The following is a 226648-nucleotide window of genomic DNA, read 5'->3' as shown; positions in this document are numbered from 1 at the left end:
CCAGTCGGCCGCCGTGCGCGGGCCCGACGGCAAGCCCGCCGGGCTGTACTGCGCCTTCAGCGAAGTGCACGCCCAGATTGATCTGGAGCGGTCGATCGCGCTGAGCGAGGCCCTGTTCGAGGACGCCAGCTGGGGTGTCGTGCTCGTCGACGCCGATCTTCGCCCCGCCGTCGTCAACGCGCACGCCGCCCGCTCGCTGGGCACCGGCCGTACCGCCGTGCTCGGGCGGCCCCTCGGGGAGCTGCTCGCGCAGGGTGTCGAGGAGCTGGAGAGCGCGCTGACGCACGTGCTCGCCGAGGGCGCGCCGCCCGCGCCCGCCGAGATGTGGGTGAGCGTGCGGACGCCCGAGGGCGAGAAGCGGCGCTGCTGGCGGAGCGGGTTCCTGAGGCTGGCCTCGCCGCTCACCGAGGAGCCGGTTCCCCTCGGTGTGGGGTGGCTGTTCCAGGACATCACCGAGAGCAAACAGGTCGAGCAGGAGGCGGCCCAGCTGCGGTTCCGCGCCCACCAGCTGCACCGCGCCGCACGGGCCTCCGCCGAGTGCGAGGATCCCGCCGAGGCGGCGACCGTGCACCTGGACTTCGCCCTGGCGGGCTTCGCCGACCACGCGCTGATCGACCGGATCGCCGTCATCGGCGGCGAGGCGGCCGACGGTACGGCGGACGACGGGGACGGGCCGGTACGGCTGGTCCGTGCCGCCGCCACGCCCTCCGGGGCGCCGGGGCCCAGCGTTCTCGCCGGCCAGGCCGGACTGCCGGTGGGCTACGGCGACGGGCACCCGGCCGTGCAGTGCGTCGAGCGGGTCGGCTCCGTGCGGGCGAGCGCCGGGTCGTACGCCGCCGAGCAGGCCCACGAGTGGGCCGTCCAGCGCCGGTGGCCGCCCGACTCGGTCCACGCGCTGTGCGCGGTGCTGCGCAGCCGGGGGCGCACCCTGGGCGTCGTGACGTTCCTGCGGGGCGCCGGACGCAGCCAGTTCGAGCGCACGGACGCGATGTACGCGGAGGACGTGGCCGCCCGCATCGCGACGGCCCTGGACCTGGCCGGGTTCGGCAGGTAGCCGCCAACGCGCTGAGCCGACCGCCGACCGGTCGGCTCAGCGCTGGTAGAAGATCCGGTCGCCGTACTGCTTCAGGATGCGGGCGTTCCAGTCGTGGCCGCCGTCCACGTTGCCGGAGCGCAGCAGCGGGGGCTCGACGCCCCGTTCCGCCAGGATGCCCGCCGCCGTCGCTATGACCGACTGGAGCAGGGCCGACGTGACGACCGTGGAGGCGGGGGCGAAGGGCGCCGGGATGGTGTCGAGGGTGAGTTCGGCGTCGCCGGGAGCGATCTTCGAGTCCAGTACGACGTCGCAGTGGTCCTTGAGGAACGTGCCGGAGGCGTTCCGGGGCGTCGTCTCCGTCGCGTACGCCACCGAGGTCACGCCGATGACCCGTACACCGAGGGCACGCGCGTGCAGTGCCATCTCCACCGGGAGGGCGTTGCGGCCGGAGAGGGAGATGATCACGAGTACGTCCCCGGCGCGCAGCGGTGACGTGTCCAGGACGGCCGTGGCCAACCCCTCGACGCGCTCTAGGGCGGAGCCCAGCGTGGCCGGCATGACGTCGACGCCGACGACGCCGGGGACGGCCAGCAGGTTCATCAGGGCGAGGCCGCCCGCGCGGTAGACGAGATCCTGCGCGGCGAGCGAGGAGTGCCCGGCGCCGAAGGCGAACAGGCGCCCCTCGGCCGCCACGGTGTCGGCGATGAGTGTGCCCGCGGCCGTCACGGCGTCCGCCTCCTCGTCGCGCACCCGCTCCAACAGCCCGATCGCGGCGTCGAGGAACCGCCCGGCCAACTCGCTGTCGCTCATCGGTATGCCCTTCGTCCTTCGGGGGATCGGCGTACCGGACCGGCGTTCCGGTCCGCGTCGCGATCACCGTGAGGTCTGGACCACTGCCCTGTCAACAGCGCGACCGCCCGTTCCCGCGTCCGCCGCCGTACCCTCGGTGAAACGTGCTGTCTACCCGGCCGCGAGGATCTGTAACCGTGTGGTTCCCCCGCAAGGGCACGGTTGTCAGTGGTATGCGTCAGAATTGAAGCCAGGGCCAGCGCACGCGCCGGAGCCGTCGAGCCTCCGGCACATCTCATCAAGGGGCACGAATGTCCGGACTGATCGATACGACGGAGATGTATCTCCGCACCATCCTCGAGCTGGAGGAGGAAGGTGTGGTCCCCATGCGCGCCCGGATCGCCGAGCGGCTGGACCAGAGCGGCCCGACGGTCAGCCAGACCGTGGCCCGGATGGAGCGCGACGGTCTGGTGGCGGTCGCCAGCGACCGGCACCTGGAACTCACGGACGAGGGCCGCCGCCTCGCCACCCGCGTCATGCGCAAGCACCGCCTCGCGGAGTGTCTGCTCGTCGATGTGATCGGCCTGGAGTGGGAGCAGGTCCACGCGGAGGCGTGTCGCTGGGAGCACGTGATGAGCGAGGCCGTGGAGCGCCGCGTTCTCGAACTGCTGCGCCACCCCACCGAGTCGCCCTACGGCAACCCGATCCCGGGCCTGGAGGAGCTGGGCGAGAAGGACGGCGCGGACCCCTTCCTCGACGAGGGCATGGTCTCGCTGGCCGACCTCGACCCGGGTGTGGACGGCAAGACGGTCGTCGTACGCCGGATCGGCGAGCCCATCCAGACGGACGCGCAGCTGATGTACACGCTGCGCCGCGCGGGTGTGCAGCCCGGTTCGGTGGTGAGCGTGACGGAGGCGGCCGGCGGGGTGCTGGTCGGCAGCGGCGGCGAGGCGGCCGAGCTGGAGGCGGACGTGGCCTCGCACGTGTTCGTGGCGAAGCGCTGACCGGGCCCCCAGCGCGGCGCCGGTCGCCGCACCGTCAACTCCTGTGACCGTGGAGGAACTTGCCGGGTCCCGGGATCCGTGCCGTTCCGGGGCGCCAATCCAGATTCAGTGTGCGGAATCGCAGCGCTCGGCCGTTTCGCGTGCCACGCTGTCGCGAGGGCATATGACTTGAGGGCTCTTGGCCGGGTTCGGCAGCGGTGTCGCCCGGCGGGGAGGGGGAGCGTGCGGATGTGCCGCGGACAGGAAGAGGGCCCCGGCGCCAAGTGGCGCCGGGGCCTGTCCTCCCCTGTGCTGACCCGGAGCCCCGAGCTCCCAGGGTCATCCCCTACGGACCGTTTTCCCCGAGCGGTCCGCCTCCCGCAGAAGATCTCCCCCCGGCCACGCGGATCATTCCCTGAGCGGTGTCACTCGTACGAGGGGTGTTGCGGCCGGAGACCGCATTTTCGAATAGTCATTCGATAATCTGTGATCCTGCGGTCCAGCGATCGGCAGACGATCGGCAGAGGAAACTTCGATAGCTAGGGGGGTGCCAGGACCTATGGCGCGGCGTATCGACGTGACCGGAGCGGGCGGCGTACGCCTTGCCGCCTGGGAGTTCGCCGACCCTCCCAAGACGGGTGAGGAAGAGGCCCGGGCCGGAGCACCCGACCGGGCACCGGGCGTGCTGTTACTGCACGGGCTCATGGGCCGTGCCTCGCACTGGGCGTCCGCCGCCCGCTGGCTGGGCGAGCGGCACCGGGCCGTCGCACTCGACCAGCGGGGCCACGGCCAGAGCGACCGTCCGCCCGGCGACAACTACACCCGCGAGGCGTACGTCGAGGACGCCGAGGCGGCGATCGAGCAGCTCGGCCTCGGCCCGGTCGTCCTCATAGGCCACGCCATGGGCGCCCTGACCGCCTGGCAGCTCGCCGCGAAACGCCCCGACCTGGTGCACGGCCTGATCATCTGTGACATGCGGGCGTCGGCGCTGGGCGCGGCCTCCCAGCGCGAGTGGGAGGACTGGTTCAAGGCCTGGCCCGCCCCCTTCGCCACTCTCGCCGACGTACGCAAGTGGTTCGGCGAGGACGACCCCTGGGTGGAGCGGCCCAGCCCCTCGCGTGGCGAGTTCTACGCCGAGGTGATGCAGGAGGCCCCCGACGGCTGGCGCCCCGTCTTCGAACCGGAGCAGATGCTCAAGACCCGCGAGACCTGGGTGTTCGACGCGCACTGGGAGGAGCTGACGCAGGTCCAGTGCCCCACGCTGGTCGTGCGCGGCCTGGACGGCGAGCTGGGCCGGGCGGAGGCGCAGGAGATGGTCCGCGTCCTGCCGAGGGGCGAGTACGCGGAGGTGGCCGACGCCGGCCATCTCGTGCACTACGACCAGCCGGAGGCCTGGCGCGCGGCCATCGAACCGTTCCTGGAGGGCGTACTGACGGGTTAGCGCTCCGCAGGGTGGGCTGTTCCGGGACAGTTGGTTCCGTGCCCGCGGGCCGGTGGGGGCTGGTCGCGGCCCGGCGGAGCCGCAGATCGGGCACAGCCCCGTGCCCCTGTCGGTGCGCGGTGCGCTCCCCGGCCTGGTGTGCCCGCAGGCCGGTGGGGGCTGGTCGTGCCCCGCGACGGAGCCGCGGATACAGCCCCGCGCCGCTGTCGGCGCGCGGTGCGCACCCGGCTTCGCCGAGTCCGGATCGGCGGCCAGGGGCGCGGGCCTCAGCCCTTGCCGCCCCCACCCGTCACCGTCAGGAAGCCGACCGCCCCGGCCGCTACGAGGGCCACCGTGAGCAGGCACCAGCGGCGGGCCTCGTGGAAGGCCGCCCGGATCTGCCGGACGTGCGCCATGGCGAGCAGCCGGCGTACGAAGGGATCCGTGCGGGCGATGTCGGCCTTCGCCCGGTCCGGATGCCCGCGCAACTGCGCGCGGCGGTGCGGGTCGGTCTCGGCCGCGAGCGCGCGGTGGATGCTCACGGCGACGGCACGGTGACGCAGCAGGTCGTCGACGCCGGTGGCGGCGGAGCCGAAGAAGTCCCGGGCGAGGCGTCGACCCGTTCGCGCAGGCCGCATGCTGCCGATGTGCCGAGGGTCGCCGTCGTGGTGATCGGCGGCACGAGCACCCGGCTGACCTGCCAGACGGCGAGGCAGACCCCGGCGAGCGCGACGGCCGGCGCACCGCCGGCGACCAGCGCCTCGCCGAGCCCGTGCACCTTCCCGACGGCGACCAGCGGCCCACCGCCGACGAGCGCGACCCGACGGCACCGAACGAGGCGATCATCCACCGTGCGGCGGCCCGCGGTTCGGGCACGGCGTCGAGCGGGGAGGGAAGGGCGTCGAAGGGCGTGCCGACACCCGGCCCGGACGAGCCGGGCGGCGGTTCCGTGGTCACTGCGGCCAGTCCTCGGACGTGGGGGAGTCCTTGGTCAGCGCCTGGGGAGGCCCGTCGTCATCGGGCACGTCCGGGTACAGGACCCACGCCGTGCCGTCGTAGAACTCCAGCACGCCGTTGTCACCGAGCCGTACTTCGTTGATCTTCGGGGCGTCCGCCATGCGCGCAGTATCCCAGCCGGAAGTCGCCACCGACCGGTCAACAGGCCGCCGACTCGACGTCGTTGAGATAGTGCGGCACGGCGGCGACCGCCGCCCGCTGGGTCGGCTCCCGAAGCCCGGCGGCGAGCCCGGGGCCGCGGTCGCCGGCGAGGATCCGCTCCAGGACCGACTGATCGGGATCATCGGCCCGACCGGCCGGATCGGACTGGTCCGGCATCGCGGTCAGACCCCGAACTGTCTGCGCAGGCCCCGGATGACGCCGAGCTCCTGTTCCACGCGGGCGCGCAGAGGGTGGCCGACGGGGAGTTCCCCCAGTCCGCGCGCGTACATGTCCTCCGCAGCGCTGAGGTGTTCGTGATGGCCGGTCTGCACGAGCCCGAAGAGCGTGCCGCCGAGGTTGACGAGGCGCGTCGCGTGCATCGGATGGTCGTCCGGGGTGTCGCGCAGCGCGGCGCGGGCGTGTTTGGCGGCCTCGTTCAGGATGTCGCCGTCGCCGCTGCCGCGCCCTTTGCGGAGCAGGGAGTTGGCGAGGTTCGACTCCTGGTCGACGCGCTGCTCGCCCAGCCTGGTGCTGCCCCTCGGCAGGAGGTCCAGGCAGCCGCGGTACAGGGCGATGGCCTCGTCGATCGCCTCCTCGTCCTCGGTGCTGTCGTGGACCTCCTGGAGGGCGCTGGCCAACGAGGCCATGTGCCGGGGGAGTTCCGTGTCGCCGGGCGGGGACTTGTCGACGGCCTGCCGCCCGTAGTCGACGGCCTTGACCAGGTCGGCGGCGGACCGGTCGCGTTCCCAGCTCAGCCGGTGCAGCACGCACAGTGAGGAGAGGGCGGCGGCGTGGCGGATGTCGTTGACCGGGTAGACCTCCACGGCCAGCTCGGCGGCCTGGAGCGAGCCGCGCAGCAGCTTCGGGTCGCCGGTGCGGCCGTACGCCTGCCGCAGGTCGTCGGAGACACCGAGAGGTTCGAGGTGTTCGGACTCCGCCGCGGCCCCGGGCTTGTCGTAGCTCCTGGACTTGGATCTGCCGAACCATCTGGCCATGCGCAGGCTCCCCCCTGAAAGCTATCGTCACCCCGTCAATCCCCCTGATTCGCGGCTCAAACCCCTTATGCCATAGGCAAGTTCGGCCCGTGCGCGAGTGGAGGCCCCGGCGGGTTCAGCCCCTGCTGACCGCCGCCAGGATCTCCGGCAGCCGCCGAGCCGTGCGCGGGGCGGAGAGCCGCAGTCCGAGGAGTACGAGCAGGGCGCCGTAGCCGGCGCCGACGGGCAGCAGCAGCCAGGTCCACCGGTCGCCGCCCGAATCGACGCTCAGCCAGATCGTGAGGGCGATGACGGGGGCGCACAGCAGGGCCGCCCCGACCATGCCGCCCAGAATGGCGACCGTGGCGAGCCCGGACTGACCGGGGGCGACGTTCTTGTAGCCCTCCTGCGGGATGGAGTACGGGTACCGGGCCGACGACCAGGCCCCGGCCGCCAGCATCGCCCCCAGCAGCGCGAGGGACAGCCCGAGCGCCTGCGGCAGGGTGGCCCAGTCGTCGAGCAGCGCGGTGGTGAGAACGACCACCAGGGCGGCGTACGGCAGGCTGATCAGCAGCAACGCCAGGGCCCGGCCGAGTAGTTCGGCGTACGCGTCCCGGGTGGACGAGATCGTCGTCGCGACCATCCAGAAGGCGGAGGTGTCCTGGCCGAACTGGTTGTACATCTGGATGCCGAGCATCCCGGCCGCGAAGCAGGCGAAGTAGACCGACCCGGTGCCCTGCAACGCGTTGAACACCGGCACGATCAGCCCGATCGCGAGCGAGGTCACCCACGCGGCCTTGGTCTTGGGGTCCCGCCACGCATAGCGCAGGCTCCGTTCCATGACGGTCCCGGTACGCCCGCCCGGCAGCAGCCGCGCGAGCCCGCCGGACGCCCGCTCCCGCTTGGCGGCCGGCTCGGCGGCCTGGAGCGTGGAGCCGTCCGGAGAGGTCATCAGCCGGGTGAGGGTCCGCGACCAGACCGCCAGCAGCAGCACCAACGCCAGTGCACTGAGAGCCAGTTGGGCGAGTGCGACCCCGTACGAGCCCTCGCTCACCGAGTCCACCGCCCCGAGGGCGGAAGCGGGCGGCACCCACGCCAGCACATCGGCGGCCGGGTCGAGTTGGCCGAGCCCCGCCGAACCGAGCTGCTGCATACCGAAGTTGACGAGCTGAGCCCCGACCGCGACGACCAGCCCGCTGAGTACGGCGAGATCGCGCCCCTTGCGGCTGCTGAGCAGCCGGACGTTGGCGACGGCCACGGCCCGCGCGAGCGCCACGCACACCAGCAGCGCGAGGGGGACGGCGACGAGCGACACGGCGAACGCCGCCCCGCCGCGCGCCAGCGCGATCACCGACCCGACGAGCAGGGACAGCGTGAACAGCGGCCCGATACCGACGAGCGAGGCCACGAGCAGTGCCCGGACCAGCGGCCGGGGGCGCAGCGGGAGCATCACCAGCCGGGTCGGGTCGAGGGTCTCGTCCCCGCTGGGAAAGAACAGCGGCATGAAGGCCCAGCCCACCGCCATGACCGCGAGCAGCAGGACGGTGACGGACGCGGCGTGCGCGTTGCCGCGCAGGGCGAGCAGCCCGAGGAACTGGAGCGCGGCGATCAACAGCACGACGACGACGGAGGAGAGGTACGCGGCCCGCCGCCCCGCGGACTGCCGCAGCCCGTTGCGCAGCAGCGACACCTTCAGCCGTACGACGACGGCCGTGACCGACCCTTCGCCCGTCACCGGGCGCCGCCGCCCAGCCAGTCGAGGTGGGACCCGTGGTCGCGTCCGCCCGCGCCGACGAGTTCGAGGAACGCCTGCTGGAGCGAGGGCGCGTCGCCCCGCACCTCGGCCAGCGTGCCGTGCGCCCGGATCCGCCCCGCCGCCATCACGGCGACCCAGTCGCACAGCGACTCGACCAGCTCCATGACGTGGGAGGAGAAGATGACGGTGGCGCCGGAGGCCGTGTACCGCTCCAGCACACCCCGGATGATCTGCGCCGACACCGGGTCCACGCCCTCGAACGGCTCGTCGAGGAACAGGACTTCGGGATTGTGGAGGAGAGCGGCGGCCAGACCGATCTTCTTGCGCATGCCGGTCGAGTAGTCGACGACGAGCTTGTGCTGGGCGCCGGCCAGGTCGAGGACGTCGAGCAGCTGGGCGGCCCGCTTGTCGACCTCGACGCCGGGCAGCCCGCGCAACCGCCCTGAATAGGCGAGGAGTTCACGCCCGGACAGCCGTTCGAATAGCCGAAGTCCTTCGGGCAGCACCCCGATCCGCGCCTTGACCTCGACCGGGTCGCGCCACACGTCGTGTCCCACGACCTCCACGGTGCCCTGGTCGGGCCGCAGCAGCCCGGTCACCATCGAGAGCGTGGTGGTCTTCCCGGCCCCGTTCGGCCCGACCAGCCCGACGAACTTCCCCGCAGGCAACTCCAGATCGATCCCGGCGACAGCGACCTGCTGCCCGAACCGCTTCCAGAGCCCCTGCACCCGCACGGCAGCACCATTGACCATGCGAGAGACCCTAGGTGAGAGTCCCTCGTTTTTGGCAGGTCGGGGGAGCGGACTTCCGCCGACGGTGACAGCGGGCCTTCAGGGGCGCGGGGCTGTATCCGATCTGCGACCGCGCCACAACGGACCCGCGGTCGCCGCGCAACCGAACCGGGCGCCCCGAACCGCGAAGTCACCGATCCCGCCCGCACGCGTAAGCGAGTGGCGAGATCAACTCCTCCGCATCGGGCAGCCACCGATTCGCGGGCGTAGGCCGACAGGCCCACTGCACAGCCCCCCGGGACGCGTACCGGGTGGGCGGCGCGGCCACATACGCACCCTCGCCCAGCGCGACCAGATCCAGCGAAGCCGGCGACCAGCCCAACTTGCGTACAAGATCGGGCACCTTCGCCGAGGCCCCCGGCAGCACGAAGAACCGCATCCGTCGATCCGGCGTCAACATCACCGGCCCGAGGGTCAGTTCCATCCGCTCCATGCGCGCCAGCGCGAGGAACCCGGCCGTCTCGGGCACATCGATCGCATCGAACGTATGGCCGGTCGGCAGCAGGATCGACGCCGTCGGCCGGTCGGTCCACAGCCGGCGCGCGACGGTCGCACTGCCCGTGGCCTGCGTCAGCCAGTCGGGCCGTGTCGGGTGTGCGCCGGGCAGGGCGCACGCGGTGTCGCCGCAGGAGCAGCGCTCCACCCCGTCGACTGCTTCCAGCCACGTACCGGGAAACACGTCCCAGTGGCGTTCTTCGGCGTAACGGACGGCGGATTCCAAGAGGGATTCGCCGCGTTGCTTGGGGATTTGGGCAGCATCAGGGCCCGCGATGGTCTCTTCCACGATGAGGACAACTCTAGTGGGAATCACGAGTTACGCATGTCACATGCGCGGGGGAGGAGCATCGATTCCGCGTCTGGGGCGCATGGATGCATGTGCGGGGGCGCGCGGGAGGATCCGGGGCGGGGCTGGGTAGGCAGGGGAGGGGCTGGGCATCCGCCTTTACCCCGGCAATCCTCACATGCTTCGCATTGTCGGCATGTCTGCGGGGCATTGATCTTCAAGGCCGGATCTTTTCGCCGTACTCGTCCGCTGTCAGGACGCGTACGGAAGGGGTTCCGGGCACGGAAGACACATCAACTCGGTGCGTGGGCACGGCACCGCAGCCACAGGGGGTACGCCATGGCCGCAAGGCCTCTCGTCGCGCGGCAGCCGAACGAACGGTTGCAGGCGCTCATCCAGGAAGCGGGCTGCTCGAACGCCGGGCTCGCCCGCCGGGTCAACATGTGCGGCGCGGAGCACGGCCACGATCTGCGGTACGACAAGACGTCCGTGGCCCGTTGGCTGCGCGGACAGCAGCCCCGGGGCCGGGCGCCCGCGATCATCGCCGAGGCCCTCGGCCGCAAACTCGGCCGTACGGTCACGATCGACGAGATCGGCATGGCCAACGGCAAGAACCTCGCCTCGGGCGTCGGGCTCCAGTTCTCCCCGACCGTCCTCGGCGCCATCGAGCAGGTGTGTGAGCTGTGGCGCAGTGACGTGGGCCGCCGTGACTTCCTCTCCGGCTCGTCCGTCGCCGCGTCGGCGCTCGTGGAGCCCAGCCGCGACTGGCTGATCTCGTCCCCCGACTCCCAGGTGGCGCGCCAGGCGGGTCCCCGCGTGGGGCCGTCGGACGTGGCGGCGGTGCGCGCGATGACGCAGGCGCTCACGGACCTGGACCACCAGTACGGCAGCGGGCATGTGCGTCCGGTCGTCGTGCACTACCTCAACAGCGTCGTCTCCGGGCTGCTGGCGGGCTCGTACCGGGAGGCGGTCGGGCGCGACCTCTTCGCCGCCGTCGCGCGGCTGACCGAACTCGCCGGGTACATGGCCGTCGACACCGGCCAGCCCGGTCTTGCCCAGCGCTACTACATCCAGGCACTCCGGCTCGCCCAGGCGGCCGGGGACCGGGGGTACGGGGGATACGTACTCGCCGCCTCCATGAGCCATCTCGCCGCGCAGCTCGGAAACCCGCGGGAGATCGCGCAGTTGGCGCGGGCGGCGCAGGAGGGGGCGCGCGGCCGGGTCACCCCGCGCGCGGAGGCGATGTTCTACGCGGCCGAGGCCCGGGGGCACGCCCTGATGGGCGACGCGCGGGCGGCGCAGCTGGCGTCCGGGCGCGCGGTCAACGCCCTGGAGGCGGCCGATCCGGAGTCCGGGGACGACCCGGCGTGGATCGCGCACTTCGACGGGGCCTACCTGGCCGACGAGCTGGCGCACTGCCACCGGGACCTCGGCCAGGCCGAGGCGGCGGCGCGGTGCGCGCAGGAGTCCCTGGACGGCCACCCGGAGACGCGGGCGCGGCGCCGGGCCATCGGGCTGGTCCTGCTGGCCACGGCGCAGGTCCAGCAGCGCGAGGTGGAGGAGGCCTGCCACACGGGCCTGCGCGCGGTGGAACTCCTCGGCACCCTGCGCTCCAACCGGGGTGCCGAGTATCTGGAGGACCTGCAGCTGCGCATGGAGCCGTACCGCGACGAACCGGTGGTCCGGGAGTTCGGGGCGCGGGTGGACCTGCGGGCGGCGGCGTGACGGGAGACACAGCGGGGCGCTGAGATGCTGGTGGGGGAGTGGTCCGGTCCTGTGCTTCGTCAATCGGATTCCGGGAACCCGGTAGCTTTAACTGACGATTCCGAAGGTCCCCCCATCAGCAGGAGTGCCGGTGACGCAGAGTGGACAGGGCGAGGAGCCCTCGCAGCGCGTGGCGCGCGAAGGCATCGTGCTGCCCTCCGACGGCGGCGAACCGCTGCTGCCGGGTATGACGGGGGGCAGTGGCGGCCGACCGGCTCCGGCGGCGCCCCCGGCCCCTGCCCCGAACCCGGCCGGCGGTCAGGCCTGGGGACTGCCGTGGGGCCCGGACACGAACCAGGACCAGGAGCAGGACCCGGGCCAGTACCAATACCAGCCCCAGCCCCAGCCCCAGCCCCAGCCCCAGGCCCATCCCCAGCCTCAGGCGGCCGAGGGCTGGCCGACGCCGCCCGACGCCCAGCAGCAACAGTGGGGTGACCAGGGCCAGTTCCAGCCCCAGCCGCAGCAACAGCCCGAGCAGCAGGCCCCGTCGGCACCGGCGTGGGGCAACGACCCCGGTTTGTCCGGCGGTTGGGCCCAGCAACCCGGATACGGCGCACAGGCGACCCCGGACGCCCCCCACTCCGTACCGCAAGCCGCCCCTGGCCCCGAGTCCGCGCCGTATCCGCCCGCGGCCCCGCAGTACGAGCAGCAGGCCCACCAGCAGTACGGGCAGTACGGTGGCGCCCCGCTGCCGCCGGCCGAGGACGCGACGCAGTACATCCCGCCCGTCCCGGGCACCCCCGGGCCCGTCGCCGAGCCGGCCACCCAGTACCTCCCGCCGGTGACGGCGCACACCCCCGCGCCCCCGCACGTCAACGAGGCGGCGACGCAGTTCCTGCCGCCGGTGGGTCCCGGCGCGCTGCCGCCCGAGATGTCCGCCGAGGCGACCACGTACCTGGGCCGCGTACCGCAGGCGGCCCCCGGCGGTTCCGAAGCCGACGCCACCCAGTACATCCCGCCCGTGCCCGGAGGGCCGTACGGCACACCCCCGGGCGGCACGGACGACCGCCAGCCGCCCTCCGACTTCGACAACCTCTTCCGCAGCGGACCGGGCGCCGAGGCGCCGGCCGGCGCCACCCAGCAGATGCCCCGCATCCCCGCCCAGCAGCACCAGCAGCCCGCCCCCGGGCCCTACGGCCGGCAGGCTCCGTACGCCGCCCAGCAGGCCCCGTACGGCTTCCAGGCTGCCGACGACATGGACGAGGAGCGGGACGGCGGGGGCCGGCGATCGCGGGTGGCCGTCATCGCGGCCCTCGGGGTCGGCATCGTGGTGCTCGGGATCGGGGCCGGTGCCATGCTGAGCGGCGGGGGCGGGGACACCGACAAGGACGCGGGCAACAAGACGGTCGCGGCGACCTCGGCCACGCCGGAGGAGTCCGGGGCACCGGCCGCCGACCCCGCCAAGGCGCAGGCCGTCGAACTGGACAAGCTGCTCGCCGACAGCAACAACAGCCGCGACGCGGTGATCAAGGCCGTGTCGGACGTCAAGTCGTGCGACAACCTCGGCCAGGCCGCCGCGGACCTGCGCGGCGCGGCCCAGCAGCGCGGCGAGCTGGTCACCCGGCTCTCCACGCTGGCCGTCGACAAGCTCCCCGAGTACGCCGCGCTGAGCGACGCCCTCACCAAGGCCTGGCAGGCGTCCCAGGCGGCCGACAACCACTACGCGGCCTGGGCCGACCAGACGGCGGGCAAGAAGGGCTGCAAGGGGGGCCAGGCCCGTTCGACGGGCCAGACGCAGAAGGGCAACCAGCAGAGCGGCATCGCCACCGAGCAGAAGTCCAGGGCGGCCGAGCTGTGGAACACGATCGCGAAGACGTACGGCCTGACGGAGCGCCAGTCCACCCAGCTCTGACCCGGTTCTGATCCGCGTCCGGCCCGGTTCTGGTCCGGCTCCGATCCGGCGCGGTCCCTCCGAGAGGGGGGACCGCACGTCAGTGCTTCGCGCTCTCCAGCAGCTTCGTCGTGTTGATGAAGCCCTTGCGGGCGGCGACGAGCCGGCCCTCGCGGACGACCTGGAGGGTCACCTGCGCGTTGACCAGACGCGGGAACCCGATCACCGAGAGCAGGTCCTCGAAGCGCCAGCGCAGCGTCGGCGTGAGACCGCCGGTGGTGACGCGCAGGCCGTCGTCGAGGGCCCGCCGCACGCTGGTCGAGGACACCTCGCGCCCGTCCAGCGACTCGACGACCGCCTTCAGGACGGTGTACGCGATCCAGGTGGTCTGCACACCCGCGTCCTGCGGGTCGATGCGGTTGTCGCCGAAGGCCTCTTCGTTGATGACCTTCCTCATCTCGTCCCAGCGGGCGTCACCGGCCACCGGGTACCAGCCGGTGATGTACGAGTCCTCGTACGGGCCCGTCCTGCCGCCGGTCGCGTTGATCACCGTCTGGTCGACGCTGCCGAGGACGGTCGCGGTGCGCACGTCCGGATAGTCCTCGCGGTCGCGCCGGAAGGAGTCCATGAAGGTGTTGGTGCGGTCGCCGAGCGCCGGCACCACACAGCCCTTCTTCTCGCTCTCCGTGTCCGTCGTCCGTTCCAGGGCGAGCTTCGTGTGCGCCCCGTACTCGGTGGCGTCCTCGGCGGCCAGCTGGTCCAGCGCCGGGGCGTGGCCGCCCGCCTGCAGACCGGAGTCGAGGAGCTGCGGCAGCTGGTCGCCCGCGATGGTGTCGGGGCGGATCAGGGCGACGGGACCGCAGACGGCGGCGAGTTCCTTGCCGAGGCCGGCCAGGAGGGCGGGCGAGCCGCCGTTGACGGGGTAGGACATCGGGTTGGTGAACTCGTCGTTGGTGACGCCGTAGCCGCCGATGTAGGGAATTCCGGCGGAGGCCAGCGGGCCCAGGAAGTCGTCGCCGAACTGGCTGTAGGAGCCGACGACCGCGACCACGTCCTCGTCGGCGGCGCGCCGGGCGCACTTCACGGCGGTCACCCGGTCGTTGTGGTCGTTGCAGGTCAGGATCTTGAGCTTGTGCCCGTTCAGGCCACCCGTGGAGTTGATCCAGCGCGCGTACGCCTGTGCCATGGCCGGCATGCCGGGCTTGTTGGTGGCGTCGGTTCCCTCCGGCGCCCAGGTCATGACGGTGATCTCGCCGTTCTCGGTGTCGGCCGAGCTGCCGGGTACGACCCCACAGCCGGCGGCGAGCGCCGCGCACACGGCCAGCGCGCTCAGGGATCTCACGCTCATGGACCTGGGGAGGTTGGTGCGGAAGGTGCTGCGGGTGCGTCGCCTGCCGGTCATGGACATGCACGATTCCGTCACACAGCCAACCCGGATGTGACCCTTGGTCAACAGGTGGTGACGGGGAGGTGAATTGCGGGGGGCGTTGATCTCATTTTCACAGGGACCGTACGATCGATGACCGTGCAAGGTTCGGAAGACTCTTCCCGTCGCGGCCGTCGCTCCCCCACCATGGGCGGCATGCCACTCAACGACATGCCCTGGTGGCGCTGGCGCAGCAATGTGCGCTCCGCGCTGCACATGCTCTCCGATCCGGCGTTCCAGCGGGACGTCTGGCTGGCCGGCGTCGACGGGTACGGGGACGTCACCGACGCCGTGTACCGCCTCGTCGAGGACACCTGGCTGGACAGCTGGTCCGCCGAGAAATACGTCGGCACGATCTTCCGGGACTCCCAGGAAGCCGCCCTCGTCGACACCGCCGTACTCCGCGTCCTGCGGATCATGCACCAGGTCGGCCCGGACGCACCCGTCTCGGCCTACCTCGACCACGCCGGCTGGCCGGAGGCGGTCCGGGCGGCCCGGGACGCCCACGTACGCCTCGCGGTGAGCGACGGCGAGGAGCCGGACGTCCCGCCGCGCACGCTGGAGGTACTGCGGATACTGACGCGTTCGGCGTAGCGGCCGAACGTTTCGGCCGATGCGTTCCGGGTGGCGGACGGGAGTCGGCGGTTCCGGGTGGATATGGGACCCTGTCCGGCATGAACGAGCAGTCCAGCCCAGCCGCGGCCCCCGCCGAGCAGTACGTCCTCACCCTCTCCTGCCCCGACAAACAGGGCATCGTGCACGCCGTGTCGAGCTACCTCTTCATGACCGGCTGCAACATCGAGGACAGCCAGCAGTTCGGCGACCGGGACACGGGACTGTTCTTCATGCGCGTCCACTTCTCGGGTGAGGCGCCGGTGACGGTGGAGAAGCTCCGGGCGAGCTTCGCGGCGATCGGTGACGCGTTCCACATGGAGTGGCAGATCCACCGGGCCGAGGACCGGATGCGGGTCGTCCTGATGGTCAGCAAGTTCGGCCACTGCCTCAACGACCTCCTCTTCCGCACCCGCATCGGCGCGCTGCCGGTCGACATCGCGGCGGTCGTGTCCAACCACACGGACTTCGCCGAGCTGGTCGCCTCGTACGACGTCCCCTTCGTCCACATCCCGGTGACACGGGACACGAAGGCGCAGGCCGAGGCGCAACTCCTGGAACTGGTGCGCACGGAGAACGTGGAACTGGTCGTCCTGGCCCGCTACATGCAGGTGCTGTCGGACGACCTGTGCAAGGCGCTCAGCGGCCGGATCATCAACATCCACCACTCCTTCCTCCCGAGCTTCAAGGGCGCGAAGCCCTACCACCAGGCCCACGCCCGGGGCGTGAAGCTGATCGGCGCGACGGCTCACTACGTCACGGCGGACCTGGACGAGGGCCCGATCATCGAGCAGGAGGTCGAGCGGGTCGCCCACGACGTGACCCCGGACCAGCTGGTGGCCATCGGCCGCGACGTGGAGTGCCAGGCGCTGGCACGGGCGGTGAAGTGGCATGCGGAGCGGCGGATCCTGCTGAACGGGCGGCGGACTGTGGTGTTCGCGTAACCGGTGAACCGGGCCTCGATTCCCTCAGAAGCCGGTGCCAGAGCCCTGTGACCTGCTTTTCAGCTGTCGGATGTGGCGCCGACCCGGCCGGGCATGGGGCTCGTTCAGCACCCCATGCGGCCGACGGAACATCGCTTCTAGGACCGGTCGCCAATTCCTGACGTGCTCTGCGCCCACATGGCATCACAGCGGCGACGAGCGAACTGCGAAGTTCTCTCCACCGTAGAGAGACTCGTACCGAATTTCGATGAGCATTCTCCGGGCGATAAGTTCCCAGAACCAGCGGTGTTCCTCCTCGTCGAAATCATCGATATGCAACAAGTAGCACTTCTGTCCCATGAGAAGAGTCCCGCCTTCGGTCAAGGTTGTTACCTTCGGCTTAAACGGCAAGGACTGACTCATTCTGCGGTAGGTCTGCAGGTCCCACGGCCCGATGGCATCCCCGTCGAGCGTCACCAAGGTCTTGGTTACAATCGCGGGGCCAAGGCCGGCATTGATGACTTCAAGGCGTGCTATTTCATCCTTGAGGCCCTTGACCCTCCGAATTTGTAGCAAGGGCCGCACAGACTGCCGGTTGTGTTCCCGGGCGGCCTTTGTCTGAACCAAGCTGACCCAGAGCGAACCAAGCGCTATCACGGTCGCGCAGACAGCGATGCCCGTATCAGTGTCCACCGTCGTCCCCCACCTCAGCAGCTTTGAGGAAGAAGACTCATTCACTAGATGCACGGTTCCACTGTCCGGACTACTCCCACTCGCCCGGTGCGTGTCCGACGTAGCCAGGTGCTGGCCTGTGACCCGGGCAAGCTGTGCACCCTGCACGGTTCGCATGTCGACGGACCCGACGCCCGAGTCCTTGCAGGGTGGAGTGCCAAGTCACGCTACTGCGGCTACTCTCCGTTCTGGTCGTTCCCCTCGGTCTCGCCGCTCTTCGAGCCGGCAGGCAGAACGTACGACCCCTTGCCCGGGACTGTGTAGATCAGTCCGCGCTCCCGGAGTTCGCGCATCGTGCGGCGTGCGGTCATCTGAGCGATGCCGTACTCCTCGGCCAGCCGCGCAGGCGTGGGGATCATGCGGTCGGGTGCGTACTCCCCGCTCGTGATTCTCGCTTGGAGTAGGTCTGCGAGCTGTGCGTAGAGAGGGCGCCCGGATTCCGGATCAAGACTCATGAGTTGACATTAGGCAGTCGTACATGTGTCCACATTATTAGCTCTAGCTACATCGTGATGCATCTAGGTACGTCACGCACTACTGTGAAGGCTCGACGAAACAGACACCCCGGCGGTGCGCGAACACCCCGGGGCATGGCCACCAACCCTATGGAGGTTGACGACGTGCGCAACCGTATCGCGGTCGCACTACACCGGGCCTTGTGCCCAGTAGCGCTGCTGCTTCTGTGTTTGGCCCTGCCTGCCACCGGTAGGCGGCGCAAGGCGGCGCCGAAACCAGGCCGATCCTTCACGATCAGCGTGAATGTGAAGGACCAAAGCCGTCTCGCGGCGCATCTGATTGTCCCGCGTTCCCCCTACAGCACCGACCGCGCGCCCCTCGACGGAGCATCGTCGGCCCTGTCACGGCCGTACTTGCCCGACCCCCTCGCCGTCCGGCCCTCCGAAGTGGCCGCAGTGGCCTGTGCGGCGAGCGTGCGGCCTCACTGGACGGCACGCGAACGAGCCGTGCGGTTGCGGCGTCGCGCCGTCGCGGTGTTGGCCGCCGACTTCCGCATCAGCTTCGACACCCGCGACATTCACTCCGTGCTGGACGGGGTGAGGTCCCGATGACCGGCGTCACGACCGCCGTCAGGTGCGGGAAGGTCCGCGCCTCGATGTTCTGTCGGGCGTCGATCTTGGGCGACGCCGGGGCCTGCGTACGGGACGAGGGGCACAGGGGACATCACCGGGACGCGCGGGGCGGCATGTGGGATGTCCGCCCACTTCGGTTCGAGTCCGACGCCGAGAACGGAGCGCCCGAATGAGCGCCACCCAGGAGTCGGCCCGGACGCCGGAGTCTCCGTACGTGTCCGGGCGCTGCACCATCGGCACTCACGAGCAGTGCCGCGACGCCGAGCCTCGGGAGAGCGGTGTTCCCGGGCTGCGGTACCTGGTGTGCACCTGCCTGTGCCACCGCCTGATGCCGGTCCTGGCGACGGGAGTGCGCGCATGAACGCCACCCCTGCGGGGCATGGAGTTGGTGGCAGATGCGGCTGAAGACCTATGGGCGGGCGCTCGCCCTCATGGCCATGTCCGGCTCTGCGGTTCTGCTCGTCCTCGATGTCCTGGAGATCATCCGATAGCGCTGGACCAAGCCCGCCTCCAAGACTGAAGTCCGCTTCGGCCCCTTCCGCGTTCCGCACGCCACAGAGGGGGCCGTTCGCGTGCCTGCAGTCTGGGCGCCCGGTGAAGTCAGTACGGGTTCAGTGCCCGGCGGGCGCTGTTGATGACGTTGTGGGCGTCGGTGCCGTACACCGCTGACTCCCGCAGGGTCCGCCAGACCTTGGTGTAGAGGGCGACGTTGTCGGCGTCGTCGAGCCATATCTCGGCGTGCCAGTCCTCGGCGACGACGAGACGGTCGTCGAGAATCCAGAAGCCGTTGGCTGGGACGATCTTCACCGAGGCGGTGAACGGGATGATTCCCAAGTCGACTGTGTCCATCCCGATCAGGCCGGTCAGCCGGTCGAGTTGGGCGGCGAGCACCGACGGTGGGCAGATCAGCGAGCGCAGTGAGGCCTCCCACATGAGCACGTGAATCTTGCGATCGGGCCGGTATAGCCACTCCTGGCGCTTCATCCGCGCCCGGACCGATTCCTCGACGTCACCGGTCGCAGCGAGGAGCTGCGAATACCTCGTGATCACGTGGCGCGCGTACTCGGGTGTCTGCACCATCCCGGCGACGACCGACTCCTCCCACACCCACAGGTCCTTGGTGCGTTCGATCTCCCTGCTCAGGTTCTCGTGCATGGGCTTGAAGCCGCTTGCGAGGGCCCGGCGCCACGATCTGATCGTGGACTCGAAGCCCGAGAGCCGGCCGGTGAGTTCGGGATACACCTCGGGTTGGCCCGTGGCGTGAGCCCAGGCGCGGAGGTCTTCCGGGGTGGCGGTCTGTTTGCCGTTCTCCAACTTGCTGACCTTGGAGTTCGGCCAGCCCAGCCGCTGGGCCAGTTGTTGGCCGGTGAGCCGACCCTCAGGGCACGAGAAGCGCAGTTCGCGCAGCCGCCCTCCCAGGGCTTCCCGCGCTTGCTGATAGTCAGTACTCACCGGCCACGCACGCTAGTTGCTCCCGTTCACCTGTCCTGCGAAGTGCTGATAGGGGACGGCGTGATGCATCGCCGCATCGCGAGTCATTGAGTACCGCACGACCTCGGCGGGCTCCGTGATCAGCTCGACGTTCAGAAAGTTGTCCGCGGCGTCGAAGATCAGCCGAGCAACGATCCGGGAGTCGAAGAGCCAGAAGTCCTCTGCGGGCAGGCCGGATCGCTCGGCCTCTTCGCGCCAGAGGTAGCGGATGTCTTCCCCGACTGCCGAGTTGTGCCTTGAGTAGTCGAGCAGGAACAGCTGCTCTTCTGTGGGCGGGTTGTCAGCGACGCGGACTCGGCCGACCCTCTTGCCCGCGTCCGTCTGCTCGCGGATGTTCCTGAACCACGGTTCGCTGAAGTCGCAGGGCGCGCTACCCGTCTCCACAAAGGCCCGGTAGTCGGGGTCTTCGCGGTCGGACGCATACCCGCGCCGTGTCTCCAGGCGCCACGCGGTGTGCTCGAACGTCTCGAAGAGGCGACGGAACTGGTCCCGGCTGACGATCTCCGGCACGTGCGTCATCTCCTTCGGAGCCCAGTTCACGAGCAGTTCGCGTGGCACGACGACCGCGGCTTCGGCCTCGCTGAAGTGGTGTAGTTGCGCGATGTCCTCAGGGGCGGTCAGGGGTGTGCCCTGAACGATGACCTCTCCCGGTCCCCGTCCTCGTGCAGAGCAGGGCAGCCGTCGATCTTGCTGTCGGTGCCGGTGAAGCGTAGCTGTCGAGCCATGGGTGCGGTCCCTTCGAACGCCGTTGGTCCAGCCAGCATGGCTGGACCTGAAGGTCCTCTCCACAGAGTGACGTGTTGCATGGAAGAAAAGAGAAGCAAATCAAGAGTGCCCACGAGAAAACTCAAGAAAACTGCATGGAGCCAGCCAACTTCCTGCCCTTACCGTCCCGTTCATGGCGAAAGCATCCAACTCGCAAGACATCGATCCCTTCACAGCCGTGGAGTCCCTGAGAGCGGCACTCGACCAGGTCGGCATCGTGCTCCCGTCACTCGCCGTCGACGCGGCCTCGCCCGCCCTCGGCCTGGTGGAGCTCGGGCGCGTACGCGCGGACGTGGCCCTGCGGCTGGCGCACACGCTCCGACGAGGGGGCTCGGCGGCATGACACTGAAGCGGCGGGTCGAGATCCTGGACGCCGACCAGGCAACGGCGATGCGCGACTTGGCGGTCCGGTTCCTCAACGAATCGTCATTGCCGCGCTACGAGACCGTGCAGCACTTCGGACACGCCTTCCACCGCGATCTGTGGCGCCTGATCCCACGCATCGAACAGCTCGCCGGACGCCTTCCTGATGAGGACGTGTCGGCGAACGTGGCGCCGGCCGGTGTCAGCGAGGCCCGCCGTCGGCTCGACGAGATCGAACGCGCGGGCCTGTCCGGTGAGTTCGAGCGCGTCAAGCGGCTCGCCCGTTCCGTCGTGGCCCTGTGCGATCACCACGAGAACCTCACCGGGGCGATGTCCTGCTGAGGGAGTCCCTACATCCGGCTCAGCGAAGCCGCCGCGAACAGCACATCCCTGATCGCCTCCCTGTCGCCGTCCTGCCCGGCCGCCGCTTCCTCCGGGGATACGTGGCCCGCCGCCAGTTGGCAGAACTCCACGCCGTCCAGGGCCACATGGGCGACCTCGTGGGCGGACGAGGCGCGGGCGGCCGGGGAGTCCAGGGGGATCAGCCATTCGCCGCCGCCGGAGCCCTCGATCTCCAGGCGGAGGCTGCGGCCCGGTTCGCCGGCCGGGACCAGGTGGCGGGTCGTCCGGCTCGGTGCGGCCAGGCCTGCCTGGCGGCGGGCGGCCAGTGCTTCCGGGAGCATGCGGGCCGCGAGGTCGATCATGCTGTGGAGGTGGCGCGGGGCCGGCGGTTCGTAGGGGTAGTCGACCGCGTCCGCGATGTCGCCCGCGTGCACCCAGCACTCGAAGGCGCGGTCCAGCATCGCCTCGTGCAGCGGCAGTTCGAAGTCGCCGTACGACACCGGCAGCTTCCCCGAGCCTCCACCCGCGAACGACACCGTCCGGACGATGTTGTGGCTCTGCTCCCGCCACGGCACCCGTACGGAACGGGTGGGCGGGAAGTACGAGGCCCGCCAGTACGCCTCCGTACGGGACGCCGGAGTCGGTGTGCCCGGGGTCTTCTGCTCGCCGGTCAGCGGGTCGTCGAGGCCCAGCGCGACCGCGATCAGGCCGTCCACGCTCAGCAGGTGGGCGATGACACCGGCGACCGTCGTACGACGGCTCGTCTGTTCGTCGCCCTCGAACCAGCGCAGCCGGACGGGCGCGTGCCACTCGGAGTCGCCGAAGTCCTGGAGCAGGGCGTCGAGGCGAGCGGTCTCCGCGTCGTACGGGGCCGCCCACTCCGGTACCGGGATGCGGGGCGGGCGCCGGTCGAGGCAGCCCTCCAGGACACGGGTGCGCAGGGTCGGGTCCAGGTCGAGTGGCTCCGGGCGTTGCAACAACTCGACCGCTTCTCGCAGCCGCCGGGCCTCGTCCGCGCAGGCGCCGCACTCGCCGAGGTGCTCCTCGACCGCCAACGTCTCCTCCAGCGCGCAGGCGGCCAGCGCCCACGCCCCGAGCAGCGACCTCAGTACGTCGTGTTCCAGGATGAGGGGCGCGGGGGGCAGATCCGGCGCGTCGGGCAGGGGGTGGCCCGTGTCCTCCACCGAGGAACGCGGCATCGGTATGCGGGGCGAGCCGTCGCCGGCGCCCTTGTCGGAGCCTTGGGGGCCGTACCCCTCGTACTTCTCCCGGTCCCCGTCCTCGTGGTCCGCGCCGCTCACACCGCACCCCCGTATTCGGGGGGTGCCCCTGGTGTGCCGGTGTCGTGGGCCGTGGACAGGAGTTGGAGGCCGAGGCGCAGGCGGCGCCGGGCCTCGGCCTCCGTGACGCCCAGGTCGGCGGCGGTCTGGCGGTAGTCGCGCCGCTGGAAGTACGCAAGGTCCAGGGCGGCGCGCAGCGGGGCCGGCATCGACGTCACGATGTAGTCGGCGCGGGCGGCGACGGAGGCGCGGCGGACCCTGCGCTCCAGTTCCTCCATGGAGCCCGTCGAACCGGTGGTCCCCGTGGTCTCCGTAGCGTCTGTGGCGTCTGTGGCGTCAGCCTCTGTGGCGTCGCCGTGGGTCAGTGCCGCCGTCTCCGTCTGGCGCAGGCGCTGTACCGCGAGGCGGTGGGTCAGGGTGGCGACCCAGGAACGCAGGGGGCCCTGCTTGGGGTCGTAGGCGTCGGGGTGCTGCCAGACGTGGGCGAAGACCTCGCGGGTGATGTGGTCGGCGGCCTGTTCGTCGGCGAGGACACGGTGGGCCAGGCCGTGCACGAGGGAGGCGAACCGGTCGTACAGCTCACCCAGCGCGGCTGCCTCCCCGCGCGCGAGCCGCTGCTGCATCCTGCGGTCCCAGCGGGGCGGTGTGTCCCTCTTCTGCATGCTGCCCCCTCACCTCCCCTACGGCTGTCCGGGTCCGGCGGTTGCCCACCGTCTCCTCGAATGTAGTCGGCCGCTCTGACAGCCCACTCCGCTTTGCGGCATTGTGCGCTCTCCGGAGGGCCTCGGATGGTAGAGAACCGACGGGGATCGACCGATCATGACCCAATCCGTGCCGCTTTCGATCAAATAAGTTCACGGGTGACCGAAACAAGTCCCCTGCAAACCGCTTGCAAGTCTCTTGCGGTCCGGCCCGAGCCGATGTGCGGTGTTTGATGACATGGCTGTTGGGCAGCCGCGTCGACAGGAAGCGTAGGTCGAGCTTCCGTTTCTGCCGGACTAGTCGGACGAGGGGCCTCATGGTGGCGTTCAAGGTGACCGGCGGGGAGCGAGGCGGCTGGACCGTGCTCCAGGTGTCCGGAGAGATGGACCTCGTCACCTCGCCGGAGTTGCGACAACGGGTGCACGACGCCGTGGCCGAGGGCCGCCACCGAGTCGTCCTCGACCTCTCCGAGGTCGTCTTCTGCGACTCCAGCGGCGTCGGCGTCCTCATCGCCACCCGGCGGCTGATGCGCTCCTGCCAGGGCCACCTGCGCCTGATCCTGCCCGCCCAGGGCGACGCGGAGAGCGCCCACGCACACCATGTCAACCGGGTCCTCGGCGCCCTGGGAGTCCGCCGCCTCTTCGACGTCTACGCGGACCTCGGCACGGCGGCCGACGAGACGGCGGTACCGCTCCAGGCGGCCTTCCCGCCCGTGGGAGCGGCCCCCACGCGCGCGTGACGCCGTTGTCGCGGAATTCCCCCAGTCTTGGCACAGGCGTCGTTTTCCTGCCCCGGTCGCCACCCGCGCGTCGTACGCTCCGTGCGAGAAGGACCTCGTCGCAGAGGTAGGACGCAGACGTAAGGCAGGCCCGACAGACATGGTCAGCTCCGAGTACGGACGGAAGATCGCCGCCCGGTTCACCACCTTCGACCAGGACGGCAACGGCTACATCGACCGGGTGGACTTCAACGTGGCGGCCAAGGCGCTGCTCGCCGAGTTCGACACCCCCGCCCGGTCCGACAAGGGCCAGGCCCTCTACAGCGGTGCCGAGGCCTTCTGGCAGGGCATGGCGGGGATAGCGGACCGGGACGGCGACCAGCGGATCACCCGCGACGAGTTCGTGAACGGCGCCGTGAAGCGGCTGCACGACAAGCCCGGCCGGTTCGCCGAGATCGCCCGCCCCTTCCTGCACGCGGCCCTGGCCGTCGCGGACGTGGACGGCGTCGGCACGGCGACCGTCGCGGACACCGAGCGCGTCCTCAAGGCCCTCGGCGTACCCGAGGACATCGCCGCCACGGCCGCCGCGACACTCGACACCGACGCCGACGGCCGCGTCGGCGAGACGGAGATCGTCGACGCGCTCGCCCGCTACTTCGACGTCTCCGACTCGGACGAGGGCGCCGGCCCCGGAGAAGCCTCCGCGTAGCGCTCGCGCAGCTTGTACTTGAGCACCTTCCGCAGGGTCTCGCCCCGCGGAAGGGCGTCCACCACCTCCAGCCGCTCTGGCAGCTTGTGCGCGGACAGCCCTTCCGCGCGCAGGTACGAGGTCAGTGCGGCGAGGGTCAACCCACCGGCACCCTCAGCCCCCGCCGCCTGTTCCACCACCGCGCAGACCAACTCCCCGCGCTCCACGTCCGGCAGCCCCACCACCGCCACATCGGCGACCCCCGGATGCGTGTGCAGCAGGTCCTCGATCTCCTTCGCCGAGATGTTCTCGCCCTTGCGGATGATGACGTCCTTGAGCCGCCCGGTGAGCACCAGGTGCCCGCTCGCGGTGACGAATCCCAGGTCGCCGGTGCGCAGAAAGCCGTCCGCGTCGAAGGCCTCGGCGGTCTGCGCGGGGTCCAGATACCCCTGGCACACGGCCTCGCCCCGCAGCCGCACCTCGCCCTCCACCACCCGTATCTCCATCCCCTCCGGCGGACGCCCCTCCGTCGTCGCGAGGTTCTCGACCGTGTCGTCCGGCGCCCCCATGGTGATCATCGGCACCTCGGTCATCCCATAGCCGTGCGTGAGCTCCACCCCCATCTCGCGTACGACGCAGTGGTAGACCTCAGGCGGCTTCGGCGCCCCGCCGCCCGCGAGCAGCCGCAGGGACGGGATCAACGGAACGCCCGGCTGTTTGCGCTGCTCGGCGAGGAACATGGAGTAGAAGGCCGTCGACCCGCCTGCCACGGTCACCCCGTGCTTGCGGTAGCCCTCCAGCGCGTCCGGCAGCGCGAACTGCTCGAACATCACCGCCGGGAAGCCGTACAGCAGGAGCATCACCGTGTAGTCGGGGCCGGCGATATGGGCGTAGGGAAAGGCCATCGAGCCCACGTCGGACTCGGTGAGCCGCAGCGCGTGCGCGAGACACGAACCGCCCGCGATGAGTGAACGGTCCGTGTGGAGAACGCCCTTGGGGTCGGAGGTGGTGCCCGAGGTCCAGTAGATCCAGCGGACGGAGGTGCCGTCGGCGGGCGGCGGCGGCAGCAACGACGGGTTCCCGTCTGGGAGTTCGTCGCCGTCGTAGGCCGGGAAGAGGCCCTTCGCGCCGAGCCGCCGCGCCATCTCCGTGTGGTCGAAGCCTCGCCACACGCCCGGCACCGCGAAGAACTCCGCCTTCGACTCCCTCAGGGCGAAGCCGACTTCACGGTCCCGGTAGAAGGGGATGACCGGAGACTGTACGGCGCCCAGGCGGGCCAGCGCGAAGGAGAGCAGGGCGGTCTCGATACGGGTGGGCAGCTGCCAGGCGACGACCGTGCCGGGGCGAACGCCCATGTCGTAGAGGCCCGCCGCAACCCGTTCCGAGCGGGTGCGGAGTTCGCCGAAGGTGAGAGAGCGGTCGTCCTGGAGGAGGACGGGCCGGTCGGGGGTGAGTTCGGCGCGCCGGGCCACCAGTTCCCAGAGGGTACGGGCCGAACCCAGGGCGTGCGCGGTGTCGACGACGTTCACATGGCCCCCAGTTGCCAGCTGACCGGAAGACTGTCTGACGAACAGTCAGATTGTGCCGGGAGCGTAGGGCTTGGCGCCTTGTCGGTCCATAGGCGCGGGACTAACCTTCTAGGGGGCTGGACCTGACGGTCCGTCAGATAATCACCGAACGGCCAGGCGGAGGGGACCCATGACCGAACTGCCCCGCATCATCAGCGTCGATGACCACGTGATCGAACCCGCGCACCTCTTCGAGACCTGGCTGCCGGCCAAGTACCGGGACAGGGGGCCGAAGCCCTTCACCGCCGGAATCGGCGAACTCGCCTACGTGGGCGGCAAATACCGGATCACAACCGACCCCGACGGCCCGGTCACCGACTGGTGGCAGTACGAGGACCTGCAGTTCCCGTACAAGCGGATCATCGCGGCCGTCGGGTTCTCCCGGGACGAGATGACCCTCGACGGCATCACGCGCGAGCAGATGCGGCGCGGCTGCTGGGACCCGAAGGCCCGGCTCGCGGACATGGACCTCAACCACGTCGAGGGCTCGCTCTGCTTCCCCACCTTCCCGCGGTTCTGCGGGCAGACCTTCGCCGAGGCCGCGGACAAGGAGGTCGCGCTGGCGTGCGTGCGCGCCTACAACGACTGGATGGTGGAGGAGTGGTGCGGCGACAGCGGCGGCCGGCTGATCCCGCTGTGCCTGATCCCGCTGTGGGACATCGGGTTGGCGGTCGCGGAGATCCGGCGCAACGCGGCCCGCGGGGTGCGGGCGGTGACGTTCTCGGAGATCCCGACGCACCTCGGGCTGCCGTCGATCCACTCCGGCTACTGGGACCCGTTCTTCGCGGTGTGCGAGGAGACCGGGACGGTCGTCAACATGCACATCGGCAGCAGCAGCCAGATGCCCGCCGCCTCCCCGGACGCGCCGCCCGCCGTACAGGCCTCGCTGAGCTTCAACAACGCGATGGCGTCGATGATGGACTTCCTCTTCTCCGGGGTCCTGGTGAAGTTCCCGGCACTCAAACTCGCTTACAGCGAAGGGCAGATGGGCTGGATCCCGTACGCCCTGGAGCGTGCCGACGACGTGTGGGAGGAGCACCGCGCGTGGGGTGGGGTCAGGGATCTGATCCCCGAACCCCCGTCGACGTACTACTACCGGCAGATCTTCTGCTGCTTCTTCCGGGACAAGCACGGCGTCGCCTCGATCGACGTCGTCGGCCGGGACAACGCCACCTTCGAGACCGACTACCCGCACGTCGACTCGACCTTCCCGCACACCAAGGAGGTCGCCCTCGACCATATGAAGGGCCTCGACGACGAGACCGTCTACAAGCTGATGCGCGGCAACGCCATCCGCATGCTCGGCCTCGACCTGGACAAGTAGTGGACCTCTCCGACACCCCCCAAGAGGCGGAGTTCCGGGCGCGGTTGAGGGAGTGGCTGGCGAAATCGCTCCCCTCGCTGCCGGTAAAGCCCTCGCCCGACGACTGGCCCGGGCGGCGCGCGTACGACCTCGGCTGGCAGCGGACGCTGTACGACGCCGGGTACGGCGAGGTCCACTGGGGTGCCGACCCCGCCGTACGGATGATCTTCCTGGAGGAGACGGAGAAGGCCGGCGCGCCCTATGTGGGCGCGAACTTCGTCGGACTGCTGCACGCCGGGCCGACCATCGCAGCCGAGGGCACGGACGAACAGCGGGCGCGCTGGCTGGCGCCGGTGCTGCGCGGCGAGGAGGTCTGGTGCCAGGGGTTCAGCGAGCCGGACGCCGGTTCGGACCTCGCGGCGCTGCGTACACGCGCGCGGCGCGACGGCGACCACTACGTCGTGAGCGGCTCCAAGATCTGGACCTCGCACGCCGAAGTCGCCGACTGGTGCGAGCTGTTGGTGCGGACCGACCCGGACGCGCCCAAGCACCGCGGGATCACCTGGCTCGCCATGCCGATGGACGCGCCGGGCATCACCGTACGGCCGCTGCGCACGCTCGCCGGGTCGAACGAGTTCGCCGAGGTCTTCCTCGACGAGGTCCGGGTGCCCGTCGCCAACCGGGTCGGCGAGGAGAACGACGGCTGGCGCGTGACCATGGTGACGCTGTCCTTCGAGCGCGGTACGGCCTTCGTCGGGGAGGTGGTGGCCTGCCGCCGGGTGCTGGGCGAACTCGCCCTGGCCGCACGGGAGAACGGGCGCTGGGACGACCCCGTACTGCGGCGCCGGCTCGGGCGGCTGAACGCCGAGTTCCGGGCGCTGTGGCGGCTGACGCAGTGGAACGTGAGCGGGGCGAGCGAGGGGGTGCCCGGGGTCGGCGGGTCGGTCTTCAAGCTGCGGTACTCGCACGCCCGGCAGGAGTTGTACGAGGCGGCTGCCGAGGTGCTGGGGGAGGGCGGTGCGGCCCTGGATCTCGAACAGCCGTGGGTGCTCGACCGGTTGTCCTCGTTGTCGTACACCATCGCCGCAGGCACCTCGCAGATCCAGCACAGCATCGTGGCCGAACGCGTTCTGGGACTGCCGAAAGGACGGTGACATTCGCACATGCGCTTCCAACTCACCGAGGACCAGAGGGCGTTGCGGGAGGGCGTACGAGGGCTGCTGGCGGCGCGGTTCGGGCGTGAGCGGCTGCGGGCGGCCATGGACGTCGCCGAGGTGCCCGAGCTGGACCGGGGACTGTGGCGGGAGCTGGGGACCGCCGGGTTCTTCTCGCTGCGGCTGCCGGAGACGGCGGGCGGGGTCGGACTCGGGCTGCCCGAGGCGGTGTTGGCGTTCGAGGAGGCGGGGCGGGTGCTGCTGCCCGGGCCGCTGATCGCCACGCATCTCGCGGCCGGGGAGGTCCCGGGGGCGGCGACGGGGGAGACGGTGGTGACCGGCGTCGACGGGGGCGGGGTGGTGGAGTGGCTGGGAGCGGCCGACGTCGTACGAGGGAATGCGGCCGGAGCGGTGCCGATGCGGTCGGTGGATCCGCTCACGCCCCTGCACCAGGTGGCCGGTCCGGACTCCGGCGACCGTACGGACGTAACCCTGGCCTCTCTCCTCACGGCCGCCGAACAGCTCGGCAGCGCCGCCCGGGTGTGTGAGCTGGCCGTGCAACATGCCCGGACCCGTGAGCAGTTCGGGCGGCCGATCGGGGCCTTCCAGGCGGTGCAGCAGCTGTGTGCCGGGATCCTGGTGCGGGTCGAGGTGGCGCGGGCCGCGGTGTACGCGGCTGCCGTCACCGTCGATCCGGCGGACATCGCGGCGGCCCGGCTGCTCGCCGACGAGGCCGCCGTGCGCGGCGCCCGCGACTGCCTCCAGGTACACGGCGGGATGGGCTTCACCTGGGAGTCGGACGTCCATCTGTATCTGAAGCGGGCGTGGGTACGGGCCCGGCGACCCGGCTCGGTGACGGAATGTGAGGAGGTGCTCGCCGCCGCGCTACTGGCCGAGGTGCGGTGACCGGCGGCTGGAGCGGGACTGGCCGGATTGGTGTCGCTGATCGTGGCGCGATCGAAATGTGACCCAGACGTTGTGCGGTCACTGAGCGTCGATACCGGGTTGTGTCCTACGGGTGACTCGTCACGGCCCGGAGTCGTGTGTTCGCTCCGGTACCTTCTGTGGCATGCGAGTGGTTCCGAGGTCGAGCCATCCCGGTGTTGCCCCTGAGGCGGCCCCGGATTCGGCGGTGCGCGCCGCTCGTGGGGCGGGCCGGAGTTCCCTGCCCGCCTGTTCGACTCCCCGCGGCGAGCGTCGCACAGTATGCCGCAGGCGTACTCCTTCGCGTTGGAATATGCCCGAAGCGCTTGTTGGCGTGACTGTACGTCAACCATGCTTTCTCGTAAGGGAATCACGTTCTGTGATCCCCGATCTGGCCGTGGGCCCAACCGTTGTTCTGGGCATGCAGAAAATGGCTACGATCGTGGCCCTCGTGCGGCGCGAGGCGATGTGTCCGCCGGTTCGGATGGTGTGAGCGGTGCAGGTGCTTCAAGTGCAGCTGGAGATCCGGCCCGACCCCGCGGAGGTGGGGCGGGCCCGGAGATGGGCGCGGTCGCGGCTTGCCGGGTCCGGGGTCGCGGACGACGAGCCGTTGGCCGAGACGCTGATCCTCCTCGTCTCGGAACTCGTCACCAACGCGGTGGTGCACACCGGATGTCCGGCGGTGCTGCGGCTGTCGTTCGCGGGCGAGTGCGGATCGCGGTCGGGTGCCCCGGGTGTGGCCGGCGGGATCGTGCGGCTGGAGGTCGTCGATCTGAGCGACTGTCCTCCCGTGCCCCGGCATGCCGAAGGCGACGAGACCAACGGGCGTGGGCTGGAGCTGGTCGACGGGCTCGCCGACCGGTGGGGGTGGAGCGCCGAAGGCGTCGGTAAGCGCATCTGGTGCGAACTGGACCGCTGCCCGGCCCCGGCTCCCGCATCGCGTGGAGGCGGAAGTTCGGTCGCCGCTCCGGCCGCCGCTTCGGTGGCCACGCCGGTGGTCGCCACGGCCGCTTCCGCGCGTACCGCTTCCGCTTACGGGGGCATGGCGGCGTACGAAGCCGTCTGACCCCCAAGGGTCCTGGCGGTGCGGCGCTCGGCGGGGCACGGCCGCAGAGGTGTCCCGGTTTCTGGGCCGGGTGTGGTGCGGTGCGCCGGGGTGTGCCCCTGTGCGCGGTTGTCGCAAAACGGGCTTAAGCGATAAATCTCCGAACGGGTGTTGACGTGACGTGACCGCGTGAACACGCTTGTGTTCAGCGCGATCCGCCGCGAGGGGACGGCGAGGGTCCGGTGACGGGGGCCCTCGGCGAGTGCGGTTCGTGTGTTCGGCGTCGGCTCCTTCAGGGCCCGGGGGGGTGGAGCGGGAACGCCGAAGGCGGGTGGCGGCGCGCGATGCCGTACTTGGGGTGGGCAATGGCGCGCCGCCGGCCGGCCGGCAGGGGTCAGAGGATCGCCACGGGCGCCACGGGGCTGCCCGTGGCGCCCGTGAACGGTTCCGGTGTCGCCGACAGCAGGAACTCGTACCGGTTTTCTTGTCCACAGGCTGTGGACAACTTTTCGAGATTCCAGTTCTGGCCCTGCGGCATCCCCATCTCCACCAGGTCGAGCGCGTGTACGGGCAGCCACAGATCATTCGATTCCGGCGGAAATATCTCAAAGGTGATCGTGTCGTTCGCGACCGCCGCGACATCCCGCGCGTGGAACCACTCCGGCGTACGGATCGACAGCCCCGGCGAGGGATACATGTACCCGTGCTTGTCCCCGGCCAGGTACACCTGGATCTGCCCGGTCCGTACGAGCACGATGTCACCGGCACGCACGCGCGTGCCCGCCAACTCCTCCGCCGCGTCCAGGTCCTCCGGGGTGACCGCGTGCCCCCCGCCGAGCCGGTCGACCCCCCGCGCACGTGCCACGTCCAGCAGCACCCCGCGCGAGACGACGTGCCGGGCCTTGTCGATGCCGACGAACTCGGCGCCGGCGTGGGCCGTGATCGTCGCCGCCGGACGCCCGTTGTAGAGCTTCCCGGAGTGGGAGGCGTGGGCGAGGGCGTCCCAGTGGGTCGCGCACTGGAGCCCCAGGGTCACGACGTCGTCGCTGGTCGCGACGGTTCCGCCGCCCGGCGGCCCGAACAGCTCCTGGTTGATCTGGACCATGGCGTGCACGGGGTTCACCCGGCCCGGAATCGCCCCGGTCTGGACGCCGTCCTGCTGGAGCGGGAGGGCGAGGGGGACGCGGTGACCGCTGCGGACGGTCGCGGCGGCCTCGCGCACGACGGCGTCGGTGATGAGGTTGAGGGTGCCGATCTCGTCGTCCGCCCCCCAACGCCCCCAGTTGTTCACGCGTTTGGCGATGGCGTGGAACTCGGCCGGCAATGACATGAGTCCGGTCCTTCCTGGAGTCCGGTCGCTCCCGGGGCTTGCCTCCGGATATCCGACGGGTCATAAAATCTAACGGTCCGTCAGAAACCGCGGGAAGGGGCCGGACATGGGGAACTTCTTGGCAGGCAAGGTCGTCGCCGTGACGGGCGCGGGCCGGGGAATCGGCCGGGCGGTGGCACTGGGTGCGGCGGCCGAGGGAGCGCGCGTCGTCGTCAACGACTACGGGGTCTCCATCGACGGCGCCTCACCGACGAGCGAGATCGCCGAGGGCATCGTCAAGGAGATCGAGGCGGCGGGCGGCGACGCGGTCGCGGTGGCCGACGACGTGTCCACCATGGCCGGCGGCCAGCGGGTCGTGGACGTGGCGTTGTCGTCGTACGGGCGCCTGGACGGTGTCGTGTGCGTCGCCGGGATCCTGCGCGAGCGGATGCTGTTCAACATGTCCGAGGAGGAGTGGGATCCGGTCGTCGCCACCCATCTGAAGGGCACGTTCACGGTGTTCCGGGCGGCTTCGGCGGTGATGCGGAAGCAGCGGGCCGGGACGCTGATCGGCTTCACCAGCGGCAACCACCAGGGGTCGGTGTCACAGGCCAACTACAGCGCTGCGAAGGGCGGGATCATCTCGCTCGTACGCAGTGCCGCGCTGGGGCTTCACAAGTACGGGGTGACCGCCAACGCGGTGGCCCCGGTCGCGCGTACGCGGATGTCGGCGAACGTGCCCATGGAGCTGGCGGAGATCGGGGAGCCGGAGGATGTGGCGGCCCTGGTCGTGTATCTGCTGTCCGACCGGGCGAAGGAGCAGCGGATCACCGGGCAGGTCTACACGGTCGCGGGGCCGAAGATCGCGGTGTGGGCGCAGCCGAGGGAGTTGCGGGCGGCGTACGCGTCTGCCTCCGGCGGGTGGACGCCGGAGACGATCGCGGAGTTCCTGCCGGGGTCTGTGGGGGTGGATCCGATGCCGATGCTTGTGCGGTTGGAGGAGATGGAGCGTGCCGCGCGGGATGGGGATCGGCCCAACGCCCAGTAGCTCGGGGGTGCGTGTGGGTTCGGCGGGTGCGGGTGCGTTGTGGCTGGTCGCGCCCACGCGGCGGAGCCGCAAATCGGTACAGCCCCGCGCCCCTGGGTGGGTGTGTGTGCGGGTGCCGGTGTTGAGAGGAGAGGTCTGTGGACTTTGGGGTCAGCGTCGGTGATGAGGAGTTCCGGGCGGAGGCTCGGGCTTGGCTTTGCGCGCATGTTGACGGGGCTCTTGATCGGCGTAGTTGGGAGCGGATTCTTGGGAAGGCCGGGTGGATCGGGCTTTCCTGGGGGGAGTCCGGGTTCGGGAACCGGGCCGCCAGTCTCACCCAACAGGTCGTGTGGGCCGAGGAGTACGCCCGGTCGGGGGCGCCGACGCGGTCGGGGCACATCGGGGAGAACCTGCTCGCTCCCACGCTTCTCGCGCACGGCACCGACGAGCAGCGGGCCCGGTTTCTGCCGCCGGTCGCCGCGGGCGAGGAACTCTGGTGTCAGGGCTACAGCGAGCCCGGCGCGGGGTCCGACCTGGCCGGGGTGAGCACGAAGGCCGAACGGGCCACTGACGGGACGTATCGGATCACCGGGCAGAAGATCTGGACGTCCCTCGCCCATGAGGCGGACTGGTGCTTCGTGCTCGCCCGGACGGAAGCGGGGTCGGTGCGTCATCACGGGCTCAGTTTTCTGCTCGTTCCGATGGACCAGCCGGGGCGGATCGAGGTCCGGCCGATCCGGCAGCTGACCGGGACCAGCGAATTCAACGAGGTCTTCTTCGACGGGGCACACGCACGCGTGGAGCACCTCGTCGGGGGTGAGGGCGCCGGCTGGAGCGTCGCGATGAGTCTCCTCGGGTTCGAGCGTGGCGTGTCCACGCTGGCCCAACAGATCGGGTTCGCTGGGGAGTTGGCGCGGGTGGTCCGGGCGGCCGTCGACAGCGGCGCGGTGGCCGATCCCGTCGTACGGGAGCGACTCGTGCGCCAGTGGGCCGAGTTGCGGGTGATGCGCTGGAACGCCCTGCGCACGCTGGGCGGTTCGGGGGACGCCGGCGCGCCGAGCGTGGCCAAGCTGCTGTGGGGCGGGTGGCATCAGCGGCTGGGAGAGCTGGCGATGCTCGTGCGGGGCGCGGGGGCCGGGGTCGGGCCGGTGGACTGGTCGGCCACGGCGCCGTACGAACTCGACGACGCGCAGCACCTGTTCATGTTCTCCCGGGCCGACACGATCTACGGCGGCTCCGACCAGATCCAGCGCACGATCATCGCCGAGCGCGTGCTCGGTCTGCCCAGGGAGCCCAAGGGAGTCGTCTGATGCGCGGTGTGCTGTTCGACGGGAAGCAGATCCAGGTCGTCGACGATCTGGAGGTGAGGGATCCGGGAGCCGGGGAGGTGCTGGTCGCGATCTCGGCGGCGGGGTTGTGCCACAGCGACCTGTCCGTGGTGGACGGGACCATCCCCTTCCCCGTCCCTGTCGTGCTCGGCCACGAGGGCGCGGGCGTGGTGGAGGCCGTCGGGGCCGGCGTGACGCATGTGGTGCCCGGGGACCATGTGGCGCTGTCGACGCTCGCGAACTGCGGTGCGTGCGCGGAGTGCGACCGGGGGCGTCCGACCATGTGCCGGCAGTCCATCGGGCGGCCGGGACGGCCGTTCACGCGGGGCGGGCGGCCGGTGTTCCAGTTCGCGTCCAACTCGGCGTTCGCGGAACGCACGGTGGTGAAGGCCGTGCAGGCGGTACGCATCCCGAAGGACATCCCGATGCCGTCCGCCGCGCTCATCGGGTGCGGGGTGCTGACCGGGGTGGGCGCCGTGCTCAACCGGGCCCGGGTGGACCGCGGGGACAGCGTCGTGGTGATCGGCACGGGCGGGGTCGGGCTGAACGTCCTCCAGGGCGCGCGGATCGCGGGTGCCTCACGGATCGTCGCCGTGGACGCCAACCCGGCGAAGGAGGCGATGGCGCGGCGGTTCGGCGCGACCCACTTCCTGACCTCGGCGGAGGGCGTGCGGGACGTGCTGCCGACGGGCGCGGACCATGTCTTCGAGTGCGTCGGCCGGGTCGAACTCATCCGTCAGGCGGTCGACCTGCTCGACCGGCACGGCCAGGCGGTCCTGCTCGGTGTCCCCTCGGCCACGGCGGAGGCGTCCTTCGTCGTCTCGTCGATGTTCCTGGACAAGTCGATCCTCGGCTGCCGCTACGGCTCCTCCCGCCCCCAGCGGGACATCCCGCTCTACGCCGACCTGTACCGCGAAGGGCGGCTGCTGCTGGACGAGTTGGTGACGGAGACGTATCCGGTCGAGGACTTCGAGAAGGCGGTCGGGGACGCGGAGGCGGGGCGGGTGGCGCGGGGGGTGCTGACCTTCTGAGCGCCGGTGGGGGAGGGTGAGGGGCGGGTTCGCTCGCGGGCGCCCTGCTCCAGGTGGCGGCCCCGTCCACGGCCGTCCTGGCCGGGGTGGCCCTGACGCTGGTGCTGACGGCCGTCGGGTGGTGGGGCGAGACGCGCTCCGGTGACCGTTCGGCGGCGCGGGGCGCCGACACGGCCGTAACCACCGGGCGTGCCGACTCGCTGGGTCCTGCCGGCTCGCTGGGGCCTCTCGGCTCGGTGGATCGTGCCGACTCTGTGAGGCCTCTCGGCTCAACTCGCGATCCGGTCGCCGCCCCCTGCCGCTCCGACGCTCCCGGCCCGGAAGGTGCGGCGATACGCGGTGGGGGTGACGCCGAGGGTCACCTGTAGGTGCTGGCGCATCGACTGGGCCGTGCCGAAGCCCGCGTCGCGGGCCACCTGGTCGACGGAGAGGTCGGTGGACTCCAGGAGGTGCCGGGCCCGTTCCACCCGCTGCCGGGTGAGCCACTGGCCGGGGCTGACGCCGACCTCCTCACGGAACCGGCGCGTGAACGTACGTACCGACATGGACTCCTGCTCGGCCATGTCGCGCAGCTGGAGCGGTTCGTGGAGACGGCCGAGCGCCCAGGCACGGGCGGTGGTCGTGGTCGCCAACTGGGGCTCCGGCACCGGGCGTTGGATGTACTGCGCCTGCCCGCCGTCACGGTGGGGCGGTACGACTGTACGGCGGGCCACCTCGTTGGCGACGGCGGTGCCGTGGTCGCGGCGCACCATGTGCAGGCACAGGTCGATGCCGGCCGCGACACCGGCCGAGGTCAGCACGTCGCCGTCGTCGATGTACAGGACGTCCGCGTCGACCCTGATCTTCGGGAAGAGCCGCTGGAAGTGCTCGGCGTCGGCCCAGTGCGTGGTGGCCGGACGCCCGTCGAGGTGGCCGGCGGCGGCGAGCACGTACACGCCGGTGCAGATGGAGGCGAGCCGGGTGCCGGGGCGGATGTGGGCGAGGGCCGCCGCCAGCTCGTCGGTCAGCACGCCCTCCTCGAAGACCGGGCCGAGTTCGTACGACGCCGGGACGATCACCGTGTCGGCGGTGGCCAGGGCCTCCGGGCCGCAGGCGACCTGGATGGCGAAGTCGGCGTCGGTCTCGACCGGGCCCGGCGGCCGGATCGAGCAGGTCACGACCTCGTACAGATGCCGGCGCCGGGCGTCCCTGGGGCGGCCGAAGATGCGGTGCGGGATGCCCAGCTCGAAGGGCAGCACGCCGTCCAGGGCGAGGACGACGACCCGGTGGGGGCGGAAGTCCGGGTCCGCCCGGGTGTCATTCGGGGACAGAGCCATGGCCCGATCCTAGCGAATACTGTCCTCCCGGCCACTCGCTCGGGGAGTGCGCAGCTCGGAAGCTGGACGGCGTGACGACGACCTCCAGACAGACACCCGATGCCGCCGACGCCGCCGACGCCCCCGGCCGCCTCCGGAAGCCCGGCCGGGCCCCGCGCCTCCCCATCCACCGGGCCTGGTTCGTCGCCGCCGTCGCCTTCGTGACGATCATCGGCGCCGCCGCCTTCCGCTCCCTGCCCGGACTGCTCATCGACCCGCTCCACCAGGACTTCGGCTGGTCGCGCGGCACGATCGGGGCCGCCGTCTCCATCAACCTCGCGCTGTACGGGCTGACGGCTCCCTTCGCCGCCGCGCTGATGGACCGCTTCGGCATCCGGCGGGTCGTCGCGGTCGCCCTCGCGGTCATCGCGCTGGGCTCCGGCCTGACCGTGTGGATGACGGCGGCCTGGCAACTGATGCTGTGCTGGGGCCTGTTGGTCGGCCTGGGCACCGGTTCGATGGCGCTCGCCTTCGCGGCGACGGTCACCAACCGCTGGTTCACCGAGCGCCGGGGCCTGGTGACGGGCATCCTGACCGCCGCCTCGGCCTCCGGTCAGCTGATCTTCCTGCCCCTGCTGTCGTGGATCATCGAGACGTACGACTGGCGCCCGGCGGCGGTGACGGTGTCCCTCGCGGCCCTGACGGTCATCCCCTTCGTCTGGCTGCTGCTGCGCGACCACCCGGCGGACGTGGGCCTGAAGCCGTACGGGGCACAGGAGTTCGTACCGAAGCCGCCCCCTGTCCAGGGCGCGGCACGACGCACGATCCAGGTACTGCTCTCGGCGGTCCGCACCGGCCCGTTCTGGCTCCTCGCCGGCACCTTCGCGATCTGCGGGGCCTCCACCAACGGCCTGATCCAGACCCACTTCGTGCCCGCCGCCCACGACCACGGCATGCCCATCACGGCCGCCGCCTCACTGCTCGCCGTCATCGGGGTCTTCGACGTGGTCGGCACGATCGCCTCCGGCTGGTTCACCGACCGCTACGACCCGCGCCGCCTCCTGGCGGTGTACTACGCGCTGCGCGGAGTCTCGCTCCTCTTCTTCCCGATGCTCCTGGCGCCCTCCGTCCACCCGCCGATGATCTTCTTCATCGTCTTCTACGGCCTCGACTGGGTCGCCACGGTCCCGCCCACCGTCGCCCTGTGTCGCGAGCACTACGGCGACGACAGCGCGATCGTCTTCGGCTGGGTCCTCGCCTCCCACCAGGTCGGCGCGGCCCTCGTCGCGTTCCTCGGCGGCCTGGCCCGGGACGTCTTCGGCTCGTACGACGTGGTCTGGTACGCGTCGGGCGCGCTGTGCGCGGCGGCGGCGTTGATGGCGCTGGTGATACGGCGGCGCGGGTCGGCTCGGGTGGTGGGAGCACTGGCCTGAGGGGTTCGGGGGTGGTTCGGCAGGCGTCCGCCGCGGAGTGAAAGGGAGTAGCACGCTGAGACACGTGGGGCCACACTCGGTACGGTGAAGACGATCACTCAGCGCGAGTTCCGCGACAACTCCGCCGCCGTCCTGGACGCGGTCGAGGCCGGTGAGACGTACCACATCACTCGCAACGGCACAGAGGTCGCCGAACTGCGCCCACTGACGCGTCGGCGCAGGCCTGGCGCCGAGCAGTTGGTGGCCCGGCATCGCATGCTTCCGCGTGTGGACTACGCGCAGATGCGTGCGGAGGCGGACGAGCTGTTCGAGGGCGAGGAGCGAGTCGAGGACGACCCGTGGGAGCGTAGGCGTGACTGACCGTCTCCCCGAGGGTGTCCTTGACACCGGCACCTACATCGACCTGGGGGTTCTCAGTCTGGAGGCCCTTCCCATCGCGCCAGAAATCACCGCCGTGACACTCGCTGAGCTACAGCAGGGCGTGGCCATGGCGAAGGATCCCGCCGCGAGAGCAGCCCGGATGGAGAAGCTGGGAGCCGCGGTCGCGGACTTCGATCCCCTGCCGTTCGACGGGGACGCCGCTGCCAGGTACGGCACCCTGGTCGCGCTGACCATCGCGGCCGACAGGGACCCACGTCCGCGTCGCATGGACCTGATGATCGCCGCGATCGCATCGGTGAGAGGCCTGCCGCTGTACACCCGGAACGCGGACGACTTCAAGGGACTGGAGGGGGCGGTGGTCGTGGTCGCCGTCTGATGGGGGTCCCGCCCGTTTCGCGAACACGGCAGCTCAGCGGCAGCGGCTCGTCAGGGGCCTCGGTCCCTACGGGCGAAGGGCTCGGGCCGGGCCTGTGCCGAGTAGGAGGTGGCTTACCCGTGCAGGGCTTGCCCCGCTCAGGCCAGCAGGACGTCCGCGCCCGCCGTCACGGGGACGACCTTCTTGGCCGACGGCGCCTCGGCCTTCACCGGCGTTCCGAAGTCCGACAGTGTCATCGTCGTCGTGGCCTTCATGCCGCCGAAGTAGGACAGCCGGGCCTGGACGGCGCGCCCCTTCCCGTCGACCCACACATCCGCGTAGACGGGCACGTCGGCACCCAGCTTCTCGCGCAGGGCGTCCAGCCCCTGTCTCGTCTCCGTCGTCATCCGGAGTGTCGCGGTGGCGTGGTCGATCGTGCCCCGGTAGTGCACCGCGGGGGCGTTGTTCACCTGCTCCGTACCCTCGTTCGACACCTGCCGCATCGCCTTCATCTGGCGGAGCAGGTGCTCGGGGTCGTTCAGTGGTGCCCGCAGGAAATAGCGGGTCAGGGCCTCGCTCCGGTCGGCCGAGGCCCACTCGCTCTCGTCCAACGCCCGCGAGCCCCGCACATAGACGGTGTCGTCGACGAAGACCTCCTCGACGGGATCCATGCCACTGTCCTCAAGCTCCACCGTGAGCCGGCCCCTGTCACCCGCCAGGTCGAAGGCGCCGGAGATCGCGAACACGTACGTGGTGGGGCTGTCGGCGGACCTCAGCTCGATCTTCTCGTCCACGCGGGCGCTGTCCGCGTTTGTCCTCTCGATCGCGGCGCGTACGGCCGCCCCGTGATCCACGGCCTTCTTCGCACTCTCCTCCGAGTCACTGTCCGGACCGCCGGAACAGGCGGTGCAGAGCAGGAGGGCAGTGGCGGAGAGAAGGTGGGCACGGCGCATGGGCTCTCCGGTGAATCGTTACTGCGGCAGGGTGAAGCCCGACAGGGCCCGTAGATCTTCGCACGGAAGCGGCGACGGGGCCCGAGGGGTTCGTCCCCAGGCGCGGTGTGGGCTGAGGCGATCCCGGGGAGCAGGGAGTCCGCCCCGTCAACGCCCGGCAGCAGCCGCAGCCGATTCAATGACGCCATGCCAGGTCCGGCGATAGCCCTCGCGGAGAGGCCCGCCGACCAGGTCGAGGATCGCCGATGCCGCGCCGGTCAGGAGCGCCGGGTCTCCCGACCCGCACAAGGACAGGTGCCCTTCCAGCAGGGCGGCCCCAAACTCCGCGTCTGCCTCCAGAAGACGTCGCGGCAACCACTTCCCGCCGCCGATCCAGGCGTGGCGGTGGTCGCAGAGCAGGTCGGCCGCTGTGTTGAGCACGAACCCGCCCACTGCCAGACGCTCGATGCGGTCGCCCGCGTCAGCGAGATCGTCCAGCGCGTCCGTCAGCCCGTACCTCTTCGTCTCGACCGTCTCCGGTGCCAGCGCCGGCGGCCCCTTTCGGAGGTCCGCTTCAGCCAGGGCCTGTGCCCGCCGGGCCTCACCGTCGGTATCGACGAGCACGAGACCGGCGGCATACATGCTCTGCATGACCGCACGACGTGAGGCAAGGTCCGCTGCGAAGAGCTCGACGAGACCGGCACGGGTGTGGACGAAGAGCTCCACGACCCGTCCCTCGAACCGAATCGTCTCCCGGTGGGTCTCGCCACCGTCCCCGATGAGGACCGCCATGTCCAAGTCGCTGTGCGCGGTGGCCCGTCCGGCAGCCGTCGACCCGGCAAGGATCACGGTGAGCGCGTCGGGGAAGCGTTCGTGGGCGAGACGTCGCGCTTGGTCGACGGGATCCGTGTGCATGGCGGAATGCTTCCAGGAGCCCTGACCAACAGCGACCGGGTTTCCACGCGGACCGGATCGGCACCCGACCGTGTCGTCCCGGTGCCGAAACCGTGCCGCCCCCGCATGCGCCCCGCGCCGCCGAGGACACGTCGTTGTAGAGGCCGACGATCGTCAGGGACTGTCCTGGTCGCCCCGGGGCTGAGTGAACAGTCCCCGATGGAACAGCAGCGGCGCGCCTTCGTTCTCGCCCGTCCCCAGCCCCTCCACCCGCCCTACGACGATCAAGTGGTCGCCTCCCGTGTGCACCGCGTGGATCGTGCAGTCGATCCAGGCAGCGGCACCCGTGAGGCGCGGGGAGCCGGAGACCGGGGCCGCGTCGTAGCCGACCCCCGCGAACTTGTCCGCGCCGCTCCTCGCGAAGCCGCGGCACAACTCGCCCTGCCCGGCGCCCAGTACGTTGACGCAGAAGACACCGGCGCGCGCGATGAGCGGCCACGTCCTCGACGTACGGCCGACCATGAAGACGACGAGGGGCGGGTCGAGGGAGAGGGCGGCGAAGGACTGGCAGGCGAAGCCGGCGGGGGCGTTCTCGCCTGCGGCGGCCGGTGCGGTGACGACGGTGACGCCGGTCGCGAAGTTCCCCAGTACGCGCCGGAACTCGGCCGGGGCGACCGGCGCCCGCTCGTCCTCGCCGACCGCCCGTAAGTCCGGCCGGGGCAGCGCCTCGACGGGGTCCGCGACGGTGGGCGCCACTGTCGGCGCCCCGGCAGACCTGAGATACCGGACGGCAGCTGCCGCCATTCCCGCTTGTCCCAACATACGTCCATTGGAACTGACGGATCGTCAGAAGTGAAGCCCCGCAGAGCAGTCAGCTCCCGCTGTAACGCGGACTCCGCCGCTCCACGAAGCTCGCGACCCCTTCCCGCGCGTCCGCCGTCGTCATGTTGATCTCCTGGGCGGCGGCCTCGGCGGCGAAGGCGGTCGCGCGGTCGGAGTCGAGGGAGGCGTTGACCAACTGCTTGGTGAGGGCCAGGGCGCGGGTCGGACCGGCGGCCAGGCGCTCCGCCCAGTCGCGGGCCGTCTTGTGCAGGTCCTCGGCCGGAACGACCCGGTTCACCAGGCCCAGGCGCTCGGCGTCCGGGGCGGTCAGCGCGTCGCCGAAGAACATCAGTTCCTTCGCGCGCTGCGGGCCGACCATGCGCGGGAGCAGATAGGCGCCGCCCCCGTCCGGGACCAGACCCCGGCGCACGAACACCTCGATGAACCGGGCCTGTTCGGCGGCCAGGACCAGGTCGCAGGCGAGGGCCAGGTGGGCGCCGAGGCCGGCCGCCGTGCCGTTCACCGCCGCGATGACCGGCTTCTCGCAGTCGAGGACGGCGGAGATCAGGCGCTGGGCGCCGAGCCGGATGACGCGGGCCACGTCACCGGCGATCCGCTCCCCGGCGGCCTGCCCACCCCGCAGGTCCGCGCCCGTGCAGAAGCCGCGGCCCGTGCCGGTGAGGACGACGGCTCGTACGGCGGGGTCGGCGGAGGCGTCCGAAAAAAGTTGGATGAGGCGTTCTCGCTGGTCAGGCGTGATGGCGTTGAGGGATTCGGGGCGGTTGAGGGTGATCCACGAGACCTGATTGTCAGTGGCGTGCAGTACCAATGAATCAGCCGACAAGGCGGATTTTTCCGGCTCTGTCGGAATTTCCGGCGTGCTGGATTCTTCGGGGGAGGAGGTCGTCATGTGGGTGCTGCTCCGTTTCCTGTGGTGGTGGCTAGAGCGGCGGCTGGTTCACGTCCGTGCCGTGCCGGCCGTCCGGACCAGGTCCGCACACCGCCAGCGCGTCCAGCGCCACCGCGCCCTGCCCCCTGGGCAGCACCATCAGCGGATTGATGTCGAGCTCCGCCAGCTCGTCCCCGAGTTCCAGCGCCATGCGCTGCACCCGCATGACGACCTCGACGAGCGCGTCCAGGTCGGCCGGGGGGCGCCCCCTGACCCCGTCGAGCAGGGCACGCCCGCGCAGCTCGGTCAGCATGTCCCGCGCCTGGACCTCGCCGAAGGGCGGCACGCGTACGGCGGTGTCCTGGAGCACCTCCACGAGCACCCCGCCGAGCCCCACCGTCACCGTCGGGCCGAACAGGTCGTCGTGCGTGACGCCGACGACCATCTCGACGCCCCGCTCGACCATCTGGCACACGAGTACGCCGTCCAGGTCCACGCCCTCGTAGCGGGCGATGTCGGTCAGCTCGCGGTAGGCGTCGCGGACCTGGCTGGCCGAGGTCAGCCCGATCTTCACCAGCCCGAGTTCCGTCTTGTGCGCGATCTGGCCGCCCGACGCCTTCATCACCACCGGGTAGCCCACCAGCCCCGCCGCCCGGACGGCCGCCGCCGCGCTGGTCACCAACTGCTCGCGCGGCACCCGGATTCCGTACGCGCGCAGCAGCAGCTTGGCGGCGTGCTCGCTCAGCGCCTCGCCCGGCCGCATCAGCGCCCGCGCCTTGCGGAAACTGGGCGACGGGGTGCGCGGTGCCTCGTCGAAGGGGGAGCGGTAGGAGGCGGTGAACCGGGCGTGGTCGAGGTGGGCGCGCACGGCGGTCACGCAGTTCGCGAAGGTGCGGAAGGTCGCCACGCGGGAGGAGCCGAGGAGCGTCTCGCGGTACGCCGGCTCCGTGCCGACCGGCGAGCCCCAGATCACGCACACCAGCTTGTCCGTCTGCTCGGCCGCGTCCACGAGATCCTGCGCGAGCTTGTCGCTCATCGGGGGGAAGGGCCCGGTGATGGGACAGACCAGGACGCCTACCGCCGGGTCGGCGAGGATCGCGTCGATGATCTTCCGGCCACGCCAGTCGCCGACCGGATGCCCGCCGCTGTCAATGGGGTTGGCCACGTTCAGGTAGCCGGGTATCCACTCGTGCAGCTCGGCCTGCTTGGCGCCGGACAGCTGCGGCAGGTTCAGCCCGGCCTCGGTCGCCAGGTCCGCGAAGTGCGCCCCCGTGCCGCCCGAGATCGAATAGACGGCGACCCCGTCGGCGAGCGGGCGGCGGGCGCGGGCCAACAGGGCTGAGGTGTCCTGGAGTTGGTCGAGTCCGTCGACGCGGATCACTCCGTACTGCCGCATCGCCGCGTCCACCACCGTGTCGGCGCCGGTCAGTTTGCCGGTGTGGGAGGCGGCCGTGCGGGCGCCGGTCTCCGTGCGGCCCACCTTGACCGCGACGACAGGCACTCCGCGCCGGGCGGCCCGGTCGGCGGCGAGGAGAAAGGAGCGGCCGTCCTTCAGGCCCTCGACGTAGCAGGCGATGGCGCCCACCTCGGGCCGTTCGGAGAAGTACGAGATGAAGTCGGCGGTCTCCAGATCGGCCTCGTTGCCGGTGGGGGCCCAGTGGGAGAGGCGGATGCCGAGTTCCTGGAGGGCGAAGACGGGGCGGCCCTGGTGGCCGGACTGGGTGATCAGGGCGATCGCCGGGCCGTCGAGGTCCTCGCGGAAGTTCTCGAAGGCGTTGAGGTTGGTGTTCGGGCCGAGCAGACGGATGCCGGAGCGGCGGACGGCTGCGGACAGGCGGGCCTGTGCCTCCGCGCCCGCCTCACCGGTCTCCGCGAACCCGGAGGCGAAGGCGACGGCGAACTTCACCTTGGCCTCGGCGAGTTGCTCGACCACGGGAAGGGGGTCGGCGACGAGGAGCACGGCGAGATCGATCTGCTCGGGCAGGTCGGCGACGGAGGGGAAGCAGGGTATCCCGAAGACGGCCTCGCGGGTCGGGTGCACCGGGTGCAGCCGGGCACCGACCCGCTCGGCCCACGCCAGCAACTGCCGGGTGATACCGGTGTTCGGCCGCCCCTCGGCGTCCGAGGCACCGACCACCGCCAGGGACTCGGGCCGGAAGAAGCGGTCGAGATCGGGCACGCCGGCGTACAGCGGCCGGCCGCTGACGTCGAGGTCGTCGACATCGGCGGGCCTGCCGTGCACGACCGGCGAGGGCTGCTCGCCGCAGGCGATGACCCGGGCCCGGCGGGAGTCGGTGGTGAGGGTGCCGTGGGTTGATCCAAGCATCGGTCCACCCGATCCTGTGTGACAGCCAATTAACTGACGCAGTGTCAGGTTACTGAACTGACACTCCGTCAGGAACCGGCGTGCGAGGAACTTTTGCCACGTTCGCCCACGGCTCGGCCGAGCCGGTGGCCGATCCGTGGGCGGCGGGGGTGCGGACCGTACGAGGTCTGTCTACTTCGCGGCGACGGACTGCTGCCGGGCGACCGCCTTCGCGATGCGCACCGCGTCGATCGCGAGTTCGCGGAGCATGCCGCTAATGGGGTTGGCGTAGCCGTGAAAGAAGAGCCCTGGCGCGTTTTTCGGGGAACGGGCCCCGTGGACGAGCGGCTTGCCGCGTGCGTCGAGTACGTCGAGGTGGCCGACGAGGCCTTCCAGGCCCCGGAGGTAGCCGGTGGCGGCGATGACGGCGTCCGGTTCGAGGCGCTCGCCGTCGGCGAGGACGACCTTGCCGTCCTCGAACCCCTCGACGGCGGCCACGATCTCGACCCGCCCCTTGCGCACGGCGTCGATGAGGCCGACGTCCTGGACGGGGATCGAGCCGGCGGTCACCCGGGAGTACAGCCCGGTGTCGGGGCGGGGCAGTCCGTGGGCGGACAGGTCGGGCACGCTCACCTTGGCCATCGGCCCGGCGAGCCGGTCGACGAGGCGCACCGGCAGCCGTCGTACGGCGATGCCCGTGAACTGGGCCGCCCAGCCGGCCGTGGACCGGCGCACGATGTGCGGAGCGGTGCGCACCGACAGCCGTACCCGCGAGGCCCCGCCCTCCACCAGGTCGACGGCGATCTCGGCACCGGTGTTGCCGATCCCGACGACGAGGACGTCACGGCCGGCGTAGGGCTCGGGGTTGCGGTACTGGCCGGCGTGCAGCAGTTCACCGCGGTAGGTGTCGCGCCCGGGCCACTCGGGGATCCGGGGGGTGTGGTTGGTCCCGGTGGCGACGACGACCGCGCTGCCGGTCAGCTCGCGCCCACCGGTGGCGTGCAGCAGCCAGCCGGTGCCGTCGGTGGTCCGCTCGACCCGGGACACCTCGACGCCGGTGACGACCTCCAGCTCGTGGTACTCGGCGTACTTCTCGAGGTATCGGACCACGTCGTCCCGCGCCACCCACCGCCCGAAGGAGCGCGGCATCGCCAGCCCCGGCAGCGAGGACAGGCGCCGGGTGGTGTGCAGACGCAGCCGGTCGTAGTGCCGCCGCCAGGACGACCCGACCTGGTCGCCCCGCTCCAGCACGACGGCCCGTACGCCCTGGGCCCGCAGCGCGTACGCGACGGCGAGACCACCGGGTCCGCCGCCGATGACGTACACGGGGGCCGGAGAAGTCGTGGTCAAAGGCGCTGTCGAGGAGTCGGTCATGCGCCTGAGCGTATGCGCGTCGTTACTTGATAGGTATCGGTCAAGCTCGGAATTGGTTGCGGATTGATCACGGCTGTGGGGGAGACGGGCGGGGCCGGTGGCGCGGGAGGCCTGGTTGTGGGGGCCTGGTGAGGCCATACTGAACTGACGTACCGTCAGATACGGAAAGTCGTCAGGGGGCCGTGGGCATGAGCATGGGCACGGACAGGGGCGCGGGCAGGAGTACGGACAGCGGTACGGACAGCGGCCGGTTCGACATCCCCGAGATCGACGCCTTCACGCGGCCCTACTGGGACGCGGCGGCCGAGGGGCGGCTGCTCCTGCGGCGCTGTGGGGGGTGTGGGCGCGCTCATCACTATCCCCGTGAGTTCTGCCCGTACTGCTGGAGCGAGGACGTGGTGTGGGAGACCGCGAGCGGACTGGCCACGCTCTACACCTGGTCCGTCGTGCACCGCAACGACCTGCCGCCCTTCGGGGAGCGCACGCCGTACGTGGCCGCTGTCGTCGACCTCGACGAGGGGCCGCGGATGATGACGGAGGTCGTGGACGGAACGGAAGGCGAACTGCGGGTCGGGATGGGGCTGGAGGTGGCATTTCGGGAGGGTGTGCCCGTATTCCGTCCGCGGAGTGGGAGTCGTACAGCCGTACGGGCTTCAATGGACTGATGGCCCACATTCACGAGCGGTCCCACGCCCACGACGTCCCCGAGTTTCCCGAGCTGCTCGGTCACGGACTCCGGTTACGGCAGTGGCGCGCGGAGTCCGAAACCGACGTCGACGCATGGCTGCGCGGGCTGACCGACCCGGACTTCCAGCGCTGGAACACCCCGATGAAGCCGGTCACCGACCTCGCCAGCGCCCGCGACTCCCTCGGCACCCGCTCCGGGACCGCGGTGGACGGCACCCGGGTGTCCTTCTGCGTCACGGACGTCGTCACCGGCGCGATACTCGGCCACCTGGGCGTCAACGACATCGACCCCTTCATGCGTGACGCCCACATCGGCTACTGGGTCCTCCCCGAGGCCCGCGGCAGACGCGTCGCCACCCGCGCCCTCGCCCTCGGCACGCGCTGGGCCTTCGACGTCCTCGGCCTGAACCGCCTGCAACTCGGCCACGCCATCGGCCACGACGCCTCCTGCCGCGTCGCCGAACGCTGCGGCTTCCGGTACGAGGGGACCCTGCGAGGCGCGATGTTCGAGGAGCACCGCCAGGACGTCTTCCGGGACGTGCACCTGCACGGACGGATCGCCCAGGACCCGGAGCCTGAGCCGGAGCCGGTCCCTGATCCGGCCCCTTGGCCGGACCCGGATCAGGAAGCTGCCACGCCTACGGCCACAGCAACTCCCTGAGCCAACCCGTTTCTGTACGGCGGTACTTGAGCCGTACGTGGCGGCGCTGGGCGTCGCCCTGGAAGAACTCGGCCTCGTCCGGGCGCAGGCGGTACAGGGTCCAGGTCGGTGCGGGGGTGCTCGGTTCGCGCTGCGCCTGTTCCCAGGCCTCCTGCGAGACGCGCGCCAACTCGGCCACCGAGCCCAGTACCTCACTCTGGCGGCCGGTCAGCGCGGCGGCCAGTGCTCCCGTCGAGCGGGCGTGCAGGTCGGCCTGTGCCTCGGGGGAGGGGGCGGACTCCACGGGGCCCCGCAGCCGGATCTGGCGGCCCAGTGCCGGCCAGTAGAAGTGGAGCGCCGCGTAGGGGCGCGCCGCCAGTTGCCGGCCCTTGCTGCTCCCGGAGTGCGAGGCGAAGGACCAGCCGTCGGGGTCCGCGCCGTGCAGCATCACGGTGCGTACGTCGGGCAGGCCGTCGGTGTCCGACGTGGCCAGGGACATGGTGTGCGGCTCGGGCTGTCCGGCGGCCACCGCCTCCGCGAACCAGGTGGTGAAGAGGGGGAGCGGATCGGCGGGGGCCGTATCCGGGTCGAAGGCCGGGAGGCTGGTGACCTCGGGGGACCACACCCGCAGGGTCCTGAGCAGGGCGTGGAGATCGGGTTCCGGTCGCGCGGAAGAAGAAGCAGCAGAAGCAGAAGGTGGCATGGGGACGAGTATCGGTGGAGGCGTACAGACGAAAAACGTCCAGGCCGACCCGTACCGTACGGGCCGACCTGGACGTCATGACTCAACCGGTCTCTGGGATCAGACGAGGTCGAAGCGGTCCGCGTTCGAGACCTTGACCCACGCCTTGACGAAGTCCTTGACGAACTTCTCCTTGGCGTCGTCGCTCGCGTAGACCTCCGCGACCGCGCGCAGCTCGGAGTTGGAGCCGAAGACCAGGTCGGCACGGGTGCCGGTCCACTTGACCTGGCCCGAGGCGTCGCGGCCCTCGAAGGTGTTCTGGTCCTCGGACGTCGCCGTCCACTCCGTACCCAGTTCGAGCAGGTTGACGAAGAAGTCGTTCGTCAGCTTGCCGGGGGTGTCGGTGAAGACGCCGTGCGAGGAGCCCTGGTAGTTGGCGCCGAGGACGCGCAGGCCGCCGACGAGGACGGTCAGCTCGGGGGCGCTCAGGTTGAGCAGGTTTGCCTTGTCGAGCAGCAGGTACTCGGCCGGCAGACGGTTGCCCTTGCCGAGGTAGTTGCGGAACCCGTCGGCGGTCGGCTCCAGGGCGGCGAAGGACTCGACGTCCGTCTGCTCCTGCGTCGCGTCCACGCGGCCCGGCGTGAAAGGAACCTCGATGTCGAAGCCGGCGTCCTTGGCCGCCTTCTCGATGCCCGCGGCACCCGCGAGGACGATCACGTCGGCGATCGAGACCTGCTTGCCGCCGGACTGCGCGGCGTTGAAGGACTCCTGTACGCCTTCCAGGGTGCGCAGCACCGTGGCGAGCTCGTCCGGGCTGTTGACCTCCCAGGCGGCCTGCGGCTGGAGGCGGATGCGGGCACCGTTGGCGCCGCCGCGCTTGTCGCTGCCGCGGAAGGAGGAGGTGGCCGCCCAGGTGGTGGAGACCAGCTGGGACACCGTGAGGCCGGTGGCGAGGATCTGCGCCTTGAGGGCGGAGACGTCCGCCGCGTCGACGAGCTCGTGAGTGACCGCGGGCAGCGGGTCCTGCCACAGCAGCGTCTCGGACGGGACCTCGGGGCCGAGGTAGCGGACGACCGGGCCCAGGTCACGGTGGGTCAGCTTGTACCAGGCGCGGGCGAAGGCGTCCGCGAACTGGTCCGGGTTCTCGTAGAAGCGACGGGAGATCTCCGCGTACGCCGGGTCGAACCGGAGTGCGAGGTCGGTCGTCAGCATCATCGGGGGCTTGGACTTCGACGCGTCGTGGGCGTCCGGGATGGTGCCCGCACCGGCGCCGTCCTTGGCGACCCACTGCTTGGCGCCGGCCGGGCTGGTGGTCAGCTCGTAGTCGTACTCGAAGAGGTTCTTGAAGAACCCGTGGCTCCACTGGGCCGGCGTGCTCGTCCAGGTGACCTCGAGGCCACTGGTGATCGCGTCGCCGCCCTTGCCGGTGCCGTACGTGCTCTTCCAGCCGAAGCCCTGCTGCTCGATCGGGGCGGCCTCGGGGTCGTCGCCCACGGCGTCGGCCGGGCCAGCGCCGTGGGTCTTGCCGAAGGTGTGGCCACCGGCGATGAGGGCGACGGTCTCCTCGTCGTTCATCGCCATGCGGCGGAACGTCTCACGGATGTCGCGGGCCGAGGCGAGCGGGTCCGGGTTGCCGTTGGGGCCTTCGGGGTTGACGTAGATGAGGCCCATCTGGACGGCGCCGAGGGGCTCCTCCAGCTCACGGTCGCCGGTGTAGCGCTCGTCGTCGAGCCAGACCTTCTCGGGACCCCAGTACACGTCCTCGTCGGGCTCCCACACGTCCGCGCGTCCGCCGCCGAAGCCGAAGGTCTCGAAGCCCATCGACTCCAGGGCCACGTTGCCCGCGAGGATCATGAGGTCGGCCCAGGAGAGGTTCTGGCCGTACTTCTTCTTGACCGGCCACAGCAGACGGCGGGCCTTGTCGAGGTTGCCGTTGTCCGGCCAGCTGTTCAGGGGGGCGAAGCGCTGCTGACCGGCGCCGCCGCCACCGCGGCCGTCGCTGATGCGGTAGGTGCCCGCGCTGTGCCAGGCCATCCGGATCATGAACGGGCCGTAGTGCCCGAAGTCGGCCGGCCACCAGTCCTTGGAGTCGGTCAGCACCGCGGTGATGTCCTGCTTGACGGCAGGAAGGTCGAGGGTCTGGAACGCGGCGGCGTAGTCGAACTCCTCGCCCAGCGGGTTCGAGACCGCGGGGTTCTTCGCGAGGATCTTCAGGTTCAGACGCTCGGGCCACCACTGGCGGTTACCGCCGCCCTGGGTCGGGTGCGGGGCGCGCGTGTGCGCGACCGGGCAGCCACCCGTGCCCTCGGTTTTCGCGTCGGTGACGATCGCATCATGGTTCTCAGACATGGGAATCCTTCCGGACGGGGCAGATCTCGGTGCTGCTCACTGCTCACGAACTGCGTTCTCAGAAACTGGGGGGTGGGGGGACGGTCGGCACGTGGAGGAGGTCACACACGCCGTCGCGTCTCTTCTGTCTCCTGCCGCGCTGGTGCCGCACTGGAGTCTCTTCCTGTCCCTTGGCTCCCTTGGCCATCGCCGTGAGCCATCCTACAATGGACAATGTCCAAGTCAAGAAGTGTGACAAATCCATATCCTATCGGAACCCGGACGTCCACTGGTAAAATCCGTGTATTCCACCGAACCTGAATAGGTGAACGATATGAGCGACCTGCTGGAGCGACTGCGTGGGCGCGGCTGGCGGATGACTTCCCAGCGGCGTGTCGTTGCGGAGGTCCTCGACGGCGAACACGTCCATTACACGGCCGACGAAGTGCACGCCCGCGCGGCCCAGCGGCTGCCGGAGATCTCCCGGGCGACCGTCTACAACACCCTGGGCGAGCTGGTCTCCCTCGGGGAGGTCATAGAGGTCGCGACGGACGGCCGGGCCAAGCGCTACGACCCGAACGCGCACCACCCCCACCACCACCTGATCTGCTCGAACTGCGGCATGATCCGGGACGTGCACCCCGCCGGCGACCCCCTGGCGGACCTCCCCGCGGAGGAGCGCTTCGGCTTCACGGTGTCCCAGGTGGAGGTCACCTATCGGGGGCTGTGCGGGTCCTGCGTGTAGCGGTACGGCGGTACGGGTGTTGCGGGTGTTGCGAGCGGTACGGCGTCAGTGCCCCGCTCGCAGCCCGTCGCACAGCACCGTCAGGGCCAGTCGGGGATCCGCCCCCGCGTTCGCCCGGTGGCGCAGGGACAGCAGGATGCCCGACAGGATCGCCATCAGGTCCGCGATGCCGATGTCGGCGCGGATCGTGCCGGCGGACTGGGCGCGGGTCAGCAGGTGGCCGATCACGCGGTGGAGGTCGGCGGAGGTGGCGTCGACCGTCGCCCGGACCTCGGGGCCCGCGTGGGCGATCGCGTCGATCAGGTCCGCCTTCGTCACCGCGTCCGTCACCAGCCGGTCGAGCACCGTGAACAGTGCCGCGCCCGGGTCGTCCGCGTCGCGCAGGGCGCGGGCCTCGGTGAGGAGCGGGTCGAGGCGCTCGTGGACCACCGCCTCGAACAGGCCCTCCTTCGTGGGGAAGTGCCGGTACAGCGTGCCCGGCCCCACGCCCGCCCGGCGCGCGATCTCGTCCAGCGACACCGAGAGCCCCTCGGTGGCGAACGCCTCCCGCGCCACAGCCAGCAGCCGGTCCCGGTTGCGGCGGGCGTCGGCGCGCAGGGGCCGGTTCTCTGTGGCCATCTCCGGGTCTCCATCGTCGTGAAACAGGTCGTGAAACAGGTAAACGGGGCGCTGTCTCCGGTACGGTGTGGACAACCGGGGCGCACTCTCCGATTCTAGCCGCGCGCCCTGCCCCCTAAGGAGAACCCCGTGGCCACCCCTGACGCCCCCGCCACCCGCACCGCGTTCCTCTCCCTCGACTACGCCACCTACATCGTCGACAACTTCAGCCACGACCCCTCCGTCGCCGAGCGCGCCGCACACGCTCTCGCCGCCGCCCGTACGGCCGGGCTGCCCGTCTTCCATGTCGTCCCGCAGGGCATGAGCGAGCAGATACACCCCCTGCTGGCCCCCGCCGAGGGCGAGACCGTGCTGACGAAGACCAGCTTCAGCGCCTTCGCCACCACCGACCTCCGTGAGCTGCTGGAGGCCGCCGGTGTCGGCCGGCTCGTCGTCGCGGGCGTCGCCACCTCCGGGACCGTGCTGTCCACCACCCGGTGGGCGGTCGACACCGGATTCAAGGTCACCGTCTGCGCCGACGCCTGCGACGACCCCGACCCCGAGGTCAACGCCGTACTGCTCGACGAGTCGGTCGCCCCGAAGAGCTGGATCGGGCTGTGGCGCATCGCCGACGTCCTGCCGGCGGACGAGATCCCCGAGCTGCGTGTGTGACGTGAACCGCTGGGCCCACCGCCTCACCCCCGGCCCAGCACCACCGTCCCGGACGAGCAGAACCAGCCCCCGGTGCCGGAGGCCACCCCGAGCTCCGGGAGCCCTCCCGCGGCCGTACGGACCTGCCGCGCGCCCCCGTCCCCGCGCAGCTGCCGCACCGCCTCCACGAGCAGGAACAAGCCCCGCATTCCCGGGTGTTGGGCCGACAGTCCGCCCCCGTCCGTGTTGACCGGCAGCTCGCCGCCCGCCACCCGCAGGCGGCCCTTCCCGGCGTCCACGAACTCCCCGCCCTCGCCCTTCCCGCAGAAGCCGAGGTCCTCCAGCGTCACCAGCGTCATATAGGTGAACGCGTCGTAGATCTCCGCGAAGTCCATGTCCTGGGGCCGAACTCCCGCCCGCTCGAAGGCGATCCGTCCGCTCACCGCCGCCGGGGACACCGTGAAGTCGGCCCACTCCGACATGCTCACGTGCGAGACGTGCTCACCGGTCCCGAGGATCCACACCGGCCGCGTACGGCAGTCCCGTACGTACTCCTCGGCCACCAGCAGCACCGCCGCGCCCCCGTCCGAGCGCAGACAGCAGTGGAGTTTGGTGAAGGGGTCCGCGATCATCGGGCCGTCGAGCACCTCGTCGACGGTGATCGGCGTCCGGAACATCGCCTCCGGGTTCAGTGCCGCGTTCGCCCGCGCCTGGACGGCCACCGACGCCAACTGCTCGATCGTCGTGCCGTATTGATGCATGTGGCGGCGGGCCGCCATCGCGTACTTGGCGATCAGTGTGTGGCCGTACGGGACCTCGAACTGCAGGGGTCCGCGCGCGCCGAAGGAGAGGTTCCCCGTCCGCCGGCCCGCCTTGACGTCCGCGCGGGCCGTGGAGCCGTAGACGAGGAGTACGGCGTTGGCGTGGCCGGCGGCTATCGCGTCCGCCGCGTGCGCGGCCATCACCTCCCAGGTCGAGCCGCCGACCGAGGTGGAGTCGACCCAGGTGGGGCGCAGGCCCAGGTATTCGGCGACCTCGGCGGGGGCCAGTGTGCCGAGACCCGCGGACGCGAAACCGTCCACCACCTCCCGGCCGAGCCCCGAGTCCGCCAGCGCCCGCCGGGCGGCCTGTGCGTGCAGTGCGTACGGGGTCACGTCGTCCACCCGGCCGCAGTCCGACAGGGCGACCCCGACGATCGCGACCCTCCGGCTCACCGTCCGCTCCTTCGCGGTCCGCCCGTTCGTCGTCGACTCAGCATGAATCTGACGGTATATCAGTTCGGGCTCTGTGCGGCAGGGTGCGTCCGCCCTAATATGACGAACCGTCAGATCCCGCTGAACGGGCGCCGCGGACGCCCAGGAGGGGCAGGTCATGGACGCCCGTTTCACCCCAGAGCAGGACCACATCCGCCGTACCCTCCGCGAACTGCTCCACAAGCGGTGCTCGCCCGGCGACGTCAGGGCCGCCGTCGACACCCCGGCCGGGTACGACCCCGCCCTGTGGACCGCCCTCGCCCGCGACCTCGGTCTGCCAGGGCTCGCCCTCCCCGAGGAGCATGGCGGCGTGGGCGGCACCACAACCGAACTCGCCCTCGCGGCGGAGGAGTTGGGGCGGTCCCTGGCACCCTCCCCGTTGCTCGCGACCGCCGTACTGGCCGCCCCCCTCGTCACCGCCCTCGGCAGCGACGCCCAGCGCGCCGACCTCCTCCCGCGCATCGCCTCCGGTGCCCTGACCGCCGCCCTCGCCGTCCCCGGTGCCTGTCTGGCCACCGTGCTCTCCCTCACCGGCGAGCCCCGCCGCGACTGGGCCGGGGGCGGGCGGGCCGGCGGTGTGCAGGCGGCTCAACGGGAAGGTGACTGGCGGCTGTACGGGCAGGTCGGGCAGGTCCTCGACGGTCACAGCGCCGATCTCCTCCTTGTGGCGGCCCACGTCGGCGGATACGCCCGCTCACGCACCCTTCTCTTCCTCGTCCCCGGCGACGCCCCCGGCCTCGTCCGCACCCGGCAGACCTCCCTCGACGCCACCCGGCCGCAGGCCCGCCTCGAACTGCGGGACGTGCCGGCCGAGTTGCTGGGCGACGAGGAGGCCGACGTCGGTGCCCGTCTCGCCCGCGCCGGGGACGTCGCCGCCACCGTGCTGGCCGCCGAGGCCGTCGGAGCCGCCGACCGGATCCTGGAGCTGACCGTCGAACACGCCCGGCGGCGCGAGCAGTTCGGGCGGGCCATCGGCTCCTTCCAGGCCGTGAAGCACCGGCTCGCCGATGTGTACGTCCAGGTCCAGGCGGCGCGTTCGGCCGCCTACTACGCGGCCTGGGAAACCGCGTCGACCGAACCAGGTGCCCCAACTGCCCACGAAGGGGAGCGGGTCGGCGGGCTCGCCCTCGCCCAGGCCCTCGACTCCCTCCGTACGGCCGCCGCCGAGGGCATCCAGCTGCACGGCGGTATCGGCTTCACCTGGGAGCACGAGGCCCAGCTGTACTTCAAGCGCGCCGCCGGTGACGAGCTGCTGTTCGGGCCGGTGCACCGGCTCCGGGCCCACGCGGCCGACGCCGCGCGGCTCTTCGACACGGGAGAGGTGGCCGTCTGATGCCGGTAACAGCGGCGAGGGTAGTGAAAGCGGTCCAGAAAGTGTCCTCGGCGCCGGCCTTCGCGCGGATCGCCCCGCACGTCGTCCCGGCGCTCGACCGTGCCGTCCACCGGCTGACCAGGGGCAGGGTGCTGCTCAGCGCCCAGCTGCTGCCCGGGGTCGTTCTCACCGTGCGCGGGGCGAAGAGCGGGCAGCCACGGCATACGCCGCTCGCCTGTATGCCGGAGGAGCCGGGGGAGGGGGCGGCAAAGGAGAGCGGCGGCAGCTGGCTGCTCATCGGGTCCAACTTCGGGCGTACCGGTCATCCCGCCTGGACCGCCAACCTCCTCGCCCATCCGGACGCCGAGGTCAGCTGGAAAGGGGAGGACATCCCGGTCACGGCCCGGCTGCTGGCCGGTGAGGAACGGGCCGCCGCCTGGAAGGCGCTGCTCGCGTTCTGGCCGCCGTACGCGACGTACCAGGCGCGGGTCGAGCGGGAGATACGGATCTTCCGGATCGTCCGGCGCTGACGGCGCTGACGGCGCTGAACCCGTGCGGCCGAGGCCGCTGACGCGCGACAGGCGGTGGTCCACCGGAGTGGACCACCGCCTGCGTGACAGGACTTGGGCCTGAAAGGGCCGCGGAACCTGGATAAGTGGGCTGGGGCTATTTCGTCGGCTTCTTGCCGGTCACGCCCAGATGGACCAACTGGGCCAGGTTCGGCTTCAGTTCGGCCTGTTTCACACCCCAGGTCTGGAAGCCCCTCTGGTGCGAGGCCACCGCCGCGAGCATCGCGACGAGAGAGCCGGCCATGGCGGCGGGGCTGACGTCCTTGTCGACCCTGCCCTTGGCCTGGAGCTCGGTGACCGTGTCCGTAAGGGAGTTGGTCACGGAGTTGAGGATCTTCATGCGGATCTTGTAGAACCGCTTGTCGCCCTCGGCGGCGCCCAGATCGACGACCCTGAGGATCGCGTCGTTGCGCCGCCAGAACTCCAGGAACCCGTCGACGAGTTCCTGGGCGGTCTGCCAGCCGGCCTTGCCGACCCACGACCGCCCCGCGAGCAGCTGGGTCAACCCGGCGCCCTCGGTGGCCATTTGCTCGGCGATCTCCAGGACGGCGCCTTCGACGTCCGGGAAGTACTGGTAGAAGGTGGCGGGCGAAGTCCCCGCCTTCCGGGCGACATCGATGACTTTGACGTCCCGGTAAGGGGAGGAGCTGAGCATCTCGCTGAGGCAGTCGAGCAGCTTCTGCCGGGTCGCCTGCCCACGCCGACCGGCCACACGGCCGTCGACGGTACGCACTTGTCCTGTCATGCCGTCAGCTTACCGAGGGGTGATCGGAGCGCGATTCGGCCGACTGCAAATGGGGTGCGTGCGAGGTGAGAGGGCGTCGGGAGGGCGGCGAGAGGCGGCTGCGCCCGGTCTCGCGCCCGGATCCCGCGCCTGCTCTGCGGGATGCGTGAAGGACCGTTAACTTGACGGTATGGCCGAAAACAGGGCATCCGCCCGTACAGAGGGCGTCCCCTGCTGGGTGGACGCCCAGCTGCCCGACGTGGAGGCGGGCAAGCGCTTCTACGGTGAGCTCTTCGGTTGGACCTTCCGGGAGAAGGGCGGCCGGACGCACGCCCTGTGCGACGGCGAACCCGTCGCCTCCCTCGCCCACAAGGCCGACGGCCGGATGCCCACCGTCTGGACGGTGTACTTCGCCACCCCCTATGTCCACGCCCTCGTCGCCCGGATCCACGCGGCCGGCGGACAGGTGATCACCGCGCCCGTCCCGGTGGGCGAACTGGGCACGACGGCACTGGCCGCCGACCCCGAGGGGGCGGTGTTCGGCCTCTGGCAGGCCGGTACGCACCCGGGATTCGGCCGCCGTCACGAGCCCGGCAGCTTCGCCTGGGCGGAGCTGTACGCCCGGGACACCGCCGTCGCCAACGCCTTCTACGGCAACCTCTTCCACGAGGCCCTCTTCGGACCCGAAGCGGCTCCCGACTTCGGCCGGGCCGCCGTCTCGGAGGTGTTCCCGGCCGAGATGCCCCCGCATTTCCTGGTCCACTTCGCCGTCGAGGACATGGAAGCGACGCTCGGGACGGTGAACCGGCTCGGCGGTCGCGTCCAGGTACCGCCCTTCGACACTTCGTACGGGAATGTGGCCGTCGTCACGGACAATCAGGGAGCGTCGTTCGCACTCCTCCGAAAATGAGCCGCCGACGGCCGTCATCAGGCGTCATGAGCTGCCCTGGAACGGGTGCGAGCCGGAGCGGGAGCGTCCACGGGAGGGGGTTTTGTGATGGTTAAGGTGGAGACATCCCGTTTCGTATCCGAGTTCGCAACCTGTGGCCCGGCCAGGAAGAATCGGGGTGCGTGCCGCCAACGCGGTGGCGGTGGTGAGACGCTGCACGAGGTCGCGTACATATGTAGGTGACGCGGCTCGTACGGGGAGGTGGCAGGCAAGTGGTGGATCCGCTGACACAGCACGATCCGCGGCGCATCGGGCCGTTCGAGGTGCTGGGGCGGCTGGGTGCCGGCGGCATGGGGCTGGTCTATCTCGCGCGCTCGGCCTCCGGGCGGCGCGTGGCGATCAAGACGGTCCGGACCGAGCTCGCCGAGGACCAGCTGTTCCGGGTCCGCTTCACCCGTGAGGTGGAGGCGGCGAGGGCCGTCTCCGGCTTCTACACGGCCGCCGTCGTCGACGCCGATCCGCGTGCCGCCGTACCGTGGCTGGCCACCGCCTACGTACCCGCGCCCTCCCTCGAAGAGATAGTGAACGAGTGCGGGCCGATGCCGGCCCAGGCGGTGCGCTGGCTCGCGGCGGGTGTCGCGGAGGCGCTGCAGTCCATCCACGGCGCGGGGCTCGTCCACCGTGACCTGAAACCTTCCAACGTGCTGGTGGTCGAGGACGGTCCCCGGGTCATCGACTTCGGTATCGCCTCGGGCGTCTCGAACACGCGTTTGACGATGACGAACGTCGCCGTCGGTACACCCGCCTACATGTCCCCCGAGCAGGCGAAGGACTCGCGGAGCGTGACCGGCGCCAGCGACGTGTTCTCGCTCGGCTCGATGCTGGTCTTCGCGGCCACCGGCCATGCCCCCTTCCACGGCGCGAACCCCGTGGAGACGGTCTTCATGCTGCTGCGCGAGGGCCCGGACCTCGAAGGCCTGCCGGACGAACTCCGCCCGCTCATCGAGTCCTTGATGCAGATGGAGGCGACCGGCCGCCCCAACCCCGCCGACCTCCAGGCACAGCTGGCCCCCCACCTCTACGGCTCCGGCTCCGACGACAGCGGTACGGCGTCCGCCTGGCTGCCCGAGCACGCGGTGTCCCTCATCGAGGCGCGGCGCGGCGGTCGCCCGGCGCCGAAGCCGCAGCCGTCCGGTGGCAGAAGCGGCGGCAGGCTCGCGATCCCGCCCCCGCCGTCCCACGACCCGGTGCCGGCCTTCGGACGCGGCCCGGGACCGGGCCTCGTACCCGCCCCCATGCCGTCCGCCCTGCCGGCCGGAGCACCCGACACCGGCCCCGTACGGCTGGCCGGCGCGCCCGTGCCGATCGGCCCCGGTCCGCGTGTCGCCGACGCCCGTGCCGCCGCCGTAAAGGCACCGCCTCCGGAGGCCGGTCTCGTCGCCTCCTGGTCGCGTCCGCGCCCCGGTGTCAACGGCGCCGACCCCAACCCCGTGCCCGTCGCGCCGCAGCCGCCCCCGGAGTCCCCGGCGGGCTGGCGCCCCTGGCGTTTCCGGATGTCGAACGACGTCTGGGGCAAACCGGCCGTCGCCGGAGACCTGGTCTACGTCACCTCCTTCGAGGTGCACGCCCTGGACGTGATGACGGGCCGCCGCCGCTTCAAGACGAGGGACGTCGCCTGGTCGATGGCGGTCGCGGACGGCCGTATCCACGCCTCCGACGGCCCGACGCTCTTCGCTCTCGACGCCCGCGAGGGCATGGACCTGTGGCGGCTGTCCACGGACGCCTGGGTGTACTCCCTGAAGGCCGACCGGGGCACGGTCGTCACCGGCACGCGCGGCGGCGGCGTCCAGGGCTGGGACGCGGCGACCGGCCAGAAGCTGTGGGAGATCGCCGGCGCCCAGACGGACTTCGAGTCCCCGGAGGCCGGCCCGCACGTCCACGAGGGCACGGTGTTCGTGTGGCAGGACGCGCGGCTGCGCGCCCTGGAGGCCCGTACGGGTGACGAGCGCTGGTCCTACCCCATCGGCGACGCCGCCTCCTGCGGCGGAGTCCCGGTACGGCTGACCCCGGGCCCCGACGGGCAGGTGTACGTCTGCGCGGGAACCCGTGTCCTGGCGATCGACGTCGCGGGCGGCCACGTCCGCTGGCACTTCGAGGCTCCGGCGGTCTTCCTCTCGCCGCCCACCTTCGCGCCCGGCCCGGCGGTCACCGGCGGCGGCGTCTACCTCGCCGACTACCTCGGCACGGTCTACGCCCTCGACGCGGCCGACGGGCGGGACAGGTGGCGGATCGCGACGGAGTCCCGCGCGTCGATCGAACCGGTGCTGGTGGCGGCCGGCCATGTGCACGTCGGCAGCGGCAAGGGTCTCTACACCCTGGACGCGGTCACCGGCACCCCCAAGTGGCGCTTCCAGGCGGGCGGCGACATCGTCGGCGCCCCGGCGGTCGCCGAGGGCCGCATCCACTTCGGCTCGACGGACCATCTCCTCTACACCCTGAAGGCCGACGACGGCCGCCTCAGATGGAAGCTGGCGACCGGCGGCGAGATCACCGGCGCCCCCGTGGTCAAGGACGGCGTGGTGTACGCGTGCAGCAAGGACCGGTGCGTGTACGCGCTGGACGCGGAGAAGGGCACGGGGACCGCACGGACGGGGTGAATATCCAGCCCGTCCGGGGGTCCCCCCGCTGGGGGAGTTTGAGGACGAGCGCGTTCAGCGCGATACGGGGGTCTGGGGGCGCAGCCCCCAGTGGGGGTCCCCCTCTGGGGGGAGGGACGGGTAGGGGCGGCAGGGGCGAGATACTCCCCGGCTTCGGCGGCGGGTGGCGGCAAGGCATCGTGTGCCACCTGGCCCGCAGCCCGGTTCCAGGGTGCTGAAACCGTGGTGAAACCGCGCTGAATGCGGCCTGCCGCAACCTCCTCGGCATGACCACAACGACATCGCACTCACTCGCCATCGCGGCCAAGGGGCTGCGGAAGGCCTACGGGGACAAGACGGTCCTCGACGGCATCGACCTGGCGGTGCCGGCCGGCACGGTCTTCGCGCTGCTCGGCCCGAACGGCGCCGGGAAGACCACCGCCGTCAAGATCCTCTCCACCCTCGTCAGCGCGGACGCCGCCGACCTGCGCGTCGGCGGCCACGACCTGGCCACCGACCCGCGGGCCGTGCGCGCCGCGATCGGCGTCACCGGGCAGTTCTCCGCCGTCGACGGCCTGATCACCGGCGAGGAGAACATGCTCCTCATGGCGGACCTGCACCACCTGCCCAGGCAGGACGGGCGGCGCACCACCGCCGAGCTGCTCGAGCGCTTCGATCTCACCGAGGCCGCGAAGAAGCCCGCCTCCACCTACTCCGGCGGTATGAAGCGCCGCCTCGACCTCGCCATGACGCTGGTCGGCGACCCGCGGATCATCTTCCTCGACGAGCCGACCACCGGCCTCGACCCGCGCAGCCGCCACAACATGTGGGACATCATCCGCGGGCTCGTCGCCGACGGGGTGACCGTCTTCCTCACCACCCAGTACCTGGAGGAGGCCGACGAACTCGCCGACCGTATCGCCGTGTTGCACGACGGCACGATCGCGGCCGAGGGAAGCGCCGAGGAACTCAAGCGCCTTGTCCCCGGCGGGCACGTCCGGCTCCGCTTCACCGACCCGGTCGCCTACCAGTCGGCCGCCGCCGCCCTGCGCGAGGTCACCCGGGACGACGAGGCGCTGGCGCTCCAGATCCCCAGCGACGGCAGCCAGCGCGAGCTGCGCTCCATCCTCGACTGGCTGGACTCGGCCGGCGTCGAGGCGGACGAGCTGACCGTGCACACCCCCGACCTCGACGACGTGTTCTTCGCCCTGACCGGCCCTGCCGCCGCCCTCACCACGGGCACCTCCACCGTCCCCAGCCAGTCCTAGGAGTCCGTCCGATGAGCAGTGCCCTCTCCCTCGCCGTGCGCGACTCGTCGACGATGCTGCGCCGCAACCTGCTGCACGCGCGCCGCTATCCGTCGATGACGCTGAACCTGCTGCTCACGCCGATCATGCTGCTGCTGCTCTTCGTCTACGTCTTCGGCGACGTGATGAGCGCGGGCATCGGTGGCGGCGGCGCCGACCGCTCCGACTACATCGCCTACATCGTCCCGGGCCTGCTGATGATGACCATCGGCAGCACCGTGATCGGGGCCGCGATCGCCGTTTCCATGGACATGACCGAGGGCCTCATCGCCCGCTTCCGCACGATGGCGATCTACCGGGGCTCGCTGCTCATCGGGCACGTTGTGGGCAGCGTGCTGCAGGTGCTCGCCAGCCTGGTCCTCGTCGGTGTCGTCGCCGTGGCCATCGGCTTCCGGTCCACGGACGCGACGGCTCTGGAGTGGCTGGCGGCGTTCGGGCTGCTCACGCTGTTCTCCCTGGCGCTCACCTGGATCGCGGTCGGGATGGGCATGGCCAGCCCGAACCCCGAGGCGGCCAGCAACATGGCGATGCCGCTGATCCTTCTCCCGCTCATCTCCAGCGCCTTCATCCCGACCGACACGATGCCCGGCTGGTTCCAGCCGATCGCCGAGTACCAGCCCTTCACCCCGGCCATCGAAACCCTGCGCGGACTCCTCCTCGGTACCGGGATCGGCAACAACGGGTGGATCGCCCTCGCCTGGTGCGTCGGCCTGACCGTGCTCGGCTACCGCTGGTCGACGGCCCAGTTCAACCGCGACCCGAGGTAACCGCCGTGACGGCGTGGGCCGCGTCCCGCAACTCGTCCCGCCCCAGGGCGGCGTACTCCGACACCGCGTCGGCGTACGCCGCCCCGTCGGCTTCCCCGGCCGCCCGCCGGGCGCGGTCCGCCGACATCGTCGGCTGGTAGTCGCGCAGCACCCGCAGCCGTTCGGCCAGTGCCAGCATCCGTACGGCGGTCGAGGTGTCGTCGCCGGAGGCGAGCCCGGCCAGGCCGAGGGCGTGCAGGACCGTCCCGAGCACGGGGAGGTCCTTGGGCGAGCCGGCCGGACCGGAGAGCATTGTCCGCAGCCCCTGCCGAAGCCGGCCGACCGGCTCCGCGACCAGTTCGAGACGGCCGGCATACGCGTGCGCCGTCACCGCCGCCGACTGGATCTGCAGCGCCCACCGGTCCAGGAAAGGGTCGCCGCCGGGCATCTGGCCCGCCCCGACCACCCCCTCCACGGCGCCGCGCCACAGGCCGAGCCCGACCTCCGTCAGTCCGCGGGCGAGCGCGATCTCGGCCCGGCCGCCGAGATCGGCGCTGTCGGAGTCGTCCATCTGCGGGTTGTACGCGTCCTCCGCCTGGCGCAGCCAGTACTCGGCCTCGTCGGGGTCGCCGCGCTGGAGGCAGGCGAGGACGAGGCCCCAGCGGACGCCGAAGGTGTCGTGCTCGTCGCCGAGCCGAGACAGCGCCGTGAGCGCCGCCCTGAGATGCTCGTACGCGGCCTCACCCCGCTCCATGTGCAGGTACAGCTCGCTCAGCCGGGCGTGGCCCAGGACCTGCAGGAACGGGTTGTCGACCGGCGCCAGCGCGGTGATGATCCGGCTGGCCGAGGCGAGCGCGCGGTCGATGTCGTGCTCCGCCTCCCAGACGTACGTGGCGACGCACTCGGCCATGCCGGCGAGCAGCGGCTGCTCGCTCTCGCAGAGCTGCCGCAGTACGTCGTAGTCGGGAGGCAGCATCTCGGGGACCGCGCTCAGCACGGTCGCGAAGGCCCGCAGCAGGGTGTCCGGCGGGGCCGGGGGCAGCCGCCGGAGGGTGACCAACTGGCGTACGACGTGCGGGCCGTAGCCCATGAACAGGCTCGCCGTGCACAACACCGCGGCGGCGCGGGCGGCTTCGACGTACTCGGGCTCGGGGTGGTAGTGCGACAGGGCCGGTCCGGTGTCGGCGGCGAGGGCGGTGAGGCGGGGGTAGTTGGAGCCGGTGGACCACAGGGCGCCGAGAACCGCGGTGAGGGCGGCGACGGTGGGACCGTCCGTACGGGCCAGGGCGTGCCGCAGGGCCAGTACGAGGTTGTCCTGCTCGGCCCTGATCAGCCTCCGGACGGCCAGCGGTTCCGAGCCGAAGAACCAGTCGTGATAGGCGACCCCGAAGTCCCGTGCCCAGGCTAGGAGTTGGGAGATGGCCGCCTCGTCCTCGCCCGCCTCCGCCCGCCGGGCCGCGCTGAACTCCCGTACGGTCTCCAGCATCCGGAACCGGACACCGGCCGGGGTCTCGGCGACGGTGAGCAGCGACTGGTCGGCCAGCTGCTCCAGCAGGAACAGGGCGTCCTCACCGAGGACATGCTCCGCTGCTTCCCCCGCGAAGCCGCCGGGGAAGACGGACAGCAGGCGCAGCGCGGTCCTGGCCTCCTCGGCGAGCAGGTTCCAGCTCCAGTCGACGACCGCGTGCAGGGTGCGGTGGCGCTCCGGTGCGTCCCGGGCTCCGCCGCGCAGCAGCGCGAACCGGTTGCCGAGGCGGCGGGCGATCTCCGGCACCGACAGCACCCGTACCCGGGCCGCCGCCAGTTCCACGGCGAGCGGCAGCCCGTCGAGGTGGCGGCACAGCTCGGCCACCGCGTCCGGCGGCAGCTCCACACCGGGCCGGGCTGCTCTGGCCCGCTGGATGAACAGCTCGACGGAGGTGGTGAGTTGGAGCTCCGGCAGCGCGTACACCGCCTCCGAGGTCAGGCCGAGCGGGGCCCGGCTGGTGGCGAGCACCCGCAGGTCCTTCGAGGACGAGACCAGGGCCCGTACGAGGCCGGCGGCACCGGCGACGACCTGCTCGCAGTTGTCGAGGACGAGGAGCGCGGGCCCGGCGCCGAGTACGCCGAGGATGCCGGGCACCGGGTCGTGGCCGCTCACGGCGCCGGGCCGCTTCTCGCCCGCGCCGAGCACGGAGGCCACCTCGGCGGCCACGTCCGCGTCGGCGGTGACACCGGCGAGCGGCACGAAATACACCACGCGCTGCTCGGCCCGCCGACTCGCGGCGTGCGCGAGCCGGGTCTTGCCGAGACCCCCGGGGCCGACGACGGTGACGGCGCGGGAGGCGCGCAACAGCCGTTCCACCGCAGCGAGGTCCTCGTCCCGGCCCAGCAGCGGATTCGGCTCGTGCGGCACACCGTGCCTGACCACGGGTGCCTCGCCGGACAGCAACTCCTGTTGCACGGACTTGAGTGGGGCCCCGGGGTCGGTGCCGAGCCCGTCGCGCAGCTCCCTCCGGTACGCCTCGTACCGGGTCAGCGCGGCGGACGGGCCCGCCGACGCCGCCTCGGCGCGCAGCAGTTCGGCGAGCACCTCCTCGTCGCGCGGATGCTCGGCGGCTGCCACGGCCAGCGGCCCGGCGGCCTCCGCGTGCCGCCCGAGGCGGGCGAGGGCGAGCGCCCGCGCACGGACGAGGGTGCGGTGGACGGGGGCCCGCTCGGCGCAGAGCGCGGCAACGGGGTCGTGGAGGTCGCCGTCACCGTCCCCGTCCGCGGTCCCCTCCCACAGGGCGAGCCCGGCGTCGGCGGCGGCCAGGGAGCCCGCGTGGTCCCCGGCCCTGGCCCGGTCCGCGCTCGCGGCGGCGTGCAGCAACAGGGCGGAGCTGTCGACCTGGTCCTCGGTGAGGGCGAGCCGGTATCCGGTCGGTGTGCTCGCGAGGACGTCGGCGCCCAACTGCGCCCGCGCCCGGGACACCAGGACCTGCAACGCCTTTCCCGGCCGCTCCGGCAACTCGTCCGGCCACAGCCCCGCCACCAGGCGCTCGGTGCCGCAGCCGGTGCGCAGGTCGCTCGCGAGGAGTGCGAGGAGGGCGCGCAGGCGGGGCGCGGTGACTTCCTGCCCGCGCCAGGAGACACGCGGGAGGAGGGTCAGGTCGGTGGTCATCCGTGCAGCGTAGCCAAGGGGTGGGCCGCCGGAACTCCTGCTGGGGGCCGAACTTCCGCCGCACGGGCGGCTGTCGGGATCGGGGCTACGCATGTCCGTTGAACATGGCGACCAGGCTGTGGGGTGCGTTGTCGCCGTAGAGGACCTCGTGGATCCGGGCGCCTTCGGCGGCGGCTGCGGCGCTACGGGGGAACAGGGCCTGCTCGTACTCGGTGAGCGCGGTCTCGATGTCGCCGGGGTGGGCGGCGATGGCCCGGGCGAGTTCGGCGCCGTCGTACATGGCCAGGTTGGCGCCCTCGCCGTTCGGGATGGTGACGTGGGCGGCGTCGCCGAGCAGGGTCACCCCCGGCACCCGGTCCCAGCGGTGCCCGCTGGGCAGGGCGTTGATGGCGCGCACGACCGGTGTGGTCTCGCTGTCGGTGATCAGCGCGGTGAGTTCCGGCGCCCAGCCGTCGAACTCCTGCGCGATCCGTGCCGTGGCGGCGGCGGAGTCGGTGAGATCGATGCCCGCGAACCAGTCCTGGGGCTCGGTGAGCATCACGTAGGTGTGCAGGGTGCCGCCACGCTCCCGGTGGGCCCCGAGTCCCTTTCCCGGCGCGAGCGCGAACAGGGCCCCGCCGCCGACCGTTTTCGCGTGGGTCGGATGCCGGGTGTCGCTGTCGAAGAGGTAGGTCTCGACGAACGACATGCCGGTGTACGCGGGTGTCGCGTCGGAGAGCAGGGGCCGGACGCGGGACCAGGCGCCGTCCGCGCCGACGAGCAGGCCCGTGGTGAGGGCGGTGCCGTCGGCGAAGGTCACCTCGTGGCGGCCGTCGGCGAGGGTACGGGTGGAGCTGACCTTGTGACCCCATCGGACGGTGCCGGGCGGGAGCGAGTCGAGCAGCAGCTGCCGCAGCTCGCCGCGCGGTACCTCGGGGCGGCCACCCGTACCGTCGTCGGCCTCCTCGAACAGGACGGTGCCGTCCCGGTCGAGGACCCGTGTCGCCTCGCCGCCCTCCAGGACGAGGCCGCGGAACTCGTCGAACAGGCCGGCCGCCTTGAGGGCGAGCTGGCCGTCGTGCTCGTGGATGTCGAGCAGCCCACCCTGGGCGCGGGCGGTCGCCGAGGGCTCGGCCTCGTAGACCGTCGCCGGGATGCCGTTGACGTGGAGGACGCGGGCGAGGGTCAGCCCGCCGAGGCCGGCGCCGATGATCGTGACGTTTTCGTGAGTGGTGGTGGTCATGGTCGTGACTCCTTGGGTGCGTGTCGCAGCTCGTGGCCGGGCGGACACCCGGCAGCTCACTTCTGGAACACCGTTCCAGCGCTGTCGGTGTCAGCTTGGAACGCCGTTCCATGGATGTCAAGCTGGAACGGTGTTCCAGGCGTATGTCAGGATGGGTGCATGGCTACAACCAGGACGCGTCGTCCGGAGCGACGAGAGGAGCCGCTCTCCCGGGAGCGCATCGTCGAGGCGGCGATCGGGCTTCTCGACGAGTCGGGCGAGGCCGGGCTCACGTTCCGCGCGCTGGCCAGGCATCTCTCCACCGGGCCCGGTGCGATCTACTGGCACGTCACGGGCAAGGACGAGCTGCTCGGTGCCGCCACGGAATCCGTGGTCGCCGGTGCCATGCCGGCCGCCGCCACCGCCGGTGCGACACCGCGGGAAGCGGTCCGTGCCCTCGCGGTCGGCGTGTTCGACGCGATCGACGCCCACCCGTGGATCGGCACGCAACTCGCCCGCGCCCCGGCGCAGTCGCCGCTGCTGCGGATCTTCGAGCACCTCGGGCGCCAGGTCCAGGCGCTGGGGGTGCCCCAGGCCGCCCAGTTCACCGCCGCGTCCGCGCTGCTGAACTACATCCTCGGCGTGGGCGGCCAGAACGCGGCCAACGCCCGCGACCACCGTCCGGGCACGACCCGGGCGGAGTTCCTGGGCGCGGTCTCGGACTCGTGGGCGAACCTCGATCCCGACGAGTACGCGTTCACCCGGAGCGTCGCGGAGCAGCTACGCGATCACGACGACCGGGAGGAGTTCCTGGCGGGGATCGACCTCATCGTCGCCGGGATCACTGCGCGGTGGTGAACTTCCGCCAGGCGGTGCGGGAGAGGTGGAGTATGGGGGCGTCGGGGGTTTCGGGGGGTGTCTTGGAGTCGCGGACGGCGACCACTTCTGGGAGGTTGCGGGCGACTTCGACACATTCGCCGCTGCCGGTGCTGTAGCTGGACTTCGCGAATTTGAAGGCGCCTATCAACGCATGTCCTCGCAGATGTTCTCGATCAGCCTGAGCGAGTCTTTTGGGGCCAGGCTCAGTCTTGCCGTGCGGTCGAAGAACGAGCTGTACGTCGTACTGTCGGCCTCGTTCTCGACCCACACGGTAGCCGCGATGCTGTCGACGTGGACCACGTCAACCGCCTCGGCTTCCGCGAACGAGACGATGTTGAAGGAACCGCCGATGCATGCGTGTCCGCCTGCTCGGAACGGCAGTACCTGCACACGTACGTTGGGGAGTTCGGCGACCTCGATGAGGTGCTGCAACTGGGCGCGCATGACCTCGGGGCCGCCGACCTGCTGGTGCAGGACGCCTTCTCCGATGACCGCGTAGAACTGGAGCGGGTTGCTTTCCGACAGGCGTGCTTGGCGTTTCTGTCGAACATCGACAACACCCTCGATCTCGTCGGGGTCTTGCCACAGCCCCTCGCTTACGACAACCCCCCTGGTGTACTCGGGGGTTTGCAGCAGTCCGGGAATCAGGGACTGTTGCCACGCGCGGATCTCGGAGGCGGCGTCCTCCATGGCGATGTATTCGGCGATCCCCCTGGCCTGCGGGGCGTGTTGCCACCAGCCTTTTGTCTTGCGGCGCTCGCGGTCGAGCTTGGCGAGGGCGAGGAGCCGACTGAGCGTCTTCGGATCCTCCAGGCCGTAGCACTCGCACAGCGCCCGGATGTCGACGTCACGCATCGGCACCAAGCCCTGCTCCATCTTCACGATCTTCGAGTTGGTCGCGTCGAGAACGCTGGCGGCTTGCTGCTGGGTCTTTCCGGCGGCGTCCCGGAGGCGTAGCAACTCGCCACCGAGACGGCGGCCCAAAACAGTTGACGCTCGGTTACCTGCTGGCGCGGATCGGTTCACGGGATCAGTCTCGCGCTTCGGAAGGCCCTCCGTCACACGATGGAGCCAATTGTCTCCAAGCTGCTTGCGCTCAAGCTTAATGGCTCGCTACGTTCGGTGCTCGGCCGATCGCCTGTCGGTGACCGCATGCACTCGGAGGTGCACCCCCATGCCCGACCCCCTCCTCCATGAAGACCGCCTCGACTACACCCCCGTCCCCCGCAGCGTCCCCCTCGCCCGCACCCGCACCGCCCGTCTGGTCGTCGAGTGGGGGCATCCGGGGCTGGCCGGTGATGTCGCCCTCGTCGTCAGCGAGTTGCTGACCAACGCCGTGCTGCACGGCAGCATCCGAGGACGCCTCATCCGCGTACGTCTCACCGTCACGGCCACCTCCCTCCGCGTCGAGGTCAGTGACCCGTGTGCCGAGCGGATGCCCTGTCCGCGTGAGGTGACCGACGATGACCAGTTCGGGCGGGGGCTGCTGCTGGTCGGGGCGCTGGCCGAGCGGTGGGGGGTGGGGCCACGGGAAGGTGTGGGGAAGACGGTCTGGGCGGAGTGGGGGCTCGCTGTCGTCCCGTGTGGTGCCGGTCCGCTCATCGGCGTCCAGAAGTGACGGGCCGGGTAGGCGATCGGCAGTGTCGACCCCGCCGTACGGGAGCGGGCGATCCGCGGGGCCGACTGGATCGCCCCGCCCTCGGGTCGGCATCCAGAACAGGATAAGAGTAGCTATAATAACTGCACCTATACATGTAACCCCGGGATGCGCCGTGGACAAGCCCGCCGAGATGTTCGACCGAGAGTTCGAGTGGGCCGAGCTGACCCGGTTTGCCGCCCTGCCCGGCCCGAGGGCGACGCTCGGGGTGGTCTCCGGCCGGCGTCGGCAGGGCAAGACCTTCCTGCTCGACGCGGTCTCCCGTGCCAGTGGCGGCTTCATGTTCACCGCGACCGAGACCACCGAGGCCGATGCCCTGCGTCAGTTCGGCGAGGCACTCGCCCGGTACCGGCGCCAGCCCACCCCGTTCCGCTTCGCGCACTGGGACGAGGCGGTCAGCGAACTCATGCGCATCGCCGACGCGGGCGGCCCTAGGGTGGCGGTCATCGACGAGTTCCCCTTCCTCGCCAAAGCCTCCCCCTCGCTGCCGTCGATCATCCAGCGCGCCCTGGACCCCGCCGCCCAGCACACCAACACTCCCGTACGCCTGCTGCTGTGCGGCTCCGCGCTGTCCTTCATGGGCAGACTGCTGTCCGGCAACGCTCCGCTGCGTGGCCGAGCCGGCCTCGAACTCGTGGTGCCCACCCTGGACTTCCGCCTCGCGGCCGAGTTCTGGCAGATCGACGACCCGCGCACCGCGCTGCTGACCAACGCCGTCGTCGGCGGCACACCTGCCTATCGCCGTGAGTTCACCCAGGGCGACACTCCCGCCGGGCCGGACGACTTCGACGCCTGGGTCAGCCGTGCCGTGCTCAACCCGGCGCGCCCGCTCTTCCGTGAGGCCCGCTACCTGCTCGCCGAAGAGCCCGAACTTCACGACACCGCGCTGTATCACTCCGTACTGGCCGCCATCGCCGCGGGCAACGCCGCTCGCGGTGGCATCGCCGACTACCTGGGACGTAAGTCCACCGACCTCGCCCACCCGCTGACCGTCCTCCAGGACGTCGGCATGATCACCCACGAGGCGGATGCCTTCCGCCGCAACCGCTCCGCCTACCGCATCGCCGAGCCGCTCGTGACCTTTTACCACGCGGTCATGCGCCCGGCCTGGGGCGACCTGGAACGCCCCGGGCGGGCGCCCGACGTATGGCGCCGCGCCCAGTCCACGTTCCGCAGCAAAGTCGTGGGCCCGCACTTCGAGCAGGTCTGCCGGGAGTGGGCCCGCTGGCACGCGGCGTCCGGCACCCATGGCGGACACGCCACGCGGGTGGCCGGCGGCACCGTCAACGACCCCGCTGCCAGGACCAGCCATGAGGTCGACGTCGCCGTCCACGGCGAAACCCATGAGGGCCGTCACGCACTGCTCGCCATTGGCGAAGCGAAGTGGAGCGACGTCATGGGGGTCGGCCACCTGGAGCGTCTCCGGCGCGTCCGCTCTCTCCTGATCAAGAGCGGCGCGGCCACCGAGGCGACACGGCTGTACTGCTTCAGCGGCACCGGCTTCACCGACGAACTGCGTCACCTCGCGAAGGGCGACCACGCGATCCAACTGATCGACCTGTTCCGCCTCTACCACGGAGAGTGACTTCCGATCTGTAGGGCGGGGGCCTGATCTGCCGCCCCCGTCGGCGAAGGGTGTCGCCGGGCCCGGTCCGTACGGCGATCGTGGCATGCTGCGGTGTCAACGCTCGTACGGGCGTTCGGTGTTCGGGGCGCGCAGGCCCCGGGCGGGGTGGGGAAGGCGGTCGGATGGAGCGCTCTGCCGAGGGTGGCCTTCCGCGTGTGCTGCCCAGCCTCAGCGCGCCGCGTTTCGTCGGACGGGCGGCCGAACTGCACCGGCTGACAGACGCGTTGGCCCGGCCACCGGCCGCGGTTCTTGTCGAGGGTGAGGCCGGAATCGGCAAGAGCCGGCTCGTTCAGGAGGCGCTGGACCTGCCCGGTGTCGCCGCCCGACGGCCGCTCGCCGCCATGTGCCCCCCGTTCCGGGAGGCCCTCACTTTGGGCCCCGTCGTGGATGCCGCCCGCGATGCCCAACCCGATGTGGCCGAGTTGGTTCTCACGCCCCTCGCCGGGGTGCTGCGGCCCCTGTTCCCCGAGTGGGGGCAGGACCTGCCGCCGGCCCCCGAGGCACTGTCGGACGCGGGCGCCGCCCGGCACCGGCTCTTCCGCGCACTGGCCGAACTGCTGGACGCCATGGGCGTCGGCGTGCTGGTCCTGGAGGACGTCCACTGGGCCGACGAAGCCACCCTGGACTTCCTGCTGTTCCTCTCCTCCCGTCGTTCCCGCCGGCCGAGCCTGGTGCTGACCTACCGCCCCGAGGACGTGGCGCCGGACTCCGCGCTGATGCGGCTGACCTCCCGGCCCCCGGCCGGCACCGGGTACGTACGGATCTGCCTCGGCGCGCTGGACGTGCCGCAGACCGCCGAGCTGATGTCGTCGATGCTGGACGGGGAACACGTCTCCGAGACGTTCGCGTCGTTCCTCCAGGAGCGGACCGACGGCGTGCCACTGGCCATCGAGGAGTCCGTGCGGCTGCTGCGCGACCGGGCCGATCTGGTCCGGCGCGACGGCGAGTGGGTACGCAGGACGCTGGCCGACATCGCGGTGCCGCCCACCATCCGGGACGCCGTCGCCGAGCGCGCCGCGCGCCTCACCCCGGACGCGCAACGCGTGCTGCGGGCCGCCTCCGTACTGGCCGAGCCGGTCGGCCCGGCCGTCCTCGCGACGGTGAGCGGGCTCCCGGACAACGTTGCCGGGAGCGCAGTTGACGCCGCCGTACGCAGTGGACTGCTCGGCGAGGACCGGGCCGGCCGGGTCAGTTTCCGGCACGCGCTGGCGGCCCGTGCGGTCTACGACATGACGCCCGCGCCCGACCGCCGGGCCCTGCACCGGGAAGCGGGCCGCTCACTGCGGGCCATGACACCGCAGCCGGTGGCCCGGCTCGCCCACCACTACCGGGAGGCGGGGGACACCGGGCAGTGGCGCGAGTACGCGGAACGGACCGCCGACCTCGCCCTGGCCTCCGGGGACCATCGCACCGCCGTAGGACTGCTGCACGAGTTGCTCACCGGGAGCGATCCGCCCGCCGCCTCGGTGGTGGCCCGGTGGGCGCAGAAGATGCCGGTCCTGGCCTACGCCGGGCTCGTCGCCCGCGGCGACCTGATCCGCGCGCTGCGCGGGGTGCTGGACGGGGAGGCGCTCGCCCCGCACGACCGCGCGGCCGTCCGGATCCAACTGGGGAGGATGCTGCTGCAGGTGGCCGAGTACGCCGCCGCAGCAGCGGAGTTGGAGAGGGCGCTGCCGGATCTGGTCGGCGATCCGTTCCAGGCCGCCTGGGCGATGAACACGCTCGGCAGCCCGCCGAGCACCATGATGTCCGCCGAGGAGCACCGTCGTTGGCTGGACCGGGCGGCCGACGCGGCCCGGCTGCCGATGACGGCGGACCAGCGGCTGGCTCTGGTGGGGGACCGGGCAACTTCCTTGCTGGAAATGGGAGATGAGGCCGGCTGGGCCGTGGCCGCGGAGCTGCCCGACACCGCGACGACCCCGGAAGGAATGATGCAGCTGGCTCGCGGCGGACTCAACATCGGCAACTCGGCGCTGCGTTGGGGCCGCTACGACGAGGCCAGAGCGCTGCTGACGACCGGGCTGGCCAGGGCCGAAGAACACCGGTACCAGCGGCTCCAGGACATGATCCGGGTGACACTGGTGCACCTGGACTGGTTCACCGGCGCCTGGGACGGACTGGCCGAGCGAGCCGCCGCCCTGGCAGGGGTGGAAGAGGAACCCGTGGTCCAGCTGGACGCCCTGCTGATCACGGCGCTGCTGGACCGGGCGACCGGCGGCGGGGGAGCGGATCCCGGCCCCGTGGCGGTGGCCGACGGCGGGCTCGGGACCGTCGAGGAGCGGTTGCGGCAGGTGCTCGACGCCGGGCTGCGGCGAGGCATCGTGGATCTGCCGCTGGAACCCGCAGCGGCCCTGGCGCGGATCCGGCTCGCCGAGGGGTCGGCCGCCGAGGCGCTGGAGCTGACGGACGGACCGGCCGACGTCGTGGCCCGCAAGGACATCTGGTTGTGGGCCACCGAGTTCGCACCCGTGCGCACCGGAGCCCTTCTCGCGCTCGAACGGCCGGACCAGGCAAGGCAGTTCGTCGCAGACCTGACCGAAGGGCTCAGGGGCAGGAACCTCCCGGCAGCGGACGCGGCCCTGGAGACGTGTCGCGGAATCCTGGCGGAAGGAGAGGGCCGCAGCGTCGAGGCAGCCGCCGCGTTCGGCCGGGCCGTCACCGCCTGGAGGCGCCTGCCCCGGCCGTATGACGCACTGCTCGCGGCCGAACGCCGGGCCGGCTGCCTGCTGGCGGCGGGGGACAGGGACACCGCACTGGCCGAACTCGCCCGCGCGCAGGCCGGGTTCACGGCTCTGGGGGCCCGGACGGACGCCGCCCGGGTGCACGGCGCGCGCCATGCGGCCGGGGCACCGGTACGAGAGGTGTGGCGCGGCGGGCGGCGCGGCTACGGCGACCAACTGTCCCCGCGCGAGCTGGAAGTGGTCCGGCTGATGCTCACCGGTCTGACCAACCCGGCCATCGCACGGGCCCTTTCCCGTTCCCCGAAGACCATCGCCGCGCAACTGAACTCCGCGATGCGCAAATACGGGGTTACCTCGCGTACCGCACTCGCGGTCAGCCTCACCCAGGCCGGAATCACCCCGGCGGAAGGCCACGCCACCGGCGCGGAGTCCCCTCGGTCCGATCTTTAGGTCATCCGCCCCATCGCGAGGACCCGCGGCAGGCATCGATACTCAGTGCGCGCAGGGTCCGGGAGCCCGCCTTCACCCGGACATGACCGGAGAGGCATCCATCCGTCGGATGAGCAGCACACCTCCTGAACCGAAGTCCGACGTGCCGCCCGCCGAAGTGCGACACCCCGAACCAACGGCCGCCGCACCGGGCGTACTTGCCGACGACACGACGGCAGACCCCGCCTGCGGGGACGACCCGTACACCGATTACGAACCCCTCTGATCCCGGCCCGATCGGGTCCGAACGCGACGAAAAGGGTGCTCCTTGCTGTCCCCCTTGCTGTCCTCCTTGCTGTCCTCAAGACGTGCGCGCGTACGCGCACCCCTCTCTCTTCTCATAGCCGGCTGTCTCGGCGTCGGAGCTCTCGCCGCGATACCACCGGCCACCGCCGCCGCGGCCACCCCCACTTCCTCGGCCTCCTCAGACGCCGGCTCCTCCAAGGCCTCCGACCTGCTCAACGCCGTGCCGCAGGACAACGTCCCGCAGAACTACGTCCCGGCCGGCTGCAACAACCCGAGCGTCAAGGACGGCGTGGCCCAGTGCTTCGCCGACGTACGCACCGCCTCCGACCACATCGTCCGGCCGCAGGCGACCGCGCCCCCGTCCACGGCGCTGGCCCCGGCCGACATCCAGGCGGCTTACAGCCTTCCCGCCGGTGGCGAGGGCAGGACGGTCGCGATCGTCGATGCGTACGGCAACTCCCACGCCGAGGCCGACCTGGCCGAGTACCGCGAGCACTACGGGCTGCCCGAGTGCACCACCGCCAACGGCTGCTTCCGCAAGGTCGACCAGAACGGCGGCACGGACTACCCCGCCGACGACGCGGGCTGGGCACTGGAGACCGCGCTCGACCTCGACGCCGTCTCCGCCGCCTGCCCGGCGTGCGACATCCTTCTGGTGCAGGGGGATTCGGCGACTCTGGACGACCTGGGCACCGCGGTCGACACCGCCGTACGCCTGGGCGCCAAGTACGTCTCCAACTCCTACGGACTGCCCGGCGAGGGTGCCTTCCAGACCGCGTACGACCACCACTACGACCATCCCGGTGTGGCCGTGGTCGCGTCCACCGGCGACACCGGCCATGTCCAGAACTGGCCCGCCACCAACCCCAACGTGGTGGCCGCCGGCGGTACCCGGCTGACCCGCGCCGAGGACACCGAGCGCGGCTGGACGGAGTCCGCCTGGGCCTCCGGCGGATCGGGCTGCTCGCTGTACGAGGCCCAGCCCGCCTATCAGAGGGGGCTCGGCACCGGCTGCGACACCCGGGCGACGGCTGACGTCTCCGCGGTCGCCGACCCGGCGACCGGCCTGGCCGTGTACAGCACGGTGGGCCGGGACGGCTGGCTCCAGGTCGGCGGCACCAGCCTCTCCGCGCCGCTCATCGCGGCGATGTACGCGCTGGCGGGCACCCCCGTCGAGGACACCTACCCGGTGACCTACCCGTACATCAACGCCTCCGCGCTGACCGATGTCACGACAGGTTCCAACGACGACTGCTCAACGGTGACCTGCACCGCCGGCGAAGGCTGGGACGGCCCGACCGGTCTCGGCACCCCGGTCGGCGTGTCCGCGCTGGCCTTCGGCGTCCATGGAACGCTGTCCGGACGAGTCACCGACAGCGAGTCCGGCGCCCCGCTCGCCGGTGCGGGGCTGGCCATCTCCGAAGAGGGGACGGACGGCCGGGAGTACCGGGTCACCACCGACGCCGACGGCGCGTACAGCCTCCCCGTCGCGGTGGGCGACTACCGGATCACCGCCACCGACTTCGGCTACCGGGAGATCACCCGCTCCGGGGTGAGTGTCGCCGAGAGCCAGAGCACCACCGCCGACCTGGCCCTGGTGAAGCTGCCCACCCGCACGGTGTCCGGCACGGTGAAGGACGGCAGCGGGCACGGCTGGCCCCTGTACTCGAAGATCACCATCGACGGCTATCCGAACGGCGCCCTCTACACCGACCCCTACACCGGCAAGTACAGCGTGGAGCTTCCGGAGAATTCCACCTACGACGTCCACGTGGCCCCGGTCTACCCCGGCTACCGCAGCACGGACCTGAGTGTCCCCGTGGGCACGACCGACGTACGTACCGACGTCGCGCCTGACGTGGACCTGGCGGCCTGTGTCGCGCCCGGCCACGCCTATCCGGCCGAGACCGGTTTCGAGGGCTGGACCGGCACCACGCCGGAGCACGGCTGGACCGTCGTCAATCACGGGACGGACGGCGCCGCCTGGGACTTCGCCGACAAGTCGGTGTGGAACTTCACGGGCGGAACCGGGAACTGGGCCTCCGCGAACCCCTACGGCCGGGGCGGTGTCCCGGAAGACACCGAACTCGTCTCACCTGTCTTCAGCCTGGTGGGCCAGAACTCACCCGTCCTGGGCTTCGACGCCGCCTACGCCGCCGGCAAGGACTCGGTGGCCGACGTCGACCTCAGCCTCGACTCGGGCGCGACGTGGACCACGGTGTGGCACCGGGACACGGCCGAGTACCTGGGCCACGCCGAGGTTCCCCTGCCCCAGGCGGCAGGCGCGAAGCACGTGAAGGTGCGCTTCCACTACTCCGGCAGCGGCCTGTCGCTCTGGCAGCTCGACACCGTCACCGTCGGCTCCTGCGCCGCCGTGAGCGGAGGCATCGTCGCCGGACAGGTCGTCGACGGCAACACGGGCGACGCCATCACGCCTGCCACCGTCACCGACACCGCCGACCGCTACGCGACGGCGACCACCGTCGCGACCCCCGACGACCTGGCGCTGGCCGACGGCTACTACTGGCTGTTCAGCGAGCCCACCGGACGTCACACGTACCGGACGGCCGCCGCCCGCTACTCCACCTCGACCGGCACCCTCACCACGCGGCCGGACAAGGTCAACCGGTTCGACCGCACGCTCAAGGCGGGCCGCCTGGCGGTGAGTTCGGACGCCCTCTCCGTCAGCGAGACGCTCGGCGGATCAGGCAGCAGGAAGGTCACCTTCACCAACAAGGGCCAGGCGCCGCTGCACGTCAACCTCGGTGAGCAGAGCACCGGTTACACCTCACCGGACGGCACCCCCACCACCACGTCGGACTCCTCGGAGGGCACCCCGACACTGCGTGTCAAGGGCAACTACGCACCCGGACCGATGAGTTCCACCTCCTCGGCCTCGAAGAGCACGCCGAGCGACCTGCCGGCCACAGCAGCGGCAGCAGGAGCGGCGTCGACCGGGCCCTGGACCGGTATCGCCGACTACCCCGAGCCCGTCATGGACAACGCGGTGGGCACCTACCAGGGCAAGGTCTACTCCGTCGCCGGAATCTCCGCTCTCTTCGGCGGGGAGTTCCTCAGCCGCGGCTATGTGCACGACCCGTCCACCGACGCCTGGACGCCCATCGCGGACCTCCCCGAGGCTCTGGAGTCACCCGGCGGGGCGTTCATCAACGGGACCATGTACGTCGCCGGCGGCTGGGCCGCGGACGGTGCCCGCGCCTCGCTCTACGCGTACCACCCCACCACCGACACCTGGACCCGCCTCACCGATCTGCCCCAGGCGGTCGGCATGCCCAATGTGACCGTCCTCGACGGCAGCCTGTATGTCATCGGAGGCTGCACCGGATCCGGCTGCAACGACATGGTCAGCACCGTCTACCGGTACACCCCGGCCACCGACACCTGGACCCGCCTCGTGGACTACCCGTTCCCCATGGAACGCGCGGCCTGCGCCGGCATCACCGGTGAACTGGTCTGCGCCGGGGGCCTCTCGGGCAGCGACGCAAAGGAGGAGACCTACCGCTACAGCCCCTCCGCCGACACCTGGACCCGTGCGGCCGACATGCCCGACCCGCGCTGGGGCGCCATCGCCAGTGGGAACGACGGCAGGCTCCAGTCCGTCGGCGGCATCGCCGCACGGGACGCGGTCAACACCGTCGTCGAATACGACCCGGTGTCCAACACCTGGTCCGACCTGCCCAACACCACCTCCACCGTCTTCAGGGCCGGCGGCGGCTGCGGGATCTACCGCGTCGGCGGCATGATCTCGCTCTCCGAGGCCGCCTCCTCGGCCGAGGTCCTGCCCGGGCACGACCAGTGCGACGGCGACGACGTCACCTGGCTGTCGACGGACCGGACCTCGTTCGACCTCGCCCCCGGCCGCTCCACCACGGTCACCGTCCGCACGGACGCCTCCGCCGTCGCCACGGCCGGCACCTACACCGCGCGGCTCACCTACAGCACCGACGGCCCCTACGCCGGAGCATCGGTCAAGGTCAGCCTCACGGTCACGATCCCGCGGACCTGGGGCCATCTCTCCGGAACGATCACCGACAAGCGCACGGGAGCGCCGCTCGCCGGGGCCACCGTCCAGATCTGCCCGGCGGCACACGCCGGAGCGACCGGCTGCGACCGCCGCGCCCACACCGTACGCACGGTACGCACGGACTCCGACGGTCGCTACGACCTCTGGCTGGACGCCCGCACGGGCCCGCTGCGGATCACGGCCTCGGCCGCCGGCCACCGCCCGGCATCCAAGGAGGTGACCCTGCGGCCGGGCCGCGCCACGACGGCCGACCTGTCACTGACCGCGAACTGACCCCACCGCCACCGACTCACTTCGCCACTTCGCGCCCACCCAGATGCTGTGTCCGGGTGGGCGCATTTAACCAACCTTGCAAAAGCCCTGAGCCGACCGCCAGCTGGAAGTAATAAATTGGGAAATTTCGCGAACACTGCGCGGCTCAAGGTGGCTCAACGGAAGATCGAGCATGGATGCACGTATGGGCAATCCGGGTTCCGCCCGATACCAGGCGCCATGGCCGGGATATGCTTCCGGAATGGCTGGCTACCAGTAACTAGCGCAACCTCTTCTTCGTGTGTTAGTAGTAGATTTCATGAACGGAATGGACAAATGGGTCTTGGGGCTGGTGTTGTCGACGTTACGTCTCCAGAATTTGAGTCTGACCCTTACCGCTACTTCGCGGCGCTGCGAGATGAGCATCCACTGTATTATCACGAGGGGCTCGGCGCCTACTTTTTGAGCCGTCATGAGGACGTGGTCCGGGCACTGCGCGATCCGTTGTTCTCCACTGCTGCATATGAAAGTCGTCTGGGCCCGATAATGGGGGCGCCAGTGCTCGATCAGTACGAGGGCGCGGACCTTTCCCTCCGGCGGAAGCTTGCCATCAGGCCCTTCACCGGCAACGCACTGGACGAACATCGAAAGACCGTTCGGCGGCGAGTCGAGGGTCTCATCGATGAATGGCGCGCGCGTGGCCACGTCGACCTGGTGCGTGACTTCGCTGGCCAGTTCGCCATCCAGAGCATCTTGGATATTCTGGGGCTACCAGAGAAGGATGCCGAGCAGCTCACCGATTGGTATCGGGGCATCCTTGCCTACGCCGTCGCTGTTGAACTCGACGATGAGACAGCCACAGAAGGCGTCTCGTGCGGTAAGCAACTGGCGGAGTACCTCGACCCCATTATCGATTCCCGGCGCCGGTCCTCAGGCAGCGACGTCATCTCTGTCCTCGCGTCCGGGGATTTCGCCGAACTGGATTTGACGACCCCCGAGATCCGTGCTCTTTGCCTCAACATACTCATTGCGGCCGCCGAGCCGGCGGAAAAGGGTGTGGTCCTGCTCATCCATAATCTCATCGACCATCCCGAACAGGCCGATCAAATCCGAAGAGATCGCAGTCTGATTCCGCTTGCGATAGCGGAAACTCTCCGCTTCACTCCGCCGGTACATCTCGTTCCCAGGCGCACTACCACCGACATTCCGGTAAGTGGCGGAATTCTGCCGGGTGAGTCGACCGTCTTCTCCATGATTGCCGCGGCCAATCGCGACCCCAAGGTCTTTCGTCAACCGGATGAGTTCCGTATCGACAGGACTGAGCTTGGCGCCGACCGGGCTTTCACCGCTGCCGCCCGGCACGTCACCTTCGGGGCGGGACGCCACTTCTGCATCGGGGCCGGTTATGCGAGGATGACAATTGAAACAGCCGCCAATGCGCTCCTCGACGCTATGAGCAGTATTCGTTATCTTCCTGGCTTCGAATATACCGAGCATGGCCTTTACGCCCGTGGCCCTGCCTCGCTACGTCTGCTGTTCGAGCCGCGATAGAACGCCCGGGTATCAAGTGAACGCATTCACGGCAGCAGCGGGCGGAAACATTTCGAGTCCTGTTGAGGATGTCGATCGAGCAGACGGCACATACTCCTGAGCGCGCGCAAGCGGCTGCACATAACCAACATGTTTTGTGCCATGAGGAGCTAGGAGGCAGTATTTGATGTCCCACTCTTCCGATGTGAGCTTTGCCCACGTACCTGGCCTTGCCGATGTCGAGGCCGAAGTCGTAGGCGCGACGGCCCCGCAGGTGAAGTGGCTGTTACCGGAGTGGGAGGACAACCTGGTGCTCGATCACGGCATCATCGGAGTCAGCCCCTTCAACAGCTACTTCAGCCAGGAGCGAATACACCACTTAGCTCACTGGGCTTTGAAGACTTTTTCCCACGTAAATTTCGTGCTCCCCGGAGCCGAGGAGGCCTCCTACAATCTGATCGCGCGAGGTTGGCCGGAGGGAAAGGCCAGGAGGAAGTGTCGTAACATCGTCGGAAGCCTCCACAGGAAGGTGATCACTGCTCTTTCCGCAGCAGGCGTCTCCGATCCATCGGCGATGATTCAGGAATTCTCCGAGCTGGCTGACAATTCGGTGTACCGAAGAATTCGCGATGAGGCGGACATACTGTTCGCCGAAGACGACTGGTTCCGGAGCTACTGCCTCGAGATCGCCACGGAGACCCTACTTCGCCGCGATCCGGAAACCGCTCGAATTACAACCGAGCAGGCCGCGATCGCCGCACAATATTTCCTGGCCGAAATCCCGGTGCTGGTTGCCGGTAATGAGATCTACGGCAAAGGGACATCCACCGTCTGCTATCACAGAGAGGTCCCCTTCGTAGCGCTCTATCTCGCCAACCGCCTTCCCTGGCCCGCCACACTGTCCCAACGCTTTGCCGTCGTAGAACACTCTCTGGGATGTGATTGATATGAGCGATAAAACTCGCGATAGTGTGAACGCCCCTCAACAAGATTCAAACGAGCAGCAGGCCCAATTAGCGGCGCTTCGGGTCCTTGAATTGGCCACCAGTTTCTTGGCCTTCCAGGCCACGCATGTCGCAGCCCGACTCGCACTCGCCGACCACATCTGGAACGGCCACACGACCAAATCCCAGCTGGCGCAGATCACCCAGTGCGATTCTGACACCCTGGAGCGGCTGCTGCTGACTCTCATCGAGCTGGGGCTGCTCAGGTGCGACGAATCAACCGGGGATTTCGAGCTTACCGACGCTGGACACATCCTCAGGGAGGACTCGCCGTTCTCGTTGAAGAACTACGTGCTCTGTCAGGGTGTTGCGTCCTACCCGGCGGCGGCTCACCTGGAGGAGAGCATCCGTACCGGAGAACCGGCCGCACCCGGAATTGACATATTCTCGCAGCTGAGGGAAAACCCCTCCCTACTCGCGATCTTCACCCGAGCCATGGCGGACTTCGTCCACGCATTCAAAATGCCGACGGTGGGAGCGTTCGACTTCTCCAACGCCAACACCGTCGTCGACCTCGGAGGGGGTTCGGGCGTCCTGCTCCAGGCGATACTCGAAAAGAACAGTCATCTGCGAGGAGTACTGTTCGAGCTGCCGGAGGTCGCGAAACTGGCAACCGCCAAACTGGCGGATGCCGAGATACTCAAGAGGTGCGACATCGTCGGCGGCGATATCTTTACCGACCCGCTCCCTGTCGGTGACGTGTACGTTCTGTCGGCGGTCCTGCATTGCTTCGGTGACGAGGAGGCGGCCAAGCTGCTCACCCAGGTTCGGGAAAGTCTTCCCGCCACCGGCCACCTGCTCATCCTGGAGGCCGTACGGCCGAGTGATTCCAGCCTGCGGGTAGCAAGGCTGCTGGACCTTCACATGCTCAGCATCGCCGGTGGTCGCGAGCGGACCGAGGCACAATTCGCGGCTTTGCTCTCCCAGGCCGGCCTTTCGATATCGGCTATCTACCCGGGAGACTCGTCACCTATTTCACTGCTGGTCGCAGAACCGGCGGCGTCGGTGTAAACGTACTCTTCGGAATAGCCGCCAGGCAGGCCGGGGCCGATACGCCACCGACAGTCAACGGCTACACCTACTCCTGGACGGTCAACGCCGCCGACATCACCGGCTCGTCGGACTTCGTCAGCTTCCAGGGCGAGGGCTACGGGCCCCTGACCAACATCTGCACAAACAAGTGAGCTGACCTACCGGCGTCGAAGCGGGCGGGTACGCCATGGTCACCCCGGCCCGGGCATCCGCCGGGGCCATGCTCGCCGACGGCTCGAGCGCTGCCGTGGTCGGATCTGACGTGGCTGCGGGCGTGGGCACCGGCGACTCGTCGGTCGGGACGGCGGCCGTTTCGTCCGCGAGGGCGGCGTCTCCTCCATCCATCGGCTGACCCGGCGGATGGAGGAGACGCCGCGCCGCCTACGACCGCACCGCGACCGAACCCTTCACGGTCGCGGACTTTCCCGCGTGGTCGGCGGCCCGTGCGGTCAGGGTCCAGCGGTACGTCCCCGTGGGGACCTTCCTGCCGCCCGGGCCGATGCCGTCCCACGTCGCGGAGATCTTGCCTGCGGCCCGACCGCCGGTGAGGGTACGGACGGTCTTTCCACTGGCGGCGGAGACGATCGTCAGCTTCCAGCTCGCCGCCGGCTTCGACAGGTGCCACACCCCCGTGTACGTGCTGCCGGCCGCGCGCAGATCCACGCGTGCGGGGCTGTCGGTCGCGATGACGGCCAGGGGAGAGGTGGTCACCCGCGGCCATTTGACCGTCACGTCCCCCGCTTCGGTGAGGTAGGCCAGGGGGCCGCCGAACCGGTCCACGGCCCAGAACCGCCCACGCCGGTCGGCGGGTTCGCCCACCTGGTTCGTCAACGGAGCCAGGTCGCTGGTGCCCACGCGCGCGGCCGGAACCGCGCCCGGGAAGTAGGTGATGCTCAGCCTGGCCGTCGCATCGTTCTGGCTGACGAGGTAACCGTCGGCCAGTTGCGCGTAGCCGGACGGCACCTTGATCACGCGCTTCGTGATGCGGTCGTAGACACCGGCCTTCTTGGCGGGACCGCAGGACCAGTAGATCCACCGGCCCACCACCTGGATCTCCTCGGGTACGCAGGGTGCGCCCACGGACACGGCGGAGCCGAGCGCCTTCATCGACGGCAGGGACACCGCGGTGACGGTGCCGCTCCTGGTGCCCGCGCTCCACAGTTGGCTGCCCCAAAGGGAAGCCGCGTGCCAACGGTCGGTGTGGCTCAGCGCCTTGGTCCCGTCGAGGACGTACTGGAACCGTGAGTCGGGGCGCTGAACGCTGTACCTGCCGGATGCCGACAGCGTGGGTGCGTAGTTGCTCTGGGGAGTCCGCACTACGTCGCCTTCCCCGGTGCCGACCAGCCGCAGGCACTGCCCGGTGCACTGCGCGTCGTACGCGGGGTCTTCGTCCGCCGGGTGCCTTCCGAGGTCGCCGACGTTCCGCGGGGGCGTGGCGTTCAGCGTGCCACTCGCCGTCAGCGACAGGGAGGAACCGGAAAGATACGTGGTCGCGCGGGAGGCGTCGCTCGGTAGGTGCAGCGTGCCGGCCCGGAGTTGTCCCTGGTCGACCGCGACACCGCCCACGTCGTACGTGGTCTGCCGGGGCAGCGGTACGTGTACGCCGACGACCGGGGCCCCGTCGGTGCCGAGGGCGATGCGCCGAACCGCCCAGTCGTCCGGACCCGTGCCGCCCACGGTATAGACGGCGCCGTCCGCACCTGTGACAGGGCTGTGGCCGCTGGCCTGCGGCAGCAGGGTGCGGGCCGCGCCGCCCGCGGCAGGCTGGGCCACGAGCTCGTCTTCGCCATTGGGGTATATCGCCCAGTTGCCCAGCAACGTCAAATTGACGTTGGAATCCACCTTGAGCAGGGGTCGGGGCCCGTCCGGATGGTCGCGGTCGACGAGGTAGGACTTGAAATCGGCGTCGTAGGTGGTCTCGTACAGAACCGTCGTGGCGCTGAGCGACAGCAGGTTCAACTTGGAGGTGCCCTCGTCGGGCACCACGGCCAGGCGGCGGGTCGCGAAGTCCAGCAGCGTCTGGATACCGGACGGGCCTCCGAAGGTGATCGCCGCTCCGCGGGCGTCCATCCGGACCTTGGTGATGGTTCCCGGCAGGTTGTCCGGGACACCGGCCACCGTCCGATCGACCGGCCGGCCACCGGCCGCGGGGATCTCCAGCAGATGCAGCGTCCACTTACCGGCTGTCTTCCGCTGCGTCAGCAGGCGGTTCTCGGCGATCACCGTGGTGGCGGTGTCGCCGGCCGGCAGGTCGAACTGCACCACCTTGCCGGTGTCGTAGTTCCGGATCCGGTAGGTGCGGGTGGTGCCGACCCGCTCCAGGGCGAAGCGACCATTGACGGCCCACAGGGTGTCGTCGTGGGCGGGCTCGAAAATGACGGGCCTGGGCAGGCCGTTCACGTATGTACCGTCCGGCCGCTCCCATGTGTACGCCGCCGATGGGCTGTTCCCGGTGCCGTAGGACAGGACGCCGGCAGCATCGGCGCTGACCGGTGCCGCCGGCTTCGTCAGCGGTCCCGGTTTCCCCTTGAGGGTGACCGACGGCATCGCCGCGCGGTCCGCGACCGCGGCCCCCGACCCTCCTGCGGTTCCAGCCTCCGCCGACGGCAGCAGCCCCGCCCCGACCGCCAGTACCGCCAACGCCAAAACAGCCCCTGAACCGGCCTTTCGCCGTCCTCGCTGACGTCTTTCCCGCATCGTGGCCCCCCGTTCCTGATCGGTTGATCACTTGAATCCGACGTGTGATCGCTGAACATCACGGACGGTGGCCGGCCACCGTGCCGATCAATCTGACGACCGATCCCGTCGAAAAGTTGTACGGGGGATGGGGATGGGGACGGGGACGACAGGCGGGCCGGTCCGGCTACGGAGCCGTCGTGCCCCCGGGCGTGGCGGCGTCCCCGGTTCCGATCGTCGGTGAGGTGATCGCCGCTGTGGTCGGATCTGACGTGGCCGCGGGCGACGGCACCGGCGACTCGTCGGTCGTGACGTCGGACGTTTCACGGGGCGCCTGGCTGGGGGAGTTGAACTCCTCGGTGGGTTCTTCGGCCGGGGTGCCGGGGTCGGTGGTGCCGGGAACGGACGGCTGCGGTGTGGCGGGCGTGGGCGCGGCCGTGGGCGAGCCGTCGGCGGGGGGTGCCGACGGGCTGGTCGCGGCGGGCGGGGCCTGGGGGACCGTGGGGGAGCGGGGGCTCTCGGCCGTGGTCAGGTTGAGGGGGAGGGCGATGAGGGCGGCGACGGCGCAGACCATGCCCACTCCGGCCGCGGTACGGGTGCGCCGGCGGCGGGTCGCGGTACGGCGGATCTCCTCGAAGCGGCCCAGGGGTGCGCCCAGGTAGGCGGGGGCGGGGCCGAGGAGGACCAGGAGGGGGTCGTCGGGGTCGTGGTCGGAGGCGGTGGGGTCGATCGGTCCGAAATCCGGGTCTTCGTCGTCGTCAAAGCGTGTGGTCAAGACTTTTCCTCAGGTGGGCGCGGAGTTGTTCACGGGCCGCGTGGAGGTCGGCCTTGATGGTTCCTTCCTTACGTCCGGTCAGTGCGGACACTTCCCGGATGGGCATGTCAGCGTAGTAGTGGAGGAGGATCGGGACGCGCAGTCGTTCCGGCAGCGACTGCACCAGCAGACGGACGGACGGGTCCGACGGCTCGGTGTGGGTGCGCAGCGCCGCTTCCGTGGTCACGTGCCGCATGGCCCTGCGCTCACGTTCCATTTTGCGCCAGTGGTCCCGGACGATGTTGGCCGCCGTCACATAGAGGAAGCCGCGCGGCTCCTCGACCGACGTCCAGCGGGCCCACAGGCGGGTGAACGCCTCCGAGGCGATCTCGTGGGCCGTCTCGTCGTCGTCGACAAGACGGCGGCACCAGCCGGCCAGGCGCGGATAGAGGGCGGCGAACAGCTCGGACGCTGCCTTGTCGCGGGACCGTTTCAACGCTCTCCATGGTGCTGTTGCCACGGGTGTGGCACTCGTGGGGGAGGACGGCGGGCCGGCGGCGTACGTTCCGCCGGCCCGCCGTCCTTTGTGCTCCAGTGTGCTCACGGGGCGTTCACGGGGCCGTGGACGACGTCAGCGCGGCGAAGACGATCACGTTGTCGAGGTAGCCGTCCTCGTCCTTGGGGCCGCCGCAGGTGATGAGACGAAGCTCCGGACGGTCCACGTTCCCGTAGACGTCGGCCGTCGGGAAGTTGGCCTTGGCCACCGTCCGCAGGGAGGTGACCGTGAACTCCGCCCCGGTGCCGTTCTCCAGGCGCGCGACGATCTTCTCGCCCCGGCGCAGCCGCGAGAGGTCGTGGAAGACACCGTCCCCGTACGCGCCGACCGTGACATGCCCGAGGATCACCGACGGGCCGGTCTGACCCGGCGTCGGCGAGTGCTCGTACCAGCCGGCCTGGTCGTGATCGCTGATCGGAGGGACCTGCACCGTGCCGTCGGACGCCAGTCCCAGCCGCATGACCGGGGTGTCGACCCCGAGGGCCGGGATGCTGAGTCGGACCGGGGCCGAACGGCCCACCGCCCGCGCGGACTTGGCGGAGGTGTGCCGGCCGTCGGTCGACTGCGGTGGCGGGGAGGAGGCGTCGGGGCTCGGGGTCCCTGTCGTCCGTACGCCCTCGCCGCCGGAGGAACAGCCCACGAGCAGCGAGGCGGCGGCAGCCGTGGCTCCCGTACCGAACGCGCGCCTGGAGAGCACGGTCACGCCCCGGTCGCCCGCCGACGGCGTACGACGAACAGCGAGGCGCCGGCCACGGCGAACGCGGCGGCGGCGCCCCCGCCGATCAGTGTCCCCGGCGTGCCGGAGTCCGTCGACGTCTGCGTCACCCCGGTGTTGGGCGCGCCGGCCGGAACCTCGGCGACCTGGGACGGGCTGGACCAGGTGGTGGGGGCCTCGCCGGCCACGGGGTCGGCCCCCTCGGACGGTGCCTGGGTCGGTTCGGCGCTCGGCTCCGGGGTGGCCTCGGTCGGCGCGACGCTGGGGGCCGGGGTGGTCGAGCTCGTCCCGTCGGCGAACGCGGGGGCGGTGCCCGCGAGTACGGCGGTGGCCGCGAGTGCCACGGCGCTGAGGACGGTACGGCGCACGGTACGGCGCATGGAATGGCTCTCTTTCGTCGTCCGCCCCGAACCGCGCCCGGAAGAGGGCGGGTTGGGCTGGGCGGGCTGAGTGACGGATCGTGTGGAGAGACGACCCGGCGCCCGGACGGGTTGTAAAGAGATGGCAAAGTCGTGAGAGGGGGTGTGGTGCGGGTCGGGTCCTTCGCACCGGCTCTGCGCGTACGCCGCAGGTTTACCCATGGGTACGCCGCAGGTTTACCCGCACTCGTACGAGCGCGGGATGGCATCGAATGCGTCGAATGCCAGGCTCTCCCCATGAAATCGCAACGCAGAAATCGACGTCTCCTGGCCGCGTCCATCACCGCCGGCGTGATGACCCTCGCCACCCTGGCGACGGCGAGTCCCGCCTCCGCCAGTGCGAGAGTCTGCGGAAACGGTGGGTCCGCCTCCCTGGGGTACTGGGAGGTCTGCTACGAGATCATCGGTGACGGCCTGTACGTCGAGCAGGTCACAGGAAGCGCCAGGCGAACCGACAGCAACAACGCGAAGTCGATCCACCTTGAATACCTCAAGGCCGGCCAGGTGCACTGGAAGAACGGCTCCCAGGTCACCACCAACAACTTCGCGGAAGTCAGTGTCCTCAACGGCTCCGTCTCGAGGGCGGGCGAATACTGCGCCGTGCTCTGGATCTACAGCGGCGGCGGCCATTACTACGGCGGTGAGGCCTGCATCTACGTCCACTGACCCGGGACATGGGCCGCCGACGCGCCCGGTCGCTATCCGCCCGGGGTCACGAGCCCTGATTCGTACGCGATCACCACGGCCTGTGCCCTGCTGTCCAGGTCCAGTTTGGTCATCGTGCGGTTGAGGTGGGTCTTGACGGTGGCCTCGCTGATGTAGAGGCGGTCGGCGATCTCCTGGTTGGACAGGCCGCGGGCGATCAGTTTCAGGACCTCCCGTTCGCGGGCGGTCAACGTGTCCAGGTCGGGGGGCAGTTCACAGGCGGTCTGGCGGGCGTACGCCTCCACCAGGCGGCGGGTGACGCTGGGGGCGAAGAGCGCGTCACCGCCGGCGACGGCACCCACGGCGGCGAGCAGCCGTTCGGGGCCGGAGTCCTTGAGGAGGAATCCGCAGGCTCCGGCGCGCAGTGCCCCGTAGACGTACTCGTCGAGGTCGAAGGTGGTCAGCATCAGGATCCGGGGCGGGGGGTCGCCGGCCTGGGCGAGGATGCGTTCGGTGGCCTCGATGCCGTTCATGCCGGGCATCCGGACGTCCATGAGGATCACCTCGGGGGCGGTCTCGGCGGCCAGCGTCACGGCTTCCGCGCCGTCGCTCGCCTCGCCGACGACCTCGATGCCGGGGGCGGCGCGCAGCAGGCCCGCCAGGCCGGCCCGGATGAGGAACTGGTCGTCCACGACGAGCACGGTGGTCATGTGGTGGTGTCGTCCCCCTGCTGTGCGGCCCGCGCGGAGGTCGGCAGGACCAGCCGCACGGCGAAGCCCCCTTGGTCCCGCGGGCCGATGTCGATCTGCCCGCCGTAGAGCTTGGCCCGCTCCCGCATGCCAGGCAAGCCGTGGCCGCCGCCGGTTCGTACTCTGGCTGGAATCACCCCCTCTCCGTTGTCCGTGACCGACACCGTCACCTGGTGCGGTTCGTACCTCAGCCGTACCCAGGCACTCGCGCCGGGCGCGTGTTTGAGGACGTTGGTGAGCGCCTCCTGCACCACCCGGTAGGCGCACAGTTCCACGCCGGGGGCCAGAGGGCGCTCGGTGCCCTCGACCGTCAGAGTGACCTCGGTGCCGCCGGTGCGGAGGCGCTCGGTCATCTCGCCGAGGCGGGCCAGGCCCGGCATCGGGCCGGCGGGGGCGCCGTCGCCGTCGGCGCGCAGCAGCATGAGCATGCGGCGCAGTTCGTCGAGGGCTTCCCTGCCGGTGGCTTCGATGCTGTCGAGCGCGGTGCGTGTGGTGTGGCGGTCGGTGTCGAAGACGAACCGGGCGAGACCGGCCTGTACGGAGATCACGGAGATGTGGTGGGCGACCACGTCGTGCAGTTCACGGGCGATCCGGCCGCGTTCCTCGGCCACCTCGCGCCGGGCCCGCGCGGCCTGTTCCCGGCGCAGCTGCCGGGCCAGCTCGGCCGAGCTGCGGGCGAGGACGCCGAAGCGCCACAGCACCGCCGGGTAGACCACGGCCTGTGCGGCGACGGACTCCCAGGCGTCGGTGTGGTTCACCGCGCCCGCGTAGATCCAGACCGCGCCCATCAGCGCGGCGCAGGGGACGGACACGCGCGGCGAGCGCTGGGAGGCGACGGTGTAGACGGCGAGCATGGGGCCGAAGCTGCACACCACGGGCCAGTAACCGGCGGTGATGTACACCAGCCACATCGCGTGCACGAGGCACCAGACCACCACCGGGGCCCGGCCGCGCAGCACGAGCGGCACATGGACCAGGACGACCAGCGCGTAGGCGGTCGCGTCGAGCGGATTCTGCCCCTGGCGCGCGGCCTCCGGCCCCAGCAGGAGGGCCACACCGGTCAGCGCCGCCACGATCAGCGCGTCGACGGCAGGAGGGCGGATCCGCATCGCAGCAGCCTAGGGCCGCACCCGGCGCACGGGCGTCAACCTTTCGCGGTACCGCGGAAGTCGCAGGAACCGGACGGCTACCACTCCGGGTCGACCCGGAGTGCCAACGAGCGCGGGACGACGCCACACGCGTCCCGCTCGTAGCGTCTGGGACCAGCACACGGATCCGACGAAGGGCAGGGCCGCACGACCGACGTCTTCACACCAACAGGGGGTTGCTATGTCCACGAACACGAGATCTGTCCGGCCCAGCACGGGGATGTGGCGCCGGGTGCTGGCCACGGCGGCGGTGCTGGCCACCACCGGCAGCGCGCTCACCGTCGCTTCGCAGCCGGCACAGGCGGCGCTGCCGCGACAACAGATCGCCGATCCCGTCCACTTCTGGAACGACGTCCTGCTCCAGGTCATCCGGCGTGAGGGTGGCGGACCGGGGCCGATGGCCCGTTCCGCGGCGATGCTGAACGCGGCGATCTACGACGCGGAGAGCTCGTACCAGCTGAAGTGGAAGGGCAAGATCACCTCGGAGCCGTACCTCTACGCCCACAAGTACGACGGCTGGGTCGAGGGTCCCGACGAAGAGGAACGGGTGATCGGCCGTACGGCGTACAACATCCTGCTGGGGCTGTACGGCAGGAACCAGACGCAGTTCCTCGACTCGAAGTTCCGTGAGCGCTTCGGCACCGAGCCCACCGCGTTCGATCTGCTCGACGTCACGGTTGTCAACCGCATGGTCACGCAGATGAGGGACGCGCGAAACGGCGACGGCTCCGACAACGACCAGGTGTACGTCGGCGACAACAAGCCGGGCGCGTGGCGGGCCACCAGCTACCCGGACATGCCCGATCCCTCGTGCGAACGCGACAGCCAGGCGGTCACACCGTTCTGGGGCCAGCTGAAGCCCTTCTCCCTCACCTCCGGCTCGCAGTTCCGCCCGGCGACCCCGGGCCTCTACGGGACGTACGAGAAGCTGCTGGCCAGCGACGCCTACAAGGCTCAGGTCGAGGCGGTGCGGTCGGCCGGCGCCGACAAACCGACCGCGCGTACGCCCGTCGTCAACCGGACCCCGGATCAGGAGGCGGCGGCCTGGTTCTGGGCCAACGATCTGGACGGCACCTACAAGCCGCCGGGCCAGCTGCTTCAGGCGACCCGGGAGGTCTCCTACGCCCGCAACCTGACCACCTACGAGAACGCCCGGCTGTTCGCGCTCGTCTCCCTCGCCATGGCGGACGCCGGGATCGCGGTACGGGACGTGAAGTTCCTGACACCGATCGACCTGTGGCGGCCGGTGTCCGCGATCCGGGAAGGCGGGCTCGACCCGGAGTGGAAGCCGCTGCTGAAAACCCGGGCGGGTGTGAACGTCAGCCCGTGCTTCCCGGCCTGGGCCTCGGGGCACGCGACGTTCGGCGCGGCCTGGGCAGGGGTGATGAAGCGCTACTTCGGCAGCGACAACATCGCCTTCGACATGACCACCGACGAGCCTCAGTCACCGGTGAAGACACGCCACTTCAACAGCTTCAGCGCGGCGGCCACCGAGGACGCCTACAGCAGGGTCTGGCTCGGCGTCCACTTCCCGTGGGACGCGGAGGACGGCCTCGTCCTGGGTGACAAGGTCGCAGCCCAGGTCTTCACCACGAAGTTGCGCGTGTTCTAGGCGGAAATCCTGGGTCCTGGACGGAACTCCCGCTCAGCGAGCAGGAGTTCCGTCTGCCGCGACGTGCTCAGCTCGTGGCGTCCCTCAGCTCCGTGAGGAACGGGATCAGCGCCGCGTTGACCTCGTCCGGCCGCTCCTGCTGCGTCCAGTGGCCGCAGCCCGCCAGCACCACCGGATCGCGCCGCAGATTGGGCATCAACTTCGGAAGCCGCGCGATGAGTTGGGGCGTACCCGGAAACGCGGGTACGAGGTCCCTGTCGCCGTACACGTACAGGGCGGGCGGGCTGACCACGGCCCCGTGCCAGGCCGACGTCAGTTCCCAGTTGCGGTCGATGTTGCGGTACCAGTTGAGGGCACCGGTGAAGCTGCCCGCGAAGCTCTCGGTGAGGGAGTCGAGGTCCGCCTCCGTGAGCCAGGCCGGGAGTTCCTCCGGGTCGGGCATCGTGTCCAGCCAGCCCTGGCCGGGCTCGACCAGGGGCTGCCTGCCGGTGCCGGAGTCGGGGTTGTCGCCGGAGAAGGCGTACAGGGTCCTGCGGAGTGTGGTGCGCGGGTCGCGGGCCAGTTCGGCGTCGGCGACCCGGGGGCGGTTGATGTAGTTCCAGTAGAAACGGCCGCCGAACATCGCCTCCATCACGCCCAGGGGACGGTGGTCGCCCCGGAACGGCGGCGGCACGCTCAGGCCCGCCACCCCGCGCACGACGTCCGGACGCAGCAGCGCGGTGTGCCAGGCCACCGGCGCGCCCCAGTCGTGGCCGACGACGTACGCCGTCTCCTCGCCGAGCGCGTGGATCAGCCCGACCACGTCGCCGACCAGGTGCATGATGCTGTACGCGGACACGTCCTCGGGGCGTTCGCTCTCGCCGTATCCGCGCTGGTCGGGGGCGACGACCCGGAAACCGGCGGCGGCCAGCGGCCCGAACTGGTGGCGCCAGGAGTGCCAGGACTCGGGGAAACCGTGCAGCAGCACGACGAGCGGACCCTCGCCCGCCTCCGCGATGTGCAGCCGGACGCCGTTCACGTCCACCCTGCGGTGCTCGACCCTGTGGTGCTCGACCACGGTGCGGTTCTCAGCCATGACGCAAAGGGTATGCGTTGCTATCGCAACCGGAAATCCGGGGTGCGGGCGGCGAACAGCTCCGACTGTCTGTCCCCCGGCAGGTTGCCGAGGCGGACCAGGTGCGGGGCGTAGGCGAGGGCATGCGCGCGGGCCGCCTCCTTCGCCGCCCACACCGCCCGCACCGTGCCCTGCACACCCTCCGGCGGATACGACGCGAGGACCCGGGCGCGGTCGACGGAGGCTGCCAACGACCCACCGGGTGCGGTGACTTCACTCACCAGCCCGATCTCGTACGCCCGCGCGGCCGACACCCGCTCCGCCGTCCCCATCAGCGCCATCCGCGCGATCTCCCCGTACGGCATCCGCTGTGCCATGCCCATCGACTCGTAGGCGCTGACCATGCCGTACGTGGTGTGCGGGTCGAAGAAGGTGGCGCTCGGGTCGGCGACGAGGAACTCCGACTCCGCGAGGAGGTAGAAGGCGCCGCCGCACGCCATACCGTTCACCGCGGCGATCACCGGCTTCCAGAGGTCGTTCGCCTTCGGGCCGATCATGTCGAGCGGATCGTCCACCATGTAGGGCGAGCTGGGCTGGGGGACGACCGCGCCGCGGTCGAGGCCCGTACAGAAGGCGCGCGTCCCGGCCCCCGTGAGGACGATGGCCCGCACGGTGTCGTCGAAGCGCAACTCCCGCCAGGTGGAAGCCAGTTCGTTGGCGGTGGCGAGGTCGATGGCGTTGAGTTTCCGCGGCCGGTCGAGGGTGACGACGGCGACCCCGGTCTCCTTGTCGGTCGACAGGCTCAGGCTCACGGGCGCTCCAGGATCCACTGCGGAAGCCCGGCGGAGGAGAAGACGACCTGCACGCGTGCGCCGATGCGAATCCGGTCGGGGGGAAGGGAGTTGAGGGGGGCGTCGGGGCCGGTGACCAGGTTGCCGACCAGCCGGATGCGCGGTGCGTCCGCCAGCTCGACGACGATCACGTTGTACGGGGCCAGCTCGGCGTAGTCCGGCAGGAGCGGCGGATGCGGGACGACGTACGACCAGACGCGTCCGCGTCCGCTGACCGCGCGCCACTCGCTCGCGAAGGACTGGCAGTGGGGGCAGCAGGGGCGGGGCGGAAAGCGGGGTTCGGCGCAGTCCGCGCAGGTCTGGACGCGGAGTTCGCCCTGGGCCGCGTACCCCCAGAAGGGGGCGCCGTCCTCGTCCACGACAGGGGTCAGCATCTCTCAACTCCTCAGCAGAAGGGCGGAGGTGGGGACGCCCTCGCCCGCGGTGACCAGACAGGTGGCGGCGCCGGGGACCTGGGCGGTGCTGGTGCCGCGCAGTTGCCGTACGCCCTCGGTGATGAGGTTGAAGCCGTGGACGTACGCCTCGCTGAGACCGCCCCCGCCGGTGTTGATCGGCAGACGGCCGCCGCTCTCCAGGGCGCCCCCCTCGGTGAAGGCGCCGCCCTCGCCGCGTCCGCAGAAGCCGTAGCCCTCCAGGGAGAGGGGGATGAGGGCGGTGAACGCGTCGTAGAGCTGGGCCACTTGGATGTCGTCCGGGGTGAAGTCGGCGTGTTTCCAGAGGTGTCGGGCGGCCGTCCAGGCCGGGCCGGTCAGCGGGTCGTCGTTCCAGTAGTTGACCATGCCGTGGTGCTGGGCGGGCAGGCCCTGGGCGGCGGAGTGGATGTAGACGGGGGCGCGGCGGCAGTCGCGGGCCCGCTCGGCGGAGACGACCACACAGGCCAGGGCCCCGTCCGTCTCCAGGCAGTTGTCGAAGAGGCAGAGGGGTTCGCTGATCCAGCGGGAGGTCATGTACATCTCGCGGGTGAGCGGACGGTCGTACATGATCGCGTCCGGGTTCTGGTTCGCCCGGTTGCGGCAGGCGAGGGCGACGTTGAAGAGGTGGTCGCGGGTCGTGCCGTACTCGTGCATGTGCCGGCGCGTGAGCATCGCGATCTCGTCGGAGGGGCGCAGCAGCCCGAAAGGGCGCGTCCACTGGGCGGGGGTGGGGAGTTGGGCGCTGGTGTTCCGCCACGGCCGGGGCCCGGAACCCCTCTTCCGTGACCGCCAGGCGACACCGACCGTGGCCTGTCCGGTGGCTATCGCGGCGGCGAGATGGGCGACGGTGGCACAGGAACCGCCGCCGCCATAGCCGACCTTGGAGAAGAAGGTGAGGTCACCGAGACCGAGTGCCTTGGCGACCTCGACCTCGTCGGTCTCCTCCATGGTGTAGGAGGCGAGGGCGTCGACCTCGGCGGGCGCGATACCCGCGTCGTCGAGCGCGGCGAGGATCGCACGGCACGCCAACGTCCGTTCGTTCTGGGGGAGTTGCCGGGCGAAGGGGGTCTGCCCGATCCCGGCGATGGCGGTGGCGTCCTTGATGCCGGTGGCGCCCCTGATCCCGGCCGTAACTGGTGCGACTGTCATGACTGCACACACCTCCGCACGCGTGTCCGGCTGCTGACAGGGCGTCAGGTTACAGCTAATCTGACGGTCAGTCAGCTCTTGTGCGGTGAGGTGTTGTGGGGAGGCTCGCGGTGCGCGGTGACGTGGAGTGGGGCAGCATTCCGGGGCTGGTCCGGGCGGCGGTGGAGCGGTACGGCGACACCGAGGCGGTCGTGGACGGACGTACCCGCGTCTCGTACGCGGAGCTGGGCGCGCGGGTGGAGCGGGCGGCGGCGGCCTGCGTCGCGAGCGGGGTGGCGGCCGGTGACCGGGTGGCGATCTGGGCGCCCAACTCCCTCGACTGGATGGTGTCCGCACTGGGCGCGGTGTCGGCGGGCGCGGTGCTCGTACCGCTGAACACGCGCTTCAAGGGCGCGGAGGCGGCGTACGTACTGGCGCGCAGCCGGGCGAGGCTGCTGTTCGTGACGGGCACGTTCCTGGGCACGTCGTACGTGGCCTCGCTGCGGAGGGCGGCGGGGAGCGGCGACGGTCACGGACCCTTGGCGGGGCTTCCGGAGCTGACGGACGTGGTGGTGCTGGGGGAGGACGCGCCGGCCGAGTTCCGTACCTGGAAGGACTTCCTGGCGGGCGGCGACGGCGTGGACGCGCGGATCGTCCGGGCGAGGGCGGAGGCGGTAAGGGGTTCCGACCCCTCGGACATCGTCTTCACCTCGGGCACGACGGGCCGGCCGAAGGGCGCCGTGATCACGCACGCGCAGTCGCTCCGCGCGTACGAGATCTGGAGCGAGTTGGCGGGACTGCGGGAAGGGGACCGCTATCTCGTCGTGAACCCCTTCTTCCACACCTTCGGCTACAAAGCAGGGGTGTTGGCGTGTCTGATGCGGGGCGCGACGGTGATCCCGCAGCCGGTGTTCAACGTGAACACGGTCCTGGCGAACGTGGCGGCGGAGCGGGTGTCGGTCCTCCCCGGCCCGCCCACGCTGCTTCAGTCGCTCCTGGACCACCCGTCCCGGGGCGCGTACGACCTGTCGAGTCTGCGGCTGGTGGTGACGGGGGCGGCGGTGGTGCCGTTGCGGCTGGTGGAACGGCTGCGTACGGAGCTGGGCGTGGGGACGGTCCTGACGGCGTACGGCCTGTCCGAGGCGAGCGGCATCGTCACGATGTGCCGCCGGGGCGACGCGCCACCGGTGATCGCGTCGACGTCCGGACGGGCCGTTCCCGGGGTCGAGGTGAGGGTCGAGGCACCTGTGGGCGAGCCCGGTGAGGTGCTGGTGCGGGGCTTCAACGTCATGCGCGGGTACTTCGAGGACGCGCAGAGCACGGCCGAAGTCGTCACGGGGGAGGGCTGGTTGAGGACGGGAGACGTCGGCGTACTGGACGCCGACGGCAACCTCCGGATCACCGACCGCCTCAAGGACATGTTCATCGTCGGAGGCTTCAACGCGTACCCGGCGGAGATCGAGCAACTCCTTGGACTGCACCCGGACGTGGCGGACGTGGCGGTGATCGGCGTACCGGACGCCCGGCTGGGCGAGGTCGGGAAGGCGTACGTGGTGCGCCGGCCGGGGGTGTCGCTCACGGCGGACGATCTGATCGCCTGGGCGCGGCGGGAGATGGCCAACTACAAGGTGCCGAGGGTGGTGGAGTTCGTGGGCGGGCTGCCTCGGAACGCGAGCGGGAAGGTGGTCAAGGGGGAGTTGCGGGCGGGGGGTTGAGGGCGGGGGTTGAGAGGTGCGACGGGGATGAGGGGCGCGACGGGGATGAGCGGGATGCGGGGGGAATGGCAGATCACTGGCACCCCTCGGTGGAGCGCTCCGGGCACACATCGTCAAGAGTCTGGCACGCACCGTCAATGAGGTGACGGCCCGTTCTCTCTAGCCTTGCCTGTACATGCCAGCAAGGGAGAGGAAACCTCACGTGTTGCGCACCACATCACAGCACCGCCCGGTCCGGGTGGCCGCGAACCTCCTGCTCGCGGTCCTCATGACGTTCGGCGTCAGTGCCGCGATCGCGCCGTCCGCGCAGGCCACCGCGCAGGCGGAGTGCTGGACTCCCACGGCCAACGGGGAAGGGCGCGGGTACACCTACTGGGACGACGGCTGGGGCTACAACCTCAAGAGCGGGCCCTACCAGGACGGCTGCTGGGACGTCGGGTGGGTCCCCCAGGAGGCCCTGATCTACTTCCAGTGCTGGAAGAAGAACTCCTTCGGCCACACGTGGTGGTACATCCGGGTCGCGGGCACCAGCACCTACGGCTGGACGTCGGAAGACAACTTCTGGGGCGACTCGGTGGATGAGAACGGCGACGGGAAGATCGTCTACTACGAGTGCTGAGACCCGCCCCGTACGGAGGCCGCCCCCTGGGACACCGGGGAGCTCAGGGGCGGCCTGCGTACGGGGCGGCCGTAGTCCTTGCGATCTCGATGCCGATCGAGAACATCTGCTCTCGGCAGGTCAGCCCGCCACCTCGGCGAGGAAGGCCGCCCGGGCACCGGGCCGGCTTCCGGGACCCCGGCCGGCTTTACCAGCCGTCAGCGCCGGACAGGATGGGACCGCCTTCGGTGTTGTCCGCCTGGGCCGGGGCGAGGCCCGCGAGCAGGGAGGTGGACAGCGTGGCCGCCGCCAACAAGGTGCTGCGTCTCATGACGGTCCCTTGGTAAATCGGCCGGTTTGTGTCTGGGTGCGGCTAGTTGGGCGAGCGTGTCGTGCCTGCGCAGGTACACCAGGCCGACCAGCGCGCGTTGGCGCGGTGGGAGTTCGCAGCGGCGGTCACACTCGCGGGTGACGATGAGTAGCGTGACCCGCTCGACCAGGGTGTGCGGTAGGCCGAGTGCGGCAGGTCAGGGAACCAACGTGGCTCCTGTGTCTGTGGGTTGAGACGTCGAACACCTCCCCCAACGGCACGGGAGCCTCGTGCGTTGCGCACCCTGTTGGCATCACCCGATCGGGGGCCGAGCTGAAAACGCTCAGTGAGTTCGGTCCAGCTACGGGACACGGTCGCCCGGCGGCTATGGACGCGGGCGGTGCACCAATTACCGGGACGGAGTGCCTTGGGCTGCGGCGGGATCCGGCGATTTACGCAGGACTTGAGCCCAATTTGAGCTCACCGGCAAAGCGAGTTGATCGCTATGGCAAAACGATAGCCAAGCTCGTTGACCATTCAGGTTTTACCGCGTTAGCTTCCAGTCAAGCCGCAGCTCAGCAGACCAGCGCGGCGCAAGGCGGGGGAACGCATCAAAGGCGATCGACCATACCCCCGCCGAATTTCGCAGCCGCACTTCGTGAGGCTTCACTTGCCTCATCGGGGACCCGGAAAATCCGGGGAGCCCCGGGGGAATCGGGGAATTCATTCATGGCCGAAATATCTGGCAGACGGCTGACTTTGGCCACTACCAGGACATCGACCACCAGTACGCCTGCCCTGAGGGCAAGACCACACATTCGTACTCCATCGTTCCGGTGGGCTACGACATCCCGTCCGGGGGCGCCGTGGCGAGGTGCGGCGTCGATGTCAGTTCCATGACATCTGGGGCGCCAAGGGCAAGATTTCGGGGCACCCCGGTGTCATCTACTCGTACTGGTCGGCGCGGTCGCACACGGGCGCTCACCGTGACGGCCCTGCTGGCTCTCACGGCAGGCTGCGCAGGGACGACTGCTGGCGGCGGGGTCACCGCAGGGACGGCGCTGCAAGCGGAGGGGCCGGGAACCACCGGTGCCCTCGGTTTCTCGGACGTCAAGGTCGGTGAGGTCTACCGCATGGCCTTCCCTCTCACGAGGAACACGTCCAAGCAGCCCGTCTCCATGACCGGGATCAAGCTCCTCAACATCCCGGCAGGGGCCAAGGTCCTCGGCTATTCCGTCTACTCCGTGAAGGACACGCCCGGCTACCGCTTGGGCTACCAGGAGACCGCGCATCCCACCAAGGGCGATGTGGACCTCGACAAGTACACGAACTATGCCGGGCACCCCTACACCATCAAGCCATCGGTGCTCAGCGACAAGTACGCGGTCGTACGGATCAAGGTCATCGGGAAGATCACCAAGCCCCTCTCGGGCTGCCAGGCTGACTACACCCAGGCAGGCCACACCTACCACCAGACCTTGACCTGCAAGTTCGGCCTCGACATGGCCTGAGCGAGCTTGGAGGCACGGTTACTTCCACCTCATGCCCCTACCCCTGACGCCCTGCCCCGCCCGCCGGGGCGGGGCGAGTTGGATATCGACCGGTGTTCCGCCGCCCGCCGGTTTCTCGCCCAGCATGCGATATACGGGCGGCGCGTGATGCGGGGAGGGCAGGAAATTCGGGCTGTAACTCGCCATCGCGTAACGGGCGCGCCCATTTCTTCGCCCACCGTCCCGGCGGCGATGACGAGGTATCCGCCGGCCACGATGACCTCACGGCCCCGGGCGGCCTCCCGGACCGCCGCGAACTGGGCGGGGACCGAAGCCTCCACCAACTGGCGCCGCTGCTCAGGGGTGGGCGGGGCGGCAGCGGGGTTGCTCCTGCCGGTCGCGCGCAGCTCGGGGCCCACCGGGGTGAAGGGGATGCTCAGGCTTTCGGCCTGCTCGCGGAAGTCGGGGGGCGCGCAGTGTGCGTCACCGAGCTGGTCGACAACGTGATCCGGCATGTGGGGGAGGGGACTCCCGTATCCGTGCGGGTGGGCTGTGTGGACGGTGGTGCCCGTATCCGGGTCGGGGTCGGAGATCCCGACCCGCGCGCTCTTCCGGTGCTGCTCAGCGCCACGGGGGCAGATCAGGGCGTGGGCAAGACGGTGTGGTGCGAGGTGGCGGGTAACCGGCCAGGCGCGGGAAAGGTCGGTATGGTGATTGGTATGGCAACGAAGAAGTACACCGTGACACTGCCGGAGGAGCTCGCCGAGGAGATCCGGAGCGAGGTTGGGCCCGGAGGGTTCAGTGCCTATGTCACGCAGGCCATAGAGCGTCAGCGGGAGCAGGACCGGCTGGGGGAGCTGGTGGCTTGGCTGGAGGAGGAGCACGGGCCGGTCACCGAGGCCGAACTGGCGGCGGCCGAGGCCGAGCGCCGGGAGATCGATCGTATTTTCGCTGAGCGTGAGGCGGCGGCCGAGACGCAGTACCCGAAGGCGAGTTGAGGAAGTCCAGTTGTTATGTGCTGGACTGCGAGGCGTTGTCGCGGGCGGTGCTCGGTGAGCGGGTGATGATGTCCAGGCTCAAGGACGCCCGGCGTACGGGTATTCGCCTGGTCACGAGTTCTATGACGCTCATCGAGGCGTACCACGGCCAGGTGAGACGGGGAGCCTGGGCGTGGGCCATGTCCCGGGTTGTGGTGGAGCCCGTGACCAAGGAGGTCGCCAATGCTGCGATCGGGTTGTTGGAGGGAACCGGCCTGCACGGCCACAAGTACGCGATCGACGCGGCGCTGGCGGTGATCGCGGATCAGCAGGCGGGAGGCGTGGTGCTGTACACGTCCGCCGAGGACGACATGGGGAAACTGTGCGGCCCAAAGGTGGTCGTCAGAGGTCTGTGAGCCTGCCCCCGGACACACCACGACCGCGGCGGCTCCCCCTCCGCGCCGCCGCGGTCGTTCCCCCGTGTGCAGGTGTACGTCTGTTGATGCCGGAGCCGGTGGCTCAGACCGGCTCGTCCGTCGCGTGGATGTCGTTCGGCTTGGTGGTGACCGGTTCCGTCGTGGCGTGGATGTCGCCCAGGACCGTCGCCGTGGCCTTGGTCTGCTTGGCCGGTTCGGTCGTCGCGTGGATGTCGCCCAGGGTGGTGGCGGTGACCGGCTCGCTCGTCGCGTGGATGTCGTTCGTCTTGGTCTCGTCGCTCATCTTGCTGTCTCCCCTGTGATGGTGACCGGTGTACGGAGGGCCCGCTCCGCGACTCCCCCGCGGACTGCGGGGCGGGCCCTGGGCCGGTTCACCTTAAGAGGTCCGGCCCCCTGTCGTTCCGCCTGCCCCCCGACGCGACGGCTCGACAGGGACGAGCCTGCCGGAGCGCGATAAACGAATGATGAACGCCGCTCATGCCGCTCGTCCTCGGCCGCGTCCGGCAACCTCAGCAGTTCGTACGCGTCGCCCGCCCCAGCAGCCCCCGCACCGCGTCCGCCTCCGGTGCCTCCAGTGACTCGAAGATACCGAGTGCGTCCTGCCAGCACACCTGGGCGCGGTCCAGCTGGCCGATGCCGTGCAGGGCGCGGCCGAGGACCGTGAGGACGTTGCCCCGCCGCCACTCGCCGCCGATGCCGCGCAGCACCGTCAGCGCCTGCTCGGCGTTGGCCGCCGCCCGTGCCGAACGGGCCGCCGCGAGATCGACCTCGGCGAGACGGAACAGGGTCATGCCCTCCCACAGGCGCTGCCTGCTGTCCCGGAACACCCGCAGGGCCTCGTCGAGATGACCGGCGGCCTCCGTCAGCCGGCCGCTCTGGGTGAGCGCCAGACCGAGTGCGTACCGGCCGTTCGCTCCGCGCAGGGCGTGGCCCATCGCGTCGTACATCGCCGTGCCCTGCTCGGCCAGGGCGACCGCGCTGTCGGTGCGGCCCGTGGCGAGGTGGATGCGGGAGAGGTTGCACAGCGCGCTCGCCTCGCCGGGGCGGTCCGCGCAGTCGCGGAAGCTCTCGATCGCCCGGGTGAGGTGGGCCTCGCCCGACTCGTGCCGGTTCTGGTAGAGGGCCACGACACCACTGATGTTGGACGACCAGCAGGCGGTGAGGCGGTCGTCGGCCGCGAGCGCCAACTCCATCGCCCGTTCCGACTCCTGGATGGCGACGTCGAAACGGCTGCTCGAGAAGCAGTGCACGAAGGCCAGCGCGGTCAGGACGCGGGCTTCCGTACGGGGGTCACCGGCGGCTCGCGCCGCGTCCCGCACGATCGCCGCGACCGCCTCGTACTCCTTGGAGTTGGTGCCGGACTCGGCCAGTTCGACCGCCGCCCACAGCACGTCTGCGGCGCGGCGCAGCGTGTCCGGCCGGGTCGCCGACTGCCGGACGCAGGCCAGTACGCACACCGCCTCCGCGTGCACCCAGTCCTGCGCGGCATGACTGTCGGCGAACGTCAGCCCGGGGTACTCCGTGTGCTCCAGGTGGTCGACGAGCTTGTCCTCGGGGCGCTGGATGCGGTAGGTCGCGGCGACCGTCGCGAGGTAGAAGTCGAGCAGGCGTGACATGGCCGACGCCCGTTCGCCGGGCGGGTGTTCGTCCCGTTCCGCGCACGCACGCGCGTAGAGCCGTACGAGGTCGTGGTAGCGGTAGCGGCCCGGCGCCGCCGATTCCAGCAGCGAGGTGTCGACCAGGGACTCCAGGACCTCCTCCGCGTCGTCGACCGGTAGTCCCAGTACGGCCGCTGCCGCCGCCAGGGATATGTCCGGGCCGTCCGCCAGGCCCAACAGGCGGAAAGCGCGGGCCTGTTGGGGGTCCAGGGCGCCGTAGCCGAGTTCGAAGGTCGCCTTCACGGCGAGGTCGCCGGCCTGGAGTTCGTCCAGTCGCCGGCGTTCGTCGCCCAGCTTCTCCGCCAGGACGGACACCGTCCACGTCCTGCGCGCCGACAGCCGGGACGCCGCGATCCTGATCGCCAGCGGCAGGAAGCCGCAGGCCGCCACCACGTCCAGGGCGGCCTTGCGCTCCGCGGCGACCCGCTCCTCGCCCACGATCTTCGTGAACAGCTGGAGGGCCTCCTCGGGGGACATGACGTCCAGGTCGACGAGGTGGGCGCCGGCCAGGTCCACCATCCGTACCCGGGAGGTGACCAGGGCCGCGCAGCCCTCCGTACCCGGCAGCAGTGGCCGTACCTGGGCGGCGTCGTGGGCGTTGTCCAGCAGGACCAGGACCCGGCGGCCGTCCAGCACCGAGCGGTACAGGGCCGCGCGCTCCTCCAGCGAGTCCGGGATCGCCGAAGCGGCCGTGCCGAGGGCGCGCAGGAACGCGCCGAGGACGGTCTCCGGCTCGGCCGCCTGGGTTCCGGCACCCTGGAGGTCGATGTACAACTGCCCGTCGGGGAAGGCGGAACGGGCCTGGTGGGCCACATGTACGGCGAGGGTCGTCTTGCCCACGCCGCCGATACCGGCCAGTGCGGACACGGCCATCACCCGGCCCTGCGCCGACGACGCAGACGAGGCGGACTCCAGGACCTTGCTCAACTCGGAGACGAAGGCGGCGCGACCCGTGAAGTCCGGGACCGTGGCCGGGAGTTGGGCGGGGCGGACGGGCGCGGGGGCCGGTTCCGGGGCGAGCGGGGCGGAGGGCTCGGCGAGTCCCGGGTCCGCCTGGAGGATGCGCTGCTGCAACTCCCTGAGGCCGGGCCGGGGATCGACGCCGAGTTCGTCGGCGAGGAGGCGGCGCGTGTCCGCGTACACCGCCAGGGCCTCGGCCTGCCGTCCGCTGCGGTACAGCGCCAGCATCAGCAGCTCGCGCAGGCGCTCGCGGAGGGGGTGTTCGGCCGTGAGGGCGGTCAACTCGCTGACCGACTCCGCGTGGCAGCCCTGTTCGAGGTCCATGTCAAGGCGCGATTCCAGGAGTTGGAGCAACCACTCCTCCAACCGGACGCGCTGTGCCTCCGCGTACGGACCCGGGATGCTTGCCAGCGGCTGCCCGTCCCACAGGTCCAGCGCCTGGTTGAGGATCTCCCGGGCCTGGCGCAGATCCCCGGCGCTCCTGGACTTCTCCGCCTCCGTGGCCAGTTCCTGCGCCACTGTCAGGTCCAGCGCGCCCTCCGCGAGTGAACGGATCGCGTATCCGCCCGACTCGCTCACCAGCACCCAGGCGCCCAGCGCCTTCCGCAGCCGCGACGCGTACGTCCGTACCGCCGCCAGCGCCTGCGACGGAGGTTCGTCGCCCCACAGCGCGTCGATCAGCTCGGCCGCCGTCGCCGTGCGGCCCTCACGCAGCAACAGCGCGGCCAGCAGCGCGCGTTGCTGCGGAGAACCGGTGGGCAGCGGCTCGTCGCCGCGCCAGGCCCGTACCGGCCCGAGCACGCTGAAGCGCAGCGCCGCCGGGGAATCGGCCGAGGAGGCCGCCGGATGGCTCACCGGTGTATCCCTGGGATCCCGCTGTGCCGGCACCCGCGGTACAGCCGGTGTGTCACCCATCGCCGCTCCCTGCCGAACATCATGACTAGAACAGCAGTTTGCCTTGTCCATGGCATGTGCGTCAGCTCTGGAGACAGCGATCACAGGCCAGGAGGTGAGGTATTGCACGGTTCTCACACGGTCTCCGCACAGGGTTCCACGGAAAGGGGGCGGCGAGGTGGCCGAAAGGGACGTGCGGCCGCGTAGCTGACGGTTCGTCAGATCAGCGCTACCGTGCCCCTATGGAGACGACTGTGGAGAGCGCGGTGGAGGGTACGGGGACGACCGACACCTTCCCGAAGATCATCTCGGTGGACGACCACACGGTCGAGCCGCCGAACGTCTGGCAGGACCGGCTGCCGAAGAAGTACCTGGACGTCGGCCCGCGCATAGTCCGGGCGCCGTTGAAGTCGATGTCCTTCCTCGGCGGCCGGTTCAAGCCCGTCATGGGCGAACCCGGCGACGACGGCCCGATCGGTGACTGGTGGATCTACGAGAACCTGCACCGCCCCCTCACCCGCCTCGACACCGCCGTCGGCTTCGACCGGGACGAGATCAAGCTCGAAGTCATCACCTACGAGCAGATGCGCCCCGGTTCGTACGACGTCCCGCAGCGGCTGGCCGACATGGACATCAACCACGTCCAGTCCGCCGTCTGCTTCCCGACCTTCCCGCGCTTCTGCGGCCAGACCTTCACCGAGGCCCAGGACCACGAACTCGGACTGCTCGGCGTACGCGCCTACAACGACTGGATGGTGGACGAGTGGTGCGGCCCGGCCGCGCGGGGCCGTCTCATCCCGCTCACCCTCATCCCGCTCTGGGACGCCGAGTTGGCGGCGGCCGAGGTCCGGCGCAACGCGGCCCGGGGCGTCCGCGCGGTCGCCTTCTCCGAGATCCCCCCGCACCTCGGCCTGCCCTCGATCCACGGCGACGACTGGGACCCGTTCCTCGCCGCCTGCGCCGAGACGGGCACGGTCATCGCGATGCACATCGGCTCCAGCAGCCGGATGCCGTCCACCTCCGCCGACGCCCCGCCCGCCGTCGGCTCCACCATCACCTTCGCCAACTGCTGCTTCTCGATGGTCGACTGGCTGATGAGCGGCAAGTTCGAACGCTTCCCGCAGCTGAAGATCATGTACGCGGAGGGCCAGATCGGCTGGATCCCGTACATCCTGGAGCGCGCGGACATCGTCTGGCAGGAGAACCGGGGCTGGGGCGGGGTCGCCGACAAGGTCCACCGGCCGCCCTCCGAGCTGTTCGCCGAGCACGTCTACGGCTGCTTCTTCGACGACGCCTTCGGGCTGCGCAACCTCGACTCGATCGGCGTCGCCAACGTCCTCTACGAGACCGACTACCCCCACTCCGACTCCACCTGGCCCGGCTCGCGCGAGGTCGGTGAGGCGCAGATGGGGCATCTGGACCCGGAGGTCGTGGAGCGGATCGTACGAGGCAACGCGATCGACCTGCTGGGGCTGACGCCGGACGGGCTGTGGGATCCCGGCAGCCGGGCGTAGCGGGAGAAACCGGCGTAGAACCCGTAGCGCCGCCGGCCGTCCGGTACCGTGAACTTCCTTGGGGGGCCAAGTGGTCGGACGGTGAAGACGCGCTGCCGAACGCGACCGTCCCCCGGCGACCGCACAGCTGCTCCACAGCGACCGCGCAGGGAAAATCGGGGGACGTCCGTTGCCGTACACCGCAGAGATCAGCCGGACCAACCCAGGATGCTTCATCTTCCTCGTGGACCAGTCCGCCTCCATGGGCGATCCCATGGAGAACGGTGAGACGACACAGCCGCGGGCCGAGGTCGTGTCCAACGCCATCAACCGGCTGCTGACGGAACTGTCGGTCAAGTGCGCCAAGGAGGAGGGCGTACGCGACTACTTCCACGTCGCGGTGATCGGCTACGGCCACAACCGCGTCGGCTCCGCCTACCAGGGCGCCCTCGCCGGCCGTGACCTCGTTCCGCTGGGCGAGGTCGCCAACAACCCGGCGCGGGTGGAGAGTCGTACCAAGAAGGTGTCCGACGGCGCCGGCGGACTGGTCGAGACGTCCGTCCAGTTCCCGGTGTGGATGGACCCGGTCACCAACGGCGGTACGCCCATGACCCGCGCCCTCGGCTACGCGAACACCCTGGTGGGGCACTGGGTCGACACACACCCCGGCGGCTTCCCGCCCATCGTCCTCAACCTCACCGACGGCGAGTCCACCGACGGCGACCCGACCAGCGCCGCCATCAACCTGGCCTCGCACGCCACCGCCGACGGCCCGGTCCTCCTCTTCAACCTGCACGTCTCCGGCAGCGGCGGCGCCCCCATCACGTTCCCGGACGCCGAGGAAGCGCTGCCGGACACGTACGCGAAGCTGCTGTTCCACATGTCCAGCGTCCTGCCCAGCCACATGCGTTCGTACGCCGCCTCGCAGGGCCACCGCGTCAGCGAGTCGACCCGGGGCTTCGTCTACAACGCCGACATCGTCTCCATCGTGGAGTTCCTCGACATCGGCACCCGTGCGACGGAGCTGCGCTGACCATGGGGGACATCCCGGCGCTGCCGCAGGCGCAGTGGTTGTGGACGCAGAAGTCGGGCAGCAGCGAGCGGGAGTGCGAGGACGCCGCGTACTGCTGGCAGTCCGGAGAGGCGGGCGTCGACAGCGCCGGCCGGGCCGTCGCGTCGCTGTACGCCGCCGTGTCCGACGGCGCCTCGGAGAGCCTGCTCGCCCGCGACTGGGCCATGCTCCTCGTCGCCGACGCCGTCGAGTCCATGCGGCTCGCCGGTGACTGGTGGGAGGAACTCGGCACGTTCGTACGGGACTTGATGGAGCGTTCCGCGCTGCACTGGGACGCCTTCCTCACCCGCTACCAGGCCGAGCGCGCCGCCCAGGGCAGGCCCATCACCTGGTACGAGCAACCCGGCCTGGAAAAAGGGGCGTTCGCCACGGTGCTGGGGGCCGAGATCCGGGCCACAGTCCTGGAGGACGGCACGACCCGCTGGTTCTGGTACTCCTTCGCCCTCGGCGACAGCTGCCTCTTCCAGCTGCGCGACGGGCGCCTCCTCGACTCCTTTCCGGTGCGCACGGTCGAGGAGTTCGGGATCACACCCCAGCTGCTGGGCAGCCGCAACCATGACGTACGGCTGGTCGCGGAACGGATGCGGGTGGCTCACGGGGAACTGCTGCCGGGCGACGAACTCCTGCTCACCACCGACGCGTTGGCGGCCTGGGTGCTGTCCCGGGAGACACGGGAGGCCGAGGGCGAGGTTGCGGCGTTCCCGGCCTTCGCCGCGTTCGACCAGCAGGACTTCGCCGAGTGGGTGGACGACCAGCGGGCGCGCGCCCACATGCGCAACGACGATGTGACCCTCGTCCGAGCGAGAGTGTGACGTTCATCCGTATACCTGTGTAGCCGTATCACGGTGGGGCGTTCTTCCGGACGGTGGTGAGAGGGGAGGCACACATGGCGGTGTCCCGCGGCGGCCGTCCCGGTCACGGGCACGGTCCTGGCCAAGACCCCGGTACCGGATCGGCCCGGAAGTTCCCGACGGGAGCGAACTACGCGGAGGCGTTGCAGCATCCTGAACTGTGCTTCAGCGACCCGGACCTGAAGCACGGCACGGTCCAACAGAGCCCGGTACTGGGCCCGAAGGCGATCTCCGGGAACTTCGCCAGCGTCTTCTCCGTCACGGCGACGAACGGGCAGCGGTACGCGCTGAAGTGCTTCACCCGGGACAGTACGACGCTCGGCAAGCGCTACTCCGCCATCAGTACGGCACTCGGCGGACTCGGAGGCAGCGGTGGTTCCGGCGGGGGCGGGCTGTCCCAGCCGTGGCCGGTGGGGTTCGACTTCCTGGAGCAGGGTGTTCTGGTCGGCCGGGAGTGGTACCCGGCGGTCAAGATGACCTGGGTCCAGGGCACCGGCCTCATCAGCTGGATCGAACGCAACCTCCACGACCCGGCCGCCCTGCACACGCTCGCCGACCGGTTCCTGGCCATGACCGCCGACCTGGAGAAGAACGGCATCGCCCACGGCGACCTCCAGCACGGCAACCTCCTCGTGGCCACCGACGCGACCTTCCGGCTCGTCGACTACGACGGCATGTACGTCCCCGCCCTGCGCGGCGAGCAGGCGACCGAGAACGGCCACCGCAACTACCAGTCGCCCTCCCGTACGGCCGCCGACTTCGGCCCCGCCATGGACCGCTTCTCCGCCTGGACCATCGAACTGGCTCTGCTCGCCGTCGCCACGGATCCCGGCCTGTGGACCCAACTCCACGACAGACACGGCGAGTTCCTGATCCTCTCCGAGGCGGACTTCAAGGAACCGGCGACGTCACTGGCCTGGCCGGTCCTGCTGAGCCACCCGGACCAGCGGGTACGGGACGTCGCCGGCCGGGTCAAGGCCTTCCTCGGCAAACCGGCGTCCGCCCTGCCGCCCCTGACCGCCGCCGCCGTGAAGCTCCCGGCGCAACGGACGGCATCCGCATCGGGTGCGGGCGCGGGTACGGGGGGTTACGCGTCCGGGGGCGGCCTGGGTGGCGGGCGCCCCACGGTCACGTCCTGGACGCCGGCCGCGTCCGGGGCATCCGGGTCCGGGGTGCCGGCCTGGATGGCGGGACGGATAGCCGTGTCCACCGCTCCCTCCTCCGCCGCCCAGACCTCTGCCCAGCAGTCCGCTGCCCAACTCGCGGGGTCCTCCGGCTTCGGCGGGCGCGGCGCCGGTGACCTGGTCGCGGGTCTCGGCGCGTTGCTCAGTACGTCCCTGCCGGGCGCGTTGGTCCTCGCCGCGGCGCAGCCGGTGGACGTCCTGCCCGCGGCACAGGGCTTGGCCCTGCTCACCTCCGCCGCCATGGTCGGGTTCGGCCGACGCCGGCGCCCCGAGTACCGGGCGGCGCGGAAGCGGGTGCGCGACCTGAAACGGCGCTCCCGCGAGCTGGCCGACCCGGCGAGCGCCCATCAGCGCCTGGAGAACGAGATCCGCGTCCTCGACGACGCCCTCGCCAAGGACAACACGGCCTCAGACCAGCGCATCCAGGCCCTGCAGCTCGAACTGCGCGATGCCCAGGCCCGTATCACCATGGACCTGAACCGGCGTACCGACCAGGCCCAGCAACAGCTGGCGGGGCTGGCGGCGCAGGAGCAGCGCCGGGTCGCCAAGGCCCTGGAGCCCGCGATCAGGGCGCACATCCAGGACAAGCTGCGCCGGACGTCGATCCAGGAGGCGCGGTCGCTCAGCAACATGGGCAACAAGATGGTGCGGGCGCTCCAGGACGCGGGAATCCGTACCGCTGCCGACTTCATCGGCGTCGACTTCTCGCACAACCCGTCCGTCGTGTACCTGGTGCGTCCCAGCGGCCAGCGGATACGGGTGCCCGGCATCGGCGAGGCCCGGGCCACCGCGCTCAGCGACTGGCGGCAGGGCCTGGAACACCGGGCCAGGGCATCGGCGCCCACCACGGTGCCGCCGGCGGCCAAGGCCCAGATCAAGGCGGACATCGCCACGCTCCGACGGACCCACAAGGCGGAGATCAAGCAGGCGGAGGCCGAGGCCCTGCAGAAGAAGGCCGCCCTGCAGCGACGGATCACCGACGAACGAGCGCGTCTCACCACGCAACGCCAGCAGCGAGCGATGGACACGCAACGCAAGCGGGCGGAACTGTTGCACAGGCAGAAACAGTTGGCTGGCGCGGAGGCGGAACGTGGCCGGGTGGAGGCGGAGTTGGGCGTCGCCCGCAGGGAGGCACGGGGTGCGTTGGGGGCGGGCAAGTACGTACGGTTCCTGCTGACGGGACGATAAGAGGGCGCCCCCTGCTGCAGCCCGGGCCCCGTGTTTCCCACCCGCTCCCCGTTTACTGCATGTGTCCAGCGCGGGCCCAGACACCCCCAGCCCGTCCGGCGCCCGATCGCGAGGCCGGTTCAGCCCAACCCTGTTCCCCAACGACCCGCCCCCGCCACATCCAGCCCGTCCGGCGCTTGAGGACGAGGCCCCTTCGGGGCCGACAGTGGGGGTCTGGGGGCGCAGCCCCCAGGAACAGGACGGGACGGGTAGGGGCGGCGGCGGGGGCGAAGAAGCAAGGCCGGCGACCCCTTGCCCGACGACGCGTCACCCGCAACGATAGCCATCGCGCCTTGAGGTGACGGATCGTCAGATACGAGAAGCCAGGGAAAGGGACGCCCCCATGACCTACGGCATGCAACTCCCCATCCAGTCCCAGTCCACCCTCTACACCGAACCCTGGGAAACCTCGGCCACCCCATCCGACCTCCTCGACATCGCCCGCACCGCCGACCGCACCGGCTTCGCCTACCTCGCGAGCTGCGACCACGTCGCCATCCCCCGCCGCCTCGCCCCCGCGATGAGCACCGTCTGGTACGACCCCGTAGCCACCCTGGCCCACCTCGCCGCCGTCACCGAACACGTCCGGCTCCTCAGCCATGTGGCCGTCGTGGGCCTCCGCCACCCCCTCCTCACCGCCAAGCAGTACGCCACCCTCGACCACCTCTCCGGCGGGCGCCTGATCCTCGGGGTCGGGGCGGGCCACGTACAGGAGGAGTTCGAGGCGCTGGGGGTCGACTTCGAGCGCCGGGGCGCCGTGCTCGACGAGACGATCGACGCGTTGCGCGCCGCGCTCGGCCCGGACGAGTTCCCGCAGCACCACGGCAAGTTGTACGACTTCGAGGGACTCGGCCAGCGGCCACGGCCCGCCCAGGCACACGTACCGTTCTGGGTCGGCGGGTCGTCCCCCGCCGCCGTACGCCGGGCCGCGCTCAAGGGCGACGGCTGGCTGCCGCAGGGCGACCCCCGCGACCGCCTCCCGGACCAGATCGCGCGCATCCGGCGACTGCGCGAAGAGGCGGGCGTCCAGGGGCCGTTCACCATCGGGGCCATCACCGAGCCGCTGTACGTCGGAGAGCCCGGGTGGGATGTCGGGCGGCGGACGGTCAGCGGGGCGCCGGAGGCACTCGCCGAGTCGCTGCGGGCGTACGGCGCGATGGGGGTGGACCAGATCCAGGTGCGGTTCCGCAGCCGGAGTCTCGCTGAACTCACCGACCAAATAGGCACGTTCGGGACGGAAGTGGGCCCGCTGCTGGGCGACCTGTCTGACAGCTTGCCCGGATCTCTTTGAACCTTTGAACATGTCCATGCTGGGGCGCGTACGTAGGGACGTACGGACGTCATCGTTCCGGCGGAAGGACATGCGCGGTGCACGCTTCCCGGCTCGTCGACCACCCCTCGCCCAGGCTGTCCGTCGCCCTCGCCTGTGCCGAGGGTGAGTGGCCGCACCAGGACTGGCCGGACCCCGACGACCCCTACGTGGGGCGGGCGTTGCGCGTGGACCCGCCCTACCGTGAGCTGGGGGAGCAGGGCGCGGTGGACGTCGTCGTCCTGCGGTGCGAGGAGCCGGCGGCCGAGTTCCCGGTGCTGCTGAAGGCCATGGGTGCCGTGAGCGTTCCGGTGATCGTCGTCAGTCCCCGGCGGGACACCGAGACGGTGGTGGAGGTGTTCCGGGGCGGGGCCGGCTATCTCGTCGAGGGCGACTACTGCACCTGCATGCTGGCCTCGGCGGTCATGGCGGCCACGGTCGGGCACACCTACCTCTCACCGGTCGCGTGCGCGGCCCTCCGGGAGGGGGCCCAGCGGGTCTCCGGGGAGGAGGCGAAGGGCGCGTCCGTCGCCGGGGCGGCGATGGAACGGCTGCGGAGTCTGCTCTCGCCGCGCGAGCGGCAGATCATGGAGCTGCTGTCGACCGGCCTCGGCGCCCAGGAGATAGGGCTGCGGTTAAGGCTGAGCGAGAAGACCGTCCGCAACAACCTCAGCAACATCTACGCCAAGCTGGACGCCCGGGGGAGTACGGACGCGGTGCTGAGATGGCTGGGGGCGACCCCGGTTGTTCGCATATGAGAAGCATGAGAACAACCGGTGCCGCCGTGTTCCGCCGTTTTCTGTCGCTGAATTCCGTCCCGGATCCCGCTACGGCGCGGGAATCTCCGACAGCGGGATTTCCACGTCCGTGACGTTGTCGCCGCCCTGGCCGAATCCGGGCTCCGCCCTGCTGCTCTTCGCCGAGTTCTGGAGTCCGTTGGCCTGAGGTGTTCCGCACTCGACGTTGCGCAGCCAGAGGCGGCCGTCCGGCGTACCGTTCTTCAGGAGCTGTGGATAGAAGACGTGCACACTCGTGGCGCCCTCGCTGGGCGAGAAGAACACCTTCTGGCCGTCCTGCTCGTCCTTGTACGTGGCCTTGAGGAATCCGCTCACGTCGGTTCGCTTCTCCGACCACATGAAGAACCCGAGGTGGTCGGCCTTCACGGTGTCGGTCCGGGAGAAGTCGAATCCGGTACCGGTGTCGTCACGCTTGAGGTCGATCTCCGTGGTGTTGAACTTGGCGCCGATCTCGAAGAACGAGTTTCCCAGCTTCGAGTCGGCGGAGGCGGTGAATCCGTCCTCCAGCGTGATGGACCTCGTCACCGAGGCGGCCACACTGAAGCTCTTCGTCAGGGCGCTGGTGGAACCGCAGTTGTCGGTAATGGTGGAAACGCGCTTGTTGGGCCCGAGGTTGTCCCTCTTGAACTGGACGTCGACGAATTCACAGTTGTCCAGCTTGGGGGAGTTCTCCGCGCAGTCCCTGGTCACCTCGGAGGGGGTGGCGGCGCCCGCCTGGTTCATCAGCGGAACGGCCACCGCGACGGCCACCACCGGGGCCATGGCGATGACGATGCGCTTCTTCTTGCTCCGGTGACTGCCCTTGCGGCTGGTGCGGGTCATCGTGCGTCTCCTTGCGGGAAAGGGGGAGTTGAGGGCATTCGGCCAGGTGGGACGAGTGGTCGGGAGGGGGGAGGGTGGTGGTGGGGTGGGGGGAAGCGCGGGACATGGGAGGGCATCGTCGGCAGTCGGTCGGCAAACGGTCGGCGGTCGGTCGGGTCAGCAGTCGGTCAGGACGGGCTTGGCGACCCCGTCCGCGATGCCTGCGGCTCCGGCGGCGCCCGGCAGGACGGCGGGCCCCTCGACGAGTTCCGACGCGACGAAGTTCTTCTCCGGTGAGGGGTTCACGGCGAAGCTTCCGGGGTTGGCGTCGATCCGTACCCGCCATTCGCCGGTCATGCGCTGCATTTTCGGCGTGAACTCCATGTGCAGGACCTTGCCGACCGGAACCTCCCGGTTCTCCGTGTCACCGGCGGTCACCGACTTGACGGTCATGTCGGTCGTCCCCTTGTGTTTGAGCCAGGATCCGCTGAGGAAGCCGAAGAGCCCGCCGCCGGCGCCCTGTTGGGTCGCGGTGTACTTGCCCGACCCCTGGGCCACGGTCGCTTTCCAGGTGATCGAGACCTTCGCCGGTTCGGTGGCGTTCGGTTCGCAGTTCGGGAAGTCGATCGAGGCCTTCTCGGTGGGGCCGTCGAACAACTCGAAATTGGTCTCGACGTAGTTGCAGTTGTCGGCCTGGAAACCGTCGGCGAAGGCGCCTCCGAAATCCCTCACCGACCGCTGTTTTCCGTTGACCACCGCGGACCTCTCGCACATCGTGATGATCTGCTCGGGTGTCTTCTCCTCGGCCGCGTTCGCCGACGGAAGGAGGGCGATGATCGCGCCACCGGTCGCGAGCGCCGATCCGACCGCCACAAGTCGGACCTTCCTGTTCTTCAGACGCCTCTTGGCCATGCCGCTCCGTCCCTGGGATCCTTGGTGTTCGCTTTACCTGTTCGTGGAGGATTATTGGCTCACCGGCGGATCCGCGACAGGGTCAAATATCCCTACTCCCCGGTTACTTAAGGTGTGCTCTCGCACACACAGCACACACGGCGCACTCGGCGACCGGGTCTGACGCCTCGTCAGATGCGGCGGTACGATGCTGGCCTCCACCGATGTGAACGCTGTGAAGGGGTTCCGCATGGGCAAGCTCGACGGACGGGTCGTCATCGTCACCGGCGCGGCACGCGGTCAGGGGGAGCAGGAGGCGCGGCTCTTCGTGGCGGAGGGCGCGCGGGTGGTCGTGGCGGATGTGCTCGACGACCAAGGAGAGGACCTGGCCAAGGAGTTGGGCGCCCTGTACGTCCATCTCGACGTGCGCGAGGAGGCGGGCTGGCAGGCTGCCGTCGCCGCGACGGAGAAGGCGTACGGCCGGATCGACGGGCTGGTCAACAACGCCGGCATCCTCCGCTTCAACACCCTTCTCGACACGTCCCTCGACGAGTTCATGCAGGTCGTGCAGGTCAACCAGGTCGGCTGCTTCCTCGGGATCAGGACGGTCGCGCCACGCATCGCCGACGCCGGCGGCGGGACGATCGTCAACACCGCCTCGTACACCGGGGTTACGGGTATGGCGGCGGTCGGGGCGTACGCGGCGAGCAAGCACGCCATCGTCGGGCTCACCCGGGTCGCCGCGCTGGAACTGGCGCGCCGGAGGATCCGGGTCAACGCCATGTGCCCGGGCGCGATCGACACCGCGATGTCCAACCCGGCCGTGCTCGACCCGGACGCCGACGCCGAGAGTGCCTCGCAGGGGCTGGACAAGCTGTACCGCAAGCTCGTGCCGCTGGGACGGATCGGGCGGCCGGACGAGGTGGCGCGGCTCGCGCTGTTCCTCACCTCGGAGGACTCCTCGTACATCACCGGGCAGCCGTTCGTGATCGACGGGGGCTGGCTCGCCGGTGTTGCCATTGTCTGACTGACCGTCAGCTATTGACGGTCACAGGGGCCGGTGGAACAGTCGTCTCAACAAATCTGACGCTGCGTCAGAAACGGCGAGAGTGTCAGAGACGGCAGGAACGGTTACTGGGGACGGTGAACCTCCTTGGAATTCGGGCTCTTTGTACAGGGATACGTGGGCAAGCGGGCCGAGACCGATCCGCTCGCGGAGCACAAGGCGCTGATGGAGGAGACCGAGTACGTCATTCAGGCGGACAGGTCGAACTTCAAGTACGCCTGGGTGTCCGAGCACCACTTCCTGGAGGAGTACTCGCACATCTCGGCCAGTGACGTCTACCTCGGCTACCTCGCCCACGCCACCGAGCGCATCCACCTCGGCTCCGGCATCTTCAACCCGCTCGCTCCGGTCAACCACCCGGTGAAGGTGGCCGAGAAGGTCGCCATGCTCGACCATCTCACCGGCAACCGCTTCGAGTTCGGCTCCGGCCGGGGCGCCGGCTCGCACGAGATCCTCGGCTTCATGCCCGGCATCACCGACATGAACCACACGAAGGAGCTGTGGGAGGAGACGATCGCCGAGTTCCCGAAGATGTGGATGCAGGACGAGTACGTCGGTTTCCAGGGCAAGCACTGGTCACTGCCGCCGCGCAAGATCCTGCCCAAGCCGTACGGTCCCTCGCACCCCGCGATGTGGTACGCCGCCGGCTCGCCGCCCTCGTACGCCATGGCCGCCCGCAAGGGGCTCGGGGTTCTCGGCTTCAGCGTGCAGCGGGTCTCCGACATGGAGTGGGTGCTGGAGCAGTACAAGACGGCGATCGTGGACGCCGAGCCGGTCGGGGACTACGTCAACGACAACGTGATGGTGACGTCGACGGCGATCTGCGCGCCGACGCACGCGGAGGCGGTACGGATCGCGGCGGGCGGTGGGCTGCACTATCTGCAGTCGCTGCTCTTCCGGTACCACGACACGTTCCCTCGTCCCGAGGGGTTCCCCGTGTGGCCGGAGACGTTGCCCGAGTTCAACGAGGAGATCATCGAACTGCTCATCGCCGAGGAGCTGTTGATCTGCGGGGACCCGGACGAGGTGCTGACGCAGTGCAAGCGGTGGGAGCAGGCGGGGGCGGATCAGCTGAGCTTCGGGATGCCGATCGGGATCTCCAGGGAGGACACGCTGCAGACGATCCGGCTGGTCGGTGAGCATGTGATTCCGAAGATCGACACCGACCCCGTGCATCGGACTTCGCGGTTCCGGGGGGCGGCTTGAGGTTGTCGTCGGCGGGTGCGGGGCCGTTGTGGTTTCTCGCGCCCACGCGGCGGAGCCGCAGATCGATACAGTCCCGCGCCCCTGAAGGGGCGCGTCCGTGTGGCCGTTGGGAAGAGGTGCAGCCGTGCTTGACCATCTGATCGCGGGCGTCACCGTCGTCGACGGGACCGGCGCGCCCGCCTACGTCGCCGATGTGGGGATACGGGACGGTCGCATCGCGGCCATCGGTACCCGGATCACCGAGGACGCCCGGACCACCGAGGACGCGTCCGGGCTGGTCCTCGCGCCCGGGTTCGTCGATCCGCACACGCACTACGATGCCCAGCTCTTCTGGGACCCGTATGCCACGCCGTCCCTCAATCACGGGGTTACGACGGTCGCCGCCGGCAACTGCGGTTTCACGCTTGCCCCGTTGAACCCGGACCGCCCCGACGACGCCGACTACACGCGCCGGATGATGTCCAAGGTCGAGGGGATGTCCCTGGTCGCGCTGGAGGAGGGGGCGCCCTGGAGCTGGAGCGGCTTCGGGGAGTACCTGGACGCGCTGGAGGGGCGGATCGCGGTCAACGCCGGTTTCATGGTGGGACATTGCGCGCTGCGGCGGTACGTCATGGGCCCGGACGCGGTGGGCGGACAGCCGACGGAACAGCAACTCGCCGACATGCTACGGCTGTTGCACGAGGCCATGGACGCCGGAGCCTGGGGATTCTCCACCACCCAGTCGTCCTCGCACTCCGACGGGGACGGCGAACCGGTGGCGTCCCGGCACGCGCTGCCCGCCGAACTCCTCGCCCTCTCCCGGGCGGTCGGCGAGCACGAGGGCACCCAGATCGAGGCGATCGTCGCAGGATGCCTCGACCAGTTCAGCGACGCCGAGATCGATCTGTTCGTCGAGATGAGCGCGGTGGCCGGGCGCCCGCTGAACTGGAACGTGCTCACCATCGACGCGTCCGTGCCGGCCCGTGTACCCCGCCAGCTGGAGGCAAGTGAGCGCGCCCGCAAGGCGGGTGGCCGGGTCGTGGCCCTCACCATGCCCATCCTCACGCCGATGAACATGTCCCTCGGCACCTTCTGCGCCCTGAACCTGATCCCCGGGTGGGGACCCGTGCTCGGCCTGCCGGTCGCCGAGCGGATCACCCGGCTCGCCGACCCGGCGGTACGGGCCGAGATGGTCCGCCAGGGGCAGAGCGAGGAGGCCGGCGTCTTCCGGCGGCTGACGGACTTCGGGCGGTACGTCATCGGGGACACGTACAGCGCGGCGAACGAGGGCCTGACGGGGAGGGTGGTGCGGGACATCGCCGCCGAACGCGGCCAGGACCCCTTCAGCTGCCTCGTCGACATCTGCGTGGCCGACGAACTGCGTACGGTCCTGTGGCCCATGCCCACCGACAACGACCCGGCGTCCTGGGCGCTGCGCGCCGAGACCTGGCGGCACGAGGACGTACTGCTCGGCGGCTCCGACGCCGGCGCGCACCTGGACCGGATGTGCGGGGCCCCGTACACGACCCGTTTCCTCGGCGACTGTCTGCGCGGCCGGAAACTGGTGCCGCTGGAGCGGGCGGTGCAGATGCTGACCGACGACCCGGCGCGGCTGTTCGGCCTGCGCGAGAGGGGACGTATCCAGGAGGGCTTCCACGCCGACCTGGTCCTCTTCGACCCGGAGCGGATCGCCGCCGACAAGGCCACCCTGGTGCACGACCTGCCGGGTGACAGCCCGCGTCTCGACTCGAAGGCGATCGGCGTAACGGCCGTATGGGTCAACGGGGTTGAGACGATCCGGGACGACACGGTGACGGGCGCGGTGCCGGGCACGGTGCTTCGCTCGGGCCGGGACACGGCGACGGTGAGCACCAGGTGAACGACGCACAGCGGCTGTTCGTCGGCGGTTCGTGGGTGGACCCTGCCGACGGGCACTACGAGGTGATCGACCCGGCGACGGAGGAAGTCGTCGGGTGGGCGCCGGAGGCCTCGCGGGATCAGGCGTACGCCGCCGCCGCGGCGGCCCGCGAGGCCTCCGGACCGTGGTCGCGCACCTCACCGGAGGAACGGGCCGCAGTCCTGGCCCGCGCCGCGGACATCATCCACAGCCGTCTGGTGCCGTACGCCGCACTCGCCCAGGCGGAGACCGGCGCCACGACGGGGACGGCGCGCGGGATGCAGGTGGGCGTGGGCGCTGCCCGTTTCCGCCGGTACGCGAAGGTGGAGCCGGCCGAGTGGGCGATCCCACCGCAGGTCAACGAGGGGGGCCCGTTCGGGAAGGCGGCGGTGATGGGCGCGCTGGCGATCCGCCAGGCGGTGGGCGTGGTCGCCTGCATCACCTCGTACAACAACCCGTGGGCCAACCCGGCCGGCAAGATCGCGCCCGCCCTGGCGATGGGCAACACGGTGGTCGTGAAGCCCGCTCCGCAGGACCCGCTGTCCGTGTACAGGATGGCGGAGGCGCTGGAGGAGGCGGGCGCGCCGCCGGGGACCGTCAACGTGGTCAGCGGGCTGGGCGTCGGGGTCGGCGAGGCGGTCGTGGGCTCCCCGGACGTCGACATGGTCAGCTTCACCGGCTCGACGGCGGTCGGTCAGCGGATCGCCGAGGTGTGCGGCCGGAGCATGAAACGCCAGTTGATGGAGCTGGGCGGAAAGGGCGCGGCACTCGTCTTCGACGACGCGGACATCCGCTCGGCGGTCGCGGGCATCGGCACGACGTTCTCGTTCTACAGCGGCCAGATCTGCACGGCCCCGACGCGGGTGCTGGCGCAGCGGGGCGTGTACGGGCGACTCGTGGAACAACTCGCCGCCTACGCCGGTCACTTGAAGGTGGGTGACCCGCGCGCGGAGGGCACGGTGGTCGGGCCGGTGATCTCGGGGGCGCACCGGGACAGGGTCGAGGCGTACGTCGAACTCGGGCGGAAGGAAGGCGCGGTGGTGGTCGCGGGAGGCGAACGACCGCCGTTCGACCGGGGGTTCTATGTCGCCCCGACCCTGCTGGCCGACTGCACCAACGACATGCGGGTGGCCCGGGAGGAGATCTTCGGGCCGGTGGTCACCGTCATCCCCTTCGACGACGAGGAGGAGGGCGTCGCGCTGGCCAACGACAGCGAGTACGGGCTCATCGACTACGTCTGGTCGGCGGATGTGGCCCGCGCCTTCCGGGTCGCGCGCCGACTGCGGGCCGGCGGGGTCGGCGTGAACACCGTAGGCCGGAACATGGAGGCACCGTTCGGCGGGTTCAAGCGGAGCGGGGTGGGGCGCGATGTGGGGTCGTACGCGCTGCACGCGTACGGGGAGGTGCAGTCGGTCGTCTGGGCGGGGTGAGCGCGGGTACGGCCACGGCCCGGACCTCTGCCTCGGGTGAGGCGGGGTTCGGGCCGCGGTGCTGCCCGGGTGGTGCTGGCGGGGTCAGCCAAGCGCGGGGGCTCCGCCGTCAGCGCGGTCGGCGGCGGTGAACCAGCCCTCGGTGCCGGTGCCGGCGATCCACGCGTACGTCCCCTCGGAGCAGTCCGCGCCGGTGCCCTTGCCGCTGTGGACCCAGCCGCTGCGGGTGACGGTGCCGGAGCGGGCGTGGTCGGGGCGGCCGAGGTGGGCGACCCCGACCACGCGGGAGCCGCGCCCAGCGGTGGTGCACTGGTCGGCCAGGAGAAACGCACCGTCAGGAGTCGAAGCACTCCCGGTCCGTGCCGCCCGCCGGAATGAAGCACAGCCGTAGGTCGGTCCGGTTCGGGCCGCCGATCATCGGCGTGAAACGGTAGACGCCCGTATCGGCGGTGTTTCTGACGACGACTCGATGCGGCCGGGTGCCGGGGGCCGAGACCTCGATCGCGTCCCCGACCTTCGAATGCCAGATCCGGCCCCACGCGGCGGCGCACACCTGGCTGTACCGGATCTCCACCCTCGCACCGGTGCTGGTGGGGTGCGGCGGACCGAGCGAGTCCACCCTGCCGGGCAGTCCGCAGGCCATCGGGCTGGGATCCTTCCCGTCACACGCTTTCCCCTGGCATCCGGGGATGGGATCCAGCGCGGGGGACGCCAGGCCCGCCGGGCTTCCGGCGGCGCTGTGGCTCCGCAGAGACTGCGCCGCCAACATCGCCACTGCGACCACACCCACACCGGCGATGAACAGCCCTTGGCGCCGAACCCTCCGGTGGATGCCCGGGGCACCTACAGCACCTGCGGGGACCAGGGCGGCTGCGGACGGGGCCGCGGGCGCGGGCTGGGCAGGGGGGCGGGTGTGCCGGGCGCGCCCGCTCCACTCGGTGTCCGCCAGCTCCCACAGCGCGAGCAGCCGCCCGGCGGGCTCCCCGGCCATCGCGCACAGCGCCTCGACGGCCTGCCGGGGCACCGGCTTTTTCCCGTTGAGGTAGCGCTCCCAGGACGACTTGCTGTACGGCGAGCGTTCGGCCAACGCCGCCAGGCTCAGGCCCGTCCGCGCCCTCATTTCGCGGAGCCCCTCGGCCAGTGCCGCGCACTCCGGTGCAGGGCCGGTCATCCGCGCAGCGCCTGCCAGGTGTGCGGGCCCACGACGCCGTCCGCCGGCAGCCCGGCCTTCTTCTGCAGACGCATCACGGCCGCGATGGTCTGCTGCCCGTAGACCCCGTCGACGACGCCCGGCTCCAACTGGCGATAGCCCAGCAGGCACTGGGCCTCCACCACGTCCCAGCCCGGTCCGGCAAGGACGGCGGTACGCGTGGTGCTGTATCCAGCGAACAGCCCCCCGCCTGCCGCGCCGGTCCGGCGGACCTTGCAGGAGTACGACTTCTCCGGCTTGAAGACGTACCAGCCCAGCCCCTCGGTAGAGGTGTTGTTGCTGTTGGTGCCCGTACCGGTGCCAGTACCACCCGTACCGGTACGGGCACCGGTACGGGTGGTACTGCTGCTCGGCAGTGGGCCGTTCAGCGCCGTCTGCACCTTGTCGCCCCCGCCGTCGTCATCGCCCCAGGGTGCGGCGATCAGTATTCCGGCGGCCATCCCCACGAGTGCGGCGACCACCACGGCAGCGAGGGCGACGGGCCGGCGCACCCCTGGCGGCTGCCCAGCCACCAACGCTGCGGGCCCCTCCGTCAAGGCCCCGGGTCCCTCCGCCGACGCCGCAGAGCCCTCGGCCGCACCGGAACGCTCGGCAGCCGCCTCGCCCCGTGCCCCCTGCTCGCCGCCGTCGCCTTCCGCACCGGCCGACGAGGACGACGCGATCCGCTGCGGCCACGCTTCCTCGGCCACCTCATGCAGCACCAGCAGGCGGACCGGATCCGCCCCCGCGACCCGCGCCAGCTCCTCCACCGCGTGCCGCGGCGGCAGTGCCTTCCCGTTGAGGTAGCGATCCCACGACGAGCGGCTGTATCCGGTCCTGACCGCGAGCACGTCCAGGCTCAAACCGCCGCGGTCCTTCAACCTCCGCAACTGCACCACGAGTTGACGGACTCTCTGGTCCAGAGAATCCGGCAGTTCCTTCCAACGTGACACGCTCCACCCCAATACGTATCAACAATCCCCCAGGGCTCTCGCCCCTTGCCCTGTTAGTACACCTCGCGCGGGCTCCGGGGCTAGGCCGGAGCTCCACACCCATGTCTTCAGGCACGGCCCGCGAGGGTGGACGTCCCAGCGATGCCGCATCACGCCGGACATCCCAGCAGGTCAATGCATGGGATGTCCCACGGTGTCCCAACGGGGCAGGCCTCTCTGGCCCGGATCCGGATCGACCAGCAGTCTCTGTGGTGCAAACCAGGCTGCGCGGTCCACCCCGCATCGTCATACCGGGAGGAGGTCGAATCGTGAACGCACGAAAGGGCGCCGCCCTCGCGACGTCAGCACCCGGACAGCCCGCTCCGGCGATCCGTGTCCGATGCTCCCGGTCGGCTGTGAGCCGAGGCAGGGCCGCGATTCGTAGTCACATAGACCTACAGGAGTGCGCGTCATGAAAATCAACAAGAAGGTCACAAGTGCGCTGTTCGCAGCGGGACTGGCTGTGGCGGCACTGCCGCTCATGGCCTCACCCGCGCAGGCGGCCAGCGCGTACGTCGGGGTGGAGGGCAACGAGTCCCGCTGCACTGCGGGGGGCTACTACGTCTGTTTCTACTACAGCGGCTGGAGCGACGCTTATTGGGGCGGCTGGAACGATGATGCCGACCTCGCCAACAACTACTTCAGGTCAGGCACCGGATCAGGATCAGGGCAGGCCGTCCGCAACAACTCCCGCAAGATCCAGTGCGACTCGTTCCTGGCTTCGTGCCGGAGCTACTACTCCCCGAGCTACGGCGGGAATTACGACTGGCTCTACGGCGGCCAGCGCGGTGAGCTGTCTTACACCTGGAACAACAACGCGTCGGTGAAGCTCTACTCCCGGCAGTGATGCGAGAACGCCTCACCCTGCCCCTGTGGGGTGCCGTGACCACGCGCGGTGGTCACGGCACCCCCTGGCTGGTGAAACCCCGTCCCGGACAGAGGTGAATGCCGCCATGCTCTCCAAGCAGTTCTCTTCACTATTCTCTTCGTATCGACCGGCGACAGCCATTGTGGCGGTTCTGCTGTTCGTCCCGGCCTGTTCCGGCGCTGACTCTCCGCCCGTTTCGGCCTCTGTTGATTCCCTGACCGTGCAACCTGCGGCGGGAGAGGTTCATCTCCCCGTCAATGCCTACCTGCCGACAGTCGCCGAATTCTTCGACATAGGCCGGGCGAGAACATTACTGATCAGCCGCTGTATGCGTGAGTACGGCCTCTCCTTTCCGGAGACGACTGCGACTCTGGATGACAATGTGAAGGACGACGGCGTCTACGGCAATGCACGCCGTTACGGTGTGGCGAACTCCGCCCTGGTCAAGCGGTACGGATACCACCTGCCGTCGACCGTCGAGTCGGCCTCGGGTGCGGCCGACACGGACAGCGGCAGTGGCGTATGGGACGAACGGCGCCAAGATCCCATGTACGGACGTGTTCTCAACGGTGACACGGAAAAACGTTCGGCGAACGGCCGGAAGCTGCCGGATGGCGGGTGCCTCGGACAGGCCGCGCGGGAATTCGCGGAAGCGGGGGGCGCCGGATTTTCCTATGCCAAACTGGCGGCGGACATCAAGGGTGACTCCTTCAATCGGTCACTCTCCGACCCGGCGGTTATTTCGGCGACAAGGAAATGGGCAAACTGTATGAGGGCCGCGGGTTATGAATCCTCCTCACCGGTCACCGACCGTCCGCTCTTCGATCTCGACCGGCCTGAGGTGAGCGGGGCAGAGATCAAGATGGCGCTGGCCGACCTGGAATGCAAGAGGCGGACCCGGTTGGTAGAAATCTGGTCAGGGTTCGAGAGGAAGTATCAGAAAGAGCAAATCACGCTGCACGCCGACGAATTCGGCCGGATTCTCGGGGAACACCGGACCCGTATGGCCGCGACTGCCCGGATACTCGACGGTTCCTGAGCCCGGATCCACCGGCTTGATGCCCTTGGCGGGGCGGCCGGCGCAGGCGGTTGAAACCGGCGCGCAGTTCGGTTCGGTCGCCGCGCCCCGGTGAGCAGCCGGCGGGCGTCCGGGACGCGGCTTCGAACGGTCGGCTAGCAGCCGAGGTAGAACCGGATGGTCGTACCCTCCGGGTCGGTGTGAACCCGGACCAGGTCCGCGACGGCGTGCACCAGGAGCAGGCCGCGTCCGCCGCGCTGGTCCCGGGTGGCCGGACGGCGGCCGGCGAGCGGGTCGGTCAGCTGGCCGCGGTCGCGGACCTCGCACACCAGCTGCGAGTCCTCCGCCCAGATCCGCAGGCTGCCGGAGCCGCCGCCGTGCACCACGCTGTTGGTGGTCAGCTCGGCCACCGCCAGAGCCAGGTCGTCCAGGCGTACGCCGGACAGGCCCAGCCGTGCGCCCCACGCGACGGCGAAACGCCTGACGACCGGCAGCTCCTCGGCGCCGAAGTGCTGGGGCTCGGCCGTCGCGGGAGCCGGAGCGAGGGGCTGGTTGTAGTGCGCGACGACCTGCCCGGGTGCGTAGGACGGGCTGGGCCGCCGACTGCCGCCGGAGATGATCACCGGGTGGGTGGCGTAGGCGTCGGCGAGCACCTTCTCGTCGAGGCGCTCGGCGTCGTACGGGCACAGGATGGTCACGTCCCGGCCCTCGAAGGCAGGGTTGATCAACGCCTCGTGCTGCACGCACGCCGGGTACTCGACGCTGCTGCGGCCGGCCCAGATCGGCTCCCCGATGATTCGAACGTGCGTCTGAGGGTGGGCGTCGGCGAAGGCGCGCAGCACCCTCGGGATGATCCGGCCCGGGTTGCGGCCCACGTCGGTCATGTCGAGGAAGCGCACGGACGCGGCGTCCCCGCCGAGGCTGTCCCTGAGCAGGGTCAGCTGCGGGCCGGGCACGGCGACCGCCACCGGATGTCCGGCTCTCAGCCCCTCGCGGACGAAGGGGACCGTGCCGTCCAGGTACTCCTCCTCGCCCCGGTAGAAGAGGGCGGGATGCACGAACGGCTCGGCGGTCGACTCGTCGGCCGACTCGGCGGTCTTCGTGGCCGTCATCGTGCCACCACCTCGATCACGGACAAATGAGGCCAGAACATGTCAAGCAACCGTGGCAGAGCGGCAGGCGGACGTTCGAGCACGATGCGCCGCTCGGCCGAAAGGCTCTGAGCGGCCATTGCCAGGGCCGAGGCACCGGCGACATCGACGAAGGTCACGGCGGACATCTCCAGATGGCACACGATCTCTTTACGTAGGGTCATACGACGGATCAGTTGGTCCAGCGTCTGCTCCCAGGCCGGACACGTGGCCGAGGTGATCTCGCCGACGGCCTCCCATCCCGCCCGGTCCCGCAGCGGCCGCAGCCGCAACGCGCTTCCCGACGGAGCCGCCACCGACGCCGAGGCATCCGCCCGTCGCAGAATGTCCACGTCCCACCCCTGTGTACCGGTTGCACCCCAGTATCCCTTTGCCGTGCGGCAGGCAGAGGGAGACGCTGATGCGCACCTCCAGCACGACCGGCACGATGTTGCCACTTCCCTTTGCCCCGCATGACCGCATTCATGCACAGCTCTACTGACAGCTCTACTCACAGCCCTCCCCGCAGCTCTACTCGCGGCGTCTCACGCACAGCGTCGTACACGCAGCGGCGGCCGACCCGACGACGGGTCACAGAACCGGCCCAACATCTCCACGCCGGTTCCGGAATAGGTCGTCCCGGGCGGGGAAGACGCGACAGCACAACGGCCGCGGGCTACGTCGGAGTCGCGTGTCAGCGTGGCGTGGACCCCGACGGCACAACCGGACCCCAGACCCGAGGTGAGCACATGTCTGTCGTCCCGCCCTCCTCTTCTCCTCCGTCGGCATCGGTCGCCGACGGGCCACTGGCCGTCCGCACGGAGATGTGGGGCACCACGGTGGTCCTGACACCGAGCGGGGAGATCGTCCGCGGCTGCGTTACGGTGCTCGACCCTGCCCTGGGCGAGCTCCCCGACGGGACGGACGGCCTGGTCCTGGACATGGCCGAGGTCACCTTCATGGACACGGCCGGACTCCAGTTCCTGGAGCGCCTGGAGGACTTCGGAGCAGCCGCCGGCATCCCGTTGTGGACCGTCAACTGGAACGGCCAGCCCCGCCGCATCCTGGAGATCACCGGCTTCTCGGTCCCTGCCCCCGCGTCCGACCCCGCAGGCGACGCCACCGCCTGGCTGCCGCCGGACATCCGCCAGCTGCTCGTCCTGCTCCGCTCCGACCAGGGGCTCGCCGCGGTGGCCGTGGAACGTGCGGAGCAGGTGCGGCGACTCCAGTCGGAGGTCCAGCAGTTGCAGCAGGCCATCGAGTCCCGCCCGGTCATCGACCAGGCCCGCGGGATCCTCATGGCCGTCGAGGCGTGCACCGCCGACCAGGCCTGGAACGCCCTGCGCGACACCTCCCAGCACACGAACACCAAGCTCCGCGACGTCGCCGAGGCGATCGTCACGGTGAGCACCGGCGGCCCGCCTCCGACAGAGCCCGTGCGGACGGCGCTACGGGATGCGGTGCGGCGCCAACACGCGCGTGATCACACGCCTTGACGGTTGTCGCGCGGAGCCGCAGAGGTCCGCTCTTGGAGTGTGCGATGCGGGATGCGCGATGCGCGTGAAGAGGCCGGGCAGGGCCGAACCGGAAACGGAAGGGGCGGCCACCATCCGGTGACCGCCGCGCACTGGGACTCCGTACTACCGCGACTCCGCAGTACCGCCGCCTCGCCAGGACAGCGGCGCATCCCGGACCCTGAGCGGGCCGACGATCGCGTCCAACTCCACGTCCGTGAGGGGGCCGCCAGTGCCCAGGCCCTCCCAGCGTTCCAGCTCCCGGAGGTGTTCCACAGGGACGTGGTAGACGGTGAAGAAGCGGACCATCAGCTGGAAGACCGCGAAGTCGTCCCCCATCTCCCGCATCACCCAACGCGCCGCCTCGGAGGCCGGCCGACCCTCATCGCCGAACCTCCGCAGTCCGGCTTCGATCGCGGTCTTGTCGGTCACTTGCTGGTTTCCTGAGCGGTCAGGGCGTTCATTTCTTGAGCAGGTGGATGAAAGCAGCGAAGGCATCGCGGCCGACCGAGATGATGGATGTGGGGGTCGGCGTTGCCGAGTCGGCGAGCAGGATCGTTTCTCTGGTGACCGATATGTGAACGCAGGCTTCACCTTCCTGGCACTGGGACGACTTCCTCCATGCTTGCTGGGACATCAGGGCTCCTCTAAAGGTTCTGAGCGATGGCAAGGATCAGGTCTCGGGACTTCTCCGGGGCGAGAGCGGCGGCTTCGACGGTGTCCAGGAGGCGTCGGTACTTTTCCAGGTGGGCCTCGGCGTCCAGCAGCATAGGGCCGTGGAACTGGTCGAGTTGGACGGTGTCCAGCTGCGGTACAGGTCCGCACAGGTAGTTGATGGACTGGCCCGACCCGGGGAACGCGCCGACGTCGAACGGCAGTACCCGGAGAGTGATGTGGTCCCGTTCGCTCATGTCGAGCAGATGCCGGAGTTGCGCCCGTGCCACGTCCCGACCGCCGACCCTCATGTGCAGGGCGGCTTCATGGATGACGGTGCTGTACGGATTCGGATCTGCCCGGTACACGACGTCCTGCCGTTTGACGCGGTACGAGACCCGGTGCTCGACCTCGGGAGGAGTAGGAGCCGGGATCACGTGACGGAAGATCTCGCGGGCGTGCTCGGCGGTCTGGAGCATTCCGGGGACGTGTGAGGTGAAGGCGGTACGCAGGGCGGTTGCGTGGTGCTCCAGTTCGGCGAGGGCGAGCATCCCTGACGGCAGAACCTCCCGGTATGCCTCCCACCACCAGCCGCGCGTCTTCTCGCCGGCCATGTCGGCGAGGGCATCGACGTAGGGCTGGTCCGCGCACGAGTAGAGATGGGCCATCGCGCGGATGCGGTCGGGGCTCACGCCGAACCGGGCGGACTCCACATTGCTGAGTTGACCAGAGCTGGTGCCCAGCAGTTGTGCTGCCTCCGTCGAGGTCATCCCCGCCCGCTCGCGGAGTTTGCGCAGCTCCGTTGCGAGCCGGACACGTCGGGCCGTCGGAGCGGGCCTTGTCGTCATGACGTCTCCTTGTCACGGCCGCTGGAAAAGTTTTGTCACCCACATGAGGGATAAAGCGCCGAGATCCTTCGGAATCCAGCAAAGTACCTTTGCGGATCCCCTACCTTCATCTCAGGCGCCTCGCCCAGAAGCACCCCGCTCGACGGAGCGGCCACGGTCACTGGGCACCGCAATGCAACACAAGCGAGCACAACGTACCGACACCATCCAACTCCCCTCCGTGATCGGAGACTTCCGATGGCCACCGTATCGCCGTCCTCCTCCTCTTGGAGCTACGCCCTCCAGCTCCCGCACGATCCACGCGCACCGGGCATCGCCCGGGCGACCCTGCGCACCGTCCTGGCCGCCCACGACCTCGCCCACCTCACCCCCACCGCCGAACTCCTCGCCTCCGAACTGCTCACGAATGCCCACCTCCACACCACGGGCCCTTACTCTCTCCGCCTCCACTCCAACGAACCGAACCGGCTGCGCGTCGCGGTATGGGACACGGACCCCAGGGTCCCGCTCGGCTTCTCGGCATCGGAGAGGGGTGCCCTCGTCGGCGTAGCCCCCGAAGACGCCGAAGGTGGACGAGGGCTGCACCTCGTACGGGCGTGCGCGGACGCATGGGGTGTGACGATGCTGCGGGAGTCAGGCGCGTCGACGGGCGGCAAGTTGCTGTGGGCGGAGTGCGGGCGGACGGGGTGACCAAGATGCGCGAGCAGGCCGAAGTGGACCGCACGCACGCCGCTCAACGGCTGTGCGAGGCCGAGCACCAGGCAGCCGCCGAACACGACCTCTGCAGCCGTGACCTCAGGGAGACCCGATGAATCACAGGGAATGGAGAACCCGCCGCCACCGCCAGCTGATCGGCGAACACCTCGATGCCGACCCCGAGTACGACCGGGTTTACGGAGAAGCCGGCCTGGCCATGACGCTGGGCAAGGCCGTCCATGACCGGCGCAGGGAACTCGGGCTGAGCGAGGCCGACCTGGCGGAGTGCCCGCACACCACCACCGACGAGATCGAAGGCATCGAGACCGCCCACCGAACTGCCGCCCATCGCCGTCATCATGCGCCTGTCCCGAGCCCTGGACCTCACCGTCGTGTGCACACACACGCCAGGCATGGGAGTGACGGTCGTCTTCTACTTCCGTGATCCACAGGTGGTGGACTGAGGGCTGCCGGTGTCCTGTCCAGGTCACGGCTGCGCCAGCGTGCTCGCGACAAGTGCGAGCAAGGCCGTCAGCAGTGTGAGGGTGCCTCCGAATGCGATCCCCCCGCGTGTCAGGGCGGCTGGGAGGGAAGCGCCGTCCCAGCGGGCGAGTAGCGCGGCGGTCACAGCGGCCAGGAGGGCGAGCAGGACGGCGGTGAGCAGCGTGAGGGTCAGCAGCATCAGGTGCGTGGGGGTTGCAGGCATCGGGGATCTTCCGTTCCGTCGACGAGGGCGGTATGGGAAGGAAGATGAGTGAAGTCCCGTACAGCAGCGTTCGGTTGGACAAAGATGGACGGACTTGAACAACGAGGACGATGCGCGGTAGGTGGAGGGGCCGGTGGGGGACAGGGAGGACCGGCGGGAGGCGCTGGTTGAGCTGAAGGAGCGGCTGCGGAGTCTGCGGGCCCAGCGCCGGTTGTCGATGACCGCGCTGCCGATGCGGGCCGGGCTGGGGCGTACGACGGTCAGCCAGGCGCTGAACGGGACCGGCGTGCCGAGCGAGGCGACCGTGGCGGTGCTCGCCTCGGTGTTGGGGGCTGACCCCGAACCGTTGCTGCGGCTCCGGGCGGGTGCGCTGGCTTCAGCCGTCCCGGCCGCGGACGTGGCGACCGCGGAGCCAGGAGTGGAAGGCGAGTTCGACGGGTGGTACCGGCAGTATGTGGAGCGTCGGTATGGACAGTTGTCAGTGATCGGGCTTGATCTGTCCCGGCCCGAACGCGCCCGCTGGCCGCTGGATGCCGCATATCTCAGCCTGGAGTTCGCCACCTCGGCCCACGGTCTCGGATCCGCAGTGGGACGGGGGGTGATGGGGGCAGGCCCCGAAGGCGGGGTGGAAGTGAGGGCCGAGCGGGCCGAGCAGGCCTTGGCCGGACGGCGGCGCATTCTTGTGCGGGGACTGGCCGGCAGCGGCAAGACCAGTTTGCTGCGGTGGCTCGCGGTCGCCACCGCCCGCCGTGGACTGCCTCCCGAGCTGGCGCATCTGGAGGGCCGCCTGCCCTTCGTCCTGCCGCTGCGAACCCTGGTACGCCGTGGCGAACTGCCGGCCCCACACGAATACCTGGCAGCGACCGGTTGTCCGCGCGAAGGTGCCCAACCGCCGGGCTGGGCCGACCGGGCCCTCGTCGACGGCCGCGGTTTGCTGCTCGTCGACGGCCTTGACGAAGTTCCCCAGGCACGGCGGGCCCAGACCCGGCTGTGGCTGCGCGACCTGCTCGCCGCCTATCCGCAGGCCGCTTGCCTGGTCACCACCCGGCCTTCCGCGGTGCCCGAAGGGTGGCTGGCCGACAGCGACTTCACCGAGCTGACCGTGCGGCCGATGAGCGGTCGGGATGTGGCGGTGTTCGTCGACCGCTGGCACGCCGCAGCCGGCGCCGACACCGCTACCGCGCAGGAACGCGTCAATCTGGCAGCGCTGGCGGAGGCGTTGAAGGACACGGTGCGTTCCCAGCGTGACCTGGCACGCCTCTGCACCACTCCGTTGCTGTGCGCTCTGGTCTGTGCCCTGCACCGTGACCGGCGCGGCCATCTGCCGCACGGCCGCATGGAGTTGTACGAGGCGGCGCTGTCCATGCTGCTGCACCGACGCGACCGCGAACGCGACATCGAAGCCCCCGAAGGTGTTTCCCTTACCGAGCACCAGAGCGTCCAGCTCCTTCAGCGGCTGGCCTACTGGCTGATACGCAACGGGCAGACCGAGCTCGACCACGACACAGCCCGCGCCCTCATCGACGAGGCCCTACCCGCCATGCCCCGTATCGCGCAGAGAGCCGACGCGGAGGGTGTTCTCACCTACCTTCTCGCCCGCTCCGGACTGCTGAGACAACCCACCGCCGACTCCATCGACTTCGCCCACCGCACCTTCCAGGATTATCTCGGGGCCAAAGCCGCGATCGAAGCTCGTGACATCCCCCTCCTGGTCCGCCATGCGCATGATGATCAGTGGGAGGATGTCCTGTGCATGGCCGTGGCCCACGCACGTCCTCATGAACGCGCCGACCTCCTTCGCCGTTTGATCACCCGTGGCGACCGCACTCCCAGACACCGCGACCGCCTGCATCTGTTGGCCACGGCCTGCCTGGAACACGCAACCGAACTCGACCCGGCCGTGCGCGAGGACGTTCAGCGGAGTACGGCTGCGCTTCTGCCTCCCCGAAGCCTCGACGAGGCCATGACTCTGGCTGCCGTCGGCCCTGTGATCCTCGACCTGCTTCCCGGCCCTGAGGGGCTGGAGGACGACGAAGCCCAAGCCGTCGTCGCCACCGCCGGCCATATTGGCGGCGACGCCGCTCTCACGGTCATGAAGAAATTCCGCTCCAGCACAGACCTCAGTGTTCAGTCGGTGCTGCAAGACGGCTGGGGCAACTTCGACACCGAGGACTACGCTCGCGAAGTCCTCGCCCACATCCCCGGCTTCCGTCATCTGACGGTGCGCTCAGTGGAACAACTCACGGCCCTGCAGCACCTGCGTCCGCCCGGCAGCGTCACCTTCGCAGGCAACTTCACTGGCAGCGAGATCACCAGTGCGATCGGACCGGAAGAACTTCGGGCGCTGCGATTCTTCGACAACTCGGTGCTGGACAACCTGAAGTTTTTCCAGGCGTACACGTCCCTGAGCAACATTTCCTTCAGCCGCTGTCCCAATGTCGCGGACCTGACCCCCTTGGCCGCCACGCCTGCCATCAGCCTCGACCTCTACGAGTGCGCGGCGGCGCGATTGGACGTTATCCAGGACTTGCCCCTCCTCGAAAGACTGGGCCTCGACCTGGAGCTCCCCTGCCGGAGTCTTGATGTGCTGCCGGTCGGTGGTGATCTCACTCAGCTGTGGCTCGGCGCCATCGCCTGCAAGCATCTACGCACGCTCGAGGGCATCACCCGATGGCCCAATCTCACCACCTTGGGCCTGGGTGGCCTCGTGGACGGCCTCTCCCAGGTCTCGGAGTTGCCCAAGCTCAACTACCTCGTGTTCCAGGCCGGGGCCAGCCTGTCCATGCTTGCCGAGCTCCCGTCGGCACCGCAGATCGAAGAGTTCTGGCTGGGTCTCTGGCAGGCAGGTGATGATCTCGGCGCGGTGGCCAGGGCACTTCCCAAGCTCAAGAAGCTGACGATCAACTGCTTCGACGAGCACCGACAGGTCGATGTCAGTCCGCTGATCGGCATGCCGGACCTTGCCATCAACATCCACCGGGCGGACGAAGTCCTCGGTGTCGAACAATTCCCACCCGGCACCGTCAAGCGCAGTCCCCGCCCCCGTAGCTGACTAGATCGAGCCCTCAGCCCTCAGCCCTCAGCCCTCAGCCGTCCAGGTCCACCCGCACCGTCAGCAGATTCGTTCCCAGCGTCCGTACGCCCGTGCTGTTGACCTTCGGCAGTGTCCGCAGCCGGGCGATCGGGTCGTCGTCCGGCAGTAGGTGGGCCGTGCCCACATGCCAGCGCCCTCCGACCCGCACCCGTACGCGCGGGTTCGCCTTGATGTTCCGTACGTACTGCGACTTCTCGCCGAACTCCGAGACCAGCCAGAACGTGTCGCCGATGCGACGGCCGCCCAGCGGGGTGACGCGGGGGAGGCCCGAGGTGCGGCCCGTGGTCTCCAGGAGGGTCTGGAAGGGGAGGCGGCGCGTGACGGGGTTGCCGATGCGGCGCTGGAAGGCGGTGGCGGCCTTGAATCTGAACTCTCTGAACTCTCCGAAGCGGGACATCTGGTTCTTGTGCCTCCTGTGCGCGTGCCGCTGCTGTTGGTCGTGCTCTTGAATGGTGTCCCAGAGACGGGCTGCTGGGCGACATGAGTGGGCGGTGGCGAATATGCGCGTGGTGACCTGGAACCTGTGGTGGCGGTTCGGGCCCTGGGAAGCGCGGCGGCAGGCGATCCTCTCCGTGCTGCGGGACCTGCGGCCGGACGTGGTCGGACTCCAGGAGGTCTGGGAGTGCGACGGCGAGAACCTCGCCGCCTGGCTCGCCGGTGAACTCGGACTGCACTGGACCTGGGCCGCGTCCGAGGCCCCCGAACGCTGGCAGCGGCGTATCGAGGGTGCGGGTGGCGCGAAGGTGAACGTCGGCAACGCGGTGCTGAGCCGGTGGCCCGTCGTCGAGAGCGAGGCGATGCGGCTGCCGGCGCCGGACGAGTTGGACGACGGACGTCTTGCCCTGTACGCCCGGCTCGCCGCCCCCGGCCACCACGTGCCCTTCTTCACCACCCACCTCACCTCCGTGCCCCACGCCTCGGCTGTCCGGTGCCAACAGGTCACCGCTCTGGCCGAGTTCGTGGCGAAACACCGTGACGGCGGCACCGCCTTCCCGCCCGTCATCACCGGCGACTTCAACGCCTGGCCCGACTCCGACGAGATCCGCCTGTTCGGCGGTCACAAGACGGCCCCACCTGTACCCGGCCAAGTCTTCATGGATGCCTGGGAGTTGGCCGACCCGGCGGCTCCCTCGGCGACCTGGGACGCCGCCAACCCGTATGTCGCGGCCGGGTTCGGCCCGAGCTCACGAATCGACTACATCCACGTGGGGCTGCCGTGGCCGGGAGGTCTCGGGCATGTGCGCAAGGTGGACCGGGCGGGGCACGGGCCCGTGGAGGGCGTCTGGCCGTCCGATCACGCGGCGGTGGTGGTGGATCTGGCGTCGGCTTGACCCCGCCCCGGTCCACCACCCCCGAAGGCACTCCGAAGGATCGTCCGCCTGGGCCGGCCCTGGCCTACCGCCCCAGGAAGATCGGGTTCGTGAACGCCGCCAACGCCCCGGGCAGCGGCGCGAGTACCGCCTCGTGCCGCACCTCCGCCCGGACGTACGCCGCGTACTGGGCCGTCGTACGCCACTCCACGACCCCTGTGCCCGCCACCGGCAGGACCGCGCTCGTGAACAGCACGCCCTGGTCCGTGACGAAGCGGACCGTGCAGCGCGGGGCGCCCGACACCTCCAGGCGGACCGTGACCGGGGCGTCCTTGGACACCTTCAACCGGCCCCCGATGTCCGCGTGTTCGCCCTTCGGGCCGGACGCCGTGAAGGTGAGGGAGACCGACTTGGACTCGGCGACGTAGGAGCGCCCTGCCTTCAGGCCCGCCTGGATCGCCTCCCGGGTCAGGTCGTCGGCCAGGACGACCGTCTGCGGGACGCCCACCGGGTCGGGGTCGCGGTGGGCGTCGCTGTTGCCCATGGCCGGAATCCACCCGCGCCCGCCCGAGGCACCCTCCCGCACGGACGCCACCAGCATGCCGTCCCAGTCCGCGAGGGCCACCTCGTCCTCGGGCGAGTAGGCGCCGTTCCACACCTCCACCGCGTCCGCCTCGGCGAAGCCGAACTTCCAGTTGCAGCCGACGCAGGTGGCGTGCGGGTGGGCCGGGACCACCAGGCCGCCGGCGCGGCGGATCTGGCGCGCGTACTTGCCGAAGCGGTTGTCACGGGCCCGGTAGCGCCAGTCGACGAACGTCCCCGGGTCGATCCCCAGCGCGACCACGTGACCGTTGCGGGTCGTCACCTCCTCGCCCAGCAGGATGAGGAGGTCGTCGCCTGCCTCAGAGGCCCAATGGGCGTGAGATGAATGGGTGTTGTGGTCCGAGGAGTTGATGAAGTCCAGGCCCGCCGCCCGCGCGAGGGCCGTGATCTCGGCCGGGGTGCGGCGGCCGTCCGAGTACCAGGTGTGCAGGTGGCAGTCGCCCCGGTACCAGGCCCGGCCCCGCCCCTTCGCCCGCTCCGGCGGATAGACCGGGTCGACGCCCTCGCCGGGCTCGCCGTAGGTCAGCGTGATGGTGATCTCGTACGAGAGGCCCTGCGGGGAGACGGTGTACGGGCCCAGCGCGATGTGCCAGGTGCCCGCCTTCACCGGGCCGGGGATGTAGCCGGGCGTCGCGTCGTCCGCGCGGACGAAGAACTCCGTGCGGGCCCCGCCCGACCAGCCCCGGAAGCCCTTGCCGCCGAGTTCGGTGCCGCGCTGGTCGAAGACACCGATGTCGAGCGCGTTGCCAGCGGTACCGGCTGGGACGGAGGGGCGGTCATAGCTGTACGTCACCCTCAACTCCCGTACGCCATCCGGGATTTCGACGGGCAGGTAGACGAAGTCGGGGGAGCCGGTCGGCAGTGTGCCCCGTACCGTCTTCGTCTCCGTGCCGGGGGCCGCCGAGGCCGGGGTGCCGTGGGAGAAGGTCACGCTTCCCAACGTAAGCGCGGCGGCGGCTCCCGTCACGAACAGGGCACGTCTGGCCAGGCTGTTTCCGGTGTCGGTGCCGGTGCCATTTCCGGTGCCGTCTTCCGTGCCGGTTCCGTGGTCGTCTTCGCACATGCTGCCGCTCCCAGGGTGTCGGGGTGTGACGTGGGTGACGCAGTGACGGTGCTGTGGTGGCGCGTACCACTTTCATAGCCACTCTCGTGCCGTGGAGTGAACTCCCGTACAAGACAGGGGGATCGCCGTGACAAGACCGCGTGCCCCGAGTGATGTTCGACCAATCCCGACCGGTCGGTATGGACAGACGAGGAGTCGCCCGGTACAGATATGGACATGCGCCTAGCCGTCACGATCTTTCTCACCGACGAGACGATCACCCCGACCCGACTCGCCCGTGAGCTGGAGCAGCGCGGGTTCGCCGGGCTGTATCTGCCCGAGCACACACACATCCCGGTCGAGCGGACCAGCCCGTACCCGGCGGGCGGCGACCTGCCGCCCGAGTACGGCCGTACGCTCGACCCCTTCGTCGCGCTCGGCCAGGCCGCAGCCGTCACCGAGCGGCTCGCCCTCGGCACGGGCATCACGCTCGTCGCCCAGCACGACCCGATCGACCTCGCCAAGCAGATCGCGACCCTCGACCACCTCTCCGGCGGACGCTTCACCCTCGGTCTCGGCTACGGCTGGAACGTCGAGGAGGCCGCCGACCACGGTGTGGAATGGCGTACGCGGCGCGAGCTGACCCGGGACCGGATGGCGCTGATGCGTGCCCTGTGGTCAGACGAACCGACCGCGTACGACGGTGAGTTCGGGAGTGTGCGGGCGAGTACCGCGTACCCCAAGCCGGTACAGAAGCCGCGTGGGCCGGTGATCGGCCCCCGTACCCTCGTCGGCGGCTCGGCCGGGCCGAAACTGTTCGCCCACATCAGCGAGTACGCCGACGGGTGGCTGCCGATAGGCGGGCGCGGCCTGTCCGAGTCGCTGCCCGTACTGCGGTCGGTGTGGGCGGACGCGGGCCGCGACCCGGCCGCCCTCCAGGTCGTCCCGTACGCCGTTCAGCCCACCCCGGGCAAGCTCGCGTACTACGCGGAGCTGGGCATCGAGGAGACCGTGGTGCAGCTGCCGCCGGCCGGGGAGGCGGAGGTGCTGGGCCTGCTGGACGGGTACGCGGAGTACCTGTAGCTCCGACGGCCCTGCGGACTCCGCCTACCGAGCCGGCTCCATCTACCGCGCAGGCTCCGCCGACCGCGCCGGCTCCGCAGGCGGTGGCCACCGAGTCCACCAGTGCCACCACGGTCACCAGTGCCGCCCTGTAACGTTCGACAGCCCGAACGGACAGGGCGGTCCCTGCAGGACCTGATCACATCGATCGTATGCTCGAAGGATGACGACTCCCGAGACCTCCGGACCCGGCCCCACCGAGCGCCCCGGCGGCGCCACCGGCCCGACCGAGAACTCCATGCGTCGCGCCCTCAAACGCGCCCGGGACGGCGTCGCCCTCGACGCCGGCGAGGCCGCGGTGCTGCTCCAGGCCCGCGGCGAGGCACTCGACGACCTCACCGCGTCCGCGGCCCGCGTCCGGGACGCCGGCCTGGAGGCCGCGGGCCGCCCCGGCGTCATCACGTACTCGAAGAGCGTCTTCATCCCCCTGACCCGCCTCTGCCGGGACAAATGCCACTACTGCACCTTCGTGACCGTGCCGGGCAAGCTCCGCCGGGCCGGACACGGCATGTTCATGTCCCCGGACGAGGTCCTCGACATCGCCCGGCGCGGCGCCGCCCTCGGTTGCAAGGAAGCGCTGATCACCCTCGGTGACAAGCCCGAGGACCGCTGGCCGGAGGCGCGCGAGTGGCTCGACGCGCACGGCTACGACGACACGATCGCGTACGTCCGCGCCATCTCCATCCGCATCCTGGAGGAGACGGGCCTGCTGCCCCACCTCAACCCGGGCGTGATGTCCTGGACGGACTTCCAGCGCCTGAAGCCCGTCGCTCCCTCCATGGGCATGATGCTGGAGACGACCGCGACCCGCCTGTGGTCCGAGCCGGGCGGCCCGCACCACGGCTCCCCGGACAAGGAACCCGCCGTACGACTGCGGGTGTTGGAGGACGCGGGCCGGTCGTCCGTCCCCTTCACCTCGGGCCTCCTGATCGGGATCGGCGAGACGTACGAGGAGCGGGCGGAGTCCCTCTTCGCCCTTCGTCGCGTCTCCCGCGCCTACCACTCCATCCAGGAGCTGATCATCCAGAACTTCCGTGCCAAGCCGGACACCGCGATGCGCGGCATGCCGGACGCGGAACTGGACGAGCTCGTCGCCACGGTGGCGGTGGCACGGCACATCATGGGCCCGAGCGCCTGCCTCCAGGCCCCGCCCAACCTCGTCGACTCCGAGTACGAGCGGCTGATCGGCGCCGGCATCGACGACTGGGGCGGCGTCTCCCCGATCACCATCGACCACGTCAACCCGGAACGCCCCTGGCCCCGGATCGACGAACTGGCGGCCAAATCGGCGGCAGTCGGCTTCGAACTGCGCGAACGCCTCTGCGTCTACCCGGAGTTCGTCCAGCGAGGCGAGCCCTGGCTCGACCCGAGACTGCTGCCGCACGTACGAGCACTCGCGGACCCCGAGACGGGCCTCGCGCGCGAGGACGCGGTCGTCGAGGGGCACCCGTGGCAGGAGCCGGAGGAGGTGTTCGTGTCGTCCGGCCGCACCGACCTGCACACCACGATCGACACCGACGGCCGTACGTCCGACCGGCGCGACGACTTCGACGAGGTGTACGGCGACTGGGGCGCCCTGCGGGAGGCGGCGGCGCCCGGGATGGTGCCGGAGCGCATCGACACGGACGTACGGCAGGCGCTGCGCACGGCGGCCGACGACCCGACGAAGCTCACCGACGACGAGGCGCTGGCGCTGTTCCACGCGGACGGCGCGGCCCTCGACGCACTGTGTCAAGTGGCCGACGAGGTAAGGAAGTCGGCGGTCGGGGACGACGTCACCTACATCGTCACCCGGAACATCAACTTCACCAACGTCTGCTACACCGGCTGCCGTTTCTGCGCCTTCGCCCAGCGCCGCACGGACGCCGACGCCTACACGCTGTCCCTGGACCAGGTGGCCGACCGCGCCCAACAGGCCTGGGACGTGGGGGCGGTCGAGGTCTGCATGCAGGGCGGCATCCACCCCGACCTGCCGGGCACCGCGTACTTCGACATCGCGCGCGCGGTGAAGGAGAGGGTCCCCGGTATGCACGTACACGCCTTCTCACCCATGGAGGTGGTGAACGGCGCGACCCGCACCGGGATGTCGATCCGCGAGTGGCTGACGGCCGCGAAGGAAGCCGGCCTCGACACGATCCCCGGCACGGCGGCGGAGATCCTCGACGACGAGGTCCGCTGGGTCCTCACCAAGGGCAAGCTGCCGACCGCCACCTGGATCGAGGTGGTGACGACCGCCCACGAACTCGGCATCCGCTCCTCGTCCACGATGATGTACGGCCACGTCGACCAGCCCCGCCACTGGCTCGGCCACTTCCGCACCCTGGCCCGCATCCAGCAACAGACGGGCGGCTTCACGGAGTTCGTCACCCTCCCCTTCATCCACACCAACGCCCCGGTGTACCTGGCGGGCATCGCCCGCCCCGGCCCGACGATGCGCGACAACCGGGCGGTCATCGCGATGGCCCGCCTTCTCCTGCACACCCACATCCCCAACATCCAGACCAGCTGGGTCAAGCTCGGCACGGAGGGCGCGGCGGAGATGCTCCGCTCGGGCGCGAACGACCTGGGCGGCACACTGATGGAGGAGACGATCTCGCGGATGGCGGGGTCGTCGTACGGCTCGTACAAGTCGGTGAAGGACCTGATCGCGGTCGCGGAGGCAGCGGGGCGCCCGGCCAGGCCCCGGAACACCGTCTACGGAGAGGTCCCGGAGGAGCGACAGCGGGCGGCGGCGTTGTCGGACGGGCATCTGCCGGAGTTGCTGCCTGTGCTGGAGTGACCGGATTGGTCGGCGTGGGCGAGGCGGAGGTCCGTACCCGGCGGTGACTGCGGCTCGCAGAGCGTTTGGACGTCGGCTGAGCCTCAGCTGCGACTGTGCGCCCCTCGCTCGGAGGGAACGGCGTGGGTAACACGGTGTCGTGCCACCCGCGCCGTTGTTGGCGCACCTGGCGGTGTAGTAGGCAAGTCAGTCTTTACGGGTTGACTCCAACTTGTTTGGCCGGACTGCCTCATGCGCGGTTGGCGTCCAAGCGCTCCGCCGACTCGAGCAGGTGCTTGGGTAGTTTCGAACTGGCCGCCAGCACTTCGATACCGATGAGGCGGCCCTCCTCGTCGAAGTCGAGGTTGATCATGCCGTCGACCTTTACCGGATCACAGGGATACATGCGTGCCGCCTCCGCACGGGCTTGGGGTTCCGTGAAGTGCACATACGCGGCATTCGCCGTCTTGTCGTAGGTGACTCTGACGTTCGCCATGGTCAGCGTGCTCCCTTGCTGTGATTGAGGTCGGCCCCACCCACGTTTTGCTGTGCCGCGCGTCGGGTGGGCCGGTGGAGTCCAGGCCATCCGGCTGAACGGGGCGGTGATGACCTGAACGTTCATCCCGTGCTTCTTGTGCTTGGCCGAGCCGATGAGCCGGTCGGCGGCGAGCCGGTCGATTGGCAGCATCCCGGTCGGCGGGATCAGTCGTGGTCGGCCGCCGTCAGGCCGCCGTGACCTGCTGGGCCAGCAGTAGTGCCAGCGGTCCCCCTTGAAGTAGGAAGCGTCCCTCGGCGGCGGCCCGGATCGCGTCAGGCATCGGCCACCACATGAGCTTGAAGTTTGCCTCGCTGGGCGTGAGCTGCTGCGGGCCGCAGGTGAGGCCTTCGGCCAGGAAAAGGTGGATGCGGGCATCGGAGTTCAGGGTGATGGCGTACGAGCCGAGGGCCCGCCAGGTCTGGGCGGTGACCCCGGCTTCCTCGCGCAGCTCGCGCTGCGCGCACTCTTCCGATGTTTCGCCGGGCTCCCTGCGGCCCCCGGGCAGGAACGCGTACTCGCCGCCGTGCCGGGGGAATTCGGCGGCCAGGACGGCGACCGTGCCGTCCGCGTCTCGGGCCACGATCACGGAGGCGTCGCGTACGGCCTCCTGCTGGGAAGTGTCGGTCATGGCCCGGGAGCGTAGCCGCCTACTGTGACAGCCAGGCCGCGAACGGCACGTTCAGGACCGTTGGGTGAGCGAGCACGGGGTGTGCCTGGCGGCGTTCGCGATCAGTTCCGAGATGATCAGCGCTGCGGGGTCGGCGAAGCCGGTCAGGTGCCATACGGCGAGGGCGTCACGGACGAGTCTGCGACCTATCGCGGCAGTCGCCGGCTCGCACGGGAAGGTCTGGCTGTAGGCCGGGGGCCCGGTCGGGGCGGCCTGAACTGACGTCGGGAGACTCGTCATTGGCGGAGCCAGGGGTTCCGCTCCTCGGCCATGTGGGCGGCGATCGATGGCCGCCGCTACGACGACGCGAAGATTCACATGCGAGAGGCGCAGGCACTCGCCGAGATGTCCGGCGATCAGGCGATCAAGTTCCGGATCTGGAGTCACGCGGGGACGATGTATCGGCACATGGGGCGGCCCGGCGACGCCTTCGCCGCCAACGACGTCGCCCGCAACCTGCACCTCACGCGCAGGGACCCCCTGTTCGCCTGCCTGGGACACGCCCGCCAGGCCGCCACCCTCGGCCTCACCGGCGACACCGCAGCCGTACGGTATGCCCTCGGCCGCGCTCAGGACGCACTCGAACGCGCCGATCCGGATCTTGCTCGCCCGGTGTGGATGGCTGCTGTCCGCGACGGAGCCGAGCTTGAAACACTTGCTCTGTCGGCGTACCTCCGCCTAGGCAACTTCGAACAGGCCGAATCGCACGCCCACCGAAGCCTGACCCTGCTCCGCCCCCAGATGCAGCGCGACCGCGCCATCAATACTGCCCGGCTTGCACACGCCCAGCTCGGACAGGGCGAAGTCGACGCCGCCACGGTCACTGCGATGAAGGTCCCCGCTGAAGTTGCCACGCAGCACGCCCGGGTGACGCGCATGCTGCAAGAGTTCGGGGCTGCGCTGCGTGCTACCGCCCCCGGCAGCACCACCGTCCAGACGTGGACCGAGCACGCCGCCACCTGGAGGAAGGCCGCGTGAACACGGCGCCCGCTGACGACCTGCGTACGTTCAGCGCCCACGACACCGTTCGCGGCGATGTCCTCGACGTAACGCCGATGTGCGTATCCCGCTGCTTCACCTGCCGAACCACGCGGTCACCTTTTTCGGCGAGCGCGTGGACCGGCACGCCGCCGAGCCGGGTTTCGGGGCTGTGCTCGCGTACGCGGACGGGCACTCGATGGGCTATGCCTACGGCAACACGATCGAGCGCGGGGACCGGTATTGGCAGCGCACGTCACCGGCGCCGACGGATGAGTACACCAAGCATCCCGCCGTGGCCCTGAAGGAGATCGGCGTAAGCACTCAGTGGCGGGGCACGGGGACCGCACGGCGCATCCATGACGCTTTCCTCGCTACACGCGACGAGCCGTATGTGACGCTCATGGTCAACCCGGCGGCCGGGGACGGGAAAGTGCACGCGCTCTACCGGTCGTGGGGATACGAGGACATCGGACAGAGCCAGCCGTCGGCGGCCTCGCCGGTTCTCACGGTGATGATTCGCGCCGCGCGCTGAGCAGCGCACCCTCGCGGGTGCGGCGAAGCAGCCGCCGAACCGGCACGGTCAGCGCGAGCAGCAGGGACCATCTCCGGCGACTACGAGGCGGCGCTCGCGGACCAGGCGGAAATGCCGCCGGGGTTGTTGTTGGAGTTGGTCCCTGCGGGTGCGGGGAGCAAGTTGGTACGTCCCAAGAATCGGGATCATCACCAGGTAGGTGGGCAACAGAACGTGGGCTCAGTACGCCCAAAACAGCCGGGCGGAATACTTCGAAGCCGTCCAATCCACCGCCTAGGCCTCGACGTCTTCGCTCGGACCGGCTGTAGTACCGGAGACGAGGTCGCGCCGCGCGACGTTTGCCACCCCGAGCGCGACCTCGAGCCCTGACGCAGCTGACCTGTCTCAGTGAAGTTAGTCGACCGAGTCACGCTGACCTGCGTGGACTGGATTGGGTGAGACGGAGTTCCTGCGCGGAGCTGTGACCGAGCGCGATACTTGGCCCTTGAGCACGCGAGTTGGCCCCTGAGCGCGATTCCTGGCCTGCAGAACAGCGGGCGGGACTGCCGACAGAGGCGCTGCCGGACCCGCCACTAGACTCCGGCACCATGACCGCCGACACTCCCATATCGCCGATCCCAGTCGCGCCTGCCGGTCTGACCCGGAGAGCCAAGAGCTTCGTGGAGGTGGACGGCATTCGCGTTCCTCGGCAGGGAATCGGACGCCACCGCGATGCGTGGATCACGCACGGGATCCCGGCCGCGGAGATCGACCGTGCCGCGGCCTTCCAGGACCGCTGGGGCGGTTTCGCCCTGCCCCCGGCCCCGTTCTATGAGAGCGGCCCGCGCATCCTGGACGCGGACGTGCCCGAGGGCTCGGCCGCGGAGGGCTGGTGGATTCCGGCCGGGGACTGTCGGGTGTCCATGGCCTATGGATTCCTGATCGGCCCCGGTGGCGAGTTCGGGATCCACGGGTCCCGTTGGGCACCGCTTCATGCCAGTACGGACGGCTGGGTGGAATCGCTGGCGCTGGCCACCCACGCAAGACGCTGGGCCAAGACCATCACGAGGATCACCGGCAAGGCCGTCGCCTCCCTTGACCTCGACGGGTACGAGCAAGTGCCTGAAGTGCAGGGCATGACTGACACCTGGTGGCGGGGCACGGACTCACTCATCGCCCTATACCGCGGCGAGGCCGTCGGTCTTGACGCACCTCAATGCCTTGAAGCTCACATCTACGGCGGCCTCGACGAGTGGGGCCTCCACGGCGGCTGACCGCTCGGTGGCGCCTGCGGATCTGAGCATCCAGTTTGCGGGACGGGCCATCTGTCGCGCTCAGTCGCAGGAGCGCGTGCCATCGATTCCTAATGCCGTTCGTCAAGCCGCGGCGCACGCTTGAGGTAGCGGGCAGGAGGTGTCGGAGGTGCGCGGTACAGTCCGTTCATCCGACTGGGGAGGGCTCATGGCGACCAAGTGGAGCTTGACGATCGACTGCGCGTACCCGGCGAAACTGGCCGCGTTCTGGGCGCTGGCGTTGGGCTACGAGGAGAAGCCCGCGCCCGCAGGGTTCGGGAGCTGGGAGGAGTGGTTCTCGCATCATGAGGTTCCGGAGGACGAGTGGGATGACGGGGCGTACCTCTCAGATCCGGACGGCGTGGGCCCTACCTTGTCCTTCCTGAAGGTGCCGGAGCCGAAGGTGGCGAAGAACCGGCTGCATATCGACGTGCAAGTTGGTGGCGGCCGTGAAACCCCGTGGGAGGTGCGCTGGCCGCGCGTGGTCGCGGCGGTGGAGCGGTTGACCGCTGCGGGCGCGACCGTGGTCCGCGAGGACGAGTTGCAGGGCAGGCCGGATCATGTGGTGATGGCAGACCCGGAAGGTAACGAGTTTTGCCTGGTCTGACGGGGTCGGTCAGGCCAACTGGCCGCGCGCAGCGTGTCGCGTCCCTTCCTATGCGGCAGCCCTTGCCGGCGGAGCTGGCTCGTAGCGCCGTCCGTCGCGCAGAAGGGCCCAGAGGACGTTGACGCGGCGGCGAGCGAGAGCCAGGACGGCCTGGGTATGACGCTTGCCCTCAGCACGTTTGCGATCGTAGAAGCGCCGGGATTCCTCTCAGTGGCGGATGCTGAACAACGCCGAGGTGTAGAAGACGCGTTGGAGGCGGCGGTTGTATCGCTGCGGGCGGTGCAGGTTCCCGCTCAGCTTCCCGGAATCGCGGGGCACCGGGGCGACGCCGCCGAAGCCGGCGAGGCGGTCGGCGGTGCCGAACGCCGTCATGTCGCCGCCGGTGGCTGCCAGGAACTCGGCGCCGAGGATGACGCCAAGGCCGGGCATGCTGGTGATCACCTCGAAGGTGTGGTGGTCGCGAAACCGGGCCTCGATGGCCTTGTCGAGCTCGGCGACCTGCTGGTTGAGGACGTTGGAGTGTGCCATCGAACCTTGAACGGAGTTAGTGCGGCGTTCAGTCGTTGCCTTGGCGGTTCCGTATTTCGATGACGCTCGCGTATAAGGCGTCCGCTCCAAGCGACGGGCGACCCTGCGGGTCAGCTCAGCAGTGTTCGGTGGACGTCTTGTACCAGCCGCCCCACGTGTTGGTCGCGTAGTCGTCATAGTTGCAGTAGTAGTTTCCGGCCGACGTCACGACCTTGACGGCCTTGCCGACGGAGTCCTCGAAGAAGGCGGTGAAGTGGAGGGCCGTGCCGCCGCCCGGCATCTCCTTCCAGCCACCCGCGCCCGCCCATGTGTGCCAGACGGTTCCTGAGGGTGCCACGGCGAAGCATTCGTCCGGCCCCCACGACCAGTCGACGGGGGTCAGGCCGTAGTCGTTGGCGGTACCGGTGTAGCCAAAACAGGAGACGGTGACGGCCGCAGCTGCGGGCGAGGACGACACCCCCACCGCGCCGAATGCTGCCAGTGACACTGCGGCGGCAGCGGCCGAAAAGCGGAAATGAGACTTCACGATCTCTCCTTTGTTCGGGGCGACAACACTGGCTTGTTCCGGGACACACACTGTGGAAGGGCGGCACCTGATGCGGGTTTGCTGTACACAGGTCACCCCTCCCAATGACTCTCATCGTGATCCTGGGGCCGACCCAAGCCTGGCCGAGGGCAGCGGAAGTGTCGTTGGTGATGCGCGCACTGCCGTTAACGGCCAACGCACTATCGGGCTCGCAGAGCGGCTTCCCGGTAGTCACTGGGCGGCATGCCGTAGGCGGCGCGGAAGGCCCGGCTGAAGTCCGCCGCGTGCCTAAAGCCCCACCGGGCGCCCACGGCGTGGATCGGCCGTAAGAACAGTGCAGGCTCGGCCAAGTCCCGGCGGCACCGTTCCAGGCGCCCGCGCCGGATCCACCCGCCGACGGTAGTGCCCTGCTGCTGGAACAGCCGGTGCAGGTACCGCACTGAGATGTGGTGAGCGGCAGCGACCACGGCGGGCGACAAGTGTGCATCGCCGAGGTGGTGTTCGATGAAGGAGTGGATGCTGACCATGAGCGTCCGCTGACGGTTCTCGGGGGGAACGGCGTCTTCCGCGTCCGCGTGGTGAGCGAGGAACGCGGTGATCAGGTCTGCTGCGACCCCGCCCAGACGCATGGCGTCCTGGGGGCGGCAGGAGCCGAACTCAGGTGCCAGGCGGATCAAAAACTGCGACAGGAGAGCCCCCATGCCGGTATCTCCCGGCAACACCACCGTGAGGAGGCGGTCAACCTTCGCCGCAGGGAGAGGGAACGCCGCGCGGGGCACATTCACGATGATCCCTTCGACCGCGCCCCCGTCATCCGGGAAGGCCCAGGCGTCGGCTGGGTGGGACGAGTCGTACAGCAGCAGGTCCCCAGCCCCCACCAGCGCGTCACGCCCGCAGTGGGAGATACTCTGCCCACCGCTCAGCGTCAGGGCCAGGTGGTACAGCTCCGGGTCCGACCGACGCACCAACGCCGGTGTGCGACACGAGCGCAACGACGGATAGGACAGCACCGACACCTGCACGGCCCCAAGCTCCAGCGTCCGGGCACTGGCCCGGAAGTCATCGGCGTGGTCAGTGGTGATCTCCGTAGGCGTGATCGTGCGCGACGTCATCTCCCGCCACCACTCGAATCGATCGGCGACCGGCAACTCCTCACTGCACAGCACGGTCTCAATCACCTGAAGCTCCCGCCCCATCATGGCCTCGTCAAGGTCTCCATGAGGGGTGCGCTGGGCGAACCCGACATGGCGCACACCCAAACATCGGCTGACCAGTAAGAAAGGGAACGAGATCGAGATGAGTACTGGGTGGCGCTGCCGCTGTACGCACCCGCTGAAGCACGCCGCAACCTTCACCGCCGAACCGTCGACGGCCGTCTTCGCCTGCCCGGCCAAAGCGTGCACGCCCATCAAGGGCGAGGACTACAGCGGCGTCCCCCGGAGGCGCTCCGGCTGTGTCCGACGGGCACAGCCGGAGCTGCTGCCGGTGCCGGACTGAAACGAGGGGCGAGGACACCGGAGTTGCCGGTGCCGGGGTGATGCTCCGGCACCGGCAGAGAGACAAGCTCCCGAAGGCCCACTCAGGTCAGGCCAGTTCAGGACGGCCCCCGCCCTCAGTACCCCACCCGGAACGTAGCGTCCTGCTTCTCGGCAGTCGTGGAGATCGGGTCGATCCGCAGCACGTAGTTCGAGTGCCGGATGTACCGCGTCGGGTTGTTGTACGACCGGAAGGACGCCCACGAGCTGTCCGCCAGGCCCGCCGTGCGGTAGAACGTCGCGTCGCCCGCGAACGTCGACGTGCCGTCGTTGACGTCGAGTTGGAGGGCGTAGTTGTAGTGCCGGAGATAGCGGGTCGGGTAGTTGACCGACTGGAAGGAGATCCCGGTGCTGTCCGCCAGGCCCGGGACGAGTTTCCACTCCGAGTCGGTGTACAGGTCGAAGGGGTACTCGTCGATGCGGCCGACGTAGTTGGCGTGGCGGATGTAACGCGCCGGGTAGTTGTACGACTTGAGGCGGTTCCAGGCCGGGGAGCCCCACTTGGTGAGCAGGTTGTTGTACTCGGTCGTCGTGATCGTCGCGATGCCGCAGTGCTTGGAGTTGACCGGCTGGGTGTACGTCTTCTGGTCGAGCGCGGTCCAGGAGCCGGAGGCCAGGTCGGAGGTCTGCCAGGCGTAGAAGACGCCGTTCGGCGTGTACGTGTCGCCCCAGAGGTACCAGGTGTTCGACGACAGCGACTTGAAGACCGTCGGGGCCTCGGTGCCGCCGTGTGCCACGCCCGCGCTGTACTCGGTGAAGCTGCCCGGGTCGAGGGAGGTGGAGCGCGCGGAGACGAGGGTCTGGTTCTTCTTGAAGAACAGGTAGTTGTAGCCGTTGACCCCGACCGCCATGTCCCCGTCGATCACCTCGTACCCGGGGTCGAAGAAGACCTGCGGGCTCGACGCCGTGACGAAGTCGCTGGTGTAGTTGACCATGATCACGTTGTGGCCGGTGGAGTTGACCGCCGAGTAGATCACCGCGTACTGGCCCCGGCTCGCGTCCCAGAACGCCTCGGGTGCCCAGCTGTGCGTGGTCATGTCGTGGAGTTTCAGGCGCCGGTAGCCCGTGAAGGTGCGCAGGTCGGCGGAGTCCCAGACGTGGATGTACTGGCTGTTGTACGACCAGTCCGTGCCCTTGAGGTCGGTGGCGAGGACGACGAACGTGCCGTCCTGCTTGCGCATGAGGAACGGGTCGCGCAGCCCGAGGGCACCCGCGGTCGGGGTGACCACGGGGTTGTTCTGGTTCAGCGGCGTCCAGTTGAGCGAGTCGGTGCTGACGGCCAGGTGGAGGCCGTAGTCGGTGCCCAGCCCGAGGCTCGTCGACTCGGTGAAGTAGCACATCACGTACGCCGAGTCGGCCGCGTGGGCCGTGCCGGCGCCGAGGGTCAGGACGCCGGACGCGGCGAGAGGAGCGGTGGCGGCCATGCCGAGGAAGAGACGGCGGGAGGGCTGGGGTCTTGCGCTCATCTTTGTCTCCAAGCGGGTGCTGGTGAGGGGGTGGATGCGGGTCCAGGAGTGGAGTGAGCGGCTGCGCGGCTTGTGTGTGGGGGGAGGAGGAGCGGGGTGAACAGGTCGAACAGGGTGAATGGGGACGTGGAGAGCGCAGCCAGGCAAGCGAAATGGCCGAAATTTCGAACTAGGTTCGGAAAGTCGATCAGAAGGTAGATCGCCCCACCCTGCTCGTCAATCACTCTGGCGAGGCTGTGCAGATTCTTTGTGCACAACCATCCGCATCCGCCGTGAGTCACCTGGGGGTGTTGAAACCGCTTGTTCCTCTTGGAGGTTGTGCATGCCCTCTCGCCCCGTAAGTCGCCCCGCGAGTCGTTCCTTCGGCCGTAGGGCGCGCACGGCCTCGGCCCTGACCCTGGCCGTCACCACCGGACTGACCGCCCTGGTCGCCCTGCCCGCCACCGCCGGCGCCGCGGAACCGGCGGCCACCGTGACGAGGGGCGCTGACGGCAAGTCCTTCGTCTACACGGCGGCGCCGGGCCAGACCAACAAGGTGAAGGTCGAGGCGTGGAACGACGGCGGCATGAACCTCTACCTCATGTATTTCATCGACGACGTGGTCCCGATCGAGGACCCCGGGGACGTCTGCGGCTACCCCGACCCCACAGACCGCACCAACATCGCCTGCGATGTGAGCCCCCCGGACCCCGACCACGGGTACGTAACGCTGACCATGAAACTCGGCGACGGCAACGACAGCGTCACCTACAACAACCATACGAATTACAAATTTCCCACCGCGATCGAGCTGGGCGCCGGAAAGGACACGTCGACCCAGACCGGTAGCACCGACGTCAACCTGGTCTACGGCGGACCCGGCGACGACAACATCGCCGTGCACGACAAGGGGAGGGCCTGGGGCCAGGACGGCAACGACACGATCTCTGCCGACGGCGAGGGAAGCCGAGCGGACGGGGGCACGGGCAACGACCTCATCTACGGGGGCGCGGGCCGGCAGACCCTGACCGGCGGCACCGGCAACGACACGGTCCGCGGCGGCGCCGGCAACGACCTGATCTACGGCAGCCCGGGCAACGACGTCCTCTACGGCAACAGCGGCAACGACGCCATCCAGGGCAACAGCGGCAACGACAAGCTGTACGGCGGTCCCGGCAAGGACACTCTCAGCGGCGGCCCCGGCCGCAACGTCGTCCGCCAGGACTGACGCCGACATCCCTCACTCGACACCCGTCCCCGGCCCCTGTCCGGCCAGGGACGGAGCGCGTCTCGGAGTAGGATGATCCGACCCCCGGCGGAGGACCCGGCGGCGGGTTCCGTTGCTGAGGAGATGCGTGACCGTGGCTGCCCGACGGCTTCCCTCATCGGTCTGGGTCACCGGTCTGACCTTGGGCGCGGTCGCCGCGGTCACCGTACTGGCGGTGAAGGCCGAGCAGGGCCCGCAGCCCCACGCCACCGCCGCCATCAGGCCCAGCGCGTCCGCCTCGGCGAAGCCCTCCGCCAAGCCCAGCCAGGCTGCCGCGGTGGCCGTGCCGGACGGTTCGGGGACCGGGCGGCGGGTCGTCTACTCGCTCGGGCAGAAGCGGGTCTGGCTGGTCGACGCGAGCGACCAGTCCCGCCGTACGTTCGTGGTGTGGCCGGGCTCGGTGAGCCCGGAGCCCGGGAAGTACGTGGTGGGGCAGCGGGTCGAGGCCCGGACCGGCTCCGACGGCGTCGCGATCGAGCACGTCATGTTCTTCGCCACCAGCTCCGGGCTCTCGATCGCCTTCTCCAACGCCGTCGACGGCGCCTCACCGCAGCCCGTGTCCGGCGTGCAGACGGGCGGCATCCGCATGTCCAAGGCGGACGGCACCGCCCTGTGGGCCTTCGGGGACACGGGGACCGCGGTGACGGTCGTCAAGTAGCGCCGCTGGCTGCTCCTGCTACTCCTGCGGGGACCGGTCCGCGGTCGGCGGTGCGGTACGCGCCGGCAGGTGGATCACCAGCAGCACCAGCCCGCTCAGGGTGATCACGCGCGTCGCCGCGTCCAGTCCGTTCCAGTCGTCCGACTGCCACATGGCGAACCACTCGCCGCCGATCGCGATGAAACCGGCGCCGAAGAGCAGCATCAGCATCAGCAGGCCGTACGTCGAGACGCGGCGCGCCTGTTCGAGGTCGCGGCGGATCCAGAGCCAGGTGGCGGCGATGAGGACGAACGCGGCGAGCGTCTCCCACACGATGATCGCCACGTACGCCGTGTCCTGGAGGCCCTTCGACGTGATGGCTCTCCACATCAGGTCGTCGTCCTTGAACGTGGTGTCCATGGCGAGGACATGGCGCACGAACTGCTGGTTCGAGTCGAAGTCGGTGATGTTGCCGAGCGCCACGAGAGCTATGTAGAGCGCGACCGTCGCCGTCAGCAGGGTCGCGGCGAGGGTGAGCGCGGTGTGTGGGGGGTGGACGGTACGGGTGGGGTGGGGGGTACCTGTTGTGGTCATGAGGTAACTCTATGGATGGGCTCGGGCGCCGTCTCCCCGCCCCTGTCCATGAGTTGGGCCAAACTGGTGGCTGACCCAGGACACCTGCCAGGACACCTGCCACGACACGAGGAGACGCACGGATGCCCCAGGCCCCGCGCCCGTCGATGCGCCAGCTGATCCAGCAGCGCAGACGCGCCGGTTTTGTCGGCCGGGGTGCCGAACGGGCCGCGTTCCGGGCCAACTTGGACCTGCCGCCGGACGACGAACGCCACCGCTTCCGCTTCCATGTGCACGGCAACGCGGGTGTCGGAAAGACGTTCCTGGTACGGGAGTTGGAGCAGCAGGCCAAGGAGCGCGGCGCGCTCACCGCGTACGTCGACGAGGGCGTCGGCAGTGTTCCCGAGGCGCTCGCGGTGATGTGCCGTCAATTCGCATCCCAGGGGCGGCGGTTCAAGGAGCTTGAGCGGCTGCTCGCGGCCCATCGGGAGCGGCGGCACGAGGCCGAGTCCGCCGTCGCGAGCCTCGAACCGCAGCCCGAGAGTCCCTCGGCCGGCAGTCTGGCCGCCGTCCGGTTCGGGCTCGCCGGCGCCGGGCTCGTCCCGGTCGTGGGACCGTTCGCCGGAGCCCTCGACGCCGACCGGATCGCCCAGGGCGCCGACCGGGTACGGGCCGGGATCGCCGCCCGGCTGCGCAATCAGGACGACGTACAGCTCGTCCTCGCGCCCGAGCGTGTCCTCACCCCGGTGCTGCTCGCCGAGCTGGACGACATCTGCGCCGCCGTCCCCTGGATCGTCCTGTTCCTCGACACGTACGAGCGCACCGGCCCCTTCCTCGACGGCTGGCTGCACGACATCATGACCACCGACCGCTACGGAGACCTCTCCTTCCCCGCCAACCTCGTCCTCGTCACCGCAGGCCAGCGCCGCTTCGACACCGGCCGCTGGGGCGGCTTCGCCGACTTCGTCACCGAGGTGCCGCTCGGCCCGTTCACGAACGCCGAGGCGCGTGGACTGCTCGCCGACAAGGGCGTGACCGACGAGCCGGTCGTCGAGGAGGTGCTGCGGCTCACCGGCGGACTGCCGGTACTGGTGTCGACCCTCGCCGAAGCCCGCCCCACCGACCCGGACGACATCGGCGACCCGAGCGCCACCGCCGTAGGACGGTTCCTGAAGTGGGAGACCGACCCCGTACGCCAGGCCGCCGCCCTCGCCTGCGCGCTGCCCCGGCGTCTGGACGCGGACATCTTCCGGGCCGCCCTCCCGGCTTCCGCTTCCGAGCAGGCGCGGGACGATGCCGAACTCGACCTGCTGTTCGGGTGGTTGAGGTCGCTGCCGTTCGTGAGCGACCGCGGCGACCGCATCCAGTACCACGACGTCGTACGCGCCCCCATGCTCCGTCTCCAGCGCCACCGCTCCCCGCGCCGCTGGGCCGAGCAGCACACCGGCCTCGCCGACACCTTCGCCGGCTGGCGCGCCGAGGCCGAAGTGCCGCTCCCCGCCGACGAGTTGTGGGCGACGGAGGAGTGGCGGGAGCTGCGGCTCGCGGAGTCGTACCACCTGCTGTGCGCGTCCCCCCGTACCGCGCTGCCCGTCGTCCTGCGGGATGTCGTCGACGCCTGCGACCACGGGGAGGTGGTCGCCCGGCGGTGGGCGCGCGTCCTGGTGGAGGCGGGTGACGACAACGAGGCGCCTGAGGTGCGGAGTTGGGGACGTGACCTCCTCGACGTGCTCACCGACGACGGGGGCGGGCCCGGCGCGGAGAGCGGGGAAGGCGGGGTGCTCGGCGCGCTCGCGCTGCTGCTGGGCCGCGCCGGGCTCGACGCACGCGGACAGGCCGTCGCCCGAATGCTGCGCGGGCGCGAACTGCGCATGAGCCGGGAGTACGAGAAGGCCCTCGCGGAGTACGCACACGCCGTCGCCCTCGATCCAGAGCTGGAGCGCGCCTACTACGGCCGGGGCGTCACCCGCGCCGAACAGCGCGACTACGCCGCCGCCATCGCCGACCTCGACCGCGCCGACGAACTGGCCCCCGACACCGCCCGCGTCCTCTTCGTACGCGGCGACTACCACCGCATCCTCGGCCACCACGAGGAAGCCGTCCGTGACCTGGACCGGGCCGTCGCCCTCGGCCCCGACCTGGCCGGCGCCTGGGCCTCCCGGGGCGTCACCCGGCACGGCACCGGCGACACCGAACACGCCCTCGCCGACCTCGACCGGGCCCTCGAGCTGGACCCCGAGCACGTGTGGGCGCTGGTCCGGCGGGCCCGGGTGCACCGCTCGCGCGGGGAGCGGGCCGGTCAACTCGCCGACCTGGACCGGGCGGTGGCCCTCGGGCCCGAGCTGGCCTGGGTCGCGTGCGAGCGCGGCGACGCGCTCCGGGCCGCCGACCGGGACGCCGACGCGCTCGACGACTACGACCGCGCCCTGCGACTCGACCCCGCCTACGCGTCGGCGTACGCCAGCCGGGGCGTCTCCCGCAGCCGACTCGGCCGCCACGACGAGGCGTTGGCCGACCTGGACAAGGCCCTGGAGCTGTATCCGGCGTACGCCTGGGCGCTGGTGCAGCGCTCGGTCGTGCACCGGCGGGCCGACGGATACGAGGCGTCGTACGAAGACGCCGACAGGGCGGTCGAGTTGGAGCCCGACAGCGCCTGGGCGCTGTGGAACCGGGGTGAGGCGCTGCGCTGCCTGGGCCGGTTCGAGGAGGCACGCGCGGACCTCGACCGGGCGCTCGCACTGGCCCCGGACAGCGTGTGGGCGATCGGCTGCCGGGGCGCCGTACTGCACGAACTACGGCTGTTCGGGGACGCGTTGACGGATCTGGACCGGGCGGTCGCGCTCGACCCGGACGGGGCCTGGCATCTGATGCGCCGGATCATGACCCTGCTGGCGGTGGGCCGCCCCGCGGACGCCCGCACCGACCTCCACCGCTATCTGGTGATCGGCGAGGACCGGGCCTGGGCGCACCACGCCCTCGCACAGATCCACCTCCTGGACGGGCGCGCCGAGGACGCGGCGGCGGCGCTCGCGGAGGCGGCGCGGCACGGGCTCGCGGAGCCGGCCGGCCTGGAGGAGCTGTCCCGCGCCCAGCGCAGGGCGGGGGAGTGGCGGGCCGCCCGGGAGACGGCGGACCGGATGTGCGGCCTGCACGAGGCAGGCGGCGTCTTCTGCCGCGCCCTCGCGGTCGCCGGGGAGCGCGGCCAGGAGGCCGCCCGCCCGGTCTGGCAGGAGGCGGACCGGCTGGCCTCCGACTGGGACCTGCTGACCCAGGGCGCCTCCGGCTTCCTGCACGCGGTGATCGCGGCGGGCCTCGGCGACTGGACGGCCCTGGACGAACACCTCGCCGACCTGCTCACGGGGACGAGGGAGTGGGTGGACGTGGCATGGCTCGCCGACCTGCTGAGCGAGCTGGCGGGGGCGCCGGGCGGCCCGGCGGAGGAGCGGGAGCGGCTCACCGTACGGCTGGAACGGGTGCGGGAGGCGCGGGAGGCGATCAGCGGGCGGTACGCGGAATGACGAAGGACCAAGGCGTGAGCGACGAGAGGGGCGAGAGGGGGGAGAGGGGCGCGGGGGCAGAGAGAAGAGGGAAGGGGGTAAGGCTCTCGATTGGTGACCAGCCGGGACCACTCATGACTACTCGTGCCTACTCGTGCCTACTCATGCTTACTCGTGCCCTCTCATGCCCTCTCCTGTCACTTTCCGCATACCAATACGAGCCCTGAACGGACCGTTCCCGGTCGATTACAGTGCTGAGCTGTCAATCGTACGAACGATGCTGTGAGGGAGGTCCGAGGTGGGCGTGATGACATCCGGTGGCGTGACCGGTGCCGCGGCCGGCGCCATCTGGGGCCGCTCCGAACAGCAGGACTTCCGCAGCAGGGTCCGCGGCACCCTGCTCGGCGCGGCCCTCGGCGACGCCCTGGGCGCCCCGCTCGACGGCCTCACCCTCGGCTCCATCAACGAGGCGTACGGCGCGGACGGACTCACCGATCTCGCCTTCGCGTACGGCAGACGCGGCGCGATCACCGACCTCACCCAGCTCACCCTCTTCACCCTGGACGGCCTGATCCGCGCCCAGGTACGCCGCGACACCGGTGCCTGGCACCCGCCGACCGACCTGCACCGTGCCTACCGCCGCTGGCGGGCAACCCAGAGCGACTGGGGGCCCGACGAGCGCCGCAAGGAGGACGGCTGGCTGGCCCACGAGGAGTGGCTGTACGCCCGCCGCGACCCGGCCCTCGCCTGTCTGCTCGGCCTCGGCGACGAGACGATGGGCACCCTGGACGCGCCCAAGAACCCCGGCGAGGCGGGGGCGGAGGCGGCGGCCCGCTCGGGCCCGTTCGGGCTCCTGGTCGGCTGGGAGCCGCAGCTCGTGATGCAGCTGGCGGTGGAGTGCGCCGCGCAGACCCACGGCCACCCGACGGGCTACCTGGCGGCGGGCGCGTACGCCGTGATCGTGCACGGTCTGGCGCGCGGCGAGAGCCTCGACACGGCGGTGCAGCGGGCGCTGGCCCTGCTGGCGGCCCGACCAGGCCACCAGCAGGTGGCGGAGGCCCTCCAGCGGGCCCTGGGCGCCGTACGCCAGGGCATCCCGTCCCCCGCGCGGGTCGCGGACCTGGCCGGCGCAGGAACGGCGGAGGGCCTCCTGGCGGTGGCCGTCTACTGCGCGCTGGTCGGCGAGGACGTCCGCCACGGTCTGTCCCTGTCGGTCAACCACGGCGGCCCGTCGGCCGCGACGGGCGCGCTGACGGGCGGCCTGCTCGGCGCCCTGCACGGCGAGACGGCCCTCCCGCCCGCCTGGCTGGCGGAGCTGGAGGGCCGACCGACGATGCTGGTCCTGGCGGACGACTTCGCGATGGAGATGACCCAGGGCCCGGCCCTGCACGGCCCGGCGGGATCTTCCCCGGGATGGCTCACCAGATACCCACGGGCGTGAAGGTCGTTTCAGCCCGTCCGGGGGTCCCCCCTCTGGGGGAGTTTGAGGACGAGCGCGTTCAGCGCGAAAGGGGGTCTGGGGGCGTAGCCCCCAGGAAGGGATGGGACGGGTAGGGGCGGCGGGGGCGAAACTCCCCCACCGCCACCCCCACCCCACCCGCGCCCTCAGTCCTTGACCGGCGCCACGTCCGCGGGCTGCTGCGGAACAGGCACCCGAACCGCCGCGCTCCCGCTGTCGTCCCCGTCCGTGTTCACGGTCTCGATGATCGCCAACCGCTCCGGCGTGTCCTCGGGCCGCAGGAAGCCGATCAGGATGTACAGCACCAGCGAGACGGTCAGCGGGATCGACACCTGGTACTGGAGCGGTACCCCGCCGTCCACGCTCCAGTTGATCGGATAGTTCACCAGCCAGAAGGCGAGCAGCCCCATCGACCAGCTGCCCAGCGCCGCCGTCGGCCCCGACCGCCTGAACGGCCGCAGCAGACCCAGCATCATCGGAATCGCCATCGGACCCATCAGCCCGGCCACCCACTTGATGACGATGGTGATGATGTCCTTGAACGCGGGCGAGTTGACCTGCGTGGCCGCCGCCATGGACAGCCCGAGGAACACCACGGTCGTCACCCGCGCCGCGACGAGCCCCGACGAGTCCGTCCAGGTACGTGCCCGCTTCCAGACCACCGGCGCGACGTCCCGGGTGAAGACGGCGGCGATGGCGTTCGCGTCGGACGAGCACATGGCCATGGTGTGGGAGAAGAAGCCGACGATGACGAGTCCCAACAGCCCGTGCGGCAGCAGCTGTTCGGTCATCAGGGCGTAGGAGTCGGACCCGTCCGGCTTCTGCGACTGGACCAGCAGCGGAGACATCCACATCGGGAAGAACAGCACCAGCGGCCAGACCAGCCACAGGGCCGCCGACAGCCGCGCCGACCGCTCGGCCTCGCGGGGACTGGCCGTGGCCATGTACCGCTGCGCCTGGTTGAGCATGCCGCCGTTGTACTCGAACAGCTTGATGAAGAGGAACGCGAGCAGGAACACCGTGCCGTACGGGCCCACCAGCGGCTTCCCGTGCCCTTGCAGCGCAGGCTCGTCCCAGACCCCGAAGAACCCTCCGTGGTCGTCGAGTTTGCCGACAACGGCGATGAACATCGCGATGCCCGCGAGGAGTTGGATGACGAACTGTCCCAACTCCGTTAGCGCGTCCGCCCACAGGCCGCCGATCGTGCAGTACACGGCGGTGATCGCACCGGTGATGAGGATGCCCTGGTTGAGGGACATGCCGGTGAAGACGGACAACAGGGTCGCGATCGCCGCCCACTTCGCGCCCACGTCCACGATCTTCAGCAGCATCCCGGACCACGCCAGCGCCTGCTGGGTCTTCAGGTCGTAGCGGTTCTTCAGGTACTCCAGCGGAGACGCCACATGGAGCCGCGACCGCAACCGGTTGATGCGCGGCGCGAACAGTTTGGAGCCGATGGCGATGCCCAGCGCGATCGGGAAGGACCAGGTGACGAACGACGTGACGCCGTACGTGTAGGCGATACCGGCGTAACCGGTGAACATCACCGCGCTGTATCCGGACATGTGGTGCGAGATGCCGGACAGCCACCAGGGCATCTTCCCGCCCGCGGTGAAGAAGTCGCTGACGTTGTCGACCCGTTTGTGGGACCAGACACCGATGGCGACCATCACACCGAAGTACGCGATGAGCACGGTCCAGTCGAGGCCGTTCATGTGCTCCCTCCCAGGGGCGTCGAGCAAGTCGAGCGGGGGTGTCGAGCGCCCGCTCATCGTCGATTCGATGGCATGGCAACGACAACAGCCCGTACGGTCAAGAGGGAGTAAAGAAGTTCGCCGCACTGACCTCGGTTCATGTCCATGAACAAAGTGCGACCACTGAGGGATTGGCGGAATATCGGCTACCGCATCAATTCACCCGCGTTCACCAGCAAGGACTGCCCGGTGATGGCCCGAGCCCGCTCCGATGCCAGAAACACCACCGCGTCCGCGACATCCCCGTCCGTGGCCAGCTCGGGCAACGCCATCCGCTCCGCGAGCCGCTGCCGCACCTCGGCCTCCGGCACCCCGTCCCCCTGCGCCGTGAACCGCACGTACGCCTCCACCGGCGGCCCCCACATCCACCCCGGCAGCACGGTGTTGACCCGGATCCGATGAGGTCCGAGCTCCCGCGCCAGCGAGTACATCGCGCTCGTCAGCGCCCCCTTGGAGGCGGCGTACGCGGCCTGCCGCACCTGCGAGGGCGCGGCCACGGCGGACTGCGTACCGATGAACACCACACTCCCGCCCCGCTCCTTCAGCGCCGGCAGACAGGCCCGCGTCATCCGCAGCGTGCCCAGCAGGTTCACATCGACGACACCCGCCCAGCTCTCGAAGTCCGCGTCCTCGATTCCCCCGAAGTAGCTGTCCCAGGCGGCGACATGGACGACCCCGTCGATCCTCCCGAACCGCTCGCACGCCAGCGCGGCCAGCGCCCGGCACTGCCCCTCGTCGGTGATGTCGGTCGCGCGGTACGCCGTACGCGCCCCGTCCGGATCGAGCTCGCCGGCGGTCTTCGCGAGGTGCGCCTCGGTGCGCGCCCCGAGCACGGCGTTCCCCCCGTCCCGCACGACGGCCGCCGCGACCTGACGCCCGAGCCCGGCGCCGACGCCCGAGACCACCACGGTCTTCCCTGTGAGCAGCGACATCGAAGCCCTCCCCGACTCTGGCGGTTTATCTGACGGAGCGTCAGAGTATGGGCGTCCGAAGGAGGAAGGAAGAGGAGAGAAGGAGAAGGGGAGGCGAAGGGAATGACTGAACGGGAAACGAGTGCAAGGGAAACGGGTGCGAGGGAGACGGGCGAAAGGGGGACGGGCGAGGAGACCCGTAGCGAGGTGTACGCCGAACTGGCGGCCGTCGGCCCGTACGGCGTCCACCCGGGCCACGCGCTGATCACCATGGTCGAACCGCACCCGGGCCACGAGTACGCGTACAACCGATGGTACGAGGACGATCATTTCATCGCCGGCGCGATGGCCATGCCCTGGATGTTCTCCGGCCGCCGCTGGGTCGCGACCCGGGACCTCCAACTCCTGCGCCGCCCCGAGAAGTCGGCGGTGGCGCAGCCGGTCACCGCCGGCTGCTACCTCTCCACGTACTGGATCACTCAGGGCCGCTACGCCGACCACATGCGCTGGACCGTCGGCATCAACAAACGCCTCAACCGCGACGCACGCGTCTATCGAGACCGTACCCACGTCTTCACGGCGTTCCAGGACCACGAGACGACGGTCTACCGGGACGGTGCCGCCGGCCCCCGCGACTTCCACGCCCTTGACCACCCGTACGCGGGCCTGGTGTTGCAGGTCATCGACGCCGAAAGCCCCCAAGCGCGGGCGGAGTTGCTGGAGTGGCTGCACACCCGGCACCTGCCCGAGCGGCTCGCCGGGTCGCCCGCCGCGATGGTCACCGTCTTCCGCCCGACCCCGCTGCCCGGCGACCGGATGACGTACGTGAAGCAGGTCGAGGGTGTGGACGTACGGCTGACGCTGCTGTGGTTCCTGGAGGCGGACCCACGGGACTGCTGGGAGCCGCACTTCACGGGCCTGGAGGAGGCGGTGACCGAAGTCGGCCTGGGGCGGGTGGAGTTGGTGGCACCGTTCATTCCGACGGTGCCGGGGACGGACCTGTACGTGGACCGACTCAGGTGACCGGAGCCGGGCGTGGCCGAGCCCCCTCGGCTAGGACGGCGGGCCAGTCGAGAGGGCTCTTTCGGTGGTGCATATGAAGTTGTCGGTCGTCACGGTGTGTCAGGCGGGGTCGAGAGTTCCCCGGCCCACCTCGGTCACGAACGTGTTCCATGAGTCCGAGGGGAACGCCAGCGTCGGGCCGGCCGTGACCTTGGAGTCACGTACGGCGAGTGCGGTCACCACGGTGGACCTGACCTCGACGCACGCGCCGTTGCCGGCGGAGTAGGAGGACTTCGTCCAGGTTCCCGTGACGCCTTGCAGAATTGCCATTTTTGCTCCAGTGGACCAGTTGTCGAATTGCTGTCACCGGACTGCGGGTTCGATACGGAACTCGTGGTTCGGTTTGCGCCAACGTTTGTTACTCGATGGCGTGATCGACGCTACTCGCCAACTGCTCCGTCTGAAGTGGCCGTTCACTCTTCCGGATGGCATATTCCACGGGGGTCTTCCGGTCCTGAGTGGCGGCGGTGTATCGTGCGGCACTTCTTCGGGCTGAGGGTGCCTGGAGGGGATCCAGAGGGAATCGGGACCGTCAGCGCGCGTACTCTTTCGCGACGTTCAGGATGAACTGGCGCGATTGGTCCACATTGAGGGCCTGTGCGCGGAGATGTTCGTACATCACGCTGTATTTCTGCACGTCGGGTGCCTTCTCCAGGTAGAGGTCACTGGTGACGCCTTCGATGTAGACGACGCTCGAATCCGCCGCGTCGGGGAACTCCAGGATCGCGTACTGGCCGTTCAGGCCGGGGTGTGCGCCCACCTCGTAGGGCAGCACCTGGACGGTGACGTGGGGCAGCTGGGACATCTCGGCCAGGTGCTCCAACTGCTCGCGCATCACCAGGCGGTTGCTCACGATGCGATGCAGGGCCGCCTCGTCGATGACGGCCCACAGGCGCAGCGGATTGTCGTCGGTGGAGACGCGTTCCTGCCTGCGCAGTCGCACCTGGACGCGTTTCTCGACGTCGTCCGTCGACGTCTCGGGCAACGCCCCCTGGATCAGGGCCTCGGCGTAGGGGCGGGTCTGCAGGAGGCCCGGGATGATCTGCGACTCGAAGGCCCGCAACGACGCCGCGTCCGTCTCCAGCCCGATGTACACGCTGTACGGGACATCCCCGAACGCGTGCCACCAGCCCTGCTGGCGGGAGTCCTTGGCCATCTCCATCAGGGAGTCGACCATCCGCTGGTCCTCGACCTCGTACACCCCGCACAGGTCACGGACGTCGCGCTGGCTGATGCTGCGGCGGCCGTTCTCCAGTCTGCTGATCTTCGACTGGGAGACCAGCAGCCGCTCGGCGACCTCCTCGGCCGTCATGCCCTTCTGTTCGCGGAGCCTGCGCAACTCCTGGCCCAACCGGCGTCGCCTGACGGTGGGATTCACATTGGACGCCATGGGACGTGCACCTCCGGCTGCGTACCTGTACTTGCCACTTTCCGTATCTGCTGTTGAGCAGACTGCCACCAAGGTGCGCGCTACCGCTGGGAAACTGCGGATATGCGGTGCCGAGGCGGGAGATATGCGCCCGGTACACGCCAGTTCGGTGGATTCCGCTTACCGTCCGGGTTCGCTCGCGGCCGGCTCCGGACGCGCATGTGCCGGATGCGCTTGTGCCGGGTGCCGGGTGCCGGGTGCCGGAGGGCATGCGCCGGAGGGCAATCACCGGAAGAGCTGTGCCGGAGGGTGGGTGCCGGGCGCCCGGCCCCGGACATGCGGCCGCGCGAGGCGGCGAGGGCCGGGTCGGAGTCCTTGCGGACGTCCTTACGGTCCCTCACCGCCCCGCGCGGGCCAGCGGCTCCCGAACCGGTCTTGGGGACTGCGGTGCGGCGCTGTTGAGGTCCTGCGTGGTGCGCGTGCGCGTCGTGCGGGGTCGTGCGGGTGCCTCGCGGATCGGGCGTTCGCCGTGGGACTGCGGCTCAGTGAGCCACGGCGCGCGCCATGGATCCGCGGTGCGGCTGCATCGGAACGCCGCGTGCGGGCTCCGGTGCGGGCCTGGCTCCGGGGGCGGCCTGACGGCCGGCCGGTGCCGGGCTGCGACGCGGCTGGACCGCGACGCCGTTCTGCACGTCCATGACAGCGTGAGCCACCAAGCCGCCCATGGGGTCGTGCCGGATCAGGTCCCGCAGCCGGGAGCGGGACGAACGTCCCTCGTTACCCGGATACAGGTGCTTGCCTAGACCGACCGCATGGGCCAGCGCGGCGAGCGCTGCCGTCCGCGGGTCCGGCGGGACGCCGGTGCGGATGGCGGTGTCCAGTCGGGCTCTGATCTCCCGGCTGATCTCCGTGTCCGTCGCTTGATAGCGAGTTGTCGGCAGCACCCCGCACATCTGTCCCGCCACGGCATGCACCATGCCGCACCGCTCCAGATGCGAGAGGTAGGTCTGACGCAGCCCCAGGCGGGGCCCGCCAATCCAGTTCACTGCGCGTACGGGTGCTCCGCGTCGGCGCAGCAGTTCCAACGCACAGTCCAGTGTTGGATCTCCAGTCGGCCGTGGTACGACCACGGCGATACGATCCCCATCGGGGGCTATCCGTCCGGCCATCGCCAGCTCCACTAGCTGTGCTCCGGCCAGACCGAGGTCGAGCGACTGCGGCTGTGCGGTGGTACCCGTGGCCGGGTCCAGCGCCAGCAGTAGAAGCTCTTCCGGAATTGATCTGCGGCTCCTGCCCATCCATGCCTCCCCGCGTGGATGAATGACAGGGTGACCCCTCTCACATTCATCTGTCGAGAGGGCGTGACCGGTTCGATATGGAACCAGTAGGTATGTCGTTCTCGTCTACCACTGGAGTCGAGGCTGCGCACAGGACACTGGTAGGTGGTTCGGACAGTGTCGTTCGGGTGGCGCATGACGGTTCACGGGTCACGGTTCGGTAGACGCACGGTGAGCGTGCGGCGCGAGAAGGAGGCATCGGTGGCGGGCGAGTCCCCCGACAGGTCGAAGCAGCGCGAGTCGTCGGAAGAACCGACGTCGGGGAGCGCGGGCCCGGTTCCCGGGGCCAGGGGTGAATCCGGCGCCGGGGCACGCGACCCCCGGCTCGCGGTGGCCCGGGAGCGCGGCGGCGTCGACACGGCGACGCGGGTGTTCCAGCGCCCGCCGCTTCCGGCGGAGGCCGCGGACGCGGATCCCGACGCCGACGCGAGTACGGCGGACACGGCGGCGGAGGCTCAGAGCGAGCCCGAGGCTCCCGCTGACGGCACCGACGGAACGGGCAGCACCCGGCTGCGCGCGGCGGTGGCCGCGTGGGTCGCCGGCGCGGACGAGGGGGCGGGCGAGGGGAAGTCCGAAGGCGTCGAGGGTGCCGCCAAGGAACGAGGCCCCGACACGGACGCACCGGCCGACGCCTCTGAGGGCACCGAGAAGCCCCCAGTGGACGCCACTGACGATGCCGGACCCGCCAAGCCGTCCGAGGCCACTGATGGGCCCCCTGGGTCCTCCGGTGGGGCATCTGGCGATTCCGGCGAGGACCCGTCTGAGCCGGAGAGCACCCAGGAGCCCGAACCGGAGCGGCAGGCAACGGCCGACACCGAGTCCGGCGCCGAGCCGAAGTCCGGCGCCGAGGCTGTGAGCACGCCAGAGTCGAAGGCCAAGCCCGGTGCTGAGCCGAAGCCCAGGGCCAAGTCGGGCGCCGAGGCTGAGCCCGGCACCGACTCCGGGGCTGAGCCCAAGTCTGGCGCCGAGGTTGAGTCGGGCGCCGAGGCCGAGGGTGCGGCCGATTCGAAGCCCGGCACCGGCGCCGAATCCCGCGCGGAGACGACGCCCGGCGCCGAGACTGCGCCTGGGTCGAAGTCCGGGGCCGGCGCCGAATCCGGCACCGAGGCCAAGCCCGTCACCGCCTCGGGGGGCGAGTCCAAGTCCGACGCCGAGGTTCAGTCGGACGCTGAGGCCGAGCCTGTGGCCGGGTCGAAGTCCGGCGTCGGCGCCGAGTCCGGTACGGAGACGACGTCCGGCGCGGAGGCTGCGAGTGCGGCCGGGTTGGAGTCCGGCGCTGGCGTCGAGTCCGGGATCGAGTCAAAGTCCCGCGTCGAGGTTGGGTCCGGCACGGGCATCGAGACCGCGGCCGAGTCGAAGTCCGGCGCGAAGCCGAAGTCCGCGCCGGAGCCAAAGGCCGCCGCTCAGGCCGTGAGTGTGCCCGGGCCGGAATCCGGCACCCGCACCGACTCCGGGGCTGGGTCCAAGCCTGGCGCCGAGCTTGAGTCGGACGCCGAGCCCGTGAGTGCGGCCGGGGCGAAGCCCGGCACCGGCACTGAATCCGGCGCGAAGCCGAAGTCCGCGCCGGAGCCAAAGGCCGCCGCTCAGGCCGTGAGTGTGCCCGGGCCGGAATCCGGCACCCGCACCGACTCCGGGGCTGGGTCCAAGCCTGGCGCCGAGCTTGAGTCGGACGCCGAGCCCGTGAGTGCGGCCGGCGCGAAGCCCGGCACCGGCACTGAATCCGGCGCGGAGTCGAGGTCCGGCGCCGAGACTGCGCCTGGGTCGAAGTCCGGGGCCGACTCCGAGACCAGGCTCTCCACCGACTCCGAGTCCAAGGCCAAGTCCAAGAGCGCCCCCGATTCGCGGCCCGAGCCGGACGCGAAGGCCGAAGTCGCCGCTGACACCGCCTCCGGCACGGACTCCACCCCCGACACCGACGGCCCGGCCCCCAAGCCCTTCGTCGATCAGCCCACCGCCATTTTCAAGGCCGTACGGCCCCCCGCCGCACCCCCTGTCGACCAGCCGACGACGATGCTCAAGCTGGGCGACCTCGCGGCAGCGAAGCCCAAGGGTGACAAGCGCGACGCGGACATCAAAGCGGAGGCCAAGGCCGGTGCCGATGCCGACGCCAAGGCCGACGCCGTCGCGGACGCCAAGGGTGAGTCCGTTTCGGAGCGAACCAGCAAATTCGTAGCCCTGAGGCAGCTGGACGACCCCTCCACCCGCAAGCCGCCGCCCACCGCCGGTCCCCCCGAGGCGCCCGCTGCCGAGCGGTCCGCGCCGCCCGCCGCCCAGCCGTCGGGGACACCCGCCGCCCAGTCGCCGAAGGTACCCGCCGCCGAGGCCACCGCCGTGGTCCCGCAGGTCGGGCCGGAGCGGACGACGCAGCAGCCGTTGCCGCCCATGCCGCCGCTGGATCTGCTGGCCGAGCTGACGAACACGCCGCCGCCCCGGGACACCGCCGTGCGGACGATCGCGCGGCGCGTCAAGATCTGGACGCCGGTGGCGGTCCTGTTGCTGATCATCTTTGCGGTCGTACAGGCACTGCGTCCGCTGCCGAGCCCCGAGCTGACGCTGACCGCCGAGGACTCCTACACCTTCGACGGGAAGGCCGCCGCGCTGCCGTGGCCGTCCGAGGGGCAGGGCTGGATGGACGTCAACGGCGTCGGAACCATGGGGAACTTCGGCGAGCAGAAGCCGGTCGCCATCGGGTCGGTCGCCAAGGCCATGACCGCGTACATCGTCCTCAAGGACCACCCGCTGAAGTCCGGCCAGGCAGGCCCGAAGATCACCGTGGACGCGCTGGCGGAGAAGGAGGCCGGCTACTGGAAAGACGGGGAGTCCACCCTCACCACCGTCAAGAAGAACGACGTCCTCACCGAGCAGCAGGCGATCTCGGCCATCATGATCCCGTCGGCGAACAACATCGCCCGGCTGTTGGCGCGTTGGGACTCGGGGACCGAGACGGCGTTCATCAAGAAGATGAACGACACGGCCAAGGCACTCGGGATGAAGAACACCACCTACACCGACGCCTCCGGCCTGAAGGAGACCACCGTCTCCACCGCCGAGGACCAGGTGAAGCTGGGCAACGCGCTGGTGAGGATCCCGGCCCTGATGGACATCACCAAGCTGCCGGTCTGGTACGACCCCACGGGCAAGAAGTGGGACAACTACAACCGTCTCGTCCCCTACAACGGCGCCATCGGCATCAAGACCGGCACCACCACCGCGGCCGGCGGCAACCTGCTCTTCGCCGCCACCAAGGAGGTCGGCGGTGAGACGGCCATCGTCGTCGGCGCGGTCCTCGGCCAGCACACGGCGCCGATCATCGACACCGTCAACGCGGTCAGCAAGACGGCGATGATCGCCGCCCGGGACGCGCTGCTCTCGTCGAAGATCCTGAAGAAGGGCGACGTCGTCGGGTACGTCGACGACGGGCTCGGCGGGCACACGCCGGTCGTGCTGTCGAAGGACGTCACGGCGGTCGGCTGGGCCGGGCGGAAGGTCGAGCTGTCGTTCGCGGCCGCCGCCGACCTGCCGCACTCCGCCAAGGCGGGCACCGCGGTGGGCTCCCTCACCGTGGGCGACGGCAAGGGCGGCGCGGTGAAGGTCCCCGTGCAGCTCCAGAAGGACCTGGTCGAACCCGGCTTCGACAAGAAGCTGACACGGGTCGGCTGACCGATACCAGTACTGGCACCAGTACGAAACAGGACGACGAGTAAAGGGCCCGCCCCGATCGGGGCGGGCCCTTTACTCATCTACTTGTTCTTCTCCGCTTCCTTCTCGCACTGCAGGGCCGTCTCCTGGGACGGCCCGCCGTACGTGGAGCTGATCCGGATGTCGCCGGGCTCCTCGACGGTCAGCTTGGTGAACTCGCCCTCGTCCGTCAGACAGCCGTTCTCCGCCCACAGCCAGGGCGAGTACGCGATCCGTACGGTCACCTCGCCCGCCCTCGGCATCCGGACGACGAGGTTGGCGCCGTCGGCGCTGACCACGGAGGCCGGCTTGTCGACCAGCGGGGTCGCGTTCTTGACCCGGTAGATCTTCCAGTTGGCGTCCTCCCAGACGGGCTGGAGATAACTCGGCCCGCTGGTCACCAGGGCGTGTTCCAGCTTCGCGGGGCCGTCCGGTTCGCCGTTGACGAGGACGACGAAGCCCACCGCCCACTGGGAGAGCCACGCCTTGTAGGCCGTGGGGGAGAAGCCGCCCTCGGGCTCCGCGGTGCCGCCGTGGCCCTCGTAGAAGAGCCGGCCCCGCTCGACGTCGGCCTGCCGGTTCCAGCCGCGGGCCATGTTGATGTACGGGGCGAGGATGGCGGCCTCGCGGTGGTCGCGGGCCGGTACGACCTCGACGCGTGTCTGCTCGGCGCCCAGCCGCTTCAGCTCGTTCACGACGCCGTCCGTCTTGACGGCCCACTCGGGCACCGTGGTGTTGGTGACGATGTCGGCGATCGTCTTGCCGGACAGCCAGCTCACGGAGATGGCCATCGCGAGCCCGAGGGCCACGATGCGCCGCCGGGGGGTGAACCAGGGGAGGGGAAGGGGAAACGGGAGACGCAGCCGGGAAGGGGCCACCGGGGCGGCGTCCCCGTCCCGTGCCCCGTCCCGCGTCCCGCCCCGGTCCCCGGTCCGCTGCTCGGCCGTCCCCCACCCGGTGCGGTACATCATGATCGCGAGCAGCGTCGCCGGGGCCGCCAGCTCCGAGAGCCGCTCGACGTTCGTACCGATCGGGGTCGGGATCAGGTAGCAGAGGACCACGCCGGCCGCGTACACCGCGGAGCCCAGACGCAGTGTGCGCCAGGCGCGCGGGGCCGTCAGGACGACGATCGCGCAGAGAATGACGGGCGGCCAGATACGGGCGAACGGCATCGGCTGCTCGCCCTCGAACGGGAACAGCAGCGTCGTGACGCCCACGACGGCCACCGGGGGCACCAGCAGGGCCGCCGCCCGGCCCCAGTCGCGCGACAGTACGTAGGCGGCGCCGACGACGAGTACGAAGAGACCGGCGACCGGGCTGCCGGTGGTGGCCAGGGTCGCGCACAGGGCGGCGACGCCGAGGTGCCGTGCGCTGCGCCCGCTCACCACGGCCAGCACGGCCGCCATCGCGAAGGCGGTGCCCAGCACGAACGTCGAGCGCCCCGAGATCACCTGGCACCACAGCGAGAACCCCACCGCCAGGGCCGGCCACAGCGGCCTGCGCACACCTGTGCGGGCGACGAGTTCCGCACCGAGCACCGTGGCCGCGACCCCGGAGAGCATGGTGGTCGCGACGACGCCGATGGCGGCCATCAGGTACGGGGACATCAGGCTGTAGTTGGCCGCGTGCAGCCCGCCGTACCAGAACAGGTTGTAGGCGGATCCCGGATACATCTTCGCGAACTCGGCCCACGCCACCTGGGCGGCCAGGTCGCCGCCGCCGGTCGCGAACACCGCCCACCAGATGAAGTACAGGGGCATCGCGCAGGCGGTCACGGTCAGTGCCACCCGGTGGCGCTCGTGCCACACCTCACGTGCCTGCGTGGGCTTGTCGGCGCGCATGACAGGTCTGCGTGGGGTCAGCTCGGCAAAGGCCACTGCAAGTTCCGTTTCGCTTCGGCTCGGGCGCGCGCGGACGACTGGCGGGTGTCTGTCCTGTGGAGGTGTCTCCGGGGTAGACGCTAATCGCACCCCGGACGTTGGTTTACCGGGCCCCATGTGACCAGGTGGTGACCGGGGCATGACGGAAAAGAGCCCCATCAGCTTGAGATGGTTCCCGGACGGGCGCGACCGGATAATTCAGGCCGCGCCCTTCCGGACACACCTCAGGCGCTCTTCAGGCACTCGTCAAACACTCTTCAGGGTCCCCTACGGGTGCCCCCGGGGCATTTTCACGAACCGCCGGGGGACGAGACGGGGGACGCGACGGGGAACGCGATGTCGCACACCGCGTCGTCCGGTCCCGCCGCTTCCCAGTCCGCGAAGTACACCTCGCGGCACGGCCCCGCCGGCTCCAGCCCCTGCCCGGCCAGCCACCTCTCCACCGCCTCGAAAGCGGCGAGGATCTGCGGATGGGCCACCTGCGCCTTGGTGATCCGCGTGAACGCGAGCCGCCGGGCCGGTTCCACGCGTACCGCCGTCTCCCGGGCCCGCCCGTGCGCCTTCGCCCAGGCCCGCGCGGCGGCCTCGTCGGCGACCGGGACGCACGACTCGGCCGGACCGTCGCTCTCCATGGACACCTCGGAGTGGTAGACGACGAACGGCGCCGCAGTCACACCCCCGCACTCCCGGGCGCCCGCCTCCAGGCGCCCCAGCGACGCCCCGATCCACGCGGGCAACTCATCCGCGAGAGTGTGCCGTGTCTCCGTCAGTACCACCCGCTCGGGTACGTCCACGGTCTCGACCACGAACTTCCCGTACAGCTCTTCCATCTCGGAGCTCCTCCCTGACAGTCGTCCACGGAGGTATCCGGCGAGTGTGCGCTGGCCCGCGATCCGCGCCTCGACGTCCGCCCAGTAGGCGGTGAGCCGCTCGGCGGCGGCCGTCCCGTCCAGCTCGACCAGGGCCACCAGCTCGCCGATGAGGGCGAGTGGCATGTCCAGCTGCCGGAGCAGGGCCACCAGGCGGGCGCGTTCGGTCTGGTCGGTGCGGTAGTAGCGGTAGCCGCTCACCTCGTCGACGTGCGCGGGGGCGAGCAGCCCGAGCCGGTCGTACAGCCGCAGGGCCTTGGGCGAGAGCCGGGCCCGCGCGGCGAACGCGCCGATGGTGAGCAGGTCGTCGTTCTCGTAGCCGTCCACCCCGGCATCCTCCGTCACCGGGCACGGTCGGCCCGGTGACACAGGACACTCACCCCTGCCCCAGGGGCAAGGTCAACCGACGGAACTACGCAAACACGGAATCGACGGGGTCAGCCGATGGCCTTCTCCACCGCGCCCACCAGCTCGTCCGTCTCCGGCTCGGTCTGCGGGGAGAAGCGGGCGACGACCTGGCCGTCGCGGCCGATGAGGAACTTCTCGAAGTTCCAGCGGATGTCACCGGTGTGGCCCTCGCCGTCGGCGAAGCCCACCAGACGGTCGTACAGGGTGTGCCGGGCGTCCCCGTTGACCTCGACCTTCTCGGTCATCGGGAAGGTCACGCCGTACGTCGCCGAGCAGAACTCGGCGATCTCCTCGGAGCTGCCGGGCTCCTGGCCGAGGAACTGGTTGCAGGGCACCCCGAGGACGGTGAAGCCCTTGTCGGCGTACCGCGCCTGAAGCTTCTCCAGCCCCGCGTACTGCGGGGTCAGCCCGCACTTGGAGGCGACGTTGACGATGAGGACGGCCTTGCCCGCGTACTGGGCGAGGTCCGCGGAACCGCCCGTGAGGGCACCGATCTCGACATTGAGGGGGGAGTCGACGGGGGAGGAAGTGGCATCAGTGGTCATAAGCGGATGCTAACTCCGGTAGGTGTCGGTCCCGGCTCCCGCCCCCGAAGCCGTGACCAAGACCTCACCGGCCGCCGTACGCGAGTACAGCACCGACCGCCCCGCCCGCCGCCGCTCCACCAGCCCCGCGTCCAGCAGCACCCGCAGGTGCCGCCCGACCGAGCCGAGCGTCTGCCCGGTCACGGCGGTCAGCTGGGTGGTGCTGTGCGGCGAGTCGAGGAGGACGAGCACGGCGGCCCGGGCCGGTCCGAGGAGCGCCCCGAGGGCGGCGGACGCGCTCCCACGACGACCGTCCCGCCCTGCCAGGGCTCCCACGCACGGGTAGACGACGGCGTACCGCTCCGACTCCTCCCACGCCACCCACCCGGCCTTCGGTGTCACGGGTACGAAGACCAGCTCGGCGCCGGAGATCTCGCGGGGCGGGTACTCGTGCAGGTTCACCTGGAGCCGGTTGCCGCCGAGCCAGCGGGTGCCCGGCCGCAGCGCGTCCAGCACCGCGGCCCAGCCGCCCTGACTGACCTGCGCGGTCCGCGCGACCACATCGGCTTCGAGAACGCGCCGGCGCCGGTCCCAGTACGGGCGTACGGCTTCCTCCCACACGTACGTGAGGAGATCGGCGGCGCGTTCCGGGAGGTCGTCCCGGTCGGTGAGGGCGGCGGGCAGTGGGCCGGGGCAGGAGCGGGTGAGGTGGTCGCGGGCGAGGGCGGGGGCGACCGTCCGGACTCGCGCGACGGCCTCCTCGAACGTCTCGTCGTACCGGGGGGTGGGGGTCAGGAAGTCGGCGATCCAGTCGCGGCCGAGGCCGACGCGGACGAGGAGGGCGGTCGTCGGGTCCTGCGCGAGACGGTGGCGGTACGCGGGGAGGTGAGCGGTCAGCCAGGTGCGCTCGCCGGGGTGCGTGGCAGTCCCGGTGTGCAGCAGCCGGAGGCTCGCGAAGGTCTCGGCGAGGGGCGATATGACGAACCGGCTGCGGGCGAGGGTGTCGGCGTTCACCTGCCACCAGCCCATGCCCGTACCTCCGTCGGTGGGGAACGCGCCTGATGTTTCGCGTGTGTGCGAAACAATAACGGGGTTCCTGCGCCCCTCGCAGACTTCCCGCATGCCCAGCTACTCCGCCCTCTTCCGCACCCGCGAGTTCACGCCGCTCTTCCTCGCCACGGCGCTCAGATCCGCCGCCTCGACGATCGGCGGGCTGGCCCTCGCCACCCTCACCTACCGCGCCACGGGCTCCCCCCTGCTCTCCGCCCTGAGCATGTTCGGCCCGCAGCTCGCCCAGGTGGTGGGCGCGACGACCCTCCTCTCGGCCGCCGACCGCCTGCCCCCGCGCGCGACCCTGACGGGCATCGCGCTGGCGTTCGCGCTCGGCATGGCGGCGATGGCGATCCCGGGTCTGCCGATCGGGGCGGTCTTCGCCCTGCTGTTCGTCCTGGGGCTGACCGCGTCGCTGGGGGCGGGCGTCGGCTGGGGCCTGCTCAACGAGATCCTGGCCAAGGAGGGCTATCTGCTGGGGCGTTCGCTCTTCAACATGTCGAACGGGCTGATGCAGATCGCCGGCTTCGCGGCGGGCGGGGTCATGGTGACGGCCCTCTCCCCCGGCACCACACTCCTCACCTCGGCGGCTCTCTACCTGGCGGGCGCGCTGGTGACCCGCCTGGGCCTGACCGGCCGCCCGCCCCGCCTCTCCGGCCGCCCGTCCATCGGCCGGACCTGGCGTACGAACGCCCGGTTGTGGTCGGCCCGTCCGCGCCGGCTCACCTATCTGGGCCTCTGGATCCCCAACGGGATGGTCGTGGGCGTCGAGTCCCTGTACGTGTCCTACGACCCCGGCTCCGCGGGCGTCCTCTTCGCCTGCGCGGCCCTGGGCATGTTCATCGGGGACGTGACGATCGGCCGGTTCGTACCACCCCGGCTGCGCCGCCGACTGGCCGTACCGCTCCTGCTGTTGCTGGCGGTGCCGAATCTGGTGTTCGCCCTGGGCCCCGGGGTGTGGGCTGCGGCCGTGACGGTCTGCGTGGCCTCGGTCGGCTACGGCGCGAGCCTGGTCCAGCAGGAACGCCTGATGTCCCTCACCCCGCCCGAACTCTCCGGCCATGCCCTCGGGTTGCACTCCGCCGGGCTGCTCACCATGCAGGGCGTGAGCGCGGCCCTGGCGGGCACGATCGCCCAACTCACCTCCCCCGGTGCGGCGATGACGGTCATGGCGGCGGGGTCGGTGTGCGTGACGGTGGGGCTGGTCGCGGCTGGGTGCCGGGAGGGGCGCGTTGGAGGTGAACGCGAGGGCGCGGGTTGGAGCCCGGCGCAGCGGTCGCACTCCGGTACGTGACCCCTGGCGGTCCCCGGACCGGGTGAGGAATTCCGCGCGCGGGAAGAACAGGCCAGGACATGCGCGGCTCGACCGGCCTGCCAAGGGGGACTCACTCGGATGACGACGCGTGACGAACGTACGAAGAAGGCGGAGCAGACGGAGCAGGCCGAGAAGGCGGAGCAGGCGGAGAAGGCGGCCAAAGGGAAAGCCGTGGGGGAGGAGGGCGCCGAGGACGGTGTCTCCGAGTCCGAACGGCTGCTGTTCGGGGGGCCGTTGCGGTACGACATGGGGTGGAACCAGCATCAGGGTTCGTTTCTGGAACTGGGGCTGCGGACCATGGTCGCGCGGATGCCCCGCCTGATCGGCGCCACCATCCGGCTCGCCCACCGGGCCGACCCCCGCGCCCTGCGCCGGGTGGCGATCGCCGAGTTGGGCGGGGGAGCGGCGCAGGCGGTCGGGCTCGTGGCCGTCAACCGGGTGCTCACCCAGCTGCTCGGGGGCGGGCACACCACCGACCGGCTGCGGGACGCCGTACCGGCGCTGGTCGTCGTCGCGGTCACCGCGCTCGTCGGCGCGCTGCTGAGGTCCGCTTCGACGGCCGGTACCGGGCGGCTGGAGCCCAAGGTGTTCCGGGTGGCGACCGAGGAGTACCTGGAGCGGGTGGCCCGGGTCGAGTTGGCCGCCGTGGAGGACGAGGAGTTCCACAAACTGCTCGACTCCGCCCAGTACGGCGCCGAGTCCGCGCGGCGCATGATCCGCTTCTGCACGTCCGTCATGACGGCGAGCATCGCGCTGGCCGCTGCCGCCGGTGTGCTCACCGTGCTGCATCCGGCCCTCCTCCCGCTCCTCGCGCTGATGACGCTGCCCAGCGCCTGGAGTGCGCTGACCATCGCCCGCCGGCGGTACGTCTCCTTCCACACCTGGGTCCAACACGCCCGCGCGGGGCAGCTGTTGGGGCGGCTGCTGATCGACACGCAGGCCGCTTCCGAGGTGCGGGTGCACAACATCGGGCCGTTTCTGCTGCGGCACTTCCGGACCATGGCCGAGACGGGCGAGCGGGAACAGACCCGGCTCGCCTCGCTGGCCGCCCGTACCGGGCTGATCGCCTCCGGGTGGACGGGCATCGCGACGGCCGGCGCGTACGGCGTGCTCGGGCTGCTGCTGTGGACGGGGGCCATGGATCTGGCCGTCGCCGGTACGGCGGTCATCGCCATCCGGACCGGGTCCGCCAACCTGGAGGCACTGGTCGTCCAGCTCAACTACCTGTACGAGGAGAGCCTGTTCGTCGCCGACCTGGAGCGGCTGTGCCAGGAGGCGGACCGCCGGCTCATCCCGGAGACCGGCCGCCCGCTGCCCGCCCACGTGGACGCCGTCCGCTTCGAGAACGTCTCCTTCACCTACCCGGGCACGGACACCGAACCCGCGCTCGACGCGGTGAACGTCACCATCCCCACCGGCCGGATCGTCGCGCTGGTCGGCAACAACGGCAGCGGAAAGAGCACGCTCGCCAAGCTGCTGTGCGGGCTGTACGCGCCCGACGCCGGCCGCATCCTCTGGGACGGAGTCGACTCCACCGAACTCGACCGAGGCGACCTCTTCGACCGGATCGCGGTCGTCGCCCAGGACTTCTACCGGTGGCCGTTCACCGCCCGCGTCAACATCGCCATCGGCCGGCCCGACGCCCCGCACGAGGACGAACTCCTGCACGCCGCCGCCGAGTACGCGGGCGCCGACGAGACCATCGCCGCCCTGCCACGGGGGTGGGACACCCTCCTCGCCCGTGGTTACAAGGGCGGCCACCAGATCTCCGGCGGCCAGTGGCAGCGCCTCGGTATCGCCCGCGCCCGGCACCGCGACGCCCGTATCCTCGTCGTCGACGAACCGACCAGCGCCCTGGACGCGGAGACCGAGCAGCGTGTCTTCGACCAGATCCGCAGCCTCGCCGCGGCGGGCCAGACGATCATCCTGATCACCCACCGCCTGCACAGCGTCCGGCACGCGGACGAGATCTACGTCCTGGAGCGCGGCCGGGTCGCCGAACACGGCACGTTCGAGGACCTGTTGAGGCCCGACGGTGACGGACCGGGGCTTTTCCGGCGGATGTACCTCGTGCAGTCCGAGCAGTACCGGCTGGACGGCGAACAGTGAGCCGGGCAGTGAGCCGGGCGTAAACCGTGTAGTGATCCACATCACGGAATCGTGAGGTGAAGAAAGTAAAGGAAGCGTGCCCCGGGGGTGCGTGGGACTGGCATGCTCATGCGTGGCTACTGAGGGGTAACCGTTCGCGCTCGATTCCTGGCTCAACCCCCGTGCCCCGTCCCGTCATTCGATCAACTCGATCCCGAGGACCCCCACGCGTGCACAAGCTCACCAGACATGCCCTGCTGGCATCGGTCACCGTCGCGGCCCTGCTCACCACGGGCTGTTCCGCAAGCTCGTCGACCGAGGCGGACAGCGCGGGTGCGGCTGCGGCCGAGATACCCGCCGCCGCCAACACGCCGGACCAACTCGCTGTCGTACAAGCCCCGTTGGACAAAACGGCCCCCACGGCCGTGGCAACCCAGGGAGCGGCGAAGGAGGGTGCCGGGGCGCGGAAGTCGTCGCTCAAGGTCGCCTCCTACGACAAGAAGAGCGGCCGGGCGGTCATCACCGCGAAGTCGGTCACCGCGCCCGCCGGCGGCACGAAGACACCGTCCGCCTCCCCCGGCTCCTCCTTCCCGGCGTCCTCCGCCCCCTCCTCCGCCTCACCCTCCGCGTCGGAGACAACTGCCGCTCCCGCCGCGCCCGTTGCCGTCGGTGACGTCATCGCCAGCGCGCCCGCTCCCGGTGCGCCCGACGGTCTGCTGGCCGAGGTGACCGAGGTCGTCGGTGACGCCGCGGACGGCGGTACCGAGGTGGTCACCAAGTCCGCCGAGCTCAGCTCCGTCCTCGGTGAGAGCAAGGCCGAGGGCGATGTTCCGGTCGACCCGTCGGCCATCGAGGTCGACCCGCTCGTCGAGGGCGTGAAGGTCTCCTGGGCGAAGACCGGCGACCTGACCTTCGGCCCCGAGGGCGCCAGGCTCCCGCTGGGCAGCCTGCGTATCGACGTGGGCGCCGCCATCGCCACGGCCGAGGGCGCTCCCGCCTCGGCGTCGGCCTCGGTGCGGGGTTTCGTGCAGCTCGCGCCCGAGGTCGCCTTCTCGTACGACGGTTCCGGCAGCGGGACGGGCTCCGCGCCCGGCGGCGCGTTCCTCGGCCTGACCGGTGACTGGGCCTCGAAGTGGTCCCTGAAGGGCCGTGCGGCCGGGACCACCACGACCGACGGCAAGCCCCTGCGCGTCCCCTTCGCGAAGCTCCACTCCGACCCCGTCATCTACGCGGGCCCGGTCCCGATCGTCGTCAACCTCGACCTGGTCTGCTACTTCCAGGTCGACGCCGACGGCAAGGTGACCGTCGACGTCGAGCAGGACCTCAAGGGCGACTTCCGCGTGGGCGGCACCTTCTCCTGGAGCAAGGGCTGGAAGGCGGTCAGCGAGTCCGAGATGACCGGCACGCCGCTGGACGTCGACGTCACGGCGACGGGCGACGTCAAGGCGTCCCTGGGCGCCGAGGCCTCGATCGGTCTGTACGGCACCGTCGGCGTCAGCGCCGACCTCGCCCCGTACCTCCGCGTGGAGGCGGACGCCTCGGCGGGAGGATCGAGCGACGGCACGGGCTCGGCGAGCGGCAAGTGGGCCCTGTACGGGGGCCTCGACCTCTCCGGCGCCCTCCAGATCCAGCTGACCATCTTCGGCACGCCGGTCTTCCAGCATCGGATCCCGCTGGGTGAACTCCACAAGGAGTGGCCGCTGGCGAAGGGCGAGGCGTCGGCGACAACAGCGCCGGCGACGCTGAAACCGGCCGCCTGACCCGCGTCGGCCCGACCTGGGACGGCCTGACCAACGACAGTGGGGCCCTTCCGTCCGGTACCGGACGGAAGGGCCCCACTGTCGTGGTGCGCCTGCGGGGTCAGCCCAGTCGCTTCACCGTCGTCCAACCGTCGGCGTCCAGCGTGTCCGGGGACGTGTCGTTGGCGGTGGCGGTGCCCGCGAACAGGAGCAGGGCGCCGGCGGTGTTCGTCGCCAGCATGTCGGGGATGCCGTCGCCGGAGATGTCCGGACTGCCGTAGAGCAGCGGGTAGGCGGCGGGGGTGAAGCTGGTGGCGCCGTAGACGGTGTCGCCGTCCAGGCTGCCGCCCGACGTGCCGAGGCTGCTGAGGACCGTGCTCACCCCGTCGCTGCCGAGGATGCCCTTGCGCAGCACGATGTTGCCCGAAGCGGTCCGGTACGTCATGTCCATCGCCTTGTCGCCGTTGTAGTCGGCGATGGCCACGAAGTCCCGGCCCTCCCAGGAGGTGGTGGTGTGCTGGGTGGCGGTGGTGAAGGCGCCGCCCGTGTAGCCGGAGAGGATCCACAGCTCGCCGCCGCCCACGCCACCCGCGACGAACAGCTCGGGCCGGCCGTCGCCGGTGAGGTCGCCGGCCGCCTTCATCTCGGACCAGGTGGACGGGGCCGGCATGTTGGCGGGCAGCCGTACCTCGACGCGTTCCCTGACGTTGATGGCGCCGTAGCCGTCACCGGGGTAGATGAAGAGCCGGTTGTCGGGCGTACGGATCACCCAGTCGGTGACACCGTCGCCGGGCGCGAAGTCGCCGTTGTGGGTCACCAGCGAGTACGCGGGGGCCGTGCTGTCGCCGTTCCAGATGTGCGGGGCGGTGCCGGCGTCCCGCAGCAGTGTGCCGTTGTCGTGCTGGCCCCAGGAGCTGACGATCCACTTGCCGTTCTGGTCCGTCGTGTTGATCCACAGGTTCCCGGCGGCGGTGACGTGCCCGTAGTCGGGGGAACCGTCACCGTTGAGGTCGCCCGCGCTGTCGGCCGTCGGGCGCGGGGTGACGTAGAAGGAGTGCTTGTACGGGTTGGGGGAGATGTTGCCCGACGAGTCGACGGCCTTGACGTAGAGGGTGTTGGGGCCGGCGGCGGGGGGTTGCATCCCCGTGTAGTTCTCCGTCGAGGTGATGACGGTGGTGCAGGTGGCAGCGCCCGTGCCCTGCTTGGTGCCCGCGCAGGCGTAGTGGTCGTAGGTGGTGTTGTTGATCGAGAAGACGAACTTCACGATGTCGGCGTCGGCACCCTTGGTGAAGGTGAAGTCACCGGCGGTACCGAACTTGACCGTGGACCAGACGTCGCCGTCGCTGTCGTTGACGGTGTCGGCGGGGAACTGGACCGAGGTGACGTTGGTGGGCGAGTCGGGGAGGTCGGCATCGTAGTGGAAGCGGCAGAACCCGGAGCCGCTGGTGGGCGACCAGGCGCTGCTGACCTTCGCGTCCCAGGAACGCACCCGCCACACGTAGTTGCTGCCGTTGGACAGCGTGAACTTGTCGGAGCTGAGCTTGACCGAGGCGGTCTCGCCGTCGTCCGCCGCGTCGGAGAAGTACTTGTGGGTGGCGTCGTACGACCCCTCGCGCCAGACCTCGAACTCCAGCTTGGCGAGGTCGCTGTCGGGGTCGGTGGCCTTGGCGCTGATCGTCGGGACGGTCTTGCCCAGGTTGATGTAGGGCGACGCGCTGGTGTCGCAGGAGCCGGGGCTCATGGTGACGGAGGTCGGCAGGCCGGGCTTGCGGTTGTAGGTGATGGCCACCGACGGCGAGCCCTCGCCCTCGGCCTTGAACTTCTTCCAGGAGTACGTGTCCGTCTCCAGGGTCGACGACGAGGTGGTCGGCGCGGACGAGGAGGTCGAGGCCACCAGGCCGATGTTGAAGGAGGTCCAGGCGTTGTCCGCGGCCTCCTGGGCCAGCGAGGTCACGGTGAAGTTGACGTGCGTGTCGGGGCAGGAGCTGTTCGACTTCCAGCCGTACGCGAACGACTTCGAGGTGATCTTCCGGCTCCAGCTGGGCTGCTTGTTCCAGGTGGTGGAGCTGGAGAAGTTGCCGGTGCGCCACACCTGCATCGTGCGCTTGCTGCACGACCAGGAGTGGGTCTCCAGGACCTTCAGGGTGGCGCTGGAGACGTCGGCGTCCTTGATGTTCTTCTGGAGCTTGAGCTTGAAGAGGGACCGCGCGGTGCCCCAGGTGTCCCGCTCGAAGCCGACGCGGGCTTCCTTGGTGTCCTGGTTGTAGTTGGCGCCGTCGTAGAAGCTGGAGCTGGGGTACTTCTTGTAGACGGTGGTCCAGTTGGACCGGGTCGCGGTGGTGGACGGGTCCAGGAACAGCGGGTACACCGGGGCCTTGGCGCCGGTCCCGTCGAGGTACCCGCTCGGCGGGTCGATGGTCAGGACGCGGCTGACCTGGTTCAGGGCGGCCCCCGCGGTGGTGGCGTGCGCGCCCTCGCCGGGCCCGTTCACGGCGGGCAGCGCGAGGGTCTCGTTCGCCGCGGCGGCCGGGAGGGCGTAGGCGGCGGGGTCGGCGTCCGCGCCGTCGAGCCGGGAGTCGGAGTCGTCCGACGAACTCCCGGAACCGCCGGTGCCGTCCTCCGGGTCGGCCTCGGCGGACTTGTCCGCCTCCGAGGTCCAGGTCTCGACGTCCTCGGCGTCCTCGTTGCTGCCGACGGCGGCGTCCGGGTCGGCGGCCGGGGTGTCGGTGTCGTGCGTGCCCGCCGAGTCCCAGAGGAACGGGGTGGGGGAGACGGTGATCTCGTTGCCGTCCTTGTCCTTGCCGTGCACGACGTCGTCGGACGGGTCGAGGGAGAAGGCGAGGGTGGGCGAGGTGAAGCGGTAGCGGGGCGGGTCGGCGGCCAGCGCGGCGGCGGCCTCGGGGGTGTGGATGACCAGGACATGGGTGTACCCGGTGTCCCGCGCGGTCAGCATCAGGTCCACGTCCGGCAGTACGTTCTCGTACAGCGCCCTGTTGTCCTCGACGACCGGCTCGGGGAGCCCGCCGGGCCACTCGACCTGGATCTCGTGACCCTCGGCGGACATCGTCAGGAGCGGCGTCCAGGCGTTCTCGGCGGCATCGGCGACGGTGTCGGCGGAACGCGTGCCGTTGACCTGTGATTCACCTGAGGAATGCGCGGTGTTCTCTCGGGTGGAGGTTGCGAAGATCGCGTGATTGGTTGTGGCTTTACCGGAGAAGCCCGCGTTTTTTGCCTTCGATTTGCCTGCGGCGGGGCTGTAGTCCGGGTCCCCCGACGCGAAGGTCACGGGATAGGGGCTGTTGACGGTGGACCAGCCGGCCTCTCCCTCCCGCAGCGAGACATCGACCGGCGCCCACTTCCCGCGGGCGTTCTTCGCCCGCACCGGCGCGACGGAGGCCGTGTACGTGAAGGAGCCGTCGGGATTGGCGAAGGTCTGGGAGAACTCGTCGGTCAGAGCGGCCACTTCGACCTTCTTGCCGGTCCTGCGAGCCTTCTTCTGAGCCGTGTCCTCGGCGCTGACCTCGCTCTTCGCCGCCTTGGCCTTCGCGCCCGCGGCGGGCGACCTCTCCGTGGCCGGCCCGTCGTCGCTCAGGGCCAGGACCGTGGCACCGCCGGCCAGCAGCGCGAGCGCGACCGCTGCGGCGACGCCGCGTCGAACTCCCCGTCTGCCAGGGGGCGTTGATGGAACGTCATGACTTTCGTGGTCGCTCAAGGGACCCTTCTCCCGTTGTCCTTGGGCCTCGCTTGAACGCACGACCCCCCGTGTTGGACGTGTGGAGTATGTGCAAGCCACCCCGGCGAGATCAACACCCCTGTGAAGCCGAGAAGTAGGAGGGGCGTAAGTGACTGCGGGCTACGGAGATTCTTTGCCGTTCTTTGTCTGAATTTGGCGCGTGACATAGCTAACACAAACTTATCCAGCCTTGACGCGGATCTTTACGACGCGCGAATTTCATCCCGTCATTGATCACCGTGTGCCATCACTCGGAACGTTTTCCGGATGGCTGCGGCACACGGTGATACGGGGAAACGGGGAGAGGTCGGTCCGCCATGCGTGGGGGCTTGTCGTGGTGCGGCAGAGGTTGGCTGACGGAGAGATCACCACGTGATCGGTTGTTCCGCCGAAGAGCGCGACTCGGAGTCGTCGCCGCCGTTTTCCTCGCCCTCAACGTCACCTCGTTGCAGGGCGCCGTGGCGTTCGGCCCCGACAACGACGCCCGTACGACGGTCGAGCTGGACGAGCTCCAGGCGACGGACGCCGTCCCGGTCGACGAGACCAAGACCGACAAGCTGGAGCAACTCGAAGCGCCCGCGCTGGAGAAGCTGACCGACTACGCCCCGGCAGCCGTGGTCCAGGTCCCCGCAGCCGTCGACGTGACCGCCCCGGTCGCCGACGTGACCGCGGGCGGCCCGCCCAAGCCGGTCGCCGCCTCCACCGACGGCACGCTGACCGTCGGTGTGACCGCACCCGACGACGCGACGCAGGCCCAGGCCGACTCCCTCGAAGGTGCCTGGAACGTCTCGGTCAAGCCCGAGGCCGACGCGGTGGCCGCCGGTACGCAGGGCGTCATGCTCCAGGTCGACGCCCCCGACGCCGCCACCGGCAACGCGGTCATCCAGATCGACGCGACCCGCTTCGCCGAGACGTACAGCGCGCAGTGGCTGGACCGCCTGTCCTTCGCCCTGATGCCGGCCTGCTACGCGACGACGCCGGAGCTGGAGGAGTGCTCCACGGGCGTCCCGGTGACCACCGAGGTCGAGCGCACCACCGACGAGGTGACCGTCTCGGTCGACGCGGGCGGCGACGACTCCGGCTCGGAGGCGGACCCCGGTGAGGACACCGCGACCGACGAGACGTCCGACTCCACCGCCACCAGCAAGGACATCCAGGAGACCCTGCTCAACCTGACCGTGGACACCGCCGCCCTGGCCTCGGTGTCCACGGCCACGTCCACCAGCACCTCCACGGCCGTGAGCACCGACAAGGGCTCCGTCGACTCCGCCGTCTGGCACGGCGACGCCCGGACCGGCGTGCAGCAGGTGGCCGACTCCGCGGGCGGCCTGCTGGTCGGCACCTCCTACGGCGCGGGCGCGGGCGGCGACTTCGCCGCGACCCCGCTGTCCTCGGCGGGCACCTGGTCGCAGGGCGGCTCGTCGGGCGCCTTCACGTACGCCTACACGATGGCCGGTCCGGAGGCGCCTTCGGGCCCGACGCCGAACGTGACGCTGAGCTACAACTCGCAGTCCTCCGACGGGCGTACGTCCGGCACCAACAACCAGGTCTCCTGGATCGGCGAGGGCTGGGACTACAACCCGGGTGCGATCACCCGTACCTTCGTGGGCTGCGCGGCGGACACCTCGGGTGCGAACAACAAGGGCCACTTCACCGGCGACCAGTGCTGGGGCTCCAACAACGCGGTGCTGACGCTGAACGGCACGACCACCGAACTGGTGAAGAGCGACGCCGACGGCACGTGGAAGACCTCCCGCGGCGACAACACCCGCGTGGAGCTGCTGACTTCGGCCGACTACACCCGCATCACCGGCATCTCCAGCTCCAACAACGGTGACAACAACGGGGAGTTCTGGCGGGTCACCACCAGCGACGGCACCCAGTACTACTTCGGCATGAACCGCCTGCCGGGCTGGACGTCCGGCAAGGAGGAGACCGACTCGGTCCTGAACGTGCCGGTCGCGGGCAACCACCCCGGTGACGCCGCGAAGAACATCCCCGCGGACCCCTGCTACGCGACGAAGTTCGAGGACTCCTTCTGCGACCAGGGCTGGCGCTTCCAGCTCGACTACGTGGTCGACCTCAACGGCAACGCGATGTCGCTGTGGTGGGACAAGGAGACCAACGCCTACGCGAAGAACAACAAGGAAGCCAAGGCGGTCGCCTACGACCGGGCCGGCTACCTGACCCGCATCGACTACGGCCAGCGCGCGAACACCCTCTTCTCCGCCGAGCCGCTGGGCCGCATGAAGTTCACCGCCCAGGAGCGCTGCTTCGAGAAGGACGGCGACAACACCTGGGACTGCTCCAACACGAGCTTCGACTCCAAGCAGTCGTACCTGACCCGCCCGTGGTTCGACACCCCGGCGGACCTGGCCTGCAAGACGAACGCGAAGTGCTCGACGTACGCCCCCACGTTCTGGTCGCGCAAGCGCCTGGCGACGGTGACGGCGTGCGCCCAGCGCCAGCAGGGCGTCAAGCTCACCGAGTACAACTCGGCCGACGACACGGGTGCCCGCAACGCCTGCGGCATCGACGACTCGACGTACGGCACCACCGCCCTCTCGAAGGTGGACTCCTGGAGCCTGGCCCAGTCGTTCCCGTGGGGCCTGACCGGCGAATACACGGCCCTCTGGCTGGAGTCGATCACCCGTACCGGTTACGCGGTCGACGGTTCGACCGACCGCCTGAACCCGGTGATCTTCGGCCGCAACAAGCTCGTCCTGCCCAACCGCGTGAAGAAGGCGTCGGGCGACACGGACCCCCTCTTCGGCCGCCTGCGCATCCAGGACGTGGTCTCCGAGTACGGAGGCCGGACGCACGTCACGTACCTGGCACCGGACGGCGCCTGCGCGACCGGCGAGAACTTCCCCGAGGTCGACAAGAACACGCTGCGCTGCTACCCGGCCTACTGGCACGCGGACGGCGAGCTGACCGACAAACGGATCTCCTGGTTCCACAAGTACGTGGTCGGGTCGATCACCGAGTATCCGCAGCTGGCGGACGCGACGGACGTCACGACGACGTACGAGTACGAGACGGACACCTCCGACAAGACGGTCGGTGCCCTGTGGGCCAAGAACCAGGCGGAGTTCTCCCGCCCGAAGACCCGCACCTGGGACGACTGGCGCGGCTACCCGGTCATCACGACCATCTCCGGCGTCCCGTCGGCCCCTGACGGCAGCGTCGCCTCCAAGTCGGTCACCCGCTACTTCCGGGGCATGGGCGACGACGTCCTGAAGGACGACACACCGACGAACCCGAAGGACGACGTCAAGCGCTCCTTCAAGTTCAAGGACATCACCGGCGCGGACATCGCGGACGACCGCAAGGCGTACGCGGGCATGGTCGCGGAGTCGCTGACGTACCCCGACTCCAACGCCGTCACATCGTCGGGCTGGCTGTCCCGCACGGTCAACTACCCCAATGCGCCAGTGCGGTTGGCCACCCGTGACCGGACGGACGGTCCGGATGTGGTGTCCGAGCGGGTGACGCTCGGCAAGGTGCAGACGATCACCAAGTCCTCGGGCACCCGCCCCGGCGACTCCGCGACGCTGCGCACGGTGGAGACGCAGACCGACTACGACGCGGACGGTCTGCCGACCGTCGTCCGCGAGTACGGCGACAAGGCGAAGACCACCGACGACACGTGCACCCGCACGTCGTACGTGAACAACAACTCCGGTGGCACGGACAGTGTTTACCTGATCGGCCTGGTCACCCAGACGATCACGACGACCGGCACGAGCACCTGCTCGACGGCACTGTCGTCGGCCACGGCCACGACACTGGTCAGCGGCTCGCGCGTCTACTACGACGGCTCCACCGAACTGGGGGCGACGCCCACCAAGGGGCAGTCGACCCTTACCCAGACGCCCACGGGAGCGGGCACGGGCTGGGAGACCACCAACCCCGAGTCGCGGACGACGTACGACGACTTCGGCCGCGTCACCAAGGTGGTGGACCCGAGCGGGCTGACCAACCTCACGACCTACACGCCTGACTCCGGCCAGGTCTACGAGATCAGGACGGTCCAGGGCACCAAGCTCGACAGCGCCGGCGCGGAGACGGGGCTCGTCTCGACCACGACCGTGGAGCCCGGCCGTGGCGCGACCCTGACCTCGAAGGACGCCAACAACCGGGTGACGTCGTTCGCGTACGACCCGCTGGGCCGCACCACGGCGGCCTGGGGCCCGACCCAGTCCGGCACGGACGACCCCGACGCGAAGTACACGTACAACACGGTCGACGGCAAGCCGGTGTCCGTGGTCACCGAGTCGCTCCAGGACAACCCGACCAGCGCCTCCGGCGACGGCGTGTACACCGCGTCCACCGCGATCTACGACGGCCTGGGCCGCGAACGCCAGTCCCAGACCCCGGCGGTGGGCGGCGGCAAGCTGATCACCGACACCTTCCACAACGCGGCCGGCCAGGTCAGCTTCACCCGCAACGCCTACTACATGGCGGGCGACCCCGGCACCGACCTGATCGTCCCCGTCTCCGAGTCCCTCGTTCCCAACGCCACCACCTACACGTACGACGGCCTGGGCCGCGTCCTGACCGTCACGCCCGTCCACCACTCCTTCCCGCAGACGGGCTCCCCGGCCGCCGACGGCAACGCGACGGTGCAGACCACGGACCGCCGCACCCGCTACGAGTACGGCCTCGACTACACGATCGTCCGCCAGCCGAAGGGCACCCCCGGCTCCCGGGTGTGGACGGACGCCCTGGGCCGCACGGTCCAGCAGGACACGTACAGCGACACGACGCTGACCGAGGCCGGCGCGATCTCCACCACGTACGAGTACGACGTGCGCGGAGACATGTTCAGGTCCACGGACGAGGTCGGCCACACCCGGACGTGGACGTACGACGCGCTCGGCCGTGTCACGGATGCCACGGACCCGGACACCGGGGCTACGCACACCGACTACGACGCCTACGGCCGCGTGGGCACGGCGACCGACGGCCTCGGCGGGAAGCTCTCGTACAGCTACGAGCGTTACAACCGAGTCTCGGAGATCAAGTTCACCCCGGCGGGTTCCACTTCGGGTACGGCAGTCCAGTCGTTCGCGTACGACTCGGCGCCCGGCGGCAAGAGTCAGCTCGCCAGCGCCACCCGCTACAACGATGGTGGTAAGGCGTACAAAACATCGATCGGCGGCTACACGGCCGACTACCAGCCGACATCCATGACATTGACGCTGCCCGACGGAACGACTTCCGGCACGACCGCGGACGGCTTCAAGACCAACTACACGTACGACTACACGTACAACGACGACGGTCAGCTGGAGAAGTACACGACTCCGGAGGTTGGTGGTCTGACCGCTGAGTCGGTCATCACCCGATACAACGAGGCCGGACTCCCCACCACCGTCTCCGGCCGGGACTGGTACGTCGCCGACACGTCCTACTCGCCCTACGGCCAGGTGATGCGCTCCACGGTTGGCGAGGTCGGCCACCGCGTCTGGCAGGACAACAGCTTCGACGAGTCCACCGGTGAGTTGTTGACCAGCAAGCTCGTCCGCGAGAACGCGACGGACACCAGCATCACCGGCAACACGGTGAGCAAGCGGGCCTACGCCTACGACCCCTCGGGCAACATCCTCTCCGTCGCCGACAAGACCGGCACGGCCGCCGTCGACCAGCAGTGCTTCACGTACGACACGCTGGGCCAGCTGAAGACCGCCTGGACCACGCCGAGCGGCGGCGCCTGCACGGCCGCCGGCAAGACGACGGCCGAGCCGGTGTACTCCGACGGCAAGGTCAACGTCTCGTCCAACAACGACGGTTACTGGCAGTCGTACGACTACGACGTGCTGGGCAACCGCAAGTCGAAGACGGTCTACAAGGCGGACCCGACCTTCACCACGGCCGGCGCCCGGGTGACCACGAGCGACGTGTCCACCGCCTACAACTACGGCAAGAGCGAGGACACGGCGGTCAAGAACGACCAGCCGCACACCCTGACCTCGTACGACGCAACGAGCCACACTTCGGCCGGGGCCGAGGTGAAGACCCGCTCCACGCAGACGTACGACGCGGCGGGCAACCTCATCAACCGCTCCACCGGCGGCGACACGTCCCAGGGCCTCACCTGGACCTGGGACGGCCAGGTCGAGACGGTCACCGGCTTCGGCCCGGACGGCTCCGGTCCCTGGCTGGGCGCGTCCGACATGTGCCTGGACCTCGCCGGTGGCAACCCCGCGGCCGGTGGTGTCATTCAGATCTACGTCTGCAACGCGTCCAAGGCACAGAACTTCCGCCTCAAGGCCCTCGACGCCGACAACAACGGCACGGTCGAGAGCGCGACCATCGGACAGTTCGTGGTCGCGGGTGCCTGCGCCCAGCCGACCAGCGCGGCGGCAGGCGCGGCGGTCCAGGTCCAGCCCTGCAACAAGGACACGGCGACGCAGCTCTGGGAGGTCCAGGACACGGGCCTCCTCAAGCTCAAGGGCACCACCCTGTGCATGAACGCCCCGTCGACCGCGAACAGCACCGACCTGGTCCTGGCGACCTGCTCGGCATCGGCGACGGGCCAGGTGTTCAAGCCGGCCTCGAAGACGACGTATGTGTACGACGCCATGGGCAACCGCGTGCTGGAGCGCTCCTCGGCCGGCGCGGTGCTGCACCTGCCTGACACGAGCATCTCGTTGACCGTGTCAGGCAAGCTTCGCTCGGCCGAGCGTTCTTACGGTCACCCGGGGGCCCCGACGGTGACGCGTTTCCGGGAGGCGTCCTCCACGTCCGGTGCCAGCGAGCACCTGTTCGCCCAAGCGGTCGATCACAACGGCACCCCGCTGGCCGAAGTCCGGTTGGACGGGGGCCAGGCCGTCCGCGTCACGAAGAAGGACCCGTGGGGCGAGGACCGTACGTCCTATGTCACAGCACGCTCGCGCACGGCGTTCGCTACAGGTGACGCTGACAAGGCAGCGGGTCTGGTGCATCTGGGCGCACGTGAGTACGACCCGGCGACGGGCCGTTTCCTCTCGGCGGACCCGGTCATTGACCAGAGCGATCCGCTTCAGGCGAACGGCTACTCGTACGCCAACAACAATCCGGTCACACACTCCGACCCGTCCGGTCTGACGTCGTCGGCGTCGAGCTTCGACGCATCGATCGCGGCACTGGACGCGAAGATTGCGGACTACCAGCGCACCCTGTCGACGTCGATCGGCGACGTGATCCTTTCGGTCGGATGGGCGGTGTTCAAGGAGTTCATCGGCTGGAACGACGTGGTCGGCTGCTTCTCCCAGGGTGACCTGTGGGCGTGCGGCAGCCTGCTGATGGACGCGATTCCGTGGACGAGCGTCTTCTCCAAGGGCAAGAAGATGTTCAAGGCGTTCAAGGCGACGATGGGCGCGGTGAAGGCCTGGAAGGTGGCGAAAGCCGCGGCGGAGATCGGCCTCAAGGCGGCGAAGGCAGCCAAAGCAGCGCTGATCAAGGCCAAGAAGGCGGCGGAGGCAGCGGCGGCCGAAGCGAAACGCAAGGCCAGAGAGGCGGCCAAAGCCGCGGCGGAGGCCGCGAAGAAGAAGTCCCACACAGGGTCGAAGGGCGCGCGGGGTAATACTCCACAGGTCCAGGCTCGTAAGACCTCCCAGCAGAAGGGGTCGTCCGGCGGGGGCCGGGCGGAATCCAAGTCGGGTGGCAAGCGGGGCGATTCGGGCCGGGACGACTCGGGGTCGAGTGGTGGTTCGCCCGACGGCGAGGGCGCCACCTGCAACAGCTTCATGCCGGACACGCTCGTGCTCATGGCCGACGGTTCCACCAAGCGGATCAAGGACGTCAAGGTCGGCGACAAGGTCCTGGCCACGGATCCGGAGACCGGCAAGTCAACCGTTGAGACGGTCACTGCCGAGATCAAGGGCCAAGGTTTCAAGCGCCTGGTCAAGGTCACCGTCGACGTTGACGGCAAGGGCGGCTCGAAGACGGCCGCAGTGACCGCGACGGACGGCCACCCGTTCTGGGTGCCCGAGCTGAAGGCATGGATCCACGCCACCGACCTCAAGCCCGGCGAGTTGTTGCGCACGAGCGCTGGCACGTATGTGAAGGTCACCGCAGTCGAGCGCTGGACGACGCTGTGGGCGACGGTTCACAACCTCACAGTCAGTGACCTGCACACGTACTACGTCGTTGCGGGCGGCACATCCGTCCTCGTCCACAACTGCGAGGCGAAGGACTGGAAGCCGTTCCGGGAGGGCGTCGACCACACAGACCAGGGCACCCTCCCGCCGGACGCAGGGATCGCGCCCAACTCGGCCCTCGCGCAAGGCGAGTACCACTTCATCGTCCGACAGGACGGGTCGGTCCGTGCCATGGAGAACAACTCCATGTACGACTTGAACCCGGACGCTGGGCATACTTCCCTGGGCGATCGGCAGCCGGTGAGCATGGCAGGCACCTTCGATGTCGACGCGGATGGTGTGATCTCCCATATCGACAACTTCTCCGGTCACTACCGGCCGGCGGACACAGAGGGGTTCATGCCGCTCATCGAGGTCACCCGCGCCGCCTTCCGCCGACACGGATGGGGCTTCACCGACGATGCCTGGGATTATTACTCGGGGCCGACAATAGGGTTCTGAGCTGGTAATGGTTCCACCGGGGGCAGTCTCATGGAGACTGCCCCCGTGGGCTGTCCGATCGACACCGAGCGACTACTGGCAACTGGCGGCGATATGACGCACCGGGAGTACCCCAGCTTCGATGTACTGCTGAACCGTCTCCTGGACGGCGGAGACGCAGGTGCTGTGGATCCCGAACTGCGTGAGACGGTTCGGAACCTGCGGCTTGCCGATGAGAAACCAGGCCCGGATCTCCTGAACACCGTCGCAGATGCCCTCAGCCTGCACAGGCCGGACGTTTTCCTCATCGCCGGTGTGGCTGTCCCTGATGAGGCACTGCCTCAGGACGACCAGGCGGGCGGCGAACTACCTCGTCTGGTGCGCAGCGCACTGCAACTTCCCGCGTCGGGCACGAAGCAACTGTGCGACTACGCGCGTGCTCTTCCGCAAGAGCCGCGAACCCAACCACACCGCGTGCCCCATCTCTACCAGCAGTACCCACCGGGATTCGGTGGCCTCTTGGTACGACTGCTTGCCCTACGCAATTTGAACTGGATCAAGTCCGCCCAGGTGCTATCTCTGATGAGCGGAGTGCATCTCTCGGCGTCGACCATCGGGGCGGTGGGGCGCGGCAAAAAGGACCTCGACTCTGATCTCCTGGCGGCTCTCGCGGTGGTGCTGGGTGTTCCTGCGCCAGTCCTGTCATCCCTGACGAACCTGCCTGTCAAGGAATCAAGTCCGCAACCATCCGCGCAGACTGCCGAGGTCGCCGAATTGCTCTGGCTCGTCAGACGCCTCACTGCCGATCAGGTGAGGCAGCTACGCGAGATGGCTGAGGGCATGAGGAGGGGGGCAACCGGCGAGACCGGTGCCTGAACCTGTCGCCCAAGGCGCCTCCTCGGCGCTCAGCAGCCCTATCCAGCCGAAAGACAGGCGCGCCGAGTCGCACGCATCCCGGCGCGCACCTGTGCGGCCAGGGCGCGCACGGTCGGATTGGGGCGGCGTGTCGCCTGCCCGGTCACTCCTGGCCCGCCCCGATCGTCCTGACTGCGGCAACCTCGGCAGAGCCCACCGGGCAGAGCCTCCGCCCGCCCCGGCACCCCGCAGTCGGTGCATTCCATCAGCAGGGAGCGTCGAGGGGCGGGAGGCGACTGCACAGCAGGTACGACGGCCCGCTCGGGCGGCATCTTGTCGAGCAGCCGCCTCCGGACGAATCCCCGGGGTGAGTGCACGGGGTCCGGCAGCCCGGCGACCACGGCGCCGGTGAGTAGCCCGGGCGTCGCACTCTCCGGCTGCACGTGCCTTCGTTGATCGCGAACGCGCTCGTCGCGCCGACGGTGAGTGAGGCCGTTGCCGCGACGGACGTAAGTGCGGCCAGGACCGCTCGTTCGGCGATTTGCTTCAGCGGAGAGTGGTCGTGCGTGTGTCGTTTCGCCGCGTCCGCCCGAGCAGGTTGTCCTCCAGCCGAGGGCCGATCGTGTCCGTCGCCAGCAGGGGCAGGCCGGACACGCCAGGGGTGGGGCTACGCGGCCGAGCCGAAGTCCTGGGTCCAGTAGTAGCCCGGCTGGGCCAGGCCGATACCGATCTCCTTGAAGCCGCAGTTGAGGATGTTGGCCCGGTGACCGGAGCTGTTCATCCAGCCGTCCATGACGCTCTCGGGAGTGTTGTACCCGGCGGCGACGTTCTCGCCCGCCGACCTGAACGTGTACCCGACGCGGGAGAGCCGGTCGCTCATGGACGAACCGTCGGAACCGGTGTGGGACATGTTCGTGTGATCGGCCATGTCCTGGCTGTGGTCCTGAGCGGCCTTGGTGAGCTTGGCGTTCTCGGTCAGCGGCGCGCAACCGGCCTTTGTGCGTTCGGCGTTGACGAGGACCAGCACACGATCCGTGGGACCGGAGTCCGATGTGCCGGCGGAGGCACTGGGGGTGCTGTCGGCGCTCGCGGCGGGCGAAGGGCTCGACGGCGGGGTGTACTCGTCGAGCGTGCCGGCGGTGGGCGTGGCCGTCGGGCTGCTGGACACCAACGGTGACGCGCTCGGGGCGGCGCTGGAGGGAGAGGCGCTCGGGGTGGCGGACGGAGCGGTGGTGGCGGAGGCGGGGGTGCCCGAGGCGGTCGGGGACGCGGTTGCGGACGCGACGGGTGACCGCGAGGGCGTCGGGGCGGCTACCGCATCCGACTTGCCCCATCCCCACCATGAGAACGAGACGATGCGCCAGCCGCCCAGCCCGCTGTCGCTCGCCTGGGCGACCGAAGGAATACCCACGGCACCCACGACCAACACGGCGGCTGCCGCACCGGCTATCCTCCGGCGGCTCGATTTCTGGCGGTGCTTGGTCATGCGTAGCCTCTCTCAGTGATCCGTTTACCGTCTGCGAATGGCCCCCACGGCTCATTCGCCAGCCTTGGCCCTGCAGAGCTCGGTCATTATGGGGAGCGCCGAGCGCGTCGGGCAACGAACGGCCGCGCTGCTGTCGGGCGTTCACACCAGGGTTTGTCCGGAACCCGGGAGTCTGGAAATCCAGCCGTTTCCACACTCCTTCGACCACTCGCACACACCTGTCACCAGGCCAAAGGCATCCCTTTCGCAACCTCGACCATCACCCCGATAGGTCTACCGAATGACCCGCTCATGGTGGCAAGGTCCCGATCGGTCCCTAAAAAACGTAGTTATTACCATCGGTAACCAGTCAATCGGCATCATCGAGCGCAATTCCGGCGTGACGCACATCACCTCAATTCGAGGTGTAGGAAGTTCTGCCCTGTCTGTGGGAAAAATCCGGCGGCAACCTGACGGCGGTGGGCGGCAACCTGAGGGCGGTATCTACTGCGACTGCGCGGACAGCCGCAGTTCCGCGTTTCAGTCGGTGAGATGTGCGATCGACAGGGTCGTGGTGGTCGGGGAGGTGCCGGACATCGCGGAGCTGTAGTCGGGAGTGGAGGACGCGAAGGCCCAGGCCAGGCTGCCGTCCGGCAGGGTCGCGATGTCTCCGGCGATACGGGCGTCCACCACCTGGTCCGCCACGACCGGTGTTCCGGTGCCGTCGACGACCTGGAGGTGGGTGCCGGTGAACCTCCCGGTGCAGGTGCCGTCCTTGCAGGTGGCGCCGGCGACGCTCTCCCACGAGACCAGCAGGTTCCCGCCGTACGGGGTGATGCGGACGTTGCGGTGATCGGTGCCGGGGTCGTCGGTGAGCGTCACCACGCTGCCGGGGGTCGAGGCGTCCTTCAGGAACGCGACCGCCACCTGGTGGGTGTCGGTCCTGGGCGTGACGGTCCAGCCACGGCCGCTGCTGTCCGCGGTGTTCTTGACCGCCGAGGCCGCTCCCCGGTCGGCGAAGGCCGTGGCGTACCCACCGGTGGAGGTCTTCACCAGGTCCCCGGAGTTGCCGGGGTACGCGCCTCCGCAGTAACCCGCCCAGCACTGCTCGCGCTGTATGACGGGGGCGTCGTCCGGAGCGCTGATCCCGGTGCTGACGAACAGCCCGGACCGCCAGTCGTCGAAGCAGAGGGAGGGGAAGTCACCGGAGGCCGCCGGGGCCAGGGCTATGCCCTCGTTGTGGCTGCAACCCCAGTCCCAGCCGCCGGACTTCGTGGTCCCGGCGTCGTCGACGTAGGCCAGTTTGTCGCCGTAGTGCCCGTCGGCGAAGCCGCCCGCGCCGTGTACGACGAAATAGGCGCCGTACTTGCTGCCGTTCCACTTCAGCGCGCCGTCCAGCACGGGAGAGGTGTCGTTGCTGGCGGTCCCGGTCAGCTTCTTGCTGAAGAGGGCGGAGCCGTCCTTGTAGCGGATCAGGGCGGCGGCCGTGTCACCCCACTTGTTGGTGTCCGGAACTCTGGTCAGCAGCGCGAAGCCGTTGTCGTGGGCGACGAGCCCGCTGACTTCCTCGGTGTCCGGGACCACGGTGTCGGAGCCCTGTCGTGCCAGGGCCGGTGACAGTGAGGTCACATGGACGCCGTCGGACGCCGGCCAGGCCACCCGCACCGAACCGTCGGGGGCCGCCTGGGTGTCGACGCGGGTCCACTCCGGAAGCTGGTTGTAGCCGGACTGCTGGTAGCCGAAGGCTGCCGGAAGCGTCACCTTGGAGACGGTGAGCTTCTGCGCGAGTGTGCCGCCGTCGGCACTCGGGGAGGCGGAGGCGGAGGCGGAGGCAGAGGCCGAAGGCGAGACCGAGGGCGAGGCGGAAGGCGAGGCGGAAGCGGTGGCCGACGGTGAGGGGCTCGCCGAAGCGTCGCTGCCGGGGACCGCCGCCAGCTTCCACTGCTGGTTGGCGCCGCCGTTCGCCCTGTACTGGATGATCCCCGCGCCGTCGGCGGTGGAACGCGCCCTGACGTCCAGCACCTTGCCGCTGCCCCGGTTGACGACCTTGATGGCGCCGCCGTCCAGGTCGGTGATCTTCCACTGCTGGTTCGCGGCTCCGGAGCCGGCCGACTGGTCGACCGAGGCCTTGTCCGCCTTCGAAGCGCCCTTGACCTGCAGCAGTTTGCCGCTCTCGCGGTTGACCAGTTCGAAGTAGCCGCTGTCGGTGGACTTCAGCCGCCACTGCTGGTTCGCGGCGCCGTTGTCGGTGCGCTGGACGACCGCCGCGCCGTCGGCGGTTGAACTCCCCGCCACCTCCAGCGCCTTGCCGCTGTTGACCGACACCAGACGGTAGTAGCCCGTGGAGTCGATCGTCGCGGCCTCGGACTCCGGCTGCGAAAGCAACAGATACGGCCCCAGCACCGCCGACACACCGAACAGCAGGCCGGTCACGGTCCAGCGTTTCCGGTGGCGACCGCGCGAGCGCCGCCCCCTGCCGGCCGCCTGGTCCGCGAGGCCGGGCTCGTTGATGTCACTCACGACGGATCTCCTTGCACACAGTGCGCTGTTCCGCAGAAGCTCGGAGACTCAGGAGAGGACTCTGAGTCTGCTCGTCAGTGGTCGCCGCGCAAGCGAAGGTTGCCGAGTGACCGTCACTTCCCGGGCTGAGCGGGCGAGCCTCAGCTCGCGGCTTGCGTCTCCGGCCGGGCGCGGAACACGCCTCGCCGAGGGCGGCCACACACCCGCGAGCACAGAACAACGGGCTTCTCGCATCCCCGCCCCGTTCTCCAGCCGGCACACAGGTGCGCCGAGTCGTCAGGCGGGCTGGACGGTGATGGTGCAGAGGCGCTTGGTGGCCCGGGTCAGGGCTACGTACAAGTCCCTTTCCCCACCGGGGCGGGCCGTGATGATCTCCTCGGGGTTCATGACGACGACCCCGTCGAATTCCAGGCCGCGTGCTTCGGACGCCGGGACGATGCGCGCGTGGTGAGCGACGCCCTGGGCCGTCAGCTCGCTCACCCTGGTGTCCGCGCAGATCACTCCCAGAAGCTCGCCCGGGTGCGCGGTGATCTGGGCGCGGAGTTCCGAGACGACGGCGGTGACCAACCCGTCCGCAGGTGTGGTCACGGTACGAGGGCTCTCACCGCTTCGCAGTGACCGTGTGGGCTTCTGGTCCGGAGCGATCCGCGCGAGCAGGTCCCGGACGCTCTCCAGGATCTCCCGCGTGGTGCGGTAACTGACGGTCAGGTTGTGCAGTCTGAACCGCGGCCCGACGTTCGGGCTCAGCGCTTCCCTCCAGTCGCGCGCTGTCGCGACCGGGCCTGCCTGGGCGAAGTCACCCACCAGCGTCATCGCCCTTGCCGGGCAGCGGCGGACGATCATCCGCCACTGCATGTCGGTCAGTTCCTGCGCCTCGTCGACGACGACGTGCCCGTACGTCCGCTCAGGGGGGCCGTCGACCAGGTTCGCCGCCTCGTCCAGCAACGGCACATCGGCATCGGTCCACGGGTCGTCCTGACCGCGCAGCAGAAGGGACCGCTCCTGCGCGGTCAGGCGGGGCAGGCGCTCGGCGAGAGCGCCGGCGTCCGTCAGGAGCGCCTTCACGAGGTCACCGGGTACCAGCCGCGGCCACAACACCTCGACCGCTCGGTCGACGCCGGCGTCGTCGAGCAGATCGGCTCGGACGGCGTCCAGGTCCAGCTCGTGGGCCGGCCCCGGGTCGGCCGCGCCTTCGGCACGGCGCTGGGCGGCTCCCGTGAACCGGTCGAGGTCCAGGCCCGTCATCCTTTCGGTATCGGCGTCGATCTGCTCCAGGAGGGCTCCCATGTCTCGCCGCATCGCGTCGGTGACGGCGTCGACCAAGAGCTCCTTGAACACCTGGCGCGCGGGGTTGTGCCCCGGTACGGCTGCCACGGCGGCGTCGCGTGCCGTGGCGACCTCCTCGTCGGACAGATGGACCCGTTCCTGTCCGACCCGCACGGTGAAGTCACCGGCGGGGGCTTGGCGGACGCGCAGCAGGCCGGTCAGGGCGTCGGCGAGGCCGGAGCTGCCCTTGAGGCGCGCCGTGCCGAACGGGTCCACCGTGTCCGTGGACACTCCGGCGAGTTCCCGGCAGGTCGCCAGAACGACGTCGTTCTCTCCGAGCGAGGGAAGGACCTGGGAGATGTAGTCGAGGAACCGGGCGTTCGGGCCCACCACCAGGACACCCTCCTCGGCGGCGCGCGGGAACGCGTACAGGACATAGGCCGCCCGGTGCAGGGCGACCACCGTCTTTCCGGTGCCGGGCCCGCCCTGCACCACGGTCACCCCGCGGTGGGCGGAGCGGACGATCTCGTCCTGCTCGGCCTGCAGCGTCGCGACGGCCGCGTGCATCCTGCCCGTACGCCGTGCCGACAGAGCCTCGGTCAACGGGCCGTCCCCCACGACGTCCTCGTCGGTCGGGGCGGTCCCGTCCAGCAGTTCGTCGCTCACCGAGACGACCGTGCGCTCCTTGAGGCGCAGGTGCCGGCGCCGCCGCAGGTCCATCGGGTGGACCGGCGTCGCCTCGTAGAAGGGCCGCGCCGCGTTCGCGCGCCAGTCCACGAGCAGAGGCAGGTCATCCTCCTCCGTGTGCAGTCCGATCCGCCCGATGCGCAGGACCGTGCCGTCCGTCCCGTCGATACGCCCGAAGACCAGCCCCTTTTCGGCGCCCTCCAGCCGGCCGATCTCCTTGGCAAGGCGCTCGGCGGCGATTTCCCTCTCGTATGCCTCACCGGCGCTTTCCGCCGGGGCCTTCAGTACATTCGCCCGGTGTACTCGCGCCTCGGAAATCCGCTCGGTGAGCACCTCATATAAGGAGGACACGTAATCCCGCTCCGATTCAACCGCACGCACGGCGGGATCGTTCATTTTCGACAACAGGGGCTCCTTCGATTCGAGCCACACCATAGGGCCAAAGTTCCCTAAAGGTAAGTCTTGACTTACTTGGCAAGTCATGACCCTGCGGCTGAATCCATAATGGCCGGCCGGCTGGCCGTATGGCATGGCATGCATTCCGCCGTTCCGGATATCGCTGATTGTGCTCCCGATGCCCGCGTGCCTTATGGGCGAGCCCACCCTTGATACCTGCAATGTTTTGCCGCGCTCGGGAAAAGGGGGAAGACCCCCGGCGAGGCGACCGGCACCATCGATCTGACATCTGACATCTGACATCTGACATCTGACATCTGACATCTGACATCTGACATCTGACGTTCTGACGGCCAGGGGGCATCCGGTCGCTTCGTCCGGCGACCCGGCCGAGGGCCTCCTCGCTCCCTCCCTACGATGGTCCTCTGGACTTCTACGGCGTCGCGCTCGCACCAGTGCGTGACACAGGCCACAGGAACTCCTCCCGTGTCGCGGAGAGAAGTGGTCGTGAGGGACTCAGAGAACGATGTGCGTCGCCGTGTGCGCGAAGGGGACCGAGAGGCGTTCGCCCTGCTGTACGAGCAGTTCGCCCGCGCCGTCTACAACCACGGGCTGCGACTGACGGGCGACTGGTCGACAGCCGAGGAGATCATGTCCGAAACGTTCCTGGCCGCGTGGCGGACCCGCGCGCGGGTGCAGGAGGACGGCGGCTCCCTGCTGCCCTGGCTGCTGGGCATCGCCACCCACAAGGCGGACAACGCCCGCCGGGGAGTCCGCAGACGGCAGTTGTTCCTGGCGCGTCAGCCGCAGCCACGGGTGGAGGAGGACTTCGCGCCTCGGACGATCGGGCGTATCGACGACGCACGGTACCTGCGTGCCGTGCAGGCCGCGCTGGGACGGCTGCGGCGCCAGGAGCGGGAGGTACTGGCCCTGTGCGTGTGGTCCGGCCTGGACTACCAACAGACGGCCGAAGCGCTGGGCATCGCCGTCGGAACCGTACGGTCCCGCCTTTCGCGTGCCCGCAGGAAGCTCGCTCACCTCGCGGAAGAAGAACGGGAACCACCGACCGCCCGCGGAGAGATGACAAGTGCGGCCGCGATCGCGGCCCTGCCCGTACGGGAGGAGCTCACATGAACGACGACACCACCGGCGCTTCCCCGGAGCGGCGCGGCGACCGCGAGGAGATCGCCCGCCTGCTCCCGGCCCCGGCCGACTGGGACCTTCCGCGCGAGCAGCACCTTCGTCACAGGGACCTTCTGATGAACCACATCGACCACGACCAGGCCGCCCGTACCCGGCCGGCCCGCCGACTGCTGCGGCCCGCGGTCCTGGCACCGGCGACCGCTCTGGCCCTGGCCTGCGCGGTGACCGCGGGGATCGCGCTGACCGGCGGTGACCCGGCGCCCGCCGGCACCGCGTCGCACCGCGCGGCCACGGACATGCAGCCCGCCGCCGCGCTCCTGGACCGGATCTCCGACGCCACGGAGACCCGCGCCGGCCTCACGGTGCGCGACGACCAGTTCGCTTACACCAGGGAGAAGACCCGCGGGGCCGACCTGACCAGCGGGAAGGCTGTCCTCGGCCCGCTGGTGGACCGTGAGGTGTGGGCCGCTGAGGAGCCGGGGCCCCTGCGGAAGCTCGGCCTGATCCGGGAGAACGGTGAGACGTTCCCCATCAACGCCGACCTCGGTGACACCGAGGGCACCCCCGCCGGTATCAACCGGCCCACCTACCGCTGGCTCGGCTCGCTGCCCACCGACCCCGACAAGCTGCTGACCTATCTGTACGCCAAGACCCCGCAGTCCGATGGACGGGAACGCGACCAGGCGGTGTTCGAGCAGATCGGGTCTCTGCTCGGCGGGGTGATGCCGCCCCGTACGGCCGCCGCCCTCTACCGGGCCGCGGCGAAGATCCCGGGTGTCACCCCGGCCCCTGAGGCCCGCGACGCGATCGGTCGCAAGGGCCTCGGAATCGCCCGCGACGACACGCGGTACGGCATCCGGACCGAGTGGGTCTTCGACGAGAAGGACTTCGCCTTCCTGGGCTCCCGCAGCTACCTGACCAAGGACGCCCCGTACGGAAAGGCCGGGACCCTGCTGTCCAGCGTGGCCGAGCTGGAACACGCCGTCGTCGACGAAGCCGGCCGACAGCCCACCGACGCGGAGCGGACACAGACCGAGCGCCAAAGCTGACCGTCGACCGCCGGAGGCGGTGCTGCGGCGCAGGCCGCAGCACCCATCCGCGCATGGCGGAGATCGAGCGGTTGCGGGGAGATCTCACGCTGAGCCGGATCAAGGAGCGGTGGACGGGCCGGCGGGGCCGCGCGATCGAACCCGTGGTCCGCGAATCCCTCGCCCGCCTCCTCCCGGACGGGCCTCTGCCCGCCGCCCCGGCGATCGGCGGGTACCGGACCCGCGGCAACGGCGTCGAGATCGGCCTCGTGGGCGCCGACCGGCAGCCCGTGGCAGAGGAGTCGCTCTTCCTCGGCTCCGTCAAGTGGCTGGAGAACGCGGCCTTCGACAGTCACGACCCGGCCGCGCTGTAGAAGCACCGGGCGGCGATCACCGACGAACCGGTACCGCTCGTCGCCGTCTCCCGCAACGGGGTCAGCTGTTCCGGACTCCAGGCGGCATACGGGCCCGAAGAACTGCTCGCCGCCTGGCGCAGGACCTGACACTTGCCGCTGCCGCCTACCGGAACAGTTCGAGCGAGATGTGCTCGGACAGAGCGCCCAGGAAGTCGGCCGCGTCGAAGGCCGCCCCGGCTGACGCGACACCGACCGTCCGCGTACGGCCCGTCAGCACCCGCGCCACCGCCTCCACCGCCAGCGGCGCGCTGACCGCGTAGATGTCCCGCCCGCGCGCCACCGCACGCCGTTCCACGCCCCCGGCCCGTACGACGACGTCCACGACGAACGTCTGCGCGGACCGCCCGTCCTCGTCGACCGCGACCGGCGCCGGGGTGTCCGGGGCCGACAGCTCCCGGGCCGCGTCCGCCGCCATGTAGCCGCGTACCTCGGGAATGGCCAGGTGGCTGGGGACGGTGACGACGTCGGCCATGGAGAACTCGCCGATCACCTCCCGCGGCCCCATCGGGTCCGGGAAGGGCCACTTCAGGGTCGGCAGCGCGTCGTCGTGGTACTCCAGCCGCCCTCCGCTGTAACGGACCCGGCGGCCGTTCCTGCGTTCCCGGGAGACCGCGCCCGCGGTGCGCGTCCCGGCGGTGGGGTGCCAACTGCTCAGCCCGTACGCGATGTCCGCCTCGTCGGCCGACGTCCAGTCGCCCATGGCCGCCGTGACCAGCAGGTCGCTGAGGCCGCCGAAGAAGGCTATCGCGGGGATCACCAGGGCGTTCGCGGCCCGGGCACGCTCCGCGAAGCGCGTGAACGTGTCGAGGTTGGCCTCGATCTCGGCCGCCACGTCCACGTACGGGATCCCGGCCCGCAGCGCCGCCTCGATCACCGGCGCCGCCGTCGCCGCGAAGGGTCCGGCGCAGTTGATCACGGCCGCCGCTCCGGCCAGCCCCCGGTCCAGCGAGCCCGGGTCGTCGACCGAGGCCGGCCGGGCATCGAGCCCCGGGCGGGACGCGGCCAGCTCCCGCAGCTGCTCCGGGTCCCGCCCGGACAGGACCGGGACGAACCCCCGGTCCAGCAGCTCCGCCACCACGAAGCGCCCGGTGTGCCCGTACGCGCCGAACACCACGACAGCCTGCCCTGACCCTGACCCTGACCCTGACTCCGACCCCGATACCGATCCCATGACTTCTCCCCGTCGCGTTGCGAGTGATCATCCGCTGATCAACTGTGACCATCCTGACGCCGGTTGCGGCTCCGTACGAGTGTCCGGAACGACACGCCCCGTACAGTTCCGGACATGGGTACTGTCGCTGTCGCCGTCACCGACGGCATGCTCCACTTCGAACTCGGCATCGCCTGCGAGGTCTTCGGCTCCGATCTCTCCCACCTCGTCGACCCCTGGTACGACGTCGCTCTCTGCGGCCCGGCTTCGATCCGCGCCGGCAGATTCCTGCTGGAACCCGACGCCGGCCTCGACCGTCTCCCGTACGCCGACACGGTGATCGTCCCCGGCTGGGCCGACGTCGACCAGGCGCCGCCGGCCGAACTGGTCGACGCGGTGCGCGCGGCCCACGAGGCGGGAGCGCGTGTCGCCTCGCTGTGCACCGGGGCGTTCGTGCTGGCCGCCGCCGGACTGCTGGACGGGCGGCGCGCGACCACACACTGGGCGCACACCGATGTCCTGGCCGCCCGCCATCCCGAGGTCGAGGTCGATCCGGACGTGCTCTACGTCGACAACGGCAGCGTCCTCACCTCCGCCGGCAAGGCGGCCTCGATGGACCTGTGCCTGCACCTCGTACGCCTCGACCACGGCTCGGCGATCGCCAACACCGTCGCCCGCCGCCTTGTCGTACCCCCGCACCGGGCGGGTGGTCAGGCGCAGTTCGTCACCGCGCCGGTGCCCGCCCGGGACGACCATCCGCTCGCCGAACTGTTCCCCTGGGCGATCGAACGGCTCGACCGCGCGCTGACCGTGGAGGACCTGGCCCGCCGGGCGAACATGAGCTCGCGCCACCTGGGCCGCCATTTCCGTACGGTCACCGGCACCACCCCGCTGCAATGGCTGCTCACCCAGCGGATCCGACGCGCCCAGGAGCTGCTGGAGGCCACCGGCGACAGCGTCGACGCCATCGCGGAGGCCGTCGGCATGGGCACCGCCACGACGCTGCGCCGCCACTTCAACCGCACGATCGGCGTGCCCCCGGACGCGTACCGCCGTACCTTCCGCAACTCGCGGTCCAGCGCGGGATGATGCGCGACACCTTGACGTGTCCCTGCCGCAGTGGGTTTATGGGAGCGCTCCCACATTTTCCCTCCCGCGTTCCTTCTGATGCTGAAGTTTCTTCGCGCTCACTTTCTGGAGTCGCAGTGAGAACAACGAGAAGCACGACAAGAGGCACGACAAGAGGCACTACGCGAAAGAGCCCCATAACCGTCCTGCTGACCGCCCTGGTCACCGTCCTCGGTCTTCTGGCCCTGGCGCCGACCTCCGCCCAGGCGCAGGCCGAGTCGCCCCGCGCCCTGGCCGCCGGCCTGCACATCTCGGGCGGCCGTCTCCTCGAAGGCAACGGCAACGACTTCGTGATGCGGGGCGTCAACCACGCCCACACCTGGTACCCGACGCAGACCCAATCCCTCAGGGACGTCAAGGCGTTGGGCGCCAACACCGTCCGCGTCGTCCTCGCCGACGGGCACCGCTGGACCAAGAACACCGCCGACGACGTGGCCGCCGTCGTCGCGCAGTGCAAGGCCAACCGCCTGATCTGCGTACTGGAGGTGCACGACACCACCGGCTACGGCGAGGACGCCGCCGCCGGGACGCTCGACCAGGCGGCCGACTACTGGATCGGCCTCAAGAGCGTGCTCGCCGGCCAAGAGAACTACGTCATCATCAACATCGGCAACGAGCCCTGGGGCAACACCGATCCGGCCGGCTGGACCGCCCCCACCATCGCCGCCGTGCAGAAGCTGCGTGCCGCCGGCTTCCAGCACACGATCATGGTGGACGCGCCCAACTGGGGCCAGGACTGGCAGGGCGTCATGCGCGCCAACGCCCAGTCCGTGTACAACGCCGACACCACCGGCAACCTGATCTTCTCGATCCACATGTACAGCGTCTTCGACACGGCGGCGGAGATCACGGACTACCTCAACGCCTTCGTCACGGCCAAACTCCCCATCCTGATCGGCGAGTTCGGCGGCCCGGCCGACCAGTGGGGCGATCCGGACGAGGACACCATGATGGCGACCGCCCAGCAGTTGAAGCTGGGCTATCTGGCCTGGTCGTGGAGCGGCAACACGGACCCGATCCTCGACCTGTCGATCGGCTTCGACCCGAAGCAGCTCAGCGCCTGGGGCCAGCGCATCTTCAACGGCGCCAACGGCATCGCCCAGACCTCCAAGGAGGCCACGGTCTACGGCGGCGGTACGGGTACCGACACCCAGGCCCCGACCGCCCCCGGCACGCCGACGGCGTCCGCGACCACCGCCACCTCGACCACCCTGACCTGGGCCGCGGCGACCGACAACGTTGGCATCGCCGGCTACGACGTCGTCCGCGTCAACGGCACCACGGAGACGGCAGCCGCTTCCTCCACCACCAACACGGTCACGGTGACCGGCCTCACCGCGGCCACGGCCTACACCTTCGCCGTGTACGCGCGGGACGCGGCCGGCAACCGTTCGCCCCGCTCGGCCACGGTGAGCGTCACCACGTCCCCGGGCGGCGGCACCCCGGGCGTCAGCTGCTCGGTCGCGTACCGGGTCGTCGGCGAATGGCAGGGCGGCTTCCAGGGTGACATCACCCTGCGCAACACGGGCACCGCCGCTCTCACCAACTGGACGCTGGGCTTCAGCTTCGCGGGCGGCCAGACGATCAACAACATGTGGGGCGGTACGCCCACCCAGAGCGGCGCCAACGTGAGCGTCGTACCCGCCTCCTATACGGCCACGATCCCGGCCGCCGGCTCGGTCTCGGTCGGCTTCATCGGGGCGAAGGGCGCGACGAACGCGGCGCCGACGTCGTTCACGCTCAACGGCACGGCCTGCACGACCACTTGATACACACGGCTGGCAGGAGGGCGGCGTCCCGTATCCGGAACGCCGCCCTCTGGCCTGCTGGTTACCGAGTCGGTCCTATGTCCGAGACCCAGCCCGTCAGCCCTGGTGGGGCGTGCCGTGGACGACGAGTTCGGTCATGTCCAGGTACTCGCAGCCCGAAGAGCCGCATTCCTGCGCGCAGTTCACGCCGTTGTCGACGGCCTGGTTGTCCATTGCCCAGCATCGTCACGCGGATGTACCGGATGTACCGGATGTACCGGATGTTCCGCTCGGTGTCCGTGTTGAGCGGCACGGCGTTCTCCCGGCCGGTGTCGCCTGTCGAGCCCGGCCACTTGGCGCGCGGTACCGGTGGCTGGGTCCAGTTCGAGTACACCCTGCGCCCCGAGCCGATTGTGCAACTGTCGTACGCCGGACCGCTGTTCGCCCGCCGTCAGCCGGGCATCGCGTCGCGCTCAGCACCGGAGCGTCGGTCACAGCCCCCGGCCTGGGGTGTGAGGGCGACGCAATCCAAGTTCCCACGGGCTCTAACAGATCGGAAACCGGCCGCTGCGGCGGGCGCACTAGCTTCGTGACATGAGGGTGTGGACGCCATTACGGCCGCTGCTCGACAGGCTCGGCGAAGCCGGCAGGCGCACTGTCCGCAACAGCGTTGCGGGCAAGGGCAGTTCAGCGCACCGCCACGATGACCGAACGCCTCCCGGTCGCCGTCCGCTGCCCGGCTGGCGCAGCATCAGGGGCCGGGTGGCGGTGGTCATCACCGTCCCCATCTGCCTGCTTCTGACGGTGGCCGGTCTGGCCGTGTACGGACGCGCGGAGGCCCTCGGTGACGCCCGGACGACCCGTGCCGAGGTCGGCCTCAGCCTTCGGGTCCAGGCGCTGGTGCATCAGCTGCAACGCGAACGCGGCCTGACGAACGGCCTGTTGGGCGGCGAGAAGAGCTACCGCACACCGCTCACCGCCACTCGCCAACGCGTCGACACGGCGCTGGAGGCCATGCGCCCGGAACGCGCCGTCGAGCAGGTCATCCAGAAGCACCTGCGCCGCCTCACGGCCATCCGCACCGCAGCCGACAGGAACACTGTTTCCGGCGCGGGCACCGCCGACCGCACCGCCACCCTCACCTTCTACACGACCGCCGTCGACGCCCTCAACGCCGTCGACCCGGTGGCGGACACCGCGACCCGTGACGACCGTCAACTGCGCGACGGACTGGCGGCGTTGCGGGAACTGGCCGCCGCCAAGGAGTCCGTCGCCCTCGAACGCGGCCTCCTCAACGGCGTGTTCGCCGAGGGCGCCTTCCAGGACCGCGAGTACCTCACCTTCACCGAGGTGCGCGCCACCCGCGTCGCCGCCCTCGCCCGCTTCCGCCAGGTCGCCACCGCTCCCCAACTGGCCGCCCTGAAGCGCGCGTTCGGCACAAAGGACGCCGAACGCGCCACCACCTACGAGGCCCGGGCGGAGGGCGCCCCCGACGGCTCCGCGCTGCGCGTCGCCCCTGGCACCTGGTGGGACGCGATGACGGTACTCGTGGACGACCTCTACGCAGTCCAGCAGACGGTTGGTGACGACGTACGCGACCGGGCCGACCGCCTCAGTCACGACGCCGAACTGGCCCTCGCCGCCTACCTCCTCGGGGGAACGCTGATGGCCGCCCTCGTCGCGGCCCTCGCCGCCTTCGCCTCGCGTTCCCTCACCCGCCCCCTCGGCGCACTCGCCGAGGCCGCCCACGACGTGGCCCGGCACCGGCTGCCCGCCACCGTCGCCCGTATCCAGCGGTCCCCGCAGGACGAGGTGGAGTTCCCCGAGGCACAGGCACAGGCACAGGCACTGGGCGGCGCGGCCGAGATCGCCGAAGTCGCGGAGTCCCTGCGCCTGGTGGAACACACCGCCCTCCAGCTGGCCGCCCAGCAGGCCGGCCTGCGCCGCAACACCACCGAGTCGCTCGCCAACCTCGGCCGCCGCAACCAGAATCTCGTACGCCGTCAGCTCGGCCTCATCACCCGCCTGGAACGGCAGGAACTCGACCCGGACGCCCTCGCCGAACTCTTCGAGCTCGACCATCTCGCCACCCGTATGCGGCGCAACGCCGAAAGCCTGCTGGTCCTGGCCGGACAGAATCCGCCCCGGCCCACGGCCGCACCCGCCGGCGGCCTGGAGGTCGTCCAGTCGGCCGTCGCCGAGGTGGAGCAGTACCGGAGGGTCCTGATCGCGGCCGTGGAACCGGTGCGCGTACGCGGACACGCCGTCGCCGATGTCGCCCACCTCCTCGCCGAACTCATCGAGAACGGGCTGACGTTCTCGCCACCGGACGAACCGGTCGAGGTGCACGGCTGGTACGACACCGAGGACGGCACGTACAGCTTCGCCGTCGTCGACCACGGTGTCGGCATGTCCGCGGCCGACAAGGAACGCGCGAGCGCCCGCCTCTCCGGCTCGGACGAGGACGCCTTCCTCGCCGCGCCCACCCGCTTCCTCGGCCACCTCGTCGTCGGCCGGCTCGCCCACCGCCTCGGCGAAGGAGCGAAGGTCCACCTCTTCGACACCCCGGGCGGCGGCCTGTCCGCCCTCCTCGTCCTGCCCGACCGCCTGCTGGCCCCCGCCCAGCCCCTCCCCGCCGTACCGCTCACACCCCCACCCACCACCACAACCACCCCACCCGCTGTCTCCTCCCTGCTCAACGGCTTCCGAGCAGGTGTCGCCCGAGCCGAGGCCCGAAGCACCCAAGGAGCGTCATCGTGACCACCGCAGTCCAGAGTTTCGGCTGGCTCATCTCGGAGTTCGTACGCACCGCCGACGGCGTCACCGACGCGGTCGCCGTCTCCTCGGACGGCCTCCTCATGGCCGCCTCGGACAGCCTCGGCCGGGACCGCGCCGACCACCTCGCCGCCGTCGTCTCCGGCATCACCAGCCTCGCCCAGAACGCGTCGACGACACACGGCTTCCGTGGCATGAAGCTCGTCATGATCGAAATGCTCGGCGGCTTCCTCATGGTCGGCCGCATCCGCGACGGCAGCTGCCTCGGCGTCCTGGCCGCCGAGGGCTGCGACGTGGGCCTGGTCGGCTACGAGATGTCCGTCCTCGCCGACCGCGCGGGCGAACTCCTCACCCCGCAGCTCGTACGCCAACTCCACTCGGCACCGCTGGCGGCGGGATAGCCGCGGTCCCACAAGCCAGAAGGCCCTCCCGTCCGATGGACGAAAGGGCCTCTGACCTGGATTTCCTCTGTGCCCGCGGCAGGATTCGAACCTGCGACACCGGCCGTCCGCTCACGTATGTGGGACGTTCTCACCTGCGGCGGAGTGAGTGTCTCTGGGCAGCTGTCAGGATGTGCGCCCCGCCCCGGGCGGTTCGCCGCGGGCAGACAGGAAAGATCCACGGCTCAATCAACTGCCACTGCTCGTCGGTGAGTCGCCTGCGCGTCCCGCTCGTCTTCCTACCCGCCGCCTTCCAGTTTGATCACAACGTCACACAGGCCCTAGCGGACTGCCGACCCGGGAGATTGTCAGCGGCCAGTACCGGAACGCGTAACACTTAATCCTCTACACGACGACGCAGGACACAACCAGACGCCCCGTCCGCAGTGACCGTCGCATCACAAGTCCAGGAATAGCGCATGGTTCGAATGACGCTTCCCACCAGTCGGCGCCTCCAGCTGGAGCGCCGTACGGCGCGAGGCGTACGCCAGCGACCAGGACGCCGTCACCGGTCTCGTCGCGGTCACCGCGCGGACGAACCGCCAGAAGGCCGACCAGGACCCGAGTGACTGGATGCCGCCGGCCCCGACCGCCACCTGCCGCTACCTCGCCGAATGGACCGCAACCAAGCTCCGCTGGGGCCTGACCGCCGACCAGACAGAGATCGACACCATCAACGTCTACGCCGGCGGACCGTGCCAGATGACCGTCGTCCACTACATCCCGGCGCCGTAACGCCGACAACGCCGACCCGTGCTGGGGACGCAGCCCGTCCCCGCCCCCTCGCCGGGGCATCTGCGGCGTGCGAAGCGGCGCATGCGGGCGCGACTTCGGGCCGGTGATGCCCAGTGTCGCGGCGAGCCGCGGACACGAAGCGGCGCCGGCACGCACCCCTGGCCCAGGAAGGGACGGAGGGCGGGTGGACTGGGCTCGCTACACGCAGCAGATGGCGTCCATGGCGAGGGATCCGCCGGCGTGAAGCAGGCGGGCCTGGCGCGTGGCGTCGGCCGGACAAGCCGAATGATCGGCGGTACAACGGCTGCAGGCTCGTGCGGTTGCAGGGCCGGAACAGGCCCGGATTCACGGGCTGTTCCCAGGTGTGAACGAAGGCTCGACGGTATGGCCGGCGGCACCGTGAAGTGGTTCAACTCCGAGAAGGGCTTCGGGTTCATCAAGCAAGACGGCGGGGGCCCGGACGTCTTCGCGCACTACTCCGAGATCGCGGGCAACGGGTACCGCGAGCTGACCGAGGGCGAACACGTGACCTTCGACATCGGCCAGGGGCGGAAGGGGCCGCAGGCGCAGAACATCGTCCGCGGCTGAGCGGGCCACAAAGCGCTGGGCGGGGCGGCTGACCGGCCCCGCGCGGACCTGCCGAAGGTGACCGAGGTGAAGGTCGCCTACGGCCGAGACCGGCTGCGCGCCGACGGCTGCTTCGACGGCCAAGACGGCGGGCCGCTGTGCGAGGACGACGCCGACTGGCTCGCCGACTTCGTCCGCGGGACCGAGTGACCCCATAGGCCGCCCAGCCTGGACGCTGTCATGGGCGAACGCCCTGTCAGGACGCAACCGGCCAGGGACGTTTGCGGCCATCGGATCTCTCTTCCGGCACCCCTGACCTGCGGCGAAAGTAGTTCCTGACACCGGGCGCCACACCCGCGAACACCCCTCACAGCTGTACCTGCAGGGCAGCTGTCCGGGCCAGGGACGTGCGTTCGCCCACTCGACTTCCGTGCCGCAGGAGAGACCATGAAGCTGAGCAACGTCATTCGCCGTACGTCCGCGACACTGGCCGTCGGGGCGATGTCCCTGGGGCTGGTCACCGTCGCCGGCGAGGCCGCGCAGGCCGTTGCCTCGTGCACCGGGAACGTGTCGATCTACGGCACACTGGCGGACGGCCGGCTGACGTACTCGCAGATCGAGCCGAACACCGGAGACCGCGTGAAGACGCTCACCGGCCCGAACCTCGGTTTCACACCGAAGGCGATGGCGACGCTCAACTTCAACACGGTGCTGGTCACTTCGACGGCCGGTGACCTCTACCGCGTCGACATCCAGACCAACAACACCGCCCTCGCGCTCGCCGGAGTCACCAAGATCTGGGACGGCGGCTGGACCTTCGACAAGATGGTCTACGACGGCGCCGGCCACCTCTACGGCACGGTCGACGGGCAGCTTCACCAGTACCTGGTGTCGCAGGACAAGCCTTCCGGGCCGGCCCACATAGGCCAGCATGTCGTGATCGACACGGGCTTCGTCCTCAAGACGCTGGCCGCCGCGGGCGACGACCGCATCATCGCCTCCACCTCGGACGGACGCCTGCTCAGCTACAAGATCAACGGCGTGAACGACTGGGACCGCGCGGTGCTGAAGTCGAGCGGCTGGTCGGCGGTCGACTCGCTGTCCTCCCCCGGCGGGGGCCTCTACTACGGCCGCACCAACGGCGGCATGTACTGGTACCACGACTCCGACCCCACCGACGCGGACGGCTCCGACATCGCGTACCACCCGAGCGACCCGGTGGACGCCTCCGGCTGGACGCAGAGCCTGCTGTCGGCGTACGCGGACAACTGCGCCTACGTGCCCCCGGCCCCGCCGCACTCCGTGCAGGGCGGCACGATCTACCGCAGCGAGGTCATGACCCGGGCCAAGGACTGGTACAACCGCAACATCCAGTACAGCCAGAGCGCTTACGCCACCGACATCGAGGGCGACGACACCTACCGCGCCGACTGCTCCGGCTTCGTCTCCATGGCCTGGCACCTCACCTCCTCGCTGACGACGCAGACCCTCGACAACGCCGCCGCGCAGATCTCCAAGGACGACCTCCGGCCCGGCGACGCGCTGAACTCCAGCAGCGAGGGGCACGCGGTCCTCTTCGCGGGCTGGAAGGACCAGGACGCCGGCACCTTCTACTACTACTCCGAGGGCAGCCCGGACTCGGACATGAACTACCGGTCCGCGAACGCCTACAGCGGCACCATCGACAGCCACCCGGCCTCGGCGTACGTGGCCCTGCGCTACAACAAGATCGCCTGACGCCCCGGCCCCGCCCCGCCGCCCCCGAGGGCCCCGCCGACACCGGCGGGGCCCTCGCGGCATGCGCGCATGCCCGGCCCTTGGGCCGGGGGCGGCCGTACCGGCAGACGATGTCCACCCCCCTCGGCACGCCCGCCCGCACGACAAAGGGCGGCACTCCCTCCTCCGAGGGGCGCCGCCCTTGTGCCGTGTCCGTAAGCCCGTAAGCCCGTAACTACGGTCCTAGTACCAGTTGTTCGCTTGCCAGAAGTTCCACGCGTTGCACGGAGAGCCGTAGCGGCCGTCGATGTAGCTCAGACCCCATCTGATCTGGGTCAGCGGGTTCTCGTGCCAGTCGTCGCCCGCGGAGTCCATCTTGGAGGCAGGCAGCGACTGCGGGACGCCGTACGCGCCGGAGGACTGGTTCGTGGCGTTCCAGCGCCAGCCGCTCTCGTGGTCCCAGAGGTTCTCCAGGCAGGCCCACTGGGAGGCGTTGGCCCAGGCCGCGTCCTTCTGGTTCATCAGCTGCCGCCCGGCCGCCTTGACCTCGGTGATGTTGCCGCGGTCGACGGTGTCCACGGAGGTCGTGCAGGTGTAGGTGCCGGGCTGTGCGGACAGCAGCTTCTGCGTCCAGCCGCTGGTGTTGACCGGGTCGTCAAGGTGGTACGAGATGTCCGCGCCGGAGCCGTCGGTCGGGTTGGCGTCCTTGTACCAGTACATGGCCCCGGTGGAGAGCCGTCCGTAGTACAGCCCGCTGCCCGGGGAGACGAGCTGGTTGAAGCCCGACCAGCCGGAGGACTTCAGGGAGTTGCTCTTCCAGGAACCGGCACCCGCGACGGTGTAGTCGAGCAGCCGCCCGTCCTCGGTGGTGGCGCCGAGCCGGTCGTCGCCGGTGGCGGTGAGGGTCTTCAGGACGAACCCGGTGCCAATCTCGGTGCGTACGCCGATGTGCTGGGAGCCGGCCGGTTTGTCCTCGGTGACGTTGTAGCGCAGCAGCAGGCCGGAGGTGGTGGTGCCGTAGAGGTGGCCGTGACCGTCGTAGGTCAGCTTGTCGTGGGTCCAGCCGCTGTCGGCGATCCTCACCGGCGGGTTCAGCAGGGTGAGGCTGGTGTTGTTGGTCCTGATGTCGACGCGGTAGAGGGCGCCGCTGGTCGAGGTCATCAGGACGGTGTTGAAGTTGAGGGTCGCCATGGCCTGCGGCTCGAAGCCGAGGTCCGGTCCGACGAGCACCTTGGCGAGATCGCCGGTGGCCGGGTTGATCTGGCTGAAGGTGAGCCTGCCGTCGCCGAGTACGCCGTAGATGTTGACGCCGCCCGAGCAGGTGGTGGCCGCGTCGGCGGTGGGAGCGGTCACCGTGAGGAGGGCGGTGCTCAGGGCGGCGGTGGTCAGCAGACCGGCTGCTCTGCGGCCGTGGGTGCGGATGGTCTTCACTTCTGGTTCCCCCCGGGGCGGTTGGTGTCGGGCAGTCAGTGGCGGCGCGGACGGCTTACTGCCAGCCGGCGTCGGTGAGGGCGGCCTGCCAGCCGGCGTCGGCCGGGACGGCCTGCCAGCCGGCGTCCGCGGTGACGACGGAGGAGGACTCGGCGGCGTCCGTCCCGTATGCCGAGGTGACGGCGGGGGTGGCGAGGGCCGCGGTGACCACGAGGGAGACGACCGCGACGGCCTTGGCGATACGGGTGCGAGGCATGGCTGTCCGTTCCTTCCGGGACGAGGGGTGAGGTCCGGCCCGCCGTCGCGTCCCGCGGTGACGCGCTTACCGGCCGGTGATCACCAGGTTCGTCGCCGCCCGGGCCCATGAGAAGGGTTCCTCGGTGGACGGAAAGGGCCTTGGACCGATACGTCCACACGGGCCGCTTCAGTCCACCGGCTGCGCCTCGAACGCCAGCGGTATCAACGGCACCCCGGCCCCCGTCAGTCGCGCTCCCGCCAACTGCGGCACGTCGCACAGCAGTCGGCCACAGAAGCGGACGGCCCGTTTCTCGGCCTCTCCCAGCCCGTCGGCCAGCAGGTAGAAGCCCAGGGTGAGTCGGGAGGAGGAGCGGGGATGCACGGCGACGTGCTCGACGCGGTCACCGGGAACGAGGGACGCGCGCACCAACTCACGGACGTCCGGCGGCAGACGGTTGCCGGGAGGGAGTTCCAGGTGCGCGTGGACGAGATACATGCGCTCCAGCGTCTCAACGGATGAGGCCGCCAAGTCCGCCTGGCGGGTGGCCGGTTGTGTCCCTGGCCCGTTCCGGCCCGCCTCTGTGACGAAACGTCTCCGTTCTGCGAAGATCGGCGCTGAAGAGGGGTCGTTGTGTGCAGAAACGGGGGGACGCACGTGCTGACCGCACTCGGGCTCGACGCTGTCGCGGAGACGGTGTACCGCGCCATGCTCAGACATCCGGCCGCCGGTGTCGCGGACCTCGGCGACGCCGTGGGGCTGTCTGAGGAGCAGGTGCGCGACGCCCTCGACACCCTGAGCGAGCTGGCGCTGGCGCGTCCCGCCGCCGGGGACGCGGGGCGGCTGCGGGCGGTCTCGCCGGACATCGGCATGGAGATCCTGATGGCCCGGCAGCAGGCCCAGCTGGCGGCGCAGCAGCAGCGCCTGGAGGCCTCGCGGGCGGCCGCGGCCCAGCTCATCTCGGAGTACGCCGAGCTGAGGCCGGCCGCCAGTCACCCCGGCGTGGAGCAGTTGGTGGGGCTCGATCAGATCCGCGACCGGCTGGCCGTGCTCACCCGTGAGGTGCGCGAGGAGTTCCTGACGTTCGCGCCGGGCGGGCCGCAGACCGCGGAGAACATGGCCGCGTCCCGGCCGCTCAACGAGGATCTGCTCGGCCGTGGGGTGCGGATGCGCACGATCTACCTGGACAGCGTGCGCGCCAACCGGCCCACTGTCGAGCACGCCAACTGGCTGGCCGGGCTGGGCGGTCAGGTCCGCACGGTGCCGTCGCTTCCCACCCGGATGATCCTCATGGACCGGCAGATCGCCATGATCTCCGTCAGCAGCGACGACACCGCCGCCGGCGCGGTGCTCCTGACCGGACAGGGCACGCTCACCGCACTGTGCGCGCTCTTCGAGACCATCTGGGAATCCGCCCAGCCGCTCGGCCGGCTCGTCCCCACCGACGCGCACGGCCTCACCGGCCAGCAGTCCACCGCCCTGCGCCTGCTCGCCGAGGGCCACACCGACGAGGCCATCGCCAAGCGCCTCGGAGTCTCCCATCGCACGGCCCGCCGCATAGCCTCCGAACTCATGGACCGCCTCGGCGCCCGCAGCCGCTTCGAGGCCGGCGTACGAGCCGTCCAGCAGCACTGGCTCCCGCCCCACCCGTAACCCGCGCCCGTACAGTGACAGTGTCTGTCGCCAAGGCGCAGGGGCCTACGTGACCGCCGCGCGGGTCATCCACGCTGACCTGCGGTTATGCAGCTGCCGCCGCTGAGCTCGACCACCATCACGGCCGACACGTACACGAGCCTGCGTCCCGAGGCGGATCTGGCGATCGCCGAAGCCCGGCTCGTACCGCGCGCCCGAGCTACCTCCGAAAACGCCGCCCCCGAAGCGGAGACCCAGCCCGACGACACGGAGGATCCAGGCCCAGAGTCCGTGCCGGATGATGCTGATCCGTTGGGAGATATTTCGGAGCTCAACTCTCCGTCCGCTCACGCAAACGGCCCCGGACTAGGAGTCCGAGGCCGAATAGAGTGCCTCCCTGGGGAGGAAACTCCAGGTCAGCGGCGTTCTGTGTTGTGCCCTCGGCAGGATTCGAACCTGCGACACCGGCTTTAGGAGAGCCGTGCTCTATCTCGACTCGATCATGGTCAGACTGCCTCTGACCTGCTGCGGTACCCGCGCCGCTCCCGCTGCCACTGGTCGATGGAGATCGTTTGGGAGGAATTCGGGAGATCATCTTTGGCGGGAGCCTTCACCAGGTCGACCCGGTTCCACAGCGTCTTCCACCCCAGGTTCCCCATCGCGCGCCAGAAGATCTCCTCGAAGCCGTCGAGCCGCTCCTGCCGCATCTCCGGAGTCGGGTGCTGATACACGCCCTTGATGCCCGGCCGCTTGTGGCCGGCCTGCTCGAAGGCGAGCGCAGCCCGCACCCCGATCTGGTCCTGCCACGTGTCGTGCGTATGCCGCAGGGCACGCATCGTCATGCCCGGCGCGAGCGGCTCCCACTCCGGCCGGTACGACGCCCCCTGCCGTATCTTCCGCTCGGGCCGGCCATCGGCCGCGGGCCGCAGGTACTGCTTGCCCCAGTTGTTGCGGCGCCACCACTTGCCGCTCGGCGTCGACAGCGGCCAGTCGTACGGCCAGTCGTCCAAGTGGTACCGCCACAGCCGCGCGAGGAACGGCATCAGATCGAGGTCGCGCGTACGCCACTGGGTCTTCAGCCCCTCGATCTGCATCAGCGTGCCCTTCTTGTTGCCCTCCTCATCGCGCTCGGTGTACTCCACCAGCTCCTGACCGACGCGCAGGACAGGGCACTCGAACCACCCGTTGTCCCAGGCCTGGCGACGGGTGAGCAGACAGTTCTCCCGGGGAAGCCCCGCCCCCTCACCCCAGTTGATCCCCGTCCACGCCGTCGTGATCACGTGCAGACCCTTCGCCGGTCCAAGGCGCTGGGCGACCTGCAGCACCTGCTCCGGCGGGTACGCCTTCTCGTCGCTGCTGCGCGCCACCACGACGACTGGCGTACTCACCACCGGCTTGGTGCGCTTGCGGCCGAACAACGGGTTGATCTTCAGGTGCTTCGCGTCGACGGCCGCAGTAAGGATCGTCGACATCAGCGACACACAGTGCCCCCGGATGACGTCGGCGCAGGGCAAGGTCATCTGCCATGAGTCGACGTCGAACCAGTTGAACGAGATCAGAGGGGCGTGCTCCCACTTCGGAAGGATGTACGTCTGGAGGAGCTTCCACCGCGTGTCCATGGTCTGGCCGCGCTTTGGGCGAGCCGCCATGAACTTGCGGACGAAGGCCCCGAAGGGGGAGCGGTACAGGTCCGGGTCGACCCAGGTGCCGTCCTTGATCAGCCGCTCTTGTTCCTCCCCCCACTCCACGGCCTTGACCTTCGTCGGAAACCCCGGCTCGCTCCCCATGCTTCCGTCGGGCTTCTTGTACTTGGCTCGCCACGTGAACTGCTTGGTCTCCCGACCGTCGCGGACCTTGTACCGCTTCTCCGCCCAGGCCATCGGCCCCCCTCTGTGTCGCGCCAGTCACATGGCGCCGAGCCGAGCGGCGTACGGAGCGGGAAGCCGCCCCCAGTCCGGCGACCGCTCGGACTGCGTACGGGATATCGATTCAGCACCCCGCGCGCTGATGAGATCCGCGCGGACGGTGTACCTGATGAAGTCGGGCCGGTCGTCGACGACGATCACAGCGCCTTCCGGCAGGACCGCGCGACGCTCCATCGCTACGGGGATGCGCTTACCGCGCTGCTCGCCCGGCAAGCGGCGGGCCCACCTGAGGGCCTGCCCCGTGTACGCCTGGGCGAGGTAGCCGGCGCCTTCTTCAGTGATGTCGTCGTTGTGGAAGGTGACGACGCACCCGGTGTCGTGATCCGTGATGTACGGGTCGAAGTACGCGCCCCCACAGCGCTCCACCTCGATCGTCAGCATGGCTTTCCCCGTTCCGCCGAGTGGTGCCCCCCTCTCGGTGACGGTCTGTGCATGCAACCATACTGACGGCTGATACGCGAGTGCCCTGCGGGAATCCCCTAGGGCTCTGCAACCTCGTCGGTGTCATTGCCGATGCCCTGCAGGCGTCGGCGCACCCCCCTGGAACGGGCCGCGATCCGTTCCAACTGCTCCGGCGACATGCCCTTCTTGCCCTGGACGACGACGATGATGTGGCCATCATCCTCATCCGGGCCCAGGTTGAAGACCTGCGAGTCGACCGTCTCGCCCGATCTCAGTTCGTATTCAACCGCGGGGGACAAGCCAAGCGCCGGGGCTGGGCCACCGCCCCCCTGTGCTTCGGAAGCGAGCACAGGCTCGCCTCCGGCGAGCACTTGGTCGACGGACTCATCGGTCCAGCCGAGGAGCCGCGCATAGCTGCGCACCGTGGTGACGGTGACCTGGCCTCCGTCGCCGCGCTCCATCTTCTGGACCGTGCTGCGTCCCACGCCTAGAGCGTCGGCAGCCGCCTGCTGACTCAGCTTCGGGCGCCGCTGCTCTCGTGCGGCTTTCAGCTCTTCGCCCAGCCGTACGAACTCCTGGTTCATGCAACCCAATGATGCCTCATCGGGTTGCACGCTCATAGCTCAGATTCGGCGCTTTGACCTGCGTTTTATCTGGCGCATTGCCCGTCTTGGTTGCATCATCCGCCTCTGTCGCACCATGAGTAACCCTCCATTCGCTTGCAATGCGAGCACTTAGCGAGCGCAAGATGCTTGCACGGGTAGCCAGAGTGCGCTTAGATTCCAAGCGTGAGACCTAACGGACCAGCAATGCGTGCCATCCGTGAAGCTCGGAATATGAGCCTCCGTGAGCTCGAAGAGGAGACCGGCCTGAACCGGGGCTACCTCTCGCGTCTCGAACGCGGAGAGATCCACGAGACCGGCGAACAGAAGGTCCGCGAGGTCGCAACAGCACTCCACGTCCCTGAAGACCTGCTCGAACTCAAGGAGAAGCCGTGACCGGGAAGGCCACGATCACACCCCCCACAAGGCCCGTCCCCAACACCCCGGACCACGCCGAGAACGAGGCCGAATTCCGCCGGTGGACGCCGGAAGAGGTCATCGCGAGGTGCCTCCTCCCGTACCGCAGCGCCCGAGTCCTCAAGCAGAAGTGCTACCGGCGCGAGGTGCACCACCACAACGACGGCGGGCGGATCACCTTCACCGCCGAGGACCTGCGCAAGGAGAACGAGCGGACCGCCGTCACGCCGTTCGCCAGGCCCGCCGCCTGACGCTCAGCGGCATGGAAAACGGGGCCATACGAACCCTGCTCGGTCCGTACGACCCCGCTCAAGACGACACCTCACCACGTGAAATGAGGTTCACCGTGGAACAGGCTACCCAGCCCGCCACCCCCACCGCACCCTCCGAGACCAGAACCCCCGTGCCACCGGGTGCGACGGTTCAGCAGGCACACGCCCTGGCCAGCCGGATCATCGGCCACCTCAGCACGTGGCCCCGCGCCATAGAGCTGCACCGCGAACTCACCGGCGAGTACAGCGTCCACGTCTTCTGGAGCCACGACGTGTCCGGCGTCAGCGCCCTCGCCGCCTGGGCCGACGCTGCCTGGGACCTGGTGCCCAGCGAGACCGGCACCGGCATCTGGGCAGAGACCCGCACCCACGTCGACGACGTCGCAGTCTGGGCCTACACCCTGCTGTCCAGGGACGAGGCGGACCAGGCCCGCTCGATGATCCTGCCGCCCGCCCCGCAGCCCGCCGCGCCGGCCCCGGACCCGTCCGGTTCGAGCACCCACGCCGTACCGCCGGCCCCGCCCGTCGACGAGGACCAGGCGGCGGCCGACACCGTCACCGTGGTGCCGTCGCCCACGGCCGTGCCGCTCGGATCCAGCATCCTGGCGCACGTCGCCGCCGTCTCCCCGCAGGCCGCACCCGGGGCGGATGTCCTGTGAGCCGCGACCTGCAGCACCGGCTGCACACCCAGCTCCGCACCGCCGTCGACCTCCTCGACCTCCCGCTCACCGAGCAGCACATCGAGCGCCTGGCCGTCGAGATGACCGCCCCCGTCAAAGCCCTGCTCGCCGAGGCCCTGGCCGGCGCGGAGGAACAGGCGCCCCTGCTCGTCACGATCACCGTCCCCGTCATCAGCGTCGGCTCCGGCCCGTGCTTCGACGATGCGGTCGGTGTGGCGACGAGCGAGTACGCGGGCTGCGTCAACCACATCGGCCTGGACGTCGACTGCGATTCCCCGGCCGCCGCCCTCGCCGACCAGCTGCGCCGCCAGCCGGACGTGACCGCGACCGACATCCCCACCGGCACCCACATGGGACTGACCGTACGGCCCCCGTCCCTGCACGCCTGGGCCTGGTGGCTGCACAAACTCGGCATCCCCTCCCACGCGGTCACCGTCCAGGGCGAAGCCGCGTACGCGGTCGGTGAGAAGGACGGTGTCTGCGTCCTTCTCTGCGGCGACGGCGTTCCCGAACTCCTCACCGACCGGCCCGCCGCACGCCTCGCCGGAGTCCTCGCCGAGCCCGTCGCAGCTGGACACCCGTGGTGAACACGACCACCACGACGGCCGAGTGGCTCGGCGCCGGCCTCATCGGTATCTGCGCGCTGGCCCTCGTCGCCGTGGCTGCGGTCGCCGGTGAATCCCACGCCAACGCGTCCGCCGACCTGGCCCTGGCCGCCTACCGCGACCAACGCCACAGCCCGGACCACACCCCCGGCACCCCGGCCCCCGCCCCGCGGGCGATCCCGCCGTGCCCCGCCTACACGCCTGACATCACCGTGCTCACCGAGACCGTCCGGCTCACCCCCGCGACAGCCCCCCGAGCACGTCACCGCAAGGGATCACGATGGACCCTCTGATCGAAGTCCAGTACTTCGGGTGGCAGCCGCTCACCCACACCCTCACCTGCCCCAACCCCGTCTGGGACACCGTCGAACTCCGCCACGACGACGGCATCCGCACACCACCCACCGCCACCGACACACACACCTGCACCCACAACGGCTGCACCCACGCGAACACCTTCGACCGCGTGCAGATCCGTCTCCTCTGCAGGGACTGCGACACCGTCCACCTCGTACGGGGCGAGGGACACGGCCAGACCGCCGTCACCACCGCCGACACCGGCTGGGGCCAACAGCCCACCCGACACGGCGAGATGTGGCTGTGGCCCGGCCAGCCCGACATCCCCGGCGGCAACCCCCACGACTACCTCGTCACCCGCACCCCCAACCCCATCACCCCCGGTGCGGTCTACGGGCTGATCGCCAAGTACCGCGACTCCGAAGGAGCACCCCGCTGGGTCGCCGGTGCCAAGCCTGACCCCGACGGCGCCCACTACGTCAGCAGCCTCCGCTTCCGCCACCGCTCCGCCGGCCTCCACAACCTCGACGAAGCTGCCGCCTGGATCACCACCGCCGACACCCGCCCCCAGCGCCCCTTGGTGGTGCACGTCTGATGACGGACACCACGAAGCCCGTCACCGTACGGGCCGGCCTACGCCGCGTGTGCTGCGAGATCGACACCAACCGCCTGCGCCAGAACACCAACCGCGCGTACTGGGAGCTGTACCTCGTCGTCTACAACACGACGGAACAGTGGCCCGCTCACACCTGGCCCGTCTCCCGTCGCCACCAGATCCCCACCATCGCCGAACGCACCCAGGCCCTGGCCGAACTCGGCTACGCCCCGGCGCCCGACGCCGAGTGGATGTGGGTGGAGGACGAGACCCCGGACAACCACGGCCACCCCGTCGCGGTCAGCGTCTTCGCGGGCATCGACATCATCCCGCTCGAGCAGGCCGCCCCCACGGGCGGTGAGTCCGCATGATCAAGCCGGACACGAAGGTGACCATCGCCATCGACTTCGACCTGGCCGCGCTGTCCCACGTCCCGGACGCCCGCCTCGCGATGCTCTGGCACGTCGCCCAGGCCAACCCCGCCCCGCACGGAGACGAGCAGGCCGGCGAGACGGTGAGGAAGATCGGGCAGGAGATCGTCCGCCGCTGGCTCGCGTCGACCGGGCCCGAGATGTACCACCACCAGGCGCGGGACTACTACTGGCACCACCTCGGCCGGTTCGCCTCGCACCGCGACGGCGACTGGCGCCCCGACCCCGAGAAGATTGCCAAGTACGAGGCGGAACAGGCCACTTCGACGGCGCTCTCCTCCGGCGAGTACCTGTACTGCGGCGCCAGCCTCAGCCACCGGCCCGAGTACCCGCTCACCTGTCACCGGCGCATCGGCCACGACGGGCCGTGCTCACGCTACCGGGACAAGGACACCGCAGGCGGTGAGGGCTGATGCCGTCGCGTACCGACATCACCGAGGAGAGCGCCGAGGCCGTCGTCTCGCGTACCGAGCTGTCGCGGTGGGTGGATATCGCTGCTGCGCTGAACGCCGCGCACGACGCGGGGATGCCGGTGGGCATCGACCTCGACGGGACCCTCACCGACCGCCGCGCATGGTCGGTGATCTGGGACCGCGACACCGGCCGGTGGACGGTCGCCGGATACGAGGACCAGGCCGAGACGGACAACGAGGAGGAGGACATCCCGGCCGCCGGCACCATCGCGGCCGGGACGGCGTCCACTGCTCGAGCGGAAATCCTCCGCGCCCTCCAGGCCTACGGCCATACCGCGACCGCCGCCCGCGGCCTCCTCTCGCGCGCCGACCACGAACCCCGCCACGACGACCCCAACGACCCCGCCCCGGATCCCGACTTCCGGGAAACCCTCGATGGCGGGCACGCCCTGGTCATCGAGTACGGCGACTGCGAAATGCATGCCTCCTGCCAGTGCGGCAGCCACCTCGGCATGACCACCCCCGACGCCTCCCTCGACACCTTCGTCCCTGCCTGGGAGCACCACACCAACACGGAGGTGGTCTGACATGGCGCTCAACCGGAAGCGACCCGCCGCCGACCACGCGAAGACTGCCCTCGCCCTGGCCGCCCAGCCGTACGAGTGGGGACCCGTCCGCGTCTACCCCACCACCTACGGGGCCGCCGACGTCGGCCGCGACATCGAGGACGCCCGCGGCAACTTCTCCGTGTACGGGCCCGCCGGCTACTTCGAGACCCGCACCACGCCCGTCGAGGACGGCACCCTCCTCGAGGCCCGCTACATCGGCGGCACCTCCAAGCCCCGCCGGCGCTCGGCCACCGCTACGGACCTGATGTGGGCCGACGCCATCTCCGGTCTCGCCCCTCCCACCGGACCGAACGGAGCGTCATGACATGGGCACCACCCCGCAGCGGCGCACCGCCAACCACCCCCAGATCGCCAAGGAGCTGACCGCCCGCCCGTACGAGTGGGGGGCCGTCGCCACCTACCCGGCCGCCTACGTCGCCGCGTCGACCGCCAGCCACATCCGCAACGCGCAGCGCGGGTTCCACGTGTACGGGCCCGCCGGCTCCTTCGAGACCCGTGCCACGCGAGTCGAGGACGGCACTCTCCTCGAGGCCCGCTACGTCCGCGGCATCGCCCGCCCCCTGAACGGCCTGATCCAGGGAACCGCCGACACCCAGCCCGCCCCCGCCGGGCCCGGCCAGGTGTGGCCCGACGCCGTCCCCGTCCTCTCCCCACCCATTGGATCGAACGGAACACCCATGACCACGCCCGCGCCCGCTCTCCCGCACGACCCGTACATCACCGCCGTCTGCGAGGCCCTCGACAAGGCCGGCCTTGAGGTCAAGGACGGCCGGACCGACGACTGCGAGACCCGTGGCACGTACTGCTACCTCAACGCCGTGATCGAGCTGGACATGCTCACCACCGGCCTCCAACAGGAGTGGCCGCACGGGCTGCTGCTGATCTGGGAGTGGCACACCGGCCGCGAGACCGAGCAGGGCGAGCCGGAGCGCGGCCCCCAGTGGTCATTCGCCGAGCTGAAGGCCGACGGCTCCAACGAGTACCCGACCGACCTGCCTGTGGAGGGCTACGCGAGCCCGGCCGCGGTCGTCGAGGCCGCCCGCAAAGTCATCAGCCAGGAGATCCAGGCCGGGTCGTTCCACAACCTCGGTCAGTGGCGTGGCTGGGACGGCGGGATCATCGGCGACTCCTGGGAGCAGGCCGACGAGCTGGAGTCCGCTGCCGCCGCGTGGGACGCCGAGGAGTGATCCGCCGGAAACGGCCGCCCGCGTGCGAGGCCGTCGCGCTGCCCCACGGCCTGACGTACACGCGCTTCTACGTCTGCGGCTGGCGGTGCAACCGCCACACACCGGCAGCGGAGAAGGGCCGGCCGGAATCCCCGGCCGGGCCCGGCTGGCCCATCCACCGACAGCCCCCACCCGACACCCCCGAGGCTGCTGCCCCCACCGGCGCCGACCACGAACAGGAGCCCATGCCGTGAGCAACACCGCCCGTCCCCGCTGCTTCTCACCCGCCGACATGGCCCGCGCACCCCGCACCCCGCTGGCAGCGCGGCCCGCCGGATCCGCCCGGCCCCCGACCGCCGAACCGCAGTCGCCGCAACCGGCACCGCAGCCCGCCGCCCAGGAGCCGAGGACACCGGCCGTCGGGGACTCGATCGAACCCGGCAGGCTGCGCCGCGACGAACACCTGCGCACGCTCTACAGCCAGGCCATCCGCATCAGCCGCCTGCTTCCCAACACGCGGCTCGTCGCCCTCACCCTGCTGTCTTACGCGCATTTCAACACCGGCCTCATCGGCGCGCGATACCAGCCCACCGACGACGAGCTGGCCGAAGCCACCGGCCTGCACGCCGATCAGGTCCGCGGCCAGGTGGAGATCCTCCGGCAGCGCGGATGGTGCCGGGCCCGCACCATCACCGACGGCCCGCGCGCCGGCGAAACCGCTCTCAAGCTCACCGTCCCGGCGCTCGTCCTCGAGCAGCTCCGCGCCCCCAAGAGCGAGCCCTTGCCCGCCGGTTGACCCGAAGCCACCATCCCGGCGGCCTCACCCCGGGGCGTCCCCCACGCCCGAGGCCGCCACCCCCAGGGTCCCGCCCGGCCAACCCCCGAGCCGGGCGGGACCCACCCCCAACAATCCGCCCCTGTGAAGGGAACCCCCGTGACCGCTCGTCACCACCAGGGCCGCCCGCTCAGACGCGCCCTGGTCGCGCTCGGCGCAGGCCTCACCGCCGCCGCCTTACTGCTGACCGCCGGCAGCCACCAGCCGGACACCTGCCGCCCCGCCGCCTGCACCACCCGCTGACCCCGCCACCACCACACCCGAAGGAACCCGATGTCCGCCGTCGCGCACGCAGCCCCCGTGGCTGCACCGCACCTCCAGCCGCCGTGCGCGGCCGAGGGTGCGCGCCCGCGCGCCGGCGGACACACCATCAAAGTCCCCCTGCGCCTGGTCGTAGGTGCTCAGTACCCGGATGCGGCCCTGAGCACCTACGTCAAGATCGCAGCACTGGCCCTCCGCCCGGAAGGCTGCACCGCCAAGGTCGCGGTGATCGCCGGATACCTCGGCATGTCCAAGTCCTCGGTGGAGAGGGGTCTTCGCCCGCTCATCGGGCCCGACCTCGTCGACGGCATCACCGAGATCCCGACCGTACGGCGCACCCTGCCCGGCGGCACCGGCGAGTCCGCACACCGCGTCACCCGCATCCTCACCACCGGCGAGCTGTGGGTCCGTATCCCCATCCGCGCCGCCGAAGCCCTGAGCCCCCGCCTGCTGCGCCTGTACGCGCTCCTCGCCTACGCCACCGCCCGCCGTATCCCCGTCACCGCCGCCGAGCTCGCCGAGCAGCTCTACCACCACACCGGGGACAAGGCCGGACGGCACCTGTCCGAGCGGCAGGCACGGCGCCTGGTCGACGAGCTGGAGGCGACGGGCTGGCTGACCGTGCACCGCCGTGAGGGCGAGCAGGGCCGCCACGCGTACGAGACCCACCGCCACCCCCTCCACAGCGTTCCCGCCACGATCACCACCGCGGCGACCGAGCCTGCGGGCGATGAGCAACTGGCGCTGTGGGACACCGAGTCACCGGTCATTCATGACGGATCGGGTCCGGGCGATCATGACGGATCCCTCGCGACTGAGGAAGACCTGAGTACTGACCGACCTGGTGAAACAGAAAAAGCTGGGGGCATCCGCCGTAGGCGAACTCACGTAAGTACACCGCGCGGTGCTTCGGGTACCTCCGTTCCGGACACCTTCGCCCCGGACGATCGCGTGCTACGCACGGATAGCCACACCCCACCCAGCAGCGTCGCCGACCGCGCCCCGTACACCGGACCCGGACTCCAGCTCTCCCCCCGCGTCTGGCGCGTCCTCACCCCCCTCCACCACGAACTCCCCGGCATCAGCACGTTCGTCCTGCGGAAGATCGCCCGCGCCATCGGCGCCCATCTCAACGACGGCACCGACGAGCAGCGGCTGACGGACCGCCTCGAGCGCCGCTACGCCACGACCACCACCGTCCGCGACATCGGCCGCTGGATCCTCGGCGCAGCACTGGTCCGCCACGGCTGTGGCCGACCCGACTGCGAGACCGGCGTCATCTGGCCCACCGGCGCGGACTGCGAACTGTGCGCCGCCAACCGGCAAACCACCGCCGCCCGGGCCCAGCGCGAGGCCGACCTCGCCGCCAGCGAACTCCGGTTGGTTGAGCAGCGCAGGCAACGCGAGACCCAGACCGGCGGCGCCGCCGAGGGCCAGGAGCAGCACGGCCTCGCCGCCAGTACGGCGGGCGAGCAGCTGCTCGCGCAGCCCGGCGCCGACCCGTCGCCCTCCCCGGCCGGGGACGTGCCGCTGCAGCCGGCCGTGCCATGGCCTGCCCGGGCCACCGAAGCGGAACGGACCGCCGCCACCCCGGCGGACATCCGTACGGCTATCGCCCGCCACGGCCCTGCCGCCGCAGTCCACGTCTACGGCCTGCGCCTGGTCGCCCCGCACCTCAACGCCCTCGACCTGCCCGACACCGGCACCTGACCCGGAAGGACCCCGTGCAATGCCGCCCTACCCGAATCAGAAGCCCGCCCCCCGTAACGGGTCAGGCCAATGCACCCGCTGCCACGCCGACGTCATCTACTGCCTCAACGCCAACGGCAACACCCAGGCGATCAACGCCCAGCGCGTCGACTACGGCAACCAGGCCGTACGCCAGGACTCCGCCGGCCGCTGGCACGTACGCCAACTCACCAAGGACCGCCCCACCCTCGAGGGATCCGAGGCCCTCCACTACCCGCACGCCCCCACCTGCGGCAACCCGGCGCCGCGCGTTCCGGTACCGGCTCGCCGGTCCGACCGGCGCGGTGCTCCCGTGCGCCCGGGCCCCTGGAAGTACGGCCGATGACCACCACCCCGCCCAACCAGCAGACGGTGCCGGACGAGGACCACGCCAACGGCGCCGCCTGGACCAGCACCCACGGACTGCCCGACCACATCCGGCCCTGGACCCCGGCCGAGCAGGCCGAACACCTGGCCACCCTCACCGAAGGCATCGCCGGATTCGCCGTCACACAAGCCCTGTACCGCGCCGCCGCCCGCAAGGAGCGCCAGCCGTGAGGGGGCCAGCCGGCGCCCGCGCCGCCGACCCAGCGGACTGGCGTGCACAGGCCGCATGCCTCGGCGACGACACCGACTCCTGGTTCATCAGCAAGGGCCCCTACAGCACCGCCCAGCCCATCTGCGCCCGCTGCCCGGTCCGCGCCGAGTGCCTCTACGAAGCACTGCAGACCGAACCGGCCAACCTGCGGTTCGGCATGTGGGGCGGACTCTCCGGCAGGCAACGCCACCGCCTCCCCGCCCTCCCCACCCCGAAGGCCGCCGCCATCGCCGCCCTCCGAGAACTCCTCGACACCGCCCAGGACGACGACCCACCCACCGAAAGGACCCAGCAGCCCATGACCACCGCACCCTCCCCGACCCCAGCGCCGCCGGCCGCCGACGTACCGCTGAAGACCGCCGCCGACATCGCCGAGAAGCTCCCCCTCGGCCGGCTCCTCAAGTGGGGCGACGAACACCCCGACCCGGACGTCCGCGACCAGGCCGAGCGCGCCCGCCTCGCACTGGCCGGCCTCCGCCAACGCCACGTTGCCGACCAGGAACTGAACGACCTCACCACCGAACGCGAGCAGCTGGAGAAGCGACTCGCCGAACTCCAGGCACGCGAAGCCGAACTCGCGCCAGCCAAGAAGAAGACGAAGCGGAAGCCAGCCCCCGTCCGCGACTACGACACCCGCACAGTGCGCGCCTGGGCCAACGCGAACGGCATCGACTGCCCGCGCGTCGGCCAACTCCCCAAGCAGGTCCTCGTCGCCTGGCGCACCGCGACCACCCTCAGCGCCCCGCCGTCGTGAGCACGCGTACGGCCGCCCCTGTCCTTAGCAGGGGCGGCCGACCCGGCCAGTCCACCACACCCACCAGGAGTCATCCCATGGGCCGCTACCGCAAACGCCCGGTCGAAGTCGACGCGCGCCAGTTCACGACGGACACCATGCACGACGTACTCGCCTGGATCCGCGAGCAGGGAGGCACCGCCACCGAGGCCGCCGCCGACAACCGCCCGGTCCTGTACATCCACACCCTCGAAGGGAACATGCAGGCCTGCCCCGGCGACTGGATCGTGCAAGGGGTACGCGGCGAGTTCCACCCCGTACGCGGCGACATCTTCACCGACACCTACGAGCCCGCCACCGCACCGCTCGCGGCTGCCGACCGAGACGGTGTCCTGCCTGCCGGGTTCCGCTCGGTCGTGGCGATCGCTGTGACGTGCGCCGCCTGCGAGTACGAGTTCGACGAGGACGAGTCGCACACCGTCCACTTCGACACTGTCGCCCAGGCCCAGCAGGTCCTCCGAGACCACGGCTGGACCGTCCTCGCCGACGGCCGCGCTATCTGCGACAGCGACGAGCCCGACCACCATGAGCTGCGCCCCGGCACACCCGCACCGGAGACCGGACAGTGACCGGCCCCGTCCTCCTGGCAGCCGAGCCAGCCGCGACTCCGGCCCTCGCGGGTGGCATCCCCGAACGGGTCCTCGCCCACATGGAGGGCGCCTACCCGGACGGGTCCGAAGCCGGGGACTGGCAGATCGCCCGCGACTACCGCGACGACACAGCGATTGTCGTGTGGCGGTGCACCGGTGACCTGCTGACGATGCCGCGGATCCGCGGTCAGCAGCTGTACCGATGGCTCGGCTCTCTGCACGACGCCGGCTTCACCGTCCAGGCCCGCACCGACATGGAAGCCTTCGGCCGCCCCGGCGAGGAGTCCGCCGACGGGATCGCGCATTGGCTGCACGTCACCGGCTGGCAGCCCACCCAGTCGCGTACCCCAGAGACGCTGAGCGAGATCGCGAAACGGCTGCGCAACCGGCTGGGTGTCGTGCCGGAGCACAACGTGACGCTCGACCCCGGCCTGGTGCCGCAGATCGACGGCCGACGAGTGCACGGCATCCGGTTCGCGACGGTCAACGGCGCGCTACGGGTGGCCGTCGCGTTTGAGGACGAGGCCTTGCTGCTTCCGGATCCACCCGGCTGGGTGGCGGACCTTGCCCGGGCCCATGAGGGACATGGCGAGGCCTGGTGCTACCCGCACGGCTGTCCCGGCGAGGAGAACTGACATGCCCGGCTTCACGTTCGAGCAGCCGCCCGACCGGCTCACCTGGTACCACCTGCCCTCCCTCCTGGCGGCCGAGGCCGGACGCCTGACCTACAACCCGGCCTGGTACCCGTTCCACCGCGTGTCGAACAACGCGGTCGCCTGCCACTGGGCCGGCCTCCTCGTCGACGGCGACGGCGGCATGGTCCTCACCGACCTCGGCCGCACCATGCTCACCGACTGGAAGAACACCCCGGCCGGGCAGGCCTGGCTCGCCGAAGAAGCCGACGACGAACCGGACCACGACGAGCACCACCAGACGCAGCCGGTCCCCGCGGTCGTCGAGCAGCTCGACCTGTTCGGAGCCGCGTGATGACCGTCGAGTGCGAGCTGTGTCACCAGCCCATCCGCTCCGCGGCGTCCCGCGCCCGGCGGATCGGCTCGCGCTGCTGGCGGAAACTCCCGCCCGCCCAACGCGCCGTGATGCGCCGCCTCCTCAAGGCCACCGCCGCCCCGAGCGCGGCCCGCGTACGCCGCGTCCTCAACCAACCCACCCCCGTCGCCGACGGCCAACTCCCCCTCGACCACCAGGAGATCCCGAATGCCCGCCTATAGCGGCCTCACCCTCAACCTCACCGTCCGGACCGCGACCGCCGGCCACGCCGCACCCCGCACTGCCGACGAGGCCGCCGCCCTCCTCACCGCCCAGGGCCGACACGTCCACCTCGTCTCCGAAAGCGACACCCACTGCCTCACCGGCGCATGCATCCCCGCCCTCGTCGACGGACTCCTCGGCACAGCGCCACGCCGACGCCCGCACCTCAGCGCCCCGCTTCCCCTCACGTAAGGAGCCCCGCCGTGACGAACACTCGCTGCCCCGGCTGCCCATCCGGCATGAAGGGCCCCGGCAAGTACCTCTGCCTCGGCTGCTGGAACACCCTCCCCATGACGCAGCGACGCCTCCTCAACCGTCGCGACAACCGAGCCAGGGGCCGTCTGCAGGAGCTGTACAGGCAGACCGCCCAAGGCGTGCCCCTCGACGAGATCCAGGTGACCCCGTGACCACCGACCCCGGCATGGCCGAACTCGCGCGCGCCCGCAGCGAGTTGTCGACCCAGCTCTACAAGGGCGTCCGTGGGACGCGCGCGCACGAGCGGGTGGCCGAGCTGGTCGACGCACACCAGACCGCAGTCAAGGACGTCCTCGCCCACCGGCTCGCCGAACAGCAGCGCGACCACCTCCGCAGTCACGGCTACGACCTCGACTGCGTGTGCGGCGGCTGTACCTGCTGCCTCGCCAAGGAGTTCATCGACCTCATTGACCCGGAGGCGCGACCGTGACCACCCACCTGCGGTACGCGATCGGCACCGCCACCGCCGGCCTGGCCCTCATCGGCCTCGCCATCTTCCTGGCCGTCAACGGCCAGCCGTGGCCCGCCCTGTCCGCCCTGGGCAGCGCGGTCCTCCTCGCCTGGGACACCCGCCGCGAGGCCGTCCTGCACCAGCGGCGCCTGGCCGAGCACGACCTCGCCCGACGCCGGGCCGAAGGCGAGACGGTGCCCGCTCTGGATCCGTGCTGCCTCCTCAACCCCCGTACGAAGGGCCTGGCGCACGACCACCGGTGCACGATGCCCGGCCCCGCCATCCACGTCCTGCACGCCGACGACACGACAGCGGGATGGACCGCATACGAACGGCTCGCCGCCCGGGTCACCGAGAGCGACGTGCGTTCCGGCCTTGGCACCCCCGCCAACGAAGCCGACATCGGAAAGGACCAGACCACGTGAGCCCCGCCGAGGAACTCCGGCACGCCGCGTTCCTCCTCCGCAACCCCCTCCGCCGCCCGGCCGCGCTCGGAAGCCTCGACCTCACCGAGCCGCTCGCCGAACTGCTGGAGACCGCCGCCGAGTACGCCAACGTCTGCGACACCCCCACGCACCCGACACACCTCGTCCGCGCGCTCACCGTGGCCCGCGCGATCAACCCCCAGGAGCCCACGTGAGTAAGACCCCGCTGCCCTCGGGCATCAGCCCCGGCACGAAGGCCGTCATCAGCGCGGCCGAGGAACTGACCCTGCAGGTCCGACGCATCGCCAACGCCCTCACGACACCCACCGCCGTCATCCGCGACGGCGTACTGACACCCCTCAACGCCGCCACCACAGCTCCCCCCGCCACGTGCAGCGCGCAGTACATGAAGCACGCCGAGGTGATCCGCAACTGCATCCGAGTCGCTCACCACATCGGCACCGGACGCCCACACACAGACGAGCAGGGCTTCAACTGGTCGGACACCGTGGCCGTCTACCCCACCGAGACACAGACGATCTCCGCGTGCAACGAGCCCGGCCCGTGGGGCGACGCCCACGCCTGCATCCGCCCCGCCGGCCACACCGACGACCACGAGGCACACGACGGCTGCGGCTGGCGCACCGGCATGTGCGACAGCGGACACCACAGGCAGCACCCGGGGTTCAGCTGCCCGGAGGTCGACCAGACCCGCCCGTACTGGAACGCACGGTGGGAGCACGAGCAGGGGGCCACGACAGCATCGGACCCCACCGACGTGTGGACACCCGACCCGCCCATCGGATGCCTCCTGCCCACCCAAGCCCCGCCCGCGACGACGTGCAGCGCCCGGTACGCCCTGCCCGACTACCCGCTGGGCGAGTGCATTCGCACCGCCGGGCACGCCGCTGATACCGACCACACCGACAACCTCGGGCGCAGTTGGACCGACCGCGCGGCCGTGTACCCGCTCGACCCGTACGCGGCACGCGAGGCCCCGGCTGAGGGCGCGCCACTGGCCACCTGCCGCACCATGGAAACCCGCACCTGCCCCGCCTCCTACGCAGGCCCGTGCGGCGAGCGGCCCTGCGCCCGATTCGAATCAGACGACCCCACACCCTGGCTCGACACCGACACCGACAAGGCCTCGTACTACCGGCAGCTCTCAGCCGAGCAGGGACAGGCCCTCGCGCGCGCGGAGACCAGCCGGGCTGAGGCGCAGCGCGACCGAGACCAACACGCCGCCGTACTCACCGAGGTCCTCGCCACGTTCGGCCCGATGCGGGACACGCACGACGGCCCCGTGTCGTACTACGACGGATCCGCGGACATCACGCCGGAGCAGTTCGAGCGGTGGTCCAGCGTGGTCGCGCCGACAGTCGAGCGGCCGTGGTGGCAGACCGTCACCGAGCTGCGCGAGGAACTGAAGCGAGCCGAGGCTGAGAGGGACGGTGCGTACCGCGAACGCGCCCAACTCCTCGCGCTTC

At 70.1% G+C, this 226648-nt stretch carries 204 protein-coding genes and 9 pseudogenes (2 of these 213 only partly in view); 121 read left to right on the top strand and 92 right to left on the bottom strand.

From position 1 onward, the window contains the following. Nucleotides 1-1054, top strand: partial view of a PAS domain-containing protein gene (locus ACW4TU_RS19635; RefSeq protein ID WP_457429261.1) — the 3' portion only. It extends 368 nt beyond the left edge of the window; only the last 1054 of its 1422 coding nucleotides appear in the window; its start codon lies off the left edge, out of view; its stop codon occupies nucleotides 1052-1054. 36 nt (nucleotides 1055-1090) lie between these two features. On the opposite strand, the gene ACW4TU_RS19630 is transcribed toward ACW4TU_RS19635, so the two are convergent. Beyond that, nucleotides 1091-1846, bottom strand: a complete 756-nt coding sequence (locus ACW4TU_RS19630) for an SIS domain-containing protein (protein WP_457429259.1) — start codon at nucleotides 1844-1846, stop codon at nucleotides 1091-1093. Between the two features lie 290 nt (nucleotides 1847-2136). Between ACW4TU_RS19630 and ACW4TU_RS19625 the strand changes: the two genes are divergently transcribed. Together ACW4TU_RS19625 and ACW4TU_RS19620 are read left to right on the top strand one after the other, a co-directional pair. Further along, entirely contained in the window at nucleotides 2137-2829 is a 693-nt protein-coding gene (locus ACW4TU_RS19625; protein WP_055531411.1) for an iron-dependent transcriptional repressor DtxR, read from the top strand. 538 nt (nucleotides 2830-3367) lie between these two features. Further along, the gene (locus ACW4TU_RS19620) at nucleotides 3368-4249 is read left to right on the top strand and encodes an alpha/beta fold hydrolase (RefSeq protein ID WP_457429258.1); all 882 of its coding nucleotides are present in this window, start codon (nucleotides 3368-3370) and stop codon (nucleotides 4247-4249) included. 266 nt (nucleotides 4250-4515) lie between these two features. Here the strand turns inward: ACW4TU_RS19620 and ACW4TU_RS19615 are convergent, their stop codons facing one another. From ACW4TU_RS19615 to ACW4TU_RS19580, 8 genes are all read right to left on the bottom strand, one after another. Beyond that, nucleotides 4516-4770, bottom strand: coding sequence for a hypothetical protein (locus ACW4TU_RS19615; RefSeq protein ID WP_457429257.1), 255 nt, complete (start codon nucleotides 4768-4770; stop codon nucleotides 4516-4518). Further along, on the bottom strand, nucleotides 4767-5078 hold the full coding sequence (locus ACW4TU_RS19610) for a hypothetical protein (RefSeq protein WP_457429255.1): 312 nt from the start codon (nucleotides 5076-5078) through the stop codon (nucleotides 4767-4769). The genes ACW4TU_RS19615 and ACW4TU_RS19610 overlap by 4 nt, the downstream gene beginning before the upstream one ends. Before the next feature lie 103 nt (nucleotides 5079-5181). Then, nucleotides 5182-5346: a hypothetical protein gene (locus ACW4TU_RS19605; protein WP_164410612.1), complete on the bottom strand. Its 165-nt coding sequence runs from the start codon at nucleotides 5344-5346 to the stop codon at nucleotides 5182-5184. A gap of 37 nt (nucleotides 5347-5383) precedes the next feature. Then, entirely contained in the window at nucleotides 5384-5563 is a 180-nt protein-coding gene (locus ACW4TU_RS19600; RefSeq protein ID WP_457429253.1) for a hypothetical protein, read from the bottom strand. 5 nt (nucleotides 5564-5568) lie between these two features. Then, on the bottom strand, nucleotides 5569-6381 hold the full coding sequence (locus ACW4TU_RS19595; RefSeq protein WP_457429251.1) for a tetratricopeptide repeat protein: 813 nt from the start codon (nucleotides 6379-6381) through the stop codon (nucleotides 5569-5571). Nucleotides 6382-6496: 115 nt separating this feature from the next. Beyond that, nucleotides 6497-8095 carry a transporter gene (locus ACW4TU_RS19590; protein WP_457429249.1) on the bottom strand — a complete coding sequence of 533 codons (1599 nt, stop codon included), beginning with the start codon at nucleotides 8093-8095 and terminating at the stop codon, nucleotides 6497-6499. After that, nucleotides 8092-8868 (bottom strand): ABC transporter ATP-binding protein, encoded by a 777-nt coding sequence (locus ACW4TU_RS19585; protein WP_457429248.1) that lies wholly within the window; start codon nucleotides 8866-8868, stop codon nucleotides 8092-8094. The genes ACW4TU_RS19590 and ACW4TU_RS19585 overlap by 4 nt, the downstream gene beginning before the upstream one ends. A 169-nt stretch (nucleotides 8869-9037) precedes the next feature. Further along, complete coding sequence (locus ACW4TU_RS19580; RefSeq protein WP_457429246.1) at nucleotides 9038-9691, bottom strand: bifunctional DNA primase/polymerase; 654 nt, start codon at nucleotides 9689-9691, stop codon at nucleotides 9038-9040. 339 nt (nucleotides 9692-10030) lie between these two features. Here ACW4TU_RS19580 and ACW4TU_RS19575 point away from each other — a divergent pair, with 339 nt between their 5' ends. Both ACW4TU_RS19575 and ACW4TU_RS19570 read left to right on the top strand, forming a co-directional pair. Further along, a complete protein-coding gene (locus ACW4TU_RS19575; RefSeq protein WP_457429244.1) occupies nucleotides 10031-11416 on the top strand; it encodes an NsdA family TPR-like regulatory protein in 1386 nt (461 codons plus the stop codon). Between the two features lie 130 nt (nucleotides 11417-11546). Then, nucleotides 11547-13307 (top strand): hypothetical protein, encoded by a 1761-nt coding sequence (locus tag ACW4TU_RS19570; protein ID WP_457429243.1) that lies wholly within the window; start codon nucleotides 11547-11549, stop codon nucleotides 13305-13307. Between the two features lie 79 nt (nucleotides 13308-13386). Here the strand turns inward: ACW4TU_RS19570 and ACW4TU_RS19565 are convergent, their stop codons facing one another. Further along, entirely contained in the window at nucleotides 13387-14688 is a 1302-nt protein-coding gene (locus ACW4TU_RS19565; RefSeq protein ID WP_457429241.1) for an ABC transporter substrate-binding protein, read from the bottom strand. Between the two features lie 117 nt (nucleotides 14689-14805). Here ACW4TU_RS19565 and ACW4TU_RS19560 point away from each other — a divergent pair, with 117 nt between their 5' ends. Together ACW4TU_RS19560 and purU are read left to right on the top strand one after the other, a co-directional pair. After that, nucleotides 14806-15306, top strand: coding sequence for an SCO4402 family protein (locus tag ACW4TU_RS19560; RefSeq protein WP_164410598.1), 501 nt, complete (start codon nucleotides 14806-14808; stop codon nucleotides 15304-15306). An 80-nt stretch (nucleotides 15307-15386) separates the two neighbouring features. Then, nucleotides 15387-16268: a formyltetrahydrofolate deformylase gene (gene purU, locus ACW4TU_RS19555; protein WP_457429239.1), complete on the top strand. Its 882-nt coding sequence runs from the start codon at nucleotides 15387-15389 to the stop codon at nucleotides 16266-16268. Between the two features lie 183 nt (nucleotides 16269-16451). Here the strand turns inward: purU and ACW4TU_RS19550 are convergent, their stop codons facing one another. Both ACW4TU_RS19550 and ACW4TU_RS19545 read right to left on the bottom strand, forming a co-directional pair. Continuing rightward, complete coding sequence (locus ACW4TU_RS19550; protein WP_457429238.1) at nucleotides 16452-16994, bottom strand: hypothetical protein; 543 nt, start codon at nucleotides 16992-16994, stop codon at nucleotides 16452-16454. A 161-nt stretch (nucleotides 16995-17155) separates the two neighbouring features. Next, nucleotides 17156-17434, bottom strand: coding sequence for a GntR family transcriptional regulator (locus ACW4TU_RS19545; RefSeq protein ID WP_457429236.1), 279 nt, complete (start codon nucleotides 17432-17434; stop codon nucleotides 17156-17158). A 135-nt stretch (nucleotides 17435-17569) separates the two neighbouring features. Here ACW4TU_RS19545 and ACW4TU_RS19540 point away from each other — a divergent pair, with 135 nt between their 5' ends. Continuing rightward, the gene (locus ACW4TU_RS19540) at nucleotides 17570-18046 is read left to right on the top strand and encodes a hypothetical protein (RefSeq protein WP_457429234.1); all 477 of its coding nucleotides are present in this window, start codon (nucleotides 17570-17572) and stop codon (nucleotides 18044-18046) included. Nucleotides 18047-18236: 190 nt separating this feature from the next. Beyond that, nucleotides 18237-18428 (top strand): hypothetical protein, encoded by a 192-nt coding sequence (locus ACW4TU_RS19535; RefSeq protein ID WP_457429233.1) that lies wholly within the window; start codon nucleotides 18237-18239, stop codon nucleotides 18426-18428. A 239-nt stretch (nucleotides 18429-18667) separates the two neighbouring features. On the opposite strand, the gene ACW4TU_RS19530 is transcribed toward ACW4TU_RS19535, so the two are convergent. Continuing rightward, nucleotides 18668-19519, bottom strand: a complete 852-nt coding sequence (locus ACW4TU_RS19530; protein WP_457429231.1) for a helix-turn-helix domain-containing protein — start codon at nucleotides 19517-19519, stop codon at nucleotides 18668-18670. Between the two features lie 12 nt (nucleotides 19520-19531). Continuing rightward, nucleotides 19532-20283: pseudogene (locus ACW4TU_RS19525) on the bottom strand (DUF6879 family protein). Between the two features lie 173 nt (nucleotides 20284-20456). On the opposite strand from ACW4TU_RS19525, the gene ACW4TU_RS19520 reads away from it, so the two are divergent. After that, nucleotides 20457-20666, top strand: a complete 210-nt coding sequence (locus ACW4TU_RS19520; RefSeq protein ID WP_457429229.1) for a hypothetical protein — start codon at nucleotides 20457-20459, stop codon at nucleotides 20664-20666. Then, nucleotides 20663-21028 carry a DUF6415 family natural product biosynthesis protein gene (locus tag ACW4TU_RS19515; RefSeq protein WP_457429227.1) on the top strand — a complete coding sequence of 122 codons (366 nt, stop codon included), beginning with the start codon at nucleotides 20663-20665 and terminating at the stop codon, nucleotides 21026-21028. Before ACW4TU_RS19520 ends, ACW4TU_RS19515 begins: the two co-directional genes overlap by 4 nt. A gap of 8 nt (nucleotides 21029-21036) precedes the next feature. Here ACW4TU_RS19515 and ACW4TU_RS19510 read toward each other — a convergent pair whose 3' ends face one another. Continuing rightward, complete coding sequence (locus ACW4TU_RS19510; protein ID WP_457429225.1) at nucleotides 21037-22329, bottom strand: MDMPI N domain containing protein; 1293 nt, start codon at nucleotides 22327-22329, stop codon at nucleotides 21037-21039. Then, a complete protein-coding gene (locus tag ACW4TU_RS19505; protein WP_457429224.1) occupies nucleotides 22326-22970 on the bottom strand; it encodes a sigma-70 family RNA polymerase sigma factor in 645 nt (214 codons plus the stop codon). Before ACW4TU_RS19505 ends, ACW4TU_RS19510 begins: the two co-directional genes overlap by 4 nt. A 356-nt stretch (nucleotides 22971-23326) precedes the next feature. Here ACW4TU_RS19505 and ACW4TU_RS19500 point away from each other — a divergent pair, with 356 nt between their 5' ends. Further along, complete coding sequence (locus tag ACW4TU_RS19500) at nucleotides 23327-23749, top strand: STAS domain-containing protein (protein ID WP_457429222.1); 423 nt, start codon at nucleotides 23327-23329, stop codon at nucleotides 23747-23749. A gap of 139 nt (nucleotides 23750-23888) precedes the next feature. Beyond that, on the top strand, nucleotides 23889-24437 hold the full coding sequence (locus ACW4TU_RS19495; RefSeq protein ID WP_457429220.1) for an EF-hand domain-containing protein: 549 nt from the start codon (nucleotides 23889-23891) through the stop codon (nucleotides 24435-24437). Here ACW4TU_RS19495 and ACW4TU_RS19490 read toward each other — a convergent pair. Beyond that, nucleotides 24380-25945 carry a class I adenylate-forming enzyme family protein gene (locus ACW4TU_RS19490; RefSeq protein WP_457429218.1) on the bottom strand — a complete coding sequence of 522 codons (1566 nt, stop codon included), beginning with the start codon at nucleotides 25943-25945 and terminating at the stop codon, nucleotides 24380-24382. The genes ACW4TU_RS19495 and ACW4TU_RS19490 overlap by 58 nt on opposite strands. 169 nt (nucleotides 25946-26114) lie before the next feature. On the opposite strand from ACW4TU_RS19490, the gene ACW4TU_RS19485 reads away from it, so the two are divergent. From ACW4TU_RS19485 to ACW4TU_RS19470, 4 genes are all read left to right on the top strand, one after another. After that, a complete protein-coding gene (locus ACW4TU_RS19485; RefSeq protein ID WP_457429217.1) occupies nucleotides 26115-27308 on the top strand; it encodes an amidohydrolase family protein in 1194 nt (397 codons plus the stop codon). Next, nucleotides 27308-28441 (top strand): acyl-CoA dehydrogenase family protein, encoded by a 1134-nt coding sequence (locus ACW4TU_RS19480; RefSeq protein ID WP_457429215.1) that lies wholly within the window; start codon nucleotides 27308-27310, stop codon nucleotides 28439-28441. The genes ACW4TU_RS19485 and ACW4TU_RS19480 overlap by 1 nt, the downstream gene beginning before the upstream one ends. A 9-nt stretch (nucleotides 28442-28450) precedes the next feature. Next, a complete protein-coding gene (locus ACW4TU_RS19475; RefSeq protein WP_457429213.1) occupies nucleotides 28451-29347 on the top strand; it encodes an acyl-CoA dehydrogenase family protein in 897 nt (298 codons plus the stop codon). Nucleotides 29348-29861: 514 nt separating this feature from the next. Further along, nucleotides 29862-30431: an ATP-binding protein gene (locus ACW4TU_RS19470; RefSeq protein WP_457429211.1), complete on the top strand. Its 570-nt coding sequence runs from the start codon at nucleotides 29862-29864 to the stop codon at nucleotides 30429-30431. Between the two features lie 373 nt (nucleotides 30432-30804). On the opposite strand, the gene ACW4TU_RS19465 is transcribed toward ACW4TU_RS19470, so the two are convergent. Next, entirely contained in the window at nucleotides 30805-31740 is a 936-nt protein-coding gene (locus ACW4TU_RS19465; protein WP_457429209.1) for a cyclase family protein, read from the bottom strand. A 106-nt stretch (nucleotides 31741-31846) separates the two neighbouring features. On the opposite strand from ACW4TU_RS19465, the gene ACW4TU_RS19460 reads away from it, so the two are divergent. The 3 genes from ACW4TU_RS19460 to ACW4TU_RS19450 all read left to right on the top strand — a co-directional run bounded on the left by ACW4TU_RS19460 (nucleotide 31847) and on the right by ACW4TU_RS19450 (nucleotide 35105). Further along, nucleotides 31847-32767: an SDR family NAD(P)-dependent oxidoreductase gene (locus ACW4TU_RS19460; RefSeq protein WP_457429208.1), complete on the top strand. Its 921-nt coding sequence runs from the start codon at nucleotides 31847-31849 to the stop codon at nucleotides 32765-32767. Nucleotides 32768-32904: 137 nt separating this feature from the next. Next, nucleotides 32905-34056, top strand: coding sequence for an acyl-CoA dehydrogenase family protein (locus tag ACW4TU_RS19455; RefSeq protein WP_457429206.1), 1152 nt, complete (start codon nucleotides 32905-32907; stop codon nucleotides 34054-34056). Next, nucleotides 34056-35105 carry a Zn-dependent alcohol dehydrogenase gene (locus ACW4TU_RS19450; RefSeq protein ID WP_457429204.1) on the top strand — a complete coding sequence of 350 codons (1050 nt, stop codon included), beginning with the start codon at nucleotides 34056-34058 and terminating at the stop codon, nucleotides 35103-35105. Before ACW4TU_RS19455 ends, ACW4TU_RS19450 begins: the two co-directional genes overlap by 1 nt. 269 nt (nucleotides 35106-35374) lie before the next feature. Here the strand turns inward: ACW4TU_RS19450 and ACW4TU_RS19445 are convergent, their stop codons facing one another. Beyond that, nucleotides 35375-36421, bottom strand: coding sequence for a GlxA family transcriptional regulator (locus ACW4TU_RS19445; RefSeq protein ID WP_457429203.1), 1047 nt, complete (start codon nucleotides 36419-36421; stop codon nucleotides 35375-35377). Nucleotides 36422-36492: 71 nt separating this feature from the next. Here ACW4TU_RS19445 and ACW4TU_RS19440 point away from each other — a divergent pair, with 71 nt between their 5' ends. The 3 genes from ACW4TU_RS19440 (at nucleotide 36493) to ACW4TU_RS19430 (ending at nucleotide 38590) form a co-directional block, all read left to right on the top strand. Then, nucleotides 36493-37833, top strand: a complete 1341-nt coding sequence (locus tag ACW4TU_RS19440) for an MFS transporter (RefSeq protein ID WP_457429201.1) — start codon at nucleotides 36493-36495, stop codon at nucleotides 37831-37833. An 84-nt stretch (nucleotides 37834-37917) separates the two neighbouring features. Then, entirely contained in the window at nucleotides 37918-38193 is a 276-nt protein-coding gene (locus tag ACW4TU_RS19435) for a type II toxin-antitoxin system Phd/YefM family antitoxin (RefSeq protein WP_457429200.1), read from the top strand. Further along, nucleotides 38186-38590 (top strand): type II toxin-antitoxin system VapC family toxin, encoded by a 405-nt coding sequence (locus ACW4TU_RS19430; RefSeq protein ID WP_457429198.1) that lies wholly within the window; start codon nucleotides 38186-38188, stop codon nucleotides 38588-38590. The genes ACW4TU_RS19435 and ACW4TU_RS19430 overlap by 8 nt, the downstream gene beginning before the upstream one ends. Before the next feature lie 137 nt (nucleotides 38591-38727). Here ACW4TU_RS19430 and ACW4TU_RS19425 read toward each other — a convergent pair whose 3' ends face one another. The 6 genes from ACW4TU_RS19425 to ACW4TU_RS19400 form a co-directional block, all read right to left on the bottom strand. After that, nucleotides 38728-39522, bottom strand: coding sequence for an SCO4651 family lipoprotein (locus tag ACW4TU_RS19425; RefSeq protein ID WP_457429197.1), 795 nt, complete (start codon nucleotides 39520-39522; stop codon nucleotides 38728-38730). 147 nt (nucleotides 39523-39669) lie between these two features. After that, nucleotides 39670-40416, bottom strand: a complete 747-nt coding sequence (locus ACW4TU_RS19420) for a nucleotidyltransferase domain-containing protein (protein WP_457429195.1) — start codon at nucleotides 40414-40416, stop codon at nucleotides 39670-39672. Between the two features lie 153 nt (nucleotides 40417-40569). Beyond that, the gene (locus ACW4TU_RS19415) at nucleotides 40570-41199 is read right to left on the bottom strand and encodes a flavin reductase family protein (protein WP_457429193.1); all 630 of its coding nucleotides are present in this window, start codon (nucleotides 41197-41199) and stop codon (nucleotides 40570-40572) included. A gap of 67 nt (nucleotides 41200-41266) precedes the next feature. Continuing rightward, nucleotides 41267-42127, bottom strand: a complete 861-nt coding sequence (locus ACW4TU_RS19410) for an enoyl-CoA hydratase/isomerase family protein (protein ID WP_457429192.1) — start codon at nucleotides 42125-42127, stop codon at nucleotides 41267-41269. A gap of 31 nt (nucleotides 42128-42158) precedes the next feature. Beyond that, nucleotides 42159-44432, bottom strand: a complete 2274-nt coding sequence (locus tag ACW4TU_RS19405) for an acetate--CoA ligase family protein (protein WP_457429190.1) — start codon at nucleotides 44430-44432, stop codon at nucleotides 42159-42161. Between the two features lie 171 nt (nucleotides 44433-44603). Then, on the bottom strand, nucleotides 44604-45785 hold the full coding sequence (locus tag ACW4TU_RS19400; protein WP_457429188.1) for a flavin-containing monooxygenase: 1182 nt from the start codon (nucleotides 45783-45785) through the stop codon (nucleotides 44604-44606). Between the two features lie 188 nt (nucleotides 45786-45973). Here ACW4TU_RS19400 and ACW4TU_RS19395 point away from each other — a divergent pair, with 188 nt between their 5' ends. Beyond that, complete coding sequence (locus ACW4TU_RS19395; protein ID WP_457429186.1) at nucleotides 45974-46450, top strand: Zn-ribbon domain-containing OB-fold protein; 477 nt, start codon at nucleotides 45974-45976, stop codon at nucleotides 46448-46450. Next, a complete protein-coding gene (locus ACW4TU_RS19390) occupies nucleotides 46450-47133 on the top strand; it encodes a GNAT family N-acetyltransferase (RefSeq protein WP_457429184.1) in 684 nt (227 codons plus the stop codon). The genes ACW4TU_RS19395 and ACW4TU_RS19390 overlap by 1 nt, the downstream gene beginning before the upstream one ends. Here ACW4TU_RS19390 and ACW4TU_RS19385 read toward each other — a convergent pair. Beyond that, a complete protein-coding gene (locus ACW4TU_RS19385; RefSeq protein WP_457429182.1) occupies nucleotides 47111-47815 on the bottom strand; it encodes a pyridoxine/pyridoxamine 5'-phosphate oxidase in 705 nt (234 codons plus the stop codon). The genes ACW4TU_RS19390 and ACW4TU_RS19385 overlap by 23 nt on opposite strands. 99 nt (nucleotides 47816-47914) lie before the next feature. Next, the gene (katG, locus tag ACW4TU_RS19380) at nucleotides 47915-50143 is read right to left on the bottom strand and encodes a catalase/peroxidase HPI (RefSeq protein WP_457429181.1); all 2229 of its coding nucleotides are present in this window, start codon (nucleotides 50141-50143) and stop codon (nucleotides 47915-47917) included. 313 nt (nucleotides 50144-50456) lie between these two features. Here katG and ACW4TU_RS19375 point away from each other — a divergent pair, with 313 nt between their 5' ends. After that, on the top strand, nucleotides 50457-50867 hold the full coding sequence (locus ACW4TU_RS19375) for a Fur family transcriptional regulator (protein ID WP_457429180.1): 411 nt from the start codon (nucleotides 50457-50459) through the stop codon (nucleotides 50865-50867). Nucleotides 50868-50912: 45 nt separating this feature from the next. Here the strand turns inward: ACW4TU_RS19375 and ACW4TU_RS19370 are convergent, their stop codons facing one another. Beyond that, entirely contained in the window at nucleotides 50913-51485 is a 573-nt protein-coding gene (locus ACW4TU_RS19370; RefSeq protein ID WP_457429179.1) for a TetR/AcrR family transcriptional regulator, read from the bottom strand. Nucleotides 51486-51614: 129 nt separating this feature from the next. On the opposite strand from ACW4TU_RS19370, the gene ACW4TU_RS19365 reads away from it, so the two are divergent. After that, nucleotides 51615-52136: a cysteine hydrolase family protein gene (locus tag ACW4TU_RS19365; protein ID WP_457429177.1), complete on the top strand. Its 522-nt coding sequence runs from the start codon at nucleotides 51615-51617 to the stop codon at nucleotides 52134-52136. Between the two features lie 23 nt (nucleotides 52137-52159). Here ACW4TU_RS19365 and ACW4TU_RS19360 read toward each other — a convergent pair whose 3' ends face one another. Beyond that, nucleotides 52160-53329 carry a thiolase C-terminal domain-containing protein gene (locus ACW4TU_RS19360; protein ID WP_457429175.1) on the bottom strand — a complete coding sequence of 390 codons (1170 nt, stop codon included), beginning with the start codon at nucleotides 53327-53329 and terminating at the stop codon, nucleotides 52160-52162. Between the two features lie 157 nt (nucleotides 53330-53486). Here ACW4TU_RS19360 and ACW4TU_RS19355 point away from each other — a divergent pair, with 157 nt between their 5' ends. Then, entirely contained in the window at nucleotides 53487-54701 is a 1215-nt protein-coding gene (locus tag ACW4TU_RS19355; protein ID WP_457429173.1) for an acyl-CoA dehydrogenase family protein, read from the top strand. Then, nucleotides 54701-55210, top strand: coding sequence for a nitroreductase family deazaflavin-dependent oxidoreductase (locus tag ACW4TU_RS19350; RefSeq protein ID WP_457429171.1), 510 nt, complete (start codon nucleotides 54701-54703; stop codon nucleotides 55208-55210). Before ACW4TU_RS19355 ends, ACW4TU_RS19350 begins: the two co-directional genes overlap by 1 nt. A gap of 136 nt (nucleotides 55211-55346) precedes the next feature. Here ACW4TU_RS19350 and ACW4TU_RS19345 read toward each other — a convergent pair whose 3' ends face one another. Beyond that, entirely contained in the window at nucleotides 55347-55994 is a 648-nt protein-coding gene (locus ACW4TU_RS19345) for a TetR family transcriptional regulator (RefSeq protein WP_189145350.1), read from the bottom strand. Between the two features lie 169 nt (nucleotides 55995-56163). Here ACW4TU_RS19345 and kbpA point away from each other — a divergent pair, with 169 nt between their 5' ends. The 4 genes from kbpA (at nucleotide 56164) to ACW4TU_RS19325 (ending at nucleotide 61572) form a co-directional block, all read left to right on the top strand. Continuing rightward, the gene (gene kbpA, locus ACW4TU_RS19340) at nucleotides 56164-56883 is read left to right on the top strand and encodes an AfsK-binding protein KbpA (RefSeq protein WP_457429169.1); all 720 of its coding nucleotides are present in this window, start codon (nucleotides 56164-56166) and stop codon (nucleotides 56881-56883) included. A gap of 251 nt (nucleotides 56884-57134) precedes the next feature. Beyond that, nucleotides 57135-59519 carry a protein serine/threonine kinase AfsK gene (gene afsK / locus ACW4TU_RS19335; RefSeq protein ID WP_457429167.1) on the top strand — a complete coding sequence of 795 codons (2385 nt, stop codon included), beginning with the start codon at nucleotides 57135-57137 and terminating at the stop codon, nucleotides 59517-59519. A gap of 266 nt (nucleotides 59520-59785) precedes the next feature. Further along, entirely contained in the window at nucleotides 59786-60766 is a 981-nt protein-coding gene (locus ACW4TU_RS19330; RefSeq protein WP_457429165.1) for an ATP-binding cassette domain-containing protein, read from the top strand. Nucleotides 60767-60777: 11 nt separating this feature from the next. Then, nucleotides 60778-61572 (top strand): ABC transporter permease, encoded by a 795-nt coding sequence (locus ACW4TU_RS19325; RefSeq protein WP_457429163.1) that lies wholly within the window; start codon nucleotides 60778-60780, stop codon nucleotides 61570-61572. Here the strand turns inward: ACW4TU_RS19325 and ACW4TU_RS19320 are convergent. Beyond that, nucleotides 61553-64693 (bottom strand): ATP-binding protein, encoded by a 3141-nt coding sequence (locus ACW4TU_RS19320; RefSeq protein WP_457429161.1) that lies wholly within the window; start codon nucleotides 64691-64693, stop codon nucleotides 61553-61555. The two genes, ACW4TU_RS19325 and ACW4TU_RS19320, sit on opposite strands and share 20 nt — an antisense overlap. A gap of 85 nt (nucleotides 64694-64778) precedes the next feature. Continuing rightward, on the bottom strand, nucleotides 64779-65915 hold the full coding sequence (locus ACW4TU_RS19315; RefSeq protein WP_457429159.1) for an FAD-dependent oxidoreductase: 1137 nt from the start codon (nucleotides 65913-65915) through the stop codon (nucleotides 64779-64781). A gap of 159 nt (nucleotides 65916-66074) precedes the next feature. Between ACW4TU_RS19315 and ACW4TU_RS19310 the strand changes: the two genes are divergently transcribed. After that, a complete protein-coding gene (locus tag ACW4TU_RS19310; RefSeq protein ID WP_457429157.1) occupies nucleotides 66075-66752 on the top strand; it encodes a TetR/AcrR family transcriptional regulator in 678 nt (225 codons plus the stop codon). Here the strand turns inward: ACW4TU_RS19310 and ACW4TU_RS19305 are convergent. Together ACW4TU_RS19305 and ACW4TU_RS19300 are read right to left on the bottom strand one after the other, a co-directional pair. After that, nucleotides 66736-66921 carry a DUF397 domain-containing protein gene (locus ACW4TU_RS19305; protein ID WP_457429156.1) on the bottom strand — a complete coding sequence of 62 codons (186 nt, stop codon included), beginning with the start codon at nucleotides 66919-66921 and terminating at the stop codon, nucleotides 66736-66738. The genes ACW4TU_RS19310 and ACW4TU_RS19305 overlap by 17 nt on opposite strands. Beyond that, entirely contained in the window at nucleotides 66918-67799 is an 882-nt protein-coding gene (locus tag ACW4TU_RS19300; protein WP_457429154.1) for a helix-turn-helix domain-containing protein, read from the bottom strand. Before ACW4TU_RS19300 ends, ACW4TU_RS19305 begins: the two co-directional genes overlap by 4 nt. A 148-nt stretch (nucleotides 67800-67947) precedes the next feature. On the opposite strand from ACW4TU_RS19300, the gene ACW4TU_RS19295 reads away from it, so the two are divergent. The 7 genes from ACW4TU_RS19295 (at nucleotide 67948) to ACW4TU_RS19265 (ending at nucleotide 81315) form a co-directional block, all read left to right on the top strand. Next, nucleotides 67948-68391 (top strand): ATP-binding protein, encoded by a 444-nt coding sequence (locus ACW4TU_RS19295; RefSeq protein ID WP_457429153.1) that lies wholly within the window; start codon nucleotides 67948-67950, stop codon nucleotides 68389-68391. A gap of 172 nt (nucleotides 68392-68563) precedes the next feature. Then, nucleotides 68564-70015 carry an AAA family ATPase gene (locus ACW4TU_RS19290; protein ID WP_457430205.1) on the top strand — a complete coding sequence of 484 codons (1452 nt, stop codon included), beginning with the start codon at nucleotides 68564-68566 and terminating at the stop codon, nucleotides 70013-70015. 164 nt (nucleotides 70016-70179) lie between these two features. Next, on the top strand, nucleotides 70180-73188 hold the full coding sequence (locus tag ACW4TU_RS19285) for a helix-turn-helix transcriptional regulator (RefSeq protein ID WP_457429151.1): 3009 nt from the start codon (nucleotides 70180-70182) through the stop codon (nucleotides 73186-73188). A 307-nt stretch (nucleotides 73189-73495) separates the two neighbouring features. Continuing rightward, complete coding sequence (locus ACW4TU_RS19280; RefSeq protein ID WP_457429149.1) at nucleotides 73496-77791, top strand: carboxypeptidase regulatory-like domain-containing protein; 4296 nt, start codon at nucleotides 73496-73498, stop codon at nucleotides 77789-77791. Between the two features lie 315 nt (nucleotides 77792-78106). After that, the gene (locus ACW4TU_RS19275; RefSeq protein ID WP_457429147.1) at nucleotides 78107-79321 is read left to right on the top strand and encodes a cytochrome P450; all 1215 of its coding nucleotides are present in this window, start codon (nucleotides 78107-78109) and stop codon (nucleotides 79319-79321) included. Nucleotides 79322-79487: 166 nt separating this feature from the next. Then, nucleotides 79488-80246, top strand: coding sequence for a tRNA-dependent cyclodipeptide synthase (locus ACW4TU_RS19270; RefSeq protein ID WP_457429145.1), 759 nt, complete (start codon nucleotides 79488-79490; stop codon nucleotides 80244-80246). Between the two features lie 91 nt (nucleotides 80247-80337). Then, nucleotides 80338-81315 carry a methyltransferase gene (locus ACW4TU_RS19265; RefSeq protein ID WP_457429144.1) on the top strand — a complete coding sequence of 326 codons (978 nt, stop codon included), beginning with the start codon at nucleotides 80338-80340 and terminating at the stop codon, nucleotides 81313-81315. Between the two features lie 402 nt (nucleotides 81316-81717). Here the strand turns inward: ACW4TU_RS19265 and ACW4TU_RS19260 are convergent, their stop codons facing one another. From ACW4TU_RS19260 to ACW4TU_RS19240, 5 genes are all read right to left on the bottom strand, one after another. Then, nucleotides 81718-83982 (bottom strand): FlgD immunoglobulin-like domain containing protein, encoded by a 2265-nt coding sequence (locus ACW4TU_RS19260; protein ID WP_457429142.1) that lies wholly within the window; start codon nucleotides 83980-83982, stop codon nucleotides 81718-81720. A gap of 217 nt (nucleotides 83983-84199) precedes the next feature. Then, nucleotides 84200-84787, bottom strand: coding sequence for a hypothetical protein (locus ACW4TU_RS19255; protein WP_457429140.1), 588 nt, complete (start codon nucleotides 84785-84787; stop codon nucleotides 84200-84202). Then, nucleotides 84771-85262, bottom strand: coding sequence for an RNA polymerase sigma factor (locus ACW4TU_RS19250; protein ID WP_329273216.1), 492 nt, complete (start codon nucleotides 85260-85262; stop codon nucleotides 84771-84773). The genes ACW4TU_RS19255 and ACW4TU_RS19250 overlap by 17 nt, the downstream gene beginning before the upstream one ends. Before the next feature lie 115 nt (nucleotides 85263-85377). Beyond that, on the bottom strand, nucleotides 85378-86025 hold the full coding sequence (locus ACW4TU_RS19245) for a class F sortase (RefSeq protein WP_457429138.1): 648 nt from the start codon (nucleotides 86023-86025) through the stop codon (nucleotides 85378-85380). Beyond that, nucleotides 86022-86405: a sortase-dependent protein gene (locus tag ACW4TU_RS19240; RefSeq protein ID WP_457430203.1), complete on the bottom strand. Its 384-nt coding sequence runs from the start codon at nucleotides 86403-86405 to the stop codon at nucleotides 86022-86024. The genes ACW4TU_RS19245 and ACW4TU_RS19240 overlap by 4 nt, the downstream gene beginning before the upstream one ends. Nucleotides 86406-86693: 288 nt before the next feature. On the opposite strand from ACW4TU_RS19240, the gene ACW4TU_RS19235 reads away from it, so the two are divergent. Continuing rightward, nucleotides 86694-87122 (top strand): hypothetical protein, encoded by a 429-nt coding sequence (locus tag ACW4TU_RS19235; protein WP_457429136.1) that lies wholly within the window; start codon nucleotides 86694-86696, stop codon nucleotides 87120-87122. A gap of 32 nt (nucleotides 87123-87154) precedes the next feature. Here ACW4TU_RS19235 and ACW4TU_RS19230 read toward each other — a convergent pair whose 3' ends face one another. Together ACW4TU_RS19230 and ACW4TU_RS19225 are read right to left on the bottom strand one after the other, a co-directional pair. Beyond that, a complete protein-coding gene (locus ACW4TU_RS19230) occupies nucleotides 87155-87811 on the bottom strand; it encodes a response regulator (RefSeq protein ID WP_457429134.1) in 657 nt (218 codons plus the stop codon). Then, nucleotides 87808-88959 carry a sensor histidine kinase gene (locus ACW4TU_RS19225; RefSeq protein WP_457429133.1) on the bottom strand — a complete coding sequence of 384 codons (1152 nt, stop codon included), beginning with the start codon at nucleotides 88957-88959 and terminating at the stop codon, nucleotides 87808-87810. The genes ACW4TU_RS19230 and ACW4TU_RS19225 overlap by 4 nt, the downstream gene beginning before the upstream one ends. A gap of 220 nt (nucleotides 88960-89179) precedes the next feature. Between ACW4TU_RS19225 and ACW4TU_RS19220 the strand changes: the two genes are divergently transcribed. Beyond that, nucleotides 89180-90610 (top strand): vanadium-dependent haloperoxidase, encoded by a 1431-nt coding sequence (locus ACW4TU_RS19220; protein ID WP_457429131.1) that lies wholly within the window; start codon nucleotides 89180-89182, stop codon nucleotides 90608-90610. Between the two features lie 67 nt (nucleotides 90611-90677). Here the strand turns inward: ACW4TU_RS19220 and ACW4TU_RS19215 are convergent, their stop codons facing one another. The 4 genes from ACW4TU_RS19215 to ACW4TU_RS19200 are packed head-to-tail and all read right to left on the bottom strand — an operon-like array spanning nucleotide 90678 to nucleotide 94077. After that, complete coding sequence (locus ACW4TU_RS19215; RefSeq protein ID WP_457429129.1) at nucleotides 90678-91685, bottom strand: alpha/beta fold hydrolase; 1008 nt, start codon at nucleotides 91683-91685, stop codon at nucleotides 90678-90680. Nucleotides 91686-91705: 20 nt separating this feature from the next. Further along, nucleotides 91706-92476: an enoyl-CoA hydratase/isomerase family protein gene (locus tag ACW4TU_RS19210; RefSeq protein ID WP_457429127.1), complete on the bottom strand. Its 771-nt coding sequence runs from the start codon at nucleotides 92474-92476 to the stop codon at nucleotides 91706-91708. Next, nucleotides 92473-92889: a Zn-ribbon domain-containing OB-fold protein gene (locus ACW4TU_RS19205; RefSeq protein ID WP_457429125.1), complete on the bottom strand. Its 417-nt coding sequence runs from the start codon at nucleotides 92887-92889 to the stop codon at nucleotides 92473-92475. Before ACW4TU_RS19205 ends, ACW4TU_RS19210 begins: the two co-directional genes overlap by 4 nt. A gap of 3 nt (nucleotides 92890-92892) precedes the next feature. Continuing rightward, nucleotides 92893-94077, bottom strand: coding sequence for a lipid-transfer protein (locus ACW4TU_RS19200; protein ID WP_457429123.1), 1185 nt, complete (start codon nucleotides 94075-94077; stop codon nucleotides 92893-92895). Nucleotides 94078-94187: 110 nt separating this feature from the next. Here ACW4TU_RS19200 and ACW4TU_RS19195 point away from each other — a divergent pair, with 110 nt between their 5' ends. After that, nucleotides 94188-95771: a FadD3 family acyl-CoA ligase gene (locus ACW4TU_RS19195; protein ID WP_457429121.1), complete on the top strand. Its 1584-nt coding sequence runs from the start codon at nucleotides 94188-94190 to the stop codon at nucleotides 95769-95771. A gap of 202 nt (nucleotides 95772-95973) precedes the next feature. Continuing rightward, a complete protein-coding gene (locus ACW4TU_RS19190) occupies nucleotides 95974-96390 on the top strand; it encodes a hypothetical protein (protein WP_457429119.1) in 417 nt (138 codons plus the stop codon). 187 nt (nucleotides 96391-96577) lie between these two features. On the opposite strand, the gene ACW4TU_RS19185 is transcribed toward ACW4TU_RS19190, so the two are convergent. After that, the gene (locus ACW4TU_RS19185) at nucleotides 96578-96700 is read right to left on the bottom strand and encodes a hypothetical protein (protein ID WP_457429118.1); all 123 of its coding nucleotides are present in this window, start codon (nucleotides 96698-96700) and stop codon (nucleotides 96578-96580) included. 40 nt (nucleotides 96701-96740) lie between these two features. Beyond that, a pseudogene (locus ACW4TU_RS19180) lies at nucleotides 96741-96869 on the bottom strand (IS5/IS1182 family transposase); the annotation flags it as partial. A gap of 943 nt (nucleotides 96870-97812) precedes the next feature. Between ACW4TU_RS19180 and ACW4TU_RS19175 the strand changes: the two are divergent. The 3 genes from ACW4TU_RS19175 to ACW4TU_RS19165 all read left to right on the top strand — a co-directional run bounded on the left by ACW4TU_RS19175 (nucleotide 97813) and on the right by ACW4TU_RS19165 (nucleotide 99562). Beyond that, the gene (locus ACW4TU_RS19175) at nucleotides 97813-98190 is read left to right on the top strand and encodes a hypothetical protein (protein WP_457429116.1); all 378 of its coding nucleotides are present in this window, start codon (nucleotides 97813-97815) and stop codon (nucleotides 98188-98190) included. Nucleotides 98191-98888: 698 nt separating this feature from the next. Beyond that, nucleotides 98889-99167, top strand: a complete 279-nt coding sequence (locus ACW4TU_RS19170; RefSeq protein ID WP_457430201.1) for a hypothetical protein — start codon at nucleotides 98889-98891, stop codon at nucleotides 99165-99167. Beyond that, on the top strand, nucleotides 99164-99562 hold the full coding sequence (locus tag ACW4TU_RS19165; protein WP_457429114.1) for a hypothetical protein: 399 nt from the start codon (nucleotides 99164-99166) through the stop codon (nucleotides 99560-99562). Before ACW4TU_RS19170 ends, ACW4TU_RS19165 begins: the two co-directional genes overlap by 4 nt. 103 nt (nucleotides 99563-99665) lie before the next feature. Here the strand turns inward: ACW4TU_RS19165 and ACW4TU_RS19160 are convergent, their stop codons facing one another. Next, nucleotides 99666-99866, bottom strand: coding sequence for a hypothetical protein (locus ACW4TU_RS19160; protein ID WP_457429112.1), 201 nt, complete (start codon nucleotides 99864-99866; stop codon nucleotides 99666-99668). A 226-nt stretch (nucleotides 99867-100092) separates the two neighbouring features. Continuing rightward, entirely contained in the window at nucleotides 100093-103116 is a 3024-nt protein-coding gene (afsR, locus tag ACW4TU_RS19155; protein WP_457429110.1) for an SARP-family global regulator AfsR, read from the bottom strand. A gap of 221 nt (nucleotides 103117-103337) precedes the next feature. Here afsR and ACW4TU_RS19150 point away from each other — a divergent pair, with 221 nt between their 5' ends. The 6 genes from ACW4TU_RS19150 to ACW4TU_RS19125 all read left to right on the top strand — a co-directional run bounded on the left by ACW4TU_RS19150 (nucleotide 103338) and on the right by ACW4TU_RS19125 (nucleotide 110989). After that, complete coding sequence (locus tag ACW4TU_RS19150) at nucleotides 103338-104609, top strand: amidohydrolase family protein (protein WP_457429109.1); 1272 nt, start codon at nucleotides 103338-103340, stop codon at nucleotides 104607-104609. A 169-nt stretch (nucleotides 104610-104778) separates the two neighbouring features. Then, nucleotides 104779-105621 (top strand): vWA domain-containing protein, encoded by an 843-nt coding sequence (locus ACW4TU_RS19145; RefSeq protein WP_457429107.1) that lies wholly within the window; start codon nucleotides 104779-104781, stop codon nucleotides 105619-105621. Nucleotides 105622-105623: 2 nt separating this feature from the next. After that, a complete protein-coding gene (locus ACW4TU_RS19140; RefSeq protein WP_457429106.1) occupies nucleotides 105624-106472 on the top strand; it encodes a hypothetical protein in 849 nt (282 codons plus the stop codon). A 74-nt stretch (nucleotides 106473-106546) separates the two neighbouring features. Continuing rightward, entirely contained in the window at nucleotides 106547-108883 is a 2337-nt protein-coding gene (locus ACW4TU_RS19135) for a coiled-coil domain-containing protein (RefSeq protein ID WP_457429104.1), read from the top strand. A 382-nt stretch (nucleotides 108884-109265) separates the two neighbouring features. After that, a complete protein-coding gene (locus ACW4TU_RS19130) occupies nucleotides 109266-110213 on the top strand; it encodes an LLM class F420-dependent oxidoreductase (RefSeq protein WP_457429102.1) in 948 nt (315 codons plus the stop codon). 77 nt (nucleotides 110214-110290) lie between these two features. Beyond that, nucleotides 110291-110989, top strand: a complete 699-nt coding sequence (locus ACW4TU_RS19125; protein ID WP_457429101.1) for a helix-turn-helix transcriptional regulator — start codon at nucleotides 110291-110293, stop codon at nucleotides 110987-110989. A 69-nt stretch (nucleotides 110990-111058) separates the two neighbouring features. On the opposite strand, the gene ACW4TU_RS19120 is transcribed toward ACW4TU_RS19125, so the two are convergent. Together ACW4TU_RS19120 and ACW4TU_RS19115 are read right to left on the bottom strand one after the other, a co-directional pair. Beyond that, entirely contained in the window at nucleotides 111059-111850 is a 792-nt protein-coding gene (locus tag ACW4TU_RS19120; RefSeq protein ID WP_457429099.1) for a hypothetical protein, read from the bottom strand. 156 nt (nucleotides 111851-112006) lie between these two features. Continuing rightward, nucleotides 112007-112741, bottom strand: coding sequence for a hypothetical protein (locus ACW4TU_RS19115; RefSeq protein ID WP_457429098.1), 735 nt, complete (start codon nucleotides 112739-112741; stop codon nucleotides 112007-112009). Between the two features lie 229 nt (nucleotides 112742-112970). On the opposite strand from ACW4TU_RS19115, the gene ACW4TU_RS19110 reads away from it, so the two are divergent. From ACW4TU_RS19110 to ACW4TU_RS19095, 4 genes are all read left to right on the top strand, one after another. Next, entirely contained in the window at nucleotides 112971-113747 is a 777-nt protein-coding gene (locus ACW4TU_RS19110) for an SDR family NAD(P)-dependent oxidoreductase (protein ID WP_457429096.1), read from the top strand. 156 nt (nucleotides 113748-113903) lie between these two features. After that, nucleotides 113904-114992: an LLM class flavin-dependent oxidoreductase gene (locus tag ACW4TU_RS19105; protein ID WP_457429094.1), complete on the top strand. Its 1089-nt coding sequence runs from the start codon at nucleotides 113904-113906 to the stop codon at nucleotides 114990-114992. Between the two features lie 124 nt (nucleotides 114993-115116). Then, entirely contained in the window at nucleotides 115117-116850 is a 1734-nt protein-coding gene (locus ACW4TU_RS19100; protein WP_457429092.1) for an N-acyl-D-amino-acid deacylase family protein, read from the top strand. Beyond that, nucleotides 116847-118298: an aldehyde dehydrogenase family protein gene (locus ACW4TU_RS19095; protein WP_457429090.1), complete on the top strand. Its 1452-nt coding sequence runs from the start codon at nucleotides 116847-116849 to the stop codon at nucleotides 118296-118298. The genes ACW4TU_RS19100 and ACW4TU_RS19095 overlap by 4 nt, the downstream gene beginning before the upstream one ends. Before the next feature lie 84 nt (nucleotides 118299-118382). Here ACW4TU_RS19095 and ACW4TU_RS19090 read toward each other — a convergent pair whose 3' ends face one another. Genes ACW4TU_RS19090 through ACW4TU_RS19080 form a run of 3 tightly spaced genes read right to left on the bottom strand, consistent with a single transcriptional unit; the run spans nucleotide 118383 to nucleotide 120350 of the window. Continuing rightward, nucleotides 118383-118580: a hypothetical protein gene (locus tag ACW4TU_RS19090; protein ID WP_457429088.1), complete on the bottom strand. Its 198-nt coding sequence runs from the start codon at nucleotides 118578-118580 to the stop codon at nucleotides 118383-118385. A 52-nt stretch (nucleotides 118581-118632) separates the two neighbouring features. Then, nucleotides 118633-119469: a helix-turn-helix domain-containing protein gene (locus ACW4TU_RS19085; protein ID WP_457429086.1), complete on the bottom strand. Its 837-nt coding sequence runs from the start codon at nucleotides 119467-119469 to the stop codon at nucleotides 118633-118635. Beyond that, nucleotides 119466-120350, bottom strand: a complete 885-nt coding sequence (locus ACW4TU_RS19080) for a peptidoglycan-binding protein (RefSeq protein ID WP_457429084.1) — start codon at nucleotides 120348-120350, stop codon at nucleotides 119466-119468. The genes ACW4TU_RS19085 and ACW4TU_RS19080 overlap by 4 nt, the downstream gene beginning before the upstream one ends. A gap of 541 nt (nucleotides 120351-120891) precedes the next feature. Between ACW4TU_RS19080 and ACW4TU_RS19075 the strand changes: the two genes are divergently transcribed. Then, entirely contained in the window at nucleotides 120892-121326 is a 435-nt protein-coding gene (locus ACW4TU_RS19075) for a hypothetical protein (protein WP_457429082.1), read from the top strand. 106 nt (nucleotides 121327-121432) lie between these two features. After that, nucleotides 121433-122386 carry a hypothetical protein gene (locus ACW4TU_RS19070; RefSeq protein WP_457429081.1) on the top strand — a complete coding sequence of 318 codons (954 nt, stop codon included), beginning with the start codon at nucleotides 121433-121435 and terminating at the stop codon, nucleotides 122384-122386. Between the two features lie 134 nt (nucleotides 122387-122520). On the opposite strand, the gene ACW4TU_RS19065 is transcribed toward ACW4TU_RS19070, so the two are convergent. Both ACW4TU_RS19065 and ACW4TU_RS19060 read right to left on the bottom strand, forming a co-directional pair. Beyond that, entirely contained in the window at nucleotides 122521-123477 is a 957-nt protein-coding gene (locus ACW4TU_RS19065; protein ID WP_457429079.1) for an anti-sigma factor RsbA family regulatory protein, read from the bottom strand. After that, nucleotides 123474-123848: an STAS domain-containing protein gene (locus ACW4TU_RS19060; protein WP_457429077.1), complete on the bottom strand. Its 375-nt coding sequence runs from the start codon at nucleotides 123846-123848 to the stop codon at nucleotides 123474-123476. Before ACW4TU_RS19060 ends, ACW4TU_RS19065 begins: the two co-directional genes overlap by 4 nt. 396 nt (nucleotides 123849-124244) lie before the next feature. Here ACW4TU_RS19060 and ACW4TU_RS19055 point away from each other — a divergent pair, with 396 nt between their 5' ends. Next, the gene (locus ACW4TU_RS19055; RefSeq protein WP_457429075.1) at nucleotides 124245-124991 is read left to right on the top strand and encodes an ANTAR domain-containing protein; all 747 of its coding nucleotides are present in this window, start codon (nucleotides 124245-124247) and stop codon (nucleotides 124989-124991) included. A gap of 144 nt (nucleotides 124992-125135) precedes the next feature. On the opposite strand, the gene ACW4TU_RS19050 is transcribed toward ACW4TU_RS19055, so the two are convergent. Genes ACW4TU_RS19050 through ACW4TU_RS19040 form a run of 3 tightly spaced genes read right to left on the bottom strand, consistent with a single transcriptional unit; the run spans nucleotide 125136 to nucleotide 126511 of the window. Beyond that, the gene (locus tag ACW4TU_RS19050) at nucleotides 125136-125441 is read right to left on the bottom strand and encodes a hypothetical protein (RefSeq protein ID WP_457429073.1); all 306 of its coding nucleotides are present in this window, start codon (nucleotides 125439-125441) and stop codon (nucleotides 125136-125138) included. Nucleotides 125442-125469: 28 nt separating this feature from the next. Further along, nucleotides 125470-125646 (bottom strand): DUF397 domain-containing protein, encoded by a 177-nt coding sequence (locus ACW4TU_RS19045; protein ID WP_457429072.1) that lies wholly within the window; start codon nucleotides 125644-125646, stop codon nucleotides 125470-125472. A gap of 10 nt (nucleotides 125647-125656) precedes the next feature. Beyond that, a complete protein-coding gene (locus ACW4TU_RS19040; RefSeq protein WP_457429071.1) occupies nucleotides 125657-126511 on the bottom strand; it encodes a helix-turn-helix domain-containing protein in 855 nt (284 codons plus the stop codon). Nucleotides 126512-126748: 237 nt separating this feature from the next. On the opposite strand from ACW4TU_RS19040, the gene ACW4TU_RS19035 reads away from it, so the two are divergent. After that, nucleotides 126749-127201: an ATP-binding protein gene (locus ACW4TU_RS19035; RefSeq protein WP_457429069.1), complete on the top strand. Its 453-nt coding sequence runs from the start codon at nucleotides 126749-126751 to the stop codon at nucleotides 127199-127201. 43 nt (nucleotides 127202-127244) lie between these two features. On the opposite strand, the gene ACW4TU_RS19030 is transcribed toward ACW4TU_RS19035, so the two are convergent. Then, complete coding sequence (locus ACW4TU_RS19030; RefSeq protein ID WP_457429067.1) at nucleotides 127245-127568, bottom strand: hypothetical protein; 324 nt, start codon at nucleotides 127566-127568, stop codon at nucleotides 127245-127247. Nucleotides 127569-127694: 126 nt separating this feature from the next. Further along, nucleotides 127695-127913 carry a hypothetical protein gene (locus ACW4TU_RS19025; RefSeq protein ID WP_457429066.1) on the bottom strand — a complete coding sequence of 73 codons (219 nt, stop codon included), beginning with the start codon at nucleotides 127911-127913 and terminating at the stop codon, nucleotides 127695-127697. Between the two features lie 133 nt (nucleotides 127914-128046). On the opposite strand from ACW4TU_RS19025, the gene ACW4TU_RS19020 reads away from it, so the two are divergent. Next, nucleotides 128047-130965, top strand: coding sequence for an NACHT domain-containing protein (locus tag ACW4TU_RS19020; protein ID WP_457429064.1), 2919 nt, complete (start codon nucleotides 128047-128049; stop codon nucleotides 130963-130965). 34 nt (nucleotides 130966-130999) lie between these two features. On the opposite strand, the gene ACW4TU_RS19015 is transcribed toward ACW4TU_RS19020, so the two are convergent. Further along, nucleotides 131000-131404 (bottom strand): nitroreductase/quinone reductase family protein, encoded by a 405-nt coding sequence (locus tag ACW4TU_RS19015; protein ID WP_457429062.1) that lies wholly within the window; start codon nucleotides 131402-131404, stop codon nucleotides 131000-131002. Between the two features lie 103 nt (nucleotides 131405-131507). On the opposite strand from ACW4TU_RS19015, the gene ACW4TU_RS19010 reads away from it, so the two are divergent. After that, nucleotides 131508-132338: an endonuclease/exonuclease/phosphatase family protein gene (locus ACW4TU_RS19010; RefSeq protein ID WP_457430199.1), complete on the top strand. Its 831-nt coding sequence runs from the start codon at nucleotides 131508-131510 to the stop codon at nucleotides 132336-132338. A gap of 64 nt (nucleotides 132339-132402) precedes the next feature. Here ACW4TU_RS19010 and ACW4TU_RS19005 read toward each other — a convergent pair whose 3' ends face one another. After that, complete coding sequence (locus ACW4TU_RS19005) at nucleotides 132403-133983, bottom strand: CehA/McbA family metallohydrolase (RefSeq protein ID WP_457429061.1); 1581 nt, start codon at nucleotides 133981-133983, stop codon at nucleotides 132403-132405. A 216-nt stretch (nucleotides 133984-134199) separates the two neighbouring features. Between ACW4TU_RS19005 and ACW4TU_RS19000 the strand changes: the two genes are divergently transcribed. Both ACW4TU_RS19000 and ACW4TU_RS18995 read left to right on the top strand, forming a co-directional pair. Next, nucleotides 134200-135045, top strand: coding sequence for an LLM class F420-dependent oxidoreductase (locus ACW4TU_RS19000; protein ID WP_457429059.1), 846 nt, complete (start codon nucleotides 134200-134202; stop codon nucleotides 135043-135045). Nucleotides 135046-135247: 202 nt separating this feature from the next. Beyond that, entirely contained in the window at nucleotides 135248-137863 is a 2616-nt protein-coding gene (locus ACW4TU_RS18995; RefSeq protein WP_457429057.1) for a bifunctional FO biosynthesis protein CofGH, read from the top strand. Between the two features lie 229 nt (nucleotides 137864-138092). Here ACW4TU_RS18995 and ACW4TU_RS18990 read toward each other — a convergent pair whose 3' ends face one another. The 4 genes and pseudogenes from ACW4TU_RS18990 to ACW4TU_RS18975 all read right to left on the bottom strand — a co-directional run. Next, nucleotides 138093-138338, bottom strand: coding sequence for a DUF2283 domain-containing protein (locus ACW4TU_RS18990; RefSeq protein WP_457430197.1), 246 nt, complete (start codon nucleotides 138336-138338; stop codon nucleotides 138093-138095). 63 nt (nucleotides 138339-138401) lie between these two features. Next, a pseudogene (locus ACW4TU_RS18985) lies at nucleotides 138402-138530 on the bottom strand (IS5/IS1182 family transposase); the annotation flags it as partial. 34 nt (nucleotides 138531-138564) lie between these two features. Then, nucleotides 138565-139008: an NUDIX hydrolase gene (locus tag ACW4TU_RS18980; RefSeq protein ID WP_457429055.1), complete on the bottom strand. Its 444-nt coding sequence runs from the start codon at nucleotides 139006-139008 to the stop codon at nucleotides 138565-138567. A gap of 72 nt (nucleotides 139009-139080) precedes the next feature. Then, nucleotides 139081-139287, bottom strand: a pseudogene (locus ACW4TU_RS18975) (ATP-binding protein); the annotation flags it as partial. A gap of 12 nt (nucleotides 139288-139299) precedes the next feature. Between ACW4TU_RS18975 and ACW4TU_RS18970 the strand changes: the two are divergent. The 4 genes and pseudogenes from ACW4TU_RS18970 to ACW4TU_RS18955 form a co-directional block, all read left to right on the top strand. Next, nucleotides 139300-140025, top strand: a pseudogene (locus ACW4TU_RS18970) (hypothetical protein); the annotation flags it as partial. Then, nucleotides 140022-140560, top strand: a pseudogene (locus tag ACW4TU_RS18965) (N-acetyltransferase). The pseudogenes ACW4TU_RS18970 and ACW4TU_RS18965, both read left to right, overlap by 4 nt. Nucleotides 140561-141147: 587 nt before the next feature. Further along, nucleotides 141148-141813 (top strand): hypothetical protein, encoded by a 666-nt coding sequence (locus ACW4TU_RS18960; protein WP_457429053.1) that lies wholly within the window; start codon nucleotides 141148-141150, stop codon nucleotides 141811-141813. A gap of 187 nt (nucleotides 141814-142000) precedes the next feature. After that, nucleotides 142001-142438: a VOC family protein gene (locus tag ACW4TU_RS18955; protein ID WP_457429052.1), complete on the top strand. Its 438-nt coding sequence runs from the start codon at nucleotides 142001-142003 to the stop codon at nucleotides 142436-142438. 48 nt (nucleotides 142439-142486) lie between these two features. Here the strand turns inward: ACW4TU_RS18955 and ACW4TU_RS18950 are convergent. The 4 genes and pseudogenes from ACW4TU_RS18950 to ACW4TU_RS18935 form a co-directional block, all read right to left on the bottom strand. Then, nucleotides 142487-142948: pseudogene (locus tag ACW4TU_RS18950) on the bottom strand (transposase); the annotation flags it as partial. A gap of 133 nt (nucleotides 142949-143081) precedes the next feature. After that, a complete protein-coding gene (locus ACW4TU_RS18945; RefSeq protein ID WP_457429050.1) occupies nucleotides 143082-143492 on the bottom strand; it encodes a hypothetical protein in 411 nt (136 codons plus the stop codon). A gap of 200 nt (nucleotides 143493-143692) precedes the next feature. Further along, a complete protein-coding gene (locus ACW4TU_RS18940) occupies nucleotides 143693-144901 on the bottom strand; it encodes an AraC-like ligand-binding domain-containing protein (RefSeq protein ID WP_457430195.1) in 1209 nt (402 codons plus the stop codon). Between the two features lie 203 nt (nucleotides 144902-145104). Further along, nucleotides 145105-146493: a glycoside hydrolase family 43 protein gene (locus ACW4TU_RS18935; protein ID WP_457429048.1), complete on the bottom strand. Its 1389-nt coding sequence runs from the start codon at nucleotides 146491-146493 to the stop codon at nucleotides 145105-145107. Between the two features lie 322 nt (nucleotides 146494-146815). Here ACW4TU_RS18935 and ACW4TU_RS18930 point away from each other — a divergent pair, with 322 nt between their 5' ends. Together ACW4TU_RS18930 and ACW4TU_RS18925 are read left to right on the top strand one after the other, a co-directional pair. Further along, a complete protein-coding gene (locus tag ACW4TU_RS18930; RefSeq protein ID WP_457429046.1) occupies nucleotides 146816-147700 on the top strand; it encodes a calcium-binding protein in 885 nt (294 codons plus the stop codon). A 127-nt stretch (nucleotides 147701-147827) separates the two neighbouring features. Then, nucleotides 147828-148397: a hypothetical protein gene (locus ACW4TU_RS18925; protein WP_457429045.1), complete on the top strand. Its 570-nt coding sequence runs from the start codon at nucleotides 147828-147830 to the stop codon at nucleotides 148395-148397. Nucleotides 148398-148415: 18 nt separating this feature from the next. On the opposite strand, the gene ACW4TU_RS18920 is transcribed toward ACW4TU_RS18925, so the two are convergent. After that, nucleotides 148416-148970: a DUF2165 domain-containing protein gene (locus ACW4TU_RS18920; protein ID WP_457429043.1), complete on the bottom strand. Its 555-nt coding sequence runs from the start codon at nucleotides 148968-148970 to the stop codon at nucleotides 148416-148418. 122 nt (nucleotides 148971-149092) lie between these two features. On the opposite strand from ACW4TU_RS18920, the gene ACW4TU_RS18915 reads away from it, so the two are divergent. Together ACW4TU_RS18915 and ACW4TU_RS18910 are read left to right on the top strand one after the other, a co-directional pair. Next, nucleotides 149093-152467: a tetratricopeptide repeat protein gene (locus tag ACW4TU_RS18915; RefSeq protein ID WP_457429041.1), complete on the top strand. Its 3375-nt coding sequence runs from the start codon at nucleotides 149093-149095 to the stop codon at nucleotides 152465-152467. 286 nt (nucleotides 152468-152753) lie between these two features. Further along, nucleotides 152754-153887, top strand: a complete 1134-nt coding sequence (locus tag ACW4TU_RS18910; protein ID WP_457429039.1) for an ADP-ribosylglycohydrolase family protein — start codon at nucleotides 152754-152756, stop codon at nucleotides 153885-153887. A gap of 164 nt (nucleotides 153888-154051) precedes the next feature. On the opposite strand, the gene ACW4TU_RS18905 is transcribed toward ACW4TU_RS18910, so the two are convergent. Both ACW4TU_RS18905 and ACW4TU_RS18900 read right to left on the bottom strand, forming a co-directional pair. Next, nucleotides 154052-155620 (bottom strand): sodium:solute symporter family protein, encoded by a 1569-nt coding sequence (locus tag ACW4TU_RS18905; protein WP_457429037.1) that lies wholly within the window; start codon nucleotides 155618-155620, stop codon nucleotides 154052-154054. Between the two features lie 185 nt (nucleotides 155621-155805). Beyond that, on the bottom strand, nucleotides 155806-156591 hold the full coding sequence (locus ACW4TU_RS18900) for an SDR family oxidoreductase (protein WP_457429035.1): 786 nt from the start codon (nucleotides 156589-156591) through the stop codon (nucleotides 155806-155808). A 102-nt stretch (nucleotides 156592-156693) separates the two neighbouring features. Between ACW4TU_RS18900 and ACW4TU_RS18895 the strand changes: the two genes are divergently transcribed. Next, a complete protein-coding gene (locus ACW4TU_RS18895; RefSeq protein WP_457429033.1) occupies nucleotides 156694-157593 on the top strand; it encodes a hypothetical protein in 900 nt (299 codons plus the stop codon). 99 nt (nucleotides 157594-157692) lie between these two features. On the opposite strand, the gene ACW4TU_RS18890 is transcribed toward ACW4TU_RS18895, so the two are convergent. From ACW4TU_RS18890 to ACW4TU_RS18880, 3 genes are all read right to left on the bottom strand, one after another. Further along, complete coding sequence (locus ACW4TU_RS18890) at nucleotides 157693-157902, bottom strand: DUF397 domain-containing protein (protein ID WP_457429031.1); 210 nt, start codon at nucleotides 157900-157902, stop codon at nucleotides 157693-157695. Nucleotides 157903-158164: 262 nt separating this feature from the next. Then, on the bottom strand, nucleotides 158165-159022 hold the full coding sequence (locus tag ACW4TU_RS18885; RefSeq protein WP_457429029.1) for a helix-turn-helix domain-containing protein: 858 nt from the start codon (nucleotides 159020-159022) through the stop codon (nucleotides 158165-158167). Nucleotides 159023-159543: 521 nt separating this feature from the next. Next, nucleotides 159544-160299 carry a GOLPH3/VPS74 family protein gene (locus ACW4TU_RS18880; RefSeq protein WP_371661823.1) on the bottom strand — a complete coding sequence of 252 codons (756 nt, stop codon included), beginning with the start codon at nucleotides 160297-160299 and terminating at the stop codon, nucleotides 159544-159546. Nucleotides 160300-160539: 240 nt separating this feature from the next. Between ACW4TU_RS18880 and ACW4TU_RS18875 the strand changes: the two genes are divergently transcribed. Next, nucleotides 160540-163998 (top strand): D-alanyl-D-alanine carboxypeptidase, encoded by a 3459-nt coding sequence (locus tag ACW4TU_RS18875; RefSeq protein WP_457429027.1) that lies wholly within the window; start codon nucleotides 160540-160542, stop codon nucleotides 163996-163998. An 80-nt stretch (nucleotides 163999-164078) separates the two neighbouring features. On the opposite strand, the gene ACW4TU_RS18870 is transcribed toward ACW4TU_RS18875, so the two are convergent. The 4 genes from ACW4TU_RS18870 to ACW4TU_RS18855 all read right to left on the bottom strand — a co-directional run bounded on the left by ACW4TU_RS18870 (nucleotide 164079) and on the right by ACW4TU_RS18855 (nucleotide 168726). Then, on the bottom strand, nucleotides 164079-165857 hold the full coding sequence (locus ACW4TU_RS18870) for a hypothetical protein (protein WP_457429025.1): 1779 nt from the start codon (nucleotides 165855-165857) through the stop codon (nucleotides 164079-164081). Nucleotides 165858-166186: 329 nt separating this feature from the next. Continuing rightward, entirely contained in the window at nucleotides 166187-167110 is a 924-nt protein-coding gene (locus tag ACW4TU_RS18865) for a MerR family transcriptional regulator (RefSeq protein WP_457429023.1), read from the bottom strand. Nucleotides 167111-167202: 92 nt separating this feature from the next. Beyond that, nucleotides 167203-167718 carry a glutathione peroxidase gene (locus tag ACW4TU_RS18860; protein WP_457429021.1) on the bottom strand — a complete coding sequence of 172 codons (516 nt, stop codon included), beginning with the start codon at nucleotides 167716-167718 and terminating at the stop codon, nucleotides 167203-167205. A 9-nt stretch (nucleotides 167719-167727) separates the two neighbouring features. Beyond that, nucleotides 167728-168726, bottom strand: coding sequence for an ArsR/SmtB family transcription factor (locus ACW4TU_RS18855; RefSeq protein WP_457429019.1), 999 nt, complete (start codon nucleotides 168724-168726; stop codon nucleotides 167728-167730). A gap of 91 nt (nucleotides 168727-168817) precedes the next feature. Between ACW4TU_RS18855 and ACW4TU_RS18850 the strand changes: the two genes are divergently transcribed. The 3 genes from ACW4TU_RS18850 (at nucleotide 168818) to ACW4TU_RS18840 (ending at nucleotide 173910) form a co-directional block, all read left to right on the top strand. Beyond that, entirely contained in the window at nucleotides 168818-170041 is a 1224-nt protein-coding gene (locus tag ACW4TU_RS18850; RefSeq protein WP_457429017.1) for an MFS transporter, read from the top strand. A gap of 267 nt (nucleotides 170042-170308) precedes the next feature. Then, entirely contained in the window at nucleotides 170309-172171 is a 1863-nt protein-coding gene (locus ACW4TU_RS18845) for an ABC transporter ATP-binding protein (protein WP_457430193.1), read from the top strand. Between the two features lie 209 nt (nucleotides 172172-172380). Further along, on the top strand, nucleotides 172381-173910 hold the full coding sequence (locus tag ACW4TU_RS18840; RefSeq protein WP_457429015.1) for a hypothetical protein: 1530 nt from the start codon (nucleotides 172381-172383) through the stop codon (nucleotides 173908-173910). A 100-nt stretch (nucleotides 173911-174010) separates the two neighbouring features. Here ACW4TU_RS18840 and ACW4TU_RS18835 read toward each other — a convergent pair whose 3' ends face one another. Further along, entirely contained in the window at nucleotides 174011-177601 is a 3591-nt protein-coding gene (locus ACW4TU_RS18835; protein WP_457429014.1) for an FG-GAP-like repeat-containing protein, read from the bottom strand. Between the two features lie 401 nt (nucleotides 177602-178002). Between ACW4TU_RS18835 and ACW4TU_RS18830 the strand changes: the two genes are divergently transcribed. Next, nucleotides 178003-186210 (top strand): ricin-type beta-trefoil lectin domain protein, encoded by an 8208-nt coding sequence (locus ACW4TU_RS18830; RefSeq protein ID WP_457429012.1) that lies wholly within the window; start codon nucleotides 178003-178005, stop codon nucleotides 186208-186210. Between the two features lie 45 nt (nucleotides 186211-186255). Beyond that, on the top strand, nucleotides 186256-187065 hold the full coding sequence (locus ACW4TU_RS18825; protein ID WP_457429010.1) for a hypothetical protein: 810 nt from the start codon (nucleotides 186256-186258) through the stop codon (nucleotides 187063-187065). A 646-nt stretch (nucleotides 187066-187711) separates the two neighbouring features. Here ACW4TU_RS18825 and ACW4TU_RS18820 read toward each other — a convergent pair. The 3 genes from ACW4TU_RS18820 to ACW4TU_RS18810 all read right to left on the bottom strand — a co-directional run bounded on the left by ACW4TU_RS18820 (nucleotide 187712) and on the right by ACW4TU_RS18810 (nucleotide 193333). Further along, nucleotides 187712-188530, bottom strand: a complete 819-nt coding sequence (locus ACW4TU_RS18820; RefSeq protein ID WP_457429008.1) for a CAP domain-containing protein — start codon at nucleotides 188528-188530, stop codon at nucleotides 187712-187714. Between the two features lie 519 nt (nucleotides 188531-189049). Then, nucleotides 189050-191029, bottom strand: coding sequence for an RICIN domain-containing protein (locus ACW4TU_RS18815; protein ID WP_457429006.1), 1980 nt, complete (start codon nucleotides 191027-191029; stop codon nucleotides 189050-189052). A gap of 276 nt (nucleotides 191030-191305) precedes the next feature. Further along, entirely contained in the window at nucleotides 191306-193333 is a 2028-nt protein-coding gene (locus ACW4TU_RS18810; RefSeq protein WP_457430192.1) for a HelD family protein, read from the bottom strand. A 573-nt stretch (nucleotides 193334-193906) separates the two neighbouring features. Here ACW4TU_RS18810 and ACW4TU_RS18805 point away from each other — a divergent pair. The 3 genes and pseudogenes from ACW4TU_RS18805 to ACW4TU_RS18795 all read left to right on the top strand — a co-directional run. Next, complete coding sequence (locus tag ACW4TU_RS18805; RefSeq protein WP_457430190.1) at nucleotides 193907-194512, top strand: RNA polymerase sigma factor; 606 nt, start codon at nucleotides 193907-193909, stop codon at nucleotides 194510-194512. After that, nucleotides 194509-195570, top strand: coding sequence for a CU044_5270 family protein (locus tag ACW4TU_RS18800; RefSeq protein WP_457429004.1), 1062 nt, complete (start codon nucleotides 194509-194511; stop codon nucleotides 195568-195570). The genes ACW4TU_RS18805 and ACW4TU_RS18800 overlap by 4 nt, the downstream gene beginning before the upstream one ends. Before the next feature lie 47 nt (nucleotides 195571-195617). Then, nucleotides 195618-196052: pseudogene (locus ACW4TU_RS18795) on the top strand (ATP-binding protein); the annotation flags it as partial. Between the two features lie 16 nt (nucleotides 196053-196068). Here ACW4TU_RS18795 and ACW4TU_RS18790 read toward each other — a convergent pair. Then, complete coding sequence (locus ACW4TU_RS18790) at nucleotides 196069-197136, bottom strand: saccharopine dehydrogenase family protein (protein ID WP_457429002.1); 1068 nt, start codon at nucleotides 197134-197136, stop codon at nucleotides 196069-196071. A gap of 114 nt (nucleotides 197137-197250) precedes the next feature. Between ACW4TU_RS18790 and ACW4TU_RS18785 the strand changes: the two genes are divergently transcribed. The 8 genes and pseudogenes from ACW4TU_RS18785 to ACW4TU_RS18750 all read left to right on the top strand — a co-directional run bounded on the left by ACW4TU_RS18785 (nucleotide 197251) and on the right by ACW4TU_RS18750 (nucleotide 206245). Further along, a complete protein-coding gene (locus ACW4TU_RS18785) occupies nucleotides 197251-198204 on the top strand; it encodes a helix-turn-helix domain-containing protein (RefSeq protein WP_457429001.1) in 954 nt (317 codons plus the stop codon). Between the two features lie 176 nt (nucleotides 198205-198380). Continuing rightward, the gene (locus ACW4TU_RS18780) at nucleotides 198381-200012 is read left to right on the top strand and encodes a cellulase family glycosylhydrolase (RefSeq protein ID WP_457430188.1); all 1632 of its coding nucleotides are present in this window, start codon (nucleotides 198381-198383) and stop codon (nucleotides 200010-200012) included. A gap of 741 nt (nucleotides 200013-200753) precedes the next feature. Then, complete coding sequence (locus ACW4TU_RS18775; RefSeq protein WP_457428999.1) at nucleotides 200754-202751, top strand: sensor histidine kinase; 1998 nt, start codon at nucleotides 200754-200756, stop codon at nucleotides 202749-202751. Beyond that, nucleotides 202748-203167 (top strand): roadblock/LC7 domain-containing protein, encoded by a 420-nt coding sequence (locus tag ACW4TU_RS18770; protein WP_457428997.1) that lies wholly within the window; start codon nucleotides 202748-202750, stop codon nucleotides 203165-203167. The genes ACW4TU_RS18775 and ACW4TU_RS18770 overlap by 4 nt, the downstream gene beginning before the upstream one ends. A gap of 486 nt (nucleotides 203168-203653) precedes the next feature. After that, nucleotides 203654-203941: pseudogene (locus ACW4TU_RS18765) on the top strand (HNH endonuclease); the annotation flags it as partial. A gap of 384 nt (nucleotides 203942-204325) precedes the next feature. Next, the gene (locus tag ACW4TU_RS18760; RefSeq protein WP_457428995.1) at nucleotides 204326-204529 is read left to right on the top strand and encodes a cold-shock protein; all 204 of its coding nucleotides are present in this window, start codon (nucleotides 204326-204328) and stop codon (nucleotides 204527-204529) included. Between the two features lie 57 nt (nucleotides 204530-204586). Further along, on the top strand, nucleotides 204587-204718 hold the full coding sequence (locus ACW4TU_RS18755) for a hypothetical protein (RefSeq protein WP_457428993.1): 132 nt from the start codon (nucleotides 204587-204589) through the stop codon (nucleotides 204716-204718). 237 nt (nucleotides 204719-204955) lie between these two features. Beyond that, nucleotides 204956-206245, top strand: a complete 1290-nt coding sequence (locus ACW4TU_RS18750) for a tachylectin-related carbohydrate-binding protein (protein WP_457428991.1) — start codon at nucleotides 204956-204958, stop codon at nucleotides 206243-206245. Between the two features lie 222 nt (nucleotides 206246-206467). Here ACW4TU_RS18750 and ACW4TU_RS18745 read toward each other — a convergent pair whose 3' ends face one another. The 3 genes from ACW4TU_RS18745 to ACW4TU_RS18735 all read right to left on the bottom strand — a co-directional run bounded on the left by ACW4TU_RS18745 (nucleotide 206468) and on the right by ACW4TU_RS18735 (nucleotide 208388). Beyond that, nucleotides 206468-207655 (bottom strand): aggregation-promoting factor C-terminal-like domain-containing protein, encoded by a 1188-nt coding sequence (locus ACW4TU_RS18745; protein WP_457428989.1) that lies wholly within the window; start codon nucleotides 207653-207655, stop codon nucleotides 206468-206470. A 55-nt stretch (nucleotides 207656-207710) separates the two neighbouring features. Further along, on the bottom strand, nucleotides 207711-207911 hold the full coding sequence (locus ACW4TU_RS18740) for a hypothetical protein (RefSeq protein WP_457428987.1): 201 nt from the start codon (nucleotides 207909-207911) through the stop codon (nucleotides 207711-207713). Nucleotides 207912-208079: 168 nt separating this feature from the next. Next, complete coding sequence (locus tag ACW4TU_RS18735; protein WP_457428985.1) at nucleotides 208080-208388, bottom strand: hypothetical protein; 309 nt, start codon at nucleotides 208386-208388, stop codon at nucleotides 208080-208082. Between the two features lie 159 nt (nucleotides 208389-208547). Here ACW4TU_RS18735 and ACW4TU_RS18730 point away from each other — a divergent pair, with 159 nt between their 5' ends. Beyond that, on the top strand, nucleotides 208548-209543 hold the full coding sequence (locus ACW4TU_RS18730; RefSeq protein WP_457428983.1) for a helix-turn-helix domain-containing protein: 996 nt from the start codon (nucleotides 208548-208550) through the stop codon (nucleotides 209541-209543). A gap of 485 nt (nucleotides 209544-210028) precedes the next feature. On the opposite strand, the gene ACW4TU_RS18725 is transcribed toward ACW4TU_RS18730, so the two are convergent. From ACW4TU_RS18725 to ACW4TU_RS18715, 3 genes are all read right to left on the bottom strand, one after another. After that, nucleotides 210029-211402, bottom strand: coding sequence for a hypothetical protein (locus ACW4TU_RS18725; RefSeq protein WP_457428982.1), 1374 nt, complete (start codon nucleotides 211400-211402; stop codon nucleotides 210029-210031). Nucleotides 211403-211426: 24 nt separating this feature from the next. Further along, nucleotides 211427-211828 carry a tudor domain-containing protein gene (locus tag ACW4TU_RS18720; RefSeq protein WP_457428980.1) on the bottom strand — a complete coding sequence of 134 codons (402 nt, stop codon included), beginning with the start codon at nucleotides 211826-211828 and terminating at the stop codon, nucleotides 211427-211429. A 98-nt stretch (nucleotides 211829-211926) separates the two neighbouring features. Next, entirely contained in the window at nucleotides 211927-212433 is a 507-nt protein-coding gene (locus ACW4TU_RS18715; protein WP_457428978.1) for a helix-turn-helix domain-containing protein, read from the bottom strand. 252 nt (nucleotides 212434-212685) lie between these two features. Here ACW4TU_RS18715 and ACW4TU_RS18710 point away from each other — a divergent pair, with 252 nt between their 5' ends. The 28 genes from ACW4TU_RS18710 to ACW4TU_RS18575 form a co-directional block, all read left to right on the top strand. Further along, nucleotides 212686-212847, top strand: coding sequence for a helix-turn-helix domain-containing protein (locus ACW4TU_RS18710; protein ID WP_457428976.1), 162 nt, complete (start codon nucleotides 212686-212688; stop codon nucleotides 212845-212847). Beyond that, the gene (locus ACW4TU_RS18705) at nucleotides 212844-213119 is read left to right on the top strand and encodes a hypothetical protein (RefSeq protein ID WP_457428974.1); all 276 of its coding nucleotides are present in this window, start codon (nucleotides 212844-212846) and stop codon (nucleotides 213117-213119) included. Before ACW4TU_RS18710 ends, ACW4TU_RS18705 begins: the two co-directional genes overlap by 4 nt. A 95-nt stretch (nucleotides 213120-213214) precedes the next feature. Then, nucleotides 213215-213799 (top strand): hypothetical protein, encoded by a 585-nt coding sequence (locus ACW4TU_RS18700; protein ID WP_457428972.1) that lies wholly within the window; start codon nucleotides 213215-213217, stop codon nucleotides 213797-213799. Further along, nucleotides 213796-214407 (top strand): hypothetical protein, encoded by a 612-nt coding sequence (locus ACW4TU_RS18695; RefSeq protein WP_457428970.1) that lies wholly within the window; start codon nucleotides 213796-213798, stop codon nucleotides 214405-214407. The genes ACW4TU_RS18700 and ACW4TU_RS18695 overlap by 4 nt, the downstream gene beginning before the upstream one ends. Then, entirely contained in the window at nucleotides 214404-214718 is a 315-nt protein-coding gene (locus ACW4TU_RS18690) for a hypothetical protein (RefSeq protein WP_457428968.1), read from the top strand. Before ACW4TU_RS18695 ends, ACW4TU_RS18690 begins: the two co-directional genes overlap by 4 nt. Further along, nucleotides 214706-215317: a hypothetical protein gene (locus ACW4TU_RS18685; protein WP_457428966.1), complete on the top strand. Its 612-nt coding sequence runs from the start codon at nucleotides 214706-214708 to the stop codon at nucleotides 215315-215317. The genes ACW4TU_RS18690 and ACW4TU_RS18685 overlap by 13 nt, the downstream gene beginning before the upstream one ends. After that, nucleotides 215317-215688, top strand: a complete 372-nt coding sequence (locus ACW4TU_RS18680; RefSeq protein ID WP_457428964.1) for a DUF6303 family protein — start codon at nucleotides 215317-215319, stop codon at nucleotides 215686-215688. Before ACW4TU_RS18685 ends, ACW4TU_RS18680 begins: the two co-directional genes overlap by 1 nt. Then, entirely contained in the window at nucleotides 215685-216161 is a 477-nt protein-coding gene (locus ACW4TU_RS18675) for a hypothetical protein (RefSeq protein WP_457428962.1), read from the top strand. Before ACW4TU_RS18680 ends, ACW4TU_RS18675 begins: the two co-directional genes overlap by 4 nt. Beyond that, nucleotides 216161-216748 (top strand): hypothetical protein, encoded by a 588-nt coding sequence (locus ACW4TU_RS18670; RefSeq protein WP_457428961.1) that lies wholly within the window; start codon nucleotides 216161-216163, stop codon nucleotides 216746-216748. The genes ACW4TU_RS18675 and ACW4TU_RS18670 overlap by 1 nt, the downstream gene beginning before the upstream one ends. Nucleotide 216749: 1 nt before the next feature. Beyond that, complete coding sequence (locus tag ACW4TU_RS18665; protein ID WP_457428960.1) at nucleotides 216750-217094, top strand: hypothetical protein; 345 nt, start codon at nucleotides 216750-216752, stop codon at nucleotides 217092-217094. Nucleotide 217095: 1 nt separating this feature from the next. Continuing rightward, the gene (locus ACW4TU_RS18660) at nucleotides 217096-217977 is read left to right on the top strand and encodes a hypothetical protein (protein ID WP_457428958.1); all 882 of its coding nucleotides are present in this window, start codon (nucleotides 217096-217098) and stop codon (nucleotides 217975-217977) included. Then, complete coding sequence (locus ACW4TU_RS18655; protein WP_457428957.1) at nucleotides 217959-218210, top strand: hypothetical protein; 252 nt, start codon at nucleotides 217959-217961, stop codon at nucleotides 218208-218210. Before ACW4TU_RS18660 ends, ACW4TU_RS18655 begins: the two co-directional genes overlap by 19 nt. Next, entirely contained in the window at nucleotides 218207-218752 is a 546-nt protein-coding gene (locus ACW4TU_RS18650) for a hypothetical protein (RefSeq protein ID WP_457428956.1), read from the top strand. The genes ACW4TU_RS18655 and ACW4TU_RS18650 overlap by 4 nt, the downstream gene beginning before the upstream one ends. A gap of 138 nt (nucleotides 218753-218890) precedes the next feature. Continuing rightward, a complete protein-coding gene (locus ACW4TU_RS18645; protein ID WP_457428955.1) occupies nucleotides 218891-219034 on the top strand; it encodes a hypothetical protein in 144 nt (47 codons plus the stop codon). Nucleotides 219035-219091: 57 nt separating this feature from the next. Beyond that, a complete protein-coding gene (locus ACW4TU_RS18640; RefSeq protein WP_457428954.1) occupies nucleotides 219092-220762 on the top strand; it encodes a hypothetical protein in 1671 nt (556 codons plus the stop codon). A 19-nt stretch (nucleotides 220763-220781) separates the two neighbouring features. Further along, on the top strand, nucleotides 220782-221126 hold the full coding sequence (locus ACW4TU_RS18635) for a hypothetical protein (protein WP_457428953.1): 345 nt from the start codon (nucleotides 220782-220784) through the stop codon (nucleotides 221124-221126). Next, the gene (locus ACW4TU_RS18630) at nucleotides 221123-221338 is read left to right on the top strand and encodes a hypothetical protein (protein WP_457428952.1); all 216 of its coding nucleotides are present in this window, start codon (nucleotides 221123-221125) and stop codon (nucleotides 221336-221338) included. Before ACW4TU_RS18635 ends, ACW4TU_RS18630 begins: the two co-directional genes overlap by 4 nt. Continuing rightward, on the top strand, nucleotides 221335-222132 hold the full coding sequence (locus ACW4TU_RS18625; RefSeq protein ID WP_457428951.1) for a WhiB family transcriptional regulator: 798 nt from the start codon (nucleotides 221335-221337) through the stop codon (nucleotides 222130-222132). Before ACW4TU_RS18630 ends, ACW4TU_RS18625 begins: the two co-directional genes overlap by 4 nt. Nucleotides 222133-222209: 77 nt before the next feature. Then, a complete protein-coding gene (locus ACW4TU_RS18620) occupies nucleotides 222210-222740 on the top strand; it encodes a hypothetical protein (protein WP_457428950.1) in 531 nt (176 codons plus the stop codon). Further along, on the top strand, nucleotides 222737-223396 hold the full coding sequence (locus ACW4TU_RS18615; protein WP_457428949.1) for a hypothetical protein: 660 nt from the start codon (nucleotides 222737-222739) through the stop codon (nucleotides 223394-223396). The genes ACW4TU_RS18620 and ACW4TU_RS18615 overlap by 4 nt, the downstream gene beginning before the upstream one ends. Before the next feature lies 1 nt (nucleotide 223397). After that, a complete protein-coding gene (locus tag ACW4TU_RS18610; protein ID WP_457428948.1) occupies nucleotides 223398-223748 on the top strand; it encodes a hypothetical protein in 351 nt (116 codons plus the stop codon). Further along, nucleotides 223748-223990, top strand: a complete 243-nt coding sequence (locus ACW4TU_RS18605) for a DUF6011 domain-containing protein (protein WP_457428947.1) — start codon at nucleotides 223748-223750, stop codon at nucleotides 223988-223990. The genes ACW4TU_RS18610 and ACW4TU_RS18605 overlap by 1 nt, the downstream gene beginning before the upstream one ends. Further along, entirely contained in the window at nucleotides 223977-224222 is a 246-nt protein-coding gene (locus tag ACW4TU_RS18600; protein ID WP_457428946.1) for a hypothetical protein, read from the top strand. Before ACW4TU_RS18605 ends, ACW4TU_RS18600 begins: the two co-directional genes overlap by 14 nt. Nucleotides 224223-224233: 11 nt before the next feature. Then, on the top strand, nucleotides 224234-224437 hold the full coding sequence (locus ACW4TU_RS18595) for a hypothetical protein (protein WP_457428945.1): 204 nt from the start codon (nucleotides 224234-224236) through the stop codon (nucleotides 224435-224437). After that, on the top strand, nucleotides 224434-224715 hold the full coding sequence (locus ACW4TU_RS18590; RefSeq protein WP_457428944.1) for a hypothetical protein: 282 nt from the start codon (nucleotides 224434-224436) through the stop codon (nucleotides 224713-224715). The genes ACW4TU_RS18595 and ACW4TU_RS18590 overlap by 4 nt, the downstream gene beginning before the upstream one ends. Further along, a complete protein-coding gene (locus ACW4TU_RS18585) occupies nucleotides 224712-225161 on the top strand; it encodes a hypothetical protein (protein WP_457428943.1) in 450 nt (149 codons plus the stop codon). The genes ACW4TU_RS18590 and ACW4TU_RS18585 overlap by 4 nt, the downstream gene beginning before the upstream one ends. Continuing rightward, complete coding sequence (locus tag ACW4TU_RS18580) at nucleotides 225158-225376, top strand: hypothetical protein (RefSeq protein WP_457428942.1); 219 nt, start codon at nucleotides 225158-225160, stop codon at nucleotides 225374-225376. The genes ACW4TU_RS18585 and ACW4TU_RS18580 overlap by 4 nt, the downstream gene beginning before the upstream one ends. After that, nucleotides 225373-226648, top strand: partial view of a hypothetical protein gene (locus ACW4TU_RS18575; RefSeq protein WP_457428941.1) — the 5' portion only. Its footprint extends 359 nt past the window's final position; the window shows 1276 of its 1635 coding nt (coding positions 1-1276); its start codon is at nucleotides 225373-225375; its stop codon lies off the right edge, out of view. Before ACW4TU_RS18580 ends, ACW4TU_RS18575 begins: the two co-directional genes overlap by 4 nt.

It is taken from the genome of Streptomyces kryoterrae (assembly GCF_054072135.1).
The sequence above is the reverse complement of the archived record's forward strand: the minus strand, read 5'-3'. Positions and strand labels throughout refer to the sequence as shown.

Excerpts from the sequence above, each read along its gene's own strand:
- ACW4TU_RS19130 (WP_457429102.1), top strand. The coding sequence starts at position 109,266 with ATGACCTACGGCATGCAACTCCCCATCCAGTCCCAGTCCACCCTCTAC.
- ACW4TU_RS18660 (WP_457428958.1), top strand. The coding sequence starts at position 217,096 with ATGGGCACCACCCCGCAGCGGCGCACCGCCAACCACCCCCAGATCGCC.
- ACW4TU_RS19505 (WP_457429224.1), bottom strand. The coding sequence starts at position 22,970 with ATGCAGAAGAGGGACACACCGCCCCGCTGGGACCGCAGGATGCAGCAG.
- ACW4TU_RS19065 (WP_457429079.1), bottom strand. The coding sequence starts at position 123,477 with ATGACGGCCACGAAGACCGCCGAGTCGGCCGACGAGTCGACCGCCGAG.
- ACW4TU_RS19445 (WP_457429203.1), bottom strand. The coding sequence starts at position 36,421 with ATGGCTCTGTCCCCGAATGACACCCGGGCGGACCCGGACTTCCGCCCC.
- ACW4TU_RS18715 (WP_457428978.1), bottom strand. The coding sequence starts at position 212,433 with ATGAACCAGGAGTTCGTACGGCTGGGCGAAGAGCTGAAAGCCGCACGA.
- ACW4TU_RS19275 (WP_457429147.1), top strand. The coding sequence starts at position 78,107 with ATGGGTCTTGGGGCTGGTGTTGTCGACGTTACGTCTCCAGAATTTGAG.
- ACW4TU_RS18600 (WP_457428946.1), top strand. The coding sequence starts at position 223,977 with ATGCCCGCCTATAGCGGCCTCACCCTCAACCTCACCGTCCGGACCGCG.
- ACW4TU_RS19625 (WP_055531411.1), top strand. The coding sequence starts at position 2,137 with ATGTCCGGACTGATCGATACGACGGAGATGTATCTCCGCACCATCCTC.
- ACW4TU_RS18710 (WP_457428976.1), top strand. The coding sequence starts at position 212,686 with ATGAGCCTCCGTGAGCTCGAAGAGGAGACCGGCCTGAACCGGGGCTAC.
- purU (WP_457429239.1), top strand. The coding sequence starts at position 15,387 with ATGAACGAGCAGTCCAGCCCAGCCGCGGCCCCCGCCGAGCAGTACGTC.
- ACW4TU_RS19175 (WP_457429116.1), top strand. The coding sequence starts at position 97,813 with ATGGCCTTCCCTCTCACGAGGAACACGTCCAAGCAGCCCGTCTCCATG.
- ACW4TU_RS19540 (WP_457429234.1), top strand. The coding sequence starts at position 17,570 with ATGGCCACCAACCCTATGGAGGTTGACGACGTGCGCAACCGTATCGCG.
- ACW4TU_RS19630 (WP_457429259.1), bottom strand. The coding sequence starts at position 1,846 with ATGAGCGACAGCGAGTTGGCCGGGCGGTTCCTCGACGCCGCGATCGGG.
- ACW4TU_RS18820 (WP_457429008.1), bottom strand. The coding sequence starts at position 188,530 with ATGACCAAGCACCGCCAGAAATCGAGCCGCCGGAGGATAGCCGGTGCG.
- ACW4TU_RS19405 (WP_457429190.1), bottom strand. The coding sequence starts at position 44,432 with ATGCTTGGATCAACCCACGGCACCCTCACCACCGACTCCCGCCGGGCC.
- ACW4TU_RS18895 (WP_457429033.1), top strand. The coding sequence starts at position 156,694 with ATGACTGAACGGGAAACGAGTGCAAGGGAAACGGGTGCGAGGGAGACG.
- ACW4TU_RS18940 (WP_457430195.1), bottom strand. The coding sequence starts at position 144,901 with ATGGGCGTGCACGCTTTGGCCGGGCAGGCGAAGACGGCCGTCGACGGT.
- ACW4TU_RS18760 (WP_457428995.1), top strand. The coding sequence starts at position 204,326 with ATGGCCGGCGGCACCGTGAAGTGGTTCAACTCCGAGAAGGGCTTCGGG.
- ACW4TU_RS19410 (WP_457429192.1), bottom strand. The coding sequence starts at position 42,127 with ATGACGACCTCCTCCCCCGAAGAATCCAGCACGCCGGAAATTCCGACA.
- ACW4TU_RS18790 (WP_457429002.1), bottom strand. The coding sequence starts at position 197,136 with ATGGGATCGGTATCGGGGTCGGAGTCAGGGTCAGGGTCAGGGTCAGGG.
- ACW4TU_RS18980 (WP_457429055.1), bottom strand. The coding sequence starts at position 139,008 with ATGACCGACACTTCCCAGCAGGAGGCCGTACGCGACGCCTCCGTGATC.
- ACW4TU_RS19485 (WP_457429217.1), top strand. The coding sequence starts at position 26,115 with ATGACCGAACTGCCCCGCATCATCAGCGTCGATGACCACGTGATCGAA.
- ACW4TU_RS19535 (WP_457429233.1), top strand. The coding sequence starts at position 18,237 with ATGAGCGCCACCCAGGAGTCGGCCCGGACGCCGGAGTCTCCGTACGTG.
- ACW4TU_RS19420 (WP_457429195.1), bottom strand. The coding sequence starts at position 40,416 with ATGCACACGGATCCCGTCGACCAAGCGCGACGTCTCGCCCACGAACGC.
- ACW4TU_RS19325 (WP_457429163.1), top strand. The coding sequence starts at position 60,778 with ATGAGCAGTGCCCTCTCCCTCGCCGTGCGCGACTCGTCGACGATGCTG.
- ACW4TU_RS19160 (WP_457429112.1), bottom strand. The coding sequence starts at position 99,866 with ATGAGCGACGAGACCAAGACGAACGACATCCACGCGACGAGCGAGCCG.
- ACW4TU_RS19620 (WP_457429258.1), top strand. The coding sequence starts at position 3,368 with ATGGCGCGGCGTATCGACGTGACCGGAGCGGGCGGCGTACGCCTTGCC.
- ACW4TU_RS19070 (WP_457429081.1), top strand. The coding sequence starts at position 121,433 with ATGCTCTCCAAGCAGTTCTCTTCACTATTCTCTTCGTATCGACCGGCG.
- ACW4TU_RS18800 (WP_457429004.1), top strand. The coding sequence starts at position 194,509 with ATGAACGACGACACCACCGGCGCTTCCCCGGAGCGGCGCGGCGACCGC.
- ACW4TU_RS18670 (WP_457428961.1), top strand. The coding sequence starts at position 216,161 with ATGCCGTCGCGTACCGACATCACCGAGGAGAGCGCCGAGGCCGTCGTC.
- ACW4TU_RS18620 (WP_457428950.1), top strand. The coding sequence starts at position 222,210 with ATGGGCCGCTACCGCAAACGCCCGGTCGAAGTCGACGCGCGCCAGTTC.
- ACW4TU_RS19035 (WP_457429069.1), top strand. The coding sequence starts at position 126,749 with ATGGCCACCGTATCGCCGTCCTCCTCCTCTTGGAGCTACGCCCTCCAG.
- ACW4TU_RS19425 (WP_457429197.1), bottom strand. The coding sequence starts at position 39,522 with ATGCGCCGTGCCCACCTTCTCTCCGCCACTGCCCTCCTGCTCTGCACC.
- ACW4TU_RS18665 (WP_457428960.1), top strand. The coding sequence starts at position 216,750 with ATGGCGCTCAACCGGAAGCGACCCGCCGCCGACCACGCGAAGACTGCC.
- ACW4TU_RS18960 (WP_457429053.1), top strand. The coding sequence starts at position 141,148 with ATGACCGCCGACACTCCCATATCGCCGATCCCAGTCGCGCCTGCCGGT.
- ACW4TU_RS19375 (WP_457429180.1), top strand. The coding sequence starts at position 50,457 with ATGAGCGACCTGCTGGAGCGACTGCGTGGGCGCGGCTGGCGGATGACT.
- ACW4TU_RS19495 (WP_457429220.1), top strand. The coding sequence starts at position 23,889 with ATGGTCAGCTCCGAGTACGGACGGAAGATCGCCGCCCGGTTCACCACC.
- ACW4TU_RS19520 (WP_457429229.1), top strand. The coding sequence starts at position 20,457 with ATGGCGAAAGCATCCAACTCGCAAGACATCGATCCCTTCACAGCCGTG.
- katG (WP_457429181.1), bottom strand. The coding sequence starts at position 50,143 with ATGTCTGAGAACCATGATGCGATCGTCACCGACGCGAAAACCGAGGGC.
- ACW4TU_RS18890 (WP_457429031.1), bottom strand. The coding sequence starts at position 157,902 with ATGGCAATTCTGCAAGGCGTCACGGGAACCTGGACGAAGTCCTCCTAC.
- ACW4TU_RS19055 (WP_457429075.1), top strand. The coding sequence starts at position 124,245 with ATGTCTGTCGTCCCGCCCTCCTCTTCTCCTCCGTCGGCATCGGTCGCC.
- ACW4TU_RS19005 (WP_457429061.1), bottom strand. The coding sequence starts at position 133,983 with ATGTGCGAAGACGACCACGGAACCGGCACGGAAGACGGCACCGGAAAT.
- ACW4TU_RS18720 (WP_457428980.1), bottom strand. The coding sequence starts at position 211,828 with ATGCTGACGATCGAGGTGGAGCGCTGTGGGGGCGCGTACTTCGACCCG.
- ACW4TU_RS18955 (WP_457429052.1), top strand. The coding sequence starts at position 142,001 with ATGGCGACCAAGTGGAGCTTGACGATCGACTGCGCGTACCCGGCGAAA.
- ACW4TU_RS19075 (WP_457429082.1), top strand. The coding sequence starts at position 120,892 with ATGAAAATCAACAAGAAGGTCACAAGTGCGCTGTTCGCAGCGGGACTG.
- ACW4TU_RS18785 (WP_457429001.1), top strand. The coding sequence starts at position 197,251 with ATGGGTACTGTCGCTGTCGCCGTCACCGACGGCATGCTCCACTTCGAA.
- ACW4TU_RS18935 (WP_457429048.1), bottom strand. The coding sequence starts at position 146,493 with ATGAGCGCAAGACCCCAGCCCTCCCGCCGTCTCTTCCTCGGCATGGCC.
- ACW4TU_RS19200 (WP_457429123.1), bottom strand. The coding sequence starts at position 94,077 with ATGACAGTCGCACCAGTTACGGCCGGGATCAGGGGCGCCACCGGCATC.
- ACW4TU_RS19135 (WP_457429104.1), top strand. The coding sequence starts at position 106,547 with ATGGCGGTGTCCCGCGGCGGCCGTCCCGGTCACGGGCACGGTCCTGGC.
- ACW4TU_RS19400 (WP_457429188.1), bottom strand. The coding sequence starts at position 45,785 with ATGACCGACTCCTCGACAGCGCCTTTGACCACGACTTCTCCGGCCCCC.
- ACW4TU_RS19565 (WP_457429241.1), bottom strand. The coding sequence starts at position 14,688 with ATGACCGGCAGGCGACGCACCCGCAGCACCTTCCGCACCAACCTCCCC.
- ACW4TU_RS19450 (WP_457429204.1), top strand. The coding sequence starts at position 34,056 with ATGCGCGGTGTGCTGTTCGACGGGAAGCAGATCCAGGTCGTCGACGAT.
- ACW4TU_RS19120 (WP_457429099.1), bottom strand. The coding sequence starts at position 111,850 with ATGACCCGCACCAGCCGCAAGGGCAGTCACCGGAGCAAGAAGAAGCGC.
- ACW4TU_RS19330 (WP_457429165.1), top strand. The coding sequence starts at position 59,786 with ATGACCACAACGACATCGCACTCACTCGCCATCGCGGCCAAGGGGCTG.
- ACW4TU_RS18860 (WP_457429021.1), bottom strand. The coding sequence starts at position 167,718 with ATGACCACTGATGCCACTTCCTCCCCCGTCGACTCCCCCCTCAATGTC.
- ACW4TU_RS18740 (WP_457428987.1), bottom strand. The coding sequence starts at position 207,911 with ATGCCTCGCACCCGTATCGCCAAGGCCGTCGCGGTCGTCTCCCTCGTG.
- ACW4TU_RS19595 (WP_457429251.1), bottom strand. The coding sequence starts at position 6,381 with ATGGCCAGATGGTTCGGCAGATCCAAGTCCAGGAGCTACGACAAGCCC.
- ACW4TU_RS19220 (WP_457429131.1), top strand. The coding sequence starts at position 89,180 with ATGTCCACGAACACGAGATCTGTCCGGCCCAGCACGGGGATGTGGCGC.
- ACW4TU_RS18930 (WP_457429046.1), top strand. The coding sequence starts at position 146,816 with ATGCCCTCTCGCCCCGTAAGTCGCCCCGCGAGTCGTTCCTTCGGCCGT.
- ACW4TU_RS19315 (WP_457429159.1), bottom strand. The coding sequence starts at position 65,915 with ATGACCACCACCACTCACGAAAACGTCACGATCATCGGCGCCGGCCTC.
- ACW4TU_RS19385 (WP_457429182.1), bottom strand. The coding sequence starts at position 47,815 with ATGCCACCTTCTGCTTCTGCTGCTTCTTCTTCCGCGCGACCGGAACCC.
- ACW4TU_RS19045 (WP_457429072.1), bottom strand. The coding sequence starts at position 125,646 with ATGTCCCAGCAAGCATGGAGGAAGTCGTCCCAGTGCCAGGAAGGTGAA.
- ACW4TU_RS19600 (WP_457429253.1), bottom strand. The coding sequence starts at position 5,563 with ATGCCGGACCAGTCCGATCCGGCCGGTCGGGCCGATGATCCCGATCAG.
- ACW4TU_RS18610 (WP_457428948.1), top strand. The coding sequence starts at position 223,398 with ATGCCCGGCTTCACGTTCGAGCAGCCGCCCGACCGGCTCACCTGGTAC.
- ACW4TU_RS18855 (WP_457429019.1), bottom strand. The coding sequence starts at position 168,726 with ATGGGCTGGTGGCAGGTGAACGCCGACACCCTCGCCCGCAGCCGGTTC.
- ACW4TU_RS19040 (WP_457429071.1), bottom strand. The coding sequence starts at position 126,511 with ATGACGACAAGGCCCGCTCCGACGGCCCGACGTGTCCGGCTCGCAACG.
- ACW4TU_RS19290 (WP_457430205.1), top strand. The coding sequence starts at position 68,564 with ATGTTCGACCGAGAGTTCGAGTGGGCCGAGCTGACCCGGTTTGCCGCC.
- ACW4TU_RS19000 (WP_457429059.1), top strand. The coding sequence starts at position 134,200 with ATGCGCCTAGCCGTCACGATCTTTCTCACCGACGAGACGATCACCCCG.
- ACW4TU_RS19225 (WP_457429133.1), bottom strand. The coding sequence starts at position 88,959 with ATGCGGATCCGCCCTCCTGCCGTCGACGCGCTGATCGTGGCGGCGCTG.
- ACW4TU_RS19575 (WP_457429244.1), top strand. The coding sequence starts at position 10,031 with ATGGCCGCAAGGCCTCTCGTCGCGCGGCAGCCGAACGAACGGTTGCAG.
- ACW4TU_RS19605 (WP_164410612.1), bottom strand. The coding sequence starts at position 5,346 with ATGGCGGACGCCCCGAAGATCAACGAAGTACGGCTCGGTGACAACGGC.
- ACW4TU_RS18635 (WP_457428953.1), top strand. The coding sequence starts at position 220,782 with ATGCCGCCCTACCCGAATCAGAAGCCCGCCCCCCGTAACGGGTCAGGC.
- ACW4TU_RS19500 (WP_457429222.1), top strand. The coding sequence starts at position 23,327 with ATGGTGGCGTTCAAGGTGACCGGCGGGGAGCGAGGCGGCTGGACCGTG.
- ACW4TU_RS18680 (WP_457428964.1), top strand. The coding sequence starts at position 215,317 with ATGACGGACACCACGAAGCCCGTCACCGTACGGGCCGGCCTACGCCGC.
- ACW4TU_RS19270 (WP_457429145.1), top strand. The coding sequence starts at position 79,488 with ATGTCCCACTCTTCCGATGTGAGCTTTGCCCACGTACCTGGCCTTGCC.
- ACW4TU_RS19345 (WP_189145350.1), bottom strand. The coding sequence starts at position 55,994 with ATGACAGGACAAGTGCGTACCGTCGACGGCCGTGTGGCCGGTCGGCGT.
- ACW4TU_RS18900 (WP_457429035.1), bottom strand. The coding sequence starts at position 156,591 with ATGTCGCTGCTCACAGGGAAGACCGTGGTGGTCTCGGGCGTCGGCGCC.
- ACW4TU_RS18905 (WP_457429037.1), bottom strand. The coding sequence starts at position 155,620 with ATGAACGGCCTCGACTGGACCGTGCTCATCGCGTACTTCGGTGTGATG.
- ACW4TU_RS18725 (WP_457428982.1), bottom strand. The coding sequence starts at position 211,402 with ATGGCCTGGGCGGAGAAGCGGTACAAGGTCCGCGACGGTCGGGAGACC.
- ACW4TU_RS18750 (WP_457428991.1), top strand. The coding sequence starts at position 204,956 with ATGAAGCTGAGCAACGTCATTCGCCGTACGTCCGCGACACTGGCCGTC.
- ACW4TU_RS19235 (WP_457429136.1), top strand. The coding sequence starts at position 86,694 with ATGAAATCGCAACGCAGAAATCGACGTCTCCTGGCCGCGTCCATCACC.
- ACW4TU_RS19585 (WP_457429248.1), bottom strand. The coding sequence starts at position 8,868 with ATGGTCAATGGTGCTGCCGTGCGGGTGCAGGGGCTCTGGAAGCGGTTC.
- ACW4TU_RS19560 (WP_164410598.1), top strand. The coding sequence starts at position 14,806 with ATGACCGTGCAAGGTTCGGAAGACTCTTCCCGTCGCGGCCGTCGCTCC.
- ACW4TU_RS18735 (WP_457428985.1), bottom strand. The coding sequence starts at position 208,388 with ATGTATCTCGTCCACGCGCACCTGGAACTCCCTCCCGGCAACCGTCTG.
- kbpA (WP_457429169.1), top strand. The coding sequence starts at position 56,164 with ATGGCCGAAAACAGGGCATCCGCCCGTACAGAGGGCGTCCCCTGCTGG.
- ACW4TU_RS19205 (WP_457429125.1), bottom strand. The coding sequence starts at position 92,889 with ATGCTGACCCCTGTCGTGGACGAGGACGGCGCCCCCTTCTGGGGGTAC.
- ACW4TU_RS19415 (WP_457429193.1), bottom strand. The coding sequence starts at position 41,199 with ATGGCGGCAGCTGCCGTCCGGTATCTCAGGTCTGCCGGGGCGCCGACA.
- ACW4TU_RS19215 (WP_457429129.1), bottom strand. The coding sequence starts at position 91,685 with ATGGCTGAGAACCGCACCGTGGTCGAGCACCACAGGGTCGAGCACCGC.
- ACW4TU_RS19025 (WP_457429066.1), bottom strand. The coding sequence starts at position 127,913 with ATGCCTGCAACCCCCACGCACCTGATGCTGCTGACCCTCACGCTGCTC.
- ACW4TU_RS18685 (WP_457428966.1), top strand. The coding sequence starts at position 214,706 with ATGGACCCTCTGATCGAAGTCCAGTACTTCGGGTGGCAGCCGCTCACC.
- ACW4TU_RS19030 (WP_457429067.1), bottom strand. The coding sequence starts at position 127,568 with ATGATGACGGCGATGGGCGGCAGTTCGGTGGGCGGTCTCGATGCCTTC.
- ACW4TU_RS18605 (WP_457428947.1), top strand. The coding sequence starts at position 223,748 with ATGACCGTCGAGTGCGAGCTGTGTCACCAGCCCATCCGCTCCGCGGCG.
- ACW4TU_RS19295 (WP_457429153.1), top strand. The coding sequence starts at position 67,948 with ATGCCCGACCCCCTCCTCCATGAAGACCGCCTCGACTACACCCCCGTC.
- ACW4TU_RS18880 (WP_371661823.1), bottom strand. The coding sequence starts at position 160,299 with ATGGGCAGGAGCCGCAGATCAATTCCGGAAGAGCTTCTACTGCTGGCG.
- ACW4TU_RS19515 (WP_457429227.1), top strand. The coding sequence starts at position 20,663 with ATGACACTGAAGCGGCGGGTCGAGATCCTGGACGCCGACCAGGCAACG.
- ACW4TU_RS19140 (WP_457429106.1), top strand. The coding sequence starts at position 105,624 with ATGGGGGACATCCCGGCGCTGCCGCAGGCGCAGTGGTTGTGGACGCAG.
- ACW4TU_RS18920 (WP_457429043.1), bottom strand. The coding sequence starts at position 148,970 with ATGACCACAACAGGTACCCCCCACCCCACCCGTACCGTCCACCCCCCA.
- afsR (WP_457429110.1), bottom strand. The coding sequence starts at position 103,116 with ATGGGTGACACACCGGCTGTACCGCGGGTGCCGGCACAGCGGGATCCC.
- ACW4TU_RS18995 (WP_457429057.1), top strand. The coding sequence starts at position 135,248 with ATGACGACTCCCGAGACCTCCGGACCCGGCCCCACCGAGCGCCCCGGC.
- ACW4TU_RS18845 (WP_457430193.1), top strand. The coding sequence starts at position 170,309 with ATGGGGTGGAACCAGCATCAGGGTTCGTTTCTGGAACTGGGGCTGCGG.
- ACW4TU_RS19170 (WP_457430201.1), top strand. The coding sequence starts at position 98,889 with ATGGCAACGAAGAAGTACACCGTGACACTGCCGGAGGAGCTCGCCGAG.
- ACW4TU_RS19355 (WP_457429173.1), top strand. The coding sequence starts at position 53,487 with ATGGACGCCCGTTTCACCCCAGAGCAGGACCACATCCGCCGTACCCTC.
- ACW4TU_RS19475 (WP_457429213.1), top strand. The coding sequence starts at position 28,451 with ATGCGCTTCCAACTCACCGAGGACCAGAGGGCGTTGCGGGAGGGCGTA.
- ACW4TU_RS19015 (WP_457429062.1), bottom strand. The coding sequence starts at position 131,404 with ATGTCCCGCTTCGGAGAGTTCAGAGAGTTCAGATTCAAGGCCGCCACC.
- ACW4TU_RS18885 (WP_457429029.1), bottom strand. The coding sequence starts at position 159,022 with ATGGCGTCCAATGTGAATCCCACCGTCAGGCGACGCCGGTTGGGCCAG.
- ACW4TU_RS19465 (WP_457429209.1), bottom strand. The coding sequence starts at position 31,740 with ATGTCATTGCCGGCCGAGTTCCACGCCATCGCCAAACGCGTGAACAAC.
- ACW4TU_RS19085 (WP_457429086.1), bottom strand. The coding sequence starts at position 119,469 with ATGACCGGCCCTGCACCGGAGTGCGCGGCACTGGCCGAGGGGCTCCGC.
- ACW4TU_RS19460 (WP_457429208.1), top strand. The coding sequence starts at position 31,847 with ATGGGGAACTTCTTGGCAGGCAAGGTCGTCGCCGTGACGGGCGCGGGC.
- ACW4TU_RS19285 (WP_457429151.1), top strand. The coding sequence starts at position 70,180 with ATGGAGCGCTCTGCCGAGGGTGGCCTTCCGCGTGTGCTGCCCAGCCTC.
- ACW4TU_RS18675 (WP_457428962.1), top strand. The coding sequence starts at position 215,685 with ATGATCAAGCCGGACACGAAGGTGACCATCGCCATCGACTTCGACCTG.
- ACW4TU_RS18910 (WP_457429039.1), top strand. The coding sequence starts at position 152,754 with ATGACATCCGGTGGCGTGACCGGTGCCGCGGCCGGCGCCATCTGGGGC.
- ACW4TU_RS19150 (WP_457429109.1), top strand. The coding sequence starts at position 103,338 with ATGGAGACGACTGTGGAGAGCGCGGTGGAGGGTACGGGGACGACCGAC.
- ACW4TU_RS19395 (WP_457429186.1), top strand. The coding sequence starts at position 45,974 with ATGAGCATGGGCACGGACAGGGGCGCGGGCAGGAGTACGGACAGCGGT.
- ACW4TU_RS18915 (WP_457429041.1), top strand. The coding sequence starts at position 149,093 with ATGCCCCAGGCCCCGCGCCCGTCGATGCGCCAGCTGATCCAGCAGCGC.
- ACW4TU_RS19010 (WP_457430199.1), top strand. The coding sequence starts at position 131,508 with ATGCGCGTGGTGACCTGGAACCTGTGGTGGCGGTTCGGGCCCTGGGAA.
- ACW4TU_RS18990 (WP_457430197.1), bottom strand. The coding sequence starts at position 138,338 with ATGGCGAACGTCAGAGTCACCTACGACAAGACGGCGAATGCCGCGTAT.
- ACW4TU_RS18850 (WP_457429017.1), top strand. The coding sequence starts at position 168,818 with ATGCCCAGCTACTCCGCCCTCTTCCGCACCCGCGAGTTCACGCCGCTC.
- ACW4TU_RS19310 (WP_457429157.1), top strand. The coding sequence starts at position 66,075 with ATGGCTACAACCAGGACGCGTCGTCCGGAGCGACGAGAGGAGCCGCTC.
- ACW4TU_RS19230 (WP_457429134.1), bottom strand. The coding sequence starts at position 87,811 with ATGACCACCGTGCTCGTCGTGGACGACCAGTTCCTCATCCGGGCCGGC.
- ACW4TU_RS19390 (WP_457429184.1), top strand. The coding sequence starts at position 46,450 with ATGGCCCACATTCACGAGCGGTCCCACGCCCACGACGTCCCCGAGTTT.
- ACW4TU_RS19370 (WP_457429179.1), bottom strand. The coding sequence starts at position 51,485 with ATGGCCACAGAGAACCGGCCCCTGCGCGCCGACGCCCGCCGCAACCGG.
- ACW4TU_RS19185 (WP_457429118.1), bottom strand. The coding sequence starts at position 96,700 with ATGAGACGCAGCACCTTGTTGGCGGCGGCCACGCTGTCCACCTCCCTG.
- ACW4TU_RS19115 (WP_457429098.1), bottom strand. The coding sequence starts at position 112,741 with ATGGCCAAGAGGCGTCTGAAGAACAGGAAGGTCCGACTTGTGGCGGTC.
- ACW4TU_RS19320 (WP_457429161.1), bottom strand. The coding sequence starts at position 64,693 with ATGACCACCGACCTGACCCTCCTCCCGCGTGTCTCCTGGCGCGGGCAG.
- ACW4TU_RS19350 (WP_457429171.1), top strand. The coding sequence starts at position 54,701 with ATGCCGGTAACAGCGGCGAGGGTAGTGAAAGCGGTCCAGAAAGTGTCC.
- ACW4TU_RS18630 (WP_457428952.1), top strand. The coding sequence starts at position 221,123 with ATGACCACCACCCCGCCCAACCAGCAGACGGTGCCGGACGAGGACCAC.
- ACW4TU_RS19110 (WP_457429096.1), top strand. The coding sequence starts at position 112,971 with ATGGGCAAGCTCGACGGACGGGTCGTCATCGTCACCGGCGCGGCACGC.
- ACW4TU_RS18870 (WP_457429025.1), bottom strand. The coding sequence starts at position 165,857 with ATGCGCGCCGACAAGCCCACGCAGGCACGTGAGGTGTGGCACGAGCGC.
- ACW4TU_RS19545 (WP_457429236.1), bottom strand. The coding sequence starts at position 17,434 with ATGAGTCTTGATCCGGAATCCGGGCGCCCTCTCTACGCACAGCTCGCA.